Source organism: Algoriphagus aquimarinus, assembly GCF_900112005.1.
GTDB classification, from domain to species: domain Bacteria; phylum Bacteroidota; class Bacteroidia; order Cytophagales; family Cyclobacteriaceae; genus Algoriphagus; species Algoriphagus aquimarinus.
In genome coordinates, this window is the sequence record NZ_FOKK01000006.1 from 115344 (window position 1) to 311180 (window position 195837).

Annotated in this window: 148 protein-coding genes and 1 tRNA gene (1 of these 149 cut by a window edge); 59 read left to right on the forward strand and 90 right to left on the reverse strand. The window is 40.3% G+C overall.

Going from position 1 to position 195837, the window contains the following annotated elements; translation table 11 throughout:
• From BM291_RS09705 to BM291_RS09720, 4 genes are all read right to left on the reverse strand, one after another.
• A protein-coding gene (locus BM291_RS09705; RefSeq protein ID WP_092896739.1) for a DUF1501 domain-containing protein crosses the window boundary here: on the reverse strand, positions 1 to 63 show its beginning. 1446 nt of this gene lie to the left of the window's left edge; the window shows 63 of its 1509 coding nt (coding positions 1-63); its start codon is at positions 61 to 63; the stop codon falls past the left edge of the window.
• 1 nt (position 64) lies between these two features.
• Positions 65 to 3274: a DUF1553 domain-containing protein gene (locus BM291_RS09710; protein ID WP_092896740.1), complete on the reverse strand. Its 3210-nt coding sequence runs from the start codon at positions 3272 to 3274 to the stop codon at positions 65 to 67.
• 335 nt (positions 3275 to 3609) lie between these two features.
• A complete protein-coding gene (locus BM291_RS09715; RefSeq protein ID WP_092896741.1) occupies positions 3610 to 4266 on the reverse strand; it encodes an SDR family oxidoreductase in 657 nt (218 codons plus the stop codon).
• 193 nt (positions 4267 to 4459) lie between these two features.
• Positions 4460 to 4720 carry an N-acetylmuramoyl-L-alanine amidase-like domain-containing protein gene (locus BM291_RS09720; protein WP_092896742.1) on the reverse strand — a complete coding sequence of 87 codons (261 nt, stop codon included), beginning with the start codon at positions 4718 to 4720 and terminating at the stop codon, positions 4460 to 4462.
• A gap of 59 nt (positions 4721 to 4779) precedes the next feature.
• Between BM291_RS09720 and BM291_RS09725 the strand changes: the two genes are divergently transcribed.
• Positions 4780 to 5619: a cyclase family protein gene (locus BM291_RS09725; protein ID WP_092896744.1), complete on the forward strand. Its 840-nt coding sequence runs from the start codon at positions 4780 to 4782 to the stop codon at positions 5617 to 5619.
• A 20-nt stretch (positions 5620 to 5639) separates the two neighbouring features.
• Here BM291_RS09725 and BM291_RS09730 read toward each other — a convergent pair whose 3' ends face one another.
• Positions 5640 to 6485, reverse strand: a complete 846-nt coding sequence (locus tag BM291_RS09730; protein ID WP_245786824.1) for an N-acetylmuramoyl-L-alanine amidase-like domain-containing protein — start codon at positions 6483 to 6485, stop codon at positions 5640 to 5642.
• Between the two features lie 177 nt (positions 6486 to 6662).
• Here BM291_RS09730 and BM291_RS09735 point away from each other — a divergent pair, with 177 nt between their 5' ends.
• Complete coding sequence (locus BM291_RS09735; protein ID WP_092896746.1) at positions 6663 to 9047, forward strand: peptide-binding protein; 2385 nt, start codon at positions 6663 to 6665, stop codon at positions 9045 to 9047.
• A 157-nt stretch (positions 9048 to 9204) separates the two neighbouring features.
• Here BM291_RS09735 and BM291_RS09740 read toward each other — a convergent pair whose 3' ends face one another.
• On the reverse strand, positions 9205 to 10365 hold the full coding sequence (locus BM291_RS09740) for a sialidase family protein (protein ID WP_092896748.1): 1161 nt from the start codon (positions 10363 to 10365) through the stop codon (positions 9205 to 9207).
• A gap of 29 nt (positions 10366 to 10394) precedes the next feature.
• A complete protein-coding gene (locus BM291_RS09745) occupies positions 10395 to 12668 on the reverse strand; it encodes a glycoside hydrolase family 20 protein (RefSeq protein WP_092896750.1) in 2274 nt (757 codons plus the stop codon).
• 296 nt (positions 12669 to 12964) lie between these two features.
• Here BM291_RS09745 and lepA point away from each other — a divergent pair, with 296 nt between their 5' ends.
• The 5 genes from lepA to BM291_RS09770 all read left to right on the forward strand — a co-directional run bounded on the left by lepA (position 12965) and on the right by BM291_RS09770 (position 18005).
• Entirely contained in the window at positions 12965 to 14758 is a 1794-nt protein-coding gene (gene lepA / locus BM291_RS09750; protein WP_092896752.1) for a translation elongation factor 4, read from the forward strand.
• A gap of 106 nt (positions 14759 to 14864) precedes the next feature.
• Complete coding sequence (locus BM291_RS09755) at positions 14865 to 15218, forward strand: four helix bundle protein (RefSeq protein WP_092896754.1); 354 nt, start codon at positions 14865 to 14867, stop codon at positions 15216 to 15218.
• Between the two features lie 150 nt (positions 15219 to 15368).
• Positions 15369 to 16250 carry a bifunctional 5,10-methylenetetrahydrofolate dehydrogenase/5,10-methenyltetrahydrofolate cyclohydrolase gene (locus BM291_RS09760; protein WP_092896756.1) on the forward strand — a complete coding sequence of 294 codons (882 nt, stop codon included), beginning with the start codon at positions 15369 to 15371 and terminating at the stop codon, positions 16248 to 16250.
• Between the two features lie 81 nt (positions 16251 to 16331).
• Positions 16332 to 16415: transfer RNA gene (locus BM291_RS09765), tRNA-Leu, on the forward strand.
• 441 nt (positions 16416 to 16856) lie between these two features.
• Positions 16857 to 18005, forward strand: a complete 1149-nt coding sequence (locus BM291_RS09770; protein WP_092896759.1) for a 6-bladed beta-propeller — start codon at positions 16857 to 16859, stop codon at positions 18003 to 18005.
• A gap of 641 nt (positions 18006 to 18646) precedes the next feature.
• On the opposite strand, the gene BM291_RS09775 is transcribed toward BM291_RS09770, so the two are convergent.
• The gene (locus tag BM291_RS09775) at positions 18647 to 19516 is read right to left on the reverse strand and encodes a hypothetical protein (protein WP_092896761.1); all 870 of its coding nucleotides are present in this window, start codon (positions 19514 to 19516) and stop codon (positions 18647 to 18649) included.
• 198 nt (positions 19517 to 19714) lie between these two features.
• On the opposite strand from BM291_RS09775, the gene BM291_RS09780 reads away from it, so the two are divergent.
• Positions 19715 to 20257, forward strand: a complete 543-nt coding sequence (locus BM291_RS09780) for a DsrE family protein (RefSeq protein WP_092896763.1) — start codon at positions 19715 to 19717, stop codon at positions 20255 to 20257.
• Between the two features lie 45 nt (positions 20258 to 20302).
• The gene (locus BM291_RS09785) at positions 20303 to 22825 is read left to right on the forward strand and encodes an ATP-binding protein (protein WP_092896765.1); all 2523 of its coding nucleotides are present in this window, start codon (positions 20303 to 20305) and stop codon (positions 22823 to 22825) included.
• A 2-nt stretch (positions 22826 to 22827) separates the two neighbouring features.
• On the opposite strand, the gene BM291_RS09790 is transcribed toward BM291_RS09785, so the two are convergent.
• Complete coding sequence (locus BM291_RS09790) at positions 22828 to 24228, reverse strand: sigma-54-dependent transcriptional regulator (RefSeq protein ID WP_092896767.1); 1401 nt, start codon at positions 24226 to 24228, stop codon at positions 22828 to 22830.
• Positions 24229 to 24770: 542 nt separating this feature from the next.
• On the opposite strand from BM291_RS09790, the gene BM291_RS09795 reads away from it, so the two are divergent.
• The 5 genes from BM291_RS09795 to BM291_RS09815 all read left to right on the forward strand — a co-directional run bounded on the left by BM291_RS09795 (position 24771) and on the right by BM291_RS09815 (position 30720).
• On the forward strand, positions 24771 to 26654 hold the full coding sequence (locus BM291_RS09795) for an amidophosphoribosyltransferase (RefSeq protein ID WP_092896769.1): 1884 nt from the start codon (positions 24771 to 24773) through the stop codon (positions 26652 to 26654).
• A gap of 138 nt (positions 26655 to 26792) precedes the next feature.
• A complete protein-coding gene (locus BM291_RS09800) occupies positions 26793 to 27845 on the forward strand; it encodes a M42 family metallopeptidase (RefSeq protein WP_092896771.1) in 1053 nt (350 codons plus the stop codon).
• A 31-nt stretch (positions 27846 to 27876) separates the two neighbouring features.
• Positions 27877 to 28914, forward strand: coding sequence for a phosphatase domain-containing protein (locus BM291_RS09805; protein WP_245786825.1), 1038 nt, complete (start codon positions 27877 to 27879; stop codon positions 28912 to 28914).
• A 16-nt stretch (positions 28915 to 28930) separates the two neighbouring features.
• On the forward strand, positions 28931 to 29836 hold the full coding sequence (locus BM291_RS09810) for a diacylglycerol/lipid kinase family protein (RefSeq protein WP_092896775.1): 906 nt from the start codon (positions 28931 to 28933) through the stop codon (positions 29834 to 29836).
• A gap of 80 nt (positions 29837 to 29916) precedes the next feature.
• Positions 29917 to 30720 carry a 3-keto-disaccharide hydrolase gene (locus BM291_RS09815; RefSeq protein WP_092896777.1) on the forward strand — a complete coding sequence of 268 codons (804 nt, stop codon included), beginning with the start codon at positions 29917 to 29919 and terminating at the stop codon, positions 30718 to 30720.
• 369 nt (positions 30721 to 31089) lie between these two features.
• Here BM291_RS09815 and BM291_RS09820 read toward each other — a convergent pair whose 3' ends face one another.
• Positions 31090 to 32193, reverse strand: a complete 1104-nt coding sequence (locus BM291_RS09820; protein WP_092896779.1) for a Gfo/Idh/MocA family protein — start codon at positions 32191 to 32193, stop codon at positions 31090 to 31092.
• Between the two features lie 139 nt (positions 32194 to 32332).
• On the opposite strand from BM291_RS09820, the gene BM291_RS09825 reads away from it, so the two are divergent.
• Complete coding sequence (locus BM291_RS09825) at positions 32333 to 32911, forward strand: aspartyl/asparaginyl beta-hydroxylase domain-containing protein (RefSeq protein WP_092896781.1); 579 nt, start codon at positions 32333 to 32335, stop codon at positions 32909 to 32911.
• Between the two features lie 155 nt (positions 32912 to 33066).
• Here the strand turns inward: BM291_RS09825 and BM291_RS09830 are convergent, their stop codons facing one another.
• The 8 genes from BM291_RS09830 to BM291_RS09865 form a co-directional block, all read right to left on the reverse strand.
• The gene (locus BM291_RS09830; protein WP_092896783.1) at positions 33067 to 33717 is read right to left on the reverse strand and encodes a carbonic anhydrase family protein; all 651 of its coding nucleotides are present in this window, start codon (positions 33715 to 33717) and stop codon (positions 33067 to 33069) included.
• Positions 33718 to 33747: 30 nt separating this feature from the next.
• Positions 33748 to 35352 (reverse strand): SulP family inorganic anion transporter, encoded by a 1605-nt coding sequence (locus BM291_RS09835; RefSeq protein ID WP_092896785.1) that lies wholly within the window; start codon positions 35350 to 35352, stop codon positions 33748 to 33750.
• 109 nt (positions 35353 to 35461) lie between these two features.
• Positions 35462 to 35782: a hypothetical protein gene (locus tag BM291_RS09840; protein WP_092896787.1), complete on the reverse strand. Its 321-nt coding sequence runs from the start codon at positions 35780 to 35782 to the stop codon at positions 35462 to 35464.
• 503 nt (positions 35783 to 36285) lie between these two features.
• Positions 36286 to 37056, reverse strand: coding sequence for a 3-ketoacyl-ACP reductase (locus BM291_RS09845; RefSeq protein ID WP_092896789.1), 771 nt, complete (start codon positions 37054 to 37056; stop codon positions 36286 to 36288).
• Positions 37053 to 38498 (reverse strand): oxidoreductase, encoded by a 1446-nt coding sequence (locus BM291_RS09850; RefSeq protein ID WP_092896791.1) that lies wholly within the window; start codon positions 38496 to 38498, stop codon positions 37053 to 37055. Before BM291_RS09850 ends, BM291_RS09845 begins: the two co-directional genes overlap by 4 nt.
• Positions 38495 to 39874 (reverse strand): glycoside hydrolase family 88 protein, encoded by a 1380-nt coding sequence (locus tag BM291_RS09855; RefSeq protein ID WP_092896793.1) that lies wholly within the window; start codon positions 39872 to 39874, stop codon positions 38495 to 38497. The genes BM291_RS09850 and BM291_RS09855 overlap by 4 nt, the downstream gene beginning before the upstream one ends.
• Positions 39858 to 41276: a sodium:solute symporter family protein gene (locus BM291_RS09860; protein ID WP_092896795.1), complete on the reverse strand. Its 1419-nt coding sequence runs from the start codon at positions 41274 to 41276 to the stop codon at positions 39858 to 39860. Before BM291_RS09860 ends, BM291_RS09855 begins: the two co-directional genes overlap by 17 nt.
• Positions 41273 to 41485, reverse strand: a complete 213-nt coding sequence (locus BM291_RS09865; protein WP_092896797.1) for a hypothetical protein — start codon at positions 41483 to 41485, stop codon at positions 41273 to 41275. Before BM291_RS09865 ends, BM291_RS09860 begins: the two co-directional genes overlap by 4 nt.
• A gap of 187 nt (positions 41486 to 41672) precedes the next feature.
• Between BM291_RS09865 and BM291_RS09870 the strand changes: the two genes are divergently transcribed.
• Positions 41673 to 42200, forward strand: coding sequence for a hypothetical protein (locus BM291_RS09870; protein ID WP_092896799.1), 528 nt, complete (start codon positions 41673 to 41675; stop codon positions 42198 to 42200).
• A 142-nt stretch (positions 42201 to 42342) separates the two neighbouring features.
• Here the strand turns inward: BM291_RS09870 and BM291_RS09875 are convergent, their stop codons facing one another.
• The 7 genes from BM291_RS09875 to BM291_RS09905 form a co-directional block, all read right to left on the reverse strand.
• Entirely contained in the window at positions 42343 to 44640 is a 2298-nt protein-coding gene (locus tag BM291_RS09875) for an FdhF/YdeP family oxidoreductase (RefSeq protein WP_092896801.1), read from the reverse strand.
• 456 nt (positions 44641 to 45096) lie between these two features.
• Positions 45097 to 46173 (reverse strand): 6-bladed beta-propeller, encoded by a 1077-nt coding sequence (locus tag BM291_RS09880; RefSeq protein WP_092896804.1) that lies wholly within the window; start codon positions 46171 to 46173, stop codon positions 45097 to 45099.
• Entirely contained in the window at positions 46130 to 47251 is a 1122-nt protein-coding gene (locus BM291_RS09885; RefSeq protein WP_139229073.1) for a hypothetical protein, read from the reverse strand. The genes BM291_RS09880 and BM291_RS09885 overlap by 44 nt, the downstream gene beginning before the upstream one ends.
• Positions 47208 to 48203, reverse strand: coding sequence for a hypothetical protein (locus BM291_RS09890; RefSeq protein ID WP_092896809.1), 996 nt, complete (start codon positions 48201 to 48203; stop codon positions 47208 to 47210). The genes BM291_RS09885 and BM291_RS09890 overlap by 44 nt, the downstream gene beginning before the upstream one ends.
• A 298-nt stretch (positions 48204 to 48501) precedes the next feature.
• Positions 48502 to 49131 (reverse strand): NAD(P)H-dependent oxidoreductase, encoded by a 630-nt coding sequence (locus BM291_RS09895; RefSeq protein WP_092896812.1) that lies wholly within the window; start codon positions 49129 to 49131, stop codon positions 48502 to 48504.
• Between the two features lie 153 nt (positions 49132 to 49284).
• Entirely contained in the window at positions 49285 to 50838 is a 1554-nt protein-coding gene (locus BM291_RS09900) for a serine hydrolase domain-containing protein (RefSeq protein ID WP_092896815.1), read from the reverse strand.
• 98 nt (positions 50839 to 50936) lie between these two features.
• Positions 50937 to 51806, reverse strand: coding sequence for a DUF808 domain-containing protein (locus BM291_RS09905; RefSeq protein WP_092896818.1), 870 nt, complete (start codon positions 51804 to 51806; stop codon positions 50937 to 50939).
• A gap of 174 nt (positions 51807 to 51980) precedes the next feature.
• Between BM291_RS09905 and BM291_RS09910 the strand changes: the two genes are divergently transcribed.
• On the forward strand, positions 51981 to 52913 hold the full coding sequence (locus tag BM291_RS09910) for an SGNH/GDSL hydrolase family protein (RefSeq protein ID WP_092897091.1): 933 nt from the start codon (positions 51981 to 51983) through the stop codon (positions 52911 to 52913).
• 185 nt (positions 52914 to 53098) lie between these two features.
• On the opposite strand, the gene BM291_RS09915 is transcribed toward BM291_RS09910, so the two are convergent.
• On the reverse strand, positions 53099 to 53704 hold the full coding sequence (locus tag BM291_RS09915) for a DUF2911 domain-containing protein (protein WP_092896821.1): 606 nt from the start codon (positions 53702 to 53704) through the stop codon (positions 53099 to 53101).
• Between the two features lie 80 nt (positions 53705 to 53784).
• Entirely contained in the window at positions 53785 to 54624 is an 840-nt protein-coding gene (locus BM291_RS09920) for a sugar phosphate isomerase/epimerase family protein (protein ID WP_092896824.1), read from the reverse strand.
• Between the two features lie 88 nt (positions 54625 to 54712).
• Here BM291_RS09920 and BM291_RS09925 point away from each other — a divergent pair, with 88 nt between their 5' ends.
• From BM291_RS09925 to BM291_RS09935, 3 genes are all read left to right on the forward strand, one after another.
• On the forward strand, positions 54713 to 55756 hold the full coding sequence (locus BM291_RS09925; protein ID WP_092896827.1) for an NHL repeat-containing protein: 1044 nt from the start codon (positions 54713 to 54715) through the stop codon (positions 55754 to 55756).
• Between the two features lie 52 nt (positions 55757 to 55808).
• Positions 55809 to 56189: a VOC family protein gene (locus tag BM291_RS09930; RefSeq protein ID WP_092896829.1), complete on the forward strand. Its 381-nt coding sequence runs from the start codon at positions 55809 to 55811 to the stop codon at positions 56187 to 56189.
• A 112-nt stretch (positions 56190 to 56301) separates the two neighbouring features.
• Positions 56302 to 57609, forward strand: a complete 1308-nt coding sequence (locus BM291_RS09935; RefSeq protein WP_092896832.1) for a sensor histidine kinase — start codon at positions 56302 to 56304, stop codon at positions 57607 to 57609.
• Here BM291_RS09935 and BM291_RS09940 read toward each other — a convergent pair.
• From BM291_RS09940 to BM291_RS09965, 6 genes are all read right to left on the reverse strand, one after another.
• The gene (locus BM291_RS09940; protein ID WP_092896835.1) at positions 57606 to 58166 is read right to left on the reverse strand and encodes a LutC/YkgG family protein; all 561 of its coding nucleotides are present in this window, start codon (positions 58164 to 58166) and stop codon (positions 57606 to 57608) included. The genes BM291_RS09935 and BM291_RS09940 overlap by 4 nt on opposite strands.
• Positions 58163 to 59524: a lactate utilization protein B gene (locus BM291_RS09945; RefSeq protein WP_092896837.1), complete on the reverse strand. Its 1362-nt coding sequence runs from the start codon at positions 59522 to 59524 to the stop codon at positions 58163 to 58165. Before BM291_RS09945 ends, BM291_RS09940 begins: the two co-directional genes overlap by 4 nt.
• Positions 59521 to 60279 carry a (Fe-S)-binding protein gene (locus BM291_RS09950; RefSeq protein WP_092897093.1) on the reverse strand — a complete coding sequence of 253 codons (759 nt, stop codon included), beginning with the start codon at positions 60277 to 60279 and terminating at the stop codon, positions 59521 to 59523. The genes BM291_RS09945 and BM291_RS09950 overlap by 4 nt, the downstream gene beginning before the upstream one ends.
• 145 nt (positions 60280 to 60424) lie before the next feature.
• Positions 60425 to 61750 (reverse strand): FGGY-family carbohydrate kinase, encoded by a 1326-nt coding sequence (locus BM291_RS09955; RefSeq protein WP_092896839.1) that lies wholly within the window; start codon positions 61748 to 61750, stop codon positions 60425 to 60427.
• Between the two features lie 10 nt (positions 61751 to 61760).
• The gene (locus BM291_RS09960) at positions 61761 to 62795 is read right to left on the reverse strand and encodes a GntR family transcriptional regulator (RefSeq protein WP_092896842.1); all 1035 of its coding nucleotides are present in this window, start codon (positions 62793 to 62795) and stop codon (positions 61761 to 61763) included.
• A gap of 55 nt (positions 62796 to 62850) precedes the next feature.
• Positions 62851 to 64971, reverse strand: coding sequence for a bifunctional aldolase/short-chain dehydrogenase (locus BM291_RS09965; RefSeq protein ID WP_092896845.1), 2121 nt, complete (start codon positions 64969 to 64971; stop codon positions 62851 to 62853).
• A gap of 803 nt (positions 64972 to 65774) precedes the next feature.
• Between BM291_RS09965 and BM291_RS09970 the strand changes: the two genes are divergently transcribed.
• From BM291_RS09970 to BM291_RS09995, 6 genes are all read left to right on the forward strand, one after another.
• The gene (locus BM291_RS09970) at positions 65775 to 67049 is read left to right on the forward strand and encodes a TIM barrel protein (protein WP_092896848.1); all 1275 of its coding nucleotides are present in this window, start codon (positions 65775 to 65777) and stop codon (positions 67047 to 67049) included.
• 28 nt (positions 67050 to 67077) lie between these two features.
• Entirely contained in the window at positions 67078 to 68550 is a 1473-nt protein-coding gene (locus tag BM291_RS09975; RefSeq protein WP_092896850.1) for an arylsulfatase, read from the forward strand.
• Between the two features lie 205 nt (positions 68551 to 68755).
• A complete protein-coding gene (locus BM291_RS09980) occupies positions 68756 to 69769 on the forward strand; it encodes an SMP-30/gluconolactonase/LRE family protein (RefSeq protein WP_092896853.1) in 1014 nt (337 codons plus the stop codon).
• Positions 69770 to 70642: 873 nt separating this feature from the next.
• Positions 70643 to 71005, forward strand: a complete 363-nt coding sequence (locus tag BM291_RS09985) for a transmembrane 220 family protein (RefSeq protein WP_092896856.1) — start codon at positions 70643 to 70645, stop codon at positions 71003 to 71005.
• An 80-nt stretch (positions 71006 to 71085) separates the two neighbouring features.
• A complete protein-coding gene (locus BM291_RS09990) occupies positions 71086 to 71835 on the forward strand; it encodes an NIPSNAP family protein (protein WP_092896858.1) in 750 nt (249 codons plus the stop codon).
• Between the two features lie 72 nt (positions 71836 to 71907).
• Positions 71908 to 72264, forward strand: a complete 357-nt coding sequence (locus tag BM291_RS09995) for a hypothetical protein (RefSeq protein ID WP_092896861.1) — start codon at positions 71908 to 71910, stop codon at positions 72262 to 72264.
• 100 nt (positions 72265 to 72364) lie between these two features.
• On the opposite strand, the gene BM291_RS10000 is transcribed toward BM291_RS09995, so the two are convergent.
• The 14 genes from BM291_RS10000 to BM291_RS10070 form a co-directional block, all read right to left on the reverse strand.
• Positions 72365 to 75808 carry a ThuA domain-containing protein gene (locus BM291_RS10000; RefSeq protein WP_092896863.1) on the reverse strand — a complete coding sequence of 1148 codons (3444 nt, stop codon included), beginning with the start codon at positions 75806 to 75808 and terminating at the stop codon, positions 72365 to 72367.
• 131 nt (positions 75809 to 75939) lie between these two features.
• Positions 75940 to 77082 (reverse strand): galactokinase, encoded by a 1143-nt coding sequence (gene galK, locus BM291_RS10005; protein ID WP_092896866.1) that lies wholly within the window; start codon positions 77080 to 77082, stop codon positions 75940 to 75942.
• The gene (locus tag BM291_RS10010) at positions 77083 to 78108 is read right to left on the reverse strand and encodes a LacI family DNA-binding transcriptional regulator (protein WP_092896869.1); all 1026 of its coding nucleotides are present in this window, start codon (positions 78106 to 78108) and stop codon (positions 77083 to 77085) included. It abuts the gene before it with no gap.
• A 182-nt stretch (positions 78109 to 78290) separates the two neighbouring features.
• Positions 78291 to 79268, reverse strand: coding sequence for a M28 family peptidase (locus BM291_RS10015; protein WP_092896872.1), 978 nt, complete (start codon positions 79266 to 79268; stop codon positions 78291 to 78293).
• Positions 79258 to 80748 carry a cysteine--tRNA ligase gene (gene cysS, locus BM291_RS10020; protein WP_092896875.1) on the reverse strand — a complete coding sequence of 497 codons (1491 nt, stop codon included), beginning with the start codon at positions 80746 to 80748 and terminating at the stop codon, positions 79258 to 79260. Before cysS ends, BM291_RS10015 begins: the two co-directional genes overlap by 11 nt.
• Before the next feature lie 186 nt (positions 80749 to 80934).
• Positions 80935 to 81240, reverse strand: a complete 306-nt coding sequence (locus BM291_RS22240; protein ID WP_092897095.1) for a type II toxin-antitoxin system RelE/ParE family toxin — start codon at positions 81238 to 81240, stop codon at positions 80935 to 80937.
• A 17-nt stretch (positions 81241 to 81257) separates the two neighbouring features.
• A complete protein-coding gene (locus BM291_RS10030; protein WP_092896878.1) occupies positions 81258 to 81476 on the reverse strand; it encodes a hypothetical protein in 219 nt (72 codons plus the stop codon).
• Between the two features lie 44 nt (positions 81477 to 81520).
• Positions 81521 to 81739 carry a type II toxin-antitoxin system HicB family antitoxin gene (locus tag BM291_RS10035; RefSeq protein ID WP_092896880.1) on the reverse strand — a complete coding sequence of 73 codons (219 nt, stop codon included), beginning with the start codon at positions 81737 to 81739 and terminating at the stop codon, positions 81521 to 81523.
• 379 nt (positions 81740 to 82118) lie between these two features.
• Positions 82119 to 83645 carry a bifunctional phosphoribosylaminoimidazolecarboxamide formyltransferase/IMP cyclohydrolase gene (purH, locus tag BM291_RS10045; protein WP_092896882.1) on the reverse strand — a complete coding sequence of 509 codons (1527 nt, stop codon included), beginning with the start codon at positions 83643 to 83645 and terminating at the stop codon, positions 82119 to 82121.
• Between the two features lie 195 nt (positions 83646 to 83840).
• On the reverse strand, positions 83841 to 85052 hold the full coding sequence (locus BM291_RS10050) for a glycoside hydrolase family 18 protein (RefSeq protein WP_245786826.1): 1212 nt from the start codon (positions 85050 to 85052) through the stop codon (positions 83841 to 83843).
• Between the two features lie 119 nt (positions 85053 to 85171).
• Positions 85172 to 85789: a CatB-related O-acetyltransferase gene (locus BM291_RS10055; protein WP_092896885.1), complete on the reverse strand. Its 618-nt coding sequence runs from the start codon at positions 85787 to 85789 to the stop codon at positions 85172 to 85174.
• A gap of 20 nt (positions 85790 to 85809) precedes the next feature.
• Entirely contained in the window at positions 85810 to 86724 is a 915-nt protein-coding gene (locus tag BM291_RS10060; protein ID WP_139229074.1) for an endonuclease/exonuclease/phosphatase family protein, read from the reverse strand.
• Between the two features lie 100 nt (positions 86725 to 86824).
• A complete protein-coding gene (locus tag BM291_RS10065) occupies positions 86825 to 87235 on the reverse strand; it encodes an OsmC family protein (protein WP_092896890.1) in 411 nt (136 codons plus the stop codon).
• Positions 87236 to 87350: 115 nt separating this feature from the next.
• Positions 87351 to 89288: a tetratricopeptide repeat-containing sensor histidine kinase gene (locus BM291_RS10070; RefSeq protein WP_092896893.1), complete on the reverse strand. Its 1938-nt coding sequence runs from the start codon at positions 89286 to 89288 to the stop codon at positions 87351 to 87353.
• A 333-nt stretch (positions 89289 to 89621) separates the two neighbouring features.
• Between BM291_RS10070 and BM291_RS10075 the strand changes: the two genes are divergently transcribed.
• The 3 genes from BM291_RS10075 to BM291_RS10085 all read left to right on the forward strand — a co-directional run bounded on the left by BM291_RS10075 (position 89622) and on the right by BM291_RS10085 (position 93773).
• Positions 89622 to 90314: a head GIN domain-containing protein gene (locus BM291_RS10075; RefSeq protein WP_175499675.1), complete on the forward strand. Its 693-nt coding sequence runs from the start codon at positions 89622 to 89624 to the stop codon at positions 90312 to 90314.
• Positions 90315 to 90431: 117 nt separating this feature from the next.
• Entirely contained in the window at positions 90432 to 92858 is a 2427-nt protein-coding gene (locus BM291_RS10080; RefSeq protein WP_092896899.1) for an ABC transporter permease, read from the forward strand.
• A gap of 219 nt (positions 92859 to 93077) precedes the next feature.
• Positions 93078 to 93773 carry a head GIN domain-containing protein gene (locus BM291_RS10085; protein WP_092896902.1) on the forward strand — a complete coding sequence of 232 codons (696 nt, stop codon included), beginning with the start codon at positions 93078 to 93080 and terminating at the stop codon, positions 93771 to 93773.
• Between the two features lie 110 nt (positions 93774 to 93883).
• Here the strand turns inward: BM291_RS10085 and BM291_RS10090 are convergent, their stop codons facing one another.
• Positions 93884 to 94870 (reverse strand): bestrophin family protein, encoded by a 987-nt coding sequence (locus tag BM291_RS10090; protein WP_092896905.1) that lies wholly within the window; start codon positions 94868 to 94870, stop codon positions 93884 to 93886.
• Positions 94871 to 95383: 513 nt separating this feature from the next.
• On the opposite strand from BM291_RS10090, the gene BM291_RS10095 reads away from it, so the two are divergent.
• Positions 95384 to 97813 (forward strand): ABC transporter permease, encoded by a 2430-nt coding sequence (locus BM291_RS10095; protein ID WP_092896908.1) that lies wholly within the window; start codon positions 95384 to 95386, stop codon positions 97811 to 97813.
• Between the two features lie 236 nt (positions 97814 to 98049).
• A complete protein-coding gene (locus tag BM291_RS10100) occupies positions 98050 to 100476 on the forward strand; it encodes an ABC transporter permease (RefSeq protein ID WP_092896911.1) in 2427 nt (808 codons plus the stop codon).
• 206 nt (positions 100477 to 100682) lie between these two features.
• Here the strand turns inward: BM291_RS10100 and BM291_RS10105 are convergent, their stop codons facing one another.
• From BM291_RS10105 to BM291_RS10120, 5 genes are all read right to left on the reverse strand, one after another.
• Positions 100683 to 101183 (reverse strand): GreA/GreB family elongation factor, encoded by a 501-nt coding sequence (locus BM291_RS10105; RefSeq protein ID WP_092896914.1) that lies wholly within the window; start codon positions 101181 to 101183, stop codon positions 100683 to 100685.
• Between the two features lie 192 nt (positions 101184 to 101375).
• Positions 101376 to 101843: a YybH family protein gene (locus tag BM291_RS10110; RefSeq protein WP_092896917.1), complete on the reverse strand. Its 468-nt coding sequence runs from the start codon at positions 101841 to 101843 to the stop codon at positions 101376 to 101378.
• Between the two features lie 195 nt (positions 101844 to 102038).
• The gene (locus tag BM291_RS21905; RefSeq protein WP_139229075.1) at positions 102039 to 102371 is read right to left on the reverse strand and encodes a hypothetical protein; all 333 of its coding nucleotides are present in this window, start codon (positions 102369 to 102371) and stop codon (positions 102039 to 102041) included.
• A 182-nt stretch (positions 102372 to 102553) separates the two neighbouring features.
• Entirely contained in the window at positions 102554 to 103234 is a 681-nt protein-coding gene (locus tag BM291_RS10115; protein WP_092896920.1) for a Tat (twin-arginine translocation) pathway signal sequence containing protein, read from the reverse strand.
• Positions 103235 to 103542: 308 nt separating this feature from the next.
• The gene (locus tag BM291_RS10120; RefSeq protein ID WP_092896924.1) at positions 103543 to 107664 is read right to left on the reverse strand and encodes a hybrid sensor histidine kinase/response regulator; all 4122 of its coding nucleotides are present in this window, start codon (positions 107662 to 107664) and stop codon (positions 103543 to 103545) included.
• A 401-nt stretch (positions 107665 to 108065) separates the two neighbouring features.
• Here BM291_RS10120 and BM291_RS10125 point away from each other — a divergent pair, with 401 nt between their 5' ends.
• Positions 108066 to 108347 carry a hypothetical protein gene (locus BM291_RS10125; RefSeq protein WP_092896927.1) on the forward strand — a complete coding sequence of 94 codons (282 nt, stop codon included), beginning with the start codon at positions 108066 to 108068 and terminating at the stop codon, positions 108345 to 108347.
• Positions 108348 to 108535: 188 nt separating this feature from the next.
• Here the strand turns inward: BM291_RS10125 and BM291_RS10130 are convergent, their stop codons facing one another.
• Positions 108536 to 109276, reverse strand: coding sequence for a DUF4197 domain-containing protein (locus BM291_RS10130; protein ID WP_092896929.1), 741 nt, complete (start codon positions 109274 to 109276; stop codon positions 108536 to 108538).
• A gap of 209 nt (positions 109277 to 109485) precedes the next feature.
• Here BM291_RS10130 and BM291_RS10135 point away from each other — a divergent pair, with 209 nt between their 5' ends.
• Complete coding sequence (locus BM291_RS10135; protein ID WP_245786827.1) at positions 109486 to 111228, forward strand: arylsulfatase; 1743 nt, start codon at positions 109486 to 109488, stop codon at positions 111226 to 111228.
• A 229-nt stretch (positions 111229 to 111457) separates the two neighbouring features.
• On the forward strand, positions 111458 to 112672 hold the full coding sequence (locus BM291_RS10140) for an arginine deiminase (RefSeq protein ID WP_092896931.1): 1215 nt from the start codon (positions 111458 to 111460) through the stop codon (positions 112670 to 112672).
• A 10-nt stretch (positions 112673 to 112682) separates the two neighbouring features.
• On the opposite strand, the gene BM291_RS10145 is transcribed toward BM291_RS10140, so the two are convergent.
• Positions 112683 to 115421 carry a putative LPS assembly protein LptD gene (locus BM291_RS10145; protein ID WP_245786828.1) on the reverse strand — a complete coding sequence of 913 codons (2739 nt, stop codon included), beginning with the start codon at positions 115419 to 115421 and terminating at the stop codon, positions 112683 to 112685.
• Between the two features lie 61 nt (positions 115422 to 115482).
• Here BM291_RS10145 and BM291_RS10150 point away from each other — a divergent pair, with 61 nt between their 5' ends.
• The 3 genes from BM291_RS10150 (at position 115483) to BM291_RS10160 (ending at position 119139) form a co-directional block, all read left to right on the forward strand.
• A complete protein-coding gene (locus BM291_RS10150; protein ID WP_092896935.1) occupies positions 115483 to 116283 on the forward strand; it encodes an N-acetylmuramoyl-L-alanine amidase family protein in 801 nt (266 codons plus the stop codon).
• 357 nt (positions 116284 to 116640) lie between these two features.
• Positions 116641 to 118236: an acyl-CoA carboxylase subunit beta gene (locus BM291_RS10155; protein WP_245786829.1), complete on the forward strand. Its 1596-nt coding sequence runs from the start codon at positions 116641 to 116643 to the stop codon at positions 118234 to 118236.
• Between the two features lie 57 nt (positions 118237 to 118293).
• Entirely contained in the window at positions 118294 to 119139 is an 846-nt protein-coding gene (locus BM291_RS10160) for a transglutaminase-like domain-containing protein (protein WP_092896939.1), read from the forward strand.
• Here the strand turns inward: BM291_RS10160 and BM291_RS10165 are convergent.
• Together BM291_RS10165 and BM291_RS10170 are read right to left on the reverse strand one after the other, a co-directional pair.
• On the reverse strand, positions 119133 to 119711 hold the full coding sequence (locus BM291_RS10165; RefSeq protein WP_092896941.1) for a redoxin domain-containing protein: 579 nt from the start codon (positions 119709 to 119711) through the stop codon (positions 119133 to 119135). The two genes, BM291_RS10160 and BM291_RS10165, sit on opposite strands and share 7 nt — an antisense overlap.
• Positions 119712 to 120341: a 4'-phosphopantetheinyl transferase family protein gene (locus tag BM291_RS10170; RefSeq protein ID WP_092896943.1), complete on the reverse strand. Its 630-nt coding sequence runs from the start codon at positions 120339 to 120341 to the stop codon at positions 119712 to 119714.
• 35 nt (positions 120342 to 120376) lie between these two features.
• On the opposite strand from BM291_RS10170, the gene BM291_RS10175 reads away from it, so the two are divergent.
• Genes BM291_RS10175 through BM291_RS10195 form a run of 5 tightly spaced genes read left to right on the forward strand, consistent with a single transcriptional unit; the run spans position 120377 to position 123933 of the window.
• Positions 120377 to 121291, forward strand: a complete 915-nt coding sequence (locus tag BM291_RS10175) for a WD40 repeat domain-containing protein (RefSeq protein ID WP_092896945.1) — start codon at positions 120377 to 120379, stop codon at positions 121289 to 121291.
• 3 nt (positions 121292 to 121294) lie between these two features.
• Positions 121295 to 122254, forward strand: coding sequence for a DivIVA domain-containing protein (locus BM291_RS10180; protein WP_092896947.1), 960 nt, complete (start codon positions 121295 to 121297; stop codon positions 122252 to 122254).
• Positions 122254 to 122619: a dihydroneopterin aldolase gene (gene folB, locus BM291_RS10185; RefSeq protein WP_092896950.1), complete on the forward strand. Its 366-nt coding sequence runs from the start codon at positions 122254 to 122256 to the stop codon at positions 122617 to 122619. Before BM291_RS10180 ends, folB begins: the two co-directional genes overlap by 1 nt.
• Positions 122612 to 123475, forward strand: a complete 864-nt coding sequence (locus BM291_RS10190) for a ChaN family lipoprotein (RefSeq protein ID WP_092896953.1) — start codon at positions 122612 to 122614, stop codon at positions 123473 to 123475. The genes folB and BM291_RS10190 overlap by 8 nt, the downstream gene beginning before the upstream one ends.
• A gap of 2 nt (positions 123476 to 123477) precedes the next feature.
• Positions 123478 to 123933 (forward strand): DUF4268 domain-containing protein, encoded by a 456-nt coding sequence (locus BM291_RS10195; protein ID WP_092896956.1) that lies wholly within the window; start codon positions 123478 to 123480, stop codon positions 123931 to 123933.
• Here the strand turns inward: BM291_RS10195 and BM291_RS10200 are convergent, their stop codons facing one another.
• The 5 genes from BM291_RS10200 to BM291_RS10220 all read right to left on the reverse strand — a co-directional run bounded on the left by BM291_RS10200 (position 123934) and on the right by BM291_RS10220 (position 130349).
• Positions 123934 to 124860, reverse strand: coding sequence for a dihydrodipicolinate synthase family protein (locus BM291_RS10200; RefSeq protein ID WP_092896958.1), 927 nt, complete (start codon positions 124858 to 124860; stop codon positions 123934 to 123936). It lies immediately after the preceding gene.
• Between the two features lie 22 nt (positions 124861 to 124882).
• Positions 124883 to 125884 carry a sialidase family protein gene (locus BM291_RS10205; protein ID WP_092896961.1) on the reverse strand — a complete coding sequence of 334 codons (1002 nt, stop codon included), beginning with the start codon at positions 125882 to 125884 and terminating at the stop codon, positions 124883 to 124885.
• A gap of 61 nt (positions 125885 to 125945) precedes the next feature.
• Positions 125946 to 127145 carry a glucuronyl esterase domain-containing protein gene (locus BM291_RS10210; RefSeq protein WP_092896964.1) on the reverse strand — a complete coding sequence of 400 codons (1200 nt, stop codon included), beginning with the start codon at positions 127143 to 127145 and terminating at the stop codon, positions 125946 to 125948.
• Between the two features lie 226 nt (positions 127146 to 127371).
• Positions 127372 to 129261: a BamA/TamA family outer membrane protein gene (locus BM291_RS10215; protein ID WP_092896967.1), complete on the reverse strand. Its 1890-nt coding sequence runs from the start codon at positions 129259 to 129261 to the stop codon at positions 127372 to 127374.
• 11 nt (positions 129262 to 129272) lie between these two features.
• Positions 129273 to 130349, reverse strand: coding sequence for a phosphatidylinositol-specific phospholipase C1-like protein (locus BM291_RS10220; protein WP_092897101.1), 1077 nt, complete (start codon positions 130347 to 130349; stop codon positions 129273 to 129275).
• A gap of 251 nt (positions 130350 to 130600) precedes the next feature.
• Between BM291_RS10220 and BM291_RS10225 the strand changes: the two genes are divergently transcribed.
• From BM291_RS10225 to BM291_RS10260, 7 genes are all read left to right on the forward strand, one after another.
• The gene (locus BM291_RS10225) at positions 130601 to 132418 is read left to right on the forward strand and encodes an alkaline phosphatase (RefSeq protein ID WP_092897103.1); all 1818 of its coding nucleotides are present in this window, start codon (positions 130601 to 130603) and stop codon (positions 132416 to 132418) included.
• A gap of 1228 nt (positions 132419 to 133646) precedes the next feature.
• Entirely contained in the window at positions 133647 to 136757 is a 3111-nt protein-coding gene (locus BM291_RS10235) for a SusC/RagA family TonB-linked outer membrane protein (RefSeq protein WP_092897105.1), read from the forward strand.
• Between the two features lie 28 nt (positions 136758 to 136785).
• Complete coding sequence (locus BM291_RS10240) at positions 136786 to 138342, forward strand: RagB/SusD family nutrient uptake outer membrane protein (protein ID WP_092896973.1); 1557 nt, start codon at positions 136786 to 136788, stop codon at positions 138340 to 138342.
• 438 nt (positions 138343 to 138780) lie between these two features.
• Entirely contained in the window at positions 138781 to 141873 is a 3093-nt protein-coding gene (locus BM291_RS10245; RefSeq protein WP_175499676.1) for a SusC/RagA family TonB-linked outer membrane protein, read from the forward strand.
• 10 nt (positions 141874 to 141883) lie between these two features.
• Positions 141884 to 143539 (forward strand): RagB/SusD family nutrient uptake outer membrane protein, encoded by a 1656-nt coding sequence (locus BM291_RS10250; RefSeq protein ID WP_092896979.1) that lies wholly within the window; start codon positions 141884 to 141886, stop codon positions 143537 to 143539.
• A 114-nt stretch (positions 143540 to 143653) separates the two neighbouring features.
• Positions 143654 to 146290 carry a glycoside hydrolase family 95 protein gene (locus BM291_RS10255; protein ID WP_245786830.1) on the forward strand — a complete coding sequence of 879 codons (2637 nt, stop codon included), beginning with the start codon at positions 143654 to 143656 and terminating at the stop codon, positions 146288 to 146290.
• Position 146291: 1 nt separating this feature from the next.
• Positions 146292 to 147749, forward strand: a complete 1458-nt coding sequence (locus BM291_RS10260; protein WP_245786831.1) for a sulfatase family protein — start codon at positions 146292 to 146294, stop codon at positions 147747 to 147749.
• A gap of 219 nt (positions 147750 to 147968) precedes the next feature.
• On the opposite strand, the gene BM291_RS10265 is transcribed toward BM291_RS10260, so the two are convergent.
• The 13 genes from BM291_RS10265 to BM291_RS10325 all read right to left on the reverse strand — a co-directional run bounded on the left by BM291_RS10265 (position 147969) and on the right by BM291_RS10325 (position 168249).
• Complete coding sequence (locus BM291_RS10265; protein WP_092896983.1) at positions 147969 to 149453, reverse strand: sulfatase family protein; 1485 nt, start codon at positions 149451 to 149453, stop codon at positions 147969 to 147971.
• Positions 149443 to 150090: a TetR/AcrR family transcriptional regulator gene (locus tag BM291_RS10270; protein ID WP_245786832.1), complete on the reverse strand. Its 648-nt coding sequence runs from the start codon at positions 150088 to 150090 to the stop codon at positions 149443 to 149445. Before BM291_RS10270 ends, BM291_RS10265 begins: the two co-directional genes overlap by 11 nt.
• 503 nt (positions 150091 to 150593) lie before the next feature.
• A complete protein-coding gene (locus BM291_RS10275; protein WP_092896988.1) occupies positions 150594 to 152309 on the reverse strand; it encodes a RagB/SusD family nutrient uptake outer membrane protein in 1716 nt (571 codons plus the stop codon).
• A gap of 16 nt (positions 152310 to 152325) precedes the next feature.
• On the reverse strand, positions 152326 to 155661 hold the full coding sequence (locus BM291_RS10280; RefSeq protein ID WP_092896991.1) for a SusC/RagA family TonB-linked outer membrane protein: 3336 nt from the start codon (positions 155659 to 155661) through the stop codon (positions 152326 to 152328).
• Between the two features lie 554 nt (positions 155662 to 156215).
• Positions 156216 to 157262 (reverse strand): glycoside hydrolase family protein, encoded by a 1047-nt coding sequence (locus BM291_RS10285; protein WP_092896994.1) that lies wholly within the window; start codon positions 157260 to 157262, stop codon positions 156216 to 156218.
• A gap of 150 nt (positions 157263 to 157412) precedes the next feature.
• Positions 157413 to 158462, reverse strand: coding sequence for a glycoside hydrolase family protein (locus BM291_RS10290; protein WP_092896997.1), 1050 nt, complete (start codon positions 158460 to 158462; stop codon positions 157413 to 157415).
• Positions 158463 to 158597: 135 nt separating this feature from the next.
• Entirely contained in the window at positions 158598 to 159680 is a 1083-nt protein-coding gene (locus BM291_RS10295; RefSeq protein ID WP_092897000.1) for a glycoside hydrolase family protein, read from the reverse strand.
• Between the two features lie 188 nt (positions 159681 to 159868).
• Complete coding sequence (locus BM291_RS10300) at positions 159869 to 161119, reverse strand: enolase C-terminal domain-like protein (RefSeq protein ID WP_092897003.1); 1251 nt, start codon at positions 161117 to 161119, stop codon at positions 159869 to 159871.
• 199 nt (positions 161120 to 161318) lie between these two features.
• Entirely contained in the window at positions 161319 to 162539 is a 1221-nt protein-coding gene (locus tag BM291_RS10305) for a glycoside hydrolase family protein (protein ID WP_092897006.1), read from the reverse strand.
• The gene (locus tag BM291_RS10310) at positions 162536 to 163987 is read right to left on the reverse strand and encodes a sulfatase (RefSeq protein WP_092897009.1); all 1452 of its coding nucleotides are present in this window, start codon (positions 163985 to 163987) and stop codon (positions 162536 to 162538) included. The genes BM291_RS10305 and BM291_RS10310 overlap by 4 nt, the downstream gene beginning before the upstream one ends.
• A 2-nt stretch (positions 163988 to 163989) precedes the next feature.
• The gene (locus BM291_RS10315) at positions 163990 to 165063 is read right to left on the reverse strand and encodes a Gfo/Idh/MocA family protein (protein ID WP_092897012.1); all 1074 of its coding nucleotides are present in this window, start codon (positions 165061 to 165063) and stop codon (positions 163990 to 163992) included.
• Between the two features lie 7 nt (positions 165064 to 165070).
• Positions 165071 to 166630, reverse strand: a complete 1560-nt coding sequence (locus BM291_RS10320; RefSeq protein WP_092897015.1) for a sulfatase family protein — start codon at positions 166628 to 166630, stop codon at positions 165071 to 165073.
• A gap of 20 nt (positions 166631 to 166650) precedes the next feature.
• The gene (locus BM291_RS10325; RefSeq protein WP_175499677.1) at positions 166651 to 168249 is read right to left on the reverse strand and encodes a sodium:solute symporter family transporter; all 1599 of its coding nucleotides are present in this window, start codon (positions 168247 to 168249) and stop codon (positions 166651 to 166653) included.
• A gap of 356 nt (positions 168250 to 168605) precedes the next feature.
• Here BM291_RS10325 and BM291_RS10330 point away from each other — a divergent pair, with 356 nt between their 5' ends.
• The 4 genes from BM291_RS10330 to BM291_RS10345 all read left to right on the forward strand — a co-directional run bounded on the left by BM291_RS10330 (position 168606) and on the right by BM291_RS10345 (position 174537).
• Entirely contained in the window at positions 168606 to 170234 is a 1629-nt protein-coding gene (locus BM291_RS10330) for a sulfatase family protein (protein WP_092897020.1), read from the forward strand.
• A gap of 285 nt (positions 170235 to 170519) precedes the next feature.
• Positions 170520 to 171020 (forward strand): peptide-methionine (S)-S-oxide reductase MsrA, encoded by a 501-nt coding sequence (gene msrA / locus BM291_RS10335; protein ID WP_092897022.1) that lies wholly within the window; start codon positions 170520 to 170522, stop codon positions 171018 to 171020.
• Between the two features lie 292 nt (positions 171021 to 171312).
• Positions 171313 to 173004, forward strand: coding sequence for a sulfatase family protein (locus BM291_RS10340; RefSeq protein WP_092897025.1), 1692 nt, complete (start codon positions 171313 to 171315; stop codon positions 173002 to 173004).
• A 735-nt stretch (positions 173005 to 173739) separates the two neighbouring features.
• Complete coding sequence (locus BM291_RS10345) at positions 173740 to 174537, forward strand: phytanoyl-CoA dioxygenase family protein (protein ID WP_092897027.1); 798 nt, start codon at positions 173740 to 173742, stop codon at positions 174535 to 174537.
• A gap of 158 nt (positions 174538 to 174695) precedes the next feature.
• Here the strand turns inward: BM291_RS10345 and BM291_RS10350 are convergent, their stop codons facing one another.
• The 5 genes from BM291_RS10350 to BM291_RS10370 form a co-directional block, all read right to left on the reverse strand.
• Positions 174696 to 175733, reverse strand: a complete 1038-nt coding sequence (locus BM291_RS10350) for a nucleoid-associated protein (protein WP_092897030.1) — start codon at positions 175731 to 175733, stop codon at positions 174696 to 174698.
• 2 nt (positions 175734 to 175735) lie between these two features.
• Positions 175736 to 177592 (reverse strand): DUF3732 domain-containing protein, encoded by a 1857-nt coding sequence (locus BM291_RS10355; RefSeq protein WP_092897033.1) that lies wholly within the window; start codon positions 177590 to 177592, stop codon positions 175736 to 175738.
• A complete protein-coding gene (locus BM291_RS10360; RefSeq protein WP_092897035.1) occupies positions 177589 to 178041 on the reverse strand; it encodes a three component ABC system middle component in 453 nt (150 codons plus the stop codon). Before BM291_RS10360 ends, BM291_RS10355 begins: the two co-directional genes overlap by 4 nt.
• Positions 178038 to 179270: an ABC-three component system protein gene (locus BM291_RS10365; protein ID WP_092897038.1), complete on the reverse strand. Its 1233-nt coding sequence runs from the start codon at positions 179268 to 179270 to the stop codon at positions 178038 to 178040. The genes BM291_RS10360 and BM291_RS10365 overlap by 4 nt, the downstream gene beginning before the upstream one ends.
• A gap of 131 nt (positions 179271 to 179401) precedes the next feature.
• The gene (locus BM291_RS10370) at positions 179402 to 179869 is read right to left on the reverse strand and encodes a DUF1016 N-terminal domain-containing protein (RefSeq protein ID WP_092897041.1); all 468 of its coding nucleotides are present in this window, start codon (positions 179867 to 179869) and stop codon (positions 179402 to 179404) included.
• Between the two features lie 193 nt (positions 179870 to 180062).
• Here BM291_RS10370 and BM291_RS10375 point away from each other — a divergent pair, with 193 nt between their 5' ends.
• Complete coding sequence (locus BM291_RS10375; protein WP_092897044.1) at positions 180063 to 181466, forward strand: sugar porter family MFS transporter; 1404 nt, start codon at positions 180063 to 180065, stop codon at positions 181464 to 181466.
• A gap of 2 nt (positions 181467 to 181468) precedes the next feature.
• On the opposite strand, the gene BM291_RS10380 is transcribed toward BM291_RS10375, so the two are convergent.
• Both BM291_RS10380 and BM291_RS10385 read right to left on the reverse strand, forming a co-directional pair.
• On the reverse strand, positions 181469 to 182530 hold the full coding sequence (locus BM291_RS10380; RefSeq protein WP_092897048.1) for a hypothetical protein: 1062 nt from the start codon (positions 182528 to 182530) through the stop codon (positions 181469 to 181471).
• Positions 182523 to 183227 carry an ABC transporter ATP-binding protein gene (locus BM291_RS10385; RefSeq protein WP_092897050.1) on the reverse strand — a complete coding sequence of 235 codons (705 nt, stop codon included), beginning with the start codon at positions 183225 to 183227 and terminating at the stop codon, positions 182523 to 182525. Before BM291_RS10385 ends, BM291_RS10380 begins: the two co-directional genes overlap by 8 nt.
• A gap of 345 nt (positions 183228 to 183572) precedes the next feature.
• On the opposite strand from BM291_RS10385, the gene BM291_RS10390 reads away from it, so the two are divergent.
• Together BM291_RS10390 and BM291_RS10395 are read left to right on the forward strand one after the other, a co-directional pair.
• Positions 183573 to 184367: an alpha/beta fold hydrolase gene (locus BM291_RS10390; protein WP_092897053.1), complete on the forward strand. Its 795-nt coding sequence runs from the start codon at positions 183573 to 183575 to the stop codon at positions 184365 to 184367.
• Positions 184368 to 184430: 63 nt separating this feature from the next.
• Complete coding sequence (locus BM291_RS10395; RefSeq protein ID WP_092897056.1) at positions 184431 to 184739, forward strand: hypothetical protein; 309 nt, start codon at positions 184431 to 184433, stop codon at positions 184737 to 184739.
• A 201-nt stretch (positions 184740 to 184940) separates the two neighbouring features.
• Here BM291_RS10395 and BM291_RS10400 read toward each other — a convergent pair whose 3' ends face one another.
• Entirely contained in the window at positions 184941 to 186140 is a 1200-nt protein-coding gene (locus BM291_RS10400) for a cystathionine gamma-synthase (RefSeq protein ID WP_262481215.1), read from the reverse strand.
• Between the two features lie 74 nt (positions 186141 to 186214).
• On the opposite strand from BM291_RS10400, the gene BM291_RS10405 reads away from it, so the two are divergent.
• Positions 186215 to 186910: a VTT domain-containing protein gene (locus BM291_RS10405; RefSeq protein ID WP_175499679.1), complete on the forward strand. Its 696-nt coding sequence runs from the start codon at positions 186215 to 186217 to the stop codon at positions 186908 to 186910.
• 140 nt (positions 186911 to 187050) lie between these two features.
• On the opposite strand, the gene BM291_RS10410 is transcribed toward BM291_RS10405, so the two are convergent.
• The 7 genes from BM291_RS10410 to BM291_RS10440 form a co-directional block, all read right to left on the reverse strand.
• Entirely contained in the window at positions 187051 to 187680 is a 630-nt protein-coding gene (locus BM291_RS10410; RefSeq protein ID WP_092897063.1) for a flavin reductase family protein, read from the reverse strand.
• 180 nt (positions 187681 to 187860) lie between these two features.
• Entirely contained in the window at positions 187861 to 188124 is a 264-nt protein-coding gene (locus BM291_RS10415) for a TIGR03643 family protein (RefSeq protein ID WP_092897065.1), read from the reverse strand.
• Between the two features lie 304 nt (positions 188125 to 188428).
• A complete protein-coding gene (locus tag BM291_RS10420; protein ID WP_092897067.1) occupies positions 188429 to 189166 on the reverse strand; it encodes a DUF3667 domain-containing protein in 738 nt (245 codons plus the stop codon).
• Positions 189167 to 189403: 237 nt separating this feature from the next.
• Entirely contained in the window at positions 189404 to 190639 is a 1236-nt protein-coding gene (locus BM291_RS10425) for a serine hydrolase domain-containing protein (RefSeq protein ID WP_092897069.1), read from the reverse strand.
• 438 nt (positions 190640 to 191077) lie between these two features.
• A complete protein-coding gene (locus tag BM291_RS10430) occupies positions 191078 to 192580 on the reverse strand; it encodes an alkaline phosphatase D family protein (RefSeq protein WP_092897071.1) in 1503 nt (500 codons plus the stop codon).
• Between the two features lie 358 nt (positions 192581 to 192938).
• Positions 192939 to 193769, reverse strand: coding sequence for a sugar phosphate isomerase/epimerase family protein (locus tag BM291_RS10435; protein WP_092897073.1), 831 nt, complete (start codon positions 193767 to 193769; stop codon positions 192939 to 192941).
• Positions 193770 to 193875: 106 nt separating this feature from the next.
• Complete coding sequence (locus BM291_RS10440; protein ID WP_092897075.1) at positions 193876 to 194205, reverse strand: hypothetical protein; 330 nt, start codon at positions 194203 to 194205, stop codon at positions 193876 to 193878.
• A gap of 453 nt (positions 194206 to 194658) precedes the next feature.
• Between BM291_RS10440 and BM291_RS10445 the strand changes: the two genes are divergently transcribed.
• A complete protein-coding gene (locus BM291_RS10445; protein ID WP_394333450.1) occupies positions 194659 to 195441 on the forward strand; it encodes an alpha/beta hydrolase in 783 nt (260 codons plus the stop codon).
• A 211-nt stretch (positions 195442 to 195652) separates the two neighbouring features.
• Positions 195653 to 195837 (forward strand): IS1/IS1595 family N-terminal zinc-binding domain-containing protein (locus tag BM291_RS22585; RefSeq protein ID WP_455423277.1); only part of this gene is annotated, 185 nt, incomplete at its 3' end.

Here is a 195837-nt window from a genome sequence, read left to right on the forward strand (position 1 = left end):
CTTTTCAATCTCCTGAAGATCCCGGTTGGAAGATCTCAGCGGGGCATCGTGGTGGTGACTCATGTTATCTTTTGGTTAGGAAAGCATCTGAATTGAGAATAGCGCTGGCTGTCACGGCATTGGCTGCTACTTGGTAGATGTCCAAGTCAGGACTGATTTGGTATTCCCCTGCAGCCAACCAGCCTTTTAATTTTGGTGGATCTGATTTGAATTTACGGTATTCATTTTCCCTCAATTCCAGTAGAATTTCAAGCTCCTTAGAGTTAGGCTTTCTACCTGAAAGTCTTCGAAAAGTATCTTCTATGGCCATGGAGATTTCGGGATAAGCTAGCATCTTTTCTCCCAAAACTTTGGAAGCCTCTACAAAGGTCGGATCATTCATCAGTACCAAAGCCTGAAGCGGCGTATTGGTCTCCTGTCTCTTACTGACCGAAAAACTGTGGTCTGGTGCATCGAAGATGGCTAAAGCCGGATGGTGAACTGAGCGTTTCCAAATCGTGTACATACTCCTGCGATAAAGGTTTGCGCCCGTACCTTGCACATAGTTACCTCCATTGACTCTCCAAAGCCCTGCAGGTTGGTAAGGGAATACACTTTTTCCTCCAATGGCTGGGGTCAACAACCCGGCTGCAAAAAGAGCATTATCCCGGATCAATTCTGCAAGCAAACGCACTGAAGGTCCCTTGGCAAGTAAGTGATTGTCAGGATCTTTTTCTTCCAGTTCTGGTCGTCTTTTTGAAGCTTGCCTATAGGTAGCCGAAGTGACAACCAAACGCTGCATGGCCTTCACATCCCACCCCGAATTCTGGAACTCCAATGCCAACCAATCCAGCAATTCAGGATGAGAAGGCAATTTTCCCTGATTTCCAAAATCCTCGGAAGTAGCAACGAGACCTATTCCAAAGAAATTCTGCCAAAACCGGTTGACTGCCACACGAGCTGTGAGTGGATTTTGAGGATCTATCAGCCATTGGGCCAGTCCCAGACGATTTTTTGGGAGATCCTCTGGCATAGGAAGCACGCTTTCAGGCGTATTTGGAAAAACCTCTTCTCCATGCTGATTATACTCTCCACGTGTCAAAATATAGGTAGGCCGCTTGTTAGGCATATCCTGCATAATCATCATCTCCGGAATTCTCTCCACAGAATCGGAATACACTTTCCGCTGGACAACAACTGCCTTCAGTTTTTCTCGGTAAGCAACTGAATAGTTATTGAGGTAAAGTTTCTTGAAGGATTGTTTTTCTTGGGCACTGAGTTGATTCTTAGATTTGGCTAGTGTGGCATTGAATTCGGCAGGTTTGGCTATTTGTAAGACTTCAATAGGCGAAAGTTCTTTGTCATAGACACTGACTTCATCTACTATAGCGTCCTTAAGTCCTTTGCCCCTCCAAACTGCTCCCACCTGCAGACCCGGCTGCTCGCCTTTGAACAGGATATCTTTGTACAGATTGTCGTGGGTAGTTTGGGTAGCCATTTCCTGTCCGTTTAGGAAGACCTTAAGCCCCTTTGCTTTAGAAGAGCCGTCATAAGTCATGACTAAATTGATCCATTGGTCTCGGGGAATGTCCTTATCAGTGATTTTGGTTATGGCATTGTAAGGAGCCGAATGAGCCATCAGTAATTCCAGCCGGTTGTTTTTTAGACTCAGGTGATAGCCTCGCCAGTTATAAAGTACTGCTCCGGATCCCTTATGGAAAATTGCGCCATCAGTCAAGGATTTTGGAACAGAAACCCAGCTGCTGATCGAAAAAGGTTCGCTCTTGGAGAAGACTCCCGACCCACCCAAATCCAACCATGAATCTCCGTTGAGTTTGACTCCTTTTCCTCTTAGCCCATCCACATACATAGGCGTCTGGTTTTTTACCTCGCTGGTTAACATGGTCCCTTTTTGCGAGGGATTGAGTTGGTTTAGAATAGCTTTTTGATCAAAGGAATAGAATGCTACACGACTGGCCGGAAATTCCCTAACTGACTCTTTTTTGTATCCATTTGTAGCTAGCCAGTTCTGAAAGGCTACCTCTTCCTGTTCCGCCACTTTTTTCAATTCCTCTTCTTCCTGATTTCTTTGAGAAAGTAGATAGGCCAACATTTTATCCTTTTCCTCCCCGGTCAAAAGCATCGTCGGAGCAGGCATGGCATCGTCCCAAGAAATCTGCCCGGCCTCATCTACCTGATTGAAAAAGCTGCTCATTTCGAAGAAATTCTTCTGGGAAATTGGGTCAAATTTATGATCGTGGCACCGTGCACAGCCTAGTGTCAGCGCCATAAAAGCCTGACCCATGGTACTCGTGCGATCCACCACATATTCCACCCGAAACTCCTCTTCCACAATTCCACCTTCCATATTTTGTGGGTGAATTCGATTGAAAGCCGTAGCTATCAACTGGTCTTTGGTAGGATTGGGAAGGAGATCTCCAGCCAACTGATCCGTAATAAACTGGTCATACCGAAGGTTTTGATTGAAAGCCTGGATTACCCAATCCCGGTAGGGTGAGGCATCCCGATACCGATCTACAGTATAGCCATGCGTATCAGCAAACCGCGCAATGTCCATCCAATGCATGGCCATTTTCTCTCCATAATGTACAGAGTTGAGCAATCTGTCAACTTGCTTTTCGTAGGCATCTTCGGATTTATCCGCCAAAAAAGCATCTATTTCGACTAAACTTGGATTCAAACCTGTCAAATCCAGACTTAATCTTCTCAAAATGGTTTCCCTATCCGCCTCCGGTGAAGGCGTGACACTTTCCTGTTCGAGTTTATTCAGGACATAGTGGTCAATGGGGTTTTTGGCCCATGAGATATCTTTTACTTTCGGAAATTCTGATTTTTGAGGAGGGATAAAGGCCCAATGCTTCTTGTATTCTGCCCCATCTTCGATCCATTTGATCAGGATTGCCTTTTCCCGTGGGGTGAGAGCCAAATTTGATTCCTTGGAAGGCATGCTGTACTCCGGATCTTCAGAAATGATCCTGTGGAAAAGTTCACTGTTGCGAAGGCTTCCAGCTTTGATAGCGACTTTGCCCGGAGAATCTTTGAGATCGGCAAAAGCCATTTCAGGAGTATGTAAACTTAGACCGGCTTTTTGTGCTGCCAGATCAGGCCCGTGACAGGCGAAACATTTATCCGACAAGATGGGCTTTACGTGAATGTTGAAGTCCAGTGATTCTGGTAATTCTTCATAGGCAGCCTGAACTTCCTCTGGCAGATGAGGGCTGCAGGAATAGACTAAAGATAGGAAGCAGAAGAAACTCAGTAATCTTACATTCATTTGAAATCAAATCTACTCCACAAACTAATGAAATTTCAAAGAAGATACTACACGCTACATCCTGTATTCAAGCAAAATCCATCCTAATTACTATACCTGAATGGGACTTTAAAACATAGACTATTATTGCTGCCAATATGAAATTGGCAATTTTGAAATTGCAGATTTGATGATGATAATCGTATAGGTAAATGGAATATTTGCTAGTCTAGCTACCATGCTCCCAGATTATGACTTGTTTCTGCGAAATACTCATTTATACCCTTTTGTTGAGTAGAAATAGGGCATAAAAAAAGCCTCCTTAAGGAAGCTTTAATAAAAAGATATTAAATGGACTAAAGCTTACTCAGCGCATCCTTGATTTTGTCTTGACCTTCCAGTATCTCAAAGGAAATCACAGAAGCGAGTTGGGAATCCAGTACCTCTACTAATGTTTCAGCGACATCTTCACGTGCGATTTTTCCTCGCTTGCCAAGTTTATTAGCCGCTTCTATTTCCCCTGTTCCTTTATCATTGGTTAAGCTGCCTGGGCGCACAATAGAGTAATTCAAGTCACTTTTCATCAGATGATTATCTGCGTTGTGCTTTGCTAATAAGTAGCCATGCATGTCTGAATCCTTGAAGTCTTCAGGATTTCCGGCACCCATAGAGCTGAGCAGTACAAATTTTTCTATGTTATGCTTTTTGGCAAAATCCACACTTTTTATTGCACCTTCCTGATCTACGGCTTTCGTTTTTTCTGGGCCTGTAGATCCTCCGGAGCCAGCAGCGAAAATCACCTTTGAAACCCCACTAAATGCAGGTTCAAAATCCTTTTCCAGATCACCGAGTACTGTTTCTATTCCTTTATTCTCAAAATATTTCGCTTGAGATTCTTTCCTAATCATCGCGATAGGATGGTAGGTAGCTGAGTTCTGCAACAGATTACTAATTATTTTTCCAGTGCTTCCATTAGCACCGATTACTAATACTTTTTGCTTTTCGGTATTCATGAGTTTTTTTTAATTGCAAAAAGTCCAAGAAGCAAGCCACAGTAAGAATTGGCTTGAATCTTATGTGCTCGAATCCATAAGACGCTCAGCATATTTCAGTGTAAATGGTAATCGAATTTGCAGGAAAAAAAGAAAAATCACGTCCCTCAGGTAGGGGAGATACTGGAAGTCCCAGAAGAAAAAAATCGATCTTTTACTTTTTGAAGACGGGTGTATAAGCTTGAATGGCTGATTTAGCGAAGCGACTTACTCTGTATCCAGATTGAGTTTTATTTGCTTTTAAGTAATCTGCAAGTGGTAGTTCAGATATTTCCACTGCGCTTTTTTTCGAACTCGCATGCATCAAATGAATTCTTCCATTTTTCTTAATAGCAAAACCAGTATGCACTATATCCAAATTGCTCATGCTGGTAGTTATGGCAATGATGTCCCCAGATTGTATAGATTTTTCCAGCTTGAATTTATGATTACGGGATTCAAGGTTTAACTTAAGTGAAACAAAAGAATAAACAGATGAAGTTTTTTGATAGTTTCTCCGTAGGAAGGAAGTTGTTTTTCATTTTGAGTCTAGGTGTTTTAGGAGCTTGCACACAGGAAGCATCTGTTTCCACCATCTCCACTGAACCTTTTATAAACGCTCAGTGGATTGATTTGTCCTATTCTTTTGATTCTACCACTTTATACTGGCCCAATAATCCTGATGGATTTCAGCACAGAGTAGATGCTGAAGGGGTGACAGATTTGGGTTATTATTATTCTTCTTATACGATTTTAACTCCAGAGCATGGAGGTACGCACTTGGATGCGCCCATACATTTTTATGAAAAAGGGGAAACTGTAGATGAACTTCCACTCTCCAAATTGACCGGAGAGGCAGTGGTGATAGATGTCAGTGCCTTGGCTCTAGAAAACAGGGATTACTTGATCGATTCAGTTGCTGTTTTGAATTGGGAGGCCGAGCATGGTATGATTCCTGAGCAGTCCATGGTGTTATTTCGTACAGGTTATGGCAAGTTTTATCCAGATCGAGAAGCTTATTTTGGCACTGCCAAAATGGGAGCTGAGGCAATTCCAGAACTTCATTTCCCAGGAATACAGCCTGAAACAGCCGCCTGGTTAGCGAAGTCGCGCAATGTGAAAGCAGTGGGTTTGGATACGCCAAGTTTGGATTATGGACAATCCAAAGACTTCGCCGCGCATCAGGCTTTGATGGAAAATCAGATTCCAGGTTTTGAAAATGTAGCTAATTTGGATCTCTTGCCGGCTATGGGCATTTATGTCATTGCACTTCCTATGAAAATCAAGGGAGGAAGTGGAGGCCCACTTCGGATAATTGCTATGATACAGGAATAGGAATTTGAATCCCAAAGTGATTAATCCTTAGCTAATCTACTCACTATGATACCTGACTGAGATTTATTTCCAGCCAAGTAATCACTGAGTGTTTTTTCGGAGATTTCCACTTTCATATTTTTCGAAGAGGCATGCATCAAATGGATTCGGCCATTTTTCTCAATAGCAAAACCCGTGTGAACGATATCCAGGTTGGTCATACTGGTAGTAATGGCAATGATATCTCCTGATTTTATGGATTTTTCCAGCCTAGCTATTTCAGCTTTGGGAATGTAGAAGTAGCTTCTCTCTTTGATGGCTGACTCGGTAGTTTTGATTGTAGCTATATTGGATGGATCTGCAAGCTGAGCGTAAAACTTCGGGTTCTCCGACATGAAGGAAGGAGTGTTTGGGTAGGGAGATCCACCGATTTCTTGCGTGATATCACTCAGAATTCCCTTTTCTTGATTTTCAAAAATCCAATCAGAAAAGTAATGCAAACGGGAAGGGTAGCCTTCATTGATTCCATCCCTGTAGCGGATATATGCCAATTCTTTCTCAAATGCTTCAAATGTAAACTCACTTTCCTTGGCAAGTCGAGTTAGCGTTATCACTGTTTCTACAAAAGTGGTACAGTCCAAACCTGTCAAGTTGATGACCAACTTTTCTGCTCCAGGAAGTTCCAGTGTTTTCTCTACGTAGGGGGTTTCGAGAAACCACTGGCCTATCTCCATATTGATTTCATTGGAGGTTTTGCCAGAATAGTCGTGCTCAGAAAGCCGAGTTAGATAGCTTTCAAGTTTTTCTCGGCTTTCAAGGGTGCAAACGGTTTGGGCTGAGGCACAAAATGCAATCCAACAGAAAGTTAAGGTGAGAAACAGTTTCAAGATAGAGTTGGTTTGAATGAGTTTAAAGCTACTTCATTTTTAAATAAATCGAAATAGAAATGAAAACTAGGATGTCTTAAAGTATCTTCAAATCCATTAAGAATATTCAATTAACACAAGTAAAGTTGCTTAGGTGAACACCGAAAGCCTTGATCATGAAACTTTTTTCTTTCCAATATGCCTTCTAATTCCATCAAAATCCCTTTTACCCTACTTCTCCTCATTCTTTTGCAAACAATCGCCTTTGCGCAGAAGGACTTCTATATATCTCCGCTTGGGGATGATAAGAATGTCGGGAGTCAAGAGTCACCGTTTCGCACTCTGGGACATGCTAAAGAAGTAGTCAAAGCTTATAAAGTAGAAAAGCCAAAAGAAAAGGTGACGCTGATTCTTAGAGATGGGACATATTATCTCAGTGAGTCACTGGTCTTTGATTCGAAGGAATCTGGCACTACTGAGAAGCCTTATACAATTCGTGGGGCTGAGGGGGAGAAAGTGATACTAAGTGGAGGGAAGTCATTGGAATTGAAATGGAAACGCTTTAAAGGTGATCTTTTGGCGGCAAAAGTTCCAGCGGGAGTGGACTTTTCCTCACTTTATATAAATGGTGAGAAGCAGATCCGAGCTCGATATCCAAATTATCAAGCGGATGTTTATCCATTCAATGGCTTTTCCGAAGATGCAATTTCAAAGGAAAAAATCGCGAGTTGGAAGAATCCGGAAGGAGGCTACATTCATGCCCTTCATAAAAGTAAATGGGGCGGAATGCATTATTTGATCACGGGAAAATTTGCGAGCGATAGTTTGATGTATGAAGGAGGCTGGCAAAATAACAGGTCCAGTGGGTTACATGCGAAATATAGGTTTGTGGAGAATGTTTTCGAGGAACTGGATAGCCCAAAAGAATGGTTTCTAGACACGAAAAAAGGGGTGCTTTATTTTTATCCTGAAGAAGGACTAGCAATTGAAAACATCCAAAAAGTAGAAGTGGGGATGTTAGAAAACCTAATTTCTTTCGAAGGAGATAAGGATCATCCTGTTCATGATATCGTGTTACAGAATTTGATTTTTCAACAAAGCACCCCAACCTTCATGAAAACGGAAGAACGTCTGATGAGGAGTGATTGGACGGTATATAGAAGCGGAGCGATTCTGTTGGATGGCACGGAGAACATTCTGATTGAAGACAATGTTTTTCAGGATTTGGGAGGCAATGCGATTTTCGTGAGTAACTATAATCGAAACACGATCATCAAAGGGAATTTGATTGAGGAAATAGGAGGGAGTGCAATCAGTTTTGTAGGGAATCCGGATGCCGTTCGTTCTCCATCTTTCAATTATCATGAGTTTGTTCCAGAGGAAGATATTGATACTATTCCGGGTCCTAAGTCTGAGAATTACCCTGCTAATTCACGCGTTGTGGATAATCTGATACGCAATATTGGCACGATTGAAAAGCAAGTTGCGGGTGTTCAGATAGAAATGGCGATGGATCTGCATATCGTTCACAACACCATTTATAATGTGCCAAGAGCAGGAATCAATATAGGTGATGGAGCTTGGGGTGGGCATATTATTGAATACAATGATGTATTCAATACCGTGATGGAAACTGGCGATCATGGGGCGTTTAACTCGTGGGGAAGAGATCGATTTTGGCATCCGAATAGGCAAACTATGGATGAGCTGACGGCGAAGCATCCTGACTGGATAAAACTTGATGCCATCAAAACCACCATTATCCGCAACAATCGTTTTCACTGCGATCATGGCTGGGATATAGATTTGGATGACGGATCGAACAATTATGAGATTTATAATAATCTGGCTTTAAGTGGAGGTATCAAATTGCGTGAGGGATTTTATAGAACTGTTTACAATAACATTATGGTGAACAATGGCTTCCATCCGCATGTGTGGTTTAAGGAAAGTCATGATGTTTTCACTCGAAATATTGTGATGACATCACATAAGCAAATCCGCGTCAACGATTGGGGAGATCAGGTGGATGAGAACTTTTTTACTTCGCAGGGAGATCTTGATCAAAGTAGATCTTTTGGTGTGGAGGCAAGCGGTGAGTTTGGCGATCCTATGTTTGTGAATCCTGAGGCAGGAGATTTTAGCCTGGAGGAAGATTCTCCGGCGATCCAAACTGTAGGATTTGTGAACTTCGATATGGATAAATTCGGGGTGACTTCTCCAGAATTGAAAAAGTTGGCTGACTCTCCTAAAATCCCATTTCTATTATTAGAAACTCATGAGGATAAAGCAGAAATCCGTGAATGGCATGGATTCAAGGTGAAGAATATGGAGACGCTGGGCGAGCAATCTGCAGCTGGATTAAATGAAATTACCGGAGTAATCGTTCTTGAAGTTCCAAGTCAGTATGACACTAGCGCTCCCAATTCATTAAGAGTTGGTGATGTGATTTTGGCATGCTGGGACGAGGAAGTGAGTGATTTTATCTCGCTTAGCAAAGTAGAAAAGGGCAACAACTGGAAAGGTCATACCGAGTTAAAAGTTTGGAGAAATCAAGGGTTGACCTCAGCAGTGATTCAATAGGATAATTCGTTTTCCAAAATGAAATTGTTGAAAATCCCCCTAGCCCCCTTTAAAAAGGGGGAGTTGGCTCAATTTGATCATTAAACCCAAATTTCCTCAAGGAAGGTGGATAGTTGTGGATTCTCAAAATTCTCTTACCTAAGAAGGAATTCAACTATCACTTTTCCCATTCCATCCACTTAAAGACAATTTCCTTATAATCGTCTCGCTCGTATAGGACGCCAATGGTTTTTGAATCAAGCAAAACCAAATCACTGTAAGCTGTCCATGTTTTTCCTTTAGGGACATCCTTATGGTTAATTACAGTGGTCTTTGGCCAAGTTTTACCTTGATCTTTACTGATTTTCAGGCTAAGGTTATTTCTTTCATTAGCGTCATCATTATTGGAATGAACTAGAATAGTATTTCCAGCTTCATCTTTGAAAGAAAGAATTGATCCTTGACAAACTGGATCTGGCAGACTTTCTTCAAAATATTGCTCAGACCAAGTAGCTCCTCCATCTTCTGAATAGGCTAAAATTCGACGACGGATATCTCCTCGTTGATTTCGGGTACTCATGATCATTCGGCCATCCGGAAGTTCAGCGGCAATGGATTCATTGGACCCAGGAAATTTGACTGATTCGGAGACTTTGAAAGTTTTTCCATGGTCGTCAGAATAGAATCCATGGGCCTGATAATCTTTGAATTCTTCTTGCGGAGGGCCCTGAGAATGATTTGCCGCTATGTAGATTCTTCCCTTGTAATCTCCGTTTTGAAACTGAAATGCATGACCGGGAGTATTCGCATAGTGCCTCCAGTCAGCAGGATTCGTGTAAGTAGCGTTGAATTCGGGGTTATTTGGTTTGTGAACTTGGCTGGTGATGTTTACAGGTTGTTCCCAAGAATGCCCCGAATCAAGGGATCGAATCATCCAGATTTCCCGCACGCCTTTATTCATTCGGATATCATATTCATGGTTGTTTCCCGTATTGTAAAACAAGTATACCACACCATTTGGATGAGCTGGATCAAATAGATCTACGACAGGTGCTGGATTGCCAGCTTGCAAATTGTCATAATCGACAATCGTCTGAAGCGCTGACCAAGTTTTACCTTTATCCGCGCTTCTCTTGAGCACTAAGTTGATATCCCCATAGTCATTTGATCCATTTACTCTGCCTTCGGCAAAAGCCAGAAGTTCGCCATCTGGCAAATCTATGATCGCTGGGATTCTGTAAGTAGCATGTCCTTCTTGGCCGCCTTGATATACAAAAGACTCCTGAGAAAAGACGTTTGAAAATTGAAAAATAAGGAATAGGGATAGGAGAATTCTCATGGTTTTGGGTTTTTAATTTTCAAAAATGATTAATTAATCACCAACTCGTCCACAAAGAGAAATCCTTTCTGAACATTTGGCGCAAAAACCTTGACGTATCTGGCTTGTTTTCCTTCCAGTGATCCTTTGAAGTCTTTAAGTACTTTCTCCTTTTCGGTGGCTGCAACATCATTATCGATTCGAAGTACAGTTTCAAAGGTTTCCCCATCAGTAGAAATAGAAACTTCCAGAAAGCCCGGCATAAATACTCCTGGGCCGGCCACTTGCATAAAGGTTGCCGAGAATGAATTTAAGGTAGTTTCCTTTTCCATATCCACCGTCACATCAAAATCAGAAGTAAAGCCTTGCCACCTGCCATCGTTATAGGATTCGCCTCCTCGATAGCCATCGGTCATGCTTCCTGCATCTCCCGCGGGATAGGATTTGTTCCAAGATTTTCTATACTCTACAGGTTTGCCGATAGCCAAGTGATAATCCACTTGCTTAGTCAATATTGGATCGGTGATTTTACCTTCCAGAAAAACTGCCGCCACGATAGTCGCACTTCCAGTTACAAAAAACTCTCCTTTATAGAGGTACGATTCCGAAGTTGGCTGGGTGCCGTCTGTGGTATAATAAATAGTAGGCTGACTGATTTCACTTTCTAAGGTGATGCCGATTCGCTGCCCATCCGTATCGACATTCATAAATGGGATAAGCTTCGTGGTAGGGTTATACTCGTACTTTACACCTAATTGATCCAGACGAGGCAATTGGTTTTTAAGTCGGGTTTTAAAAGAATTCCAATCCTGAGAAGACTCAGATGACCAAGCTCTTTCTGCCAAAGCCAAGACATTCGGGAAAAGCATCGCATCAGCTAATGCTTCAGAAGGGATAGTTTCAGTCCAGAGACAAGCCTGCAGCCCTTTAATCTTATGTCTCAATTCTTCAGGGAATTTTGAGCCGAGCAAAGGCTTATTGTAAATATCAAACAACTTGGAATTGGGAGTGGAGAAATAGAATGGATCTCCAGGAGCTAATATCACCTCATTGCCATTTTGCACGGCTTTATCAGGTACGCCCGCAACCCAATTTCTCCAATACATTACCTTCAAATTGGAGTCAATTCCACCCGCCATGGCATCGTCCCAGACCACTACCTCTTTGCCGTTTTTTTGAAGAAAAGCAGAAACTCTATTTACAAAGTATGATTGCAGTTCATCGGCGCTTTGCATGCCGTTTTCTTTCATAAACTTATTGGCAGCTACTGATTCTTCCCATGTCTTTTTCTCCACCTCATCAGCTCCGATATGGATGTATTTTGATGGGAAAATATCCATCACTTCAGTTAATACATTTTCTACAAACGTGTAAACTTCCTCATTCACGGGACAGAGAGGAGTAGAAAAAAGATCGCCCCATGCAGCTTCACCATTGCAGGCAAGTTCTGGGTAAATCGCGATAGCAGCCATCATGTGACCTGGCATATCAATTTCCGGGATGATCTCTACATGCTTGGTTTGTGCATAACTGACAAATTCCCGAAGCTCGTCCTGCGTATAGAATCCGCCATAATAAGGCGTTCCATCTCGCATTTCAATGTGCTTAGGCTCCAAAGCGAATCGTGGGTCTTCCTTGGATTTATCTATACAGATAGAATCCTGGCTGTTGAAAGTTCTCCATGCGCCTTGCTCAGTGAGCTCTGGGTATTTTTTGATTTCTATTCTCCAGCCTTGATCATCGGTCAGGTGGAGATGCAGCTTGTTTAGCTTGTACAAAGACAATAAATCCACGTAGCGGCGAAGGTAATCCATAGAGAAAAAATGCCTGGAGACATCCAGATGCATGGCGCGCCATTCGTACTGCGGCTGATCTTTGATTTCTAGCTCAGGCAAATTTATCTCGTCACTGACCTCGCCAGACTCCATGCTTGAAGGAAGAAGTTGGCGTAAAGTGATCAAACCATAAAATACGCCTTCTGCATCTCCTGCTTCCAGGGTCACTTTATCAGGGGTGATTTTCAGATGATAAGATTCAGGATTCTCAGAAGCTTCTATTTTTCGGATCTCAATGACGTTTTTTCCATCTGCTTCCGAGAGATTTTGGCCAATAGCCTGTGTCATCATGGATTGAAAAAATGCGACTTCTTCTGAAAAAGCACCTTGATCCTCTACGATAAGCTGTGTACTGGAATTCAGGTTGAAGTTTCCATTTCCAGTTTCCATTTGGGCTGGATAAGGAACTATAGAAATTTCTACTGGTTTTGGAGTGGAGCAAGAAGCAAGTAGAAAAAGAGCAGTAGTAAAAAGAATAAGGTACCTCAAGGTGAATCAATATAGGTGAGGTTCAAAGGTAGAGTTGAATTGCCAGATGGTGAAATTGGTGGAGGAAAAATCAGTCCGCTTTTCGAACGAGAAACTGCTCTAATTCTTCTATCGGTGCTATTCATTTCGAGTTCATCAGCATGGTTTTTATCTAAATTACCCATTTGTATTTTTTCTCACTAGGTACATTTGCCAAAATAATTGCTAAAATCAGCAGTTGATTTGTCACTGGAACGGCTATCATTGGATTTCTAGATTCTCATTTCTGCTAGTTATTTACTACTTTTGCGCCAATAATGGATATGCAAAAAATAAGGAATTTCTGTATCATCGCCCATATTGATCATGGGAAGAGTACACTGGCGGATAGATTACTACAGCAAACTGATACTGTCGCAGATCGCGATATGCAGGCTCAGTTGTTGGATAATATGGATTTGGAGCGTGAGCGTGGTATCACGATCAAATCTCATGCGATCCAGATGAAATATACTCACGAAGGTGAGGAATATACCCTCAATCTGATTGATACCCCAGGTCACGTGGATTTTTCATACGAGGTTTCCCGGTCGATTGCTGCCTGTGAAGGCGCTTTGCTGATCGTGGATGCATCTCAGGGTGTAGAAGCGCAGACTATTTCCAATTTATACTTGGCACTTGGCCACGATCTGGAAATTATTCCAGTTCTGAATAAAATTGACCTTCCTGGAGCCGATCCAGAAGCAGTTGCCGATGAGGTGATTGATCTGATCGGTTGCGATAGAGAAGATATTATTTTGGCCTCCGGCAAAACAGGAATCGGTATTGATGATATCCTGAAAGCGGTGATCAATAGAATCCCAGCTCCTAAAGGAGATCCGGATGCACCGCTTCAAGCGATGATTTTTGATTCGGTTTATAATCCATTCCGTGGAGTTGAGGTTATTTTTAGGATTTTCAACGGTACTTTCAGTAAAGGTGACAAGATCAAATTTGTCAACACTGGAAAAGAATACGAGGCGGATGAAATCGGGATTTTGGGCTTGAACCAAATTCCTCAGCAAACCATGAGCGCTGGTAACGTAGGTTACCTGATCTCTGGGGTGAAAGTCGCCAAGGAAATCAAAGTGGGTGATACGATCACGCACATCAAGAGACCTTGTGATAAAGCAATTCAGGGTTTTGAAAACGTAAAGCCAATGGTTTTTGCGGGTATTTATCCTGTTGAAACTACGGACTATGAGGAACTTCGTTATTCTATGGAGAAACTCCAATTGAATGATGCTTCGCTAGTTTGGGAACCTGAAACTTCCATGGCTTTGGGCTTTGGGTTCCGTTGCGGATTCTTGGGAATGCTTCACATGGAGATTATCCAGGAGCGTTTAGAGCGTGAATTTGACATGACTGTGATCACTACAGTTCCGTCGGTTCAGTTCAAAGCTTTGATGACCAACGATACCTATCAGATTATCAATGCGCCATCCGATATGCCAGATCCTACGCGGATGAAGCACATCGAGGAGCCCTATGTGAAAGCTTCTATTATCACTGCCTCAGAATATGTGGGCGCGGTAATTACGCTTTGTATGGACAAGCGTGGTCAGATCAAAAACCAGGTTTACTTGACTGCAGAACGAGTTGAATTGACTTTCGACATGCCTTTGGCTGAGATTGTTTTTGACTTCTTTGATAAGCTGAAAACCATTTCCAGAGGCTATGCTTCTTTGGATTATGAATTGAAAGGATACGAAATCTCGCACATGGTGAGACTGGATGTGATGCTAAACGGAGAGCCAGTTGATGCGCTTTCTGCTGTAGTTCACAGAGATAAAGCTTATGATTGGGGCAGAAGACTTTGCGAGAAACTGAAGGAATTGGTTCCACGTCAAATGTTTGAAATTGCTATCCAGGCAGCTATTGGGCAGAAAATTATCGCTAGAGAAACAGTTAAAGCAATGCGTAAAAACGTGTTGGCGAAGTGTTATGGTGGTGATATTTCCCGTAAGCGTAAACTCCTAGAAAAGCAGAAAAAAGGTAAGAAACGTATGAGACAAGTCGGAAACGTCGAGGTTCCTCAGGAAGCGTTTATGGCAGTGCTTAAGCTGGACTAGTCTGAATTACGAATTTTGATTTACGATTTACGAGATCAAATGCACTTCATTCCTGATTTTTCATAGTTGCCTTTATTTATATTACTAGAATATAAATATTGCATTTATGAAACAGGAAATGATTCGAAGGACAAAGCAATTTGCGATTGATGTTTGGAGATTGTGTTCTAAGTTGCCGCATACTAGAGAGTTTAATAGTTATGTAAATCAACTGATCAGAAGTTCGAGTTCCGTAGCAGCAAATTATCGAGCAGTTGGGCGGGCGAAGTCAAAAGCTGATTTTATCAATAAATTGAAAATAGTGGAGGAAGAGGCAGATGAAAGTCAGTTCTTTCTTGAAGTGATAGATGAAATAAATGCTGATCTGGAGTTATCACCCGAGATCAAAAGACTAATTAAAGAAGCAGATGAGCTAGTAGCTATTGTTGTTGCTAGCATAAAAACATCAAGATCCTCTTAATTCTGAAATAGAATTTAAGGATCAATATATAAATTAAGGGTTGGAGGCATAGATAGTAGTCGGGGCTTAAATCAGATCTGTTTGAAGTTGTAAAAACAGTATGAGGTTGTCATAGACCTCGTAAATCGTAAATCAAAAATCGTAAATCACATGGTCTTAATCGACGGTAAAAAAACATCCTCTGAAATCAAATCTGAAATCGCTATTCGCGTAGCGGAAATAAAAGCTGAGGGAGGTAAAACTCCTCATTTGGCAGCTATTCTCGTGGGAAGTGATGGCGCAAGCCAAACCTATGTAAATGCAAAGGTGAAGGCATGTGGAGAATGTGGTTTTGAATCTACTTTGGTGAGACTGGAAGACGATGTCTCTGAAGAAGAATTGTTGAAAGTGGTCGCTGAAATCAATGAGAATCCGGATATAGATGGATTGATCGTACAACTTCCTTTGCCTAAGCATATCTCTGTGGAGAAAGTAACCGATAAGATCAAGCCTGAGAAGGACGTGGATGGATTTACTCCAGCTAACGTGGGTCGTATGGCGCTAAACTGGCCAGCTTACGTTGCTGCAACTCCTTACGGGATTATAGAATTGCTGAAGAGATATGATATCCAGACCTTAGGCAAGCATTGCGTGGTGATCGGTAGATCTCATATCGTGGGAAGCCCAATGAGTATCCTGATGGCTAGAAATGGCTATCCAGGAAATGCAACCGTGACGTTGACACATAGCCGAACTACTAATCTTCCGGAAATCGCCAAAACTGCTGATATTCTGATCGTAGCTTTGGGCAAACCTCATTTCGTAACAGCCGATATGGTAAAGCCAGGCGCTGTGGTAATCGATGTGGGTATTCATAGAATCGAAGATGCTAGCAAGAAATCAGGATTCAAGTTGGTAGGAGATGTGAAGTTTGACGAGGTATCTGAAATCGCTTCTGCAATCACGCCAGTACCGGGTGGAGTAGGGCCGATGACCATTGCTTCTTTGCTCTATAACACGCTGTTATCCGCAGAAAAGAAAGTTTACGGGTAATTCCCAAGAAAATAATCGTAAAAGGTTTACCTCGGGTTTGCTTGGAATAGGCAAGTCTGATACTTTTGCAGACTGTTAACCGCGCACGTGGTGAAACTGGTAGACACGCCAGCTTGAGGGGCTGGTGCTTTAAGTAGTGTGGAAGTTCGAATCTTCTCGTGCGCACAATCAGAGCCTTGATCGTTTATTCGGTTGAGGCTTTTTTATTTACGATTTTAGAAGTACGATTTACGAGGGCATTTTTAGAGTTGAGATTTACGAGTTTTTTTAACCGCAAAGCCGCAAAGCCGCAAAGAACGCAAAGTGGTGACTTCGGTCATTTCGACCAGTGGGAGAAATCTCTCCAAGTTGTCCTGCTTCTCTAGAAGCTGGACTTGGTTCGTTTGCCTAGCCTCGCTTTGTGGTGTCAAGAAACAAAATTGCAAAAAGTCATCAACCGTTCCCAGTCAACCCACTCCAGTAATAGGCTAAAATATTTAAATAGCCTCAACTAGTCTTTTCTCTAATTTTCGTATTATGTATGAGTTTTAGTGTTGGGCTGAGTTTTTTTTAATTTCAAATTTGATCAGGCTCCAAAGAAGGTAAATTCAATTCGTTTTTAATCTTATGAAAAAATACTTAGGTGTACTGGTTCTGGTTTCTTTATTCTCTTGTGGAGAAAGAGTGGAAGAACAAAAAACAGTTGAAAAACTGGGTTTGATAGAGAAACTTGACGATCCAATTGAGTCAGTGGATGAAGCGTTTGAATTTGTTGATTTGATCGATTTTTCTACGCCAGACTCTATTAAATTGGTCTCTATCACGAAACTGGAGCTTTATAATTCCAATTATGTCATTTTCGATAAAAGCTCTACTAAGGTGTATATGTTTGATAAGAATGGAGATTTTGTAAGGACTTTTGGGCAGAAGGGGGAAGGTCCTGAAGAATATCAATCAATTAGGGATTTTGCAATAAGCAATGGAAGTATTTATATGATGTCTGATGCGGAAAGATCTTTAGTTGCTTATGATATTGAAACAGGGGAGTTTCAGGAGAAGATCCACATAAATCTTTTTGGAGATCAAATCGAGTCGGTAAGTGATGACGAGTTTTTGGTCTATACAAATCATAATACCTCTATTGATACTATGAATATTTTTAGATTGAATAGACAAGGGAATATTTTACAAAGCTATTTTGGATACAATGATAACCTTCAGAATATGATCATACCTATGTCTGGCTTCTTGGCAAAAAGTAGTGATCAGGTCTATTTTTCTAAACCTTACGATGAGCTGATCTATGTGTATGATAATGCTTCAAAGGACTTCAGGATAAAATATGAAAGCGGCCTTTTGAGTAACTATATTATTGAGAACAAAGGTGACTTTAGCAAAGTGGCATCACCGGAAGTGATGATGGATAAAAGCCGGGGAGAATCTTTTAATGGCTTTATGTATTTAGAAAATGACAATCATATAGTTTTCAACTTTGTTAAGAGCGCTGGAATTAAAAATGGCATTTATGACAAGAAGAGTAAGGAGATGACAACCTTTGCCCTATCATCGAAAAACCCATTTTTCAAGCTTTTTGATACTGCACTTCATCTTTCGGAAGATGACTTAATCTATATTCCTGTTTACGGTGAAAAACTAGCAGATCCAGATTATTTTATTAATTCAGGCGAATCATCTTTTGAACAAAGTTTTGTAGAAAAGAAGGACTCTTTTCAACATGAAAGCTGGTATTATTTACTAATTGCAAAGGTTTTGTAGAGAGTCTTTTCTTAAGAAACTGTTATTTTTTTACCTCACAGGCATAAAGTGAGTAAAGTGGTGACTTTGGTCATTTCGAACAGAGGGAGAAGTCTCTCCAAGTTGTCCTGCTTCTCCAGAAGCTGGATTTATTTATTCCTGCCTCGATTTGTGTCTCACAAAACGAAATTTGTAGCAGTGTTTGGTTGATACTTGTGGCAGGAATAGTTGCATATTTTTATATTTGAACTATGGCGATAATCTATTTCTTGATCACTCTACTGTATATCGGGGTAATATGGGCGATCGCGAATCCTTCCAAACGTAGGAGTTTGATAAAGTGGTTGGTGGGGTTTAAAAGAAAATAAGTATTATTATCTGTTTTGCTTTCAAAATGGCATTGGGGTTTTAATGAATTTTTTAACTTATTATTTGAGGGTTTATTTAATCTCGGAGGTCACAAAGCTCCTACTTTTCCGGAAGCTGGACTTATTTATACTTACTGCGCCTCGGTTTGTGAAGACACAAACTGAGGCGCAGTAAGTTTTCATTGAGTGATGAGACGAATGTTGTCGGTGAGGGTCTAAAAAATGGATTTCAAATCCAATAGAATAGAAAAGCGTAGTTTTTGATTACGCTTAGCGGAGGGATTTAACATAGTTTTATTCAGGTTCTGGAATTTCCTGAAGGAGACTTTTGTCTGTGGTTGCAAAAAGTCTTGAGGCCTCAAAATTTCTTAAAAACTGCGCTAAAATCCTTTCATGAATGGGAGTATAAATACCAGATGTCGAGAGAAATCCGTAAAAAATAAGATTTATCTCTGTTTTACTTAATACCCCATAAAATAGATTATGATAATATTTTATGTCAATCAATTCTCTGTTTGAATGAATGTGTGCTGTAATACTATAAACGCATCTCATTATTAATTCAATTTGATCCTTGTATTTATCAAAATAGCTATTGAAATAATCTCCTCTATTATTTAAAATTTCAACTCTGGTTTCTTTTTCACTATAATCCTTACTAGAAAATTTCTGCAGCTTTTCTCCAAATAACTTAAAATTTGCGCGGACGCTCTGCGTATTTGACGGAAAATTTTTGTCAATTTGATCACTGTAGTAATCAATTAGTTTAAAAAATGTGGAATCAAATGATTGAATTTGAAATTGTTTATTCTGAAGTTCTAGTTGCTCTTTTTGGCCTTTGATTTCCTCTCTTGTTTCCCTAAGTTCTATTTGATTAATTCTTATTTCTTGTTGAGTAAATAAAAGTTGTTGTCTTTGCCCTAGAAAGGCAACATAGACAAAAAGGATTCCTGAAATGGCGCCAAATGGCGAAGCGACACCTCCTACATAACCTCCGAAATCTGCTAAAGTCAAAAAACTATCGAAAATAATAAAGTTGAAAATTGCGGCTATTGGAAATGGAATGAATGCCACAAAGGCCAGAAATATGGCCCACTTTCGAAATTTTGAAATTTCACTTTCAAGACTATCATATTGAATTTTTAGATCTTCTTCTAATTCCATAGTCTAAACTACTCAAATTGTTAAGATTTTGGAATTTATCAATTTTAAAATAAGAGCCTCTTTTTGTGTCTTTTACAGTTCGTGATGACAAGAAAGGTGGCTTGAATATTCAACTACTATCTAGGATGAGGTTTTTTCCACCAACGGGCTCTTTCCTCCCTTATATTTTTCTTACATTTTCGGGCTAATTACACACTTATGACTCGATTCTTCGCTTCGGCTATCTTTTGCCTTGCTCTTTTTGCTACCCAGTTTTCATTTGCTCAGGATGCTCAATTCCCTCTAGTTAAGGGCTTTGGGGGAATATATGAAGTTCCTGATGCAACCGAAAGACCAGATGGAAGCTTGGATTATTATATCTTAGTGGACATGACTACCGCAGCGACTGATGATGCAGAGGTAAGTCGATGGGTAGATAATGTTGCTCGAATGATGAATCTTCATGGCTTGGCAGGCGTTTCAAAGGATCGCATGCATGTGAAAGTGGTGGTTCATGGTGGTGCCATTTCCACCTTAATGAATAATGAAGTCTATCAGAAACGCTACAGTGTAGATAATCCTAACATCCCTGTTTACAAAGCGCTGGAGGCTGCCGGAGTAGAAATACTGGTTTGCGGGCAGTCCATGCGAGCTAGAAATTTAGAAAAAGCTGATTTATACGATGGTGTTCATGTAGCACTTTCGGCCTTGACTACGGTGACTACGTATGTACCAAAAGGTTATACCGTTCTGAAGTTTTAATCCCCACTTGGAATAATTATTGGTTCCTGGGGTAATGTGTTTTTCATGAAGAGAAAATCCCCAAGTTCCAGTACAGCCGGAAAAGTCGTTACCGGCTTTTTCATAGCCGCTATTTTCCTGATAGGAATGGCTGGGTTGACTTACTATACCCAGAATCGGCTTCTAGAAACCATGAAGGAGCTGGCTGAACCTAATCAGAAGCTCAATCTGCTAAACAAGCTACAGTCTGAGATTGTCCAGATCACCCAATTGGATCATTCTGGAATAGATGCGGACTTTAGAGTTCAGGATTCAAGTGTAATTTCCCTCAAGGAAAAACTTCAGGAATTAAGCGCTCTTGCTGAGGATTCCTTGGAAAACACCTACATAGAAAGCGTGCAGACTAATCTGGATACCCTTATCGTCGGGTATGTGAATCTGTATGAGGTAAAGACAAATTTGGCGAATCGTAATTTCACTCAGGAGGCGCTGAACAAGGTCGAACTTGGGATTCGCCGTCGGGCAGCTAGTCTGGAATTGAAGCCCATTGAGAAAATCAATCCTAAGGATTACCTTTTTAACGAACTGGAGCAGGAGATGTCTTCCCGTCAGGAGGCGAAGGCTAATAATGAATTGCCAAAGGCAATTATAACCAAGGAAGAGGATAAGTCTATTGCGTATTTGCGCGATTTGCAAAAGCAAAACCTCCGTGATTCCAACCTGCCGGAGGGGCAGACTTTGGATAGCGTCCTGTATAACATCAAAGGTGTAATCAACCGAGTCAATCGCGAGGAGTCGTTTCAACGGCAGAAATTGGCGAAAATGGAAGCTGACATTTCTATCAGTCAAAGCAAGATTATCAACACCATTCAAAACCTAGTAAGCACGCTTCAGCAGCGTGCACTGGAGAAGTCGAATAGCCAAAATGACTCAGCTTATAAGCTAACCTACGACATGACTTATTTTCTGATCATGATTGTATTCCTAGCCGTGATTGGGGCTGCAGTGATGGTTTATTCCATTTTGAAAGAAATCAAAGTAACTAAGCGCTATCAGGAAAATCTTGAGATCTCCAGACTGAAATCAGAGCAGTTGGCGAGATCAAAGCAAGAGTTTTTGGCGAATATGAGTCATGAAATCCGGAATCCACTTCATGTGATTCAGGGCTATAGATCTGTTTTGGAGAAATCCGAGCTGGATTCCAGCCAACAATCTCACCTTAGAATGATCGGCTTTGCTTCGGATACGCTTATGGAAATCGTGGATGAAGTTTTGGATTTCTCCAAACTGGAAGCCGGTAAATTGAAGTTGGAAGCTCATCCCTTTGATCCAGAATCACTTTTTTCCTCCTTGCAGAATTTCTTCGAGTTGCAGGCTGCCGAAAAGAAGCTTGCATTTGATTGGTCCTTAGATTTGCCTGAGAATAAATGGTTGATAGGAGATCAATTGAGGTTAAAGCAAATACTAAACAACTTGCTGACCAATGCATTCAAATTTACTTCAGAGGGGTCAATTTGCGTAAATGTGGGGTGGGTAGAAGGTCTGCTAACTGTAGAAATACTGGACACTGGGATAGGGATGTCTGCGGAAGTTCTCGAAAAAGTGTTCCGGGAATTTGATCAGGCAGACACGTCCATTTCCAGGAAATATGGAGGTACAGGGCTTGGTTTGGCGATCGTTCAGCGCTTAGTATCCTTAATGGATGGAGAGATCACCGCTTCAAGCGTAGAGCATCAAGGAACTACGATGCTGGTGAAGTTGCCGATGGCGGCTACTGAATCCCAGGTTGCTGAATTCAACCCTGATGAAATAGTTTCTTTGGATCTTTCTGGGCTGAAAATTCTTCTTGTAGACGACGATAAAGTAGGGATTAGATACTTGGAGACTATACTGAGTTACTTTGGAGCTTCGATTATTGCATATCCTGGAGGTTCTAACTTCAGGGATGAGTTTGTGGAGGTAGATTTCGACTTAGCGATATTGGACATACAGATGCCGGAGTTTTCTGGCTTTGATGTTGTGAAAAGGCTAAGGTCAATAGACAAGTATAAGGAAATGCCTATTCTAGCAATGACGGCAAACGTCTTTGTAGAAGAGCGAGAAAAAATGGTGGAAAGTGGCTTTACCGAAATAGTTTTTAAGCCTTTCCAAGAGCGTGTATTGATTGAGATTTTGGGTAAATTCTTCCCAAATCATGCAGTGAAAGACTTACCAATGAATCAAAAAATAAGTGAATCCGAAAGTTCTCTGTTCCAGCTAAAAGACTTAGCTCGTTTCTGTATGGGAGATGAATTGCTTCTGCAAGATATCGTGCGAGAATTGGTAGAGGAGACCCGTAAAGATCTTGAGAAAATAAAGAATGCGAGGTTGAATGATGATTTTGACGAAGTGTTAGAGATCTGCCATCAGTTGGGTAGCCGTCTGGGACAGATAAAAAGTTCAGCTGGTCAAACTGCCCGAAAGGTGGAGAATAGCCTGAAAATCGGCAATAAAAATGGCCTCGGCGATACGCTGAATCAACTAGATGAGGAAATCCGCATCTTGCTGGCAGCGCTTACCGAGACCATCGACAAAACAGTAAACGTATAGTACTAGTCTAGTCCGTATTTTTCCATTTTGCTGTAAAGCGTTTTACGGTCCATGTTTAGAATCCTTGCTGTTTTGGATTTATTGAACTTGGTGTCCATCAGTACTTTTTGAATCAGTTCCTTTTCCTGTTCTACCCACTGAGATTTATAATCTTTAGGCGAAGGTAATTCAGCTTGTCTGGAATACGAGTTAGAGCTTGGGTTGGCTCCTGCGAAACTCGTGGATGGCTCATAAAGGTCTGCTGGAAGAGCTTCCTTCTCTACATGCGAACCTGCAGAAAGGAGAACTGCGCGCTTGATGATATTTCGTAATTCCCGCAAGTTGCCAGGCCAGTCGTATCCAAGGAAAATCTCCCAAACTTCCGGTGAGAAGCCTTTGACGCTCTTGACTAAGCGCTCATTGCTTTCTTCAAGAAATTGATCTGCAAAATCTTCCAGATCGTCTTTTCTATTTCGAAGGGGAATAGCACTTAGAGTAAACTCATTGAGTCTGTGATATAAGTCTTCTCGGAAATGCCCATCTCCAGCCTGTACGATTAGATTGTCATTCGTGGCTGCAATAATCCGTACATCAATTTGGATTTCTTTATTTCCGCCGATTTTGCGGATAGTCCTTTCTTGAATCGCTCTAAGAAGCTGTATTTGAACTTCATAGCCTAGGTTTCCTATTTCATCCAGAAAAATAGTTCCACCATTTGCCATTTCGAAGTGACCCGTTTTGTTTTCCAAAGCTCCTGTAAAAGCGCCTTTTACGTGTCCGAATAACTCACTTCCTGCTAGTTCTTTGGGTAAGGCACCACAGTCAATTGCTATAAATGGTCCATCCTTTCGGGCAGACAAATCATGAATTCTTCTTGAGATAAACTCTTTTCCTGTTCCCGTTTCACCCATTACCAGCACGCTGAGATCAGTAGGAGAAACGAGCTGAATGTGCTTTTCGAGTTTTTCTGCTTCTACAGAGTTACCTATTACGTAGCTGCTTTGGAATTTGGCTTTAGGAGCTGAGGGAGCAGCTATTGGTTCTGCTGAAGCTGGCTCAGGCACTTTGGCGGATAGAGATTCTTTTACAGTTGCCAGTAACTCATCAGGGTTGATAGGCTTAGTGATGTATTCGAAAGCGCCGAGCTTCATGGCTTTGATGGCAATCCGAATATCCGAATAGTGTGTAATCAGAATTACCTGTGTATCCGGGTAATTGATTTTTGACCATTGAAGTAATTCCATGCCGGTACCATCTGGTAATCTAAAGTCGGCAATGATCAAATCGAATTTAGAATTGCTAAAAAGTTGCTGAGCTTCTTTGACTTTAATGGCAGTTTGAACTGAAAATCCATTTTTCTCCAAGAAGGTTTTCACAATCCTGGAATATGTCAGATCATCCTCTACTAATAATATATGCTTCATGAATTACTTTCTTTAAAGAGGTAATTAACAAAAAAAGCACCAGACAAGTGTCCGGCGCCTTTTACTTAGGGAATTGAGCAACTATTTTTTGATTTCTAAATTTTGGCCATCGTGTTTTATGGTGTTTTATCCTGAATTTTTCAGTTTAGAAAAGAAGCATCCCAATCGAATGGAGAGAAAATAAATCCGGAGAGAAAAAATACTTTGGCCCGAGCAATTATTTTTTACATCGAAAATGGAGTAGTTTTTCATTTTTTCTAAGTGAAAAATTGATTCATAGTTAACTAAGGCGATCATTGTGCCAACTTCGATTTAGCAGAGATAGGCTAGTTTTGCTAGGAAAAGACTAGCCAATGGTGTGGGGAATTTCTGCATGTTGTAGCTATAAATACTAGGAATGAGGTGGTTGGGGAGGTTTTTGAGCTAAGTCAAAAGAATAGGGATTTGCCAAATATTTTGGAAGTAAACAGAACTTATTTTACCCGATATATCTTCTAAAAACAATTACCTTTGAATCTTCAAAATAACATTTGCCAGACTCCATGAGTGACGCTATCAAACACGAATGCGGCATAGCAATGATTAGACTGCGAAAGCCTGCCCAGTATTACATCGATAAGTACGGGACTGCTTCTTTTGCTTCTAACAGGCTCTATGTCTTGATGCAGAAACAAATTAATCGAGGACAGGATGGTGCGGGTGTCGCCAATGTCAAAATTGACACGAAGCCTGGAACTCGCTACATCAGTAGATATAGGTCAGTTGAGCCTTCCGCTGTAAACTACATCTTTGACAAGATCAATCGCAAGTACAAAAAAGCCAAGAAAATAGGCCCAGAGGATGCACTTACGAATGGGGAATGGCTGAAAGATAACATTGCTTTTACAGGTGAAGTTTGGCTTGGCCACCTGAGATATGGCACACATGGCGAGAATTCAATAGAAACTTGCCATCCATTTCTAAAACAAAATAACTGGAGAAGCCGAAACCTAGTAATGGCCGGTAACTTCAACATGACCAACGTGGAAGAGCTTTTTGACAAGCTTGTGGAACTTGGTCAGCACCCAAAGGAAAAAACCGATACTGTCACTGTGATGGAGAAAATCGGCCACTTCCTAGATGAAGAAAATCAACGAATTTTTGATAAGTACAAGCACCAATTCTCCAATGAGCAGATCACTCAGGTCATCGAAGATGAATTGGATTTGGCGAGAATACTAAGAAGATCATGTAGAGATTTTGACGGTGGGTATGCTATGGCAGGCATCGTCGGTAATGGTTCTTCTTTCGTAGTGAGAGATCCTTCTGGTATTCGCCCAGCTTTCTATTATGCAGATGACGAAGTGATTGTAGTGGCTTCTGAGAAGCCAGCCATCAAGTCGGCATTTAATATTGATTTCAATTCCATCAAAGAGATTCAGCCAGGGCATGCCTTGGTGATCAATAAGGATGGTTCCTATGCGGAATCTGAAATCATGCCTGCGAGAGAGAAAAAGTCTTGCTCTTTTGAGCGTATCTATTTCTCTAGAGGTACTGATCCGAATATCTATCAGGAGCGAAAAAATCTAGGAAAAGCACTTATTCCACAGATTTTGAAAGCAATTGATTTTGATCTGAAAAACACAGTCTTTTCATATATTCCAAATACAGCAGAAACAGCATTTTTGGGTATGATCGAAGGCTTAGAAGATTACTTAGCTGCCAAGCGAAGAGAAGTTTTCGTAGATGGCAAGCCTCATATGGGCGATTTGGATGAGCTATTAAGTTTCCGTCCTCGTGTAGAGAAGTTGGTGAGCAAGGATGTGAAACTTCGGACATTCATTGCGAGTGATGATGAACGGGATTCCATCGTGGCCAATGTGTATGATACTACTTATGAGGTGATTAAGACTGGAGTTGATACACTTGTGGTGATCGATGACAGTATTGTACGAGGTACTACTCTTGAGAAAAGTATTTTGACTACGCTAGATAAATTGAATCCTAAGCGAATTATAATCGTTTCCTCAGCTCCTCAGATCAGATACCCAGATTGCTACGGTATAGACATGTCCAAGATGAAGGAATTTGTTGCTTTCAGAGCAGCATTGGCCTTATTGAAGGAGAGAAAAATTGAAAACACATTGGATAGTGTTTACGAAGCTTGTGTGGAGTCTCCTTATTCTGTAGACAACTTTGTGAAAGGAGTTTATAGCGAATTCACGGATGACGAGATTTCGGATAAGATCTCAGAGATTGTCACCAATGACCAAATAAAAGCTGAAGTACAAATAATCTATCAGACGGTAGATAATCTTCATAAGTGCTGTCCTGATCACTTGGGCGACTGGTATTTCACAGGTGATTATCCTACTACAGGTGGGATGAGAGTAGTGAATAAGTCTTTCGTCAACTTCATGGAAGGCAAGACAGTGAGAGCATACTAAGGAAAACGGAAGAATTAGCATTTTCCTTCTTTTGGAAAAATGCATTATAAATTGAAGGCACAGATAATTTCTCTGTGCCTTTTTTACTGCCAAAAGATTTCAAATTCTTAATTTCATCTTAATTAGAATAAATAGAAAATGGACATAAACGTAAGCCTTTTAAAGGAAATCTGCGAAATAGCAGGAGCACCTGGATTTGAAAAAAGAGTTCGGGATCGAGTAATTGATTTAGTCACTCCACTGGTTGACGAAGTGAAAGTGGATAATATAGGGAATGTGATTGCCATCAAGAAGGGTGTGAGAAATCCTGATGGAAAGCGTGTAATGATCGCAGCCCACATGGATGAGATTGGTTTCATTGTCACTCATATAGATGACAACGGCTTTTTGAGATTCCACACGCTGGGAGGCTTTGATCCGAAAACACTCACTGCGCAGCGCGTAATAGTGCACGGGAAAAAGGATCTGGTAGGAGTGATGGGGAGTAAGCCTATTCACGTGATGTCAGCCGAAGAGCGAACCAAATTGCCTAAAACCACAGACTTTTTTATCGACTTGGGCATGCCCAAAGAAGAAGTGGAGAAATACATTACCATAGGTGATCCGGTGACTAGAGACCGAGAACTGATTGAAATGGGTGACTGTGTGAATTGTAAATCAATTGACAATAGAGTGGCAGTATTTATCCTGATCGAAATGCTGAAACAATTAGAAAACCCAGCGTACGATGTCTATGCGACTTTTACGGTACAAGAAGAAGTTGGCTTGCGTGGTGCTAATGTTGCTGCACATGGGATTAACCCTGATTTTGGGATCGCTCTGGATACTACCATAGCATTCGATGTGCCGGGAGCTCAAGCTCATGAGAAGGTGACTGAGCTAGGTAAGGGCACAGCTATCAAGATTATGGACGCGATGACGATCTGTGATTACAGGATGGTGGAATTCATGAAGCAGACTGCTGACAAAGCCAAGATTTCCTGGCAGCCTGAAATACTGGTAGCAGGTGGTACGGATACTGCTGGAGTACAACGTATGGGAAAGCAGGGAGCGATCGCAGGGGCGATTTCCATTCCTACCAGACATCTACATCAGGTGATAGAAATGGCTCATAAGAAAGATATTGCTGATTCCATCGCTTTGTTAAAAGCATGTCTAGAACAGATTGATCAATACGATTGGAAGCATTAATCTGATCTAATAGCCGCCTAATTCTACTCGAATGAAAAATGGACTCATTATAATCTGCGTAATTTTTGCCCTAGTACTGGTATATCAATTCGCAGGTTATTTAATGAGTATTTCTAAGCAGGACAAAATCAAAGTCGAACCTTTTTTGGCCTTTGGAAATAATACTGAGGTGTTTTTCAAAGGAAGAGTAATTAGGGCTTATACACAGAGTAGACCTTCGTCTCGTAAAAGTTGGCTGTCAAATATCATTGCTTCAGTGAAAAGGTATGCAGGATCATCTGTGCCTTTGGCTAAAGTAGAAATCACTTTTCAGGAAAAAAGCTATGTAGTATCCACTGATGAGGATGGGGTTTTTGAGTTGCAGATTGGGGAATGTCAACCCAATAGTGGACTAAGTGAACTAGTAACTTTTCAGGTACTGGAGCCAAAAACCAGGAATTCACCAATTGCCCATATGGATGTGATTCGCTATTCGGGTGATACGGGAGTGATCTCAGATATTGACGATACCATCATTATTTCGCATTCTACAGACATTGGGAAAAAGTTTTGGCTTTCAATATCTAAAAATGCTTTCACCAGAAGACCACTACCTAATGTGTCTGAGTTTTATAAAAAACTAACTGGGAACGGGATTTATCCAATATTCTATGTCTCTAGCAGTGATTGGTCTTTGTTTGATTTGATCAAGGATTTTCTACGTTTCCGTCATATTCCTGATGGGCCGATCTTGCTCAAGGACAAACATATTAATCTTAAAAATATCTGGAGATCTGGAGGTGGTGATCACTCTCATAAATTACAGAAAATTGAGCTTCTGATGGAAATGTACCCTAAGATGCAGTTTTACATAGTGGGAGACAGTGGACAGCATGATCCTGAGATTTATGCTCAAATCATGGAGGAGTATCCAGGAAGAGTGAAAGATGTGTTTATAAGAATTGTGGGCAAATTAGATAAGTCTAGAGAAAGCGAATTAATGAAACTCCACGGTTCAGATCACTTCCATTTTATAGAGTCGTCTGAACAGGCAATAGAAATACTCGAGAAAGAATCAATTATCAACTAGTTTAATATCTGGTAAAATGGCAGCAAAATGTTTGTTGATTTATAACCCTGTTTCTGGAAATGACTCTATTACCGATGTAGAACTTCTGGAAATGGCACAAGTGAGAATGCCTGATTTTTCAGTAGAATTATGGGAGACCACCGGTGAGAATGACGAGGATAAGATTAAAGCCAAATACAACGAGTCCAAACCTGATTTGGTACTTATTGGCGGAGGGGATGGGACTGTAAAATTGGTAGCCAAATGCCTACAGGAGGAGAAAGTACCCATGTGTATTTTGCCTCTAGGCTCTGCTAATGGACTGGCAAAATGTTTGGGCATTAATGATATGGTGGATTCTTGGGAGTCAGTAAGAGATTTCAAAGCCCATTATATTGATGCTATTCAAATCAACGGAGAACTTTGTTTACACTTAGCTGACTTTGGTATCAATGCTAACCTTATTCAGAAATTTGAGCAGGAGGAATCCCGTGGTATGTTAGCTTATGTAAAGAATTCCTTTTCAGAGATTTTTGGTGCTGAGGCTAAGAAATTCCAGCTGGAAATCAGTGGAGAATCCATAGAAGTCATCGCTAAAATGATTGTAATCGCCAATGGAGATCAGTATGGCACTGGGGCGATTGTGAATTGCAATGGTATCATGGATGATGGGAAATTTGAAGTTATCGCTTTCAATCCTGAGACTGCTGAAAATTACGTGCGTATGACTATGGCATTTTTTAAAGGAGATATAGATGAGGTTGAGGGAGTGCGGTCTTGGTCTGTTGAGGAGTGTAAACTTTCTAATCCTGAAGGCGCAGAATTTCAAATTGATGGAGAAATGATGGATTCTACTGATTTCATCTCTGCTAAAATAGAAAAGCATGCGTTTAAGTTTTTGACTGGTAAATCTTTTGCCGCTTGCCACACTTCCTTGGATTGAGTTAGCTTATCCAAAACTGACTTTTTAAACCCCGGAATTCCTTATCTTACTTTTATCTTTTTACATCTAATTAAACCTCCATGTTTAGAAAAATACTAGTAGCCTCTATTTTGGGTACTGCCTTGATTTCCTGTAGTGCAGAGAAAAAAGAAACCCAGGTAGCAGAACAACCCAAAGCTGAATGGATTGATATGTTTAACGGTGAAAACCTGGAAGATTGGACCGCTAAAATATATCATCATGAGTCGGGTGATAACTATCAAAACACCTTTCGTGTGGTCGATGGTACCATAGAGGTGAATTACGATGATTACAATGAAGGCTTTAATGATCGCTATGGTCACCTGTTTTATAAGAAACCATTTTCATCCTTCCATATGACTTGGGAATATCGATTTACAGAGCAATGGCTAGAAGATGCGGCTAGTTATACTTATAGAAATAGTGGCGTGATGTTTCATTCTCAGGCTCCAGAGACTATTTTGAAGGAGCAGGATTGGCCTATTTCTGTGGAATGGCAAATGCTGGCCGAAGAGAAAGAAGGAGTTCCTAGACCAACAGGAAATATGTGCTCGCCTGGAACAGATGTGTTTTTTGAAGGGAAAAAAGATCCTAGACATTGCATTAATTCCACTTCTCCGACATTCAAATGGGATGAGTGGGTGAAGGCTGATTTGATCGTTTACGGAGATTCCTTAGTAGTTCACCTGGTGAATGATGTGAAGGTGTTGGAGTATACCTTGCCTCAGATCGGCGGAGGAGTTGCCAATGGCTTTGATCCAAAATACAAAGAAGACGGCAAGTTGCTGAAAGAGGGTTACATCGGCCTACAGAGTGAAGGTCAAGGTGTGATTTTCAAGAATTTGAAGATTAAAGAATTGTAGTAGGGGCAATGTAAGGGCGAATGATTATTCGCCCCTACGCATGCGTATTTCTTGCCGCCGTTCGTGTAGACACGAACGGCTTTTTTATTTGATAATGTGTATCCTATTATAGGTATTTATCCAAATAGTATTCTGCGAGCTGCTCCTCTCGGCTCCCCTCGACTTCGCTCGTGGGCCGAATGCTAGAATGAAACTAGTGGAGGGTGAAAAAGGTGGCGCAGCTGCCTCTTTCACCCTCCCATTACATCACCGAATACGGTGGCTGAGCGAAGTCGAGGCCTATTGACAGTTACATGCAAACAAACGGTCAACACTATGTAGGGAAGTACTCACTTCGTTCTTCGGTCTTCAGTCTCCCAGCTTTCACCTCTACTTCAAATAAACCGTCTTTCCCGTCTTAGCACTTTCCACGGCTGCGGACAAGATTTCTACCACTATCATATTGTTTTCAAGTGAAGGGAGGGCATATTCATCGAGTATAAGTTCCCCATTGATTACAGCTAAGAATAAGGTGAACGGGTCTTCGAATGGTGTCTTTTCATATTCCAAGTTGTATTCAGTTTCTTCAAATCCGGAATAGCCTTCAGCATTTAAGACACGGACATCAGTTGGATTATCCGCATAGATAGCTCCGGTAAGTCCGTAGATTTCCATGTCTTTTCGGCCAATTGGCCAATTCCATGAGGCTTGAATTATGGCCTGCGAATCGTCATAAGTGAGGATGATGGTTCCTTCATCATCCACTTTCGGATTGTTCTCGGCTTGAAGTTGCTGAGTCACTGCAGTTACTGATTTTGGACGTTTTCCATTTTCAAGCCAAGTCACCAGATTTGCTCCGTAGCATCCAAAGTCGATGATTGCACCACCACCATTAAGTTTTGGGTCAGTTAGCCATTCCAGAAACTCGTCACTTACGCCTATCTTTTTCGGCCCTTTATGCCCATCTCGTACCACTACTTTTCGCAAGTCGCCCACTTCCCCACTTTGAAGGATTTCATAAGCTTTGAAAGTGCTAGGATACCAAGTCGTCTCGTAATTGGTAATGAGGTGAATGTTGTGTTTTTCTGCAAGCGTTTTCATTTTCTGCGCATGTTCCAGACTCACCGCTAGCGGCTTTTCTACCATTACGTGTATGCCTCTTGGTGCGCAAGCTTCCACTACAGCTAGATGATCGTATATATTTCCAAAGGCTGTTACCGCTTCAGGTTTCGTTTTTTCCAGCATTTCTTCCATGGTGTCAAAAACCAAATCCATCGAAATCCCATGCTGCTTGGTAAGTCGTTTTGCCAATTCTCTATTAGGCTCGGCAATGCCCACAATCTCTAAATCAGCTCGGTCTTTTGCATTCAAAATCCAGCCTACATGACCGTGAGTGAGGCCTGCGACCCCGATTTTTGTGCGTTTCTGCTGCGCAAAAGAATGAGTACTTAAAAATACTGAAAGTATTAAACAGAAAATGAATCGGGTTTTCATGGGTTAGTTAGGTTTGAGAACTAAAAAATCGAGAAATTGGATTGACTTTGCAAGGATGCGATGATTTTTAGTTTTAATAGAACTCGGCCATTGCAACACATTCAGTTTGGTAAGGCCTTAAAAGAATATAAGTTTTAGAATGATTAACCAAGATAGGATACAACTGCCATTTCAATTTGATAGTCAATTGCTTCAGGAAGAGGTGAAAAAACTGATAGAAGTGGAGTGGATCAACCATTTTGTAACACAAAATTACCAAGGGAATTGGTCAGTGATTCCGCTCACAGCTAGAGAAGGGGTGACGCATCCTATCTTAATGGCGACAGCTATTCCAGGTGATTATGATTTTGTCCCGACTCCTTACTTAGAATCCAGTCCTTATTTTCAATCAGTTTTGGAAAGCTTCAAAGCAGAAAAATGTTCGGTGAGGTTGATGAAATTAACTCCAGGTTCGGAGATAAAAGAGCATCGTGATTATGATTTGGATGAAGGAGAAGTTCGGATTCACATACCCGTTTTCACCAATGATAAGGTGAGCTTTTTTGTGAATAACCGGAAGGTGGAAATGAAGGAAGGGGAATGCTGGTATCTTCGACTTTCTGACCCACATAGCGTTCTAAATGAAGGCGAAACGGATAGAATTCACTTGGTAATGGATATGAAGGTGAATGACTGGCTTATGGGAATTATGGGTCAACTTATATCCAAAAGGCAGTGATATAATCAGAAAGCTTTTGTGAGATTTTCTGATCGAAAAGGAGCTGCTTGAAGCAATCCCGAGTTTGTAGGTAGTATCCCATTAAATGTGTAAAGTAGCCCGAAAAATTATAGAACAGCTTTTCAACGTTTACACACTTAATGGGATAGTATTAATTAATGAGTTACTGGTTCCTCAATTTTGGCTTTCATGAAGCTCACCTCTCCAGTCTCCACGTCGTAATAGCTACCTACCATTCCTATTTCGCCACTTTCGAATAATTCTTTTAAGACTGGGCTTTCTTTGATAATGGTGTCCATCATGCAAATCACATTTTGTTTTTCCACCGCATTGATAAATTCAGGATCAGTTTGATCTGTGTCAGGCATTACATTTTTAACCTCATCAATAGCAGGATTAATCTTCTCCAGTAAGCCAGTTAAGTTTCCAGTTTTCACTCCTGCGCATGCACCTTTAATTGCCCCGCATTTGCTGTGACCAAGAACTACTATAAGTTTTGATCCGGCAAGTTTACAGGCAAACTCCATGCTGCCCAAAATGTCATTGTTTATAATGTTCCCAGCAATCCTGATACTAAAAACATCTCCTAGACCTTGGTCAAAGATCAGTTCTGCTGAGGTTCTGCTATCAATACAACTCAATACCACGGCAAAGGGAAATTGACCGTCTTTGGTTTCATTCACTTGCTCAAGGAGATTTCTATTTATTTTCAGATTATTTATAAACCTCTGATTGCCTTCTTTTAATATTTCTAAAGCCTTTGCTGGAGTAATTGTAGCTTGAGTTTCTGCTGTATGTGCTTTCATTTTTCTAATGTTAGGATGTGGGGGATAGGATTAATTTTGAAACAATTCACTGTATTTGTCTTCTGATAAAACACGTTTTTCCGTGTAGACATTGTTGTTCGATTCAATGTCATTTTCAAGTTTATATGCTTTTTTGAAACCTATAAGTACGACGGTGATGCCTTTTTCTTCGGCATTTATCATCTTAAATTCATTGATCAAATCCAAAACATCTTGAGCGATATATACGGTGTCAGATGCATCAATAATTACGTTAGAGTGGTCAGGTAATTTGTTAAGGGTAAGCTTGATTGCAGCTTTATTGAGAAATGAAACCTCTTGAGCCAAATCTACATGGATCACGTCGCCACGTTTGTATTCCTCTGTTCTGAAATAGTAAGCTTTTTTAATATTTCCTCTAAGAATGAACACAATACTCATAAACATTCCCAATGCTACGCCATTCAGTAAACCTAGGAAAACGACTGCTAATAAGGTGATGATGAAAGGGATAAATTGATACTTCCCGCGCTGCCAAAAGTGCTTGACGGTACTTGGGTTTGCCAATTTGTAACCTATCATTAATAAAATGGCGGCAAGTGTCGCCATTGGAATCATATTCAGAATAGTTGGTATACTGAGCACACAGATAAGTAGTAGTAAACCATGCACAATAGCGGACATTTTGGTTTTTGCTCCTGCGTTTGAATTTGCAGAAGACCTCACTACCACCGAAGTCATAGGCAATCCTCCTAATACTCCGCTGATTATGTTTCCAATTCCCTGGGCTTTTAATTCCATGTTTGTATTGACAAATCGCTTTAACGGATCCAATCTTTCAGTAGCCTCTATGCATAAAAGTGTTTCAATAGATGCTACTATAGTTATGGTAAAGGCGACTACCCATACAACTGGATTAAATATCGCATCGTAGGATGGAGTTGCAAAAATGCCTTTGAATTCTTCAAAACTGGTTGGTACAGGTAGGCTCACCAAGTATTCTGGGGTGACAACCAAGGAGCTATTTGTCATTATAAATATCCCATTGATCAAGATACCAGTAGCAACGGCTACTAGTGCACCTGGAACAAGCTTTAGCTTCTTCAAAGCAGCAACTTTGTTCCAGACTATAAGTACTGTTAAAGACGCTGCAGTGATAATCAAAATGCCAGGTTGAATCTCTTGAAAGGCGGTAAATAAGTCTGCAAACAGCCCGAAACCAGAACTGATTTCGACGTCTGAACCTAAAGCTAGAGGGATTTGCTGAATAAGAATAATTACACCAATTCCTGCTAGCATGCCTTCAATTACATTGGAAGGGAAGTAATTAGATATGGTTCCTGCTTTCACAAAGCCCAGGAGTATTTGCATAGCTCCGGCTAGAATAACGGCTATTAAAAATGCTTCGTAACCAAGATCGGTAATAGCGACGAAAACAATTGCTGTTAGGCCCGCAGCAGGTCCTGAGACACTTATGTGGGATTGGCTTAGAAATCCGACTACGATACCTCCAATGATTCCTGAAATAATTCCTGCAAATAACGGTGCTCCAGAGGCCAATGCGATTCCCAAACATAGCGGTAGCGCTACCAGAAATACGACTAAACCTGATGCAACATCTGATTTCAGATGCGCAAATAGATTATTACTTTTCATGTAATTAAATTATGAGTTAAAATTCCTGCACTAGTAAAAACAAGCGTGCTGCCTGTGTGTTTAGTTTGCTCTCAAATGACAGAAAAAGGTGTCAGGGAGAGAGAAAAAATCAGGAAAACTCCGGGGGAGGAACGATAATTCCAACGTGATGTATGGCCGTCAAATAGCCGACATTGCTAAATTTTATTGTAATTAATTCAGAGAATGCTCTTTCGTCTAAATAGGTACTTGTAAAAATATAATCGTCCAGATTTGCAGATACCTTGACTTCATGCTCTTTAGTCTCTTCTTCTGCAAAAGAATATACCATAGAAATATCCGCTTCCTCATCTATAGCTGACACGATAACAGAAGGCACAACCAAAAGGGAAGTTAGTATAACTAAAAACCCAAAGGCAATGATGCTATATATGGCTTTGCTGAAAATCAATCTTATTAGGTATGAGCTGTGGTTAGCGAATTAAGTAAAAGTCAACGTGAATTGATATCAATTGTTCAATTTTTTTACGGTTTATTACGTTTTTATACTAAATGAGGGCTGAAAATTATAGAATTGATTTTCTTAGACGTTTGATTTAATAATGATTTTCCGCTCAGTACAGAGGTTTTGTTTTGCTCTTTCTTCACCAGGAAAATATTTAATGCTTAGGTCTGCGAATGACAGACTATACAAGCAGAGGATAAGAAATTGCATGAATAGCCATCATAAAACTACAAAATGAAATTCTTTTGAACCGTAAATTTCTTCAAACTAAAGTTGAAGAAATTTACGTCAGTTACGATAAGCTAAAGAGATATAGAATATCATAAACAGTAAAGAGGAGGTGATTTCGATTTCCTGTCATCCTCGCTTGCTGATGGAAAATGACTTTCTACCCGAAATGCAAAGAAATTCAAGAAACTCTCTTCAATACTAATTCTATATAATTCCTGCTACATCCTAGCGATAGTCATTCCTCCATCTACGCAAAACACCTGACCAGTAGAATAAGGCAAATCTCCTCTCACCAAGGCAGCAACCACTTTTCCAATGTCTTCTGGAACTCCCATTCTAGGTTCTAGCGTCATTCCGTTTTTCACACCTTGGTGGTAGGTTTCGCGAACTTTCTCGATCATATCTGTCTCTATCACACCAGGTCGGATCTCATAAACCGGGATTCCAAATTCTGCCATTTTCACAGCCAAAACTTTAGAAAGCATAGCTAATGAAGCCTTGGACATACAGTAAGAAGCCCGAGTCTTGGAGGCAACTGTGGCAGAAATAGATGTCACGTTAATTATTGAGATTTCAGAATCAGGCGTGGCTACTTTAAGTTCTGACATCCATTTTGCGATAGCTTGAGTCAAGAAGAAAGTGCCCTTTTGATTGATGTTCATCAAGTGATCGAAATCGTCTTCTGTAATATCAAAAATATCAGATCTCGTTCTCGGAGCTACTCCAGCATTGTTTACCAATACATCGACTTTCCCAAACTTAGCGATCATCCCTGAAACGATGGCTTCACGATCCTCTGCAGAAGCAATATTTCCTTGAAGGTATTCCACCCGTACGCCAAATCCTCTCAATTCCTCCAAGGCTTCTCTTACACTCGCCTCTTCACGAACTCCATTTATCGCCAGATTAAAGCCTTCTTCAGCGAGTTTTTTTGCGATTCCCAAACCGATTCCGCGGCTTCCGCCAGTGACTAATGCTACTCGACTCATGATGCTTTGATCGTTTTAAGTGTTTCGTGTATTTCCATTTTTTTGTAAAAAGGATCCAGCGGAAAACAGCCTGAGATCATTCCATTTCTCGGTGCAGTGGTACAATCAGAGAAAGTACGGCAGATTTTTGCACGTTTCATCGGTGTGCCAGCCAATACATCTGCTGGTAATTCTGGATAACTCAGTACCATTCTTCCTAAGCCGATTGAATCCGCTTTTCCTGTTTCCAATACATTTTGAGCAACATTCGGTAGCCATTCCTGCAAATAGGAGTAGGCAGATCCTACGGTGTAGAAACTTGGGAATGCTTTCTTTACTTCTGCCACCGCATCGATCTGTCGGGCGACTCCATGCAAAGGATCCTCTGGCGGCATGTAACCATCAGAAGGAGGGAAAAGTGCTGGTCGCTGTATGTGTGGGTTGTAATATGGACTGCCTGCAGTGGTGCAAAGCAATTCTATATCAAGTTTTTCCAGTTCTTTCAAAAACTCAAAAGATTCCGATAGATTCTCACCTATGCCTGATTCATTTCCTCCGAAAGAGTACTTATAAGGACTTTCGGCAGCTGGAATTCCAGTTCCTTCAGGTCCTTGCTTAAATGGCACCCAGTCGAAAATGCTCATGCGTACACCAATTTCTAATCCTGGCGCTTCTGCTCTGATTCCCGCTGTTATTTCTCGGATGAAACGGGTTCTGTTTTCGAGTGACTTGCCATAGTTACCTTCACGGTCGTAGGCGCTCAGGAACTCATGTCCCAAATATCCATGGCAATGCTTGATATCGACGAACTTGTATCCCGTCTTCTGTGCGCGAACTGCCGCGATCACATAGGCATCGATCAGCTCGGATATTTCTCCATCAGTCATCAGCGGGTAATCGTCGGCCAGACCAAACTTCTTATTCAACACTGGATGAGAGTAAAGAATCTTCGGCTCCATTTGAGTTTTGCTATTCGGTTTGCAAAACCTGCCTGAATGCGTTAGTTGCAGGCCTGTGAGCAGGTCGTCTGAATTCCCGAATGCCGCTTTGTGTTCGTTCTCAACCATTTTAAACAACTCATCGAAATCTCCTAGATTTTGCTCGTTGATCATAAGTTGGTTAGGATTGGCTCTTCCAGAAGGTTGTACCGCTACCGCTTCGCATCCCCAAAGTAATTTGGCTCCGCTGATCGCAAAGTTCTTCCAGCGTCTTTTGGTGAGTTCGGTAGGTTTGCCATCCGTGGTGCCATCCCATCCTTCCATCGGAAGAATACAGAAAGCATTTCCTATGGTATTGCCGGCTCGCGTGGTATGAGCTTTCGCAAAAGGAGAGTTATCTCCGGTTTTTAACTCTTCATCAAAACCCATCGCTATACCTTCTTTGGTAAGATGGTCACGAAGATGCTCTCCTGTTTTCAGCTGGGCAACTCGTGGGTATTGTGGTTTGTATTTTCCAGTGCTCATTTGCCTACACAGTTAAAGAAGCTGTAATAATTCTCTCCTTTTTGCATGCGCTGAAGCAACAATGCTAGTTCTCGCGCATGGTAATCTCCCCACATGCATGATTCTCCGTATGGAGCTTTCGTAGGGTCTGGGCGATGATCCCAGCCATTTGGCTGATGATAAATGGAATGTAAAATCAATCCTTGGTGTGTTGGATCAGTGGATAAATAAGGCTCGCTGAACAAAGCACTAGCGAGCTGCATACCTGTCTGGATATATCGCTCGGAAGCTTCTTGATCCGTTGATTTCATCCAATTGCCAATTCGGATAAATCCTTGCGCAGCGATACATGCGGCGGAAGAATCGATTGGCTCATGGGCATTGTAAGGATCAGATTTCTCGTTCAGATAATCTCCCATTTTATGCAAATTTGGCGCTCCAGTATCCCAATATGGAATGCCGTCGGTAGGTGTATTTGCCAAGTAAAATTCAGCTGTAGCTTTTGCAGCTTCAGTCAGTTCTTTGATCAAGTCATTTTTAGAAATGATCTCAGAATAATCGCATTCGTCGATTTGATCTAAAATCTCCAATGTTTCTCCTAAACCACAAATAGCCCACGCCAAACCACGAGTCCAGGTACTGAAACCTGTGTAGCCTTGCTGAGAATTTGGACAGCGGTAATTTCCATCATTGGTGTTGAAGATGATTTCATGAGCAGTTCTACCAGAGACATCATAGGTGTCTCTACCATTTCCGTAGTAAATCGAATAGCGAACGGTACTCAAAATATGCTGAATAGCTCGCTGAATCAGTGAGATTCGCTTGTCGTTTTCTCCCTGCAATACATGTCCCAATCCATGAGAAACGACCAAAGCTCTACACGAGCGAATCGTGTCCACAAATAAGGAATGTGGTCCATTGAATGAATAAATAAAACCACCGGTTTGAGTTGGAGTCCAGCGCATAGCTTGCACAGCTCCACTTACTTTAAGGGCAAGTTGGTAGAAGTTTTTCTCCCAAGCAGCACCTTCAATTTTCCCCTCTTCGATCAGTCGAAGTAGATTTCCATAGGTACTCACATTGTTGAAACCATGATCATGCACACCAGTATGCGTGAGGTGCGGAGCCATTTTGTTCAAGGTATTATCTCTGCCGATTTTCAAAAACTGCTCATCTCCCGTGGCGTCAAACTGGAGAATTGCCGAACCGTACTGGAATCCCTGAGTCCATTCCGTCCAGCCTCTTGTGACATATTTTCCTTTTTCTGTAAAAACAGGAGCACCATTCGCAGTATCAAATGATGTCTCTATCAAGTTTATTTTTTCTCCAGAAAGCTCCCAAAATCGTTTGAGTTGAACTTCAAGGTCATTTATGGAAAAGTTAGGATTGAGTTGCATGTTGTTTCTTTTGTGTTTGAGAATGTGTGATCATAATGACGGCAGTTGCTATAAATAAGACTCCGTACATCAAGTAATCAATAGGTTGACCAGCTATTTTCCCCGGAACTATTTCTAAAAGCGAAGCGATAAAAGTGGCTAGAGCAAGCGTAGAAAGCACAATTAAGGATTTTGGAGGTTTAGTGAAAATCACTGCTCCCAATACTACTGGTGCGATCATAGATGTGCCGGTGAAACTCACACGTGCCAGCAAAACGAGTTCGTCGCTCATATAAGTAGAGAACACTAATACGATCAGCGAAAAGACCATGATGGAAATCTTGGTAATACGCATATTGGTTTTGTCAGAGCCAGAAAGTAGAGATCTAAGTTCGGTGCCCAAAGCAAAAATCTGAGCGTTGGTTGTAGAAAGACAGGCGGCAAATAAACCAACCACTGCTAAAGCAGCGACCGGAACGGCTTGATCAAACAACAACGCATTTGTCAGGAAATCTGCAGTGCTCGCATCAGGATATTTGATTGCTCCATATAGTCCGATGAAGGCCGTTGGTAAAATCACCAACATGGCGAAAATACCTACCGCATAGGCCATTCTGTGTACGGATTTTAGGTTTTTCATCACCACCAATCGCGTTGTGAACTGAGGTTGAGAAACTGGTATCAGAATAATAGCAATCGCTGAAGCGATCAGAAATGGACTGGTGAACAATCCTTTCGGACCAGGAAGCGTGAGTAAATCTGGGTTTGTCGCTGATACTTTTTCAAGTCCAGCTTCCAGTCCTCCGCTCATTTGCAGGCAAGTCACGCCGATAATCCAAATCACTGTAAGCATGATTACTCCTTGAATTGCATCGCTATACACGATGGCTTTGAGCCCACCGATTTCTGAATAAATCAGCATGATGAAGACCAAAAGTGCTGACCATGACCAGTAAGGAAGCATGTCGGGGAAGGCTGCGTCTAAGAATATGGATATCCCGCGAATCTGTATAGCTACATAAGGTATCAAAAAGAGAAAGGCACTTGCGAAGACTAAATAGCCAGCGAAGGAATTTCCATAGCAAGATTTCATTAGTCCAGCGACGCCTTTGTATCCGTTTATACTTGCTCTTTTGCGTAGCGCAAATCCAAACCAAATCAGGAAAAAGACCATCAATGCATCTGATAAGGCAAGGAAAATCCATGCTCCTACGCCGTGAGTTCGGAAGAAATCCGGCATTCCCATAAAGGTGAATGCAGAGAATAACGCTGCTGAGAAAGTCAGGAATCCTAATATCGTACCGATGTTTGAACCAGCGAAGATGAAATCGTCCGAGGTTCTTTCTTTACTATAGGAGCGGTAAGAAGCATAGCCGAGCATGGCTATGAATAGCGAGAAGAAAAATACTAACCATCCAATCATTGCTTCTTCGGGTCTTCAAATGGAAAAACTTTTGAGCCTATGAAGGTTGCAAATACTACAAGTAGGGTGACAAGGAAGCCTGTCCAAAATACGAATGGCACTTTTGCCAAGCTGGGTTCAAGTTTTCCTTCTCTGAAAACAAAAAGATAAGTACATATTGTCATGACAATGACAGCAAGCACCAGTGTTTTCCATTGTTTGGATTTCATGATAATTGTTTAAGGTTATTTTGGATAAGTTGGGTTTTACCTAAAGATGATTTTAAGTATGGCTTAAAATAGCAATTATCTTTTTCAATACTAACCTGTATTGGTGCTAGGGGGGTGATTTTGTTACGAAATGGATTTCATAAAAAATTGTAACTTATTGCGCATTGTTTTAGAAAACCGAAAAAGAATGAGCAGGCTCAGTGGTATATTAATAATAATTTTTCTCCTGAATAGCTCAATTCTATCAGGACAGGATATATCTCAAAAATATCCAGACCTGATCAAAAGAGTCGAACGTATTAACAAAGACAATTTATTAGAGAAAGTGATTCTAGAAAATGAAGAATTCATGACTCAGATGACAGACGGTGGGGGAGAACTTATAGGGTATTTTGAAAATGGACAGATTCAAAAAATTACAGCAAAAACCGGACTCTCATTCGGAATAGAAACCTTTGACTATTATTTCACTGATGGGAAATTGATTTTTACATATGAACTTTTAGAAGGATTTCCTTACAACGACAGCACATCCAAATTCGACTACACAAATCTAGAAACTAGTTTTGTCGGACGCTATTATTTTAAAGACAGCAAACTTATCGACTCAGAGATAACGGGACATGATCGTTTTGAGGACGAGATGTTTGACATGGGGACAACGTTGATAAAAGATATGAACGAGTATCTGGATAAATTAAAAAAAATGAAGTGAAGCAACACCTGTTAAACTATTAACGGTAATATCTGTATCACAACTTACAAAAATCACGACTTACCGCTTACTTTTTCCTCAACCACTACCTTTTACTTATTACCTTCTACTTCTCAACTTTCACCTCTTACTTTTCACAAACCTAAGCCTTCTCCACACTCACTCGCACCGACTTACTGATCGGTGTATTGCTTTTGTCAGCGTATTCTTGGATAGGAATTAATGGATTTGTTTCTGGGAAATAGGCCGCCAAATTACCCTTAGGAATGTGGTATGGGATGACTAAAAATTGGAAAACTTTTCGCTCTTGACCATCATAATTACTCATGATATTGACCACGTCCATTTTTTTGAAATTTTCCCGAGCCATGTCAGCTTCGTTCATGAAAAGAACCCTGCGCTCATTATGAATGCCTCTGTACCGGTCGTTCAAGCCATAAATAGTCGTATTGAATTGATCATGTGAGCGTATGCTCATCAACAGGTATTCGTTTTCCTTTAAGTTATGAATTGGAAGTTCGGTGTTGCTAAACTGGGCTCTTTGATTCGGGAGGTTGCTGAAATCCAGCTCTCGCACATTGTTTGGAAGATAGTATCCAGATCCTTTCGACTTTGTATTCATATCCTTGAATCCAGCGATCACCTCGCCGAGTTTCTCGCGGAGTAATTCATAATCCGAACCAAGCAACTTCCATTTTACAGGATGATTTCCTTTGAAGTAGGCCGAGGCAATTCCTGCTACTATTTCCGGTTCACTTTTGAGGTCATCCGAAATTGGATCAAGGAAGCCCTTAGATTGGTGGACTATTCCCATGCTATTTTCCACGGTAAAATGCCGTTGCTTTCCGTCTTTCAGATCCTTGTCAGATCTTCCTAATGTGGGTAAAATCAAAGCTGTCTTACCTGTGATCAAATGACTTCGGTTTAGCTTGGTGCTGATCTGCACCGTGAGGTCACAGGTTTGAAGTGCTTTTGCAGTGTATTCTGTATCAGACGCAGCAGACACGAAATTGCCTCCTAATGCGACGAAAACCTTTGCTTTTCCCTCATGCATGGCAGGAATTGCTTTGACTACATCTACTCCCTCATGATCGGGAGCATCGAAGCCAAAAGTCTTTTTGATCGCTGCATTCAGTTCCTCAGAAACGTAATGCATGATGCCGACGGTTCTGTCGCCTTGCACATTGCTATGCCCTCGCACTGGGCAGGTCCCCGCTCCAGGTTTGCCAAGACTCCCTTTCAGCAAAAGTAGATTGACGCATTCTTTGATGTTTTCTACCCCATTTTTATGCTGAGTGAGTCCCATCGCCCAGCAGATGATGATTTTGCTTTTCTTGGCTAAAAGAACAACTGCTTCGTCAATCAATTTCTCGTCCACGCCACAGAGTTCTAGTAGCTCCTTTTCAGTATGCTTGTCCAGATGTGCCAAAAGTGATTCGTAGCCTTCGGTGTACTTCTCGATAAATTCATGATCAAAAACCTTCCCGTCAATCTTGTCCAAAGCAACCAGCTTTTTCTCAATCAGTTTTAAAAGCGCGACATCCTGATTGATTTTTACCTGAAGAAAAATATCAGTCAAACCGTGGCCATTCAGAATCATTCCACTGAATTCCTGTGGGTTTCTAAATCGAATCAGACCAGCTTCCTGAAGAGGGTTGATACAGATGATTTTACCCCCGTTACTTTTGCATTTTTCTAGTGCAGAAAGCATTCTTGGATGATTCGTTCCTGGATTTTGACCCATGACAATGACCACTTCGGCTTTATCAAAGTCTTCAAGTTTCACCGAGCCTTTTCCTATTCCGAGCGTTTCGGAAAGTCCGACTCCGCTGGATTCATGGCACATATTGGAGCAATCAGGCATATTGTTCGTGCCAAAAGCTCTGACGAAAAGTCCGTATAAAAATGCTGCTTCGTTACTCGATCTTCCAGAAGTGTAGAAGATGGCTTCGTCAGGAATGGCTAGAGCATGAAGATGATCTGAGATCACTCTAAAAGCTTCTTCCCAAGTGCATTCTTCATAGTGATTTGAGTTTGGTTTCAAGATCATTGGAGCTACCAAGCGACCGCTTTTGCCAATTTTATAATCTGACCAACTGGAAATTTCCTGAATGGAATAGTTTGAGAAAAATGCATTATCCACCACTTTGGAAGTTGCTTCCTCAGCCAGAGCCTTTGCCCCGTTTTCGCAGTATTCTCCCAGCTTCGATCTATTTTCAGGGTCTGGCCACGCACAGCCAGGGCAGTCAAAGCCATCTTCCTGGTTCATATGCGCAAGTGTCTGGAAGGACTTTATAACTCCCATTTCCTTGAACGTGTGCTGAAGAGCTACTTTTACTCCAATAAGTCCTGCTGCATAAAGCGCTGGTTTCTTCAAATCAATTCCTGTAAATTCTTTGGAGCTTTGGGTTTGGATATTCTTTCGTCTGGATGCGGACATGAAATTGTTTTTTGCGACCTCGTTTACTTAAAGTTAAAGAAATATCAAAACAGCTGATCATTCCAAAGGCTTATTATGATTATCCACTATGCTACCGTAATACAAATTCAATCAAAAAAAAATTGGCAGCTAATAATTAATTCTATGAATAGCTCCGAAGGAGCAAGACTATTCATGACCCTGTACGTCCGCGATAATTATCGGGATGCAGGGCAAAATAATTGTTAGGATTTCGAGCCTTGAAAGGGCGTGACTTTATAGTTCCGCCCTTTCAGGGCTCCTATCATGTATTAGTTCCACCCCCCGGCTATGCCGAGGGTTATGAATGGTCTCAATCCTTCGGATCTTATTTGTCATAGAAAATTTGACAACTAGCCTGATTCCCTATAATTATTAGGTATAGCAATCGGATTGTATTAATAACAAATTTGTCAGATTTCAGACTTGGTATTTCGCTTAAAGAGTGACTATCCCAATGATTGGATTTAGTTCTTCTTCTGATACATCAGAGAAATTATAGGTTTTAATAAAATAGAATTGATCCTTTGACAAATCAAATGGTCTTAGCGTTACAATCTCTTCATCTTCAATTAAAAAACCGTCGGTTACATTAACTGAGAAATCACTTTTTCTGGCTCCAATATAAAACATGCTACTGCCTTCTCTATTGTATTCGCAAAGTAAATAGTTTGCAGACAGCATGACATTTTTGATAATAATCAATTTGCTGCCTTCTTCATTTAGCAATGGTGGAGCGAAATTTAGTTTTATAAAGGGATTCAATATATTGTCTTCAAACCTGAACAATGTATCTCTAATCATACTTTCATTGATAAGAACTGGCGTGTAAATGAAATCTTCACTGTCAACCTTTGAAATATAATTCTTATAGGGATATGAGGCTCCTGTTTGCTGATCCATTTCAATGTGAAGTAGTGGGAGTGAATCAGTAATAGTTAAGTCCTTATCCAACTTAAACAAGGAACGTTGATTTACAAATTTGTCGCCAGATTTAACACCGTCCTCAGCAGCTATAAGACTCAGACTGTTATCTACCATGTCTAGGTAATCAATGAAAAAAGGCATTTTTTTCTCACCGATATATTCGTTGTCCAATGTGTATGAGATCAGTCTTCTTCCAGAGGCGATATAGGCTGTTTCTGATTCTTCATCTATTACAAGTGATGAGACATTAGAGAATTCGCCAGGGCCTTCACCTGTTTTCCCTAGTTGATTTAAAAATTTCCCTTTCCTGTCAAAAACAAGAATTTTACCTGGAAAATCAACTACATAGATTTTATCCTTGTAGAATTTCACATCTTGGATTAATCTCAAAAAGGACTCTTCATTGGTCTCAAGAGCTATATACTCGACTGATTCAGTAAGGTCTGAAAGCTGAAATTCAGATTCTCCATCTTTTGGGATGTCAAAAGTTTCTAATTCGCTACTTTTCGGGGAAGAGCAACTTAACGCAAATAGACTTAATAGACTAAGACTTAATCTTAAGTAGAATAACTTTGATCCCTTTTTCATTTAGTTTATTTTTTTTTGATGAGAACATATATTCATTTGAATTTGTAAAATTCGGGACGTAATATCCTGAATTATTAATATCGTCATAAAGACCAGAATCACTCCCTGTTTTACTTAAGTATTGTTTGTTGGATTTTAAATCGTAAAAATAAACATACCAGTTATTTAAATGTTTAAATCCTGTCGTGGTAAATTTTCCAATTATGCCCTGATTCAACGAGAAGATGATGTTATTATAAGATGGTCTTTTATTATAAATATTTTTGAATGTTATAATTGGATTTTTGAATTCATCTGCTGAAGAATATATTTCATTGACTTCTCCCATGGAAATATAAAGCGCATCTTTACTTGAAGACATAGAAGTGTTTCGGCCTGATCTACTAGAGCCAACTTCATACTGCATCGTCTTTTCAATTTTAATTAAATTTAAATTTGAAGGGTCATAGGATTCTAAATAATAAGTCTTTGTTTTTTCGGTGATTTCCAAGCTCACAACATAGAGACGGTTTTTGAAAATTTTGAATCCATTGATACCTCTTTTAAAATCAACTTCTTTTATAATTCTGTTATTCACCACATCAAATAAAACAATTTTTTTATTGTGAGAGATAATTAGACTTTTTTTCGTTGGGTCATAAGTGATGTTAACTATTGGTATTCCTTCTTTTGATCTATATATTTCTTCGATATATTTGCCTGATTTATCTAATTTAGAAACTGATAGTGCCAATACATCAGTGTCCTTCTCAACTGGTGTGATAAAATAGTTACCTTCAGTAATTACGACATCTCTAATAATATTATAATCCTTATCCAGATCAAAAATGATTACTTCATCAGCAATGCTTGACACATTGATACGATCAAGGTAATTGTGCTCTACGATAATATCCTGCTGAGTACTGAAACTCATGAGGGTGAATAGTAACGGAATAAATGAAAATATCATGTTTTTTGTTTTTGGGAGGTCAAAAGTTTCTAATTCGCTGCTTTTGGGAGAAGAACAACTTACTGCAAATAGACTTAATAGACTAAGACTTAATCTTAAGCAGAATAACTGTAATCCCTTTTTCATTTAATTTATCTTTTTTAGTTGAAAACATATATTCATTTGCATTTGTGAATCTAGGATTTCTAATGTGCCCTATATTATTAATATCATCATATAATCCAGAGTTTTCTCCTGTTTTACTTAAGTATTGTTTTTTCGCATTTAAATCATAGTAATAAATGTAATAGTTATTTAAATATTTGAATCCAGTTGTTGCAAATTTTCCCACTAAGCCTTGATTTGAAGAGAATAATATATTTCCAAGAGAAGGCTTGTTTTTGTAAATATTTTTAAAAGTTATAATTGGCTTTTTGAATCCATCTGCTGAAGAATAAATCTCATTAACGGCACCCATTGATACAAATAATTCATCTCCCTTTGATGAAAGAGAGGAGTGTCTAAAAGCTTTGTCTGCTAGAACATACTTCATTTCTTTTTTAGTCTCAATCAATTTTAGACTTAACGGATCATAGATGTCTAGGTAGTAAATTTCTGAATCATCAGTGTAGTTAAACCCAGCTACATATAATTTGCTCTTGAATATTTTTGTTCTTGTGATTCGCTTGTCTATTTCAACTTCTTTTATAATCTTATTGGTAACTACGTTAAGCAAAACTATTTTTTGATTATGAGAAATAATTAAACTTTTTGTCGATGGATTATATGCAAGATCACTAATTAGTGACCCAGTCTCTGACCTATAGATTTCTCCCAAGTACTTTCCTGATTTATCCAATTTGGATACGGATGTTGAAAAGCCTTTAGACTTTTCTTCACCAGGGGAAATAAAATAGAAATCTTGAGTAATCACCAGGTCTTGAATATTAGTAAAGTCCTCCTTCAGATCAAAATGGATGACTTGATCAGCAATGCTCGATGTATTGATACGATCAAGATATACATGCTCTACTCCGATGTCTTGCTGGGTTAAAAAAATGGATAAGAAGAAAAATGCGGAAATGAATGCAGATATCATACTGACAGATTTACGGGTTTTAGAATTAAACTAGCTGATCTGATTGGTGAAATTCATCCCTCTGCCAGGCTAGACGAACCAATGAATTAGCCATTCTCTTTGTTGCATACCAGCTAAAGCTTAACGCTTGGTTATTTGCCGTTCTTGCTTGAAGTGCTTGACTAAATTTTAACTGATTTAAAACTAATAAATTTCTTTTACCAAACTATTTATTTCTGATCAATACCTTTTAGCTTAAAATAAAAAAGCGGATTGAGTGCTAACCCAATCCGCTTTATATCTGTGGAATTTGCTTCAGTTAGACAACTGTTACAAATTTCTCTTTTGGAGTACGAACTTTCTTCATGTTGACAAGCCAGTCGCCTTCTTCATTTCTGTAGCCAAGTGGTAGCACCACTACACTTCGGAGTCCTTTGGATTTTAGATCCAAGATCTCATCCAATGCTGCAGGATCAAATCCTTCCATAGGAGTAGAATCTACTTCCTGCTCAGCTGCAGCGATTAGTGCCGTGCCAAGTGCTATGTAAGCTTGCTTCGCTGCGTGAGTGAAGTTTTCTTCTGCAGTTTTTGCAGTATAGCTTGTCAAAAGCATGTTGCGGTAATCATCCGTGACAGAGTCTGGAAGATTTCTCTGCTCATTGTTGTATTTGAATACGCCGTTGATACGCTCAGGAGTGTAATTGTCCCAGGCAGCAAATACAAGCACGTGTGATGCATCTGTGATTTGGCTCTGATTCCAAGCAATAGGCTTGATTTTTTCCTTTACTTCCTGATCAGTGATCACCAAAATCTCGTAAGGCTGCAATCCTGAGGAAGAGGCTGAAAGTCTAATAGCATCTAGGATATAATCTACTTTTTCTTGTGGAACGGGAGTTCCGTTCATTGATTTGGTGGCATATCGCCAATTCAAATTTTCTAATACTTGCATAATATGTTGGTTCAGTTTTCAAAGTCCTGAGCTTTCACTCAGAAGCAATAGACACTAAACACGGCAAGCATCGTAAAGTTCAGTGTTTAGAAAATAAATGTATATACATATATGTTTTTTTGATCTATGATAAAAAAGCCGAATGAAGTCACTTTATTTTTTCTTTTTGAAGTTTATATCGAGTTGCTGAACCTTCGGGTCTTTCTCGGGCGTCAGTGTAAAGAAAATTTCCACATCGCCATTTTCTCCTTCTAATGTAAAGCTGCCGCGAAGTTGATTGTTAGGTTGTAGAGCAGTGATATTTTTGATTTCTCCGGCTTGCGCCAAAATAGCTTTGTATTCCGAGTAGCGATGCTCCTTCGATCTATCGAGGAAGAAATTTTCAGCCAAAATAGATTCTTCCAATCCTTTGTTACCAGTCTGAATTAGAATTACCAACTGATTTTTGCGTGTTTCTAGAATCTCTGAAACTGGTAAACTTCTAGGTACCATGATTCCCTTGCTATATAGGAGATCTTCAATCTCGGCAAGTGGCCAAGGTGTAGTGTAAGTCAGATTGCAAAAGGCCATAATCCCAATCCCAAACTCAGGAAAAAATCGGTAATTACTGCCAAATCCAGGCAAAGCTCCTCCGTGGGACACCCATTTGGTACCATTGCAGTTTTGAGAAATGCCCAATCCAAAACCATAGCCGCCCATGATAGCGCAGTCGCCATTGGAATTTAGTCGGGGAAATTGTGGGGTTTGCATTTCCCGTAAAGAACTACGTTTAACTGGGCCAGTTTCTGCTCCATTTCGAGCTGGCCAAGCAGAGAGATGCAAACTCACGTATTTGCTAAAATCCTCAATGGAGGTAATCAAGCCACCCATAGCACCAAAAGATCCGTCATGCAGCATAGGTTCAAGTTTCCATTGCTCATCTTCCCAGCGGTAGCCAATAGCCAATTCACCTTGAGGAACACCGTCGATTTCCCAATACGTATGAGTCATTCCCAGTGGAAGTAGAATATTCTCTTTGATGTATTCTTGGTACGATTGGCCGGAGACTTTAGAAACGATGTGACCTAAGATAGCATAGCCAGTATTGCTGTATTCGAATTGCATAGAAGGAGCATTGGCGAAAGAAATTCCTTCGCTGATCATATCTAGAAGCATCTGATCTTGCTCGTCAAGCTGCCGGTCCCCCCAAGGATTGTCCTCCGGAAATCCAGCGGTCATCGTCAAGAGGTTTTCTATGTCTATGATAGGAGCGTCTTCAGTGAGGTATTGCAATTTTGCCATATCAGAAATGTATTTGGCAATAGGATCATTGAGTGCAAGTTTTCCCTCATCCCGAAGTTTCATGATCGCCATCGCCGTAAAGCTCTTCGTCATCGAGGCAATTCTAAATGCAGAAGTCGTTTCGGCTTGGGTATTTTTCGCTACATCGAGCAATCCTGTAGCTGATGCTATGGTCAATTCATTGTCTACGACTATGCCATAGGCAATTCCTGGAATATGATTTTCCTTGGCGTATTTAGCCATCAGAGCTTCTAGTTCCGGCAAGATTTCTTTGATCTTCTCTGCTCGCTGGTCTGTTTCAAATACAGGTTTTTGATAGTCTGCGGAAAAAGTATGGGTTGTTCCTTCAACTTTCTGAGCATGGGCAGAAAAAGGTAAAAGAATCAGTGTGACAAGAATAGCTAAGTAGCGATTGGGAGTTTTCATCTAAAATACTTTGGTTGAAAAGTATAAGATAATCACAAGCATCAAGAATACTCAGCAAATTGTACAGGAGCTGTTTAGGATGAGTATGAAAGCCTTGTCTATTTCTTTTTGAAGAGTTTTTTTCCCAACTCAATAATCCCCCAGACAATAAATCCTATGACTAATCCGACTAGGAATTCCGTGATGATGCCGGGAATTGATGGAAAAAGATGGTGGAAGAAGTCAATGTTGTGAACGAAAATCCCACCAGAAACCAAGAGCAAAGCTATCGTTCCGATAAAGCCCATGGCTTTGATGATTTTTGGAAGTGCATTGACCAGCAAAAGACCAACCTTGTCAGAAAAGCTGTCTTCCCTATCATTCATGGCAATCAATCTATAGCCGAATTCATCCATGCGAACGATCACAGCGACGATTCCATAGACACCTACCGTAGCGATTAAGGCAATTATGGTTACGACAAGAATTTGCTCCAGGATAGGTTCTTCAACGACAGTACCCAATGCGATAATTACGATTTCTACCGAAAGTATAAAGTCAGTGACAATAGCTGATTTTACCTTTTCTTTTTCCTTGGCTAGAATTTGCTCCTTGGTAAGCTTTTCTGTTAAACTAATATCCACGCTGTGCTTATGCGGGACGATGTATTCATAAATTTTTTCAGCTCCTTCATAAGCTAGGTACAGCCCACCGAGGATAAGGATAATTGTAACCGCAGCGGGAACAAAAGCGCTGAGCAAAAATGCAAAGGGGAGAATAATAGCTTTATTCAGTAGTGATCCCTTGGTGATCGCCCAGAGCACGGGGATTTCCCGGTCGGAGACAAATCCGGAAGCTTTTTCAGCATTCACGGCCAAATCATCTCCCAAAATCCCAGCTGTTTTCTTCGCTGCCACTTTACTCATTACTGCTACGTCATCCATTAGCGTAGCTATATCATCTAGTAGTGCAAATAATCCTGAAGCCATTTCTTTTTATAAAAATTTTTAAAATATCCTGCCAATTGATAAGAATTGGAGGTGAAGATACTTTGCTCTAGCGATGCACACAAATGAATATTTCATGAGTGGAGAATTTGCTGGAGTGCATAATAATCTGTTTAACTTGAGATTTAATACATGTTTTATACCAAAACTTCCATCATGAATAGAGTTGCTTTAGTTTTTTTACTCTTTACAGTTTTCAATGTTTCTGCTTTTTCGCAGACAGATTACTCCATCCCTGAGGAGGCACAGAGAATAGTTTTTTTGGGAAATAGCATCACATATGCCGGCCAATACATCAGCTACGTGGAGACTTATCATAGATTGAAGCATCCTGATCGTGACTTAGAGTGGATCAATGTTGGCTTGCCAAGTGAGACTGTTTCTGGACTATCTGAGGATAATCATGCCGGGGGTGCATTTCCTAGACCGGATCTTCATGAGCGCTTGGATCGGGTGTTTGAGCAACTTCAACCTGATGTGGTTTTTGTGAATTACGGAATGAACGATGGGATTTATTTGCCGCTGGATGAGGAGCGATTTCAAAAGTACAAGGATGGAATCAACTGGTTGGATGCCAAAATTACAGCAATTGGAGCACATGCTATTTTCGTTACACCACCCATCTTCGATCCTCTGAAAGGAGCGGCTTATGCAAATGTGCTGGATAGCTATTCTGACTGGTTGCTGTCCAGAAGATATACTGACGAGTGGAAGGTACTAGATATCCACTGGCCTATGCGAAAGTATTTGGAAGATCAGCGTGGATTGGATTCTGCCTTTTACTTAGCAAAAGATGGAGTACACCCAGGGGAAATTGGGCATTGGTTGATGGCAAATGAGATTTTGCTAGGTATTGGAGAATCGGAAGTGATGGAATTTGCAGACATACATGAGGCGATAGCCTCATTTGCCAATGGAGAAGAAGTACTAATGCTGGTTTCAAAACGCCAGGCGATACTTCGAGATGCTTGGCTTAGATCTACTGGACATTTACGTCCTGGGTTAAGCGAAGGCATGCCGATGTTAGAAGCTGAAGAAATAGCAATGGAAATAGAAGAGCAGATCAAGGTGCTTTTGAAATCGAACTAAATGCCTGAGAAGTTTTTGGATCATTTAGATCAATCCCAAAGGTCTGTGTGGACAGAGACCACGGTGGAATAGTATCTTCAGTTTATCCCAATAATCAATGGGACTCCGCGCTCCCTGTGGTAAAAACACATAAAAAAAGCCCGAATTGAATCCGGGCTTTGATGTTTTGTAAAGGGATTTCTAGTTTAGAATTGACCTTTAAAACCTTCTATTTTTTGATCTACTTGAGTATCTACTTCAAATGAAAGCATTACATCTGCCCACATAAAAGTAACTGAAGCTACCTTATTGTTTTCAGCTGAGATAAAGTAAGCAAGTCTTTCAAATGTTTCAGGAGCTGCAATTGGAGATACTTTGATAGCTACAGCATCATCTTTAGCCATAGCTTCTTCGTCGATTTTTCCATCTTTCATATAAGCAAAAACTGCATTTGCTTTGCTATTCAAGTGGATTGTCCAGTCGCCAGATTGCTGTGGAGTGATGAAAAGAGTGTATTTGCCGGCTGCAAGATTTTTACCTGCAATTTTCACTCCTGTGCTGAATTCGATGATCGTTGGGCCATTGGCACCAGCTCTCCAAGTAACACCATATTTTTCCAGTTCACCGAATACTTTTCTTCCCTTTACTGCAGGTGAAGAGTAGTCAATGCTGATTTTGGTGAAGCCGACATTTTGAGAAACGTAGGCTGACGGGCTAGGAGCTGGAGCTTGTAGCTGCGCAAAGGAGGTCGTAGAAAACGATAAAAAGAGAATGAAGGCAAATGCCGATAAAAAGAGTTTGTTGATTTTCATGAGTTCACTAATTGTTTTGGGATTTATAATAGAGGCAATCTAAGTCAATTTTTACAATTGAACTCTAAGGGCCTAAGGGATTATTTCTTTTCAAGTTCACGCTTAATAAAAGCGACACTCACTGGAATCTGAGTGACTGATCTGGAACTTTCGTCTTCTATGCTCAAATACGCTGTGCCCTGCTTTTTGGCTTCCTGTATAATGCCTGCTATATCAATATCTCCTGATCCGAGTATAACATTCGTTTCTACATCCCCATGACCATTTTTTGACCCTGGAGTTCCTTTTCGGCGATCTTTCAAATGGAGCACAGGGAATTTGCCTGGATATTTTTTCATGATTTTCAATGGATCACCACCACCCATTTTCACCCAGAATACATCCAGGTTGAAGCTAAAGTTTTTAGCATTTTTAAGCATGTAATCAAACGCGACGCCTTTACCATCCTTTGCAAATTCATAGCCGTGAGGGTGGTACAAAAATGTAATTCCTTTCTTTTGAAGTTCTTCGCCGACAGCATTAAAGAGAGCAGTCGCTATTTTGATTTCTTCCATAGAAATTGGTCCGTCTTTGTGAGGTATCCAATAGCAGGTGGCGTACTTAGCTCCATATTTTTTCGCTTGATCAATTATCGGTGTTAGGTCTTTTGTGAGCTGATCATAATCTGCACCTACTCCGATGACACGAAGATTGTTGTCATCGAGAAGCTTGGCGTATTCAAAATCCGACATGCCGTATCCGCCCCCACCTTCCAGAGCTGAGATGCCCCAGTCTGATATCAGTTGGTGATATTTCACAGGGTCTACCTTCATTTCATTGCGCAAAGAATAGAGTTGAAGGGCCACTTCCTGTGCTTGGATTTGCAGGAACGGTGAAAGTATAAAAAGTAACGAAAGTGATAGTTTTATGTGTGTTTTCATCTTTATTTGAAATTAGGGTTGACCTAAAATATGGATTATTATTCAGTTTTCGATTGTAATCCTTAAATTCAAGCTTTACCCTGTACCTATGAATTCTAATCGAAGAAAGTTTATCCAAAATACCTCCCTGATGGGACTTGCTATGTCTATTTCACCTTCTTTTACATTTGCCCAAAACCGTGACAGGGTAATCGGTCACGGAAATTTTCAATATCAAGTTGACCCTAAATGGGGGATGCTAGATCCAGCCAAAGTGCCTGTAAACAACTGCCACGAGATGGTAATGGATCGTAAAGGCCGGATGATCATGGTGACTGACGAGCTTAAAAACAATGTCATAATCTACGATCAATCAGGGAAGTATCTTAATTCTTGGACACTAGGAATGGATCGTGCCCATGGTTTGACCTTAGTGGATGAAGGCGATGCAGAATACCTTTGGGTGTCTGATAATGCTGGAAGAGTGGTTAAAACTACTTTGGATGGTACAATAGTAGCGGAAATAGCCGCGCCTGTGACAGAAGGGATTTATACTGAGAAAATGAATTATGTCCCTACTGAAACAACCGTAGCTCCTAATGGGGACTTATACATTGCGGATGGTTATGGTTCTCAGTTTTTCTTGCACTATGACAAAAACGGAAAGTTTATCCGAAAATTCGGTGGTAGCGGATCCGGTGATGCACAATTTAGTACAGCACATGGAATCACGGTAGACCAGCGTGGAGGAAAAGCACCAACCTTACTTTGTACTTCCCGTGGTCACAACTCATTTAAGCGTTTTACTATGGAAGGCGAGTACATGGAAACTATCTTTTTACCGGGAGCATTTGTGTGTCGTCCAGTAATTCATGGGGATAATCTCTATGCAGGAGTGTGTTGGTCGAGACTTCGCTACTTGGAGCAAACTCCAGATTCAGGTTTTGTGACTATTTTGGATAAAGACAATAAAGTGGTTTCTAATCCGGGGGGAACAGCACCAGAATATAGAAATGGAGAACTTCAATTGATGGTGCAGTCAGAATCTATTTTCAAGCATTGTCATGATGTATGCATAGATCAAGATGAAAATATCTACGTGTGTCAGTGGAATGCAGGAAAGACTTATCCAATTAAACTTACTAGAGTTTGATATAGAGGGGCTCTAGCTTTATAAATGTTGTAATTTTTAAATTTTATAGCTCATGAGAAAAGTAACTGTAGGTTGGTTCGAGATTCCTGTATCCGATATGGATAGAGCAATATCTTTTTACGAAAAGGTGTTTGATTGTACTCTCCACAAACTTGATATGGGTGATTTTCAAATGGCAATGTTCCCTGGAGAAGGAGGGGGGAAGGGAGCCGAGGGGAGCTTGGTTTATAATAAGGAGTTTTATAAAACTAGTAATCTTGCAGGCACCCTAATCTACTTTTCTTCCGAAGACGTATCTATTGAGCTGGCAAAAGCGGAAGAAGCTGGAGGGACTGTTCAGATTCCTAAAAAGATGATTTCGCCCGAGTATGGCTATATGGGTGTGTTTTTGGATTCGGAAGGCAATCGTATAGCCCTTCATTCTATGGTTTAAGTTTATGGTAACTAGAATGAAATTGGAATTTTTGCCATAATTTTCTTTTGCTCAGACTCTAAATTTGACTGAGTTTTATAATTTGCGATTTAATTTAGTCTAAAAGATTTTTATGCTGCTTACCAAAGGCTTGATGCTTTCTGAGGAGAATGTTACCAATCTGGAATACATCCAGAAACAAATAGCTATTATAATTTCATTTTTAGCCTTCGTGTTATTATTACTGCTAGGTATTTCAGATATAATTCTGGGGATGTCTCCTGTGATAGTTTGGGTTAAAATAGGACTTTCATTTCCTTTTATAATAGCCTATTATTTAGTTTCTAAATATGGTAAGGTACAGCTAGCTGTTAATATTTTGTTGGTTTTGGCTCACGTAGTCATATGCTTCAATTTCCTCTATAATGATGGAAATGACGGGCCCACCATTTATGCATTTTTCTTGTTGCTGGTAATTTCTTCCTTGCTAATTCAAGGCTGGCTTAAAGTTGCTTGGTTTATTGGATCATTATCCATGTTTTTTCTTCTCTTTTTGGCTGAAACCAAAGGCTATATAGAAGTTGTCCATTATTATGATGGTCCTGAAAATCAGTTTATTGATCATGCTATCACGATCATGTGGATTAGTATGTTTGTATTTACGGTCCTACATTTTTTTATTAAAAGTTATCAAAACCAAAGTCAATTGCTTAATAAAATAAAGCAAAGACAAGAGGAGTCACTTGAGGAAGTGAAGATGCTTAATGATCAGAAAAATAAGCTAATTGCCTTGCTCTCACATGATTTAAAAAACCCTATTGGCATGCTTCATACCACACTTGGACTTGTTGACAAAGATGCTTTTGAACCTGGAGAAATGGAGCAAATTCTCCGCAATTTGAAAGGCCAAAGCTTCCATTTGAATAAGGTATTAAACAATACGTTAAGTTGGGTAATGACTGAATTGGAGGATACGCCTATTCAGCTTCATCAGATTAGCCTGAAAGAACTTACTCAGGAAATGAGCGAAATGATGCTGGTTCAGGCCAAGGAGAAAAATCAGTCCATTGAAACCTCGATAGAAGGTGATGATAGAAATATTTCATTAGAAATCAATGAGATAAAAATCATTCTTAAAAACCTACTGGATAATGCTATAAAGTTTTCTCCTGTGAACTCAACTATTAATCTAGACCTTAGGATAATAGAGGAGAAGTTGAGTTGGAAGGTTTGCAATAAGGGAGTAACAATTACAAAGGCTGAGCAAAAAGAACTGTTTTCTTTCAGAGCAAGAACCTCTTATGGTACTAAGAAAGAAAAAGGAACTGGAGTAGGATTGCCGCTATGCAAAAGAATAGCAGACAAAATTAATTTTGATTTACAATATAGCAGTTCAGGAGAAGGGCATAATTGCTTTAAGTTGTCCAAAAAGTTGAGCTAAAGAATTACTACTCTTAGACTCATTGCTCCATGAGCTCCGACCACTAAGGACTGCTCAATATCAGCTGTCTTGGAAGGTCCAGCAATGAATACACCGAAGCCTGATTTAGTAGCTCCGATTCGCTTATAAGCTTCATGCATATTTCCCACGATATTTTCCTTCTTGATCACAATCACCAGATGCGCTGTGATAAATGGAATTGCTCTGAGATCTAAATTGCTTTCATCCAGCCAGATTGCAGCATTCTCTGCCGAAGCAAATTGTCCTTCTATAATCGCCAGATCAAGATCTGCAAAATCAGCAGGGTGTTGTGGTAATTCACAGTTGGTGAAAGTAGCAAATGAAGGTGAGGAGCTGTAGATTTTAGGAAAACCAGTTTCGGCTATCAACTGCTCAAGTTCCTCTTTACTCACCACGGTTCCTTTATTGCCATTTAGAGAATGAGTGTAAGCTTCTATGAGATCTGGTGCAACATCGAAATCAGGAATCTCTGGAAGAGGTTTCTCTTTCATGTTCAATCCCTTGATCGCTGCTAATATGGATGCTTTGCTGCTCATTTGTTTCTGTTCTTTTTGTACCAGTCTTTGAATGATTCTTCTGGTAAGTTTGGTAGATTTCTGCCTTTTCCCCATGCATTCAATGGGTTGTAGATGATGCTATCTGGCAGTGTTTTCAGAGAAGCACGCATTAGTTTACCAGAAACCTTATAAGCCAGTGGGCTTTTGAAAATACCATTAGCCAATTTCATGGATAGTCCTTTCAAAGATGCTCCTTGTGCTTTAGTGATTTCCTGTCTCCATTCGTAAAGTTGCTCGTGAATGTTGATTTTAACAGGGCATACGTCTGTGCAGCTACCACAAAGTGTGGAGGCAAAAGGCAAGGTGCTATATTTCTTAAGATCGATTCCTGGAGAAAGTATGGAGCCTATTGGGCCTGGTACGGTACTTCCGTAACTGAATCCACCGCTTCGTCGATAGATCGGACAGGTATTCATACATGCGCCACAACGGATGCATTTCAGGGAATTTCTGAATTTCTCTCTTGCAAGCTGTTTAGTCCTACCGTTGTTTACCAAGATCAGGTGAAGTTCCTTGCCTGGTGATGGACTTCTGAAATGCGAGTTATAGTTCGTAATGGATTGTCCTGTGGCTGATCTAGCCAAAAGCCGAAGGAATACACCCAGGTCTTTTCTTCTAGGAATAAGTTTCTCTATTCCCATGCAAGCGATATGCGTATCGGCCAAGTGAACGCCCATATCGGCATTACCTTCATTGGTACAAACCACGAATTCCCCAGTTTCTGCAATAGCGAAATTGACTCCTGTGATAGCAACTTTGGCTTGCAGGAATTTTTCACGCAAGTGTAGTCGAGCTGCATGGGTAAGGTAAACTGGGTCTACGTTACCTTTTTCTGTATGTAGTTTCTCGTGGAAAATATCTGAGATATCCGACTTTTTCAAGTGGATAGCCGGCATCACGATATGACTTGGCGGTTGTTTTAGAAACTGAATAATCCGCTCTCCCAAATCTGTATCTACCACTTCAATGCCCTTTTCTTCCAAGAATGGATTCAAATGACACTCTTCCGTAAGGATGGATTTACTCTTGACAATCGCTTTGCAATTCTTTTCGTCAAGGATTTTTCCAATGATCTTATTATGCTCTTCAGCATTTTCGGCCCAGTGAACTTTGATGCCATTTGCGGTAGCATTTTTCTCTAACTCTTCAAGGTAGAAGTCAAGCTTCGAAAGGGTGTGGTCTTTTATTTGGGATGCGAGTTCTCGGAGCTTTTCCCATTCGGGGATCTGATGTATCGTTACATCACGCTTTTGGCGAACGATCCAAAGTGTGTCATCATGCCATTTGGCACGTTCTTTATCTTTCAGAAATACCGTTGCATTCTCTGGATGGCTCATGAGATGACTTGGTTTAAGATTTCTGCGAAATGCATTAGTTGTACGTTGTCTTTGTCCCGTGTGGCAATTCCCTGCATATGCATTATACATGACATATCTCCACCCACGATAATTTCTACGCCTTTATCGACGTGATCTGCGATTCGGTCTTTGCCCATTTGAACGGAGATGGCTTCTTCGCTTACAGCGAAAGTTCCTCCGAATCCACAGCATTCATCTTTTCTGGTTAACTCCACTACCTCCAATCCTTCCAAATCCTTCATCAATTGAAGGGTTTTGTTGAAAGGCGGTTCGTTTCGCTCAGAATCACTTGCCAATCTCAAACCTCGAAGTCCATGGCAAGAAGCATGGAAACCGATTTTGTGAGGAAAGCTACCTTTGATCGAATCAACTTTCAGCACGTCGGTAATGAATTCACTTAGTTCGTAGATGTTTGATTGTACGTGTTCTTGGTTTTTCTTGAGTTTGTCCACCTTAGGTGAGTGCTCTTTGACGTGCAATACACAGCTGCCAGAAGGAGCGACGATATAGTCAAACTTGGCGAAATCACTGATGAACTTGGATGTAGTTCCCTCGCTATCTGCTTCAAAACCAGCGTTAGACATCGGCTGTCCACAACAGGTTTGGCCCAGCGGATAGGTGACTTTGCAGCCAAGCTTTTCTAATAGTTCAAGTGTAGCGATAGCTACATTTGGATAAAACTGATCTATGTAGCAAGGGATAAACAAGCCTATATGTGGGACGTCTTTTTTCATCTGTTTATAATTGATTTTTATAGGCCACATAGCCATTCCCGAACTGATAGCTATTGTTTAGGGGGAATCTCACATGGAGAATCCTCATCGCTTTAGGTATTGCTTGTGATTTGCTTGATTTCATTGGTAATGTAAATTAAGCCATCTAGTCCATTGATACCAGCATGGCAGCACCTAATGCGGAGCCATTTGGGAAATCACTTGGAATTATCATCAATTCCGGAAGCTTTTTGCGAAGCATCTCTACAAAGATATCGTTGGCGTTGAAACCTCCATCTATGAATAGTCTGCCTACCGGGGCATTGTCTAAGACAAGTTTTATCGCTGCAGTTTGCAGGTCAGTGAGCTCATGAATGAAGGTGTAATACGCTTCGTTGAATTCGGTGAAACGTGACCAATTATTTTCATTGGCTTGTTCTAAGTCGTAATGTCCTGGTTTGAGGTAATGGAAATGTATGCGTTTGCCTTTGTGATCTTTTACTTTTTCAAAAAGAGTTGCGCTGAATTTCAATTTCTTATAGGTGCCAAGGGGCATCTGGAAGTGCTCATACAGTTTGTCTACTTGGTATTTGTGCTCCTCTCCAATGAAAAGTCGGGAAATTTTAATAGGGTCTCCTTTGATACTGAGGAATTGTAGGCAATCACTTTTAAGTTCTTTCTTCTTTAGCTTGGTCTTGTTTGATGGGTTGATGCAAATAGCCCAGGTGCCCGTAGAAAGTAAAGCAAAAGGCTCTGTTTCTTGCTTGATATAAGGAAGTAATGCTGAGGAAGAATCATGCACTCCGATCCCACAAGGGATGTTTCCAAGTTCTGGTTTAGTCTTTAACAGTGTATTTCCGGGTACAATTGGTGGAAGTAACTTTCGGATACCTTCTCTGTCTACCCATGCATGGTAATCGTTTGCTTCATAATCCCACAGTCCTGTATGACATCCAATGCTCGTATAATCAGATACCATTTCTCCCGTAAATAAGAAGCTCAAGTACTGAGGGAAATGGAAAGAATGTTTAATGTTTTTGAAGAAATCTGGCTTAGCGTACTTGATGAAGTATAATTGCAAACCTGAGTTGAGCATTGCCAAAGGAGGAGAAGAGGTAGCTCGGCAAAAGGTCATTTTGCCACCATTTTCTTCGTAGAACCTACTCAAAAGATCTTCCGGAAAAGGCTTCAGGTAATCATAAAGTGGAGTGGCAGGAATGCCATTTTCATCTGTATGCACGAAAGAAGCTCCATGACAGGAGAAATTTAAACGCTTGATCTGGTATTCCGGAGACTTAAGCGCTTCCTTAAATGTCCTCAGCATCCACTCTTCAAGTGGTGCCAAAGGCATACTAGGGAAATTATCTTCGTCGGGAATAGGATCTATGCGCGTATAGGAACTGTGTACTTCGGTTAAATTTTCATCAAAAAGGAAGAACTTCTTGTTCGTCTTGCCGATATCAAATACAGCCGTTACTGGAATTTTACTCATAGCTACGCTATCAAAGCGATTTTCGGATGATCATTTTGAATGGACTTTTTAGAGGGATTTTATCCTCTTCTCCTAAGATTTGATTTGCGATAGTAGTACCCATCTCGATGAAGTCAGTGGAGATAGTTGTGATCCCCTCTGCCAAAATCTCCTTCAAAGGAGTCTCGTTATACGAGATAATTCCTATGTCTTTTCCTAGCTGTAGACCTTGTTCACGGGATTTCTTCACAATATTAGCAAGGTCAGTTTCTGCCAATACGATAAAGGAATCTCCTGCGTAAAGTTGTTCATCATCGATTCCATCTAGAATCAGATTGTTGAAATTGTGAAAGAAGCAAAACCGCTTAAATCCATCTATAATCTCAACAGGGTACATGTCGCCTCTAGGAAATACCAGGGTCAACCTGGAGTATTTTCTTAAGTGAGTAATGCCCGACTCAAGTGCCTCGAGAATATCTCTTGCAAAATCCTGATAAACTCCTGGGAATTCGTTTTCATGATTTTTCACGTCACGATCCATTATCAGGAGTTTATCTTTAGGAATTTGCTGAATAAGGTCATAGCACGTTTCTGGATGATTGTTTTCATCAAAGAAATGAGGTGCTAAGACATAGTAATTGTAGTGCCCCAGATTTCGCTCCAAAAGGTTTTCGAAAATCGTACGATTATAATGGTGGATTTGTAAATCTACCGTCGCTTGACTTCCTAAGGTTTCCACTATTGAATAGTAGATGATCTTCTTATAAGAGCTTAGCTTATTGAAAATCAATAGAACCTTTAGCTTGTTAGCCATATTCGTAGAACTCACATAGAAACCTTTGCCTCTCACCGAAGTGATGATTCCTCGATCCCGAAGTTCATTGTAGGCTTTTTCTACCGTATCACGGGAAAGCAGGAAGTCGAAACTCGTTTCATTAATAGAAGGTATTCTATCACCGATTTTGAGCTTTCCGCTGTCTAGATCATCAAGTATAAGGTTGACTACCTGCATATATTTAGGAGTCCGCGAGTCCGTGTGGATCTTTTCCGATTTATCAACTAACATAGCATTTTGGGTTGTTGTGGGGTACTAGGCTTAATCGAGGTTTATTAATCTAAATCTATCTTGGGAATGCAGCGGCTAATCCACCATCTACATTAAGCATATTTCCGGTCGTCTTGCCAAGCTGACCGCTTACGAAGACAAATGCTGCGTCTGCGATATCGCTGGTTTTCACACTTTCCTTCAATAAGGTACGATTTGCATAGAACTGAGGCAAATCTTTCACTTCAATTCCGTATGCCTTAGCGCGGTTTTCGCCCCATCCACCTTCCCAGATGTTAGAGTTTTCGATCACAGCATCAGGATTCACGACATTGACTTTGATTTTGTCTTCCGCAAGTTCTGCCGCCATTAATCTAGACATATGAAGTTGCGCAGCTTTAGCAGTACCGTAAGCAACATTTTTTGCTCCGGCTACCAAGCCATTCTTACTTGCAATGTTTACAATATCACCACCATGGCCTTGAAGCTTCATGATTTTGACTCCTGCTTTAGAGATATGATATTGACCCATTACCAAGATGTCATTCAGTCTGTCCCAATCTTGATCGGTATGATCTTCGAAGGACTTACTGATAGAAATACCTGCATTATTGACCATGATGTCCACTCCGCCGAATTGTAGGCAAGTAGCCTCCATAGCAGCTTCTAAGCTTTTTCCATCCGTCACATCCAGTTTTACAGCTAGAAATGAGTCTTTGCCGTATTTCTTCAGAAGTGCATCGCTAGTCTGTTGCAATCTGTCTCCGTCAATATCGGTAACTACCACACATGCACCTTCTTTGATGTATTTCTCAACGATAGCTAGTCCAATTCCGCCAGCACTTCCAGTTACCAATGCTACTTTTCTAGAAAGCGGCTGCTCTTTTGGCATTCTTTGAAGTTTAGCTTCTTCAAGTAACCAATATTCAATATTGAAAGCTTCCTGAAGTGGTAAGGATACGTATTTAGAAACAGCCTCTGCACCACGCATTACGTTGATTGCATTGATGTAGAATTCGCTTGCTACACGGCTAGTTTGCTTATTTTTTGCGTAGCTGAACATACCCACACCTGGCCAGATAATAATTACCGGGTTTGCATCACGAACAGCTGGGCTATTAGCATGCTTATGCTTTTCGTAGTAATCGCCATACATTTCTCTGTATGCTTGGAATGCTACGCTGATTTTTTCTTTCAAAGCAGTAAGATCTGAAAGGTCTTCATCTGCAGAAATATCCAAAACCAAAGGAGAGATCTTAGTTCTCAAGAAGTGATCAGGACAGCTAGTTCCCATAGGAGCCAATTTGCTTAGATCGTTACTATTGATGAACTGCAGGACTTCAGGAGCATCGGTAAACGTACCGACCATAAGATTCTCAGAAGAAGCCAATCCTCTTAATAGAGGTGCAAGTTTAGCTGCTTGACTTTTTCTCTGCTCTGGAGCTAGAGATTGGATCTTCTCACCGCCAAAAACTGGACGAGTTTTACCATAATTTTGAGCCAAGTATTCAGAAGCAGTTTCAATTACTTCCAGGCTATTGATATAGCATTCGTAAGCTGTGTCAGCCCAAGTGAAAAGTCCATGTCCACCGAGCATAATGCCACGGATTCCTGGGTTTTCGTCAAGTGCTTGCTTTAGTTGTAGTCCAAGATCGAATCCTGGTTTTTGCCAAGGCACCCAAGCGATCTGACCATCCCAAAGATCCTTCGTGATTTGCTCTCCATCCTTTGCGGCAGCAATTGCAATTGCTGCATCTGGATGTAAGTGATCAATATGCTTGAAAGGTAAGAATGCGTGTAAAGGCGTATCGATAGAAGGTGCTTTAGACTTTAGATCGTAGATACAGTGATTGAAAAGCTCAACCATCTCATCTTCAAATTCCAAGCCTCTATAGATGCCCTTCAAAGCGCGAAGTTTGTCTACATAAAGACCAGCCAAGCCAGCTTTTGTCAAGGTTCCGATATCTCCACCGGAGCCTTTTACCCACATTACTTCTACCTTTTCGTTGGTAAGTGGATCAGCTTCGTAGGTTTTGCAGCTAGTGTTTCCGCCGCCGTAATTGGTGATTCTCAGATCGGCTCCAAGTATATTTGATCGGTAAATAAGAAGATCAACTTCTTTGCCCTCTAGTTTGGATGCGACTGCATCATCCCAAAGGTAACTTACGTGCTTAAAGTTTTGTGTTGTTATGCTCATTGCGTTTAGCAGATTGTTCTGATAGTGAATATGGGTGAAAATATTACCTGAGGTATCCTGTGCTGTCTTGAATACAAAAGGAATTTTATTGATTTATTGGATTGTTAATGTGTATATAGTTTTGTTTTTAGAGGCAAAAATCAGAAATACGTTTTTTTGAATATGTTTCCCGGAATTTTATTCGGTTGGAGATTGAAAATGGTAGTGTCGGGATGATAACTTTGGGAAGAGATCGCATCTAATTTTTTTGCGATTTATTATAAACTTAATCTAGACTGTAATTTAAAAAGTAATAATCAAAATACATGAGGACTATAGTAGTATGTGTCGCCACTCGATGAGCCCGAACTGTCCTACTGTTTTTTTTCTAAAAGATCTAGTCGTGTGCGTACTCTATTTATTGAGGGGGTCAACTTATGAGTCTCGACCGGCTTCTGATTCTCCTAGGTTTTTTAATTATCGATTAGATTAAAATGAATAGAAATAGATTATTCAGTTAGGGGAGAGGTTTTACCCTGATTTTTGTGTTTATCAGCATGCTATGAAAATCAAATGATAGGTTTTGACTGGTCGATTAGACGATGTATTCAAGGGGTTGAACAATCAATCTAATTTGTAATTGGCTTTTAAACAGGTTATTACTTATTTTTCTTTCTAAGTTTAAGCGTGTCCTTGTATTAGAAAGCAAAGGGGCAGTGTTCCATTTGGACAGAAAAGTAGGGTAATTATTCGCTATCAAAACCGTTTCCATTTGTCCATTTTTTGAGCAATTCGAGTAATAGAGAAACAACAAAACAGTAAACATGAGAATTTCAGAAGACCAATTAGCATCTTTTTCTTCCACTGACTTTCATATCCGTTCGCTAGATCTTTTACGCGAGCGATTCTCAAAGCAAAATTTGAATTTTGAGCAAGTCATCCGCAAAATACAGGAGTTTCAGATTGCTATTCCAAGCGCAGCTTTGGGTAATGGCAAGGCAAAGAATAAGAAATCCAGAACTGGAGGTGAGCCTAGAAACCTCAATGAAAAGCTAGAAGATATTGGGCTTTTGCAGCAATTGACCTGTAAGACCAATTCTGTATCAGTCTATATTCCTTGGGATATGCCAGAGGATTATAAAGAGGTGAAAGACTTGGCGAACGAGCTAAATCTAGAGTTCGACACGATGAACAGTACTAGTTCTCAAGATCAAAATCAGAAGGAGTATGCCAAATTGGGTTCTTTAGGAAACCCAAATAAAGCGATTCGAGAAGAGGCCATCGCTCATAATGAGGAGGTAATTAATATTGGAAAAAAGTTAGGGAGCAGAGGGCTGACAGTATGGATGGCCGATGGGAGTAATTTCCCTGGGCAAGCGAAGTTTAGAAGTACGCTTGGATGGACGGAGGAGTCACTTCGTGAAATTTACGAATTCATGCCTTCGGACTGGGACTTAATGCTGGAGTATAAGCCATACGAGCCAAATTGCTACCATACGGTTGTTCCAGATTGGGGGACTTCATCGATGCTTGCTAAGAGATTGGGGGCGCGGGCTAAAGTACTCGTGGATCTTGGCAATCATTTACCCAAAACGAATATTGAGCAGATCGTAGCGACCCTGATGTATCAAAATCTTCTTGCGGGCTTTCACTTCAACGATAGTAAATATGGGGATGATGATCTGAATCCAAGTAGCGTAAAGCCCTATCAGTTGTTTTTGATTTTCTGCGAACTAATTTGTGGTGACCAAGACGGAGCTCAAGCTTGGGATAGTATTTCCTGGATGATTGATGCTAGTTATAATACGCAAGATCCTTTGGTCGATTTAATTCAAGCCTTGGAAGCTATTACGATTGCTTACACCAAAGCGATGCTGGTAGATAGGAAAAAATTGCAGGAATGCCAGCAGAATGGAGAAGGTTCACAGGCGCAGGAAATTTTGCAGATGGCATATTTGACAGACGTGAGACCTTTGGTGTGCGAAGCCAGAGTTCGGGCAGGAGGAGTGGCGGAACCCTTAGAAGCCTATAGAATTTTGATGATTCGTAATAAGTTGGTACATGAAAGGGGAGTGAAATCTTATAATTCAATTTTTTAGCCAGAAGTAAATCTTATTATCTTCGGGCATGTTAAAACGCTATACTAACCTCGTAACCTTACTTTTTCTTTCCTCATCACTGGTCTTTACTAGTTGTAGTTCAAAAGAGGAAAAGATAGTAGAAGTAGAAAAAAAGACTAACATCATTTTTATACTCGCAGATGATCTCGGCTATGGAGATTTGGGATTTTTGGGTCAACAATACATTGAAACACCCAACATAGACCGACTTGCGAAAGAAGGCATGTTTTTCACTAATCATTATTCAGGGGCAACAGTTTGTGCTCCATCCAGATCCTCATTTTTGACGGGATTGCATACTGGGCACACACCCATAAGAGGTAATCGAGAGGTACAGCCAGAAGGCCAATATCCTATGCCTGATTCTATCCCTTCCATCGCTAGCGTGATGCAGAGTGCGGGGTATAAGACTGGTGCTTTTGGAAAATGGGGTTTGGGATTCGTGGGCACTACCGGGGATCCTAACAATCAGGGTTTCGGGGAGTTTTACGGATACAATTGCCAGAGATATGCGCACAGATATTATCCTGCGCACCTGTGGCACAATAGTGATAAAATTGTACTAGAAGGAAATGGTTGGGTAGAAAAAGCAGTCTATGCTCCAGATGTTATTCAAAAAGAGACGATTTCATTTTTAGAAAAAAATAAGGATAATCCTTTTTTCTTATTCATGCCTATAGTGATGCCACATGCAGAACTAGCCGCGCCAGAGGATGAAATTATTCAAAAGTACAGAGCCAAATTCGGTGATGAGAAGCCGCATCCAGCAGGTAAAGGAACTGAATATGGTCCTGATCTAAATATCCTTGCATACCAATCACATCCAACTCCGCATGCGGCTTTTGCTGCGATGGTTGAGCGAATGGACGTTTATGTTGGAGAAGTATTGGCTAAATTGGAAGAGTTGGGCTTAGCTGAAAACACATTAATAGTCTTTGCCTCTGATAATGGAGCTCACCAAGAAGGTGGGGCGGATCCTGATTTTTTTGATAGCAATGGGCCGTATAGAGGGCATAAGCGAGACTTATATGAAGGCGGTGTTCGTACGCCTATGATTGCATGGTGGCCAGGAAAGATCAAAGCTGGTTCGCAAAGTGATCACATTTCAGCGTTCTGGGATTTGTTGCCAACTTTCGCTGATGTAGCAGGCGCGAAAGCTCCGGATGCTATCGATGGGATTTCGTTTTTACCATCATTGTTAGCTCAAACAGAGCAGAAGGAGCATGACTTTTTGTATTGGGAATTTCACGAGCAAGGGGGTAAGCAAGCAGTGAGACAAGGGAAATGGAAGGCTGTTAAGCTTCAGGTTTTTGGCAGCAAGGATCCTGTAATAGAGCTCTATGATCTAAGTGTGGATATAGGAGAGCAGAATAATATAGCGTCAGAAAATCCGGAAAAAGTGAAAGAGTTGGAGGCGTTGATGAATTCTTCACATACAGCAAATCCAGTTTTTGGTTTGCTTCCTTCAGAACGTAAATAATAAAAACAAAGAGGGGGAAATGAGAAAAGGCGGAGAATAATCCCCGCCTTTTCGTACCCAATCTATTTACTGTTAAACCTTTGAATGATTGAATATAAGTAGGAGATAGAATTTGAGTATCCTTCCCTGTCCTGTCTTATTCTTATCTATTGATTATATTATTGCTTGAGTCCAATAAAAAAGTAGATAACTTAACTAATTAGACATGAGAAATTTATGTGTTTTATTCCTACTAGGCATTTCGTGCACTAGCCCGAAAATCTCAACAGAAACTGAGAAAGTAGGATTTAAATATAGAACCACAGGCTCTGTAGAGAGAATAGATTCTGGGTTAAACTCGTTCCTAGCTGAGGGTGCTGCAATCGAAGTGATCGCTTCTGGCTTTCAATGGGCAGAAGGGCCTTTGTGGCTTGATGATCAGAATGCATTGATTTTTACAGACGTTCCGACTAATAAAATCTGGAAATGGACAGAGGAAGACAGTCTGAGTTTGTTTTTGGAACCTTCAGGATATCTAGGGTCAGAAACAAATAAGAAAGAACCGGGAGCAAATGGTTTGGCTCTGGATGGTGATGGGAATTTGATTCTGTGTCAGCATGGAGAAAGAAGAATAGCAAAAATGAATACTTCGCTCGATGCTCCAGAAGCTGACTTCACGGCGTTGGTATCTTATTATAATGGTAAAAAATTCAACAGCCCAAATGACTTGGTTCTAAATAAATCAGGACAGATATTTTTTACAGACCCTCCTTATGGACTGGATGATTGGGATTCTAAAGAATTGGATTTTCAGGGTGTGTATAGGTTGGATACAGATGGGAGTTTGGTTTTGCTATTGGATAGTTTGAATCGTCCAAATGGAATCGGGCTAAGCCCAGATCAGCGGACGCTCTACGTGGCTCAATCTGATGCTAAAAAAGCGCGCTATTATGCGTTTGAGCTGGATGAGAGCGGAGATGTTTTGAATGGGAAGGTATTGTTGGATGCTACTTCTAGTATAGGGGAAGCGCTACCAGGTTTGCCAGACGGTTTGACTGTTCACAGTTCGGGGACTCTCTTTGCTTCAGGTCCTGGGGGAATCTGGGTGATTAGTTCGGATGGAGAGCACCTAGGTACTATACTAACTGGACAGGGTACGGCGAATTGTGCTTTTGACAGCGAAGAGAAGTATTTGTACATCACTGCTGACGCTTATTTGATGCGAATTAAAGTCAACTAAATTCAGGTTTGATTAAATAAATCAGTGAAAGGCCTAAAATGTTATTAAAATGTTGATAACCATCTGTTTAAGGTGAATAAGTCTGTTGATTTAGAATATTATTTGGTGGAAAAATGGTGGGGAAATAAGGGCTTAGAATCTTGCGATTAGGCGAAATTAGGGAGATATTTATTAAACCAAGTAAGAGATAAAAAGACCGAGAGTACGATCTCGGATAATGATTGAAAGCTCGTAATTGAAACATAAATGGTCAAAGACCTTAGGGGATTTGTCTGAAATGGGATACCACAGAAGTGTTGATTGATATCTTCAAAGCCGCAAGGTAGAGAGGGCGGAGTTTGAAAGTCAGTATTATGAATCCGGGTAACTGGAGGAAAAGTCTTTAAACAGTAGCTTGGCTCTTGTTGATGACTATGGTTATTAGTAAGAGAAAGGGAGACAATCGCAAGAGGGTTTCCCTTTTTGCTTTTTAACACACTTCTGGTCAATCACCGATTTTACCATTCTATTCCTTCGTACCGTCATAAAAGCTGCATTTCGCCTGAATAAATAGAAGTGGTATGCTGAAGATTAATGCTCATTTTTTAGAATCTAACATTTAGTCAGCTTCAATGACTGGCTAGGTAATTCGCTGATTTTTTATTCTACTACATAAAATCCTGTATCATTTTCAATGGAATAGGTATTAACCTGCTTTATATAAATAATTTAGACCTCAAGCATATTTTAATTTGTGAATGCGAAGAGGTGGATGGTAGGTAAATAATGTCCCTGTATATTCACAATTCAGCAGATATTTTGTTGGATTGAAGTGGCCGTAAAGCGATTAATTTTCTTTGTTTTCTGTAGTTTTGACTAAAACCCTGAAATATCATGAAGTTTAACAAAATCTATTTTGGAATATGGATTTTCATTTTCGCTCTCTTTGCCTTTTGGCAATTCAATGATCCTGATCCTGAAGTTTGGGTGAGTATTTATGGTGTGGCAATGATTTTTTGTCTTCTGGGGACTCGTGGCATCTTTCCAAAAATCCCTTTGACCATTCTGGCGATTGGCTGTATCGTTGGAGCTATTTACTATTGGCAGGGAGATGTGGGAAGCTGGGTTTCCCAAGAAGTAGAGCAGCATAATCTTAGTATGAAAACCCAGTCTATGGAAGAGTCCAGAGAGACATTTGGACTAGTAATTATCCTTATCGTGATGCTTCCTGCTTTGTGGAAAGCATGGAAGAAATAGGCGTCAATTTCAGAAGGATCAATTTCTCAATTGATAGCTCTGATTACCTATTTTTTCTAAACTAATCAAACCCAATCCCCATGAAAAAGTCAATTCTAAGTTTACTCGTTATGTTATTCGCCTTTGGCAGTTTTGCGCAGCAATTAAGTGGAAGTACATCCACCTATTTTGAAATTAGGAAATACTACGCTAACGAAGGCAAGTTAGACGATTTGATAAAGCGCTTTGAAGATCATACGATGAGCCTTTTTGAGAAAAATGGAATGGAAAACGTTGCGTATTTCCTTCCTACCGATAATACGGACAATTCCCTTACCTACATCTTGGGGTATCCTGATGAAAATTCTCGCGATCGTATGTGGGCCAAATTTGCTAATGATCCCGAATGGCAGAAAGCTAAGAAGGAATCAGAAGTAAATGGTGGACTGGTAAAGGCAGTAGATCAAACTTTTATGAAATTGGCGCAAGGACTGAACGATACTCCTATGCAGCAGGAAAGTGGGGTTTTTCAATTGAGAGTGTACACTTGTTTAGATGGAAGACTAAATAATCTAATAGCAAGATTCAAGGACCACACGCAGGATTTATTTGAGAAGCAGGGCTTGCGAAATTATCCGTATTGGGTTACAGTAGAGAAGGACGGGAGTCAACCAAAGCTAGTTTATCTTCTGGCTGACAAGGATCAGGAATCTTTTGAAAAGAATTTCCAGAACTTCATAAAAGATCCAGCATGGGTGAAAGCTAAAGATGCTTCTGAAGCTGATGGAAAAATTGTAGAGAAGGTGGATGCAGTTTTCTTGAAAACTTTGCCTTTTTCTCCGATGAAATAATTAGCGTGTAGCGTAAAAGATGGGCTGATCGTACTAGTATCAAACTAATTTCTGTCTAGAAAACTCTTTGCCATGAAAAACTCTATTTACCTTATTTTATTCTTTTTAATAATTGGTTTTGCATGTGAGGAGAAGGAAGACCCAGCCACAGCTTGTGGGGTGAGTGATCCAATAGAGAATCTTCCTTGGCTTAAGCAATGGGTTTCAGAATCTACTACCAGTGATAGTGAAGGGTATTCCTATATCAAACAAGCCATTTTCAAAAATGAAACAGTGTTTTTTTGGGGCAGCTGTTGTCCCAACTGTGATTGGGGTCTGGTATTGCGTGATTGCTCAGGAATAGAAATTGAAGGCGATTATAATTTTGAGAATCTGAAAGATCAAAAAGTCATCTGGCGACCGGAAAATTCGCAGTGTGTTTTTAAATAAAATGAGTGCTAGTCTAGCTTGCTGATCTACATTATTTAAATTGGACAGACATAAAAAAAGCCATCCCGATATCGGGATGGCTTTACTAGTTACTCGTTTTTTATTTTGCGTTGAAGGTCATTCCAGCTACTATAAATGTCCCGTTTCCACCGTTATTCTTAGGCTTAGTGATAACAATAAGCTTATGAAGTTTTCCATCTGCTGTTCCGGTGATAGGAATGGTTATCTGACCATAGCTAGGAGCGCTTGCAGATCCAGTTGTGGACTGTTGTACAAATGTTTCTGTTCCCACTACTTGACCGGTTGGGCTGTCTAGTCTGAGTTCAAATACATATTCATCTCCAAGGTCTCCTACAGTTACGGTAGTGGCAGTTACGGATGAGATACCGGTTAAGTCAATCTCTTTGATACCAAAGGAAGCTTCATTTTTAGGTACCATCACCAAATTAGCACCATCGTAGCTCATGCTGCTATATCCGCCAGTATAATCACCTGTAATACCCATGTCTATGGTGTTACTTTTTAGTAGCACTGTAGTAGAACCGGATAGTGGTTTTGTATTTTCCCCTCCTTGGTCTGTATAAGATGCATTGAGCATCAATACACCTGTTGTAGTAGGAGTTTTACCAGCTGTCGCATCTACAGATCCAGATTTTGGAAGAGAAGGAGTAGTCACTTGATCCAAAGAAAGAATATAAGCAACTAAGGCATTCAAATCAGAATCTTTCATGTCAGGATTGGCAGGCATAGCTGTTTCTCCCCAGACTCCGCCACCACCATTTTTGATTTTGTTCTTCAAGTAGTCGATGTCTCGTTGGTTGTACTTCTTCGCTACATCAATGTAAGCAGGTCCAACAGACGCTTCCGCTTCCTTATGACAGGTCTTGCAAGTTAAAGTAGTGAAGAGTGATTTTCCCATCATAGCTTCAGTCATGACCTTGTGGCCCATGTCAGATTCTGCCATATCTAATCCTTCGATATAGTCAGCAGAAATATATAGGGTACTCAAGTCTGATGCAGCTTCAGGATTATCAGCATCTGCCACAGAGACGGTATAGGCTACTTTCTTTCCAGGGAAATAGAAGGACTGATTTCCGTCAATTGAGATAGAAACCTCCGGTGCAACGTTGCCTGAATAGACACTTGCGATAGTACTAGTGCCAGTTAATCCTGCAGGATCTTTTGCCGTTACCTTTACTTCATACTCGCCGATTCCATTAAAAGTATGGGTAAGGCTAGGAGTCTCTGTAGTCTTGGTTTCTCCATTGCCCAGATCCCAAACATAAGTCATTGGATCATTTTCAGGATCTGAAGAAGTTGCGCTAAATGTAACCGTCAATGGATTTGTTCCTGAGGTTTTATCCGCAGAGATTTTAGTCACCGTTGGCGCTCTGTTTCCTCCATTAAAGTCTATTCTGGAAAGCCCTGAATCTTTATTCTTGGCGAACCAGCCATTGCCGTATTCCAATATATAGATTCTGCCGTCAGGCCCCATTTCCATATCTATCAATGCATTGAATTTGGTGCTTGGCATAAATGCTTCCATTTTGTCAAAATCACCATTTTCCTTGATGGTTACAGCCTTAATCCACCCTCTGATCCAGTCATAGATGAAGATTTTTCCATCATAATAATCAGGGAGTTTGGTGTCTGCAGTGTACATATCTGAATAATAGATCGGACCTGCCATTGCATTTCTTCCTCCAGAACCGACCTGTGGGAATTCTTTGGACTCTCCATATGGATACCAGATGAAAGCTGGCGCTAATGCAGGTAAATCGGTTTTACCAGTATTGTTTACGGAAGTGTTTTTAGGCCCATTTGGATCAAAAGCAGCTCCGGATTCACCAGTTACATAATTGAATTCTCGGTACGCATAGTTATTTCCTACAAAATATGGCCATCCGAAATTGCCAGCTTTTCTCGCTTGGTTTAGCTCATCGTAGCCTCTAGGACCACGAGTCTCCAAGCTGTCAGCATTGGCATCAGGACCAACTTCACCCCAATACAAGAAACCATTTTTCTGATCAATAGATATTCTGTATGGGTTTCTGTTTCCCTGTACATAAATTTCAGGTCTAGTTCCTTCTGTTCCTACTGGGTAAAGATTTCCTTCCGGAATATCATAAGAACCATCTTCCTTCACTTTTATTCTAAGGATTTTACCTCTTAAGTCATTCGCGTTTCCAGAAGTCCTTCTAGCGTCATACTGCTCCTTACCCGGTCTCTGATCGAGAGGAGCAAAGCCGTTGTTGATGAATTTAGAATCAGCCTGATTGAATGGTGTAGAGTTATCTCCTAAAGAAAGGAATAGGTTGCCATCTTTATCAAAAGCAATAGATCCACCGGTGTGGCAGCAAATATCACGATCGGAATGAACGTCAAGGATGACAACTTCTGATGCCATATCCCAAGTGTCATTTTTGAAAGTAAACCTTGAAAGTCTATTGATCTCTTCGTCGCCTGTTGGTGCATAATAGACGAAAACATATCCATTTTTAGCGAAATTTGGGTCTTTTTGAATACCCATCAATCCTTCTTCGGCATTTACTCCTTTTACTTCTGTTTTCCAGTAGACATCAAGTTTGGCTACTTCTTTCAGTTCCTCTGTTTCATTATCGAACAATAGAATTTCTCCTCTTCTCTGTGATACTAGGATATCCAAGTTTGGAAGTATGGTCATCTCTGTTGGCTCAGTGAATTCTCCATAAGCATAAGTCGTCTTAGTAAACCTGTTTTCCTCAGGAACACGCTTGCTCTTTGCTTTAGAATAATCTAATTCGGAATTGTCTCCAATGGCATATTCTATTCCGGCAAGGACATGCTTCAAGAATAATTCTTCTGTATAAGATTCATTGGTGTGTCCGCCTCCAGTATAGAATGCTCTTCCTCCATCATAGTCATGGTACCAAGCAATAGGATGCTCTCCCATGTCAAAACCACCTTTGTAAGAATCTTCTTCCAAGTTCAATAGAACATGGACGTCTGGATTCATGTTTTTGTAGCTGTACCACTCATCCGTTCTAGCCCAAGGGCTAGTTAGGAAAGATGTGGAGGAGTTTTTAGCGTCTACAACAGTGATTTCACCAGCCTGAACATTAGGATTAGGATCGTTGATGCCTGGGTGATCAGTGAAGTAGCCACCTACCAAACGGCCATACCAGCTCCACTCATATTCCGTGTCAGCTGCAGCATGGATACCCATGAAACCGCCTCCAGACTGAATGTATCTTTCGAAATCAGCTTCTTGGTAGTTGTTTAACACATCGCCAGTAGTACTTAAAAATATTACGGCTGAGTATTGTGCTAAATTTTCCTCGGTGAACATCTCTGACTGCGTAGTGGTATCTACTTCGAAGCCATTTTCTGATCCAAGTTTTTCTATTGCATCTATTCCTTTAGGAATGGATTCATGATGAAATCCTGCTGTTTTGCTGAATACAAGTACTTTAGGTTTTCCAGAGCGAGAATTACAGCTCCAGAAACCTACACTCGCAATCAGACCAAGTAGCAGTAGGCTTCTTAGGTTTTTTGGGAAATTCATAGGTTTTCAAATTTTTGGGAAAATAGGTAATTAAACTCAATTCAGAGTTGGGCTTACAAATTGGGGAAAATTTTGATAAAAATCGTGGTAATTGTCTGAATGAAACAATAGAAGTTATAATTGGTAGAACTTTATAGTATTCTAGCGCCTTCGGAAAGTGCAACTGGGATAAAATCTGCTTCTATTTCAAATTTATCTTTGTAAACAGCTCGCATAGTAGCTTTGAAATTCTTCATTTCTGAATTGGCTACCAAATTAATAGTGCAACCTCCAAAACCTCCGCCCATCATGCGTGAACCGATTACTCCTGGTAATTTCCACGATTCCTCGGCAAGAAAATCAAGCTCCACGCAACTCACTTCGAAGTCCTCACTTAAGCTTCGGTGAGATTCCTTCAATAGATTTCCAAAAACGGTTAAATCACCAGCATGGAGAGCATTAGATGCTAGGTTGACACGTTCGGTCTCTGTGATGACGTGTTTTGCTTTAGGAAATAGATCTGCTGGTAAAAGTTGCTGCACTTTTTCCATGTCTTTTACCTGAATATCTCTAAGTGTAGTGGCTTCTGGGAAAGAATCTTGAAGAATCTTTACACTTGCTTCACAAGCTTCTCTTCGCTTATTATATGCGGAATCGGCCAGGGTATGTTTTACTTTAGAATTGATAAGGATTAATGAATGATCTCCAAAATCAACTTCAACTTCAAAGTGTGTATTGGTTCGGCAATCCAGTAATAATGCTCTGTCTTTCACTCCGAAAGCAGAAGCGTAAGGATCCATGATGCCACATTTCACACCAGCAAATAAATGCTCTGCTTTTTGGGCGTAGAGAACGATTGACTTTTTGGTGATGGTAAGGTTGAAAAGAGCAGTCAATGCCGTGCCAATTGCTACGGAAAGTGCGGCTGAGGAAGAAAGTCCAGAAGCTGGGATATTTCCGACGAAAGCCATATCAAAACCTTCAAACTTATAACCCGCCTGCTGAAATTGAGAGATTACACCCATAGTGTAATTTGCCCAATGCCCCTTTTTTGGAGAAAATGATGTAATGTCAAAAACAAATTCTTCTTCGTAATCTTCTGAGTAAAGGCGACAGGAGGAAAGACCGTTTTTTTGGATAGCTACCCAAATTCCTTGTTCTATTGCTGCAGGGAAAACCAAGCCTTCTTGATAATCTGTATGCTCTCCGATCAGATTGATTCTTCCTGGTGCAAATGCCAAAATCGGTTCACTACCAAACAGTTTCCTGAAGGTTTGGGCAATTTTATCTTTCATTTACTTTAGTGCTTTTGTTGATTGTCGAGGTACTAGGGTAGTTTCGAGAACTATAGAAATAGGGTCATCAGATGCGATGCCATCTAATTGATCGAGTAAGTGAGTCACTGATAATTTACCCATTTCATAGCCTGGCTGAGCTACCGTAGTCAGTGGAGGTTCTACTACAGCAGAAGTTGGATTATTTGTAAATCCAGCTAATGCCATGTCATCTGGCACCTTGATGCCTATGGATTTCCAAAAGGTAAGAATATCAATCGCCACAGGATCTATCATACAAAAGACACCATCTGGTCGTGATTTCATTTCGGCTATTTCCTTACCTATTTTGATGTTTCCTTCTATGGTAAGATCAGATATTTTCACCAACGCTGGATCGGGGGTAATCCCAAATTCATTTAATGCATGGAGATATCCTTCTTTACGTTTTTTGCTGATATAGAGATCTTCTGGTCCTGATACATACATGACGCGTTTGCAACCAGTTTCCAATAAGTGTTTGGTGACTTGATATGCTCCGCCCTCATCATTGAATGTGACGCGCGAAACAGGTATATCTTCATTTACTCTGTCAAAAAGCAAAAATGGAATTTCTCTATTGTAAATATCTAATAAGTGATCAAATTGGTTAGTTTCACGACTCAATGAGATCAGCAAACCGTCCACTTGAGAGGCTACTAAAGTTCTGATATTGGCTTTCTCAAGTTCTAATGTTTCATTCGATTGGCAAATCATCACATTGTAACCACGCTTATTTGCATGATCCTGAATCCCTGATATACAGGAAGCAAAAAAGTGGGAAGTAATCTCTGGTACGATTACTCCTAGTGTATTGGTACGGCTAATTCTAAGGCTTTGAGCAAGGAGATTGGGTTGGTAATTCATCTCCTTTGCCATCTCCACTATTCGTTTTTTAGTGTCTGGATGAAGCTCTGGAGAATCCTTGAGTGCTCTTGAAATGGTCGATACAGAAACGCCTAATTTTTTGGCGATTTCCTTCATGGTGACTTGATGACCTTTTTTCATATGTTTATCATTGTCTTTTCAGCGGTCGTGCCCGTCCGGCTGATGCCAGTAGGACGGGAAACTTTCAACTGATAATTATCCCATTATGACATTTCGTAACGCTCGATTTCATAGGGTAAAATCTTTTAACTATCACTTCGAACCTTCCAAATTGGACGATTCTAAGATGGAAAGATAAGCTTTTACTCTTGGTAAACTGTAAATAAAACAGTTTCCCCTACTGCTTGCAAAGTTCTACGGTCTATGATTTCCATATTGTCTGCATGCTTATGATGGTATTGGCCAAAACCATAATCCGGTGAAAACTCAATAATATCAATCATAGGTATTTTAGCGAACTCATTGACAAAAGCATGATCGTCCAGAATCTCAGGGGCATCTTTGTAGATGAAGAAGTCTCCTTGGCCAATCTGAGAGGCATTGTCCCAGACTTTTTTCAAAATACCAGATGCATATTGACGAGAATATCCTTCTCTATAAAAGCGCGCTCCCTTGGCTCCAACTAGATCTACCAAAATGCCATAATAGGCTGAGTAATTTGCTTTGTGCTTGTTTTTGGACCAGTGCTGAGAACCTAAGCACCACCATATTTGACTGTTATCTCTTTCGGAAGATAGATCTGGTTCACCATCATCTTCTCCATCGAATAATATAATGTCTATCCCAACGCCTGGCTTTAATTCCTGAGAACCGATCACACGAGCGATTTCAAGTAAAATACCAACTCCACTGGCGCCGTCATTTGCTCCATCGATAGGTTCATCCATTCGCTCGGTATCTTTATCAGCGATTCTTCTAGTATCCCAGTGCGCTGCCAAAAGAATTCTCTTGGTTGCCTGAGGATTGTAGGAAGCGATGATATTACTCAAGTCCCAAGTTAATCCATCATAAGTTTTAGCTTCGAAATCCTGAGTTTCTACAGCAAAACCATACCCTTCAAACTTAGCTAAAAGCCAGTTTTTGGTGGCTTCATGAGCCTCGGTTTCTGGTACACGTGGGCCGAAATCCACTTGCTTCTGTACGAAGGCGTAGGCAGAATCTGGAGAGAAAGTAGGGTAGGGCTTAGCTGGCGCCTTGGCGACAACTTCAGTTTCCTTCTCGGGACTGCTACATGCCCAAGTCAGCGCAAGTAAGCCTACTAACCAAAATCTATTCTTCATATGCCCAGTCAATTTTATCCTTCATGTCTTTAACTACGAAACCTATAGCTTTCAAGCCAGCTCTGATCTCATCCACTTTAGCATAGTCTCTGGCAGTTTTTGCCTCAGAATACAATTGTAAAAGCAAATTCAGCATCTCATTTTGAGTGTCTGATTTCTCTTCTACCAATCCTAGAATATCAGAAACAAAGGTGCTGAATGTCTCTATTAATTTATTGAAAACTTCCTCCCCACATACGGCAGACTTCAACTGTCCTGTGTACATGGAGTTGATTTTCTTCAGCAAATTGAAGAGATGCCCGATCGCCTGCGCGGTGTTGAAGTCATCGTCCATTGCTCGGTAAGCATTGGTGATGATTTGCTCCACTTGCTTGATTTGCTCCTCGTCTTTCTCAGCATCATTCGCTTCGAATTTCAAGATTTTGGCAATTCTCAATCCATTAATGAGTTTCTTATATCCCTTTTGGGCAGCTTGAAGCGCTTCGTTGGAGAAATCCAAAGTAGAGCGATAATGTGCCGTCAAGATGAAATATCGAATCGTCATCGGACTATAAGCCTGCTCCAGAAGTTTGTGTTTTCCGGTGAAAAGCTCTTGCAAATTGATGAAGTTGCCCAGTGATTTGCCCATCTTCTGTCCGTTGATGGTGATCATGTTATTGTGCATCCAGTACTTGGCTGGATCCTGATGATTGCATGCATTTCCCTGTGCGATTTCACATTCGTGATGTGGGAAAAGTAAATCCATTCCACCACCGTGTATGTCAAATTGCTTTCCAAGGTACTTCGAGCTCATGGCTGTACATTCTAAGTGCCAGCCTGGAAAACCAACTCCCCAAGGAGAATCCCACTTCATAAGATGTTCTGAAGAAGCATTTTTCCAGAGCGCAAAATCAACTGCATTACGCTTTTCATCCTGTCCGTCTAGCGTGCGACTACCGCTCATTAGATTTTCTAAGTCACGACCTGAAAGCTTGCCGTAGTTGTTCGTTTCGTTGTATTTCATCACATCGAAGTACACAGATCCATTCACCTCATAGCCAAAACCTTCTTTCAAGATGGCTTCCACCAATGCGATTTGCTCAGGAATATGACCAGTTGCACGAGGTTCGATGCTTGGTTTCCAAGTATTCAAAAGCGCCATATCTCTATGGTAGCTGTCCGTGTATTGTTGAGCAACTTCCATAGGCTCAAGCTGTTCTAGCTTTGCTTTCTTGGCGATTTTGTCTTCTCCTTCATCAGCATCTCCTTGCAAGTGACCTACATCGGTGATGTTTCGCACGTATCGAACCCTGAAGCCCATATGGGTCAGGTAACGATTGACTGTGTCAAAAGTGATGGCTGGACGAGCGTGGCCAAGGTGAGCATCTCCATAGACCGTCGGTCCACAGACATACATGCCTACGAAAGGCGGATTGATGGGCTGAAACTCCTCTTTCTGGCGTGAAAGAGTATTGTATAATTTAAGATTATGCGACTTCATGGATAGAATCTGTACTAAGTATCAAGAACCAACAACGGATCTAGCCCGAAATTGATTCAGGCTGCAAAATAGCGGATTCGAGTGGGGAAATGAAAAAGATTAAAAATAACTGTTGAGTCGGAGTAGCTTCAGGGATTAAACTAAGAATGTTTAAGTCTTTTAAGGATATAAACGCATGTGGCTAATCTAGGTCAATCCAGCGGATTTCAAAAGGTCTATTAATTTTGCCTTTGGAATATTCTCAAAATCACTTTTATCGAATATATGGATCAGGTAGATTTCTTTGTCCTGACTTAAAAAGTAGTATATAACTCTTGCTCCGCTTGATTTCCCTTTGTTTTTGCTACTTATTGATAATCGGATTTTAAAGAGATTTCCACCAAGTGGAATTCCTTCTTCATAATCTTTTTCTAATTTTTCTATTAGACTGAAGAGATCAGCTTTCAGGGAAGGATATTTTTTAAAAAGTTTTTTTGAAGAATTTTTTAAAATCTTGGGTGAGAATTACCTCATAGCTCATTTAAAAAGTCTCTGGCACTTTCTTTTTTCATTTCTCCTTTTTGAATCTTTTTTACTTGCGACAAGCTAGATTCTATTTCTCCTAGGAACTCCAAGAACTCTTCTTTTTCAACCATTTCAAATTCAATACCTACTTTGCTCAAAAAATCAGCAATAGATTTGATTTGTGTTTTGTTTTTTGGATAGGCTTTGATTCTGATGGATTCCATTTCTTATTAAGTTTTATACAATTTACGAGAAGGGTAGAATAGTGTTAGGCTAACATCAATTTCCCTTTAGGCGTAGGTATAGACCTTCCAAGAGATTTCGCTGTTTCTATCCATTCCCCAATGACGATTTCTGCATTAGCTAATGCTTCTGAGTAAGATTCTCCATCGGCTGCACAACCTGCCAATTCAGGTACTTCTGCAATGAATGCTTGATCTTCTTCACTCCAGTAAATGATAATCTCGTAACGAGGATTAGATTCCATCTTTATCTAGCTTTAATCTATATATCAATATAAGATTTCTTACTTGTTTGACCTGATAAGGTTTAGATTTTCCTCAATGTTGATGATTTCTTTTATTTTAGATTTAGAGAAAATATGATGACTTCCTTTGATTCTTTCTTCAAACCCAAAAATAATTAGTAACCTTTTAAGATCTTCATAATCAATAATTTGGTCAGACCTTCCTCTAAGTATTTTCAATAGGATCTTCTCATACTTTCCCATAATTAAATATATGGAAACTTCTGATTTTGAATTCTATTCTAATAATCTCAAAACCAAAAAAAAGACCTTCAGAAATTTGAATTCCGAAGGTCTTGAATCACGAGTGTAAGGGCGAAAAATCTTTCGCCCCTACGTTTTAATGCTTAAAATGTCTCACGCCGGTCATCACCATTGCGATGCCGTTTGCGTCACAGTAGTCTACGCTCAATTGATCTTTGATAGACCCGCCTGGCTGAACTACTGCTGTGATTCCTGCTTTGCCTGCAATCTCTACACAGTCCGGGAATGGGAAGAATGCATCAGATGCCATCACAGCGCCATTCAAGTCAAAGCCAAATGCCTTCGCTTTGTCGATTGCTTGAAGCAATGCATCTACACGAGAAGTTTGACCAACTCCGCTAGAGAACAACTGATCTCCATTAGAAAGGATGATCGTATTTGATTTAGTATGCTTACATATTTTTGCAGCGAATACCAATGCGTCCTTTTCAGCTTCTGTTGGAGCTTTTTTGGTAGCTACAGTGAAATCAGCCTTTGTTTCAGTTGCCAAATCCTTGTCCTGCTCGATCACGCCGTTAAGCAAGGTCTTGATCATTTTGGTGCCAGGGAGATCCATTTTCTGCAACAATAAGATTCTGTTCTTCTTGCCTTTCAATACTTCTAAAGCTTCGTCTGTGAAAGCTGGTGCTATCAATACTTCGAAGAACAAAGAATGCATTTCTTCTGCCGCGTCTTTGTCTACTGTTTGGTTGGTAATCAACACTCCTCCGAATGCAGAAGTAGTATCTGCCGCAAAAGCTTTTTGATAAGCTTCTTTCACAGTTGTTGCCAAGGCAACTCCACAAGCATTGGTGTGTTTCAAGATAGCGAAGGCTGTTTCACCTTTGAATTCTGCAATCAAATTCACAGCAGCATCCACGTCGACCAGATTGTTGTAGGAAAGTTCTTTTCCGTTCAACTGATCAAAAAGTGCCTCCATATCTCCGTAGAAGTGAGCGTTTTGATGCGGGTTTTCTCCGTAGCGAAGAGCTTTCGCTTTGGTTTCAGATACTTTAAGTGCTGAGATGCTTTCCTCTGCATTGAAGTAATTAAATATATGAGTGTCGTAGTTCGAAGAAACCTGGAAAGCCTGAGCCGCAAAATAGCGACGGTCAGCTAGGGTAGTTGCTCCATCCTGGGCAGTTAGTCTTTGCTCAAGTTCAGCGTACTGATCTTTGGAAGCAATGATTGTTACATCCTTGAAGTTTTTCGCCGCTGCGCGGATCAAAGAAATTCCTCCAATGTCGATTTTCTCTATAATATCGGCTTCCGCAGCACCAGAAGCTACAGTTTCCTCAAATGGATACAAATCAACGATCACCAAATCAATTGCTGGAATGTTATATTCTCCAGCTTGCGCCACATCGCCGTCATTGTCTCTTCTGTACAGAATACCACCAAAAACGGTTGGATGAAGAGTTTTTACACGTCCGCCGAAGATGGAAGGGTAGCTTGTCAACTCTTCTACAGGGATAACTTCAGCGCCTTGCTCCTCGATGAATTTCTGAGTGCCACCGGTAGAGTAGATCTTCACTCCATTTTTCTTCAGTAGGGCGATGATAGGTTCTAGATTGTCTTTATAAAAGACTGAGATAAGAGCAGATTGAATTTTTTTCGTAGCCATTTGGCAATGGGTTGGTTTGAAAACTTAGGAAGCGGCAAAGGTAAGAAAATTGCTTGGAAGGGAGGTAGTAGAATTGTGAATTACGAAATGTGATTTCCGAGATCTTTGAAACTATGAATTTTTTTTCCTCAGTTAAAATCAATTCTAATATCGAATTAAGGAACGTCAAATGTCGAATCAAGAAGTATTAAAAATTTACTCATTTGCAGCCTTATATATCGCGTCAAGCAGACTTCCTTCTTCTTTAGTATCGTTGCCTAATTCCCAGAACATAATACCTCCCAAACCTTTTTTCATCGTGTATTTGGTTTTGAGAGCGACCGAAACTGTATCGTCATAGGATAAGAATATACTGTCCGCAGCATTATACATATAAGGTGCTTGTGCTTTTTCATCCCAATAGCGTTTAAAATTGTCATCCTGCTCATAGGAATCACGAATCTTGTGATAGGCCATCCAGCCGATATGAAGCCCGCTGCTTAGTTGGTACAATCCATTATTTACTGGAGGCACACCTTTCCATGCTCTGCCGTAGAAGGCTCCACCGATGACGATTTGCTTGGGATCGACACCCTCTTTGATCAGGAAGTCAACAATCTTTTGTGATGAGCGTGGATCGGGATCCAAATTGTCACCGCTAGCATACAAACTATCCAAATGCGCTTTGAAAGGTGTTCCAGCGACATCTTCAGATTTCACATCACCCAATGGCGTATGATGTCCAGTGTAGATGGAAACTCCGGATACCTGATCATAAGTCATGACATTGGTATAATCGGCATATTTCATGACCTCGCCCATTTCGACAAAATCATAGTAACGCTTCCAGCCCGCGGACGCAAAAGTTAGGACTTTTGGAGAATCGAATTCGTCTAACATTTCGCGTAAACCTTTCATCAAAGCTGTAAAATTCTTGGTGTCTTCTGGACGAGCCATGGTACCTGCACCGGAAATCCCAGGGTATTCCCAGTCCATATCCATGCCGTCAAGCTTATATTTTGTGATGAACTCAGACGCACTTTTGATGAATTTTGCGCGGCTTTCTTCGGTCAACGCCATATCAGAAAATCCGTCAGCTCCCCAACCGCCACAGGCGATCATTACTTTCAGATCAGGATTACGCTCCTTTTGCTTCACTAATGCTTCGATCTTCGGACCAGCAACTTCTTCTTTTCTGAATTTCATCTCTCCATCGATCACATTCGTAAAGGAGTAAATGATGTGTGTAAGCTTTTCTACAGGGATATTTTCTGGCTTATAATCACGTTCTGCTACATAATAGGCCATGATTACAGGATCGGGAGTCAGTAAAGATTCTTGTGCTTCTTCAGACTGATTTTCAGCAGGTGCAGTGCAACTTATGATTCCTAACAAGAGAAATAGATAGGAGAGAGTAGCGGTTTTCAAGGCGTGGTGGTTTAAATACTTATTTAATAATTTCGAATAAGTTGAAATTACTTAAATTAAAATATTTTTTAAACAGAAGCAGTGAAAAATATGAAATCAAATAGATAGATCGCCTTGTATTAAAGGTTTATGATTTTGTTGCCTGTTAGATTATGAATGTTTTCAGTGATTTTATCCATATCCCAGTCCCACCATTTCAATTCTAAAAGTTTGTCAATAGTCTCCTTTGGAAATCGCTTTTTAATTTCAAGAGCCGGGTTTCCGCCTACTATCGAGTATGGTTCAACATCTTTAACCACAGTAGAATTTGTTGCGATTATGGCTCCATCGCCAATTTTAACTCCTGCCATAATTGTGGCATTATGACCAATCCAAACATCGTTTCCGATCACGAGATCTCCTTTGTTTGGATATGATTTTCCTTTCATCGACTTTTCCCATCCATTTCCAAATATGGCAAATGGATAAGTTGATATAGAATCTGTGAGATGATTCGCTCCGTTCATTATGAATTTTACTCCGGAAGCGATCATGCAGAACTTTCCGATTATTAGTTTATCACCAGTAAAGTCAAAATGATATTTTACGTTCTTTTCAAAATTCTCAACATTTTCAAAGTCATCATAATATGTGTAATCGCCCACAATAATATTGGGGTTCTTGATGATGTTTTTTAAAAAGCATAACTTATCGTAATTCTCAAGCGGGAACTTTACATTCTTATCCGGTCCTACCATATTTTAAATCTCTATTCTGTTTATTTTATTTCAAACACAGTTACTACAAATCCATGATCCGAAGGATAGTTGAACTCTTTGTTATTTATAGAAAATGGTTCATTTAGAAAAGCTTTATAAGAATCGGATTTTAGTGCTTCTATTGAATTCCCTTTGTAAAAAATATAATCAATCCGATGCGAATCATTAATTCCTTTGGTATCCCAAGTTATGCCCGGAGACGAAATAGGATCAGGATTTATTTTCCTGAAGGAATCTATCAATCCTAGATCTTCCAATACTTTGGTGGAATACCAAGGAACTACTAAGCCATTATGCAGATGTTTAGTTTGTTGTCCCCAATCCTTATGTGATGGTGTATTCATGTCACCTCCAAAAATCATAGGAATAGAATCTGTTTCACTGGTGAATTTTTCCAAGTAGGGAAGTACTTTTTGAATCATCTCATATTTTTGTCCAGTTCGCTCCCAAGCCAACAATTCTTCACTTGATTTCCCCATTTTCTCTGGTTCATCATCCCATGGTAAATAGTGAAACCAATTTGAGAAAAACCGAATTTTTTTATTGTGAATTAGTATCTCCATCCCACCCAAATAGAAGGGGTCTTCTGTATCTATTCTATCTCCAAAAGGATATTTAGAAAATATTGATAAGTTGACATTCTTATCATCTAAGGGAGTGCCTTCTGGGGCAATTAGGTGAAAATTATAACCTAAAGATTGAGCAATCGACAAACCTGAGCCATAAGTTTCTACCATCAAAATGACATCAGGATTGATTTCTCTGATGATTTTTATAGCGTTTTCCTTTCCATTCTCTATGTCATTTGCTCCATGGAGAATGTTCCAAGCCATTACTTTGAAGGTGTTTTCTTGGGCGTTTGTTTCGGAGACAACAAGCATTAAACAACAGAAAAGTAATTTGCGCAAAATCATAAATAGATAGGTTTTTATTGGCAGATAGGGTAAGCCTTCAATGTACTTTTCTCTTTTGGTAATTCTAAAAGAGATCAATGATTTTTTAAGTAACCTTAGCTTATATCTCTACTCCCATCTTCTTGACTTCACCGACGATAGAGCAGGAAGACTTAACAGTATTCACGATTGTCCCAAAGTTTTCAATGTTCTTTTGAAGTAGTTTGATGTTCAGTGAGGGATCTTGACTATAAACGAGTAATTCATAGCTAATCTCATCCATACGTGGAGGTTTCTCCATACGGGTTGCAGTGACTTTTACTTCTGCATGTGAGTATTCAAAGTTCATCAAGGAAGAAAATCGCTCAACATTTTTCAGAATACAAGCTGAAATTGACCCTAAAAATAGTTCGGCCGGGTTGGGTAGAAGATCTGCTGAACCGGGAGTTATTCCAAATTCGATTTCCGATTCTTTTATCGTGATGGATGCCTTATCCTTCGAACTAGAGCTTGCTTTGCTTGAATACTTCATAAGTCTTTGGTATTGTTTATTTAAGTAAATAAATAACTCATATCAATCTGTGAAACCCACCACACTTATTTCACTCAAGGCTGTTACCTAGTGCGCTTTTATGAAGAATCACTTTTCATAGCTGCACACTAAACGTAGTGCTTCTACCTGCCTTGCTACTCACCGATATAGTAGCACCCAGGCTGTCTGCAAAATCTTTACATAGCATTAGTCCGATTCCAGTCCCTTGCTCTCCATTGGTTCCCACAGTAGAGTATTGTTTTTTGCTAAAGAGACCATCAATTTGAGCTTGGCTCATCCCGATTCCACTGTCCTTTATCAGGATAGTTTTTGGGTGTTGGGGATCAGTTTCTATCGTGATAGTGCCACCTTCCGGAGTGAATTTGATTGAATTGGAAATGATATTCCTGAGAATAAAATTCAGTCTTTCTCTATCCGTGGTAATATGAACCTCATCAGGAATATGATTATCCATTTGTAGGTTTTTGTGATTTAGCTGCTTTGCAAATAGATTTTGGTTTTCGGAAATGAGCTCGCCAAGTGAGATCTCAGTTTTCTCCACTTTCTCCGAACTCATCTGCGTTCTGGCCCATTTGAGGAGATTCGAAAGTAAGATAGAAGCAGATCGGGTGTTGGTGGAAATATTGGATAGAATATAGTCCATCTCTTCCTGGCTGAGTTCACCTGATTGCCATAGATCAAGAGAGTTGTTTAAAGAAGCATATGGAGTACGAAGGTCATGGGAGATAATGGAGAAAAGCTTATCTCGGAATTTGTTCGCTTTTTTCAAAGCACGGTTGGTGGTTTTCAGTTCTGTAGATTGCTGCTGAATCTGCTCGTTTTGGGACTGAACCTTGGCATTGGTTAGCTCCAGGTCGTGGTGTGCTACGCGGAGTTTTTGATTTATTTTTCTCTGATACCAAACGAGCAGGATAAGTAGCAGACCTGTGACTATTGCAATGATAAGAAGTTCGTTTTTTCGCTGAATAGAAAAGGCTGACAATTCACCTTCTTTCATCAACTTCTGGTTTTCCAGTTCTTTCTTCTCGCTTTCGTATTGAATTTCCAGTTCATCGCGGATTTTTTGTCTTGAATCATTGAAGACAGAATCATTGCTTGCTTCCTTCACAAGTAAGTATTCAAAGGCATTTTTATAATCCTTCATATCAGCAGATAGAGACGACATTCTACTGGCTGCTATCGTGATCTGGTAATAAGATTCGGTACTAATAGCAATCTCATAAGCTTGCTTGGCATATTCCAAAGCTTTGGAAATGGAATTGTTGTTCTTATAGTAATCCGACAGTGTTCCGAGCGAAGAAAGCTTCCCTTCGGTGTCATTTAATTCCTTAGAATATTCCAACGACTTTGTCAGCATCTGGATTCCTTTTGTTTTTTCACCCGATTCATAATACACTTGTCCGAGTTGAGAAAGGGTGTTGATCAGACCACGCTTATCCTGAAGTTTTTCTTTGATATTCTTAGACTTCTCCAAGAGATCCTTTGTCATTTGGAAGTCTGTCTCCTCATTAAACGACGACCATCTATCCAGATAATAGCTCCCAAGATTGTTATATAAGAGACTCATGGCTCGCTCATGTTGGATCAATTGAGCCAATTCCAGCGACTTATTATACTGCACTATCGCTTTTGCGGAGTTCTGAAGTCTATAGTAAATGTTGCCAAGATTCATTGTCGATTCGATCATTCCTACAGTATCCTGAATAGCCTCGCGGATTCCAAGCGCCTCGAAATGTGTGATCAGTGCATTTTCATAATCAGATTTGATGAGGTAAGAGACGCCAATAATATTCAGAGAATTGGCTTCCATCTTCTGTAAACCTAGTTTTTTGGATATTTTCTTAGCTTCTGAAGCATACTGAATTGCAGTGTCCTGATCATAGGTGTAGTAAAGCTTGCTAAGATTATAAAGTCCCGAAGCCTTTACTGAATCATTACTAGTCTGCTGTACAATCATTTTCAGACTATCTGTTTGGGATTGTTGAATTGGTAATTCAAAAGTGAAAATCCAAACCAATAAGTATGGGATCATAAAGCGGCTTTATATGAAAATTTAATCCTTGGGTGATGATAAGGAGAATTAGGTAAAGATAAATCTGACTCCTTGAATATCAAAGAGCTGGAATGGCCCTCTATGTAAAAATTTCATTGATGTATGGGATAGGTAGTGAAGAAAGTTTATGTTTTTAAGACAGAAGAGAGATTCGTTGATTTTACTGGGGCAAACGTTCGCTTGCGAACAAAACACCTATTTCTCGGACAGGTAAACAATGTGAAATACTGTTAAATCGAGTTTAAAGGCGTTTTTTGGCATTGGCACAATCTCTGAAAAGTACTAGGGGAATACAACTAAATGCAATTCATTATGAACTTCTCTAAAATATCCGCTTTTGTCCTGCTACTTTTTCTCATGGGAACTAGCGTACAAGCTCAATCAGAAATACGCACGCCAGGCAAATTCACAGGGATCAATTCTGAAGGTTCTTGGGATGTGATCATCACTCTTGGAGACAAGGATGAAGTCAAACTGGTCTCCAAAGGATTTGATTTGGCCGAGGTAATCACCGAAATAGAAGATGGAAGTCTTACAATCGAATTGGAAGATTCCGATGATGATAATCGCGCAAATTTCACTGCTTATGTCACTGTCAGAAATCTGAAAAGTTTGGGTTTAAGCGGTTCGGGAAATATGATTGTTAGATCTGATATTACTACTAAGGAATTTAGCATAGGACAGGCTGGCTCGGGAACTATTGAAATGGAGATGCTTACTACAGATGATTTGAATGTGGGAATGGCTGGCTCAGGTAATGTAGTGATATCATGCGGTACTGCTTCCGATGTCAATATTGGACAAGTAGGATCAGGAGATTTTAAAGCTTCAGCTTTGAAGGGCAAAGATGTGAAAGTCGGTAAAACAGGTTCGGGAGATACTTATATTGGGGTAGAAGGCGAACTTACCGTGGGTTCACTGGGCTCAGGAAGTGTTTATTATAATGGAGAGCCTACCGATATCAATAAAGGGAGTTTAGGGTCTGGAAAAGTAGTGAGGAAGTAGTTTTGAAGACAGAAGACAGAAGACGGTAGACTGAAGAATTGCACTTCGCTCTTCTAGCTTTTAAAACTTAGTAACTCTATCCAACTAATTATAATCTTTCAATTTTGTAATCTAATTATGCTCAAAAACTACTTTAAAATACTAATCCGAAATACTCGGAAAAACCCACTCTACATGTTTATCAATGTGTTTGGATTGGCAGTAGGAATGGCTGTGAGTATTTTGATCTTTTTGTTTGTACAGCATGAGCTCAGTTACGATAAGTACCATGCAAATGCTGATAGAATTTATAGAGTTTCCAGAGCATGGTTCAATCCAGATGGCGCGATCAGTTTACATTTGGGGCATACCGCACCGCCTTTTGGGCCATTGATCAAGTCTGATTTTGGAGCTGATGTAGAGACTGTCGGTAGATTTTTTCGTTTTGATCCCCTGATCAAATACGAGGATAAGGCTTTCGAAGAGGAGAATTTCTATTTCGCAGACCCTGAGGTATTTGATATTTTTTCCTTTAAGATGGTAGAAGGTGAGGCCAAGGATGCACTTGCTAATTCAGATGGGATGATCATTACAGAGACTATGTCCAAAAAGTACTTTGGAGAGGATAATCCCATAGGAAAAGAATTGGAATTGAATATCGCAGGGCAGGACGCTACCTTTCAGGTTCGTGGACTGATGGAAGATATGCCTGGTAATTCCCATTTTCATGCGGATTTTCTAGCATCCATGGCTCCAGTAGTAGCTTTCTATGGTGGTCAGGATGCCTTTATGAGCAATTATGGAGGGAATAATTTCTCTACCTATGCACTCCTCAATGAAGGAGTGGATTACAAGGCATTGGAAGCTAAACTTCCAACATTGATCGATAAATACATGGGGGAAACGCAATCTGGTGTGCCGATGTCGAAGGGTACCAAGCTTTTTCTCTGGCCTATGACTGATGTGCATTTGTATTCTAACTTGGACTCGGAGATGGAGGCAAATGGCAATATTGACTACGTCTATATTTACCTAGCAGTAGCACTATTTATCTTACTGATCGCCTGCATCAACTTTATGAACCTGTCCACAGCTCGATCTTCTATGCGCTCAATGGAAGTGGGCTTGCGCAAAGTGATGGGTGCAGACAAGGGCCGTCTGATTAGACAATTCATGGGAGAGTCGTTTATGATGACCATTATTTCCATGGTATTCGCCCTGGTTTTGGTTTACCTATTTTTGCCCACTTTTTCCAATTTTACAGAAAAAGAGCTTAGTCTAAATTTCCTTAACAACCCTGAATACATTGTGGGGTTGACAGGCCTGGTGGTTTTGGTAGGCTTGGTCTCAGGGAGCTATCCTGCCTTGTTTCTGTCTGGATTTTCTCCTGCCAAAGTACTTAAGGGAGCCTTCAAAGCAGGCAAAGGTCATGAGCAATTCCGCTCAGTATTAGTGGTGGGTCAATTCGCTATTTCGGTAGTGCTAATTGTAGCTGTACTGGTAGTAGTTCGTCAATTGGATTTCATGCAAAGCAAAGATTTAGGTTTTGAGAAAGAAGATATCGTTGTACTTCCATCCAGTCCTGCTATTCAAGAAAATTACTTGATTTTAAAGGATAGACTTGAAAGACATCAGGGGATAAAATCAGTAAGTATTTCAAGTCGTGTTCCGTCTGGAAGGCTTTTGGATAATCAAGGGAGTTCGGCAGAGATTGATGGAGAGATGACCCAGCTCAATGTCCGTATTGCAGATATCGAGGTAGGTCATAATTTCTTGAAAACCTATGGCATTCCTGTGGTTGCTGGGAGAGATTTTGATTTCAATCTGGCATCTGATTCTACAGAAGCATTTATCTTAAATGAAGCGGCTATCCAAGAAATAGGATGGTCAAGTTCAGAAGAGGCCATAGGTAAGAAGTTCTACTATGGAGCAAGGAAAGGGTATGTGACTGGAGTGATGAAAAACTTCCACTTCGAGTCTTTGCATCAGCCGATCGTGCCTATAGTATTTATGATTCCTGAGGATAGATATAATCGAATTAGCTTAAAAGTAGACGCTGAAAATAAGGAGCAAACATTAGCCTATTTGAAGGAAGAGTGGGCTGCTCTTCGGCCTGATTTTCCATTCGAACCATTATTTGTGGATGAGGGATTCAACAGGCAATATGAAGCAGAGGAGCGGGTGAAAACCATTTTTACTTTCTTCTCTGGATTAGCCGTGATTATTTCTATTCTAGGATTATTTGGTCTGACTACTTTCGCTACTCAGCAGAGAACCCGAGAAATAGGCATCAGAAAAGTGATGGGAGCGGAGACGGCAAATATTCTAGTGCTACTGGGTAAAGACTTTCTGAAACTAGTCATGATAGGCTTTCTTATTGCCATTCCTATTTCTTGGTTTGGAATGTCTAGCTGGTTGAATGATTTCGCTTATAAAATCGGTATCAGCTGGACCGTTTTCTTATGGGCTGGATTGATTGCTGGTGCCATCGCCGCCATCACCGTAATGTCTCAATCATTGAAGGCCGCTTGGGAAGATCCTGTGAAGAGTATCAAGAGCGAGTGAGTTGGCAGTGAAAAGTATTAAGTACATAGTATCAAGTAGCTAGAGTCAAAATCAGCAGAAAAAAGAGCCAAGAGTGCAACCTTTAGGATCTGAATTGCATCTAGTAATGGAGACCTGAGTTCTTAACGGCCTTTTACTTTCCAAGCTTTCCAACTTTACCACCTTTCGACTTTCCAGTTACTAAATTTTCAAATATTTCAATTTTCCAATATTACCATCATGAAAACCTATTCAAAAATATTAGCATTTGCATTCACTGTATTAGTGATGGCATCTTGCGTGCAAGCTCAATCAACGGAAACTAGGACTCCGGGACATTTCACTAAAGTGCATTCTGGCGGTAGCTGGGAGGTGATTATGACGGAGGGAAATAAGGAGGAGATAAGAATCGAAGCCAAAGGTGTTTCCTTAGATAAGGTGAAAACGGAAATTGACGGAGATGTTTTGAGCGTGGGCTTAGTTAGAGGTAGCTATAGCAATGTGAAATTGAAATTCTACATCACGTATAAGGAACTTGAAGAAGTGAAATGTTCTGGCTCAGGTACAATCGAAGTAACTTCTCCAGTAAGGTCAGATGAGTTCTATGCTGGTATTTCGGGTTCTGGTGACATTATTATGAACAAGCTTGAGGCTAAGGAATTGTCAGTATCTATTTCGGGTTCGGCAGATCTTAAAATCAAAGGTGGATCAGTGGACGAAGCTGTGATTAAGCAATCAGGTTCAGGTGATTTTCATGGTGAAAATCTAGCAATCGGAGAATTGAGCGTAAACAAGTCTGGCTCTGGAGATACCCATGTAGGTGACTTAGGGAAAGTCTCTGTGAGTGCTTCCGGCTCAGGAGATGTGACTTATTTAGGTTCACCGAGATTAGGAGAAGTAAGAACTTCAGGCTCAAGTAGCTTAAGAAAAAGATAAAAAGGTGAATGATCACTTAACTATCCCTCAAGCGAAAGTTTTAGGGATTTTTTTGTGAATTTAATTTCCATGAATCGTACACTTTACAACTTTTTCACATTCAAACCCAATCACATCAAAAATCCATTTTCAACCTCGTAAGGCACAGGTATATTTTCCTCCTCCAGCATTTCGAGCAGGTCAATTTCCACCGCCCGAGCAATGGATGAAATTGGAACATCGTTGTAACCTCCTTCAAATGGGTTTTCTGAGTAATCTCCTATTCTATCCACTACAAAGAATGTCCAGATAATAATAGCAGAGAACGGTATGGTCAGCCAATAATGTAGTGCCCTAGACTCCGCAAAAATGTCCAGTAAACCGAAGGGAATCAATCCGCAAAATATGTAAGTGATCCATAATCCTGTAGAGGCATATTGCCTAGGAAATGGAAAGTTTTTGATTCGCTCGCTCATACCTTGGTTGGTATATAGATTCCCGATCAACTCGTGCAGCCTTACTTGCTTATGATCACTGATGTATTCCTGTTCGTTCAAAAGGCCAATCTCCTTACTCTGATTTTTAAGTAGTTGAGATGGGATATTAGACATGTTCTTCAGGCTTAAGATTTCTTCTTCAGATAAGTATTTATTGATTTCCATATAAACTCCATCATTGTATTCTTTGATGAAACCAGGAATGAAATTCAGCTTATTTACGGGTAGATTATGTTCCCAGGTCTTTTCTTTTCTCATCGCATGCTTGAGTGCTAAGACCCAAGCCAGATGTCTGTGGATTAGTTGTCGTTTACTCTCAAAAGGCAGGTTGGAATTTGGTAGACTAAGAATTCCAGTTGCAAAAGTCCTACTATCATTGACTATAGCTCCCCATATTTTTCGGGCTTCCCAAGTTCGGTCGTAAGAACTGTTGTTTTTGAATCCAAGGAAAAAGGCAACGGCTATACCTATTACTGATATTGGTTCCCAAGGAAGTGAAAATGGAATATTGGTGATCTCATATAATAGTATGATAACAAAGGAATAGAGTAAACCATAGATCAATGAGAACTTAGACCAGCGCACGGTCATCCAAAAACTGTAATATCTCTTTACGTACATAAAAACTTGTTTGTGTTTAAGGTATTAAAATATCCAATAGATGACAATAGAATTTAAACCAAAATAGGCTAAAAGCTTCTCACTATAAACATCTTATTTCCCAAAGCATCTTTAATAAATTTAGATAAAGTGTGATGCGATATACTGCTTTGATAGCTTAGTCTCTATAAGTATAGAATGATTAGTATCGCCCGAAAGCGAACAAAACTGTCCGAGCTTCTCTATTCAAAATTTTTAAAATGGCTTTCTCAGTCTATTTAAGGCTGTTTTTAATGGCACAAAAGTGGAAATACGAATTACAGATAAATATCTAGTAATGAGTTTCAAGAGTTTAAAGCCAAGATTCTCAATAAATGAAGTAAGTTCTAAGACATGAGAATATGGATGTCTTGAGAACTTAGAGAAGGTTACAACTTTAAAACCATACCACCTTTCAACTTTATTACTAGTAAACCTTAGATAACAAAATCTTCCAATCCGCCACGGCGGACAAGTAATCCCAATCTTCACAAAATGCTCAAAAACTACATCAAAATTGCCTGGAGAAATTTCAGAAACCTCAAATCATTTGGGCTCATTAATCTGGTTGGACTGACAGCTGGAACAGTCTGCAGTTTGGCGATTCTTCTTTACGTCCAGTCGCAATTTGGATTTGAGAAGCAGTTTGACCACTTCGAAAATATCTATAAGGTCACTACGTACATCAATAACCATGGTGAGTTTCCTGATTCTGATTTTATTTCGGCCAGTCCAGCAATCGGGCCGGCGTTAGCAGAGGATTTTGAAGAGGTTATCCGACAAGCAAGAGTGGTAGGATTGGGTGGGGAATATCTAATGAAACCCGAAGGCTCTGATAAGGCGTTTTTTGAATCCAATAGTTATATGGTGGATTCTACATTTTTTGAGTTGTTCAGTTTCTCGATGCTGGAAGGGAATTCAAAAACAGCTTTAAAAGAACCGAGAAGCTTGGTTCTTTCTTCAGAACTCGCATCTAAGCTCTTCGGAGAAGGGAATTCTGCACTTGGAAAACAAGTCCAGCTTACCAGTGAAGATGATGATCTTTCTATGAAAGTGACCGGAGTTTTTGATGAGAATGTGGGTGATACTCATTTGAATCCAAATTTTATTCTCAGTATGTCAAGTACTGGATTTGGGAACTTTGTGTTGAATAATGACGGATGGGCTGGGAATAATTTTGTGCATACATACGTTCAACTTAGCCCACAAACCAACCTAGATGATGTAGTAAAGAAACTTCCTAATTTCTTGGAAAGTCACGGAGGAGAGCAGCTCAGATCTGCCAATATGGATAAGAAATTAGGCCTGTTTCCTATCAAAGATTTGAATCTTAAATCTGCCAACTATAGTTTCCCATTGAGTAAAGTCTCAGACATCAACTATTTATATATCCTGATTGCAATTGGGTTTTTTATACAGTTGATGGCTTGTATTAATTACATCAATTTGACTACAGCGCAGGGGATGCGCCGGGCAAAAGAAATAGGGGTTAGGAAAGTGAATGGGGCTTCGAGTAGATCGCTGATGCTTCAATTTGTAATCGAATCGATCTTCTTTTCTTTGCTTGCGGTACTTTTCGCCGTTCCAATTTTGATTGGTTCACTTCCCTACCTGAATCAATTATTTGACAGTTCGCTGGTGACTAGAGATGTACTATCCTTGAATATGTTTATTTCAATCTTGTTGGTGGGATTTTCGACCGGAATTATTTCAGGCGCTTACCCGGCATTTTATCTAGGCATGGTCAATGTCAATAAAATATTTAAGGTCAAAAGCCAGTCCTCCAGATCTCCTTTCTCACTTCGAAATGGTCTGGTGGTCTTCCAGTTTGCGATGGTATTCCTTTTGATTTATGCAGTAACTGTAGTTTCGGAGCAGTTATCACACTTAAATGAAAAAGACGCGGGATTCTCCAAGAATCAGAAATTGGTGATACCTCTTAAAACTGCCTCAGTATCTGCCAATTACACCACGCTCAAGACTCAATTTGAATCGCTTTCTCAGGTCAACTCAGTGACGGCCTGTCAATTCTATCCTTCTCAAAATATTTTGCATGACAATAAGATGTTCAGAAAGGGCACTTCCGTAAGTGATGGGAAAATAGTTCATATAAATAGGACTAGAGAGAATTTCTTCGAAACCATGGGAATCAAACTACTGGAAGGCCGAACAATTAACGAAAATGACAGCACCCAAATGGTGGTGAATGAGACATTCTTGAAACACTTTGGAATCGCCCAAGAAGAGGCGTTAGGAGTACTTTTTGAGCCTTGGAACCCAGATGGAGGAGTTAGTCCAGCATATGAGATTGTAGGGGTGATACAAGATTACAATTTCCTTTCGCTAAAAAGTGAGATTCAACCGGTGGCGACATTTTATGACACAGAGCTGTCTAATGCAGTAGTGAGTTTTAATGCGGAGAGTCCTACCGAAGTATTACAGGCTATCGAAGAAAATTGGCTGGCAATCAATCCGAGTGTACCCTTTGAATATTCGTTTTTGGATGATGAGATGACTAAGGTATATCAAGAGGAAATTCGTCTCAAAAAAGTAGCTTACACGTTCACTAGCCTTGCTGTTTTGATAAGTCTATTGGGGATATGGGGATTGGTTTCCTTTAGTTTGGGTCAGCGTACCAAGGAAATTGGCGTGCGTAAAGTCTTGGGAGCTTCAGTTTCCGAATTGACGCAGTTGCTCTCTAAAGAGTTTATCGTTTTGGTTGCGGTTTCGGTTTTTATAGGAGCTCCGCTGGCCTATTTTGCTATGGATTCTTGGCTTTCCGGGTTTGCATCTAAAATCGACAATACCAATTTCTTACTGATTAGCTCGGCGGTGATTACGATTATGGTAAGCATGGTCACGGTGATCTACAAAACTATCCATGCTGCAAACGCAAATCCTATAGATAGTATCATGAAGGACTGATAGGAAATCCTTATTTCAGAAAATTCATCCTTTTGCCCGAAAGCGAACAAAATTGTCCGTGTTGTACTTTGCAAAATTCAGAATACCCAATTTTCTGCAATTTAAAGCTGATTTTAGTGGCATAAAAGTGGAAATGTAAATAAGTGCAATGAGTCCAAGTATATAAACTCGAACTTATGTAAAACACAAATGGTCCAAGTCTGAAGACCTGAACCAATAAACCAATACACAAAGCCATGCTCAAAAACTACTTTAAAATCGCCTGGAGAAATCTTCAAAAAAAGAAGGTGTATTCATTTATCAATATTGTAGGATTGGGTGTTGGCATGGCTTGTTGTGTGCTGATTTTCATGTTTGTGCAGGATGAACTTTCCTATGATAACTACCATGAAAAAGGCGATCGGATTTATCGGGTTCTTCATGGGGAAGCGGCAGTTGATGGAGTGGAAGAAGGAAGTTCCACAGAAGACTTTTGGGTTTGGGGAAACGCTCCGATTGGACCAGCTATGCAGCTTGATTTTCCGGAGATCGAAAAAGTGGTTCAGTTCTCAGGTAGAGCAGATATTCTTTTCACTGTAAACGATCAAACTCAGCAGGAAGAGGGTGTTTTTTTTATGGATTCCACCGTTTTTGAGGTGTTCAGTTGGGAGCTAGTGGAAGGAAATCCAAAGACAGCGTTAGTAGCTCCGTTTTCTGTGGTTTTGACGGAGAGCACTGCCAGGAAATACTTTGGTGATGTTGCTGCACTTGGTAAAACCATAAAAGGAAGCGAGGCTGCAGGAAGAGCAGATGCTGGGGACTACACGGTTACCGGAGTAATGAAAGATCTACCGTCCAATTCACATTTTAAATTCAACACCTTACTTTCTCTCAGTACATTTAAGCAGTCCCGGCCAGGAATTTTTGATGCTTGGGGCTACGTGGATACCTACACCTATTTCTTGGCAAATAAGCAATTTGATCAGGCGAATTTTCAAGCGAAAGTCCCTGGGTTTATAGAAAAAAGAGCTGGCGAAGATAATGGCCCAAATTATACTATAGCGATAGAGCCATTGAAAGATGTTTATCTCAGAACCGTAGCTCAGCGGCAGCCAGGCGATACGGGTTCGCTGACAAATATTTATGTGTTTTCCGTCATAGGATTATTCATTTTGGCGATAGCCATGATCAATTTTATGAATTTATCTACGGCGCGATCCATGGAGCGGGCAAAGGAAGTTGGGATCAGAAAATCCATCGGTGCAGATCGAAATAGCTTGATAATTCAGTTTTTGGGAGAGTCCTTGATCATTGTGATTCTCGCTGCTATAGTCGCGGTGATTTTCGTGTCAGTGGCGCTACCGATGATGAATAATCTTACGGGAAAAGTGCTTGAGGTAAATCGAGTGATCAATTGGCAAACCATTCCAGTGTTTTTTGGGATAGTAGTTGCGATTGGCCTTTTGGCAGGATCTTATCCAGCATTTGTACTATCGAGCTTCAGACCGGTTTCTATTTTGAAAGGGATCAATAAATCAGATGCCCGAGGAGTGAATTTGCGAAAAGGATTGGTTGTCTTTCAGTTTAGTCTTTCCATTGCCTTGATAGCAGGTACTATCATCGTGTATTCTCAGATGAGTCATTTGCTAGACAAGGACATGGGGTTTGACAAGGAGCAGATGCTTGTGATCGACTACAATTACGATGAGCAAGTCAATAATGTGTCATCAGCTTTGGAAAGTGAATTAGAGAATATTCCAACGATTCAATCGGTGGCCTTTTCACGGTCTGTGCCAGGTAGCCATTTCCCAAATGCCGGAACAACGATTGAAAGCCCTGAAGGAGAGATGGTCATGATGGGTCAGGGTATTTTTCAGGTTGGTTTGGATTTTATTAATCATTTCGATCTTGAATTAGTTGCGGGAAGATCTTATTCCAGAGATTACCCTTCGGATTCCACGTCGGCTTTGGTACTGAATGAAGCGGCTGCCAGACAATATGGCTATGCTAATCCTGCGGATATCGTTGGGAAAAAGTTTGACCAGTGGGGAAGAGCCGGGGAGGTAATCGGGGTAGTCAAAGATTTTAACTATATCTCTTTGCACAGCAAGGTGGAGCCATTGACCCTTCCGTTTGAGGCATATGCTAGTAGGTATGTGAGTTTGAAGGTGTCGGGAGATGATATTCCCGCTACGCTGTCAGAAGTAGAAAAAGTATGGAAGCAACTAGCTCCACATCGTCCTTTTATCTATAGCTTTTTGAATGAAGATTTCAATAAGCAATATGAGTCAGACTTCAGGTTCAGACAGATTTTTACCACCTTCTCTATATTGGCTATTTTGATTGCCTGCTTGGGATTGTTAGGTCTAGCTACTTACACAGCTGAGCAGAGAACCAAAGAGATAGGCATCCGAAAAGTGTTGGGAGCAAATATCGGAAGCATCGTGGGATTGCTTTCCAAAGACTTTATCAAGTTGGTTTTGGTGGCGATTGTAGTCGCTACTCCTTTGGCTTGGTTTGCGATGAACAAATGGCTGGAAGGATTTGCCTATCAGGTGCCAGTTCATTGGTGTATATTCTTGGTTTCTGGCTTGTTAGCGGTGATTGTGGCTCTAGTCACTATAAGTTCCCAAGCGATCAAAGCGGCGATGATGAATCCGGTGAAGAGTTTGAAAAGTGAGTAGTAAGTATTTAGTAGCAAGACATAAGTATCAAGTACTAAGTTGCTGGATAATAGAGCCAAGAATCTAGAATATGTTCCTTGTTAATATGGAATTTCATGTTGTAGGTGTGTTTCTCGCGCTGGAGCAGCATGTGCTCAACCTTTGTGTTTTTTTTGAAGCTCGAAGGTTTGGTACACTTTAACTTCTGGTTAAACTTTTAATAACTTTCAATAGGTAATCGCTATAATTTCAAACGTTCTATTTTCTCTAGCCAGCTTTAAAACTGCTTGTTCTCCTACTTTTAAGCCAATCAGGATTTTGGCTATAGGAGAGATAAATGAGATTTTCCCTTTTGAAATATCTGATTCATCCACTCCCACGATTTGGTAGTTTTCAAGTTTTGAACTGTTGCCGATTTTGAGTGTGACAGTAGCTCCAAAACGGATTTCATTTTTAGGTTGCTCATCTAGCTCCACTACTTTGGCGGTAGCAATTCTATCTTCCAGTAGATGTAGTTTCGAAGAAATATAATTTGATGCTATTCGCTTTTCTTGTTCGGTGGCGGCTTCTATCGAGCTTTTTTCATTGATCAATGCCTGTTTTTCGGCCAACAATTCTTCCATTCCATTTGGAGTGATGTAATTGGTGACACCAGTTGGTAAGTCTGCTCTGGGTGGTACTAATGGTATTTCTTCCTGATCTTCTTCTTTTACAAATCCTCTACTCATGAGTTCGTTGGTTTAGGTATATGCTACCCTGAATAATGAATTGAAAGACAATTAAGTTTCATGACGAGTGGATCACCTAGTCCTAATAGGCTGTTCATGAATGAAAAGCAAAAAGAGATTTGACGTGGTAATCAGGAATAGAAAAGCGCAAAGTATAACCAGGCCTAGTTATACTTTGCGCCTAATGGGAGATTATTTATTCTGGTTAGGTCCGGGTGTTGAGATGTCGATGACGTTTTTCCATTCCCCATTTTTTTGCTTTCTCCAGATACTCACTGCTTTGTTGTTTTCAGTTTGTATTTGTCCAGAGGAGTCAGGAAAAGAAATTTGCGAATCTTCAATTATATAGGCCATATCTCCACTTTCTGAGACCACCACATTCTGTGGCTGCCAGCTAATTCGAAAGCCCGGTATTTTAAAGCTTTCTTCAACCATATTTTTTATAGCATCCTTTCCTTGCAATGGTTCTTGACCTGCTGATAAAAGAATAGCATCTTCCGCCCAATAATCCACTGTTTTTTCAACATCACCAGTTGATGCTACCTGAGACCATTCTCTGCTTATCTGCATGATTTTTTCTCCTTCGGCTTTAGTGTCAAACTTTTTTTGAGTGCAACTCAAAGCTAGAAATGCACAAATTAGTATGGCTGTGTTTTTCATAATTGAAGTGGTTTCAAAGTTGAATGATTGCTTTTAAGCTTGCGTAAAATAGTGCGTAACTCATTTAAATTTAGTGAGTTATTTTCTAATAATCTAGGGTTGTAACCTTAGCAAGAATATGTTTTAGCCTCACTTTTGATGAGGTGTTTCATATACTAAGAAATAAAAATTTGCAGTCATGAAGTTCGCTTAGTCCTACATCATGGAGAAGATATTCAACAGGAGTAATAGGCTGCTTATAGTCAATACTGTGTAATTCAAAATCCTCCAAAGTATTTGAGGCAACTTTAGACTGATGTTACTGAGAGTAATTGATGCGATGCAAAAGACAATACTGAGCAGTGTTGTGTCCCATCTTCCATGCAAGAAATCAGGAAAGTAGCTTTTGAAAATAGTAACATTCTCTGCTTGGGTAGATCCCATGTCAATGACATAAATCCACAACGCATAGATAGAAAGAGGAATTAATAAGCATCCTAAACTCACTAAGGAATATAATTTTAATCGACTTTGATTTGCGCTATTCATAGGTGAGTTTTAAATGTATGACTTGAAAGCTATGGTCTTAGGCAAGTCTCAAGGTACACGATTATAAACCCAAAAAGCGTAGTTTCCGACTACGCTTTTTGGGTTTAATTCTTAAACACATACATCCCTTTCTTCGCCAAATAGGCTAGGATAAGAGATAAAGGAGTTTGTATAGACTCACTTTAATTGCCGGCAAAAATATACCCGCATCCATTCTCCTGTGCTCTGCCTAGAGCCCAAACTCCCGAAGGAACGATTTGAATACCTGGTTCTACGGCAGCTACCCATTCATTATATACCTCAGTGGCATCAAGTCCCATTTGCTGAGCAAGTACTCCGCTGTATACAGAAATGGCCAGATTGCAAACACAAAACATAGCTCCTCTAGCTTGCAAAGCTTTAATTCCCTGAATTACTGGCATTGGGAAGTCACCTTCCTTTGGCTCGAAATATGGATTTCTTAAGGAGAATTTTTTTGTAGCATTATCATTTACTCCAAATACTTCCCCCAGATTATATTTTTTCCAAAGGCTGGATTTGAAGGCAAAGGGAATTGCATTATGTCTTAATACCGTCATTGCTGTGATGTCGCTATCACTTGAGCCTGTTTCATTGTTACTCAGGTAAAAGGCCCAGTTCCAAATTATAGGAAAACCATCATGTGGAGTAGATCCGTCATAGACAATACGATGAGTTCCTTTGATGTTTTTGAACCATTCGTCAGCGCTAGCCATCTGTTCGGCATCGAAGGATAAATTTTCCGCATAGATGGGATTTGTGATCATGGCGAGAGTTCCTGTTGTAGCTCCCATCAGTACCGATCCCATAAATTTTCTTCTTGAATTTGTTTCCTTGGTTTTCATGCTAGTTTATTTAGAATTATCAATGCTATACTTGTTTTCATAGTACTCAATGATGGGTTTGATTCGGTCTACTTGATGCTGCCTAATAGAAAAAGTCGGCAAATGAAAACGGGAACAATGACTTCTTCCATCCTTTTGTAGGATGTCTGTGATAAGCCAAACCATCAGCAAACAATACTACATGTTGTTAGCTGGAATCACTTTCAGTATTTCATCAATCCCTAGGACCTATTGGTCATATACAAAAATATCCTGTACCATTAGTGCATAACAGACACAGGATAAAGGGGTAATGTCTTGGGATTAAACTATTTGTGTATTGTGCTTGGGGCAAATCCAAATTCCTCTTTGAAGGCTCTACTAAACCAGGAAGGATCATTGAATCCTACAGCATAGCCAACTTCCGAAACCGTCTTATCGCTAGTTTGGAGCAATTCCTTAGCTTGCTGAAGACGAATAGAACGTATAAAAATTGCCGTGGATTTGCCTGTAATAGCTTTCAGTTTTCTATACACCTGTGACTCGCTCAAACTTAAGCCAAAGGCCAAATGTCTTGATGAAAAAGAAGGGTCATCCAACTCTTTTCGTATGAGAGCAATAGCCCGCTTGAGAAACTTGGCTTCCGGACTTTCGCTCCTTTTGGTTAGAATTCCGTTAAATCCATCTTGCTGGAATTTCTGTCTCATTTTACTGCGTAGCAAAATCAGTTGGTCCAGTCGGGTAAAAAGTTCGTCCTTATTAAATGGCTTAGATAAAAATGCATCTGCTCCATGCGACAGTCCTATGATGCGATCTGTGGAGGAAGCTCTGGCAGTAAGAATTATGATGGGAATATGATCTGTGCGCTGATCAGATTTCAACTTGGAGCAAACTTCATAGCCGGTTATGCCGGGCATCATCACGTCACAAATAATGATATCAGGCACTTTCTCCAAAGCTAATTTGATTCCTTCTTCGCCATTTAATGCATGTACTATATCATATTTCCCACCAAGACATGACTTTAAATAGAAAGCGACGTCAATATTGTCTTCAATGATCAGCGCTAGTGGAAGGTCAGATTCTTCCTGGAGAATTTCTTCTGGATACTCTGAGTATTCAAGTTCAAAATGGTTCGTGGGAATCTCATTCAGGTTAACCTCCGTTGTGATTGTGGCATTTCTACTAATCGGGATTTGAACGATGAATTCACTTCCTTTTTCAAGTTTGCTCTGAACAGAGACTGATCCATTCATTAGTGTGACAAACTCCCGAGTAAGAGCCAAGCCTATTCCAGTTCCTTCCCCCATACGTGAGGAGGAAGAATGTACTTGATAGAAACGATCAAAAATATGTGGAATATTATCTTCAGGTATGCCTGTGCCATTGTCTTTTACTTTAATGAAAAAATAGTGGTGACCATTAGCAGAATTTTCTTTTAGGTGAACAAGAATCTTTCCATTTGGCAGAGTGAATTTTATCGCGTTAGAAATTAGATTAGTGATGATTACAGACAGTTTTTCAGCATCAAAATCCATAGTAAGACTTTCTACTTCTGAATACACGGTGAGTTGAATAGTTGACTTTGCAGCTAAGGATTGGAAGCTTTCACAGATGTATTTGACGAAGGGAATAACATCTGCTTGAATCAGGCTCAAATGCATTTCACCACTTTCAGCCTTTGCCGTGGTCAGTAATTCATTGACAAGTTTTAGCAATTTGCTTCCATTGCGTTGGATCATTTCCAAAGGGCGATCTGTAGCCTCTATTTCCTCATTCACCAATTTGGCTTTGATCGTTTCCACCATTCCCAAAATCACCGTTAGCGGTGTCCTGAATTCATGAGTGATATTGGTATATAGACTACTTTTGAGTTGATTGACCTCCTTTAGCCTTCGACTTTCGGCCAAAGCCAATTTTCGAGAAAGTTGAAATCTATAGAACCAATAGGCAAGTAAAGCAGCAGCCATAAAATAGAGCAAATATGCCCACCACGATGCCCACCAAGGTGGTAATATGATTAAGGTCATTCTCAATGGCTCCTGATTCCACTCTTTCCCTCTTGCAAATCCATTGACCAATAGTGTATGGGTGCCTGAAGGAAGGTTCAGAAATTGTACTTCAGGATCTTTAAGCATATTCCATTCCTGATCGTTAGGCAGGAGTTTGTATCCATACTCCACTTTTTTATTCATCCTGAAGTCTAAGGATGAGAATTGTAGGTAGAATGGAAACTGGTTGTGTTTGAAGGTAAGACTGGTGCTTGTTAGCAAGGGTTTTTCCAACAAGTTTGAGGGGTTATTTGCTTTATTGTTTTTATGATTGACCCTCAATTCAGAAAAATAGAGTGGTTTGGGTTGGTCGATATTTAATAGATCTGATGGATGGAAATAGGTAACTCCACCTATTCCTCCTAGATAAATTGTGCCCTGCTCATCTTTGAATTTGGCATGAATGTCAAATTCCTTGCTTTGGATTCCATCCTCAGTTCCGTAATGAGTAAACTTTTCTGTGTCAGGTTCGAATTTGACAATACCATCATTTGTGCCAAGCCAAAGTTGGCCATTATCGTCGTCTTGGATACTATAAATTATGGCATTTGGAAACTGTTGATTTTCAGTCCATGATTTGAATTTATTCTCTCCCAAGAAGAGGTTCAGGCCATGTCGACTACCAATCCAAACCCGATCACTTCGATCAAATAAAATGTCATAAACTGTATTATGAGAGAGGGTTTTCTCTTGTCCTACTTTCCTCGAATAGTTTTCAAAAATCGGGTTTTGATAAGTAGGCGATTCAAAGCTAAGTTTGGTCACTCCGGCCTGAGTACCTATCCAAATATTACCGCTTTTATCAATCCGTATGCACTGCGAAAAATCATTGCTGAGTGAATTTGCATCAGACTTAGCATGACTATACCTGAAAAAGTGGTAATCATTTTCATCAGTGAATTCCAAACGAAAAACACCCTGTCCATTCGTAGCGCCCCAAATATTTTGATTAGCGTCTATTGCAAGATCCTTTAAGAAATCATTGTTTAAGGAGTTTTGATTAGTTGGATCAAAGTGAAAGACTAGGAATTCAGGATTACTTGGATCAAAAGAATTCAAGTCTATCATGTTTAATCCGCGGGTGGTGGCTATCCAGAGTCTGTTGTTTTTGCTATCCTTTTTGATAGACCTCACTACCGCCCCAGAGATACTTTTGGGCTTGTTTTGATTTTCTTTGAAAAAGTAATTTTTGCCACCACGGATTAAGTTTAGCCCACCATCAGAAGTACCAACCCAGAGATCCAATCCATCTCGTAAAATCGAGAAAATCACATTGTCGTTAAGTGAATGATCACCATTAAGATCCTTGGAAATATTCTTGAAATACGGTTCTGAGAAATCAATCTGATTTAGTGAATTGGCAGTTCCTACCAAGATCTGCTTCTCCGAAATGCGAAGTAATGATTGCACCGTACCGCTACTTAAACTTATGTTTTGCTCGTTATTATAGATGATTTTCCTTACTACCGACTGAGTTTTCCAATTGAAAAGATAGAGGCCGCTTCCGGTTCCTACCCATACTTGTGAGTCACTCTCCCTTAGAAATGATATTACATGTTTGGTAGGAGAAAGGCCTGTTTCTGCCAGATTAAAATGCTTTATAGACTTCTTGCCAAAATCATAGATAAACAAGCCAAAATCACTTCCTATAAGTAGCTCTTGTTTAGTAGGATAAAAGGCTTGCACATGGCCTTGAACTACGGTCTCTGGATTAGCTCCAAAAGAATTCCTGTCTGCGGGATCTGCTTTGTAGATAAGGCCATTTGGAGTGCCTATCCAAAGTTTATTTTCTGCATCTAAAAACAGCGCGCTCAATGGTTCACCTTTAAAATATCTTGTTTGCTTGCGTGAATCGCTTGTCAAATGATGAAGACCTGAAATCCGAGAACTCACCCAGATGTCTCCATTTTGATCGTTTAGTAGAGCTGAAATAATTTCGTTCTCATCGGTAGACTTGTCTAGAGAAACTCTGTGAAAAACACCCTGATCAGGATCATAATAGCTTAAGCCATTTCCAATCGTTCCGGCCCATATTTTACCCTCGTAATCCTCTAAGATTTTGTTAACCAGATCCCCTGAAATTGTGGTAGAATCGCTTTCACTGTATTTGAATATTTTGAACTCTCTTCCATCAAATCTATTTAAGCCATCCTGTGTAGCAATCCACACGAAGCCATTTTTATCTTGTATTAAATCATTTATGGAAACTTGAGAGAGTCCATCTTCAAGATTATAGTAGTTGATACGTGTATAAGCAGTTTGGGCAATGACAGGAGTACCTAGGAGTGATATAAGATTCACCGCTAAAAAGAAAATATTGAGTGTATTTAACTTTTTGCTGAGCTCACCAGATTCTTGCTGGTATTTGAAAAAATATATCAAGTAGCGATAAAAGAGCATGAACCAAGTTAATGAACTTTTAAAGAAAATGTGGAAAGGAGCGTATGCCTAGAGGGTACTTCAGTCTCTAGCATTGAGGAAGATACATCAATTGCCTTTGCCCATTAGCGACCAAAATTGTTCGATGCATGGGTTAGGCTGAATGTTTTTTCTATGATATCAGGCTGTTTTGATGGGTTTAATATGGCATTGAAATGGTGTCTAGAGATTAGAATAAAGAGCCAAGATTTAGACAATTCTGGCAGTAAAGACAACTTTAATAAAAGCGTACTGTACAACTGTTAACAAAGAATGGCGAATATCAAAGTTCTCGTCAGATCGACTATCAAAGTGCCAAAAACAATGAATTTATAAACCAACCCTCAATAAATGAATTAACACTTACCCTAAACAACACAACCATGAGCCATATCGCTATTCCTATCCCGAACCTTCCTGGAAAGCAAAACATCGATATCCAAGTGATCATCAACAACGAGATTAAGTCTCTTCATTATAAGGTGGAGCTATTCTATTGGGATGACTGCGAAAATCCAACGGGTCACCGGGCGGATTGCATTTCCGAGATGCTGACTAAGCACGACCCTGCCTGGACGGTGTATTATATTGGAGCACCTACGGACAAGTTTGTTCCGATCACTTTTGTAGATAGAGAAAGCAAGAAGTGGATGCAAGTGAGGTGAATTGAGATTGGAGCATTGTTATTTTGCTCTCACAGGATTTTGGAAAGACTGTCTTTCTGGCAATCCTAATTGCAATTCCGCTTAGTCTGAAAAATCATGAGTTGAACTTTGGAGTTCTTGACCTGTAGGAACAAGAACTCCAGAATTCAAACCTTAGAACAACCTAGGAAGAAGTGCTCTGTAGTGACTTATTTTCCTTGTTTTTCGGCATAACCAAATACTTTCTGAAGTAGTATGGTGCTTCTGGCAGCGGCATTTTCCCGGATTTTCAATTCTTCTTTAGCAATCTCATAAAATAATCCATCGATGGCTTTTTGAGTCACATAACTTGATAAATCTGGATCGATTGGAGTCATCAATGGGATTTTATTGTATCTATTGATTACATCGCCCCAGTATTTGGTCGCACCTACTTTGGTCAAGCTGCTTTCAATGATAGGTTTGAATTTCCCTTCTAATGAGGTAGTCGTTTTTCCTTCAAAATACTGTGTAGCAGCATTATTTGACCCCAACAGAATATTCTTTACGTCAGTAATGCTCATGTCTTTAATAGCGGCTACAAAAATTGGTTTTGCTTCGATGGCTGCATCTTCAGCTGCTCTATTCAAGCTCGTAATTACCTGATCACAAAGGTCGCCTAGGCCAAAGGAACGAAGGGTGTTTTCTACTTTTTTAGCTTCTTCTGGAAATAAGATTTTGACGGCTATATTTCCTAGATATCCATCCTCTTTCGAAAGGCGTTCTGAGGCATAACTTGTTCCATATTCCAACGCTTGCTTTAGACCTGAATTAATCTCTGATTCTGTTGGAGTTCCAAGATCCAAAGCGCTACCCAGTTGACTTAGCGTGTCGCAACTTGCTAACAGCATCGCAGTGACTAGCGTGAAAGTGATGGAGATTTTTTTGAAGGGAGTATTTTCTAATTTCATGAGATTTGTCTTAGGTGAGGTGTTAAACTATTCAACAATGATACCTCAATTGGGAATTTAAGAAAAATAGGAGAGGAGATTCGCTTGTTAAATTTGTGTAAAGATTAAAAATCGTTGCTTGAAACTTGAAATTAACCTACCTGACTTGGTAGAAAACTCTTTTCATTCCACCAGATTTTTGATCATGTTTACACTTATAGGATGATTTTGTGAGAGGAGCTCTCGGTGCCTCGGGTTGCCATCAATTCCCTCAGAAGAACGGTCGAATTGCAAAAGGAGAAATTGCTGCTTGGCTAAGAATGAATGTAAAACTGATAAGCAAAAGAAATATGTCTGTGAAGAGTTGTAGCATAAAGAGGAAAGGATGCCTGCGGGAAAGTATTGGCCGAAAAAGTGGGACTAGACTATCAATTCTCCTTGTTTTGCTTATTCTGGTAAGTGTGACTAAAGTAGCAGCGCAAAGTGAACGCCCCAATATTATTTTAATTTATGCAGACGATCTGGGGATAGGCTTACTTGGCCATGAAGGCCAGAAAATCATAAGTACGCCTAATATAGATCAGTTAGCACGGGATGGGATACGCTTTCAAAGGTCCTATGCCAATATGCTTTGCGCCCCAGCTAGAGCTTCGTTGATTACCGGACTTCACGATGCCCATGCAGATCCATTTCCTATTTCCAATGCAGGAGCATATGTGCGCGCAGAAGAATCTACGTTGTCAGCTATAGAGAAATCTGTAAATGAAAAGTTGCCTGAAGTTTCAAAGGACCAGGTGTTTATGGGGCAAGTGGCTCAAGGTATGGGGTATAAAACTGCTCAGTTTGGTAAATTGGAATGGGGCTTTTCTACCACTCATCAGCAATTAGTTAGACATGGGTGGGATTATTATTTGGGATATCTGGATCATGGTAGAGCACATGGTTTTTATCCTCCTTTTTTGTTTGAAAATGGAAAAATGGTACACTATGATGGTAATACGCTGCTTAACGCAGGGAAATCCATAGAGCCCGAGACAGAAGCCAGTTACAAGGAACGCTGGGATAAAAACGGAAAGGAAACCTATTCTCAGGATATTTTTATGCAAGGGCTACTGGGTTTTATTGAATCCAATAAGGAGAATCCATTTTTCATTTATTTCCCAACTCAATTACCCCATGGGCCAGTGTCTATACCGGAAATTCATCCTGATTTTGCTAACAATGATCGATTGTCTTCCATTGAGAAGGAATATGCTTCCATGGTCAAGATGCTGGATGACAACGTGGGGCAGATTGTAGAAAAGCTTAGAGAATTAAATCTTGAAGAGAATACACTGGTGATTTTCACGTCTGACAATGGACATGAAATTTACTACAGCAAAGAAGGCCGGATAGAAAAACCTTATACCAATATCCAAACCGGGGAAAGATTTGATGATCACACCAATAAATATTACAGTGAGTTGGCTGGGGATGTTTTTGATGGAAATGGAGGTCAGGCTGGAATGAAGCGGAGTAATTTAGAAGGTGGAATTAGAGTCCCATTAATTATCAAATGGCCTGAAAAAATAGGGAAGGGCGCAGTCAGCCAACGTCTTACGGCTAATTATGATTTGCTCCCCACAATTGCCGAAATCACTGGCTATTCAAAACCTTTTGAATCAGATGGGCTTTCATTTTATAATGAATTGGTTGGAGAAGGGAAAGAAGATTTTCAACATGATTTTGTGGTTTATTCTTCCTTTACTGGTCCGACCTTGATTACACAGGATGGATGGAAATTGAGGACGATTTTATCAAAAAATGTTTTTGAATTGTTCTTTTTACCTGAGGATTTGAAGGAAGAAAATGATCTGTCTGCACTTCACCCAGATAAGTTAGCTGCACTAAAGACTGCCCTTTTGGAAGCATGTGATGGAGACTATCAAAATGGACTTTATTCAACAAGAACAAGTCAGATCAAGCTTAACTGAAGTGGGGTTGGTTTTTTAGGGAATAGCGGAGAAAATCAAAAGTGCTGGGCTTTGATTTGACTGCTCAGTTTACGAGTATTTTCCTGAGTCCAACAATGAGGAAGGATCAACCTAGATGTACATCTCCAAGTGGAGGATAAAATTTACGTTATTGAATTGTTATTGATTTAGGTTATTTATTGAATTATTGATAATTTATAAATTCAATTGATGTAAAATACATAATTCCATGAATCTTAGACTTAATTCAGAATTCGGAACGCTCAAAGCTGTTTTGATGCATAGACCCGGAAAGGAAATTGATAGGTTGACTCCCTACAATAAGGAATTTCTACTTTTTGACGATGTGCCTTACTTAGAAGCATTGCAAAAAGAACATGATGTGTTTTCAAATTTGATTAAGGAATCCACTGGAGCGAAAGTTTACCAATTACGGGAGTTGTTGATTCGGGTCCTTTATGATCAGGAAGTCTTACTTAAGCTCTTACAAGAATCGCTGAAGCGCTCAGGAATGGTGCATTTAGCTGAAGCTATTTTGGTGCGATATTCTACGGCGGAATGTGCGGGCATTTTGACTGCAGGCTTGAAAGTTCACGAACTCAGAAAAAAGCTTCCAAACCTTAATGTCGGTGAATTGATGGAATATGCTTTTGTTATTTCCCCTTGTCCCAACTTGTACTTTCAGCGAGATCCCATGGCTCTGACTCCGGGAGGAATTATTTTCTCAAGTATGCGGATGGAAGGAAGACAGCGAGAAGCGGATTTGCTTCGTACAATTTTCGAAAATCATCCGGATTTTAAAGATAATATCAACAAACTATACCCAGTTCTTGGGCATGATAACCCTCCAAGTATTGAAGGTGGTGACATCATAGTGCTATCGCAAAAGGCCGTAGCAATCGGTAATTCGGAGCGTACGGATGAAAAGGCTATCTATCATGCAGCCAAGGCGATGCTAGCCGAAGGAACTGTAGAGCGTGTGTATGAGGTGCATTTACCACAAAAGCGACAGTTTATGCACTTGGATACGGTGTTTACTATTTTGGATGAAAATCTGGTGCTAACCTATCCTGATGCGATGAATGCAGTGCTTCAGACTTCCCTTTATACCTTGAAAGAGATCAAAGATGACAAAGTGCATATCAAGCGTGAAGTGCTGAAGGAATCACTACTAACCGTTTTGGAACGGGAAATTCCACATTTGGAGATACTGCACACAGCAGCTGGCAATCCAGATTATGCGATGCGCGAGCAGTGGTTTGATGGGGCTAACGTATTTGCGATAGGACCACGCCGGGTGATTTCTTACAATCGAAACGTTCACACGAATCGGGCATTGCGACAAATGGGAGTAGAAGTATTGGAGATTCCTTCTTCTGAGCTTTCCCGAGGTCTCGGCGGCCCACGATGTATGACCATGCCGATTAGCAGGTCGAGAGTTTAGCGATGTCGGATTATTGATCAAAAAACGACCTTCTCCTAGATACTTTCAAATCCTGAAGGATGGTTGATTTCACGCGAATGTCGATATTATAGGAAGTAAATCGCCCAAAGGGAATCCAGTTCACATTCATCTGCCAGCAGTGAAGATCTCTGGCAATCCCTACCATGGTTTGGGTAAGCTCTCTGGTCTGCATATCCAAACCGGTGTTGAAGTTGATTTTCCACTTTTCAGACAAAGAGAAATCCCCATTCATACTGATGGTTTGGGTGATGTTTTTTCTTCCCGTAGTCACTTGATTGCTATAGGATAGAACATACCCAAAAGAGACATTCCAAGGAATATCCCAATCGATGTATTGGCTAGGATCTGTTGCAATTCGATTGATTTCACTTTCCACAAAATCATTCATCACTCCACCTGTCTGCATAAAACTGTCGGTGAGTTGATCCCTGACCTCTCCTTGGTTTTGGGCAGAATTGGGATTGATAGAGGCATTCATATTCAATGATGCACTTCGGATTGTTCCCAGTCCCTGTCCATTTTTCCATGCAAACTTATTGACGGAGCGAAAGGATTCACCACCACTTGTATTGGTGTAAGCCGTCGTAGCATAGGGATCAAGCGAGGAGCTCATGTTCACAGATAATTTTCTGTTGAAAAAACTTGTCCGTGCACTGATCCGAATCGGGGCAAGATTGAATGAATCAGCAGCAAAATTATAGCTGGAGCCAAAGTCTATATTTTCCAATAAGGAGATTTTCTTGGTGGCAGTACCTTCGATGGAATCGGTTTTGTCTAGGATTTTTGCCTCCACCACACTACGAATATTAAAACTCATGGACCTGCTTTCACCCAATGGAGCACCGCTGTAAGCGAATCCAGCATGTCGGGACATTAAGCGCGTATCTCCTTCCGCATTAGTCTGCACCTCCTGATAATAGCCAAAAGAAGGATCTGAAAAATCAGGGGTGAAACTGAAACTAACCGATGGTTGAATATGCTGACGTATAGTTTTAATCTTGCCTTTTTTGAAGTCAAAGTACCCGTAGATATTGGTAGCCAGACTGAATGAACTGGAATAAAATGTTACTCTGTTAAAGCCATCTTCCAAGATTTTATCTACACGCTCCTCCTCAGGATTATAGAAGTAATTGATGCGCTTGAGGTACCACAGTTCCGTTAAGCTGGTAGAAGCTGTTCCAGTGAAATACTTGAAAAGTGTGAAGTTAGAGCTGACAGGAATTCTATTTCTAGCGCCATTATTTGCGTTTTCCAGCAAGTAGCCAAAGTTAGCTGGAGTGAAATCTACCAATTCTGGCTCATCAAAATTTTCCACCAAGTCAGGATCTACACCGAAATTCTGCTCGACTTTATTGGTAATCGTATTTTGCATATCAAAAGAATATGCAATATTCAACGTTTTCAGAGGCTCAAATTTCACGTTTTTGAATGGGCTTTGCCTATTCATACTCAGGTTCATAGTCGGCAAACTCAGCTGCACTTCGCCAGTCTGTACACTTTGGGAATGCCTCATACTCGTTGATAAAGAGAATGGAGTTCCGGTAAAAGTTTTGGTGTAATTGACATTCGAGGACAAATCCGAAGTCACATTGTTAATGTAGCTGTTTGGGTTGATGATGTTGTTGAAATAACTGGTAGAACCAGCATTTACAGAAGCAGAAAAATTGCTGTTTCCACGGGATACAGGAGTGTGAGACCATTGGATTCGGAATGTATTGTAGTCCACAGGATTCAATTCCGTTTCTGGAGATTTGAATTTTTGGAAGTCAATATTGAAAGATCCTCCAAATCTGTATCGCTTTTTGTAGACAGTTTGGGACTTTAAGCCCCAACCTCCGTTGGAATAGATATCGCCTGTTACCCTGCTGTGCACGTAGTCATTGATGGCAAAATAGTATCCCAAATCCCTCAGATATAGACCACGTCTCTGTTCCTGTCCATAAGAAGGAAATATAAGTCCCGAGGCTTTCTCCTCAGGTGTGTTTGGGATGATGCCAAAAGGTAAGCCTAGCGGAGTAGGAATGCCGTTAAAATAAAGGTTGAATGGGCCCGAGACTACCTGGCCACCCTCCACAGATTTGATTTTTTTGGAAGAAACGTGGTAGTGAGGTGTGGTGAGTGTACAGGTAGTGTAATACCCATCTGCGAGGTACACACTGCCGTCTTCCATTTTCTTAATAGTTTCCCCTCTCAGGATTCCATCTTGCTGCTCGGTGACTACATCTTTGATGATGGCTTTTTGGGTTTTGAAATTATAGCGCATTTCCTTCCTGATTTCATAGGAGGCAGATCCGTCTTTAAAAAATGGATTCCCGGTAACATTCCCCAAACTATCAGTCACACCTGAGGCATACAGTTCAGAGTTTTTCCAATCGATGATGATCAGATCTGCTTCCAGTCTCATCGTCCCGTATTCAAACCATGCTTGCTTGTGGAGGTAAACTTTATTCTCTGTAAAATCCGAAACGATACTATCTTCACCGTAATAAGTAATATCTGTGGAGATATCACTCCTGGGCATCATTTTTGTCGAGTCAGTAAGTGCAAGCGTATCAGCAAGATTGGGCAAAGTATCCAGAGCTATTAAATCTCCCGAAGGTGACATTAATGTATCTGGATGCGTAAGAGGTTTCTCTTGACGCTGTCGAACGGGTTTTTGCGCAGTCGCTATTAGCGGAACGGTCAATAGCCCAAAAAAGCAAAATAAAAAGAGCCTGAATCCCTGCACTGTTGCTTACGCTTTATTTAATTTGAGTGAAATTTCGTGTAAAGTTAATTTTATTGCCCTCATGGAACGGTCCAAAAACAAAAAAATTCTTCTTAGTCTGATTTTATGTATCCCCTTTGTCTTTGGCGGATTTATCAACAACGAAACGATGATGCCGAAGTTTCGGATGAAAAAAATCGTTCTCGATGCCGGACACGGTGGAAAAGACCCAGGTAATGTGGGGTCAAGGTCTAAGGAAAAAGACATCAACCTAGCTGTAACTCTGCTAGTTGGGAAATATATCAAGGAGAATATGCCTGATGTTCAAGTAGTCTACACCCGTAAGGATGATAGCTTTCCTACTTTAAAAGAAAGGCCTATGATTGCAAATAATAACAAAGCAGATCTCTTTGTGTCCATTCATTCCAACTCAGCACCAAATAAATCTGCCTTCGGGACAGAAACATTTGTAATGGGTACAAAACACTTTGATGCCAACTTTGACATTGTAAAACGAGAAAACTCTGTAATCCTCCTAGAGGATAATTACGAGGAGAACTACGAAGGATTCGATCCTTCCTCTCCGGAATCCTACATGATGTTTAACTTAATGTCAAAAGTTCACTTTGAGAATTCTGTAACTTTAGCGGCTAATGTTGAAGCTCAGTTTAAAGATAGAGTAGGTAGAAAAAGCCGTGGTGTAAAGCAAGGTCCATTCTACGTGCTTTGGACTCCTTCTATGCCATCAGTTTTGGTGGAGCTTGGCTTTCTTTCCAATACGGAAGAAGAGAGATTTCTAATGAGTCAGGAAGGTAAAGAGTATATGGCTTCGGCTATTTACAGATCGATCAGAGACTACAAGGAATCAATAGAGAAAAATTAATTTCTAGTTTTCGCATAATGCTTAGCCCTTTTCTGTTTCGGAAGAGGGCTTTTTTATGGATTGCTTTCACCGCGGTGGGCACAAATGAATACAGTTGTCCTGCTTCTCCAGAAGCTGGAAAATGATATTTAATCTAGCTTGTTTTTGCTCCTATCCGCTTGCATTTTCCTGTTAATGAAAATGCTCTCCAGTCTGCTTTTCGGAAACTGAATACTGCGACTGTGAGCCTAAGGACTGCGACTGTTAGCTTTTTCTTTTTTAACTTAGAGGCATAAACTATTTGCTGAAAGCAATGGTTTAACTGACTAAACCCAAATTTGACTAATGACCACAACTACCGGAAATTCTAATCCAAGCATGGAAAATTTACTTCAGAATTTACAGGCGAAATATGAGCAGGTAAAGCTAGGAGGAGGAGCCAAAAGGATAGAAAAAGAACATGCGAAAGGCAAGCTCACTGCACGTGAGCGTATAGACTATTTGCGTGATAAAGACACAGATTTTTTAGAAGTTGGCGCATTTGTAGCCGATGGGATGTACGCTGAAGAAGGCGGTTGTCCCTCTGGTGGCGTAGTCACGGGTATTGGCTATGTGAGCGGAAGAATGTGTATGATCGTTGCCAACGATGCCACGGTAAAGGCTGGGGCATGGTTTCCGATGACAGCCAAGAAAAACCTTCGAGCTCAGGAGATCGCCATGGAGAATCAAATTCCTGTGATTTACTTAGTCGATAGCGCAGGAGTTTTTCTGCCTATGCAAAATGAGATTTTCCCCGACAAAGAGCATTTTGGTCGTCAATTCCGCAATAATGCAAAAATGTCGGCAATGGGGATTGTGCAAGTTGCTGCGATCATGGGTAGTTGTGTGGCAGGAGGGGCATATCTTCCTATTATGTCGGACGAGGCGATGATTGTAGATAAGACGGGATCTATTTTCTTGGCAGGTTCTTATCTGGTGAAGTCAGCTATAGGCGAGACGATAGACAATGAAACACTCGGTGGAGCAACTACGCACTGCGAAATCTCAGGAGTGACAGATAATAAATACGATACAGATCAGGATTGCCTGGATGCGATCCGTAGGATTTTCGATAAAATAGGGCACAATCCCACAGCAGGTTTTGATAGAGCAGAAGCTCGAGATCCTGGAATGTCGGGTGAAAAGCTAGTAGAGGTTTTTCCTACAGAGCGCGTTAAGCCATATGACATGCTTGAAATCATCAAGGGTTTAGTAGACGCTGGAGACTTCGACGAATACAAGGAGGACTATGGCAAAACGCTGATTTGCGGAACCGCCAGAGTTGATGGTTGGGCAGTAGGGATAGTGGCTAATCAGCGAAAGATCGTTAAAACTTCCAAAGGCGAAATGCAGATGGGAGGGGTGATTTATTCAGACTCAGCAGACAAGGCCGCTCGATTTATTATGAATTGCAATCAGCGCAAAATCCCTTTAGTTTTCCTTCAGGACGTAAGTGGATTTATGGTGGGCAGCAAAGCTGAGCATGGAGGCATCATCAAGGATGGAGCGAAAATGGTAAACACCATGGCGAATTCAGTGGTACCGAAATTCACTTTTCTTCTAGGTAATTCATACGGAGCAGGAAACTATGCGATGTGCGGAAAAGCCTATGATCCTCGATTGATTTACTCTTGGCCTACAGCTCAGATGGCAGTGATGTCTGGGGCTGCGGCAGCAAATACGCTTTTGCAAATCAAGGTTGCTGGGTTGAAGAAGAAAGGTCTGGAAATATCTCCTGAAGATGAAAAGGAATTGCTTGACGAAATCACTTCAAAATACAACGAGGAATTGAGTCCTTACTACGCCGCCTCAAGACTTTGGGTAGATGGAGTCATCGACCCGCGGGAAACTAGAAAGGTGATCAGCATGGGAATAGAAGCTGCAAATCATGCTCCCATTACAGAAAGATTCAACGTAGGAGTGATTCAGACTTAAGATATTTTTTAGTATCTTATTTTACAGTTTTACCCCATTATCGGTAGCCTTTTGACTATGAGTGAATTGACAGATGGAGAATTAAACGCCTTAGTTTCCTTATTGGATGATACCGATAGTGAAGTGAGAATGCATGTACGGGATCGAATTACTTCTCTTGGAAATGAGATTATTCCATTTTTGGAAAAAAAGTGGGAGAGTAGCTTTAACCCTGATATACAAAAAGAGATAGAGGATCTGGTGCACGAGCTCCAGTTTTCTCTTCTTAAAGCACGATTGAGAGACTGGAGAGATACGGATGACCGAGACCTGCTCACGGGGCTATGGATCATCAATACCTACCAATATCCTGATTTGGAATACTCCAAACTGAATGCTGAAATGCATCAGATTTACTTCGATGTATGGACTGCTTTCAAAAATGATTTGACTCCTTACGAGCAGGTGCGGGCCATCAACAATGTCTTGTATAATACGCTTCGATTCTCAGCAAATACCAAGAATTTTCATTCCCCTGCTAATAGCATGCTCTCGTCTGTGCTGGATTCCAAGCGTGGAAATCCACTGACATTATGTTCTATTTATTTGCTCGTAGCCAAAAAACTTGGGTTGCCGATTTACGGTGTGAATCTTCCAAATCTCTTTGTACTTACCTATAAATCAGCCGACGTCACTTTCTACATCAATGCTTTTAATAAGGGTTTGATATTCAGTAGAAAAGATATTTTTAACTACTTGGAGCAACTGAAGATCGATCCCAAGGAGGATTACTTTGAGCCATGTGCTCATCTTCAGATTATGCTGCGGATGTTTAGGAATCTGGAAAACTCCTTCGAGAAACTAGGGGAATCCGATAAAGTGCAAGAAATTCAGGAGCTTATCAATCTGTTAAATGCTCAATAGGTACGTAGGTTACAGCCTACAGCTCTAGCTTGCCCTGGACTTGGCGCTTCGCCTTTCAGTAAAGAGTCCATAGCCCTGTCTAGATGTTTTGCGGATACGGCAGTTTCGGCCTGAGGATTATTATCAATTGCACCCCTATAGCTAATTGTGTTTCCAGTCGAACCAGGAGTAATCAGAACTACTTCAGGGATTTTGGTGATTTTGTAGAATTTGCTGAGCGTTTGATTTTCATCTATCAAGTAGGGCATATTGATGTCCGATTGATCAATGTAGTTTCGGAGCGTGGTTTTATCTTCTTCACTCCCGCTGACCTCAGGATTCACAAGTATAAAAGTAAAACCTTGACTTTGGTATTTGCTGCGCAAAGCAATCAATCGAGCTTCATATAGTTTGGCAAAAGGACATGCCAAACTATGGAAGATCAGTACTAAGCCTTTGCCTTTCACCTGAGACTGAATATTGATGGCTTTGCCCGTGACTGCATCAGTTAGATTTATTCCTTCTAGACCTTGAGCTGAAAGAGATACAGAAGTGAAAAGCAGAAAGAGGAATACTAAGCTTAATTTTTTCATTTACCAGATAGTGTAAGTGAGCACAACATCCGAGATCACCCGAACTTGTACTGTGTAATGATGATCCGTAAAGTCCGTACCTCGGATCTTACCTTTGATGATTCCAGTCTTCGAGTCAAATGGTTCTAAAAGGATGTTCTCCCTGAAGGATACGCCTCTTTTCCCCTGACACTTAAAGATAGATTCTTTTGCCGACCAAGCCATCGTGTAATCAAGTGGGTCTTTTGCTAGAAAATCTAATTCTGACTGGTCCAGAAACCGGAATCCAATTCTCAGTATTTTTTCCCGGATCAAGTCCATATCTATTCCGACTGGATTGTCGCGATGATAAATTGCCCCTGCATAGCCCATCGTGTGCGATAGTGACATGTAGCCATGCCCGTTCATCGTTTGAGATTTACCATGTTCATCTTTGAAAAAACCTGGATAAGGAACGTGCAATACATCCAAAGCATCCCGGATTGCCATGCGGGCAGTAGCCCATTCTCGCTTTTTTTCCTGATGAGAAATATTGGCGTAGGATAGTTTTTCACGAAAGCTCAGGAAATCCAGCTCATTTTCATCCTGAGTTTCGATAATCTTGATAGCTAAAGCCGAGGAAGAATCTATTTTTTCTATTTTTGTTTGCATAGGCCAGAAGGGCACCGAAAGTCTCCGTCCAATATATGTCAAAAATAGAAGTTAATAAATTACAAACACTAACAGGGCACAATGACTGCATTTATGCGTTGACTGAAGGTTGTGATCCCAGATATTTTTATACCGGAGCCGGAGATGGAATGGTGGTGGAGTGGGATTTGGATCATCCCAAAGATGGTAAGTTGATCGCCAGACTTCCGCACTCAGTGTATGCCTTGTCGGTAGATTTTAGCAGAAACCTGCTTTTTATCGGGCATAATTTTGAAGGCATCCATGTCATCGACCTGAATGAAAGCAAGGAAGTGTGGTCACTTAAGTTGACTGATCAGGCAATCTTTGATATCAAAATATTCGGCGATGAAGCCTATATTGGTACAGGAGATGGGGTATTGATCGTGGTGGATATCAATTCCAAAACGATTAAAAAACATATCAAGCTGAGCACGAAGAGTATTCGAGTTATGTCTTTGGCTAAAGACAAACGTCAGCTGGCTGTGGGCTTGAGTGATCATACCGTGAAGGTTCTTGATTTATCAAACGATTTTCATCCTGTTGCCAATTTGACTGGACATACCAACTCAGTTTTCGCACTTTCTTATTCCCCAGATGAATCAATTTTGGTGAGCGCTGGAAGGGATGCACGATTAAAATTTTGGGAAACTGATAGCTATTCCTTACAAGAGAACATTGTGGCACATATGTATGCCATTAATTATTTATATTTCAAGGAGGACGGGAATCTCCTAGTCACCTGCTCTATGGACAAATCGATAAAGATTTGGGATGCAGGTGAGAAAAAACTCCTCAAGGTCATCGACAAAGCAAGAAATGCAGGCCACGGTACTTCAATTAACAAGGTAATTTGGAGTAGCTATCAAGGCAACGTTATTTCCGTGTCAGACGACCGTACTATTTCTATTTGGCAAATTGAAGCGAATTAACACATGAAGATCACACCAGCAGCCATTCGGCAAAAAACCTTTGAAGTTGGATTCAGAGGATATGAGAAAAAAGAAGTTACCCTATTTTTGGATGAAATCTCTGAAGTAGTCGATCAGCTTCACAAAGAAAATATGGAGCTTAAGACTAAGCTTCAAAATACAGAAGCGGAGGCAAAGCGCTTGAAGGATGTGGAGGACTCACTTTTTCGTACACTGAAAACAGCAGAGGATACTGGTGCAGCGATCATTGTGGAAGCTAACGAAGCGGCTGATTTGATCATCGCAGATGCAAATGAGATCGCAGCAAATGCTACCAGACATTTAGACCAGATGGTAGCCGATTCTAGAAGACAGACCGAAGAGCAGGCTGCAGCACTTATAAATGCTGCTGAGACCAAAGCAAAAGAAACTATCGTAGAGTTGCGAGAAAGCATGCAGGGCTTGGTGCGTTCGTATGAAGGGCTAGCTGAGCAAAGAGAATCTATGGTGAAAAGCCTGAGAAGAATTGCACAGGATACCGCCAATCAAATCGATCTTTCAGAAGCGCATTTTTCCAGAATAGATGCCAAAGCACATGCGCGTGCTATAGATGAATTGAGTAGATCTCAGACTTTTACTTTTGGTAATTTGGAGAATCTTGGATATGAAGAAGAGATAATAGAGGAGGAAATCGAAGAGAATCCAATGGCTGAGATGGAAGTTATCGAAGAGGACTTAGAACTTGAAGAGCATGATTCTACGCCTGATTTGGAAATGGAAATCAATGAAGAGGAAATAGAGGAGCTAGAATTAGAAGACACCAAGATGCAACTGGAAGATGAGGCTCTTGAGGAGGATATAGAAGAATTGGAAGAGGTGAAGCAAAAGCCAATTGTGGAGGAATTAAAGCCGCAAGCTTCCCCTCAAAAACCTACGGAAGATCCGAAGAACCAATCGGGATCATTTTTTGACCAATTTGACTAATGGGAAAAGTAAGTCTCGAAGGGATTGAATTTCATGCGTATCACGGTGCCTATCCAGAGGAATCTATCTTAGGGAATCGCTTCACGTTGGATCTTGAACTGGAAACAAATTTTCGCCAGGCGATGCTTCATGATGATCTCAGTGCGACGGTGGATTATTCCAAGTTGTACAAACTGATCAAAGCCAGAATGGATGTAAAGGTGAAGCTTCTGGAGCATCTAGGTCATATGATCGTGACAGATATTCTGGAAGCATATCCCAAAACCACCAAAATTAGATTAACGCTCAAAAAGCATCACCCCGCACTCGGTGGGTTAGTAAGTTTCTCCTCCGTGCAAATTCAATATCCTGAAGATTATGCGTAATTATTTCTTGGCTGTCCTACTGGTGCTGTGTTCTATAGGAACACTTAAAGCACAAGGCGAAGCCTATCAGTTTTTTACTAGCAAAGGCAAAAAAGTAGATCTCCAACAAGTGCTGAAAGAAGCGGCAAAAGCAGATGCTGTTTTCTTCGGAGAACTTCATAATAACAGCGTGGGTCATTGGTTGCAGTTGCAAGTACTGAAAGGATTGCAGGCGGAAAACTCAGATCTTGTCGTGGGGTCAGAGATTTTTGAGCGTGAAGATCAGCTGAACTTGGACCAATGGTTTGCCGGTCAAATAACAGAAAGTAACTTCGAAGCAGAAGCTAATCTTTGGAAGAATTATAATACTGATTACCGTCCTGTGTTGCGCTACGCGAAAGAGAAAGGACTGAGATTTATAGCAACGAATGTTCCGCGGAAATATGCTTCTCTAGTCAGTAAGGCAGGCTTAGCAGGTTTGGATTCTCTTTCACCAGAGGCTAAAAGGTACTTTGCGAAGCTCCCAATGGAAGTGGATATGAGCATGCCAGGATATGTGGCGATGAAGGATATGATGCATGGTGCGCCAGGGAATCCAGATTTGATGATTCAAGCGCAGGCATTGAAAGACGCAACCATGGCCGAGTCACTTTTTGAACCTCTGTCCAAGGGTAAGAAGGTTTATCATATCAATGGATCTTATCATTCCAAAGATGGAGAGGGGATACTTTGGTACCTGAAAAAGGAGTTTCCTGCTATTAAGATTTTCAATATTCACATGGTGACTCAAGATCAGATTGACAAGCTGGAAGATGCGAATGCAACTTCTGGGGAGATTATTCTTGTCCTACCAAGCGACAGTCATACCACCTATTAGTCTTGTACAGCAAAGCTGAAACATCGAGAATCCGTTCGGAGTTTTGGATTGCTTTCGGGCAATACATGAAGCCAATTCCGAATGCAGAGGGAAGAAGGATAAATTGGCCTAACTACAAGACGGGAGTTCGAAACATTTATTTTAGGATGAAGGCCGAGCGTGACTTTGCTTCTATAGGAATTGAATTAGGTCATCCCGATGAAGAGTTGCAGGAACTGTACTTTGATCAGTTTGGGCAACTTCGAAAGATCTTGGAGTCAACTCTAGGAGAGGAATGGAGCTGGAAACTACATCAGATCAATGAATTTGGGCAGACGGTCTCTAGGATAGAGAAAATATTGCCAGCAGTAAATGTGATGAATGAGATGGATTGGCCAGAAATTATTTCCTTTCTCAAACCAAGAATTATAGCCTTGGATGAGTTTTGGGAAATGGTGAAACCGGGCTTTGAAAGCTAATTAAAGTACTGAAGTCACTCTCGCTAAGACCGCATCATACTTATCTTTGAGACTTGTTTTTTCGTTCTCACTATATGGAAAAAGTGGCAAAGCTAAAATGCCCTTGCACAATCCTGAAAATGACATGGAAGCCTTGAGTCCTTTAAGGTAATTCGATTTGTAGGTGCCATGACCGTATAGATTCTTACTCAGAAATAAAACTGTCACCTGTAGCGCTTCAACCTGTTCATAGTTTTTTGCCAGAATGGCTTCATAAAGCTTGACATACAACTCCGGGAATAAATTGGCTCCTCCAGCTACAGCGCCATGCCCGCCCATATTCATCGTTTCTACCAGATATTCTTCGGGGCCTACGAGTATGGTGAAATCGGGTTTTTCTTTAAATAAATCGCACAAAGACTCGAAATACGATAGATCTCCCGAACTGTCTTTGATGCCAATGATATTGGGGTGCTCAGCCAGAATTGCCACGGAACTGAGCTCTATAGCCATCCCTGTGTGGGATGGCATATTATAGAGCAGAAGAGGTAACTCAACTCTGTCAGCCAGTTTTTGGTAATAATTAACCAATTCTTCTTGGCCTATATTCATGTAGAATGGCGACGTAGCTACCACAGCGCTTGCGCCTGAATCCAAGGCTTTTGCTGCTAGATTTAGGCTTTCATTGAAGGAGCAGTCAGTGATCCCTACAAGAACAGGGATTTGGCCATCAACCTTGGCGCAGGTCATAGAAATCAGCTCATGTTTTACGATGGAGTTTAGACTAGCAAACTCTCCCGTAGTCCCAAGAATAAAGATCCCAAGAACACCAGCAGAAATAGTATGCTCTAGAATTTTGATCAAACTGGTATGATCAAGCGTGAAATCTTCGTGAATAGGAGTAATCAATGGCGGGATAATTCCGCGCAAGGGTTTGGGAAAAGACATGGCTAGGTTTGAAGAAGAGTGGTTATTCCAGGTTTAAGGAAACGTATTTTATTTTCTCCCTATTATAAGTGTAGGTCATGTGAACTGAGCCATCCTTCGCCTGAATGATAGCTGGGTAACTGAACTCACCTTTAGGTTGATCTTCTAATACATATAGCTCTTCCCACTTTACTCCGTCCATGGACATCATTAGAGAGAGCTTGTTTCTGCCTTTTTTAATAGGATTGCAAAGCAATAATTGTACACCACTTTTTAAGGTGACTGCGTCTATGCCTGAATTGTTATGAACCAATCCTGTGGATTCTACAGTAGACCAAGTTTTACCATTATCTGAGGACCAGGTTGTTCCGATCACATCTTCTTGAGTTCGGGCAAGCATTTGGAGTTTTCCATTTGGATAAGTTAATATCGTTGGCTGAATTGCATGAAAAGCGCCGTTGTCGATTTCAATTTTCTTCCAATTTGTGATATCAGAGGTAGTAGTTTCCACATGCATGCTCCATATGCCATTTGTTTCGAAGCTACTTGGATGTAGCAGTGTTCCGTCCGACAAAGTGACGGCTTTGTTTTTTACAGGACCCAGCATTCCTGGGGGGATTTGAATGGCTTTAGACCAGGTCTTCCCTCCGTTATCTGAAGTTTTGTATAGTCCCCACCATTCTTTGGGATTTGGACCTTCCTTGTAGAAAAGTACGAGTTGTCCATTTGGGTTCTGATATAGAACCGGGTTCCAAGTAGGATTTCGGAAGTCTTTATTTTCTATTCCGTCAGCCACCATTTTGGGAGTAGACCAAGTTCCTTTGTCTAAAAGAGATGTATAAATACTAACGTCTGGATGTCTTTCGTAACTCCCACCAAACCAGGAAGCCATTATTCCTCGGTCTGTCTCCACTAAAGTAGACGCATGGCAGGATGGGTAAGGAGCTTCTTCGTAGATGAAGCCAGAGCTTAGGATTTTCACATTCGGTTTTTCTGTTTTAGGGAAAAAGCTGAAGAGAGATAAAATGAAAAGTAAGGTTTTCATGGGCTAATTATGGGTTTGATTAGATAAGTTACTATTTAGAAAAAGAGATGGTGTCCGGTGCTTACCTGATTTGCTTCCACTGAATTTCAGCAAAATCTATAAAATTTTTCCAATCCTCCCAGGTTAAATTATGCTTGCCGTCACGGATATGATAGCCGGCAAAAGGTTGAATTATGGGGGAAGCGATTTCTTCGAAAGCTAGAGGGAAAGTTACTTCCTGCTGATAGATTTCAGAATATACCCGAGATCCCAATTGCATGGATATATACTCGCCTTTTGGGTCTGCCCATTGATCTCCTCTAGCACTGGCAAAGTACAGCGCACGTGGTGCAATAAGCGCGGCTAGCATGTGCTGATCGACAGGTAGAGTTTCCTCTTGAGCGTTGTATGCTTTAAAATTATCTGCAAACCAATGAGGAAAACTGCTGTTGATTACAGCTACAGTTTCTCCGTATTTTCTTCTGGAAATAGCAGCGCCGCCACAGCCTGATTCATTTGAATAAACTACAGACCAGCGTGGGTCATTTGCGCCAGCCCAAAGGGCAGTTTTCCCAGATCTAGAGTGGCCGATTAGGGCAGATTTTCTGGTGTTATAGAGTGGGTCTTGCTCAAAATAATCCATTGCTCGCATCGCTGCCCAAGCCCAAGCTCCGAAAGTCCTCATCCCATCTGCCTTGCCTAGCTCTTCGGGATAAAGTGTGGTTAGAATCCCTTCTGAGAATCTTTCGGCGTCATCTGGAGCAACAGTTTCACCATGAAAGGAAGCGGTAGCATAGCCACGATCGATCAACTCTGAAACTGACCAATAACCTTCCTCTACTAGGCCTACTTCTTCATTTTCGGCTCGGTGATTGACAAGAAAGAAAATTGGGAATGGGCCATCTCCATTCTTGGGTAGAAAAACGTTCAGGCGCATCGTGTGCGATTTTCCTTTTCTGGAAACGGTTATGTTCACTTCTTTCAATAAGGCTTTTTCCGGATAGGGGTTTTGACCTTCCTGAACTTCTGAAAATGAAATCTGATCAAAATCAGTTGGTACATTACCATAGACATATTCTCTGAAAAGATCCAGAATCTCTGGTCTTCGAATCTCCTCCCAATCTTGCTGCGTGCTGATAAGCTTACCTCTCAGACTTACAAAAGGATCTGGAAGTGTAATGTCAGGAACCTTGCTTTCGTCGTAATTAGCGTTGTGCTGAGCCATGGAAAATGAATAGTTGACTAATAAGATGAAAAGAATCAGATTGGTTTTAAATGCCATGTATAGGAAATGATGTGAATTCTAAGAATTTGGAATAAGTAAGAGTAATTTATTAAAAACTAATGAATTACTACCTTTTGCCAAAGTATATGAGTTTGAATAAGGTGTATTCCCTAATAAATCGACATTTCCTGAAATTAGAATACACGCCCTTTCACTCTCTTTTCTATAGAAGAAATAGTTAGGAAGTAAAGATGCTGGGATAGCTATGAATGAGCTGATGCACTCAATTATAATTGATCAAATCTGGTGCAGATACATAGATATCTGATTTTCTGAATCTCAGATTTTTCCTGAAGCTAAAGGCGAATTTGGACTTCCCTTCGTCGTCAGTAGGGATATAAGTTCCTTTTATTTCCATCGTTCCGAAGATGAGGTTTTCATTTCGAACGCGCATCCCAAGGCTGATTCCTGTGAAGTTTTGGTATTGATTTTCGCAACTTGGGCATTTTAATTTCGCCCAATAAAAGGAAGTGAACGGAGCTACTCTAAATCCTACCAGGGACCAAGGAGTAAAAAGGCTCGATTCAAAGCCTAAAGAGTATCTTTTGGTAGCATCCACTTCTTCTACGCGTAATCCAGGGATAGTATTGCCTTGGATAGTCAGCCAATCATTGGTTACTCTGTCAAACAATTTTGTGTAGAAAGCAGAAGCGGAATTTCTGATCTTGTATTTGCCTATCGAGAACGCTTGAGTATAGAATGTACCTCCTGCTTGTAGTACGCCATCTTCCCAGTTACCACTGCGGAAATAACTAGCTGCATTCAGGGTCAATTCGTAGAAGCTTCCGCTTTTAGAAGCGCCTTTATAGTTGAAATTAACTCCTGCGTAAGGCCTAGAAATCGAAATGGTATTGATGTATCCTACAGTAGTGGAAAGGTTGTAACCAAAAGGAATGTCTTCCGTCCGTCCGAAACCATAGACATATTGAGTTTTAAAGAAGTCTTGTTGATAAAGGCTGAACTCTGCCAAAATTCCCTTACTGTCATGATACCTGCGCTCATCCATCACTTCCTCTTGTTCGGGCTGATTTACAAAATCTCCATCATACAAGCGTACAGCAAGAAATTCCCTTCGTCTATCCTTAAAGGTTTTCTCTGAACCGAAATTGTAGCCGGTCCATACATCCATGATATTGTACTTGTAATCGAGAAAGGAGGAATCAGGTTTTGACCTTACGTTTCTTGACCAATTCTGGCTCCAGCTGGCACCACCCGCCATTTTGGAATAGGGAGAAACTAATGGTCTTTCCAGCATGATTCCGGTAGAATATTCTATTTCCTCCCCTTGACTTACCCCTGAATTCAGCTGTGTATAGTAGACCATAAAATCAGCTAAACTTCCAATCAAACTACTTTTAGAATATGCCATTCCTACGCCTGTCTTCGGGCTTCGGTCAAGGTCATATAGAATGTCCAATTCGAAACCTTGAGCCCTTCCATCTACATTGGCATCATAAACTTTGAAAAGTGGCGCAGTAGGAATGCTTCCTCCCACAGATCCACCTATACTGAAAATGTCACGTGTGATCACGGTAAGATCCACAGAGTCCGTTCCATCTACAGGTGTGACTATTATCCGACTTTCAAGAATAAACGGTTGATCTCTCAGGAATCGCTCATTATCTCCGAGTTTGTATGGGTTTAACCGTCTATTTGGTTTGATAAATAGGTGTTGTCGGATGGTTTTTTCTCGTGTATTTGTATGGAGATTATTAGCAATTCTACCTACTTTTTGGACTATTGGCTTCTGACGTCCATAGATAGAAAATTCAAACCCAATGGTTTCAACCTCAATATTTCGGATGATCATCCCTGCATAAGGAAGAAATTTTTCCTCTGCTTTTTCTACCAGTACGGTGTCCCTATTAGACCTGGTAATAAAATCCATACCTTTTTCCAGCGCCTTTTGAGTGATCGATACTTTTGACGAGTCATTCGCATCTTGGGCAAAAAGATCCACCCTAATACAAAGGAGTACACATAGTAGAAAAAAGGCTCTGTTCGTAGAGTAAGGCACTATTTCAGGAATTAATTCGAATTGAAGAATTGTAAATCTACTTGCAAATGCTGGTAGCCAAGAGGTAGCATTTATTCTGCCATTCTTACTAATCAATTGGAGGCCTTCTAATTTTTGATCAAAATCGGGTTTGATCTTTCGTACACGTTTTCTTCGAAATTGACTCTGTAATTAGATTTGAAGAAAGTCGAAGTATTGTAGTAATCTGTAGAAATCACCTGCGCGCCAGAAGCTTTGGCTTTTTCGAAGGTGGAATAATCTTCCATTCTTGCCTCTTTTGTATCTGAATCTGCGCGAGTCCGGATCATGTACCCTTTTTTCACGAGATCTCTGATGTATGCTTCATCTTTTACTGGGTTATTGATGATTCGGAACCCAGCAGTGGAATTACCTTCCTTTTTATTGACAAAGAGCACTGCGTTCTTAAGCTCCGGCTTTGCACTCAAGTACCTGTCTGTTTTTTCCTCATTTTCATCCAAAACAAATAGAAATTTCCCTCTTGCGTCATTCATTTTTGGCCAATTTCCAGCCAGTACAGCTGTTTCCAGATCAGCGTATTTGCCTTTCACTTGATCGGGTGTGATCAGGTGATCCATTCCCAAATGCGTCCTAATTTCTATGTCTATACTGTCCAAAGCTGATGCAGTAAAGGGTAAAGTAGGTCTGGTGCCTGGGATATTATCATCTTTTGCATTGATCAGAATGAAAACAGGTGAGTGGTCTGGATGAGCTTCACTCCAAGTTTTGAGTGCTTTCAGCGCGTCTGCAAATAGGAGGTGATGAGACTGAAAATCCAGGTCCTGTACGTGAAAAAGCTTCATTCCTGGCTTGGAAAGTGAGTTAGTTGGATCATAGTCAGGAATGTTTCCCTCACTGCTTTTGATGATTTCAATTCCTTTTGGATTGGAATATCTTCCTCCTACTGGATCGTGAAATACATCTAATTCGAGATTTCTCAATCCTAAATCAAGTTGCTCCTCCAGTGGGATATGGGCATATTCTAAACTTTTCGAGGCAGAGAGATTTACCTTGGATAAAAAGGCCAGCAGTTCAGGAGAAATCTGGCTTTTGTAGCTATTGTGACTTCCTATGACTTGAATTTGGTTGAGCTTGAGATTCTGCGCAGAAAGCGTAAAGGAAGAGAAAGTGCTAAATGCAAACAGGATTAATATGTATTGTTTCATGAGTTTCAATTCAACTGGCAATATTCGCCTATTTTCAGTGGATTTCTATTAAATCTATGCTTGCTTTTCTTTTGCATTAGTAGCCGCTTATAAAGATGAGGATAGAGTAAGGATCTTGAAATCAGTTTTGTGCTAAAAAATTCCAATTAGAGATTAAGCTTTGTTGTCGTACTGTTTTATGAATTTGTTAAGCCTTAGCTTTTTGAACTTAATGGAGCAGTGAAATAGTGATGAATATTCTATTTTTAGAAATGCATAAATTCATTTCAAGCCTTTTGGTCTTTATTCTGATTGCTGTAGGTCAAGTTTCGGCACAGAATTCCAAAGATTTTCAAATCCACTCCCACAATGATTACTTGCAAACTGTTCCTTTTTGGACAGCCTATTCTGCTGGAGCATCCTCTATAGAAGTAGACTTGATCTTAAAGGATGGTAAACTGATGGCAGCACATGAAGTAGCTAGCATCGATCCAAAGCGAACCATTGAAAGTTTGTATCTGGATCCGATTTCAGAGGGGATCAAAAGTGGGGTGATTTCATCGATCAACTTCCATCTATTGGTTGATTTGAAAACCGAGGCTTATTCCACCTTGAAAGTGCTAGAGGAAAGTATGAAAGATTATGAGGATGTTCTTTATAGCTCAGGTAATCCCAATGGATTTAAATTGATTATTTCAGGAAACAGGCCAAAAGCCGAGGATTATAAAAATTATCCGGAATGGATGCTATTTGATTACCAAAGTAAGGAGTTGACGACCGATCTGCCTTGGAATAAAATTGGGATGGTGAGTTTGAGTTTTCGCCAATTTTCTATTTGGAATGGAAAAGGTAGGATGGTAGAGGGGCAACGTGCAAATCTTCAAGAGTTTATTGATTTGGTTCATAGTTTTGATAAGCCGGTTCGTTTTTGGGGTTCTCCAGATAGTAAATCTGCCTGGAAGGCATTTCATGAAATGGGGGAGGATTATATCAATACTGATCACCCCATCGAGGCAGCAGCTTATCTGAATAAGTTGGGTGAAAATGTCTATCAAAACACTTCAATTCATGAGGTTTACCAGCCGACTTTTGAAGGCGACGGAGCTGAAGTTCCCGTTGACAATGTGATTCTGATGATTGGAGATGGCAATGGATTGACGCAGATAGCCTCTGCTTTGTTTTCCAACGGCAATCAGCTCAATCTAACTCAGTTGAAAAACATGGGCTTAATCAAAACTCAGGCTGCAGATGATTTTACCACTGATTCAGCTGCCGGAGCCACTGCCTATGCGACGGGAGAGAAAACAAATAACCGTGCGCTAGGCGTTGATTCGAAAGGGAATTCTTTGCCAAATCTTCCAGATCTTCTTCATGGATATGGGTTTTCAAGTGGGATTATTACCACCGATCAATTGACGGGAGCAACTCCGGCATCTTTCTATGCACATCATCCTGAGCGTGATGATTCTGATCAGATCGCAGCTTATTTATCAACAAGTAAATTGGATCTTTTCATCGGTGGAGGCGGAGATTCTTTTCAATCCCAACTGGCAAACCTTGAAAGTGCAGGATTTACGCTTGTAGAAAGCTTAGGACAGCCTGAGGAGGATCGTGTTGGGTATTTTGCAGCAAAGGGATCTCTACCTAAAAAGTTGGATGGGAGAGGCGATTATTTGCTACAGAGCACAGCGTACGCACTTGAGTTTTTTGATCATAAAAATGCTCCTTTTTTCCTAATGGTAGAGGCAGCGAATATTGATTCGGGTGGACATGCCAATAGTACTTCAACGATCGTATCGGAGATGTTGGATTTTGATGAGGTAATCGGGAAATTGATTCAGTATGTGGATGCCAACCCAAATACCTTATTAATCATCACTGCGGATCACGAAACTGGTGGAGTGTCCATTCCACAGGGAGATATAACCTCAGCAACTGTAGAATTGGCTTATCACAGCGATGATCATACGGGTTTAATGGTTCCAGTATTTGCTTATGGAGCTCATTCAGGTGACTTCAGAGGGGTGTATGAGAACTCGGCAGTGTTTCACAAGATCATGAACTTGGTAAAACAATATCACCAGAAATAACTCAAGTTTTATCGTCTTCCTGCGATAGTAAAAGGAAGCATAAAGAGGTTTCGTACAAAGTCAAAAGAGAGGTCTATAGCAAAGCCCAGTAGCCTAAAAGGAAGTAAAATCAACCAAAATATTGGGTAGAGAAGTAGGCCTATAAGTGCTAATGGCCAGCAAAGCACGAATAGGATACACCAGAGTAGGAAGCTAATCATCTTAATTTTTTTTTAGCACTAACTTCAATACCTGTTCCAAATTCAGAAATAGTCATTCAAGGGCCATCTATGGCTAATAGTAATGATTTGCTGTATCGATACCGTACACGAATACTTGTATATCGGACAATTTGTGTGACATAAAGCTGTTGTCATCATTGAACATTCCGATGCAACTTTTTTAATAAATGTAGAGCTGTCTTTAATGGTGATTTCAGATATAAAGATTTAGCGAAGTTAGTCCTTAAGGCCTAATTTAAGGGCGGATACCTTTTGTAAAAAATTCTATAAGCACTGTCTTAAAGATCAATATTTTCTCTAAATTGGTGTAAAGAGAAATGGGGGTCTCCTTTAGATATTTAATGTTTAATTACTAGGAGAAATGAGTTTTTGCCAAATATTCTTTTTAAAGTTGAAGTGAATCTTGTTTATACAAGATAGTTAGTATCAAGTTGTTTCTTTAGGTTGTCTAAATATTGGTGTTAATCTGCTTTTTATTATATATGAAATTCAAATAGTAAAATTAAAATACGATTGTTCAGTGTTTGTAGTAGAGTTTGGTTGAGAAAAATTGTTTTGTAACCAGTTGAATTTTAGTTGTTTGATTCTTTTAATTGGTGGGTAGTATTTTGTGTCTGAGGAATAAAGGCGATTACATAGCTTGTTAAGTATAACGGCTGTAGTGAATAGTAATGAATTTTTAATTGATTGTTAACCTAAGATAGATTGCTAATGATATACTCAAAAAAAGCCTTTGTAAGGAGCAGTTGATATTTCAGGGAATTCCTCGCTGCACAGTATCCGTACGCCTATATAATTTTTAAATAGTAGGCGAATTTTCTAGTCAATAGTACAAATAAACCTCTTAAATCATGAAAATATATTTACATAGACGACTCCTATGGGTGTCTAAAAGAATCCTGTATGGATTCTTATTTCAACTGATTATTTGTTCGCAGCTTTTTGCAAATTCTGAGCAAAATCTTCAGAAGAATTATCAAGTGCAAAATCAACCTGGTATTGAAAATATGTCCGCTGGAGATATTCTTAATGAAGGAAGGCTCTCTCTAGACCTTGCAGCGGATGTAACCGTGACTGGTAAAGTTGTAGATGAGACAGGGCTACCTCTACCAGGTGCAACGGTTTCAGTAGCAGGAACTACTTCAGGAACAATCACTGACGTAGATGGAAAATTCTCTATCACAGTATCAGAAAATGCGGAGTTGATTTTCTCCTACATTGGATATGATCCGCAGCGAGTAGCTGTTGGAAATCGAACTGTCATAAATATTACATTACGGCCTGATGCCACGGCTTTGGATGAAGTAATTGTAATTGGATACGGAACGGCCAAACGAAGTGATTTGACGGGATCTGTAGGTTCCGTTGATGCTGAAGCGCTTAGAGAGCGTCCAGCCTCCTCCTTAAATCAAGCTTTGGCAGGTAGAGTTTCTGGCGTACAAGTGAATAGTAACTCGGGACGACCAGGAGGAAGAACCACGGTTAGAATCAGAGGATTCAGTTCAATTAACTCGTCCAATAATCCACTTTATGTAATCGATGGTGTGCAAATGCCAATGGGTACTTTAGATCAGCAAAGTAGTGCAATCGATTACATCAACCCTAATGATATCGTGTCGGTGGAAGTGTTGAAAGACGCGTCATCTACTGCGATCTATGGTTCCAGAGGAGCTAACGGGGTTATCCTTATTACTACCAAGAAGGGTAAGTCGGGAGAAGGTAGCGTGACTTATAATGTGGATTTGAGTGTGCCGATTATCGGACCAAACAGACCGGAAGTATTGAATGCAAAGCAATATCTTGCTGTAGAGGATCTGGCATGGGCAAACATGCAGAAATATGATCCACAAGGCTGGGCAGATGGCAAATGGGCATATCTGAATCCTGCTTTAAGAAGAACTGATCCACGCATCTTTGATAGTCAGGGAAATCCTCTTTATGATACAAACTGGCTGGAAGAAACTACGCAAAATAAACTTTCCCAAAATCACCAATTAGGTTTTACAGGCGGAAATGAGCGTACATCTTATTCACTTTCCCTAGGATATAGAGGTGATGAAGGCTTGGTGAAAACCTCCTATCTGAAAAGATATTCAGCTCGATTTACCATAGAAGATCAAGTAAAAACTTGGTTGAAAGTTGGAGGTAGCCTTAGCTATAATAATCAGTCAGAAAATCTAGTCGATGTGTCTGATGCGGTAGCTAGACAAATGGTGGAAGATTTCCCATTCTTACCAGTTAAGTATGAAGATGGGACGTTTGCTAACAACAGAGACTATCCATTCGCTGAAGGAACAATGAGTTCTATGCACCGTCTATATGGAAGAAAGTACATTCTTAACACGCAAACAACGTTGGGAAGCATGTATACAAACATCAAATTTTCTGATGATTTGGAAATGCGAACTGCTTTAGGTGTGAATATTCTTACTCAGGAAAACGATAGATCTGAGACAAGAACCTTGGCAATCGGGCAAAGTGGTACTGCTTCTAGAAGTATGAGAAAAGATGCATTCTGGTCTTTGGAAAATTACTTGACTTACAATAAAGTATTTGCTGAAAGACATGCAGTGACGGGACTTCTTGGTATTTCATGGCAAGAATCTAACTATTCGGCTATGAGTGCAAGTATCCAGAACTTTTCTACTGATTACTTCTTGTACAATAACTTGGGAGCAGGTAGCCAGCTGCCAAGAGTAGGTTCAGGTGCATCTCGTGAAGCTTTGAATTCATATTTTGCCAGAATCAATTACATTTTGGATGATAAATATTTGTTTACTGCAACGGGACGAGCGGATGGTTCTTCCAAATTCGGTGACAATAATAAATACGCCTTTTTCCCTTCTGCGGCTTTGGCTTGGAGAGTTTCTGAAGAAGGATTCCTTAAAGGAAATCAAACCATTTCTAACTTGAAAGTAAGAACTAGTTACGGGTTGACAGGTAACTCTGAGATTCCTCCTTACTCTTCACTTTCACTGTTGAGCTCCAATTATTCAGCTATTTACAATGAAACTCAAGTGGGTGGAACTGGTATCAACAGACTGGCAAACCCAGATTTGAAATGGGAGAAAACTGCTCAGACAGATTTTGGAGTTGAGTTAGGGATGTTTAATAATCGCTTGAATGTAGAAGTTGATCTGTACTATAGAAAAACGACTGACATGCTACTGGATTCACCAGTACCTAGAACAAGTGGATATGCTACCATCAGAAGCAACGTAGGTTCTATGGAGAATAAAGGAATCGAGTTTACCCTTAATTCCGTCAATGTTGATAGAGAGAATTTCAGTTGGAATACTTCATTCAATCTATCACTAAATAGAAACAAGGTGCTTTCTCTAGCTACACCAGCAGATATCTTTGGAGTTGGTGGTCCTAATTTCACTAACCAGACCAACATTATTAGAGTTGGTGAGCCAGTTGGTTCTTTCTGGGGTTTGACACGACTAGGTACTTGGAGTGAAGCTGAGAGAGCTGAAGCTGCGGAATTTGTGAGTTATAGAAATGGACTTACCATTCTTCCTGGAGATATCAAGTATTTGGATGTCAACGGCGACAAAGCAATCAATGATTCGGATAGAATGATCATAGGAAATGGTAGTCCAGATTTCTGGGGAGCTATTTCCAACAGTTTCAAACTATACAATTTTGATCTTACTGTTGAGCTACAATACAGTGTGGGTAATGACGTGTTGGATATGACTCTTCACCCAAGTGAAGACCGTCAAGCACTAGCAAATAGTTACACCTCTGTCTTGAATGCCTGGACTCCAACTAATCAAAACACCATGATTGCGGAAATACGCGATACACGTGCTGGTTACGTGACTAACGTGGATTCTCACTGGGTGAAAGATGGTTCTTTCTTACGAGGCAGAAACCTGCTGTTGGGTTATAACTTCCCTACTAACGTAGCAAACTCCATTAAACTAAACAGATTAAGAGCTTATGCTTCCGCTCAGAATTTCTTCCTATTGACAGGTAAGGATATCAACGGAGATCCAGAAACTTCACCTATACGTGGAGGAAACGGAGACAACGTCTTCTCACAGGGTATGAACTGGCATAGTTATCCTCGACCAACAATTTTCATGTTTGGTATTCAGGTAACTCTTTAATCCTTTTTTACTTAAAGCGATATAACAAATGAAAGATACTATATATAACAGAGCAGGCAGATTGTTCCTAGTTGGAGCAATGGTGGCAGGATTTGTAGGATGTTCGAGCTTTTTGGAAGAACAAGATCCTTCTAATTTGACTCCAGAAAGTTTCTATACTATTCCTGATCACGCGGAAGCAGCACTTGCTGCGGTTTACGCAGACACAAGGTTTATTGGTGGAGACGGAGGGATATTTTCTTCCACTTGGCAATTGTTGGAAGCTCCTACAGGAACTTCAACGACTGAAACAGCCCAGAATTCCGATTTGAATAACCTGTACGGGTTGATCTATGATGGCAGAACTCAACATGTCATAAACTGGTGGAATGGATTGTATAAGGTAATAGCTCAAGCAAATTTGGTTTTGGCAAAAGTACCGGATATTACTCCTATGGATGCTGCCCAGAAGACAAAAGTACTTGGTGAGGCTAGGTTTCTACGGGCTTGGTCTTATTTCTACTTAGTGAGATTGTGGGGAGATGTTCCTTTAGTAGTCTTACCTCAAACTGCAAGTTCAGAGAATTTCAAACCGGCACCTGCTTCTCAGGAAGAAGTATATGCATTGATTTTGGAAGATTTAAAAGCTGCTGAAACAGCTGGACTTCCATGGATGGATAATAGCGGAAGAGCTTCTCTAGCAGCAACCAAATCCATGCTGGCTAAAGTGTATCTGACAATGGCGGGATTTCCTCTAAGCAAAGGAGCATCTCATTATCAAATGGCTGCTGATAAAGCTAAAGAAGTGGTAGATTATGCAAATAACAACCCGCTATCGATCAATTTATTCCCTACTTATACGGCTATTCACGACGAGAAAAATGATAACAAATTGGAGCATATTTTTATGCTACAATACAATGTGATCGTTTCTGGAAATCCTATGAATAATATGTTTCCAAACTTCAAGCCGGTAACATTTGCTGGTCCATCGGGAACAGGTAGCACCGTGCCAACGGAGGATTTCTACAACTCGTATGAGAGTGGAGATATCCGTGCCAAAAATCAGGAAGGTTATTTCTATACTACCTACTATGTAAATGGCAGTGGAGCAGAGTTTGATCTTGGTGCACCATATGTTTTCAAGCACTTCAATAAGCTTGCTCTAGGCACAAAGGATCAACCGGGGAACAGATCAAACAACTTAAATGTACCATTGATCAGATATGCCGAAGTATTATTGACCTATGCAGAAGCTCAGAATGAAGTTTCAGGGCCAAATGCTTTAGCGGTAGAGAGTTTGAAAAAAATTCGTGATAGAGCTGGATTGACTACCCCTGCACTTGGTGGATTTACTGCGGATACATTCAGAGATGCGGTTTTGAGAGAGAGATGGCATGAGCTCTGCTATGAGCAGATTACTTGGTTTGATATGCTTCGCTTACGCAAAGTGTATAATGAGGCAACTAATGGATTCGATCAGTTCGTAGGTCATATCAATCCTAGCTCAAATCAAGCACTGCAGGCTAAGCATTATTTGATGCCTTACCCGCTTCCAGAAATGCAAAACAATCCAAATCTTACTCCACAGAATCCTGGATATTAAGTTGAAATAAAAGTTTGTATGTAATTGAAAATGGCTCCAATTTATTGGAGCCATTTTTTTTTGGATTTATGTTTAAAATTTTAATAGAGAGTAGTTTAGTTGAGTAGCTTTCTTTTTTAATAAAGACTGTACTTCCAACTTTTCTTAAGGGACATGTGACTTTTTCATAAAAATTTAATCTATTGATTTATAGGTGTTTATAATATTTGCAAAAAAATTATACAAATGCCCTATTTTTATTGGTGCATTTGGACTAAATTCAAATAGTCGTGCTAATTGTTTGTTTTATTTTAATTGAAACAAATATTATTTGGTAGATGTTGTTTTTCTTGGACTATTCACATAGTAATGTCCCTGTTTGACAGCATTTCAAGATTCAGCAAGTCTAGCGTAAAATTTAACTATGTATTTGAGATCAATAACCCTAAAATTCTAAAAATGAAAAAATCTAACCCGTCTTCCCAGATTCGATGGAAAATAGGGCTCACGTTCTTTGTGCTACAGTGGGTATTCCTTTCTCCGTTCCATGCTTTTTCCAGTGAAGCATATGTGTACCGTGATTTAGTAAATAGTAATAGCTCTAAAGAGGCTGTTAATGATATAACTGGAAAAGTTGTAGATGAGAAGAATGAGCCTATTCCTGGAGTAACAATTTTGGTTAAAGGCACCACAAATGGGGCAGTAACTGATTTGGACGGAAGTTATTCACTTTCAAATATTCCAGAAGGAGCAGTGCTCGTGTTCTCCTTTATAGGCTACGCTAAACAGGAGGTAGCTGTTGGAAGTCAGTCGATTATCAATATCAAATTGGTGACTGATTCTCAGTCACTGGATGAAGTCGTGGTGATTGGGTATGGCACTTTAGAGAGGAGAGATTTGACAGGTGCTGTAGCCAGTGTTGATATAAAGCAACAGCAGGAGTTGTCGAATGTCAATTTGATGCAATCCCTTCAAGGTAGAGTGGCGGGTTTAAGTGTAGGAGCTATTACCAGTTCTGGTGCTAATCCAAGAATCGATATTAGAGGCCAAAATACACTGTCGAGTTCCACAAGTGATAATTCACCTTTAATAGTATTAGATGGGATTATTTACCGTGGAAGTATGGTAGATATCAATCCTTCTTCTATAGAATCAATAGAAGTGTTGAAAGATGGCAGTGCTGCAGCTGTCTATGGTTCGCAAGCAGCTAATGGAGTGATATTGATAACCTCAAAAAAAGGTAAGGAAGTAGGTAAACCTATTATCAGTTATTCTGGGCAATATTCATTGCAAGTACCGACTAATTCTATAGAGCCATTTAATACTGCTCAGAATAAAGCCTTTTTGGATGATTTATACTGGACAGATAGTAGAGTGGCGCCAGATTACCTTACAGTTAATCCTGACTTTGATGTTACACCTTTTTTGAAAACTATTGGGATTTCTAATGGCTACAAAAACAATCTAGATAATGATTGGTGGGGAATGCTGACAGGTAATGGAAGTATAAACAAACAGGATGTTAGTATCCGTGGAAGATCAGCAAATTCAGGTTATTTTATTTCAGCAGGTCTTCTGGATCAAAAGGGATTTGTCAAAAATGATGATTTCAAAAGAATAAGTTTGAATATAAATATGGATACTAAGATCACTGAGTGGTTGACTTTTGGTATGGAGACATTTTTGACTACAAGTGATTATTCTGGTGTTTCGCCTTCCGTTAGTAATGCTTTTCATTTCCAGCCTTTCGTGCCAATATATGATGATAATGGAGAATATGTATTGGAGCCAACAGGGACTGGACTTAACCCATTTCTTCAATACCAAATAGATGATGAGGAGAAAAGACTAAACTTGTTTGGGAATTTTCACCTAGACATAAAATTACCTTTTATAAAAGGACTTAATTATCGGGTGAATTATGGTAACAATTACACGTTAAATACCAATAATCAATTCAATCCATGGGGGGCTAATTTTACTGGTGCTGGTTACAAAAACAGCAGTAGCAGTTATGGTTATATTGTAGATAATATTTTAAGCTACAACAACACCTTTAATGAGGATCATAGATTGAATGTCACCCTCCTGTATGGTGTAGAGAAGATTCAAACTAGTCTTACAAATGCCTCTGCACAGGGCTTTGTAAACCCTACTTTGGGTTATAATAAACTAGAAGCTGGAGATCCTACCCTGAATTTGATCAATACTGGGGCACAACAGGAGACCAGTCTTTATACTATGGGTAGAGCCATCTATACGTTGAAAAATAAGTATATGGTGACAGCTACAGTGAGAAGAGATGGATTCTCAGGTTTTGGAACGACTAGTAAATTTGGACTTTTCCCATCGGTTGCATTGGGCTGGGTGATGAGTGACGAAGGCTTTATGAAGTCATCAGGAGTTGAGTATTTGAAATTGAGAGCATCCTATGGTCAGACAGGTCGAAGAGCGCTCTCAAGATACCAAACCCTTGCTGTGATGGGTTCTGCTCAAAGTATAATTTTTGGAGATGGAGGAAGTGCTACTATAGGGCAATGGATAAACTCTATGGCAAACAATGATCTAAAGTGGGAGACTACTACTGGCTTGAACCTAGGGATTGATTTTGAATTATTAAAATCTCGCCTTTATGGTAATGTCGAATACTACAGTAACAACACAGAAAACATCCTTTACAGTATCCAGATTCCTGAAATAACTGGGTTTTCTACCATTGGTACAAACATAGGTAATGTCAAAAACCACGGACTTGAACTTGTTTTAAATGGTAGAATCATTGAAAAGCAGGATATGAGTTGGGAAGCAGGGTTTAACTTTTCCCGTAATAGAAATGAAATCGTATCCATCTTGGGAGCAGATAACAATGGTGATGGAAAAGAAGATGATATCATCACCAATCAGTTATTTATCGGAGAGCCTCAAAATGTAGTATATGACTATGAGGTTACAGGTATGTGGCAATTAGCAGATGAGGTTCCAACAGGTTTTTTCCCGGGAACCTACATGTTAGATGATGCGAATGAAGACGGAAAAATTACTCCTGCTGATCGAAAAATTCTAGGTTATCGAGATCCTTCTTACAGATTTGGTATCAGTAATACTTTCCGATATAAGAATTTCTCATTATATGTTTTTGTAAACTCCATACAGGGTGGCAAGGACTTTTATTATGCTGATGGAAGTCCGTACCAAGATGGTAATTTGTTTAAGAAGGATCAGCTTTCTTACTCCAATGCAATGGCTTTCGACTATTGGATGCCAGAGAATCCAAATGCCAAATATAGAAGATTGGATACTCCTTCAAGTTTTGCTGGTAGACCCTATGATCAAAGAAGCTTTGTGAGGCTCCAAGATGTTTCCTTGTCTTACAGTTTTGGTGCTGGAGTATTAGATAAACTTAAACTAAGTAACCTCAAAGTAAACTTAAGTGGAAAAAATCTTGCCACATGGACCAAATGGGAAGGTTGGGATCCAGAAACTGGAGTTGGCCTCGTAGCAGGAGTACCGCTTATGAGAAGTTATACTATTGGTTTGAACGTAGAATTTTAATTGAAAAAACATGAAACGTATATATAAATTTATATTACCTGCCCTGTTTCTAGCCACCTTTTCCTGTAATGAAAATGAGTGGTTAGAAGAAAAGCCCTTGGACTTTTATACTCCAAGTAATTCCTTTTCGAAAGCTTCTGATTTTAATTCAGCAGTTGCTAGAATTTATCAGAATGTATTTACTGCGCTGCTTAATATCAATAGTAGTGAAGGCAGAGCATTGCAGTACCCGACTGATATAGCAATTGATGCTATTGACGTTACTCATGATTTGAATTTGTATGCAGATAAACTGACTCCTACGACAGGTGTGGTCCAGAATATATGGTCAGATCTATATCGAATGATATTCGATGCTAATGTGATCTTAGGTAGAATTGACGATACTGCTTTACAATTTGATTCTGAAGCTCAGCGTAATGCCCTTAAAGCCGAAGCCATGTTTTTCAGGGGGTTTGCCTATAGGACACTTGCTATACTCTATGGAGGAGTTCCTATAATATTAGAGGAAATCACTACTCCAAGAAGAGATTTTGTTAGAGCTTCTAAGCAAGAGGTTATGGATCAGGTAATCTCAGACCTAATGTTTGCTGCGGGGAATTTGCCTGAAGTAAATGAGCTAAAAGAAGATGGGCGCCTTACCAAGGCAGCTGCAAATCATTTGCTTGCTGAGGTATATATTACTACTGCTAATTATGCTGGGGCTATTGCAGCTGCTACAAAGGTTATTGATAATCCAAACTACCGCTTGATGACTGATAGATTTGGATCTAGAAAGGGCGAAGAAGGGGATGTGTATTGGGATCTTTTTCGGAGAAATAATCAAAACAGAACCAGTGGCAATATGGAGTCCATTTGGGTAAGACAATTTGAGTACTTGGTAGAAGGTGGTGGTGCTGACAACCCATGGCCTAGATTTCTGGTGCCGCTTTACTGGCAGCTAACAGGGTCAGATGGAAAGAACTTATTTACTGGTCCATTAAATCAATACGGTGGACGAGGTATCGGATGGTTTGCACCTACGAGTTATGTGAAAGATGAGATTTGGGCTAATGACGCAGTTGATATGCGTAATTCATCCAAAAATATTATCAGAGATATTGTTGCAAATAATCCCGCTTCCGCATTCTTCGGGCAAAAAATAGTAGAAAGCGGTGCAATCGATAACTTCCCAAATACCTTGGGTAGATGGTGGAATGTGATTTTTGCCAAAGTAGCACCTATAGGCAATTTCCCGGAAGAATATGTGATCAATGCCGAGACGGGTTTAGTAAATGGTGGAGCCAATGGCATGGCAACAGATCAGTATATTTTCAGACTTGCAGAAACGTATTTGTTGAGAGCCGAAGCTCATTTAGGCCAAGGTGATCTAGCTAGCGCAGCTCAAGATATTAATGCTTTACGCGAAAGAGCTCATGCTACTCCTGCGGCTGCGTCAGAGATAGATATAGATTATATTTTGGATGAGCGGGCACGTGAATTGGCTTGGGAAGAACTAAGGTTGCTTACCTTGATGAGGGTAGGTAAATTGGTAGAGCGGGTAAAAGCACACAACCCAGTGACGGGGGATAGAATCTCTGCTCATCAGAATTTGTGGCCAATTCCATTTCGTGAAATTGAAACTAATACTGAAGCAGTAATGGAGCAGAATCCTGGTTATTTTTAGGATTTTATAATTCAGACAAAATAAAATTGAGTAAAAAATATAGCTATGTGCGCAGTTTTAAGAGGCTACGCACATAGCTTATTTAGTTAATTACACATTACTAAAAATAGGAAAATGATGAACATCGAAAATAGGATACCTGTAATTGTCCTTTTTACTTTTTTTCTAGCCATCAGTTTATTACCAGCTTCTGCGAGGCAGCAAATAAGTATCTCAGAAGATGAGCAAGAATTAAGAGTCTGGTATGATCAGCCTGCAATAGAATGGACTGAGGCGATTCCTATTGGGAATGGCTACATGGGAGCGATGGTATTTGGTGGCGTGGAACGTGAACGAATTCAGATGAATGAAGGCACCTTGTATTCAGGTGATCCTGATTATACATTCAAAAGCATCAATGTTCGCAAGCAATACCCGCAAATAATGGCTTTAATGGAGGCCGGCGAATTTGGAGAAGCACAGGATATCATTCAGAAAGATTGGCTAGGTAGAGCGCAACAATGCTTCCAGCCCATGGGAGATGTTTGGATAGATTTCCCACATGAAGGAGAGGTAGAGTCGTATGAAAGAAGCTTGGATATTGGCCGTTCTATCGTTCAGGTTAAATACAAGGTAGGAGAGGTGACTTACACGCGAGAGTATTTTGCGAGCTATCCGGATCATGTGATTGTAGTGAGAATCTCCGCTGATGTGCCAGGTATGGTGAATGGTAAGTTGAGCCTTTCTACTCCTCATGAACCAACAGAGAAAAGATTTGAAGATAACGATGAGTTGGTACTGCAGGGGAAAGCACCCGGAATTGCTTTGAGAAGATCGCTGAAACAAGTGATTGACATGGGTGATCAGCATAAGTATCCAGAGATTTTTGATCTGAATGGAGAGGTGAAACCTGGAGCTACTCAAGTGATGTACGATGAGGATGTGTTTGGGCTGGGGATGGCATTTGATACCCGCGTCATCACCAAAAATCAAGGTGGAACAGTAACCCAAAACGATGAATTTGTAGAAGTAAAGAATGCTGATGCAGTCACTTTTATTGTTTCTGCGGCTACCAGTTACAATGGTTTTGATAAATCACCGGCTTTCGAAGGAGTAGATGAGGCAGCTAAAGTGAAGGAGTTTATAAGTGCAGTTCAGAATAAAAGCTACCAAGAACTTTATGATACCCATGTTGCTGATTATCAGGAGCTATTTAAGCGTGTAGAAATCAGTTTGAATAAGAAAACGAAACAGTCAGAATTGCCAACTGATGAGCGGGTGAAAATCTTCGCTAATGGAAATGATCAATCACTGGTTGGCCTATACTTCCAGTTTGGGCGGTACTTGATGATTTCAGGATCTAGACCAGGAGGTCAGCCACTGAATCTGCAGGGGATATGGAATGCGGAAATTATCCCGCCTTGGGCCTCTGCCTATACCATGAATATCAATTTGGAGATGAACTACTGGCCAGCTGAGCTGACCAATCTATCCGAAAGCCATGAGCCGCTCTTTACTGCAATCAAAGAACTGGCAATCAACGGCACTGCTACCGCTCGTGATATGTTTGGTAATCAAGGATGGACTGGTAATCATAACATGACGGTTTGGCGCCATGCTGAGCCAGTGGACTCATGTGCCTGTTCATTTTGGCCGATGGTTTCTGGCTGGCTGATGAGCCATATGTGGGAGAGATATCTTTTCACAGGAGACCAGGAGTTTTTGAAAACAGAGATTTTCCCGCTATTGGAAGGCGCCGTATTGTTTTATAAAGACTGGTTGGTTCCGAACAAGGACGGTATGCTAGTCACTCCGGTGGGACATAGTCCTGAGAATAAATTCTACTACGATGGAAAGAAATTCTCCACACAGAGCCCTGGGCCTACGATGGATATGGCGATCATTCGTGAGTCATTTTCTAGATATCTAGAAGCAACAGAGATTTTGGGTTACGATACTGAAATTGAAGGAGAGATTACTGAAAAATTAGCCACGCTTTTGCCTTATCAAATAGGTAAATATGGCCAGCTTCAGGAGTGGCAATTTGACTTTGAAGAGCAGGAACCATCTCACAGACATATCTCACATCTGTATCCATTTCACCCGGGCAATCAAATCAATGCGGATAATAATCCAAAGCTTACTGCTGCAGTTAAGCGCACGATGGAGCGCCGAGGAGATCAGGCTACTGGCTGGTCTATGGGCTGGAAAGTGAATATGTGGGCGAGACTTCATGATGGAGAAAAATCCCTTGAGTTACTTACCAACTTATTGCATCTGGTGAAAGATGGCGAAGAAGGTACGAGCAAGAGTGGTACCTATACCAACCTGTTTGATGCTCACCCGCCGTTTCAAATTGATGGGAATTTTGGTGCTACGGCCGGAGTTGCGGAAATGCTAATACAAAGCCATGCGGGGAAATTGCAGCTGTTGCCAGCTTTGCCAAAAGCTTGGGATCAAGGAAAAATTTCTGGTTTGAAAGCTAGAGGTGCATTTGAAGTATCTATGGAATGGGAGAAAAATATCTTGAAAAAAGGAACTATCGTCTCTCACAAAGGAGGGGTTTTGCCTATACAATCGGTGACTCCGTTGAAATTCAGCGGCGACGTAGTCTTATTGGATAAGGGCGTAAACAACTTGCTTAATCCAATCAATCCTGGAGAATTCCTAAATCACTCTGAAGCTAAACTCGCAGAGTTGAATGAGCCTGCCTATTTCGAATATTACATTCAAACTGAAGCAGGTCAGACCATACAATTCACTAAGAAGTAATATGAGAAATTCATTTTCCCTACTCATTGCTCTTTTCGTTACAATGGGAGCAGCTTTTTCACAGGAGAAACTTCCCAATGTAATTGTGATTATGGCTGACGACTTGGGATATGGAGATCTTTCATCCTACAATTCTCAATCAAAAATACAAACACCAAACATGGATAAACTGGCCGCAGGCGGAGTTATTTATTGGGATGGGCATTCTGCTTCTTCCATTTGTACTCCGTCCAGGTATGCTTTCATTACTGGCAATTATCCTTGGAGATCAGATTTAGTTAAGTCTGTTTCTTGGTCAGGATATGACAATCCTTTGATTGAAAAATCTCAATTCACGATTGCTGATATGATGAAGGAGGCTGGTTATACTACAGGTATTGTAGGAAAGTGGCACTTGGGGATCAATTTTGCTGAGAAGGAAGGTAATGGCTTTGTTCAAACAAAAACCCATCATGAATCTGGACTAAAGGGCACTAGGGATGTCGATTTTACTATGCCCACATTTGGAGGGCCAAATGATCTAGGATTTGATTATTGGTTTGGATCTGCAGCAGGGCATAATATGGAGCCTTTTGTATTCATTGAAAACAGATATACTGTTTCTATTCCAAAAATCTGGAGAGAGGCTAAAGTCCCTTTAAAGACAGGCTTATCTGCTTCTGAAGTACACGAGGGATGGATGGCAGCCGATTGGGATGATTTGAAAGTCACTAGTACGCTTACTGCGAAAGCAATTGAATTTATCAATGATTCTCAAAAATCTAAGAATCCATTTTTCTTGTATTTCGCTCATACGGCACCGCATAGACCAAGTAACCCGACTGCCGACTCTAAAAATAAATCTAAAGCCGGTGATCGAGGTGATATGGTCTATGAATTGGATCAGAATATAGGCGAGGTAATAGCCACGCTAGAAGCACTAGGGATAAAAGATAACACGTTGATTATCGTCACTAGTGACAATGGCGGAACAAAAGTTAGTGATAATGGCGAGGATTACGGCCATAGGACAGCGGGGAAATTGAATGGGTATAAGGCTTCATTATTGGAAGGAGGGCATAGGGTTCCGTTCATTGCCTATTGGCCTAAGGTGATCCAGCCCAATTCACAAAGTAATGCTCTAGTGACTAGCATGGACATTATGGCTACGCTTGCAGATGTAGTGGGAGTAGAGATCCCTGTCACAGTTGATAGTGAAAGTTTCTACGCTACGATGTTATCTCCTCAGATTGATTCTCCACGAGATCAGTTTATTCATTCAGTCTCCAAGGGTACTTTTGCATTGAGAAAGGATAATTGGAAATATATCTACAACAGAACCAATTCTGGTGGATGGGATGAGCAGTTGTATGATTTGAAAGAGGATTTGTCCGAAAAGGTAAATTTAGCAACCTCGAATCCGGAACTCTGCTTAGAACTGCGAAAGGAATTGTTTGAGAAAATATATGAGGATAATTAATACAGTTCACTTCTCGAAAGGATGTAAAATGAGTTGATTGAGTTCCTCTTAATTTGAAAAGACCCTGCGGAGATATCACCTCGCAGGGTCTTTTATTTTAACTAGAAGTAAAGTGAGGTGAATTTTTACGCTATTTCCGGAATTCAAATGAGAAGTGAGGAGCACAAAAAAGGTCTCCTGTATCAGGAGACCTTTTTTGTGCTTTCTGCCTAAGATTTTTTAATTTTCGATATTCTCAAAATACCGCTTCAGCGTATATTCAGGCTGCCATTGATCTGGTTTTCTAGTAAGTTTGGCAGGATCGTATTCTAGTGGTTTGATCACCTTGGTAGTCAAAGCAGCAGTGTCGCCTGAGGCTTTTTGCCAGTCTTTCAGCGAGTTCATCAGTTCATCTCTAGTACTGGAATACTCTGTGTTGTCAGCAAGATTGTTCAATTCCAATGGATCATTTTTCAAGTTGAACAACTGCGTATAATCACGTTCTGGGTACCTGATCAGTTTCCATTCTGGTGTTCTTACTGCCCGCACTGTATATCGGTAAGCAGTAAATAGGCTGTTTCTCACACCAGCGCTTTTTCCAGAAAGAATAGGAGCTAAGCTCTTTCCATCCACCTGAGTTGGCTTCGGTAAACCTGCCAATTCGGATAGGGTAGGGTAAAGGTCATAGAGATACACCATCGCATCAAAAGTCTCGTTCTTCGGAACTCCAGGGCCTTTGATGATCATCGGGACATTGGTGCTGTGTTCGTAGAGACTTTGCTTGCCTAGCAATCCATGGCTTCCCGCTGCCAAACCATTGTCAGCAGCATAGACGATGATGGTGTTATCGTACAGGTTATTGTCTTTGAGCGTTTGGATGATTTTGCCAATCTGGGTATCTAAGTGAGTCACCAGCGCATAGTAATCAGACAGAATCATCTGGATTACCTCTGGCTTTCTTGGCCAGTCAGTAAGCAGTTCATCGCGTACCATGAGGTTGTCAAATGCAAAAGGATGATAGGGTTTGTAATTCCCAGGCAAAGGCAAAGAGCCATCTGGGTAATGATTGATATAATTCGCTTCAGGAGAGTAAGGATCATGCGGTGCAGTGAAGGCTACATAAGCGAAGAATGGCTTGTCAGTTCCTGATTTAGCATGATCTTTTATAAACTCAATCGCGCCTGCGGCAAAAACTTCTGTAGAGTAACCTCTGTTTGTTGGCTCACCGAGCTTTCCATTTTCGTCATAATCACGCATCGCAAGGCTGTAATGATCAGCCATTCCTCCTAGGTAGACATTTTTTGCATGCTGGAAACTCGCTTCGAAAGCTTCTTTCTCATTATGCCACTTACCAGTACCAAAAGTAGAATATCCTGCTTGTGCAAAGTCCATCGGCATGGTGCGCTCGTCTTTGAGTTTGTCATAGACATGAAATAAGCTTTTGCCACTTAGCAACATCGCCCGACTTGCAGCGCATACAGCGCCGTGATTCCCGCCCATTACATAGGCGTTTTCGAAGCGGCTGCCATCACTTGCTAACTGATCTATGTTCGGAGTTTGTATGTAAGGATTGCCTGAAACTCCCAAAGCATCCGCACGCTGATCATCTGCAAAAAGGAAAAGTACGTTGGGTTTGATGGGTTTTTGTTGTGCCAGACCTAGCTGACAAATGAGTGAAAGAAGTAGGGTTGTCCCTATTCCAAAGATTCTAAGTTTACTCTTCATTGGTTGATTCTTTGTGTGCGTAGCCGTATTTGTCAATTATATTTGCTTGCTCTTCCTTCCCTCTATCATTTAAATAAGGCTTTATGATAGTCCAGATACTTCGAGTCATTTGACCTTTCTCATTGAACTTATAAGTGGTCAATACTTCTTGTTTGGAAACCCAGAAGGTAATGATGATTCTTATTATGTGCTGGATTTGTTCCATAGATCCAGGTTCTGTAGGGATAAGATACCCTTCAGCCATAAACTCATCCAGGAGCGTTTCCATTTGTTTTTTTCTTAGCTCGAAAGTTTGTTGCAACAGCGTGTTAACCTGCGGATAGGATCTGGAGATTTCCAGAACATCTAAATTGAAAAATCGGTATTGATATTGGAATTTCTCCAGCCTTAAAAGTAGCAGATGTAGATGCTCTAAGGGAGAGGTGTTTTCTTTACGAATGCTGTAATTATCCGACAAATCGGATCGCATCTTTTCGTAAATAGCTAGAAGTAGTTCTTCTTTGTTTTTGTAATGGTAATCTAGATTGCCATGAGAAATCCCCATTTCCCCAGCTATGTGGCGACTGGTTATTGTTTGTATTCCTGATTCATTAAACAGCTTAATAGCCATTAGTTGGATTTTCTCCTTTGTCTTCATTTTTGGGGCTTTGTCCATTCTAATACTTTATAAAGTTAGAAAAAAGAATCTTTTGTCAAGATATAGCTGAAAGGATAAAAAAGGGGATTATGAATCCCCTTTTTTATGATTAATAAACCATTATTCTACCAACTATATTTATTTTTATTAATTACCAACCTTGTGCTTAATTAAGATTTGGGGATCAATGCAATAGATGATGGGCTTGATGTAAGTAGGTAAGTCCATTCATGAATTGAATCTCTACTTCTAAAATACGAAAAATAGTGCAAAAGCACTAATTCTTGTAAAGAAAATAGGTCTTGTGTACTAAAAAAATAAAGTGGCGGTTATAGATCGAAAATAGGTTTAAATCTTATTGCTCGCTAAACCCTTTTAGCCTGAATTATCACGCCAGAACAAAAGAAGCGGAGAATAGAAATGACCAAAGTTTTCGTCCTAGTGCAAGATGGCATGCCTTAAAAGTAAAAAAGGAGAAGTATTTAGCTTCTCCTTTTATCAAATTACCAATTTGGATTTTGTGTAAGGTTTGGGTTGAGCGTGAGCTCATCGCTAGGAATAGAAATAAGATAATCTCTGTTTGCTTTGAAACCATAACCGTTTGGCATTTCAGATTGGAAATAGTCCAATTGATTTCTCTCATCAACTTTCACTACCAGAGTAGGAAATTCTGATTGCTTAAATGGATAACCTAAAGGTCTTTTACCCGCAAATAATTCATGAGCAGCCCATCTTCTGTAGTCATCTATACGCTGCCCTTCTAATGCCAATTCTACTCGACGCTCATTTCTAATCGCATACAATGCATCATCTATCGCATATCCATAATCCAACAATTGATCTCCAAAGTCTGCTTGAGGAATCACTTCGAAATCTGGCATACCAACACGATTTCTGATCATGTTCAATTGAGGCAAAGCCAGCTCTTGATTCAATTCATACTTTGCCTCTGCATAATTAAGTAATACCTCTGCATACCTGAAGTAAATTCTCCCAGTTTGGCTATATCCACCAAAATCTGCACCTGCCCCAGAAGAATATGGATTAGAAAATTTTTTCACCTGAAAGCCAGTAGCGCATAGCTCTTCCGAACCTCCATTAATGAATGGCTTACTAAAGATTTGTCCAGAACTCGCAACTCTCAAATCTCCAGGGGCCCAAACTGTAGCATGGAGCCTCGGATCCACATCCTCTACTATTTGATTTAAAAAATCATTTCCACTCGCCGTCTGAGCTAGTGCAGAATAATCGTATGGCTTGCCGTCTTTACCAAGATAGGAAGAAGCTAAAGACCACGTGATTCCCATATCTCTAGTTCTACGAGTTGTGTAGAATTGTAATTCATGCCCCAACTGCTCTGAAGTACTTGCTATTCTATAGAAAAGCACCTCATCAATATTAGACATATTATCCAATCCAAATAGGTTATAATAATCTGCATCAGGCTTGCCTGTATTTAATAAACCTACGATGTAAGATCCGTTCATCAGCTCTTCAGTCGCTGAGATTACCTGCTGAAAGTACTTGTTAGGGTCAGCTCCAGTAGTGCCAAACTCAGTTCCAGCGTGATATTTCTGCCAGGTTCCTTCGTATAGTGCCACCTGTGCTTTAAAAGCTAAGGCTGTTTCCTTATTCAATCTTGAATTCCCAACTGATTGTCTATTCCCGAGGTATTCGAATGCTTTATCCAACTCAGAGATAATGAAATCTGCTACCTCTGTACGTGGAGCACGCGAATCCAACAGTTGCTCGTCACCTGGAAATAATTGATGATCGTAGATTGGTAGATCTCCATAGTCCTTGTAAAGATCATAATAAAACCAAGCTCTAAAGAAATGGGCTTCTCCCAAAAACTGAGCATAAGAACTAATATCAGCTTGCACATTGTCCAAGTTGTCAAAAAGAATATTTATACTTCTAATGTTTGACCATTCACCTGACCATTGACCGTTTCGAGGTGATCTTGTTCCGTTGAGGATAGCGCTTGGAGTAGCTATAATTAGATTGTCAGAATTGTTTTCTGATAAAGGTTGATTGGCACTTCCATGGCGTGGGAAAACGTCGTAATATTTTTTTACATAATTCTCAATGTCATTGCTTGTTCTGAAATATTCATTGACAGAGATTTGATCTTCTGGTGGGTTCTCTATAAAATCTTCACAGGCCATAGTGCCGAAGAGTAACGCACCCAATACTAGTATATATTGTAATTTTTTCATGTCTTATCAGGTTGGATTAGTTGGTGATTTTTAAACCAAATGAGAATATGCGATCAGCACCATAGGTTTTACCCACACCATAGCTTCCGCCCACTGCAACAGGATCTATACCATCAGGAAGGCTGGTAAATGTGAATAAGTTTTCTCCGGAGAAGTAAACTCTCAGGTTACTGATTTTCAATTTCTCAAGCATTGGTCTAGGGAAAGTGTAACCAATCTGCATATTCTGTATTCTCATATATGCACCACTTTGAAGGTAACGTGTACTGGTTATTCTATTCTTGTTGTTTTGTCCATCATTAATATATGGTCTAGGGAAGAAGGCATTTGTATTAAAGTTCGCCTCTCCTTCAGCGATACCCGTGTAGGCATCTCCAACTTGATCTCTAAAATAATCCAAGTGATAATCAGTAAGTGTGGTTTGGTTACCAGATCTGAAACCCCAAAACATATTTTCCCCAGAGCCGAACCAGAGGTCTCTCTTAGCCACTCCTCTCACTAGCAAAGAAAAGTCAAATCCTTTGTAGGCAGCACTCAAATTCAGTCCATACTGGAAGTGAGGAGTACTATTTCCAATGATATGCAAGTCTCCAGAATCTTCCAGGGTATTTGAGCCATTATCTACTTTGCCATCTCCATTGGTATCCAAATATTTTACATCACCCGTTTTCCATGATAAACCTGTCAAATCAGAAAGATCAACTTGGGAGGTATATGAATCAATTTCTTCTTGCGTCTGGTATAGGTCATCTGCTGAATAACCCCAGATCTCGCCTTGCTCTCTACCTTCATACCAGTTGGATAGAACTCCTTCTGGATTCGAATATTTGGTTACAACAGCTTTACTGTCATAGATATTAAAACCAACATTGTAAGTAAATCCACTATTGGTAGTGTGACCATAGTTGATGGAAGTTTCCCATCCTCTTGCTCTTAAAGTAGCATTGTTAGTCTGTGGAACATTAGATCCAAGTACTCCAGGAGCTGGTGCAACAGGGCCGATCATGTCAAACGTTGTTCTTTCAAACCAATCTACTACAACCTTCAACTTATTATTAAGGAAAGACATATCCGCACCGATATCTATAGTCCGTGCGGTTTCCCAAGTCAAGTTATTACTTACCAAAGAAGGGGTTCCTGCATAACCTACAGGTCTAGCTCCACCAGATTCGAAAATCCAGTTTACAGCACTTCCAGAAAGCGGAATAAGTAGTAGATCTAGGTATGGGTCTACATTTTGGTTACCCAATTCACCCCAAGATCCACGGATTTTGAAAGTATTCACTACAGGCTTAATGGATTCCCAGAAGTTTTCCTTATCCATATTCCATCCAGCAGAGAAGGAGGGGAAGAATCCCCAACGATTTCCATCCTTGAATCTTGAAGTTCCGTCATATCGTGCATTTGCTTCAAATAAATACTTTTCATTAAAGTTATAATTGACTCTACCAAAATACCCTTGAGTACTATAGGTTAGCAAGCCTTCGTTCATTTGTATATCACCGTCAGCAGTATTTAGAGATGGTACATCTGGCACCAGAATATTAGTTCTATAACCACTTAAGCTTCTCTGCTTAGTTCTCTCAAACTGGGTACCGCCCATAATTTTGAAATTATGATTTTCACCAGCTTTGAATTCGTAAGAGGTAAACAAGTTGGTAGTCCAGTATACATTGCTGTAGTGTGTAGCGCGATAATTACTTGGCACCGTATTACCACTAGGGATAATAGATCCATCTACTAAATGATCATATACTGTCAATTCTTTGCTTTGGTAGAATTGGTCTACATTCTTGAATGCGAAATCTCCGTGCACAGTCAATCCATCAATTGGTCTGAAATCTGTAGAGAAATTTTGCCAGTTTTCAGTAGTCTCTGTACGGTCAGTTCCAGCGTCATTTACCCAAGGAATCTTAGATTGAATCATGACATTTCCAAAACCATCATACATCGCATTGGTAGGCATGGTACGTGCGATCTGGTGAAATATCAGATCATAAGAACCTTGACGGTCCATATTAGGTAGCTCACGTACTTGCTTGGAGAAACGAGGTTGGTAGGTGAAATCCCAGTTTTTAGTGATCGAAGTAGTGATCTTACCCATCACGTTGTATCGATTAAAAGTATCAGTACCATAATTGAGCACTCCTCCTTGATCATATAGACCGGCAGAGAAGTAATAGGCGGTCTTATCATTTCCGCCTGATAGTGTCAAGTCATGTTTTTGGATAAAACCAGAGCCATAATATTCATCAAACCAGTCACGATTAGCATTACCAAATTGGTTAAATCCCCATTGGTTTTGACTATTTAAGTTAGGCGTAGTTTCAAAGTAGGTGGCGTCTTGTGGGAAATTCGGTGTGCCTCTCAAGAAATCATAATCCCCTGCCTGAAAGGCTACGATGTTATCTATAATCTCATCACGAAAAAATCTTCCTCCTGACCCAGCTACCCCTGCTTCATTTATTGCTTTTGCAAAAGTCAACGAATTTGTCATGCTTGGAAGGCGCTGTGGAGTAGCGACTGACACATTGCCAGAATAGCTCACACGCAATTCTTGGTTTTTCCCAGATTTAGTAGTGATTACAATCACTCCATAAGGAGCTCTTGCTCCATAAATCGCAGATGCAGCAGCATCCTTCAGTATGGAAATGGATTCAATATCATCAGGATTGAGGCGGTTCATATCACCTGGTATTCCGTCAATAACGATGTATGGATCTCCACCACCATTTAAGGACCCCATACCTCGGATTTGTACTCCTAAGTTGGCTCCCGGCTGAAACCCATTATTTCCTACACTAAAAGTAAGACCTGGCGAAGTACCTTGAAGTAATTGAGAGACTGATGGAGATGGTCTGCTTTCTATCATTTTACCATCAACTACATCTACTGCTCCAGTTAAATTAGTAGCTTTTTGAGTGCCATAACCCACAACCACCACTTCAGAGAGTGATTGAGCATCTTCACTCATTGTGATGTTAATCACATTTGAGTTGCCGACTACTATGGTTTGAGTAGCATATCCAATAAAGGAAAATTGTAATGTAGCTCCTTCTTCCACGGAAATAGTATAATTACCATCTCCATCAGTTACTGTCCCTTTGGTTGTCCCTTGAACAGTGATTGTAGCTCCCGGGAGAGGATAACCATCGGCATCCACTATCTTCCCTTTTATAGAGACTTCGACTAAACTTCCATAACTTATTAAGCTGGTGTCGGCAAAATAATTGTTTTCCGCAAATGCGGACTTGCTTAGGGCGTTTGAATTAACTGAGTACGAAAAAAGTCCCAGCCCAACAGCTAAGATTTTCGATCTCAGAATAACTCCTTTAGGTATAATTTTTATCATTTCTTTATAGTTTGTTAAAAATTTATCAAAAGATGGGGCTTCCTGCTGTATTAAATAGGGGGTATTTTATTAGTTGGTGGATAGTGGGGATATTCGGACTATAATAATTATGATCGGTATGTCCGAATAGGCCGAATGCCCCATTATTAGAGTAATATACTGATTACTAGTCGTCTATAAGAACCTTGCTTTTTAGATTCAGACCAAAATGAACTGTATTTACTGAGGGTATATACTTTTCTATGTTAAAAAATTACTTTTGATAGCTTTTGCAGGGCTGGAAGAGGAACCTATCCATGAAAAAAGAAGTGTTAATGTAATCGCACTGACGCCTGAATAGATAGGTCTCCTTAAGTTTTCCAGATAGGACGCTGTCAGATTCGTTTTCATTGATATTTATTTCTCCTTATATAAATATTTATTGTTTCAGGGTTAGACGGATTATATCAGCTTTTTTGGTGTCTATAATTTATTACTCTTCCTAGAGTAAATTGTTACTCAAACTTCCCGGACCCAGTGATTCGTAATTAGAAAGTAGATAAGGTGTATATAAATCACTTTTTGAATTTCAAGACATAGCTTACTGTATTCTTTCGGCCAAAAATATTATGTCCTGAGGGTACATACATGTAGTTGACTTCACCATCTACAAGAAGTAGTTGCGGTCGCTCAAATTTCGAATAGGTAGCGTTCATTGGACCATAATAAATAGCCACTTTTTCCTGATCAAAATCTAGATATGCATTGATTCTATGAAAACCTTTTTCATAGGTGTCGAAAGTGATTCCATCTTCTGATGTCCATAGCAATCCTCCACCTGCTTCGATGATTCCATGATTGTCCGTAGTGAGTAATGCGAACTTTCCCTCGTACATAAAAGCATAACCGTCTTCAATATTTTGATCGTTGGAAGTGACTGGGAATGGCATTTGAACGTAAGGGCCTTCCAGATTTTCTGCGACCGCCAAACCCATTCGGGATTTTTCAGACTTGAAGTAAAGAAAATACCCTCCGTCAGGATGTTTTAACAGCGCCGGATTATTGACGCCGTTGCTAGCCTCGTAATTCCAGTATGCCGGGTTTTTAGGTGTGTCCAAAATCAATCCGTCTTTATTCACCTTATTCCATGGACCATAAGGAGAATCAGCAATTGCCATCCCTATTTTTTGATTAGAAGGGTGGGGCGGTTGTGATGGATTATCATTCGCTATATATAATAATACATACTTATCCTCTACTCTAGAGATGGTCGGGTTATGTGCACCATACTTATCCCAAGTATCTAGACCTGTTCCTGCTACTGCCACATCAGAAAAAGAAAATGGGCCTTCTGGATTTGAACCGACGTAATGAGCTATTTCACTAGCTGATCGCCAATCTGGATTTACTTTGTCACCTGGCCACCGAGCCACAAAGAGATGAACATTCCCTTCATCATCCATCACAGGAGATGTACCCCATATGGTAAATCCAGGTTCTTCAACTGCTATGCCCATATACTCCCAACTGTCTGCAAATTGCTTGTTTTGAGCAAACAACCTCCCTGAAGAGAATGCGAATAGCACAAAAATGAAAAGAGAACTTAAAGTTTTATTATACATAGAATTCTAATGAAGAATGTAAATCCGCTTTACTAACAATATACTTTCAAAGCTCCATAACTGAAGGTCTCAACCGCTTCGGTCACCTGTCACTTCTACTGAGCGTAGCCGAAGTGTCGGTCTTCCGTCTATCAGGTATATAATGTTAGCTTATTTATTCAGAGGGATAAAAATGATAAAGGATTCGTCCCCTTGCTTGGCAGCTAGTCCCAGCGTGATCAGTTCCCCACTTTCTTTAAAAACAAATGGGCGCTCTAGTCGATCAGGTTTCAGGGTAGTACCATCCTTCATTTTAATTTCTTTTGGCATAATCTGGTATTCGGAAGCCTTTTGCCATTTGAGTCCATCTGTAGAGCTGACCAATCCTATAAATCCCTCTGGAGTATGAAAGATTCCATAATAAATTTCACGCTTTTCGTCATACCAAAGGGACATGTCTTCAGTGTCCAAGTAATCGATTACAGGGTCAGGTTGGATATCAAAGGGTCCGTCAGGATTATCACTTATGGCAATAGCTTGATTTCTAATAAATCTTGTTTCTTTGGGTTTATCACCTTTAACGATCATATAATAACGACCATCCTTTCCCTGGTCCACAGCCGGGTTCACGGTCAAAGTCGAGATAGGGCCTGAAGGTTCTATTAAAGGTTGGTCTTGTCTTTGCCAGGGACCATCTAAAGAATTAGCTACTGCAACTCCGGTTCGCTGATTGGGTCTTAAAATTTTCCATTTGGGATGATTGTATCCAGTCAAACTGATTTCCATCAAGTCATTTTCTGAATAGTCCTGATTTTCTCCCATATTGGTGGAGATATAATACAGATAATATTTCCCGTTAAAATATTTAATCTTGGGATTGTGCGCTGTTATAGCATCCCAATTGCCTTTTCCACGACCTTCTAAAACAGTCTTTTTGAATTCCCAAGGTCCTGTAGGGTTTTCTGAAACTGCGTGGGCAATTTCAGAAAATAATAGCCATCCAGTAAAATTGGTGGATTTGGGCCACCGAGAATAAAAGAGGTGATACATTCCGTCATTTCCTTTGACTATTGATCCTCCCCAGTTATAATAGCCCTCTGTGCGAAAAATATTTACCTCACTAACAGGCTGAATAAATTTAGAGATCTGCAGATTATCCTGTGCGATACTTGGGTGCAGAAAAATTATTTGAACCAAAAGTATTAGACTATATTTTTTCATACCCCTTTATTTTTTATTGCTGAACAACTACTCGCTAAACTATATGTGAATTTCACCAATTCAAGGTCTTTATGAAATTGCTTAATATTCAATAAAGTAAAGAACTCCAATTTAACAGAATCCATTGTTTGACAGTTATTCTTTTGGTTCGCTTTTAAGTGGCCTTACCATGTTGAAAATATTTCCTTCAGGATTTCTGGCCGCGAAATAGACATGTGTAGGATGACCATGTTGCACCAGTACTTGAGGGCGTTCCAGTTTAGGGAATTCTACAGTTTCTCCATTGCTGAGCGTGAGAGTTCTGCTGTATGCAGCTGGATTTTCCGGTGTAGTCCAAACTACACCGTCTTCAGAACTTGCATAAAATCCTGCACCAGACTCACCAGTAATGGCTGCATTCATGCATTTGGCTAGCATGTGATACTGGCTGCCATCGTACCAGATGTATGGGTCTTCCACATCTGAACTTATAGGAAGAAGTTTGATTTGATTATCCTCGCCCTTCCGTTCGTAAGGACCCCAGTAGTGCTTGGCTGTGGCAACCCCAAAAGTCATTGTTCTATCTTGGTTTCTGGCTGGATAAGGAACGGGAGCACTCTTATACACCAAGAGCACAGATCCATCTTCGTGGACAAAGGGGGCAGGATTGCTGATAATTGCTCCATCCCATTGTCCTGGCCGGGGCTGAAGGATTGGTTCTTCCATTCTTTTCCACGGGCCCGTTGGGGAATCAGCAACAGCTACTCCTATACGTTTATGATTCCATGCCTCTTCATAAAGCTCACGGGTAGGGGCTATTTGTACTGGTTGATCAAATTCGTAATTAATCCCGATGTAGAATAGCACGTATTTCCCATCGTGGTATTGGATATTGGGATTGTGAGTCATCATTCCATCCCAAAATTCTTTGCCTCTAGCAGGCAACACCACTTGTTTGAATTTAAATGGACCTTCAGAGTTATCTGCTACAGCAAGGACGATTTCGCTATTTGTTACCCATGCGCTCATCCCCAGATGCTTTGGCCAGCGACTGGCAAACATGTAGTAAAGATTATCTTCTCCTTGGATCACTGAGCCACCCCAAACAATATAATCCTCCATTTGAAATGCTCCTTCCACAGGAGAAGTATCCCACTGATTTAGGAAAGGGTTTTTCTGGGAATAAGCTGCGCTAAAGCTGATAAATAAGCTAAAGGAAAGTAGATATAGTAATTTCATTTTTGACTAGGTCAAAGTAGAGGTGTCTTTTGAATGTGTATAGCCGCTTTTATTCCAGTAAGAATGCAAAAGCAATATAGGATATGTTAAACTTAAGAATTGTGGCCGCTTCGGTCACCCGTCTTCGGTCTTCCAGCCAGCTAAGCAAAAAAATTATGGATACCGGTATCATTGCGGATAGTCATGTTTTAATAAGAATATTCGTATTGCAGAAGATCCGCACTCATACCTGGTTCCATAGGAGTTTGGTATTTTCCGTCTGAGATCAACACTGGGTGTTTGAAGTAATCACGTAAATGTGGAATGTGCTCCAATAGCAAAGCTGGATGCCCAAGTGTGATATGATTGAACAATACCAAGTGCTGATGAATCTGTCCCATGTCACCCACATGTGGAACTACTGGAATATTGAATTTGCGGGAAAGCAAACTGATCAGGAGAAACTCCGAAACTCCGCCTACTCTTACTGCATCTACCTGATTGAAGGACATGCATCCAGATTGGATGAAGTTTTTGAAAATAATCTTATTCGGCACATGCTCGCCTAGTGCCAGAGGTACATCTACTGCTTTTGCCAAAGCCACATGTGCATACACATCATCTGGATGTGTAGGCTCCTCAATCCAGTAGGGATTTAGTTCTTTCAATTTGGTACACACACTTATCGCTTGAGGTAGATTCCATTGTTGATTAGCATCAAACATGATCGTTGCCTTATCTCCCGCTATTTTCCTTACCAGTTCAGCCCTTCTGATATCACGATCTGGATTTTGAGCTCCTACTTTCAGTTTCATCGCAGTGAATCCATTATTCATGGCTTCTTCCACATTGCGAAGCACTTGTTCGTCAGTATAATTGAACCAGCCAATCGATGTATCGTAGCCTGGATATCCAGTTTGAATAATAGACTCCCGCTGAGTAATTCCCGCTCTCTGGTTTTTGATTAGGGCTATAGCTTCTTGTTTTGGTAAAATATCTTCATAATAAGAGAAGTCCAGCGTGTTTACCAATTGCTCAGGACTCAAATCAATTAGTAATTTCCATAGTGGAACTCCTTCCGCTTTTGCCCAAAGATCATAACAGGCATTCACAACTGCAGCTAGTGCTAATTGTACTACGCCTTTATGCGGACCGAGCCAACGGAAGTTGGGGTCATCGGCCATTTTCTTGTACGTAGCGCCAAAGGTATCCATCAATTCATAGATTTCTTTGCCCTCTACATGTTTGACTAGATATTCGATTGCCTGGCACACGATTTTATTTCCTGAGCCTAAGGTAAATGCCAATCCAACTCCTTCTACATCTGAATCCGTCACCAACTTGCATACAGCGTATGCATATACAGGTTTGACGTGAATGGCATCCGATCCCGCACCGTCTTTTAGGTCGAAACGCATGTCATTTGATAGGCCTTTTTTAATTACAATAGGTTTTTTCATCTGTTTATAATTTGCTTATTAAAGGTCATCCCGATAGCTATCAGGATAGGGAGGAATCTCGCATGTAGGATAATCATCTTAGTATGTGACTTTTCAGTTATGCCTGTCTGCCTAAGGCAGGCGCGATTTCATCTCTTGATCTTCGAAAAATTAATTTATTCCACTGCTTTTAGATCAGCATAAGTAGATTGGTTTAATGTTAGTGTGCAGGGATTACTGCTAGTGGTATCTGTATATTAAATGAGCTTCCGTCAGTTTTTGGATTGACATTTTCGACTGCAGCTGCGCAATAGAGGTATAGTGGTGTACCATCTTCACTCAATAGAAGTTGAGGTCGCTCTAGTCTATCAAGGTGGATTGTCTGTCCATTTTCAAGGGTAACTTCTCTTTTCATAAAGAGTGGTTCGCTTGTGATTTCCCACTTGATGCCATCTTCAGATTTTAGTATTGCCAAGACTTTCTTTTCGCTTTTTGCTACAGTTCCAGTAAAGTCTTTTACCACAGCAAAGAAGCAGTCGTATTTGGTCGAGAACCAGACATAAGGATCCTCGGTACTTGCAATTTTCCCGTCAGGCATCCGAACATCGAAGATGAATTCATCCCGTGCGGTAAATGGCCCCATTGGAGTTGGTCCAGTAGCTACGCCATGCACGCCTTTCCATGAAGGTTCATAAATGTTTCCTTTGAAGAAAAGCATGTATTCCTTGCTCTTTGGATTATAGTCCACCGAGGGATTTACCACGATCAGGTTATCTGGCTTGGCTACCGTTCCCGATGGTGATGGGCTGACAACTTGATTGCTTTTAACTCGAGTTCTCGGACTCAAAAGCGGCTGAGCAGCACGTTTGAAATTTCCCGCAACTAAATCTTCAAAGGAATCGAAGTGGATAACTCCGATTTGTTGACTTTGCTGCACACGGTTTCTTTTGTCTAAATCTGGCCCAACTTCCTCGCCCGGATCTTTTCCCCCGATATAGTATAAGTAGTAGCTTCCTTCAAATTCTTTGACGTGAGGATTGTGGACTCCTTGCGCATCCCAAGCTTCTGGATCCCCATCGTATCGGGCTCCTTTGAGGATGATTTTCTGGAATTTGAAATCACGATCCGGGAAATCAGAGACAGCGTAGCCGATTTTGCTTTCAAGCACCCAACTTTGCGAAAAACTATCTTTATCAGGGCCGCTTTCCCAAATGGCAAAAAGCATGTGATACTTCCCATCATTTCCTTTCACTACAGATCCACCCCAGACGAAATAGTCTTTGAGTTTCAAAATCGAAGGACCATCCAGAAATTGACTTTCTTCACCTTTCTTGAGTTCCGCCGAAACAGGTAAGGACTTTACCTGGATCTGTGCTGCAGCAATTCCAGATAAGGAAATTAAGAGGCAGGCTAGAACTATTTTTTTTATATAGATGATCATTTCGAAGTCTTATAATTAATACCTAGATCATTCTTTCTCACCTCAGCTAGCTTTTTGGCGAGCTTGGCTTGCATATCTTTTACGACGGATTGATGGGAAGCTTCTTTAGCTAGGTTTGTGAACTGCATAGGATCAGTGTCCATATCATAAAGTTCCATTCCTGCTCCTGCGTCCTCATCATATTGGATGTAAGCCCATTTGTCTGTGCGGATCAAAAATGACTTACCGCCCTGAGTCACTGAGAATGCGAAATCCCGTACTTTTTTCGATGGGTTTTTCAGAATTGGAACTAGGCTCTTACCCTGAATCCCTTTTGGGTAATCCAAACCAGCCAGCTCAGCTAGGGTAGGATAGAGGTCAAGAAGTTCAGTAAATGAATTGGTGACTGCAGGTTTTTTGCCGGGTACTTTGATCATCATTGGCACTTGTACTGACTCTTCGTGGAGACTTACTTTCATCCAGAATTCATGTTCATCCAAATGGAATCCATGATCCGAAGTGAAAATTACAATTGTATTGTCTTCCAATCCTTCTTCTTTCAGTGTCTTCAGCACTTTGCCAACTTGAGCGTCCATGTAAGAAACCGATGCATAGTAAGCAGCGATAGCTTTCTGCTTTTGCACGTCATTCATATCAGCATTTACGCTGGTGACGTAGTTAATTCCTCGCTCAGGAATATCATCCCAGTCATTCTCTACTTGTTTTGGTAGTTTAATTCCTTCGTAAGGAAAAGGAGAAAAATACTCCGCAGGCGCTACAAATGGCACGTGAGGCCGTACAAATCCTACGGCTAAAAAGAAAGGTTTGTCTTTATGTGCACGAAGAAGCTCTGATGCTTTCTCAGCAGTTTTTCCATCGGAATGCGCCAAGTCCCCACCGGAAGCCTGCACTATAGTCATTACATTTCCGCCTTTGCGCTCGATGCTGCCATCCGCATTATTTTGAACCAATTCAGCTTTGCCTTCTGCTTGCCATTCTGGACCTTGAGAATTGAATTTCTCAGTCCAGGAAGCAGGATCGTCAGTGCCATCAGATCCAGTTTCTATATCGATTGGAACTCCCATATGATAGATCTTACTCACTCGGGCGGTGTAATAGCCGTTTTGTTTGAAAAGCTCAGCCAAAGACGGTCTGTCTGGTCCTACGTTTTCACGTCCACTTACATAGCCATAAGTCTGTGTTGCATTCGGATAGTAGCCAAACATGAATGAAGCCCTAGATGGTCCGCAAACTGGATATTGCGTGTAAGCTCGGGTAAATACCGTGCTTTCCTTCGCCAATTGGTCGATGGCGGGAGTTTTAGGCACTGGATTTCCGTAGGCTCCGATGGCTGTAGTGGTCAGATCATCCGAGATGATAAATAAGACGTTCGGCTTCTTTTTTTCTTGGGAAAAAGCGCCGAGCGAAAGAAAAAGAAGTAGAGATGCTATGAACAGTGATTTTTGCATGATTAGCTGATTTTTTCGAATGAGGTTCCGCCTGATTGAGAGGCTTGATAGACTTTTTCTACGAGTTTCATGGTTTGGAATGCATCGGCCGTACTATTCAGTAAATGAGCGCCAGGGTTTTCAAGTTTGATCTGCAAGGCTGCCATCGTGCCGATAAAGGCATGTGGAAACCAACCTCCAGAAAGTGGAATTTCTTTCCAGCCTTCATTACCCTCCAAAAGACAATATTCCATTTTGGGAGCTTGACCTTTTGGGTAATCGAGAGACAGTCCAATAGTGATTTTTATGGCACCTTTTGTTCCTTCAATTTTGAAGTAGGATTCTTGATTTTTCACTCCAAACTCATGGCCATGATTTGTTAGGATTCTGGCTTGCGTAAACTCATCGTAATTGAGAATGATAGAGCTTCGCGTGTCTGCCAAATCCTGCATTTTCGGATGCCGACTTAGACTTGCATGAACTGTAATCGGATTTCCAAGAAAGGAGCGTATCAAATCCAGGTAGTGGACGCTGTGATAGAGAACTTCCATTCGAGGCTTTCCTTTCAAAAATCCCCAGAGATTCCACGGCGTGTTGACACAGACTTTTAATTCTAAGTCATATACATCTCCTAGCAAATCTTTCTGCACCATGTCCTTTGCAGCAAGCATATATGGAGCGAATTTCAACTGGAAATTCACTGCTGCAATCAGTTTTTTGCGTTGGCATATTTCGTGGATTTCCGCTGCTTCAGCCAGCGTTTCCCCCATAGGCTTTTGGATCAAAACCGCTGAGCCATTTGGTAGTTGCTGAAGAATGCGGGAAATCTGATCCGCTGGGACGGCTAAGTCAAATACAGCTTGTTGCTTGAATGCTATTTTGATCAAGTCGCCCAAGTCTGAAAATGTCTTTGAGACTATCGGGAATTTTGATACTGCAGCTTCAGCTTTGGACTGATCCAAATCAAAAATCCCCATCACCTGCCATCCCGCTAGCGAGTATGCGGGAAGATGCGCTTCCATCACTATTCCGCCAGCACCAATAATTGCTATTGGGCGGGGAGAAGTGGGAAGTAACGAATGTTGATTGATTTCCATAGGGAGTTTATTTGCTGAAATCAGGGTTGCTGTAGCCTTGTGACTTATATTTTTCCAGTTTCGCAGACATCTCTTTGACAAGTTCCGGATACTCCGCTTGAAGATTGTTTAGCTCCTGTGGATCCGTTTTCAGGTTATAAAGTTGTATTGAGGGCAGTTTTTCTCCTTTCGCTGCCGGAGCTACATTTGTCCATCCACCTGAGCCTTCAGCCATGATTAGTTTCCAATCACCTTTTCTGATCGCAAATGATCCTTTGGAAGAATGGTTGATAATATCCTCCCGAACGGGCTTGTCAGATTTGCCTAAGAAAACCGAGCTAAAGTCTCTGCTATCTTCGAATTGGCTGCTTTTTTCTTTATTTCCTGTAATTCCCGCTAGGGTGGAAATCACATCATTCAAGCCGAAAAGCTGAGAATTGACCTGATCGTTTTTAATCGCTGCAGGCCAGGATACAATAAATGGAACACGATGTCCGCCTTCAAAAATATCTGCTTTTGTTCCTCTGTAAGGCTTGCTCGGATCATGACCTGTAGCTTTTACCGATCCAATTGCTCCAGACATTTCTGTGCCATCCCGCTGTGGTGAGCCATTGTCTGAAGTGAAGATAATCAATGTGTTTTCCAGCTGACCTGATTTTTTCAAGGCTTTTACAATTTGACCGACTGTATAATCTACCTGATGCACATAATCGCCATAAGGGCCGATTTTAGTTTTTCCCTGAAATTCTCCTGCAGGAGCAATAGGTGTATGAGGAGCTGTAAGAGCAAAGTATAGGAAGAATTGATTATTTGAGTCAGCCTGTTCTTCTATGTACTCTTCTGCTTTTTGTGTGATCTTAGGCATGACAGCGCGAAGATCCCAACCGCTCGACATGGGTCCCGGGTTTCCATATATACTGTCCGGCTTGATCATATCAGGGATTTGCAAAACCCGGTCATTTTCGAAGAAAGAGTAAGGAGCATAATTGGGAACATCGTCACCGAAGTAGTAATCGAATCCCAAGGTAGTTGGGCCACCGCCAAGCGCTTGGTGGAAGTCAATTTTATCAGCTAAAGGTTGGCGAATCTTTTCATTATGTGGCATCACATTTAGCGTGTCATTTACATATTTTCCCTGCTTATCAGACCATAGCCAGCCCAAATGCCATTTGCCAATAGCGGCGGTATTGTAACCACTTTCTTTGAGCATGGTGGCAATAGTTTGTCTGTTTTGATCGATCAGAGGTTTGTCCCAGTACAATAAAACGCCATTTTCCAAAGCGGTTCTCCAGGAATATTGCCCTGTAAGAAGTCCGTATCGTGTAGGAGTACATACCGCACTTGGGCTATGCGCATCTGTAAATCTGATGCCGCTTTTTGCCAATGCATTTATGTTAGGAGTAGGGATCTTTGAGTCTGGATTGTACACTTCAGGATCACCAAACCCCAGATCATCAGCTAAAATAATGATGATGTTAGGAGTAGATTTCTTCTCTTTCATCTCATTTTTCTTGGCAAAGGAAAATGCTGCAATACCAAAGAATGCAATAGCTAAAATGGATTTGAAATTGATTTTGAAGAATTTCATAAGGTTTCTATAAAGCTCATTTAATAGAAAATAATATAAATCGTCAGCATAATAACCACGAGTAGTACACTCAGAAATTTGGTTTTGGTGGATGAAGAATCCATGCTTAGATAGAAATCACCCGACACCGTACTTTTTTGCTTGTCTGTAAATGAAACCGTCCAATAAATTAAACTGGAAATCAGGAAGAAAATATAGGTCTGACGAAGCCAGTTTATTCCTAAGCCATTTGCGCTGGAAATGAAGTTTTCTACTCCTCCAATTGGAATATATTTTTCTATTAAGAATATTCCTCCAGCAATCAGGCTTCCTCCTAATAAAGTGGCAAATGAAGCACTTGAAGTTCCTTTAGAAGATAAGATTCCAAACAGAAAAACCGCCACTATTGAAGGAGCGAAGATGGAGAACATCTGGTTTATCAATTCAAAAATTGCACCTAAGTTCCCTAAGAAAGGTGACCATGCCACTGCCAGTACCAGTACTACCACGGCTGAAATTCTACCAATTCTGATTTTCATTCCGTCCGATAGATTTGGATTGATTTTTCCAAATACATCAAACACCAATAAGGTAGAGCAACTATTCAATGCCGCTGCCACACTGCTCATCACTGCTGCGAGTAATGCTGCGACCATTAGGCCTTTTAGCCCTATAGGCATCAGGTTCATGATCATCACAGGCAACACACTTTTAGTATCGGTTCCGATTTCATCCCGGAAAAGTGCGAAAGCCAAAATGCCAGGAATCACCATAATAAAGACAGGAAGGATTTTCAGAAAACCAGCGAAAATAGCCCCAAGTTTAGCTTGGTTTTCGGATTTGGCTCCTAGTACGCGCTGCACAATCGTCTGGTCCGTGCACCAGTACCAGATTCCCAAAATCAAGTGACTGAACACCATGTCGAGAAAGGTGAATCCTTTGGCTTCTGCATCAAAGGCTACTGCATGAAGCCGATCTGCAGAGACGACTGATTTCAGCTCAGCATAGCTAGTAATACCTGCATCAGGTAGCGCAAATATGGCTAGTAAGGTAACCGCGAGTGATCCAAAAATTAGGATCACAGTTTGAATAGTCTCTGTGACAACTACGGAGGTGAGACCACCGATAATGGTATAAATCCCCGTTGCCAGAGCTATGATGATGATCGAACTAAGAATGTTGATGCCAAATATTTGCTCGAAAACTACCGCGCCAGCATAGAAGCTTACCCCGATGTGCATAAAGAGTGCGGCCAGGATGCTAAAGATGGCAAGGATTATCCTGGAACGTTGATCGTACCTCTTCTCCAAGAATTCAGGTAGCGTGGTGATTTTGGTTCTTAAATAGAAGGGGATAAATACAAAGGCTAGAATGAGCAGTTCAAAAGCTGAAAACCACTCGAAATTTCCCCATAGGATGCCGTCCCTGAAGCCAGATTCAGCCAAACCTACCAAGTGGACAGTGGAAATATTTGAGGCAAAAAGTGATGCTCCGATTACTGACCAAGTAAGAGATTTGCCTGCAAGAAAATAGCCCTTACTGGTTTTCTTCTTTTCGGTAGAAAACCAAAGTCCCATCATGACTATTGCCAAAAGGTAAACTACTATTATGATCAGGTCTATTGTGCTGATTGATGTCATCTCCATGGGATATGGAATACTGGATAAAGAGTACTAACTACTGCCTATCTCAGTATTTCGCTTCTAATCTATTGAAATTAGGGCTATAGCACTAATTTTGTTCTATATATTTTTAATTTCTGATTTTCAGGGAGTGAATTTATCGACCTTCTCGCTTCTGAATCGACTTAATATGTGAGTAGTAAATAGGCATGTAGAAGTGAAATCAATAGGTCTATTGACCTAATATTAAATATCATTGATAAATTTAGGGTTTAAAGAGTAGTTTGTTTCCTGTGTCAGGGATAGATTCATAATTCCAGTACAGTGTTTTAGCTAATTAACTATAAATTGGAACTTCAATAAAAAATTAAAGTATGTCTGGAGTAAAAATCTATTTTCTTTTTTTAGTAGCCGCTCTTGCAATTAGCTGCAGTTCTAAAGAGGAACAAAAGCCCGCTGAGAGGCCAAACATCATTTTTATTATGGCTGATGATCATGCCTATCAGGCTATCTCTGCTTATGGTGAGGGGTTGAACGAAACGCCGAATATCGACAGGATCTCTAAAGAGGGCGCTATTTTCACTAGAGCTACCGTCACTAATTCTATCTGTGCTCCATCTAGGGCTGTTCTGCTGACAGGGAAACATAGTTTCATGAATGGCAAAGTGGATAACATACAGCCCTTCAATTGGGATCAGGATAATTTCCCAAAATTGATGCAGGCAAATGGCTATGCGACAGCTTTGATAGGAAAAATCCATTTGGATGGACAGCCTCAGGGTTTTGATTATTCCATCGTGTTGCCAGGACAAGGCGAATATTATAACCCGGACTTTTTAATCAATGGGGAGAAAAAGCGTATCGAGGGTTATGTCACAGACATCACCACTGACTTGGCTTTGGACTGGTTGGAAAATGGTAGAGATAAGGAAAAGCCTTTCGTTATGCTTTATCATCAAAAAGCTCCTCATAGAAATTGGAAGCCTGCTCCAGAGTACCTGACACTATATGATGATAAGGAATTCACACCACCAGCCAATTTCTTTGACGAGGAAACAAATTATCAGGGTAGAGGTTCGGCGGCTCGTGAGCAGGAGATGGAGATTGACGAAATTATGCGTTGGGGTCGTGACTTGATGCTTGAAGTAAATCCAAATGGAGATAGCACTGGTTTGGCTGGAGATTTAAGACGCTTCAATCCTGAGCAACTGAAAGCTTGGAGAGCTGCTTTTGATCCTAAAAATGCAGCATTCCTGAAAAAATTTGGAGGAATAGCCGAGAAGGATTTAACACTAGAGCAAAAGCGTGAGATCGCGATCTGGAAGTACAATCGATACATTAAAAATTACCTGCGTACGATCAAGTCTGTGGATGATGGAGTAGGTGAGGTCTTGGATTATTTGGAAGCAAATGGCCTCGCTGAAAATACCATCGTGGTTTATACCTCTGATCAAGGGTTCTACTTGGGCGAGCATGGCTGGTTTGACAAGCGCTTTATGTACGAGGAGTCTTTCCGTACGCCACTAGTGATGAAGTTCCCAAAAGAGATCAAGCCTGGAACAACGATCAAAAACTTGGTACAAAACCTAGACTTTGCTCCTACATTCTTGGATTATGCGGGATTGCAGGCTCCTAAAGAGATGCAAGGTGAATCATTTAGAAAGTTGGTGAGTGGAGAAAGCAAAGAATGGCGTGATGCTGTGTACTATACCTATTATGAATACCCTGCTGAGCATAGCGTGAAGCGGCATAACGGGGTTGCCACCGATCGATATAAACTTATTCACTTCTATTATGACGTGGATGAATGGGAATTGTATGATTTGGAAAAAGACCCGCGCGAAATGAACAATGTCTACGATAACCCTGAGTATGCAGCGGTTCGTGAGACGATGCATAAGAAATTTGAGGAAGTGCGGACCAAATATGGCGACAGTGATGCCAATGATAAGCGCTTCTTGGATGAGTACATGGAAGTGTATAATAAGAGGAATAATAAGTGATATGATTCTTTAAACGATGCTATTAGTCTTAATTATTAGCTTATAAGGCTGGAAGACGGATACTTCGGCTACGCTCAGTACAAGTGACCGGAGACCGAAGTAGCCCTTAATCTAAAAGTCAAACTTAAATGTGATTGATTTTGGTTTTTACTGCCAAATGTGGGGAATTACGAAATAAGTAAGTTGGCTCTAGTATGTTACACTTTAGGTATCTTTTCAGATGGCTAGGAGGAAAGGAATCAAAGTCTAAGGCCATCTGTTTCTTTGATAAAAAGTTGAAATAAAATGAGCAATACTAAAAAGGCATACATAGCAGGCGGCTGTTTCTGGGGCATGGAAGATCTCTTCAGAACTCGTCCAGGGATAGTGGATACAGAAGTTGGTTACCTAGGCGGTCAAAATGAAAACCCGACCTATAAAAACCATCCAGGACATGCTGAAGGCATAGAACTGACTTATGACCCCAATGTAACATCCCTAAAGGAGATTTTGGATTACTTCTATAGAATGCACAATCCTACTACAATAGATCAGCAAGGCAACGACATGGGATCAAGCTATCGCTCTGCGATTTTCTACCAAAATGAGGAGGAAAAAGCCGAAGCCGAAGAAATGATAGCTATTGTCAATGCATCTGGAAAGTGGTCTAACAAGGTAGTAACTACTTTAGAGCCATTTACACAGTTTTGGACTGCAGAAGACTATCATCAAGATTATCTGGTGAAAAATCCGAATGGGTATACCTGTCACTTCTTGAGGTTTGAAGAATCCTTTATTAAGGGGTGAGGAAGACCGAAGACCGAAGACCGAAGACGGGAGACGGGAGACGGGAGACGGAAGACCGAAGACGGAAGACGGAAGACGGAAGTAGCCTAAAATCTAGAGTTTAGCATATCTTATGATGCTTTTGTCTCTTTGCCTTTCTGACAGTATGAAAATTCAAGTATTAAAAGTAGAGGTAAAAGCTATTGCTGTGGCCGCACCCGTCATCGGACATCAGACATCCAGCAAACCGAAGAAACTCTGGCGACTGGCATCATTGCGAACAAAAATTTAACCTAAAACAACCAGCCCTAATATGAAACACAGTTTAAAATCAATTTTCCTCGGCTCCTTAGCTGTACTTGCATTTGCCTGCAAGACTGAGGAGGCTGCTAAACCCGCAGAGAGGCCAAACATCATATTTATCATGTCAGATGATCATGCCTATCAGGCGATTTCTGCCTATGATAACACGCTTATCGAGACGCCTAATATCGATCGTATAGCAAAAATGGGGATGCTCTTCACGAATGCTTCTGTGACGAATTCCATCTGTGCGCCTTCCCGTGCGACGATTTTGACAGGAAAGCATTCTCACATCAATGGCAAGGTGGATAATCACTTCCCTTTTGATACGACCAATGTGACTTTCCCTCAGATCCTTCAGGATGCGGGTTACCAGACGGCCATGTTTGGGAAACTTCACTTTGGCAACAGCCCAAAAGGCTTTGATCAGTTTAAGATTTTGCCTGGTCAGGGCGTGTATTACAATCCTGATTTCATTACCAAAAATGAAGGAAAGATCAAGGTAGAAGGGTATGTGACGGATATCATCACAGACATGACCTTGGATTGGTTGCAGAATGAGCGTAAGGCTGATCAGCCTTTTATGTTGATGTACCTACACAAAGCACCGCATCGCGAGTGGCTTCCTGCTGAGCGTCACGTAGAGGAATTCACCAATCGCTCGTTCAAAGAGCCAGCTACACTATTCGATGACTACTCAGGAAGAGGCAGAGCTGCGCATGAAGCGGAGATGAATTTGCTAACAGATATGCACTGGGGTGGAGATTCCAAAGTGTATCCTGAGGTAATGGATGAGTTGGGTATCCCAGAGAACTCAAGCTGGGATAAGGCTGCACTCACAGGAGAATTGAACAGGATGACTGAGTCTCAGCGTGCAAACTGGGATAAGGCCTATATGAAAGTCAATGAAGACTTCAAGAAAGCGTATCCTACCATGACTGAAAAGGATAAAATGAAGTGGAGATATCAGCGCTACATGCAGGATTACCTAGGTACGATCAAAGCTGTGGATGAGAATGTAGGTCGTGTATTGGACTATTTGGAAGCAAATGATTTGATGGAAAATACGATCATCGTCTACACTTCTGATCAGGGTTTTTACCTGGGCGAACATGGTTGGTTTGACAAGCGATTTGTGTACAATGAGTCTTTCAAAACACCACTTTTGATGGCTTGGCCAAACAGAGTAAAGGCAGGAACCAAATCTGACGAGATGGTTCAGAATCTTGATTTTGCGCAGACATTCCTTGAAGCTGCCGGTATAGAAGCTCCTGCGGATATGCAGGGCGAAAGCTTGTTGCCATTGCTTACAGGCGAAACGGACAAGTGGACTCGTGAAGCGGTTTATTACCATTACTATGAGTATCCATCTATTCACATGGTGAAGCGTCATTATGCGATTATTACTCAGGAGTATAAGATGGTTCACTACTATTTTGACAGCGACGAGTGGGAATTGATCGATAGAAAGAAGGATCCTAATGAGATGACCAATGTCTACGATGATCCAGCTTATGCCGAGATCAAAGCAAAATTGCATAAGCAACTGGATGGACTTCGTGAAAAGTACGGAGATAGCTCAGAGTTAAGTCAGGATTACATTGACAAGTACTTAGACAATCTTGAAAAGAACAAGTATAGTACAGGCGGAAAAGACACCGGCTTGATCGATAAGATCTTCGAAGACAGAAAGAAAAAATAAGGTAAAGTTTTACCTTTCCTAAGGAGCCTCAGCAGATTCGTTTGCTGAGGTTTTTGTTTTTTTTACCGCAGTGTACGCAAAGTTCACGCAAAGGGCGCAAGGGAATAAATGCCTCCAGTAAAGGCGCCACGGCGCTAATTCTCTAAAAAACAAAGGTGTACTAAGAGAATGGTTCGTTTGTAGAACCTGAAGTCGTGCGTGAAAAACGAACGATGGCGGTGAGGGACGATTCGACTGTAGCATCAATAATCGTTGGTGAGACACGAAGGTAGGCGCTGAACGTCCGAAAAAGATCCGAAGGATTGAAACGATTCATAACCCTCGGCAAAGCCAGGGGTATAGGAATAGCAAATGCCTATAACCCTGAAAGGGTGAAACTCTATGTTCCGCCCTCCGCGATAGCAATCGGGACAGGGCTATAGATTATACTTACATCAACTTCCCTGCACTTACGTACAGGGTTATGAATAGTTTGGCACTCCCGTATAGTTATCGGGACGGCGCCAGGTGTAACTGCAATTTCAGAATTATAAAGAAATTGTCATTTTGCTAAATTTCATACTGATTGCTTTCCTGTACTGGCAAGATTGCGGATAATCATGTTGCCTTTTTATAAAAAAAGCGCTTGCTAAAACTCTGCGTCCTTGGCGTCTCTGCGGTTAGAATCACTTTTTATTTAAATCTGTTTTATTAGCCATTTAAGCTTCCTAATTTGAGTACAAATAACTCAAACCCATGAATAACCTAGTTCAACACTATCCAATCTCTCCTGAGGCAAAAGCTTTTTACCAGGAAAACAACTACATCAAACTCAAGCAGGTGCTAAGCTCGGAGGAAGTCGCGCATTTCAATGAAGTGATTTCAGCTGAAGTTCAGCGGAAAAACACACAGGAAAGACCGATGGAAGAGCGGGATACCTATAGCAAGGCATTCTTGCAGATTTTCAATTTGTGGACGGAATCTGAGGAAGTGAAAAAGCTGGTGATGAGCAAGCGCTTGGCTCAGATAGCCTCAGATTTGATGGGCTGCGAGCAGGTAAGGATTTACCATGATCAGGCCCTATTCAAAGAGGCTGGTGGAGGAATTACTCCTTGGCATGCCGATCAGTATTACTGGCCGATTGATACGAATAACACGATAACCGCATGGATTCCGCTTCAGGCTACTCCGCTGGAGATGGGGCCGCTAGAGTTTTCAGCCAAAAGCCAGCAGATTGTTTTCGGAAGAGATCTTCAGATCGGAGATGATTCTGAGGTGCAGATCAAGCAGAATCTTCGTGTCAACAACTTTGAGCATGTAATCGAAGCATTTGATTTGGGAGAGGTGAGCTTCCACTCAGGCTGGGTATTCCATCGTGCCGGAGCTAATCAAACGGATCAGATGCGAAAGGTAATGACTGTGATTTACATGGATGCTACCGCCAAATTGATGAATCCTAAAAATGATAACCAAATTCATGACTGGAATACCTGGTGCCCGGGAGCGAAGATCGGTGAGGTGATCGATACGGAATTGAATCCTATTGCGGGCTGAGTTTATTAGTAACGATATAGATCTGAAAGAACAGGAAATTCCTCAAAATACAGCTTTAAATCACGCTGGTATTTTAAGCTGATTATGAGCAATCCAAGTAAATTATAAATTTAAATTGATAGGAAGGCGTAGTTGCAAACTACGCGTAGTGGGGCAGGTTAGGCTTCATTTTCGTAATAGATTTTGTAGTACTTCCGTCCGTTTTCGTCAATTCCTTGTTCTATTAGCTCTCTGTTTCCGTGTATGTATATGTCAAAATTTTTATCAAGTTTTAAAATTTTTCTGAAAACTCTTGCTTGTTTTTTTACTGCTTGGGCAGATATTTCAAAATTATCTGAAACTTCAACTTCCTTTTCTTGTCTATATGTTTGATCAAACTTGCGAAATGATTCAATAACACTGCTGTCTGCAAAAACCTCTGATTCAAATTCTTGTTTGTCGAAAGTTTCGTGTTTTTTGAAATAGTCAACAGAACGGTTTAAGAAGTCTATTTTGTCAGTTTTTGAAACCTCAAAGTCTTTTGAAAGTTGTTTTGTAACAAACTGTTTTGCAATTCCTAAAAATTGATTGGTTTGGTGGAAATCATTTTTAATTGGCTGAACTCCTAAAAAATCATCTTTCCAATACTGGGCTTCTGAACTTCTATTAGTATTGTCAACGACAGAGATTAAAAATCCACTCTCTTTTCCAGTATTAAAGATTAGGCATCCTTTATCTAATTTATTTGTGTTTATTCCTTTTTCATCAATCAACTCAAATCCATTTTCTTTATTATTTACTTTAAGAACAGTGTCTTTGTTTTCTGATTTGAAAATTCCAATACAGTCAACTATTTCATTATTAATTTCGCAATTATTGAAATAGATTACACATAACTCACCACTTTTTATTTGTGGATGAGTACTCTTATCATACAAATATCGACCTACATTTTGTGATTGTTCAATAAATGAATCTATATTTTTAAAAATAGAACTTACGAATTGATTAACAGGGTTAAGGTCTAAATTTGGAAGAAAAAAGAATCTGTATAATTCATCAAACTTAAAGCTATTGTTTGCCAATTGTTTGAAATATACTTCAATTTTATCATAATCAGTAAGAATATCGGAAAAACGTACACCATCTCCATTATTCTTATTCCCAACATAATGAACTATAAGTTTATTAATTTGTCCGAATGTTATATTTTGCATAATTATTTATTGTAAATCTCATTTGGAATTAATCCTTTCCCACCTATAAATTCATCTACAGTATGAAAGTATGATAAGTCGTTGTCTATCCAATATTCTTTAGATGCGTGCTCTACCATAATAATTTGAAAATGCTTCTTCTTTTCGTCATTGATGTAGCCAACAAAAGAATTCAACAACTTAAATGCATCAAGTAGTTTTGCCTTATCATCATTTTTCCCTTCATAATATGGTGTACTTGGTTGGTCAATAAATAAGAATTCTGGTATATGGTCTTGCTCAATATTTAATACGTGTTCGTGTAAACCCAAATAAAGACAAAGATGCATAAACATATAGTTTGAAGCACTCCCAACATTGTCTAAAGCAAACATATGTCCATCTGGAATTAGTTGTAAAATCATTTTTTCACTACTAAATTCTACTCGACTATTATTGTATTTTGCTAAAGAACTCAATTGGTTGAAGTTTCGTTGAATACTCTGATTTAACAGCGTTTTCATCGAGAATTTTATTTGTGATGTCTCTTGTGGTACTTTTAATAATCTTTCTTTCTCTTCATTCAAGCTATTTAGCTTGATTGTATCAATAGGTTTAATTACTTCTCTTTTTAAAATTTGTTCGTACGCAAACTTGATTTCTCCAAGTATAATAAACTTTTCTCCTTCTGATTGATAATTTTTCTTAATCTCGTTAAGTTGGGTTATTTGTTTGTCAATTTCCTGAATTTGTGCTCTTAATCCCTTTACATCACCTAAAACTTTTAAAGGTTCTGCGATTTTCTTGGAAAGGTTGACTTTAATATTTTTCAAAGAAGATTCTAAAGACTCTACAAATAGCTTTGTTTCGTATGAATCTACTAATTGGTCTGATACCTTTTGACTTAAAAATTCGATAGGTTGTAGACTATCAGCAGATTTATTCAAGTTCTTTTTATACAAATCATACTCTCTTTGATATTGGCTTATAGCATTAACCTGCGCTTGTAATTCATTTTTACTTTCATACAAGCCATTAATTTCTGAAAACAATTTTGAATTTTCTGCAACCTTTTTTGAATTAGCTATAATGTCTTCTATGGTCAATATTGCATCATCTACATTATTAAAAGAATCAGAATATTCAATAAAATTGTATGTTTTGCATTTTTCTATTAGGCTGAATATTTCTGTTTTAAAATTTTTGATTTTATTTTGATTACCTCTTTCTTGATTTTGAATTGTCTTTAACCCATTTTCAATTTCTTGTAAACGCTCAATGGCTTTAATATTCTCCATATCATTTACACCTATAACCAAATCAAAAATGTGGCTCAAAGCTTTGTCATATTCTTCTTTTCCATAAAACGTGGTGTCGAAATACGTTTCGGGTGCATCAATAATAGTTTGAGTCAATGAGTTAAAAAGTAGAAAATGCCTGTAGGATATATTGAAAGTTGTTTTGCCTAATCCTTTTCCAAATGGAAATCTTAAATTATCACTAATCCCAAATTCTTCATCTAAGACTGCTTTTATTTCTGCTATTTCTTTATTGTTTACAGGTTTGTTAGGGAAAGATCCTAAACCAAAAAAAACATCCGCAGAAACAGAGCCGTTACTTGGTGTTTTTCGAACTATTGACATTTCTTTTCCATTTATGGTAAAACGAATTCCAAACCATAAAACCTTATCGGTAATTTCAGTTGGAACTGTTGCTTTGCCAGTTAAAAGACAATAATCAATAATATTCCAAAAGCTTGTTTTACCTGTTGTAGAATCACCAGTTATTACATTAACCTTGTTAGGCAAAAATTGATAATTTTTAGGTTCAGTATTTTCATCCTTAAACCAAAGCTTTATTTCGTGAAGTATAAATTTCATAGTTGTACTTTTAGCATTTTGTATAGTTGAATGGTAGAATGTTTTTCTATCATCGATATAAACGTTGGAATAACTTCCTGTATTCTATTAAATCTATCGCCTAAAGTTTTATCATTAGAATCTAATACAACACTTGTCACGATTTCATTTCCTATACTTATTTGATTACTAGAATTTAATAATGTTAAAGAATTAATTGTAACTGGTAATAGCGACAAGTATCTTTTGTTGAATGATGCAAATAATCTTGACTGCTCTTTTATCATTTCCTCTAATCCTAATTCGGTATCTTGCTTTTTTGACAAATAACTAACTGTTCTATCATCTAATAAAAATGGTAAGACTAAACAAGAGCGAGCAATATCTAATTTGTCAATTTCATTCAATATGGATAAGAAGACACAACTTGCAATCGCTTCGTTGTTGTATACATAGTATATTTCTTTCATTCCTTTTTGTATTTATTGCTCCAATCAAAATGCCATCCGATTTCAAGTTTATCTGATAGAGCGTAGTAATGTCCATTGCTAAATTCAATACCTAAAGCTGAAAACCCAGGGATTGATAAGTCTTGTTTTCTGATATAGTCAACTAAATCAACGCCTAAGTTTTTAATGTCATCCTCTAAATCCTCAATAGCAGAACCATAATTTATTTGACGTTCAATTTTTCTGTATTTAGCTTTAAATTCATTTATCCATATTTGAATACTGTTATTTTTAAATTCTTCTATATCTGTAAGTAAAATGAAATTCTCTTCCTCAGACCAATAAGTAAAATGATTTAAAAATTTCAGCATTTGTGTAGTGTAATTTCGAATGTCATTTGAACCTGGTTGTATTTCGCCTATATCAAGTAATTGCTTTATAAAAATTTGACTTTCCAAATCATCAGGTAATAAAACAGGAAATTCTCTTTTAGGTAATGGGCGAATCTCATTCGAAACCTTAAAACATTTTCCAAATCGTTTTCCAAATTCACTTCCCGATATTTCAAATTTTTGCCCAGCTTTTATATCTAAGTACTTTGATAAATTTAATTCAGATGAAAATTTTTCAAAGATTGGATCAACTAAGTTTTCTTGATAGTATTTCTCAAGTATTTTATTCTTAATCTTATCAATAATTTTATCCTCGCCTATTTCTATCCACAATTTCTTTAAAAATAGCTCAAGTTTACTCTTACTTAGTTTAGTGACTTTTTTTAAATATTTTTTGAGTGTTTCGTCTTTAGTTTTATTTCCTAATTCTTTTATTTTCAACTTCACTTTATCGGAATCGTTATCTGCTTTGAATAAATTAAGTGTGGTTATAAAATCATTGTTACTTTCACTTTTATTTGTAACTAAAATGAATGTGTGTTTTTTAAGAAAATCAGAACTTTTATCTGCAATAATAAAATCAGCCCAATTGCTTAGCGTTTTCCATAAGTCCGTATCTAATTCAGTTAAATTTTGTGGCTTACCCTTTGCATTTTTTATGATTGTATGCTTTGCCTGATATAAAATTGTTGTTCCGTCTTCTTTATCAATATGCACATCATCTTTAACTTCAAATCCTATTTTTTGACCGAATTTGAGGTCAAGAGCTAAAAGCATAAAGTAGTAGAATTGATAGTCAAATCCTATAGCTTGTGGACCAGCAGTATGTTGTTCTTGTATCGTTTTTGTTTCAGCCATACTTTTTTATTTACCCCTTTTTAACCTACGTTTTGGCAACTTTTTCCAAAGCTGTGCGCCAAACCAATTTAGTTCTTTGACATCGTTTGGGGTTGCAGATCTGTGTATATGCAACCAGCTACGTATATTTCCTATATATCTTTTGTTCTCCATAAAATCTCAGCTCTTATTCCCTGAAGATTCCACTCTCCAAGAAAGGAAGTTTTGAGTTGTAATTTATACCCTGTACAGGGTATTTTATGCTTTTTCTTAGTACGAGACTTGTCGTTATAATCCAACAGTCGGTATTGAGTCCAGTTTAATTGTGAACGCAGTGCGTTCATTATTGGGAAGGTGAGGTAAAACTGCCAGCAAAAATTAAGTTGTCTAAAAGAATAACCGCTACCGAAGTCATTTTCTAGGACTTCAGCCAAGTTTTTTAGTAGGAAAGTCCCGTAATCTGCACGTTCTTTTCCGTTTTGCTCTTCTTCCACGATGTGCCTACCGATTTCCCAATACATTAGCACTCGTTCATGATTTACCGCGCGAATCGCATTTGTTTGCGCTTGCGAAATGATTTGCCGGATATTATCTATAAATGATTTAGAGATTTGATTCATAGTCTGTTGCAGTCGAATAATAGACTAATATAAATGCTAATCTTTATTTGTGAGTCTAAGCTTTAGCCTATTTCTGAAAGAGTAAACTAATAGATACATTCCTATAGGTTGAGCACAGGATTGCTAAAATCCTAAAAAGCCCTATTTTATCGCTTCGATTTTATGCTTTTTCCCAAAACCCTAACCTGAACCCATGAAGCCTACCTATACTTACAACCAAACTTACCTTTGGCTGATTAGCCTCACTGCAGCTCTGGGAGGGTTTTTATTTGGGTACGATTGGGTAGTAATAGGAGGGGCCAAGCCATTTTACGAGCCTTTTTTTAATATTACTTCGGTGGGCGATCAGGGTTGGGGCACAAGCTCAGCTCTGATTGGCTGCATGATCGGAGCGGGGATTTGCATCTTGATTTCGGATAAGTTAGGGAGGAAAAGATTGCTGATTGCTTCTGGTTTATTATTTTCCATATCGGCCATTGGAACTGCCTTGGCTGGTACTTTCTGGGAATTCAATTTCTATAGAATCATCGGTGGCGTAGCGATGGGAGTAGCGCTAAACCTCTCACCGCTTTACATAGCAGAACTTTCGCCTCCAGAGAAACGCGGCAAAATGGTGACGATTAACCAGCTCCTGATCATGTTCGGAGTTTTGCTGGCTCAGTTGATCAACTGGCAGATTTCGCTTGCGGATACCCAATTGGCTGATGATGCTACTTTCGAGATGATTGCAGCGAGTTGGTCTGGGCAAAATGGTTGGAGATGGATGTTTGCGGCGGAAGCTGTTCCTGCACTACTTTTCTTTGGTTTGATGTTTTTTGTGCCTGAGTCCGTGCCTTGGTTGATCAAGAATAAGGAGGAAGATAAAGCTCGAAAAATTCTTGTGAGAATCGGTGGAGAGAACTACGCTCAGGATTCTATCGCTGAAGTGAAAACGACTCTGAGAGAAGGCGATTTTGGAAGAGTGAACCTCAAGGAATTGTTCCAGAAGCGAATTATGAAGCTATTGGGAATCGGTATTTTCCTGGCTTTTCTACAGCAGTGGTCTGGGATCAATGTGGTGATCTATTACGCTGCGGATATCTTCCAGGCGGCAGGATACAACCTGAAGCAGATGATGCTAAATATCGTGGTGATTGGTGGGGTGATGGTGCTATCGGTGTTCATCACCATTTTCACAGTGGATAGATTTGGCAGGAAGAAACTCCTGCTGATCGGTACTTCGGCGATGGCGATTTTGTATGGGCTGATTGGCTACTTTTTCTACATAGATCTTGGCGGAAATGCTGTAGTATTTGCTGTATTGACCAATGTGATGTTTTATTCCTTCACCTTGGCGCCCCTGCTTTGGGTAGTGCTCTCAGAGATTTTTCCCACGCGAATCCGAGGGGCTGCCATTTCCATAGGAGCGCTTGCGCACTGGATTGGGAACTTCACCCTGACCTATTTCTTTCCTGCGATCCGTGAGAATCTAGGCTGGGCAAATAACTTCTGGCTCTACGGTGCAATCTGCGCTTTTGGGTTCTTGGTGATTTACTATGTTTTACCTGAGACGAAGGGCAAGTCTCTGGAAGAGATAGAAAAGGAATTGGTGGGGTAAACTCAGACCGAGTACCTTGACCTCACTGAAACCAAAAAAGGAATCAAGCAAACCGCAGAAACAATCAGCGGATGAATCCCGAATATCACGAGCAGGAAAAGGAAAAAGAAAACCAAATAGCCCAGCTTAAGAGCTTTCTCCTGCTCATTTCTCCACTTGATCAATCCATAAATCCCCATGTTCATTGCGATCAAGAGGATAAGTAAAAAGAATAGATCCGGGAGGTTTTCGAGGATGCCAAACTTAAAGACTAGCAGGGTAAGTTCTGGGGAAAGTATGAGTAAAATCGGTACTGCATGTTGCCACAGCTTTCTGGAATAGCTCAAGGGCATGTTGCGGAAATAGCTTAGTTGCTGAGATTCAAACCCATCTTTCTCCAGCCAAATTGGAAAGTGCACATAGGCAGTACATAATATTCCGAATTCCAGCCATCTCAGGTCAAATTCTCCAGAGGTAAAAAAGTAGAAAAAACCATTCAGCAGGAAGATGCTGATGATTTTCACGGCCAAAATCAGCAGGGTTCTATTTTCCCTCAAATGCATCAAAAACCAAAACTCGAACTTCAGCTTCTTAAAAATTGCAGGTCTAACTCGTGTGCTTTCTGGAAATGGCTTTTTGAGTTTGAAATAGAGGACAGTAATATCAGCCAGGAAAATCCCTATGAGAAAAAGCCAGAGTACTCCAAGCTTTCCACCAGAGCGCATCCCAATTCCTACATAAGTCAGTAAAACCGAATAGGCTAAAATCAAAGCATGATTTGCCAGCCAAACGGGCAGGAAGTTTCGGCCAAGTTGGGGCCAGGTGAAAAAGCCTAGCTGATGAAAGATTCTATAATGCTTATCATTCAGGAGTCTAATCTGAAATCTTTTTTGAGCCAAGGTATAACCCAGAAAAATCAATAAGATAGCATAAAAACCTGCGGAATTCTGAAGGAGGCGCTCGGCTATCATGAGATGCTGCTTCATTTCCATAAAGACACCGAAAACGACGATGACCAAAATGAAGAAGCCTAGAAATGCTCGATAGAACGTAATTACAAATGATTTGAAAAATAGCTCATTCATGGGTTTGAACTAGTTTTCCATCAGCGATAGTCAATACAGAGTCATAAGAGAAGAACTCTTCAAAATCTGCGATATGGGAAGTCAGTAGGAAGCTCACTCCGCTTTGGAGTTGCTGATTGATCAATTCAGTAAGTCGCTTCTGCGAACCCACATCGATAGTAGTGTAGGGTTCGTCTAGAATGATCAAGCTTGGTGTCCCCAGAAATGCCAGAATAATTCCTGCTTTTTTCAGCATTCCAGAGGAATAGGTAGAAATAGCGTTTTTGGAATAGTCACCAATTCCCAGGATCTCTTTCAAAGATTCAATCTGCACATCGTCAGCTCCTTTGGTTTTGGATACAAAAGCTATCAACTCATCCAAACTTAGAAAATCCGGAAATAGGGGTTCTGCTTCTGAGTAATTGACCAGCTTGCGAAAGGGGATAGGTTCTTTCTTCAGTGAAATTCCGTCCAACATAATCTCTCCCTCAAATGCATGAATTCCCGCAATTGCCTTCAAAAGTGTAGATTTCCCTGAGCCATTTTCACCCTTGATCAGATGTATGCCTTTGGCCAAGTGGAGTGAGTCAATCTCCATTTGAAAGCCCGTTGGGTATGTTTTTTTAAAGTGCTGGATTTGTAGCATATGATGGATACAGTTGTCTTGCTTCTCCAGAAGCTGGACTTGATTTGTGTTTACTCTCAACAAAGAATTCATTCAATTTCCGAATTTCTAGGTAATAGAAGGAGAGGTTTAGAAGTTTTAACCAATTCCAAATATTGCGTCTTATTGAAAGTAAGTAAAATAACATCTTCAACTACCTAAAGAAAAGTCTCCAATACAGCTAAAAAACTGATCTATAAGACAGAGAGTTGCTACTATAATCTCCCTAAAGCCGCGCCTATAGTGGATCTGAGCTGCAAGGATTCCAGAGTGTGCGGATTAGGCCAGCGAAAACCAAAACCTTTATTGAAATCTATAGTTAGGCAAGGGGAAATAGCCATCTTTAAAGGAATGATTATTGTATTTTTAAGTATTAAAATGATAAACCCTTAAGATTTTATGACAAGTGTATTGAAAAGAAACAATGTAACAGTCATAGGCGAGGGAAGCAAAGTGCTAATGTTTGGCCACGGATTCGGATGTGATCAGAATGCCTGGAAGCATATTAAAAACTTTTTCATTAAAGATTACAAGCTTGTTTTTCTTGATTTTGTTGGAGCTGGGAAATCTGATTTGGCATCCTACGATCCCCAGAAATATGCCTCTTTAGATGGCTATGTGACGGATATTATAGAGATATGCGATGTGCTGGAGTTAAGAAATGCAATATTTATTGGGCACTCGGTAAGCTGTATGATAGGGGCTTTAGCATCCATAAAGAGACCGGATGTTTTTGAAAAACTTATCTTCATCGCTCCATCTCCCTGCTATATAAGTTCAGGAGATTACACAGGAGGATTTGATCAGGAAACGATAGACTCATTACTTGAGGTGATGGAAGAAGATTATATCAGCTGGGCCAGATCGATCGCTCCAGATATAATGGATGCTCACAATGGGGAAGAACTTACCAGTGAATTATCGACTAGCTTTTGTGCGATTGACCCGCTAATAGCTAAGCAATTCGCTAGAGTGACTTTTTTGTCAGATAATAGAAAAGATCTTCCTTTAATTCCTGTTGAAAGCCTAACGATTCAATGTTCTGATGACATGATAGCACCAGTGTCTGTGGGGCAATACATAAATGCAAATACCAGAAACAATACATTAACAGTTTTAGAAGCGCATGGCCATTGTCCTCATATGAGTCATCCAGCTGAAACCGTTCATGCTATAAATGCTTTTTTGCAGTAAGTCTAAGTGTAGTTAAAAACAGGATATTTCGTACCTTAAGAAACAGACCAAAATTGAACCAGTATGCAGCCGGATAACAATCAAGAGAATACAAAAACGAATAGCAAACTTACCCCAGAGCTATATGACAAGTTTGCACCACCAGTTTATGGCAAAATATTAAGCATCGTTCATCAAGGTCCAATAGCAGGAAAAGTACTGGAAAAAGTCTTTGTCTCAGCTTATACAAAGGATGAAACTTTCCCTTTACGAAGTCCCTTAATGTCCTTGATTGATCTGGCTCAAGAAAGAAGTCGCAAAACAGTCAAAGCACTTACTATTTTCCGTGAATGTTGCTCAGGAGCTAGCATTAGCATAACTGATAAAAAATAACACACTATAATTTTTTGAAACAGCTGCCATCTTTTTGTTTGCAAAATTGACGATGGCGAATTGCTACTATCCTTCCTGTGGTGGAAACAATTATATTCCCCTTTCTTAAAGCCAAGTTCTATATCATACAGCACCATTTGTTATAAAAAACAGCCGCCCTTGTTTCCAAAAGCGGCTGGTTGATATTATAGTAATTAGCTTTTAAATCTTCGTAAGGGCATTTGCTAGATCATTTTTCAAATCTTCAGCATCTTCTACACCTACGCTCAATCGGATCAAAGAATCTACCAAACCTACTTTCTCCCGCTCTTCTTTGGGGATACTTGCATGGGTCATGGATGCTGGGTGTCCACACAGGGATTCTACTCCACCAAGAGATTCTGCTAGCGCAAAAATTTGAAAGCTTTCCATCACCTTTCTCGCATCAGATTCTTTATTGCCCACTAGGGTAAAGGAGATCATTCCTCCGTAATCGCGCATTTGCTTTACAGCGATGTCATGATTTGGATGATCCTCGAAGCCTGGCCAGTACACTTTCTCTACTTTCGGGTGATTTTTCAAGTAAGCTGCGATGGTTTTGCCATTTTGAGAATGGCGCTCCATTCTTAGGTGGAGGGTTTTGATTCCTCTTATGACTAAGAAACAGTCCTGAGGACCTGGAGTAGCTCCGGTAGCATTTTGGATGAATGCCAGCCTTTGCGCAAGCTCATCATCATTTACCACCAAAGCTCCCATCACCACGTCGGAGTGCCCGCCCAGGTATTTGGTTACGGAGTGCATCACGATATCTGCACCCAGATTCAATGGGTTTTGCAGGTAAGGAGAGGCAAAGGTGTTGTCCACAGCAAGAATGATCTTGGTACCCGTGCTTAGTTTTGCCACCGCTGCGATATCGATGATATTCATCATAGGATTGGTAGGCGTCTCTACCCAGATCATTTTCGTGTTTTCCGTAATATGATCTGCGATGCTCGCCGCATCCGACATGGGCACAAACTTGAATTTGATGCCGTATCGCTCGTATACTTTGGTAAATAGACGGTAAGACCCGCCATACAGATCATTGGTACTGATGATCTCATCACCTGGGTTGAAAAGTTTGATCACCGCATCTATAGCTCCCAAACCTGAAGAAAAGCATATGCCATGCTTGCCGTTTTCCAGTGCTGCCAAGTTATTTTGCAAAGCAGTACGGGTAGGATTGTGAGTACGGGAATACTCATATCCTTTATGATCACCTGGCGAATTTTGCACATAAGTGGACGTCTGGTAGATCGGAGTCATGATCGCGCCGGTGGCGGGATCCGGCTCTATTCCGGCGTGTATGGCTTTTGTTCCGAATTTCATTCGTAATTGGTTTAGACTGTTTTGGCTTCTAAGAAAAAGAAAACCTTTTTGGATTTTCGGGGTGATTTTAGGCTTTGCATGTTAAACTTGCAGACATTCCTAGTGAATCAATGGTTGATAACTCAAATATGACAAAAAAGGGCAGGATTTTCAAAACTATCCGCGCGTACTTCGGCAAGCACCCCTCAGGCATATTTGCATGGCTTTGGGTGACGCTGATGCCCTTTGTTGGAAGTGTGATTTTTGCCGCGAATTATGATTTTCTGGATGATTACCAGCTTTATACTGCCTTGGATTACTTCATCTACACGGTGATTGGGGCTTTGCTTATGGGCTTGGCGCTTCTTCCCACTACCTTGATTGCCTTAGCTTCTGGTTTCTATTTCGGCTGGGTTTCTTTGCCATTTTTGATTCTCGGCTATTCCCTGGCCTCTATACTTGGATATGTGCTGGGCAAACTGACCAACATGGGCCTGACGGAAAAATTGTTCAAGAAAAACCCAAAGTTTCATGAAGCGCTGGAGGCTCGTAAAGGGAAAGAAGGCTCGCTGGTATTCTTTGTTCGAATTTCCCCTATAGTCCCTTTTGCTATTTCCAACTTCCTCTTTGCCAATCTGAATATTAAGCTGTGGAAGGTGTTGGTATACGGCATCCCCGGAATGCTTACCCGCACCGTACTCGCATTCGCTGCTGGAGTTCTTGCAAGTTCTTATCTGGCTGCCAAAGAATCTATGAATAGCCCCTTGCAATGGGGGATTGGCATTGCGTTGCTCATTATTGGTGTGGCGGGGATTTATGGATATGTGAAGAAATCTAGGAAATAATCAATAGACAATATGATCATCAGCAAGGAGGACAGTCACCAAAATTTCTTTGCTTACCCAGCAGGAAGACCGATGACCGAAGCGGCCTAAATGCTAGTGTTTATCCTATCCTTCAAGCCGAATAGGCAAGTCCGCTTTCTTCATTCGAAATCCGGGATTTCTTCTTCTCTGACGTATGGAAAAGAAGCCAATCTTGTTAATCCATAATAGGTGTTCAGGCCGGAAATCCCGATGCCGGAAGAATGCTGCAGATCCAACTGTCCTAAGTTATTTATAGCTTCATCAGGAAGGACAAGCATCTCCACGGAACCGATCACAAATAGGCATCCGTTGGGCAAGGGAATACTTTCCAGATGTTTCATCCCAATTTTTACTGGGCTGTCTTTTACAAAAGGAGCATGGAAACCAGCGATAAACTCCTTTTCCAATTTCATCCTATCAAATTCAGATTCTCCTTTTTTCAGTTTGGCGGAGGTGTAATGTGCTTTTTCAATAAATGATTCAGACACATGATTGATCGTGTAAAACTCAGTTTCCAAGATATTGGGATAGGTATCTCTAGGGATTTCAGATTGAGGTCGCATGATAAATGCCAGCTGCGCAGGGCTTGATCCCAGATGCACCACAGATGAAAAAATCGCCACGTTGTCTTTCCCATCCTTGGATTTCGTGCCAATCAAATTGGCTGGTTTTACACCTGAAAGCGAATTGATCAGATTCAGTTTATAGGTGCGCTCCAGTTTTTCTATTTCATCTTTTTGTAAGTGCATTTTTGATCACAGCTATTGTTATGTTTTATCGTGGATTATAAGATATCAGAAATCCGAATTTTATGTCTTCAGACGAATTAAAATATTATGCTCGTGGTTTTTCGCCTTACGCTAGTTCATAGGATTAATGGCTCTAATCCTCTTTTCAATCCAAAGTAAAATGCGTGGTGAAAATGTCCACTAGGAAATCTTATTTAGGGAAATACTTCTCTGCCTGCTGCATTTGAATCTGTCTATATCAGCATGTCTTTTTTTCAGATGCTTCTGACTTACCCCAGAGTTGACTCGCTTTCGACACATTTTGAAAGAACTTTCTTTCAGCTCCCTTCGCATAAGTTTGATCACTTCTGCCTCAGCAAGCCCAAATTGATTTTCTATAGCTTCGAAGGGAGTTCTGTCCTCCCAAGCCATTTCTATAATTCTGTCTAGTTCTCGCTCTGTCATTAGTATTGATCTTTTTCAATGGAAATTTCTCCCATTGAATTGGTTCGTTTTACTAATTGTAAAGAAGTTTTAGAGCATAATTGTTTTGAATGGAGTGGCTAATAACTTTTAAAAAAAAAGTTAAAAGATTGTATTGCTCATCCGCCTATTTTGAAAATATGTATATCCGCTTTTCTACCAGTAAAGAGGGAAAAGCAATCTAGAATTTGTTCAAATTTATAATTGAGGTCACTTCGGTCTTCAGTCATCGGTCTTCCGACCAGATAAGCAAAGAATCTAAGGCAACTGGCATCATTGCGGATAATCACATTTGAAAAAATAAATCTATCAAATGACCTATCAGTAACACTCCAATTGAAAACGTGATCAAACCTAATAGGTAGGCGAAAAATGCTTTCAAATAGCTTGCGAACTTCTTTCCATCAAAAAACTGCCCAATCGCCCAAGTAGAATATATAAAGAAAAGCATACCTCCAAACTGCAAAACCTTGAGGTCAGTCAATCCCTGAACTGCACCAAAAACAGCCAGAATTATCATTCCAATCCCCATTACGAAACATAAAAGAATCAGGATTTCATAGAAGTTATAGGGGTGTTTTCTAAACAGTAGCTTCGTCCACAAGGCAATAAAAACTCCCATGATTAAGTTGCCGTAGCCATAGTTGTTCTGAACCCATTCAAACATAACCGTTGCAGTGGAATAGGTGGAATTATCATAATAGACGTATCCGTCTTCAAACTTCAGCAATCCTCTTAATACTGAATAAAGCAAGGAACTTATGATGATGAAAATCACAGGTTTCACCAATCGATTTCTATCCTCAGCAATGAACTTTCTGACAGTCAGTCCAGGTCTGATCAGCAACTCTTTGATCGTGTATAATATGCCCCTGTCAAAATTCAAGACACTAGTCACTTCATTGGCGATATATCTCCCATCAATTCGCCTCAATTCTGCAGCGTTCCCACAGTTGGTGCAGAAGTTTCCGCTGATTTCCAGCTCACACTTTTTGCAATAGTTTAAAGAATTCTGATTATCCATGTGGTCAAATAGGTGGTAGGTTTAGTAGAATATGTGAATGTAGGGGTGTTGGATGGTGAAAGATGTAAGTGACAAGTAAAAAGTATCAAGAATTTAGAATTCGCTACATCGGTCACCTGACAAAAGGAGTAATAGCCTAGTACTTCCAATCCTATTTAAAAAAACGGTGTAAGTCACACTTACACCGTAATTGTTAATAACCTTTTCAAGCAGCATTAAGAATCTGAATGCAACTATTTAATCCAAGCTACTAAGAAAGGTTTCGTAGGCTTTTGTCATAAGGTCTTCACCTTGGCTTCCAATCGGAGAGTTGACAAAAATGACCATTTCATATCCTCCAGGGAGAAAAGCGGCCACACACTGCTCAGTTCTTGAACTATTTGCCCACCTTCCATTTTTTGAATACCATTTTCCAGCGGGAGTCTCTACATCCCAATCCAATCCTAAAGAATTTTCCAATAGATATTCTGCTTGAGTGGAAGTAAGTATGGTCCCCTTTCTTTTGACGTGATGCATTACTTGGAGAACCTCGTTAATAGATAGTCTCCAAGCTGCACCTCCACTCATTGAACCTAATTTGCCAGAATCCCAGCCTTTTGCAGTAGTCGCTGGAAATTTATAGGCTATCGCATCGATCAGCGGCCTAGGGTTAAAGCCCGCTGAAGCGACGCCTGCTGGGGTCAGTACTTTCTTCTGCACATAATCCTTGTATTCAGCGATGGAAAAGGCATCCCACAAAACATCGATATTGATTCCCAATTGAGTTAGCTCCTTGTAGTCCTCGTTTTTGGAGATGTCTCCATTAATGATCGGTATTAGGATTCTACATAAGCCAAAATTCATATTGGCATATTTACCTTTGCCCAGACTTACATCACCGGTAAGCGCTACACCATTTTTTACCATCGATTTCATGGTGGAGAAATCGGACTTCGAATCTCCTGTATTAAAACCTGAAGTATGGTTTAGCAAATGTCGGAATGTAATCTGCGAAACGTTCGGGCCCTTCGTCCAGTAGGATGGCAGATAGCTGTGAATCAAGGCGTCTACTGAAATCCCTTTATCTAGGAGAAGATTGTAGATCGCGATACCTGTGATCATTTTGCTCACACTGGCGATGTGCATTCTCGTATCTAGTGTCCATCCTTTTCCTCCATCGGCATGGGTTCTTGACCAGTTCCAAATAATGGTCTGATGGGGAGCACCGTTCTTTCGGATTTGAAATGCGTATCCAACTACTTTATCCTTCATCGCCTCATGGAATTTTTCGACGAATTTGGTAGAGTTAAATTTCTTTAGGATCTCAGCTTTTTTGACGACAACTCTTTTGGGTTTGTCAACTTGAAGCTCCAAGCCCTCATCTGATTCTACATGCAACAGATTTGAAGGCGCAATTTTATGCGCCTTCAGTTCGCTTTCTGTGATTTTTAATCGCGAGAAAGTCTTCTCACTCGCTTGAATGATCTTTTTCATTTTGATTATGATTTAGTTAAAAATTATTCCCTCTCAATAAAAATTTAGGGAAACTAGGTACAGTAAATTGTAGGTAAAATTAACGGAGTTGAATCCGTACCATCGATCATCGAATTACGCAAGGTAATGCTCCGTATTGACCTGATTTTCAGTCGAAATCTGGAATAAATCTAGTAAAAGTAAATGTCAAAAAAAATACCCAACTAGTCTGATACTAAACCTGTTGTATGTCCTAAAAAGTGGAATAGGGGTATGATTGAAATGATAGAAAAGTTTAGATACATCTGAGCAATCAACAGACTACAGCCAGTGAACTCGATGCTTGGATTTGATTAGAGCAGGATATGGATGTCTAACTACAAATTCCACCTAGCTCAAGGTCAAGACTAGCCTCAGAAGGGGCCGGAGCAAAAACCTATCGAACTAAGCAAAAACCAACTACTTATTTTGAGGAATCAATTGATCATAGGAGAGGACATGCTCTTCCATGATACTTCCATATTCATCGATCAATCTAAAAGTTACCTGAGGAGAACTCCCCTCGATAGTAAAGGTGAACTCGCCAAAAGCCTTTAATCCCAAACCCAGATATCCGAACAATTGCTTGGAAGAATCCTTAGCGATCGCTTCTGGGCCAGGAACTCCTCCTAAGGATGCTGGTCCAAATTCGTAGAACTCAAATCCCGGATTTCTAGGGATGGTGAAACTTCTTGCACCATGGCGATCTCCACTTAGTAAGAGCACACCAGGGATGTTTTCTGTTTCTATCAATTGATATATCTCTTCCCTAGCCAGCGTGTCCCAAGTTCCCCAAGAATCCTTTCCTTCAGAGATGTAATCACTCCACATCGTCCCGCTTGTGATCAGCTTGTACGGAGCGCTGGATTTTGCCAGCACATCCTTTAGCCATTTGAGTTGGGCTGCGCCCAAATAGGAATTGTATTCACCTCTTCTGTCGTTCTCACGAAAAGAACGGGTATCCAGCATGATTACCTCTACAGCGCCTATTTGCGTATTGAAATAGATTCCTGCTGCATCATTCTCTGGATTATTCCAGTTTTCGCTCCAAAGTTTCCGTAACGCCTCTCTATCCTCATTGCTGACTCCTTCCGGAAGACCGCTGAGGTCATTATTGAGATAATCATGATCATCCCAAGCGGCGTATAAGGGAACATTTGCACTAAGTTTTTTCCAAGGCTGCGAAACATCCCGAAGCAAGTAATCAGCTCTATGCATGCTCAGCTTAGTATCTCTATCATCCACAGCAAGGTCTCCGAGTAGCAGCATCGCGATTGGATTTCTCTCTAAAATAGCGTCCATCAAGTTAGGATTGTGCAGACCTATTTTATGAAAATCTGAAGCAAAAGCTAGTCGTAACTCGCTTGTTTCTTCGGTTTTTGAGGTGGTTTGGAAAGTGCCTTCCGCTACTTCAGAACCTTGAACTTTTACACTATAGGAATACTTCGTCGCTGATGACAAATTCCCTAAGACGATTCGCTCAGCTTGTCCGGCCACGCTGGGATTAAAAATATATAGCTTTGTTTCTTTACCAGCTAAATCAGCTATTTCAATTTCAATCAGATTTATACTTGCTGGTCTAAACCAGATAGTTACGCTATTCTCTTTTAAATCACCCAACATCGGGCCTGAAATCAAAGGAATGCCATTTTTGACAGCAACTGCTACAATTCTCTCGTCTGTAAAATCAACTTCATTCTCCTCAAATACCGACCTAGCTTCCAAATAAAACTTTCTAATATTCTCAGGTAATCTCACATAACTATCGAGCAGCAAACTGTCAATTTCCAACGTTCCCTTGTGTGCTTGCGGTAAAGTGACGTCATGCCTTACCGGTATGGAATCAGTTCTTTGTGCAAAAGTGGCAGTACTAAAAAGACTGACGATAAGGGTAACTAAGCTGGATACTTTCTTAAATCTCATTGAGAGTGGGTTATCAGGGGTAATGAAAAAGTTAAATTACAGTTTTAGCGGGTGGCAAAAAAGTGGTTTTATACCCTTGTGATTCAAAAGAAAGGTTGCATGGTCTAAGATTGATTTACAAAATCTAATTAATAGAGGAGTAGGATCGAGCGTTTAAACCAGCTTTAGAGAAGATGTTTAGCGAGTGACAAGAATGCAGGGTTGGCAAATTACACCTAGCCAAAAGCCTAGACTACGCTCGGTGGGGGCAGCATTTCATTTGTTCTCGTATAAAAATTGTTTTTTAAAATTCTAAAAATAAAAGGCTGAACTCTTTCGAATTCAGCCTTTTATACAACAAAAATATTGTATTTAACTATTATTTAGTGGCTTCTATAACACCTCTAAAATAACCCACAGATTCGGCAATTCCCATAAATGGATTGTCCATGTTTCTTTCGTGTTCCAGAGCGCAAACACCTGTGTAATCAACTTTTCTAATCATTTTCACTAGTGAAGGAAAATCGATTACACCACGGCCAACTTCAAGTGAATAACCCAATTTAGTTGGTGCTGTTACATCCTTTATGTGCATATCGAAAACGCGGGTGTGGTATTTTTCAAGGTCGGCCACAGCGTCTTTACCGTTGCGTGTATCGTGACCAACGTCCAAGCACATTCCAATTCTAGGATCGAGGTCTTTTGTGTGGTTCCAAACATCTTCGGCATCTGGAAAGATTTTAATATCCGGTCCGTGTAAATGAATGGCAAATTTAAAATCATACTCCTTTACTTTTTTATCCACATAAGGAAGCAGCTCAACATTGGGAACGCCAACAATCAGCTTTACGCCAACTCTTTTTGCATAGTCAAAAGCCCTGTCAATTTCCTCCTCGGTTTTCATATAAATAGGACCAACTGCGTAACCTACTACATCATTGGCTTTCAGTTTTGCATGAAAAGCATCAATTTCCTCATCGCTACTCGTCATTGGCAAATGGAAATCCTTGATGCATAAATAATGTACATCTACAGCTTTTAATGTTTCAAGTGCTTTGTCGAGATCGAATTTCGCGAAGGTGAAACCCGCTATTCCTACTTTAAAACTTTCACCAGTTTCAGGAGGTAGCTGAGGTCCTGGTCTGGTTTCCTGTGCGTTGCAAACCGAAACTGTGAGTGCAAACAATAACGTCAATACTTTTAATTTCATTTCTACTTTATTTTAGGATTTTGTCGCATTTAAGTTAGCGATTATAAACGAACCTGCCTCCCGGCCTGGCAAACTAAACCTTATTACTTCCACGATTAGAATATGCTCAGACAGGGGTATTGAGCTTGTTTTTGCTAGCCTCACTAGTCTTTATCTCCCCAAATTTCTTGGTGATTTCCTTCCCATAAATGGGTTGAACAAATTGTTTTCCTTTCAGATATGATTTTGCTACATATAAGTCTAAAGAAGAAATTGCGATCTGTATGTGTTCCAACTCCTGTTCGTCCTTGGCCAAAAGCCGTACTTCGTAGCCCTTTTTATGTTTTTGAGATCCAAGTTTTGCAACCTTTACCTCATCTTTAATTCTGAGATTTCCATTCCGTAGAAATATTTCTTTCAAAAATTTGAAAGCCAACGATTTTGACATTTTCTTCATATAGACTCTAGGTTGAAAATAGTGGGTAGTCACTTAATATAAAATCTTTTATGTGTATTCGCTTGAATGCACGTACCAAAATAATATTTTGAATCCTTTCCCTTTAAGCCAAAATTGACCGGAGGCTGAGCGCCGGTTGGTGAGCTCGTCGAACCAAGTCGAAGCCTGATTGAACATACGTGCAGAGGTCCGAAGACACATAAAATCTTTAAACCTAATTAAAAAAACAAAAATTGACCATCGGAAAATCTGCACGACCGCAAAAAAAGTAAAGGTTATTATACATTCACCTTTATGGTAGATTAATGAATTCATAGTTTTTTGTTCAAAAAATCAAACAGCTACTCAAATCCAAATTCCCTACCCGATATGAAAAAATACACACTTGCTTTATCCTTCTGTTTATTGTTTTCAATAATTGCTTTTGCACAAGACAGTAAGGTTTTTGACCAAATGACAATGCAGAGTAAAATCCTCAATATGGAGCGCAAATATGCGATCTATCTGCCACCCGGATATGAGACCTCGCAGCGCTCTTACCCTGTCTTGTATCTCCTTCATGGAGCCGGAGATGATCAGACAGGTTGGGTGCAGTTTGGAGAAGTCCAACATATCGCTGACAAAGCCATCTTGGAAGGGAAATCCACATCCATGATCATTGTCATGCCCGATGCCAATACCGGTAAGCGGGGTTACTTTAATGATATCAACAATGAATGGCGATATGAAGATTTCTTTTTTGAGGAACTAATGCCTGAGGTAGAAAAAAAGTACCGAATCAAATCTGAGAAAAAGTATAGGGCAATAGCTGGATTGTCCATGGGAGGCGGTGGCACATTTTTCTATGCCATGCACCGCCCTGACTTATTTTCTTCAGCTTGCCCCTTAAGTGCAGCATTGAGGAATTCCACTTTTGAAGAATTCAATCAAGGACTTCAAACCAATAAAACTCAGGTAAAAAATACTGATAACCTCCAAGGCTATTATGACCGGCATTCCGCACTAAGGCAAATCGAATTGAATGAAGTGGAAGCGATGAAATCGGTAAAATGGTATTTTGATTGTGGGGATGATGATTTCCTTTATGAAGGAAATAGCCTAGTACATATCGCAATGAAGAAAAGAGATATCCCCCATGAGTTCAGAATAAGGGATGGAGCTCATAATTGGACCTATTGGAGAACATCCCTTCCCGAAGTGTTATCATTTGTATCAGATACCTTTCGTCAGAAATAGGCATTAGGTAGATCTAGAACTGTCCTTGTAGGGGTAATTCGTGCTGTTTGAGTCTGTGGATATAATGGTCAAAAATAGTTGGTAAAACCCGTGTAATTAACTGGTATATAATTATTTACGAGAACCTTATTGAAATGCGTTTCAATAAGGTTCTTTTGTTTTATGAAAACTTCAAAAAAAGCGTTGTTGGGCATGTGGCTTTTTAGACTCAATTAAATGGGGAAAACAAGGAGGGAAGCAGCGATATAAATGTAAAAACTGTGGCATTCTTTTTACGGCATCTAATACCGGAGTAGCAGACTCCAATCGGTTTATCTGGTTTTACAAATGGGTAGTAGGAAGAAGGACTTTGGATCAGTTAGTGATGGAGAGTGGCTACAGTAAACGGACCTTACA

What these genes read in the sequence shown, in the direction of transcription:
- BM291_RS09710 (WP_092896740.1), bottom strand. Translation starts at nt 3,274, where the DNA reads ATGAATGTAAGATTACTGAGTTTCTTCTGCTTCCTATCTTTAGTCTAT.
- BM291_RS09715 (WP_092896741.1), bottom strand. Translation starts at nt 4,266, where the DNA reads ATGAATACCGAAAAGCAAAAAGTATTAGTAATCGGTGCTAATGGAAGC.
- BM291_RS09725 (WP_092896744.1), top strand. Translation starts at nt 4,780, where the DNA reads ATGAAGTTTTTTGATAGTTTCTCCGTAGGAAGGAAGTTGTTTTTCATT.
- BM291_RS09735 (WP_092896746.1), top strand. Translation starts at nt 6,663, where the DNA reads ATGCCTTCTAATTCCATCAAAATCCCTTTTACCCTACTTCTCCTCATT.
- BM291_RS09740 (WP_092896748.1), bottom strand. Translation starts at nt 10,365, where the DNA reads ATGAGAATTCTCCTATCCCTATTCCTTATTTTTCAATTTTCAAACGTC.
- lepA (WP_092896752.1), top strand. Translation starts at nt 12,965, where the DNA reads ATGGATATGCAAAAAATAAGGAATTTCTGTATCATCGCCCATATTGAT.
- BM291_RS09755 (WP_092896754.1), top strand. Translation starts at nt 14,865, where the DNA reads ATGAAACAGGAAATGATTCGAAGGACAAAGCAATTTGCGATTGATGTT.
- BM291_RS09760 (WP_092896756.1), top strand. Translation starts at nt 15,369, where the DNA reads ATGGTCTTAATCGACGGTAAAAAAACATCCTCTGAAATCAAATCTGAA.
- BM291_RS09770 (WP_092896759.1), top strand. Translation starts at nt 16,857, where the DNA reads ATGAAAAAATACTTAGGTGTACTGGTTCTGGTTTCTTTATTCTCTTGT.
- BM291_RS09775 (WP_092896761.1), bottom strand. Translation starts at nt 19,516, where the DNA reads ATGGAATTAGAAGAAGATCTAAAAATTCAATATGATAGTCTTGAAAGT.
- BM291_RS09780 (WP_092896763.1), top strand. Translation starts at nt 19,715, where the DNA reads ATGACTCGATTCTTCGCTTCGGCTATCTTTTGCCTTGCTCTTTTTGCT.
- BM291_RS09785 (WP_092896765.1), top strand. Translation starts at nt 20,303, where the DNA reads ATGAAGAGAAAATCCCCAAGTTCCAGTACAGCCGGAAAAGTCGTTACC.
- BM291_RS09790 (WP_092896767.1), bottom strand. Translation starts at nt 24,228, where the DNA reads ATGAAGCATATATTATTAGTAGAGGATGATCTGACATATTCCAGGATT.
- BM291_RS09795 (WP_092896769.1), top strand. Translation starts at nt 24,771, where the DNA reads ATGAGTGACGCTATCAAACACGAATGCGGCATAGCAATGATTAGACTG.
- BM291_RS09800 (WP_092896771.1), top strand. Translation starts at nt 26,793, where the DNA reads ATGGACATAAACGTAAGCCTTTTAAAGGAAATCTGCGAAATAGCAGGA.
- BM291_RS09805 (WP_245786825.1), top strand. Translation starts at nt 27,877, where the DNA reads ATGAAAAATGGACTCATTATAATCTGCGTAATTTTTGCCCTAGTACTG.
- BM291_RS09810 (WP_092896775.1), top strand. Translation starts at nt 28,931, where the DNA reads ATGGCAGCAAAATGTTTGTTGATTTATAACCCTGTTTCTGGAAATGAC.
- BM291_RS09815 (WP_092896777.1), top strand. Translation starts at nt 29,917, where the DNA reads ATGTTTAGAAAAATACTAGTAGCCTCTATTTTGGGTACTGCCTTGATT.
- BM291_RS09820 (WP_092896779.1), bottom strand. Translation starts at nt 32,193, where the DNA reads ATGAAAACCCGATTCATTTTCTGTTTAATACTTTCAGTATTTTTAAGT.
- BM291_RS09825 (WP_092896781.1), top strand. Translation starts at nt 32,333, where the DNA reads ATGATTAACCAAGATAGGATACAACTGCCATTTCAATTTGATAGTCAA.
- BM291_RS09830 (WP_092896783.1), bottom strand. Translation starts at nt 33,717, where the DNA reads ATGAAAGCACATACAGCAGAAACTCAAGCTACAATTACTCCAGCAAAG.
- BM291_RS09835 (WP_092896785.1), bottom strand. Translation starts at nt 35,352, where the DNA reads ATGAAAAGTAATAATCTATTTGCGCATCTGAAATCAGATGTTGCATCA.
- BM291_RS09845 (WP_092896789.1), bottom strand. Translation starts at nt 37,056, where the DNA reads ATGAGTCGAGTAGCATTAGTCACTGGCGGAAGCCGCGGAATCGGTTTG.
- BM291_RS09850 (WP_092896791.1), bottom strand. Translation starts at nt 38,498, where the DNA reads ATGAGCACTGGAAAATACAAACCACAATACCCACGAGTTGCCCAGCTG.
- BM291_RS09855 (WP_092896793.1), bottom strand. Translation starts at nt 39,874, where the DNA reads ATGCAACTCAATCCTAACTTTTCCATAAATGACCTTGAAGTTCAACTC.
- BM291_RS09860 (WP_092896795.1), bottom strand. Translation starts at nt 41,276, where the DNA reads ATGATTGGATGGTTAGTATTTTTCTTCTCGCTATTCATAGCCATGCTC.
- BM291_RS09865 (WP_092896797.1), bottom strand. Translation starts at nt 41,485, where the DNA reads ATGAAATCCAAACAATGGAAAACACTGGTGCTTGCTGTCATTGTCATG.
- BM291_RS09870 (WP_092896799.1), top strand. Translation starts at nt 41,673, where the DNA reads ATGAGCAGGCTCAGTGGTATATTAATAATAATTTTTCTCCTGAATAGC.
- BM291_RS09875 (WP_092896801.1), bottom strand. Translation starts at nt 44,640, where the DNA reads ATGTCCGCATCCAGACGAAAGAATATCCAAACCCAAAGCTCCAAAGAA.
- BM291_RS09880 (WP_092896804.1), bottom strand. Translation starts at nt 46,173, where the DNA reads ATGAAAAAGGGATCAAAGTTATTCTACTTAAGATTAAGTCTTAGTCTA.
- BM291_RS09885 (WP_139229073.1), bottom strand. Translation starts at nt 47,251, where the DNA reads ATGAAAAAGGGATTACAGTTATTCTGCTTAAGATTAAGTCTTAGTCTA.
- BM291_RS09890 (WP_092896809.1), bottom strand. Translation starts at nt 48,203, where the DNA reads ATGATATCTGCATTCATTTCCGCATTTTTCTTCTTATCCATTTTTTTA.
- BM291_RS09895 (WP_092896812.1), bottom strand. Translation starts at nt 49,131, where the DNA reads ATGCAAGTATTAGAAAATTTGAATTGGCGATATGCCACCAAATCAATG.
- BM291_RS09900 (WP_092896815.1), bottom strand. Translation starts at nt 50,838, where the DNA reads ATGAAAACTCCCAATCGCTACTTAGCTATTCTTGTCACACTGATTCTT.
- BM291_RS09905 (WP_092896818.1), bottom strand. Translation starts at nt 51,806, where the DNA reads ATGGCTTCAGGATTATTTGCACTACTAGATGATATAGCTACGCTAATG.
- BM291_RS09910 (WP_092897091.1), top strand. Translation starts at nt 51,981, where the DNA reads ATGAATAGAGTTGCTTTAGTTTTTTTACTCTTTACAGTTTTCAATGTT.
- BM291_RS09915 (WP_092896821.1), bottom strand. Translation starts at nt 53,704, where the DNA reads ATGAAAATCAACAAACTCTTTTTATCGGCATTTGCCTTCATTCTCTTT.
- BM291_RS09920 (WP_092896824.1), bottom strand. Translation starts at nt 54,624, where the DNA reads ATGAAAACACACATAAAACTATCACTTTCGTTACTTTTTATACTTTCA.
- BM291_RS09925 (WP_092896827.1), top strand. Translation starts at nt 54,713, where the DNA reads ATGAATTCTAATCGAAGAAAGTTTATCCAAAATACCTCCCTGATGGGA.
- BM291_RS09930 (WP_092896829.1), top strand. Translation starts at nt 55,809, where the DNA reads ATGAGAAAAGTAACTGTAGGTTGGTTCGAGATTCCTGTATCCGATATG.
- BM291_RS09935 (WP_092896832.1), top strand. Translation starts at nt 56,302, where the DNA reads ATGCTGCTTACCAAAGGCTTGATGCTTTCTGAGGAGAATGTTACCAAT.
- BM291_RS09940 (WP_092896835.1), bottom strand. Translation starts at nt 58,166, where the DNA reads ATGAGCAGCAAAGCATCCATATTAGCAGCGATCAAGGGATTGAACATG.
- BM291_RS09945 (WP_092896837.1), bottom strand. Translation starts at nt 59,524, where the DNA reads ATGAGCCATCCAGAGAATGCAACGGTATTTCTGAAAGATAAAGAACGT.
- BM291_RS09950 (WP_092897093.1), bottom strand. Translation starts at nt 60,279, where the DNA reads ATGAAAAAAGACGTCCCACATATAGGCTTGTTTATCCCTTGCTACATA.
- BM291_RS09955 (WP_092896839.1), bottom strand. Translation starts at nt 61,750, where the DNA reads ATGAGTAAAATTCCAGTAACGGCTGTATTTGATATCGGCAAGACGAAC.
- BM291_RS09960 (WP_092896842.1), bottom strand. Translation starts at nt 62,795, where the DNA reads ATGTTAGTTGATAAATCGGAAAAGATCCACACGGACTCGCGGACTCCT.
- BM291_RS09965 (WP_092896845.1), bottom strand. Translation starts at nt 64,971, where the DNA reads ATGAGCATAACAACACAAAACTTTAAGCACGTAAGTTACCTTTGGGAT.
- BM291_RS09970 (WP_092896848.1), top strand. Translation starts at nt 65,775, where the DNA reads ATGAGAATTTCAGAAGACCAATTAGCATCTTTTTCTTCCACTGACTTT.
- BM291_RS09975 (WP_092896850.1), top strand. Translation starts at nt 67,078, where the DNA reads ATGTTAAAACGCTATACTAACCTCGTAACCTTACTTTTTCTTTCCTCA.
- BM291_RS09980 (WP_092896853.1), top strand. Translation starts at nt 68,756, where the DNA reads ATGAGAAATTTATGTGTTTTATTCCTACTAGGCATTTCGTGCACTAGC.
- BM291_RS09985 (WP_092896856.1), top strand. Translation starts at nt 70,643, where the DNA reads ATGAAGTTTAACAAAATCTATTTTGGAATATGGATTTTCATTTTCGCT.
- BM291_RS09990 (WP_092896858.1), top strand. Translation starts at nt 71,086, where the DNA reads ATGAAAAAGTCAATTCTAAGTTTACTCGTTATGTTATTCGCCTTTGGC.
- BM291_RS09995 (WP_092896861.1), top strand. Translation starts at nt 71,908, where the DNA reads ATGAAAAACTCTATTTACCTTATTTTATTCTTTTTAATAATTGGTTTT.
- BM291_RS10000 (WP_092896863.1), bottom strand. Translation starts at nt 75,808, where the DNA reads ATGAATTTCCCAAAAAACCTAAGAAGCCTACTGCTACTTGGTCTGATT.
- galK (WP_092896866.1), bottom strand. Translation starts at nt 77,082, where the DNA reads ATGAAAGATAAAATTGCCCAAACCTTCAGGAAACTGTTTGGTAGTGAA.
- BM291_RS10010 (WP_092896869.1), bottom strand. Translation starts at nt 78,108, where the DNA reads ATGAAAAAAGGTCATCAAGTCACCATGAAGGAAATCGCCAAAAAATTA.
- BM291_RS10015 (WP_092896872.1), bottom strand. Translation starts at nt 79,268, where the DNA reads ATGAAGAATAGATTTTGGTTAGTAGGCTTACTTGCGCTGACTTGGGCA.
- cysS (WP_092896875.1), bottom strand. Translation starts at nt 80,748, where the DNA reads ATGAAGTCGCATAATCTTAAATTATACAATACTCTTTCACGCCAGAAA.
- BM291_RS10030 (WP_092896878.1), bottom strand. Translation starts at nt 81,476, where the DNA reads ATGGAATCCATCAGAATCAAAGCCTATCCAAAAAACAAAACACAAATC.
- BM291_RS10035 (WP_092896880.1), bottom strand. Translation starts at nt 81,739, where the DNA reads ATGGAATCTAATCCTCGTTACGAGATTATCATTTACTGGAGTGAAGAA.
- purH (WP_092896882.1), bottom strand. Translation starts at nt 83,645, where the DNA reads ATGGCTACGAAAAAAATTCAATCTGCTCTTATCTCAGTCTTTTATAAA.
- BM291_RS10055 (WP_092896885.1), bottom strand. Translation starts at nt 85,789, where the DNA reads ATGGTAGGACCGGATAAGAATGTAAAGTTCCCGCTTGAGAATTACGAT.
- BM291_RS10060 (WP_139229074.1), bottom strand. Translation starts at nt 86,724, where the DNA reads ATGATTTTGCGCAAATTACTTTTCTGTTGTTTAATGCTTGTTGTCTCC.
- BM291_RS10065 (WP_092896890.1), bottom strand. Translation starts at nt 87,235, where the DNA reads ATGAAGTATTCAAGCAAAGCAAGCTCTAGTTCGAAGGATAAGGCATCC.
- BM291_RS10070 (WP_092896893.1), bottom strand. Translation starts at nt 89,288, where the DNA reads ATGATCCCATACTTATTGGTTTGGATTTTCACTTTTGAATTACCAATT.
- BM291_RS10075 (WP_175499675.1), top strand. Translation starts at nt 89,622, where the DNA reads ATGAACTTCTCTAAAATATCCGCTTTTGTCCTGCTACTTTTTCTCATG.
- BM291_RS10080 (WP_092896899.1), top strand. Translation starts at nt 90,432, where the DNA reads ATGCTCAAAAACTACTTTAAAATACTAATCCGAAATACTCGGAAAAAC.
- BM291_RS10085 (WP_092896902.1), top strand. Translation starts at nt 93,078, where the DNA reads ATGAAAACCTATTCAAAAATATTAGCATTTGCATTCACTGTATTAGTG.
- BM291_RS10090 (WP_092896905.1), bottom strand. Translation starts at nt 94,870, where the DNA reads ATGTACGTAAAGAGATATTACAGTTTTTGGATGACCGTGCGCTGGTCT.
- BM291_RS10095 (WP_092896908.1), top strand. Translation starts at nt 95,384, where the DNA reads ATGCTCAAAAACTACATCAAAATTGCCTGGAGAAATTTCAGAAACCTC.
- BM291_RS10100 (WP_092896911.1), top strand. Translation starts at nt 98,050, where the DNA reads ATGCTCAAAAACTACTTTAAAATCGCCTGGAGAAATCTTCAAAAAAAG.
- BM291_RS10105 (WP_092896914.1), bottom strand. Translation starts at nt 101,183, where the DNA reads ATGAGTAGAGGATTTGTAAAAGAAGAAGATCAGGAAGAAATACCATTA.
- BM291_RS10110 (WP_092896917.1), bottom strand. Translation starts at nt 101,843, where the DNA reads ATGAAAAACACAGCCATACTAATTTGTGCATTTCTAGCTTTGAGTTGC.
- BM291_RS21905 (WP_139229075.1), bottom strand. Translation starts at nt 102,371, where the DNA reads ATGAATAGCGCAAATCAAAGTCGATTAAAATTATATTCCTTAGTGAGT.
- BM291_RS10115 (WP_092896920.1), bottom strand. Translation starts at nt 103,234, where the DNA reads ATGAAAACCAAGGAAACAAATTCAAGAAGAAAATTTATGGGATCGGTA.
- BM291_RS10120 (WP_092896924.1), bottom strand. Translation starts at nt 107,664, where the DNA reads ATGCTCTTTTATCGCTACTTGATATATTTTTTCAAATACCAGCAAGAA.
- BM291_RS10125 (WP_092896927.1), top strand. Translation starts at nt 108,066, where the DNA reads ATGAGCCATATCGCTATTCCTATCCCGAACCTTCCTGGAAAGCAAAAC.
- BM291_RS10130 (WP_092896929.1), bottom strand. Translation starts at nt 109,276, where the DNA reads ATGAAATTAGAAAATACTCCCTTCAAAAAAATCTCCATCACTTTCACG.
- BM291_RS10140 (WP_092896931.1), top strand. Translation starts at nt 111,458, where the DNA reads ATGAATCTTAGACTTAATTCAGAATTCGGAACGCTCAAAGCTGTTTTG.
- BM291_RS10150 (WP_092896935.1), top strand. Translation starts at nt 115,483, where the DNA reads ATGGAACGGTCCAAAAACAAAAAAATTCTTCTTAGTCTGATTTTATGT.
- BM291_RS10155 (WP_245786829.1), top strand. Translation starts at nt 116,641, where the DNA reads ATGGAAAATTTACTTCAGAATTTACAGGCGAAATATGAGCAGGTAAAG.
- BM291_RS10160 (WP_092896939.1), top strand. Translation starts at nt 118,294, where the DNA reads ATGAGTGAATTGACAGATGGAGAATTAAACGCCTTAGTTTCCTTATTG.
- BM291_RS10165 (WP_092896941.1), bottom strand. Translation starts at nt 119,711, where the DNA reads ATGAAAAAATTAAGCTTAGTATTCCTCTTTCTGCTTTTCACTTCTGTA.
- BM291_RS10170 (WP_092896943.1), bottom strand. Translation starts at nt 120,341, where the DNA reads ATGCAAACAAAAATAGAAAAAATAGATTCTTCCTCGGCTTTAGCTATC.
- BM291_RS10175 (WP_092896945.1), top strand. Translation starts at nt 120,377, where the DNA reads ATGTCAAAAATAGAAGTTAATAAATTACAAACACTAACAGGGCACAAT.
- BM291_RS10180 (WP_092896947.1), top strand. Translation starts at nt 121,295, where the DNA reads ATGAAGATCACACCAGCAGCCATTCGGCAAAAAACCTTTGAAGTTGGA.
- folB (WP_092896950.1), top strand. Translation starts at nt 122,254, where the DNA reads ATGGGAAAAGTAAGTCTCGAAGGGATTGAATTTCATGCGTATCACGGT.
- BM291_RS10190 (WP_092896953.1), top strand. Translation starts at nt 122,612, where the DNA reads ATGCGTAATTATTTCTTGGCTGTCCTACTGGTGCTGTGTTCTATAGGA.
- BM291_RS10200 (WP_092896958.1), bottom strand. Translation starts at nt 124,860, where the DNA reads ATGTCTTTTCCCAAACCCTTGCGCGGAATTATCCCGCCATTGATTACT.
- BM291_RS10205 (WP_092896961.1), bottom strand. Translation starts at nt 125,884, where the DNA reads ATGAAAACCTTACTTTTCATTTTATCTCTCTTCAGCTTTTTCCCTAAA.
- BM291_RS10210 (WP_092896964.1), bottom strand. Translation starts at nt 127,145, where the DNA reads ATGGCATTTAAAACCAATCTGATTCTTTTCATCTTATTAGTCAACTAT.
- BM291_RS10220 (WP_092897101.1), bottom strand. Translation starts at nt 130,349, where the DNA reads ATGAAACAATACATATTAATCCTGTTTGCATTTAGCACTTTCTCTTCC.
- BM291_RS10225 (WP_092897103.1), top strand. Translation starts at nt 130,601, where the DNA reads ATGCATAAATTCATTTCAAGCCTTTTGGTCTTTATTCTGATTGCTGTA.
- BM291_RS10235 (WP_092897105.1), top strand. Translation starts at nt 133,647, where the DNA reads ATGTCCGCTGGAGATATTCTTAATGAAGGAAGGCTCTCTCTAGACCTT.
- BM291_RS10240 (WP_092896973.1), top strand. Translation starts at nt 136,786, where the DNA reads ATGAAAGATACTATATATAACAGAGCAGGCAGATTGTTCCTAGTTGGA.
- BM291_RS10245 (WP_175499676.1), top strand. Translation starts at nt 138,781, where the DNA reads ATGAAAAAATCTAACCCGTCTTCCCAGATTCGATGGAAAATAGGGCTC.
- BM291_RS10250 (WP_092896979.1), top strand. Translation starts at nt 141,884, where the DNA reads ATGAAACGTATATATAAATTTATATTACCTGCCCTGTTTCTAGCCACC.
- BM291_RS10255 (WP_245786830.1), top strand. Translation starts at nt 143,654, where the DNA reads ATGATGAACATCGAAAATAGGATACCTGTAATTGTCCTTTTTACTTTT.
- BM291_RS10260 (WP_245786831.1), top strand. Translation starts at nt 146,292, where the DNA reads ATGAGAAATTCATTTTCCCTACTCATTGCTCTTTTCGTTACAATGGGA.
- BM291_RS10265 (WP_092896983.1), bottom strand. Translation starts at nt 149,453, where the DNA reads ATGAAGAGTAAACTTAGAATCTTTGGAATAGGGACAACCCTACTTCTT.
- BM291_RS10270 (WP_245786832.1), bottom strand. Translation starts at nt 150,090, where the DNA reads ATGAAGACAAAGGAGAAAATCCAACTAATGGCTATTAAGCTGTTTAAT.
- BM291_RS10275 (WP_092896988.1), bottom strand. Translation starts at nt 152,309, where the DNA reads ATGAAAAAATTACAATATATACTAGTATTGGGTGCGTTACTCTTCGGC.
- BM291_RS10280 (WP_092896991.1), bottom strand. Translation starts at nt 155,661, where the DNA reads ATGATAAAAATTATACCTAAAGGAGTTATTCTGAGATCGAAAATCTTA.
- BM291_RS10285 (WP_092896994.1), bottom strand. Translation starts at nt 157,262, where the DNA reads ATGTATAATAAAACTTTAAGTTCTCTTTTCATTTTTGTGCTATTCGCA.
- BM291_RS10290 (WP_092896997.1), bottom strand. Translation starts at nt 158,462, where the DNA reads ATGAAAAAATATAGTCTAATACTTTTGGTTCAAATAATTTTTCTGCAC.
- BM291_RS10295 (WP_092897000.1), bottom strand. Translation starts at nt 159,680, where the DNA reads ATGAAATTACTATATCTACTTTCCTTTAGCTTATTTATCAGCTTTAGC.
- BM291_RS10300 (WP_092897003.1), bottom strand. Translation starts at nt 161,119, where the DNA reads ATGAAAAAACCTATTGTAATTAAAAAAGGCCTATCAAATGACATGCGT.
- BM291_RS10305 (WP_092897006.1), bottom strand. Translation starts at nt 162,539, where the DNA reads ATGATCATCTATATAAAAAAAATAGTTCTAGCCTGCCTCTTAATTTCC.
- BM291_RS10310 (WP_092897009.1), bottom strand. Translation starts at nt 163,987, where the DNA reads ATGCAAAAATCACTGTTCATAGCATCTCTACTTCTTTTTCTTTCGCTC.
- BM291_RS10315 (WP_092897012.1), bottom strand. Translation starts at nt 165,063, where the DNA reads ATGGAAATCAATCAACATTCGTTACTTCCCACTTCTCCCCGCCCAATA.
- BM291_RS10320 (WP_092897015.1), bottom strand. Translation starts at nt 166,630, where the DNA reads ATGAAATTCTTCAAAATCAATTTCAAATCCATTTTAGCTATTGCATTC.
- BM291_RS10325 (WP_175499677.1), bottom strand. Translation starts at nt 168,249, where the DNA reads ATGACATCAATCAGCACAATAGACCTGATCATAATAGTAGTTTACCTT.
- BM291_RS10330 (WP_092897020.1), top strand. Translation starts at nt 168,606, where the DNA reads ATGTCTGGAGTAAAAATCTATTTTCTTTTTTTAGTAGCCGCTCTTGCA.
- msrA (WP_092897022.1), top strand. Translation starts at nt 170,520, where the DNA reads ATGAGCAATACTAAAAAGGCATACATAGCAGGCGGCTGTTTCTGGGGC.
- BM291_RS10340 (WP_092897025.1), top strand. Translation starts at nt 171,313, where the DNA reads ATGAAACACAGTTTAAAATCAATTTTCCTCGGCTCCTTAGCTGTACTT.
- BM291_RS10345 (WP_092897027.1), top strand. Translation starts at nt 173,740, where the DNA reads ATGAATAACCTAGTTCAACACTATCCAATCTCTCCTGAGGCAAAAGCT.
- BM291_RS10350 (WP_092897030.1), bottom strand. Translation starts at nt 175,733, where the DNA reads ATGCAAAATATAACATTCGGACAAATTAATAAACTTATAGTTCATTAT.
- BM291_RS10355 (WP_092897033.1), bottom strand. Translation starts at nt 177,592, where the DNA reads ATGAAATTTATACTTCACGAAATAAAGCTTTGGTTTAAGGATGAAAAT.
- BM291_RS10360 (WP_092897035.1), bottom strand. Translation starts at nt 178,041, where the DNA reads ATGAAAGAAATATACTATGTATACAACAACGAAGCGATTGCAAGTTGT.
- BM291_RS10365 (WP_092897038.1), bottom strand. Translation starts at nt 179,270, where the DNA reads ATGGCTGAAACAAAAACGATACAAGAACAACATACTGCTGGTCCACAA.
- BM291_RS10370 (WP_092897041.1), bottom strand. Translation starts at nt 179,869, where the DNA reads ATGAATCAAATCTCTAAATCATTTATAGATAATATCCGGCAAATCATT.
- BM291_RS10375 (WP_092897044.1), top strand. Translation starts at nt 180,063, where the DNA reads ATGAAGCCTACCTATACTTACAACCAAACTTACCTTTGGCTGATTAGC.
- BM291_RS10380 (WP_092897048.1), bottom strand. Translation starts at nt 182,530, where the DNA reads ATGAATGAGCTATTTTTCAAATCATTTGTAATTACGTTCTATCGAGCA.
- BM291_RS10385 (WP_092897050.1), bottom strand. Translation starts at nt 183,227, where the DNA reads ATGAATTCTTTGTTGAGAGTAAACACAAATCAAGTCCAGCTTCTGGAG.
- BM291_RS10390 (WP_092897053.1), top strand. Translation starts at nt 183,573, where the DNA reads ATGACAAGTGTATTGAAAAGAAACAATGTAACAGTCATAGGCGAGGGA.
- BM291_RS10395 (WP_092897056.1), top strand. Translation starts at nt 184,431, where the DNA reads ATGCAGCCGGATAACAATCAAGAGAATACAAAAACGAATAGCAAACTT.
- BM291_RS10405 (WP_175499679.1), top strand. Translation starts at nt 186,215, where the DNA reads ATGACAAAAAAGGGCAGGATTTTCAAAACTATCCGCGCGTACTTCGGC.
- BM291_RS10410 (WP_092897063.1), bottom strand. Translation starts at nt 187,680, where the DNA reads ATGCACTTACAAAAAGATGAAATAGAAAAACTGGAGCGCACCTATAAA.
- BM291_RS10415 (WP_092897065.1), bottom strand. Translation starts at nt 188,124, where the DNA reads ATGACAGAGCGAGAACTAGACAGAATTATAGAAATGGCTTGGGAGGAC.
- BM291_RS10420 (WP_092897067.1), bottom strand. Translation starts at nt 189,166, where the DNA reads ATGGATAATCAGAATTCTTTAAACTATTGCAAAAAGTGTGAGCTGGAA.
- BM291_RS10425 (WP_092897069.1), bottom strand. Translation starts at nt 190,639, where the DNA reads ATGAAAAAGATCATTCAAGCGAGTGAGAAGACTTTCTCGCGATTAAAA.
- BM291_RS10430 (WP_092897071.1), bottom strand. Translation starts at nt 192,580, where the DNA reads ATGAGATTTAAGAAAGTATCCAGCTTAGTTACCCTTATCGTCAGTCTT.
- BM291_RS10435 (WP_092897073.1), bottom strand. Translation starts at nt 193,769, where the DNA reads ATGAAATTAAAAGTATTGACGTTATTGTTTGCACTCACAGTTTCGGTT.
- BM291_RS10440 (WP_092897075.1), bottom strand. Translation starts at nt 194,205, where the DNA reads ATGAAGAAAATGTCAAAATCGTTGGCTTTCAAATTTTTGAAAGAAATA.
- BM291_RS10445 (WP_394333450.1), top strand. Translation starts at nt 194,659, where the DNA reads ATGACAATGCAGAGTAAAATCCTCAATATGGAGCGCAAATATGCGATC.